Below are 229795 nucleotides of genomic sequence, written 5' to 3' on the forward strand. Positions count from 1 at the left end.
CGAGGGCGCGGTCCACGTCCCCGGCGGCGGCGTCGGCGTTCACCATCACGGTCCGGTCGTCGACGTAGTCGCTCGTCCGCAGGACGTGGCTGCGCTCGTTCTCGAAGGTCAGATCGGGGTGGCCGGAACCGGTCACCGTGACGCTCTGCTCGCCGGCCGCGATGGTCGCCGTGATGGTCGCGTCGGCGTCCTGGCAGGCCGAGACGAAGGCCTCGTCGAAGTCCGCGGGGACGCGGTCGGCGTCGACGGCGAGGATGCAGTCGCCGGCCGGCGTCAGGAAGTCGTCGCTGGTGACTTCGAGCGTGCTCGCGTGCTCGCCCGTGACGTTCTCGTGGCCGCTCGCGCGGACCACCTCTTCGCGTGACATAGCTTCCGCTCGAACGCGGTGCTACTTCAGCGAGACGACTCCGGGCGGGCAACGGTCACTGTCACCGCACCGCAGGCACACTCGTGGGCCTCGCGGCGGCCGGCCTCGATCTCGAAGGCCAGCGCCGGGTCGCCGAGCGGCCGCTCGCAGTCTGGAGCCTCACAGGTCGGCGTCGCCGCCTCGTGCAGTTCGGTGAACATACCAGTTCGTAGGGGGCGCACCTACCTCAAGGCGAGCCATGTCCGGAGTGAAAGTGAAAGTGAAGCACGGGGCAAAGGATATGGCCGCGGAGAACGCGCCACAAGGTATGTCGCTGGAGTGGCGCGGCGCGGCGGTTGCGCCGGACGACGAGATGCCGACCCCGGAGGCGTGGAAACCGGTGACGGTCCCCGGACGGCCAGAGCAGTTCGCCGGCGCGGACGCCGTCGCGTACGAGACGACCGTATCGGACCCCCGTTCGGCGGACGACGAGCACGCGTTTCTCGTCCTCGAGGGGGCCTTCGCTCACACGCGTGTGTGGTGCAACGGAGAGTTGCTCGCCAGCCACGACGCGTACTTCGAGCCGCTTCGGGTGGCGTTGCCCGACGCCGAGGAACTGCGGGTGGTGGTGGAGTGTCGCGCGCCCGAGGACCGCTTCGGCGGCCTGCACGCGACCGACCAGTTGCCCGCCGAGCGCTGCGTCCCGGGCATCTGGTGGGGCGCGGAGATAGCGACCCGACCGGACCCCTGCGTGCGCGAACTGTCGGCGCGACCGCGGCTGCACGACGACGGCGCGGCCGTCGAAGTGACGGCCACCGTCGCGACCGACGAGCCGCTCGACGACCGGCTCACGCTCTCCCTGCGACCCGAGGGCGACGTTCGGGGCGGCGGGATGATGGACCGCGCGCGGGTCTCGACCGACGCCGGGACGGAGACGGTCACCTACGCGATGGACGTGCGCGACCCCTCGCTGTGGTGGCCCCACGACCGCGGTGAGCAGTCCCGCTACGTCGTCAGGGCGAAACTCGGCGACGACGAGCACACCGCGACGACCGGTCTGGCGAGCGTCGAGTACGACGACGGCCTGACGGTCAACGGCGAGGACGTTCGGGTCCGCGGCGTGACACTCGTCGACCCGACCGTCGCGGACGTCGAGCGGGCCGTCCGGGCCAACGCGAACCTGGTCCGCGTCCGCGCGCAGGGCGCGCCCCCGGACGTGGCCGCGGCCTGCGACGAACACGGCGTCCTCCTCTGGCAGGACCTCCCGCTGTCCGGACCCGGCGCGTTCGACCCCGAGCGTGGGATGGACCTCGCAGAGCGGCTCGACGGGACGTACGGCCGGCACCCGAGCTTCGCCGCCGTCGGCGTCCACGACGACCCGGTGTCGCCGTACGCCGACGGGCTCGGGTCGGGATTCCTCGACCGCCTGCGCTTTCGCTTTCGGGCGTGGCGGGCCGGCTACGACGCGGCGGACGCCGACGCCGTCGGCGAAACGGTCGAGTCCGTCCCGACGTTTCCAGTCGTCGGCCCGCCGGGAATCGGCCCAGACGCCGTCACGCTCTACCCGGGGTGGCGCTACGGTTCCGTGGACGACCTCGAGTGGCTCTGTGAGCGCTTCGACGTCGGCGATGTCATCGCCGGGTTCGGCGCGGGGTCGCTCGGGCGACCAGACCCGGAAGCGGCCCCCGGGTTCGACCGCTCGTGCCACGACCGCCACGTCGAGGACGGCGTCGACGCCTCGCAGGCGTATCAGGCGAACGTCGTCCGGCGGGTCACCGAGCAACTCCGTCAGCGCGAGGCGACGATGCTCGTCGCGGACTGCCTGCGCGACGCGGGCGACGCCGGCATGGGACTGGTGACCGCCGGCGGCGACGAGAAGCCCGCGTACGACGCGCTGACGAACGGCTACGAGCCGACGCAGATCGTGCTCTCCGATCCGCGCCCGGGCGAGCGCGAGATCGTGATCCTCCACGACCGCCCGGCCAGGGCGGCCCTTACCGTCGAGTGGGACCGAAACGGCGACCGCGAACAAGTCGAACACACCGTCGGCCCGTTCGCTCGCATCACCGTCGACACCCTCTCGCTGTCGGCCGGCGACGACGTGACACTCGCCGTGACCGACGGCCAGCGGGTCGCCACGAACGAGTACACTATCTCTGAGTAATATATTTCCGTTATATATAAGGTACTCTCATAGTCGTGTGACTCCCTCACCTCCGAATATGAGGCGTGTGAGGGGTTGACGCGGTATTCGGTGCACCGGAATATTTAAACAATATCCACCTCTATCTGTAGACACCAGAACGCTTCCGCGTTCAGGCAGTATCGCTTTCAGCCCAACATGAGAGGGAACCCTTGTTATTGGTGCCAGCCCCTCAGTAGTGGCTCGACTGTCTGTGCTGAAGCGGTGATGGCATAGAGGTTTCAACAATGGCAGACTCGATAGACGAATCAAAGAACGTTACAGTAACCGAAGAGGATCTCGAAAACAAATCGAAGGGCGAGCTCATCAAACTCGCCGGCCAGCTCCGCGACCGCCGCAACGAGCTGAACCAGATGGCGTCCGAGCGGGCGTCCGCCCGCGACGACCTGAACGCGAAGACCCGCGAGAAGGTCGACGAGGCCCAGGAACACCGCGAGAAGCGCGACGAGCTCAACGAGCAGGTCCAGGAGCACAAGGACAAGCGAAACGAGCTCAACGCGGAGGCCAACGAGCTCTTCGACAAGGTCGACAATCTCAAGAACGATCTCGAACTCGACGAGGGCACGTCCGTCGAGCAGCTCAAAGAAGAGATCGAAGACCTCGAGTTCAAACAGCAGACGGAGGTCCTCTCCTCGGAAGACGAGAAGGAGCTCATCGAGAAGATCGAGACCAAGCGCGAGAAGCTCCAGGAGAAACAGGAGAAGCTCGATCAGGGCGGCGACCTCGAAGAGCTCAAAGAGGAGGCCGAAGAGGTCCGATCAGAAGCCTCGAAGCACCACCAGAAGGTCACGGAGCTGGCCGACGAGGCCCAGAAGCACCACAACGAGATGATCGAGGCCTACCGCGAGGCCGACGAGATCCGTGACGAGGCCGACGAGAAGCACGAGGAGTTCGTCGAGGCCCAGGAAGCGGCCGACCAGCACCACGAGGACTTCGTCCGCGTCCAGAAGCGCCTGCGCGAACTCGACAAGAAGGAAGAGGAGCAGGAGCGCTCCCAGCGCGAGGAAAAGCAGGAGGCCGCCCGCGAGGAGGCCGAGGAGATCTACCAGAAGTTCAAGGAAGGCGAGACCCTCGACACCGAGGACCTGATGAAGCTGCAGAAAGCTGGCAAGCTGTAACCTCGCCCCATTCTCTCTCTGTTTTCTCGACTCCGTAGATGCATCTCACACTCGTCTCGTCGCCGCTCGATGCGCTCGCGTCACTGAGCACCGGTGTCGGCGGACTGGCGCTACTACCGACGGCCCTGGGCGGCGTGCTCTTTGGCCTCGCGCTCGCCGCCCCGCCCGGGCCGATGAACGCGGTCATCGCCGAGGAGAGCGCGGTCCGCGGGTGGCGGGCCGGTTTCTTCGCCGGCCTCGGCGCGATGACGGCCGACGCCTGCTTCTTCGTGCTCGCGGTGCTCGGCGTCGCGGCCGTCGTGACCGAGACGCCGGGCCTGCGACGCGTGATGATCGGTGCGGGCGGCCTCCTGATGCTCTGGTTCGCCTACGGCGCGGTTCGTGAGGCCCACGCGGTGGCCACGGCGGATCACGCGGTCGACGACGACCAGAGTCGCGGCTTTCGGAAGGCGCTGGTGCTGGCGCTGACGAATCCGTATCAGGTCGCCTTCTGGCTCACCGTCGGCGTCGGTCTGCTCGAACCCGGGACGGTCGACGTGGCGTCGTTCGTCCCGGCGCTATCGGCCGGTGCGACCGACGCGCTGGTGGTCCAGACCGGTCACCCGGTGCTGATGGGCGGCTTCTTCGGCGGCATCGCGCTCTGGATCACGGGGTTCCCGGCGGCGATCGTCGCCGCGAGAAACCGCGTCGAGCGACTCGCGCCGCTGGTCGCGTGGGTCAGCGCCGCCGTGCTGGCCGCCACCGGCGTGCTCTTCGTCGTTCGGGCGCTATGAGTCGCCCATCCCGGTCGCCACGTCGTCGAGTTCCTCCTCGACGGCCATCTCGGCGACCTCCATCGTCAGCCACTCCTGGAACCAGCGGGTCCGCTTGAGCCGCTGGTGGATGATGGACTCTGCCGTGTCGCTCTCGACGCGCTCGCGGGCGTCTTCGCCGCGTTCGATGACCCGGTCGACCATCTCGGCGGCGTCCATGTGCGTCCGGGACTCGTAGCCCATGCGGAGCAACATCAGCGCGGTCCCGTTCGCACCGACCTTGTCGAGGATGTCCGCCTCGATGAGACACTGAACCTCGAGCGGCAGATCGTCGAGCGGGCCCTGATACGAGTGGGCCTCGACGGCCGAACACACCTGCTCGACGAACGACTCGGGGTAGTCACCGTGGGTCGTGAGGTACTCGCGGGCGATCCGCGCGCCCGCTTCCGCGTGGACGTCCTGCTCGGCTTCGAGTTTCGCGATGTCGTGAAAGAGTGCGGCCACGCGCGTCACGTCGACGTTCGCCCCTTCCTTGCGGGCGATCTTCGTCGCAATGTCGACGACGTTGAGGATGTGGTTGAAGCGGTACTCCGCCGAGTGCCACGGGTACCACCGCATGCGACCGCCCTCGTCCTCGTTTTCGACGCTCGCGGCGAGGTAGCCGTGGACGAACTCCTTCATGTCCTCGAACGCGTCCGCCGAGACAGGTGACTCCCTAATCTCGACGCCCACAGCACCACCTCCGGCGACGGATTCCGATATTCATCTTACACATATAGAGGTACGTTCGACTCTTTAGCGTTACGACAGGGAGAACGACTGGCACGGACGTCGTATCGCTCCCGAGCGAGCGACGCCGATGCGGGTTCGGCCGGCGATCTGTCGACCTGCCAGAGAGTCCATCGCGGGCGTGTCGCAGGTGGGAAGCCACCCGACGTCCGTGAATACTCCACCCCGGTTCTCAGCGACCGGGAACCCGGGCCCGTATTTTTAGTTCTAGTTGGATAATGAGTACATATGTACTCAGCCCTGCTTCACGTCTCCAGTGCTGGCGGTGGGAGTATCGGTCACGTCATCAACCAACACATCGTCTCCGACATCCTTGTCGGCGTATTCATCGCGCTGTGTCTGTTCGGCCTGTACTACCGGCTGATCCTCGTTCCGGCCAGCGAGCGACAGACCTCACAGGGGAGTCCGCCGCCGGGAAATACGGGGAACTAGAGGTAGGCGGCGTCCCAGCGGAGCGGCTTTCGCACGTTCCCGCAGTTGTTGCACTCGATCCGCCCCATCGAGTTCATCGCGTTCGCGAGTGACTCGCAGTTGCTACAGAAGTACCCGTAGCGATCGTCGCCGTCCTCGGTCGTGTACACCACGTGGAACGGCTCGATGGACCCCTTCTCGTGAGTGTCGTGATCGACGTAGACGGTCTTCCCCGACTCGTCCGTGATCGGATCGCGCCCGATTTCGTCGGCGTCGGTGTAGAGGTTCTCGACGTAGGTTCGCTCGCCGATATCGACCTCCCCGGTGCCGACCCGCTCGAAACCCCGGTCCTCGTAGAACGTGTTCCCCTCCACGTTGTCCGCGAGCACCCGCCCGTGAATCGTCTCGGCCCCGCGGTCGCGGAGCACGCGGTCGGTCTCGTCGAACAGCGCGGAGCCGATGCCCTCACCGCGGTAGGACGGGTCGACGTGCAACCACAGAATCGTCCCGACGTGGTCGCCCGAGAAGACGCTCTCGGAGACGCCGACGACCTGCCCGTCCCGGTCGGCGACGAGGAGGAGTCGGTCGTCGTCCCCCAGTATCTCCTCGATGCGGTCCTCGTCGTACCACTCCTCGATAGCGCTGGTGATTGCCTCCGGTCCAAGCGAGTACGATGCTACCAACGACCGTCGCGCCACGTCCCGGATCGCCGGCCGGTCGGCCGGCTCCGCTTCTCGGATTCGCATGTGACACTAATTGGCACGACGCGTTATAAATCTACAGTTATGTCTCGTCTATTGTCACGTCCGTCCTGATATCGGATGCACCGTTGATGGCATTGGCACTCAGGTCCGATTCAATTGTCGTTCGCAGAAAAGCCGGTACAGTGGGTCGAGCACGGAGAGCGCGCGGCTCACCGGCAACTGAGCGGGCCACGAGTACTCTCGCTGTTACACAGGCCAGGGCGGATTCGAACCTTCCGAAGACTCGCTTCGCTCGTCTCCTGGGGTTCGAATCCACCATCCGCTATTCGTCCTCACTTCGTTCGGACAGAATAGTCCCGGGCGGATTCGAACCGCCGTCAAGGGCTCCAAAGGCCCTTATGATTGGCCACTACACCACGGGACTTCACTTCGCTCGTCTCGCGAGGGTCACGAACCAGACGGATTCGCTCACCACCACGGGACCGAACTCCCGCAACTCGCTCGCGGGCTGTACTCTGAGTAACCGACGGAACGCACTTGAACGCTTCGAGAGTCAGTCGCTCGTCGCCTCGGCCTCGACTTCGAGGAGGCCGCAGACGTCGTCCTCGGCGTCGAAGCAGTCCGGGCACTTGGGGTCGCGGTCGATGATCGTATCCAGTCGGTCGGCGACCGTCTCGTCGATGACGCCTTCGAGCTGTTTGGCCTCGGTGCGGAACTCCTCGACTTCGAGCACCTCGACGAGGAATCGCTCGATGATGCAGTAGTTCTGGAGCGCCTCGCGGGCCTGGTGGATGCCGTCGTCGGTCAGGTCGACGCCCTTGTACTTCTCGTGGTTGAGCAGCCCGCGGTCCTCGAGCTTTCCGATCATCTCGTTGGCGCTGGCCGGGCTAACGTCGAGCATGTCGGCCACGTCGCCGGTCGATGCGGAGCCGTCTTTCTGCTGTTGCGTGAGATAGATCGCTTTCAGGTACTGGGCCTGTGAGTTCATTGCTGGGCCTCCATCAGGTCAGTCACTTCTTCGACGCCTTCGGCCTCTTCCGCCCGGATGTCCGAGAGCACGTCGAGCAGCCGTTCTCGATCGACGCTGAACGACACGTCCGACGCCTCGATCGCTTCGATGAGGTCGTCGTAGAACTTGTACGCCGTCTCCTCGTTACAGAGCTGATCGTAGAGGACGCCGTCGAAGTCCTCGTCGGACTCGTACTGGGCCTCGACCAGCATCTCGATCTCCTCGAAGGCGACGGTGTCCGCCTCCAGATCGTCGACCAGTTCCTCCAGTCGACGGCGGTGGTCCGCCGACTCCGTCGAAGCGTGTTCGAGGAGTTCGATCACGTCTGGATCGAGTTCGTCTCCCGTCTCCTCCGCGTGCTTCGCGGATCGGGCCTCGACGACCTCTTCGAGGACGATACCGATCTGCAGCAACCGGGCGAGCTGATGGTCCGACCCCACCGGCTGCGTGAGGCTCACGACATCACCCCCACGCGGCGCTGTGATGCAGTCATGGGCGTAATTCGGGGAGGGGCGGACTTAAGCGGTTCCCTGTCGGCGTCCCGTGAGCCGGCGAGATGGGCACACCTGCCGGCCACGTATCGGATAGCAACGCGGGCAAAACGAGGTGTTCGCGCAGACGCCGAGAGAGCAATGCTCTCTCACACCTTAGTCGTAATTCTCCGAATTACGCCCGGAGACGCCATCAGAGCGAGGCTCTGATGAGCCTCCGAGAGTAATCGCTTGATTACTCTCGGAGACGCTCGTAGATCAGCTGGTCGAGGTCCTCGCGGAGTTCGTCGACCTGCACCTCTTCGAGGACGGGGACGAAGAAGCCCTCGACGAGCATGTTCTTCGCCGCCTCAGGGTTGACACCGCGGGAGGTCATGTAGAACATGTCCTCGGCGTCGACCTGTCCCACCGTCGCGGAGTGGGAGGCCTCGGTGTCGTGGTTGTTGATGATGAGCTTCGGGGACGCGTCGGCCTCGGACTCGTCGGAGAGCATCAGCGTGTTCTCACGCTGGTACGACGAGGTGTCCCAGGCCTCTCGGCCGACGTCCTGGACGCCCTCGTACACCGAGCGGGCCTCGTCGTCTAAGACGCCGCGGGTGACGAGGTCGGCGACGGTGTGTTCGGCCTCGTGCCAGACGCGGCTGGCGATGTCGAAGTGCTGGTCCTCGTGGCCGAAGAAGGCCCCGAGGATCTGCGACTCCGAGGAGTCGCCGAGCAGTCGCGTCTCGACGCTGGACTTGGTCAGTCGGGAGCCGATGTTACCCTCGATCCAGTTGATCGTGGCGTAGGTGTCGGCGTGCCCGCGCTTCGTGGAGAAGTTGTACGTCTCCTCCGAGAGGTTCTGGAGCGCGCCGTACTGGACGTAGGCGTTCTCGCCGGCGACGGCCTCGACGACGCCAGAGTAGTAGCGGTCGCCGTCGGTCTCTTCGCCGGTCTGCTGGCGTTCGAGAATCGTCACGGACGAGGACTCCTCGGCGACGACGAGCGTGTAGTTGAACAGCGACTGGCTGTTCATCGTCGTCCGGATCTTCACGTCCTCGGCGTCGACGCCCTCGGGGACGTAGACGACCGTCCCGGCCGAGAACAGGGCCGTCGACAGCGCCGTGAGGTAGTCCCGCTGGGTGTCGACGACGGACCCGAAGTGCTCTTTGACGAGGTCTTCGTGCTCGTCGAGCGCCTCGCTCCAAGAGAGGACCTCGACGCCCTCGGCGTCGACGCGGTCCTTGTCCTGGGCGTAGTCGAGCGGGTCGACGAGCGACTCGTAGTCGAGCGCGTCGAGGTTCGTCCACGTGCGACCCGGCGTCCGGATGACGTCGGGCATGTCGAGGTCGTCGAGCGCGGCGAGGGCCTCCTTGCGCGTCTCGAGCAGCCACTCGGGTTCGCCGAGATCCTCGGAAATCTGTTCGACCTGGCTCGCTGTGAGATTGGCGTGTACCTGCGTGCTCATTGTTATCCGAGCGACCCCTCCATCTCCAGTTCGATGAGGCGGTTCAGTTCGACCGCGTACTCGATGGGCAGTTCCTCCGTGATCGGCTCGATGAAGCCGGCGACGATCATCTGCTTCGCGTCGTCGTCGTCGAGGCCGCGGCTCTGGAGGTAGAACACGTCCTCGTCGCCGATCTTGCCGACGGTCGCCTCGTGGGCCACGTCGACCTTGGACTCCTGAATCTCCATGTACGGCATCGTGTCCGACGTGGACTCGTTGTCGAACATGAGCGCGTCACACTCGACGGAGGTCGAGGAGTCCTCGGCACCGTCGCTGATGTGGACGAGGCCACGGTAGTTCGTGCGGCCGCCGTCCTTGCTGATGGACTTTGACTCGATGGTGGACTTCGTGTCGGGCGCGTTGTGGTAGACCTTCGCGCCGGTGTCGATGTCCTGGCCCTCGCCCGCGAAGGCGATGGTGATGTGGTTGTCCGTCGCGCCGGGACCCTTGAGGATGGTCGCGGGGTACAGCATCGTGGCCTTCGAGCCCATCGACCCGGAAACCCACTCCATCGTGCCGTCGGCCTCGACGATGGCGCGCTTGGTGTTGAGGTTGTAGGTGTTCTTCGACCAGTTCTGGACCGTGGAGTACTGGACGTGCGCGTTCTCGCCGACGAACACTTCGACGCCGCCGGAGTGGAGATTGAACGCCGAGTACTTCGGGGCGGAACAGCCCTCGATGTAGTGGACCTCGGAGTTGTCCTCGGCGATGATGAGCGTGTGCTCGAACTGGCCCATGCCCTCGCTGTTCATGCGGAAGTACGCCTGCACGGGCATCTCGACGGTCGTGTCCTCGGGGACGTAGACGAACGACCCGCCGGACCAGACCGCGCCGTGGAGTGCGGCGAACTTGTTGTCGCTCGGGGGGACGCACTTCGTCATGAAGTGCTCTTTGACGAGGTCTTCGTGGTCCTGGACGGCCTTGTCCATGTCACAGAAGATGACGCCCTTCTCCTCCCAGCGCTCCTGCATGTTCTGGTAGACGATCTCGGACTCGTACTGCGCGCCGACGCCGGAGAGGGCGTTCTTCTCGGCCTCGGGGATGCCCAGTTTGTCGAAGGTGTCCTGAATCTCCTCCGGGAGGTCCTCCCAGGAGTCAGCGCCGCCGCGTGTCTCGATGTCCGGGCGGATGTAGGGAACGATGTGGTCGATGTCGACCTCGGAGAGGTCGGGCGCGCCCGGCCAGCCCTCCGGCATGGGCATCTCCTGGAACTGCTCCAGTGCGCGCAGGCGTCGCTCGAGCATCCACTCGGGCTCGTCCTTGTCTTCGGAGATGACCCGGACGGTCTCCTCGGTGAGGCCCTTCTCGGTCTCGAAGGCGGCGTTTTCCTCCTTCTTGAACTCGAAGCGGGCTTCGGTGTCGGTTTCTTTGAGGTGGTCTTGATCTGAACTCATAGTTTGATGTTGTGTGTCTGGGTTGATGGGCGTTACGCGGCCTCGTAGGCTTCCTCGCGGACCCAGTCGTACCCCTCGTCTTCGAGCTTCTCGGCGAGTTCCGGACCGCCGCTCTGGGCGATCTGGCCGTCGAGCATCACGTGGACGTGGTCGGGCTCGACGTAGTCGAGGATGCGCTGGTAGTGAGTGATCTGGAGGATGCCCGCGCCCTGCTCGTCGCGGAGCGCGTTGATGCCGTTCGAGACGTCCTGCAGTCGGTCGATGTCCAGTCCGGAGTCGATTTCGTCGAGCACGGCGATCGACGGCTCGAGGATCGCGGCCTGGAGGACCTCGTTTTGCTTCTTCTCGCCGCCGGAGAAGCCGGCGTTGAGATACCGCGAGGCGAACTTCTCGTCCATGTCGAGTTGCTCCATCTTCTCCTGGAGGATCTCCTGGAACTCGGCGACGCCGATCTCGCCCTCTTCGACGTTGCCCTCCATCGGGGAGGTGTCGTAGCCGGCGGCGTCCTCGTTGGTGGCCTCGGCGTCGTCCTCGTCCTCGTCGTCCTCCTCGAACAGCTCCTCGCGCTCTTCGAGCTTGGCGTTGAGCGCGGTGCGCAGGAAGTTCACCATCGTGACGCCCTCGATCTCGGCCGGGTACTGGAAGCCGAGGAAGACGCCGAGAGCGGCCCGCTCGTTCGGTTCGAGGTCGAGCAGGTTCCAGGTGCGGAGGTCCTCGGGGATCTCCTCGTCGCCGAACTCGTCCTCGTCGAGGTGGATGAGCACTTCGCCGTCGGTTACCTCGTAAGCGGGGTGACCGGCGATGATCTTCGCCGTGGTCGACTTGCCCGAGCCGTTGGGACCCATCAGCGCGTGGATCTCGCCCGACTCGACTTCGAGGTCGACACCGCGAAGGATCGTCTCACCGTCCTCTTCTGCGACTTCAGCGTGGAGATTGTTGATTTCGAGTGTTGCCATAGGTATCTCTTAGGTCACCCGAAAGGAGGTACGTTTCACCCATGAAGCTTTCGCATTGACGTGAACTCCAGTTCAGTATATAGAAATAATATTTCTCCGAGAGAAAAACCGCCGCCCGCTCCGGGTTACATGAAACTGCCGAGCCCCGTCTGCTCCTGTCCGGACTTGACCTCCTCCCAGGAGATGTCCAGGGCTTCGAGGATGCGGGCGATGGGCCCTTTCAGCGTCTTGTCGAGCATCTTGTCCCAGTCGACCCCGAACTCCTCGGGAACCTGGTCCGCGTACTCGAAGCAGATCACGTCGGGGTCGCGACGGAACTCGCCGTACAGCGGGTCCCGCTGGGGGTCCAGCCCCTCCTCCGCTTCGATGCGCTGGAAGAAGTCAGAGTGGACCCGGTCGAGGTACAGCCGCTTGGGCTTGGACCCACTCTGGAAGTTGGTCCCGAGCAGCATGTTCGCGTACTTCGCGCCGCGCACCTGCGCGGTGTCGGTGTCGTAGTTGTCGAGTTTCTTTCCGATGCCGCCCGGGATGCCTACGTCGTCGTAGTCGACGTTCCCGTCCTGGAAGTCCTCGATGACGTCGCCGACGTACTGCTTGATCGACTCCGCGTCCTCGCCGTGGACGATGCGGTCGATGACCTCCTTCTGGACGCGCTTGGTGATGGGCGCGATGTCGGAGCGCTGGTACTCGAAGCCAGTGATGTCGATGTCGTCGACGTGCTTGCCCTCCTTCCAGACGATGTGGCCGGCGTAGCGCTTCTTCTTGCCCGCCTGGAAGAACCGTCGGTAGAGCTTCTCGAACTCGATCTGGAAACGATGGTCGTCGGCGTTGAGGCGCTCGCTGGCGAACTCGTCGTAGGACGCGTTGATGAGTTCCTCCAGTTCGAACCCCTTCTCGATGGTCGCCGCGAGGAGTTCGAGTTCGTCGTCGCTCATCTCCGGGTGTTTCTCGCGCATCTCGTCGGTGACAGTCACGTCGCCATCGACGTCCGCCGGACCGATGTCGCCCAACTGGAGCATGACCGAGTCCGTGTCGCCGTAGACCACCTCGTAGCCCTCGCTCGCGACGACCTCGTCGGTGTAGTCGATGACCTCCCGTCCGGTGGCGGTGACCGCCGCGCCCATCTCCTTGTCGTAGAGGCGAAAGCGGTCCCACCCCAGAACGCCGTAGAGCGAGTTCATGATCACCTTCACCGCTGCTTGCTGGCGGTCGAAGCGCTCGTACTCGGGGTTGTCCGGGTCGAAGCTGTTTCGCTGGGCCTTCTTCTCCTCGCGCTCGGTCAGCAGTTCGTCGACCATCTCCCGGATGACGCCGTCCGGTTCCTTCCGGAAGTGCGTGCCGTTGGGCGCGCGGTAGGTGTCGCCGTCGTAGGTATCTGGGTCGACCTTCGTCTCCGGACTGGCGTTGGTCGTCACCATGCACATCGGATAGAGCGACTTCAGGTCCAGCACGGTGACGTTCTCGCGGACGCCGGTGATGGGGTCGAACACCGCGCCGCCCTCGTAGTCCTCGCTCTCCTGTTGGCCCTTCGAGGGGAGCGCGAACTCGCCGTGGAGCTTGTGGAGGACGTACATGTCGACGGCGTCGCCGGGCGTCGTCGCGTCTTCGAGCTTGCAGCCGACGAAGGTGCGGACCTCGTCCCAGAAGTCGACGATGTCCTGCTCGCGGTCGAGTTCGACACAGAGTTCCACGTCCCGGAGGTTGTACTCGAGCAGGCGCTCGGGATCGTCCTCCCAGAGGTCGCCGATGTCGCCGGTGTAGCGCTCCTTGCCGACGCCGAGTTCCTGCTCGCCGACGGCGTCGAGTCGATAGGATTCGAGTTCGCTGAACTGCGTGCGCTTGTAGGCGTAGAGGAGGTCGAAGACGACCCGGCCCTTGATGTCCGGGCCGCCCCAGCCCGACCGCCAGACCTCGTCGACGCGCGAGAGGCGGTCGACGGACAGGTCGTAGTCGTGGTCGAAGCTCTGGAGTTCCTCCAGTCGGTCGAGGAAGTACGGCGCGTCGAAGTCGTCGAAGTTCCACCCGGTGAGCACGTCCGGGTCGGTCTCGACGATGTAGTCGACGAACGCCTCCAGCATCGCTTCCTCTTCCTCGAAGACGCGCACGTCGGCCTCGAAGTCGGCGTCCTCGCGGATGGCCTCGTACTGCGAGAGCGCCGCCGGGCCGTCGATGCCGTCCGGGGACTCGTACAGCCAGACGACGTACTCGTCACGGTAGGAGTCGTGGGAGGTGAGACAGATGATCGTCTCCTCGCCGTCCTCCGGGAAGCCGTGGCGGTCGTCGACCTCGATGTCGAAGGTGTTCACCCGCAGATCGGCGGTGACCTCGGTCGGCGTGACCTCCTCGTGGTGGACCTTCAGGCTCCCGTCGTCGAGTTCCCGAGCGGGCACGCGCACGCCGCTGGTGATGTCCTTGTCGATGAGCAGGCGATTCGGAAAGAGGATGTCCGCTTCGTAGTGGTCGAAGTCGTCACGCATCTGGCCCACGTCGCGGGGCGTCTGGCCGAAGACCTTGGTCAGGCGCTCGCCGCGGATCGATTCGTAGGGCTCGCCGTCCGCGTCGGCCTCCTCCCAGTCGGTGATTCGGTCGTACTGGCGGAGGCGGTCGTCGGAGACGCTGTCCGTCGGCGCGTAGAAGTACGGCTGGAACTCGAAGACGCGCGCGTGGACCGGGTCGTTGTCCTCGGTGCGGCCGAACACGTGGACGACTGGGAACTCGTCGTCGCCCTGGCCCTCGATGGTGTAGTCGACCTGCGTGACGACGAACTCGACGGTCTCCTCGACCGGTGGAAACTGTCGCTCGTCGAGGTCGACGACGCTCGTGCCGTCGTTGCCGTTGCCAGCGACGGCCGCCGCCTCGTCGGCGACAGGTCGGTCGTCCGTGTCCGTGTCTGCGTCCTGCCCGAAATCCCCCAGCGTTCCCTGGGTCCCGTCGCTCATTCTTGGGGTTGCTTCGAGATGCCCGATAAAAACACCGACGGTCGACGTGGTCTTGCCACAGGCAGAAAGTATATGCCACGCAATACCATACCACCTGGTGACGACCCAATGTCGCACCACGCATCCCCCCACGGCGAGGCGGATCGGTCCGAAGAACTGCGGTCGGAACCCGCGCTTCCGGACGCCATCCGGACGACCGAGACTTACGAGACCGAGGAGGGGACAGTATTCTACGACGCGGAGAATCCACTGGCGTGGCTGCAGACGGACACGGCGGTCACCCTCCAGGAGATCGCCTGACAACTAAGCACTTTTACCGTCCGACCGTCGTAGCTAGCCCGTGATAGACGGCCCCGGCGAGGACGACGAGGGCGGAAGCGTCCTCTCCGAGAAGAGCGAGTTCGAACCGGAGGAGTTCGACCCGGACAGCCTCGGCCCAAACGTACCGACGCCGTCGTCCGAGGACTACCAGAGCGACGCCGCCGGCCTGTTCGTCAGGCTGGTCGTCGTCTTCAACGTCGCCCTCCTCGCGCTCTCGATCGGCCCGATGCTGGCGTACTTCGAGGGCCAGGTCGACCTCGGGCTGCGAATCTTCCTCGCCGGCGTCATCCTGTTCGCGTACGGGACCTACCGGTACGTCCGCTTCGAGCGCGAGCGCACGGCCAGAGACGACGGGGCGGACGGTGAGGCCGAAGACGGACCGGACGGCGAGACCGACGACGCCAGTGAGAGCGACGCGGACCCGAACGACCGCAACGGCTAACCGAATCGGTCGGATAGGACCGGTCATGCGTACCGTCCGCGACGAGTCGGGCCAACGCTATCTGCTCGTCAAGGAGTCCGCCGAATCGAGTCTCGTCCGCGACCCCGAGACGGGCGCGGAGCGCCACGTCCCGAACGCCGACCTCGAATCGGTCGACGGGGCGTCGCCACTCTCGACTGCGGCGACGGCCGTTCCGGACGCGGTCCGAACCGTCGTCACCGCGGCCCACGACGACCGGTCACTCGGCCTGCTGGTCGAACTCGACGACAGGGGCCCGCTGTCGGTCCAGGAACTCCTCGACGCCTACGACCTCTGCGAGAGCGACCTCCACGGACTGCTCGGCGAGTTCCGCGCCGCAGGCCTGCTGACGGAAGCGACGGTACACGGCCGGCGGGGCTACGACGCGACCGAGACGGCGAGCGAGGCGCTGGCCGTCCTCCGAACGTAGGGTCCGACCCCGCCAGCCGAGGACACGGGACGCTCAGGCCAGTTCCGCGACGGTCGTCTCGACGCGCTCGACCCGCGAGCGGTTGGTGGTCGCGTCCTTCTCGACGCGCACGAGGTCGTCTGCAGCCCCGACGAGTTCCTCGTCGTGACTGACCACGAGAATCTGCTCGACGCCGACCTCGTCGCGCATGTATTCGATCACGTCGAGCAGTTGCGTGACGTGGCCCGAGTCGAGGAACACCGTCGGCTCGTCGAGGATGAGCGGCGGCATCGGGGCCGCGCCCTCGATGCCCTCCGCGAGCAGGCGGTAGATGGCACACCGGAGACTGAGGTTGAACAGCGCCCGCTCGCCGCCGGAGAGCTGTTCTGGCTCCAGGGGCTCGCCGTCCTTCTGGTACACCGTCAGCCGGTACTCGCCGTCGAGTTCGATGTGGGAGTACGAGTCGTTCTGGTACACCAGATCGAACGTCTCGTTGAGCATCCGTTCGAGCGTCTCGACGTTGCGCTGGCGCAGCTCCGCCCGGAGCGAGCCGTACATCTCCTGGAGCTGTTCGGTCTCCTCGTACAGCGTGTCGAGCCGATCCAGCGTCGTCGCCAGGTCCTCGCGGCGCTCGCGGAGCCTCTCCAGCTCCTCGATCTCGTTCGTGACGGCCCCGATGGCGTTCTGGAGCTCGTCGCGTTTCTCGCGCTTCGTCGCGAGCGCGTCGGTGGCCTGCTCGATGTACTGCTCGGCGCGTTGCTTCTCGCCGCGGGCCTCCTCGATGCGGTCCTCGTCGAAGGACTCCGAGAGCTCCTGCTTGCGCTCGCGCTTCTCCGTGAGGCGCTCGCGGCGCTGGTCGTTCAGTTCGGCCTGCTGGCTGCGCTTCTCGCGTAAGCGTTCGACCTCGGCCTCGCAGTCGTCGATGTCGTCAAGCAGCTCCTCGATTCGTTCCAGGTGCTGGATCGCCTGTTTGACGCGCTGGCGCTCCTGGTTGCACTCGGCGACGACCGACCGGCACTCGTCGGCTCGCTCTCGCGCCTCGGCGGCGTTCTCGCGTTTCGTCGCCGCCTCGTCCGCGTGCTCCGCCGCCTCCTCGCGGAGCCGCTCGACACGCGCCTCGTCGTCGGCCAGCCCGGCCACCTTCTCCTCGACGAGCTGGGCGACGTTCGAGCGATTGTTCTCCAGCGTGTCCAGTTCGTCCGCCGCGTCGGCGAGGTCACGGGCACGCTCGTGTTTCGCTTCCAGCTCTTCGACTCGCTCGCGGGCCTCCGCGAGAGTCGACTCGATCTCCGCGACGCGCTCGCGGTCGTCCTCGATGGAGTCGACGTGGGGCGACTCGCTCACGTCCTGACCGCACTCGGGGCACTTGCCGGCGTCGAGGAGGTCCTGGGCCTCCGCGAGGGACTCGCGGGCATTTTTCAGCTTCGTCTCCAGTTCGGTGACCCGCTGGCGGGCGTCGTCGAGGTCGTCGGCGACCGACTGCTCGTACTCGGCGACGCTATCGCGGTCCGCGGGCGCATCCGCGAACCGCGATTCGAGCGCGTCGATCTGCTCGTCGATGTCGCCGAGTTGCTCTCGGCGGGTGGCGATGGTCTCGCGCGCGCTCTCCAGATCCGCTTCCAGATCGCTCGCCTCCTCGCGCTTGCGCTCGGCCCGCGATTCGAGGTCTGCGGCGTTCTCCGCGAGCGCCTCGGCCGTGCTGCTGTGCTCCTTGGCGTCGACGCGCTGGTCCTCGATGCGGGACTGCAGTTCCTCGTCGCGAGACTGCAGTTCGTCGAGGCGACGCTCGACCGCGTCCGGGTCAGCGCTATCGAGCTCGGTCTCGGCGACCGTCTCGTCGAGGGTAGCCGCCAGCGACTCGCGTCGGTCGTTCAGGTCGCCGAGCCGCTCCGTGAGGCGCTTTCGCTCCGTTTCCGTCTCGGTGATCGTCTCCTGGAGGTCCTGGATGTCGGATTCCAGTTCGGACAGTTCCTCGCGCTTTTGCTCGTACTCGTCGAGGACCGACTCGGCCTGCGAGAGCGTCTCCTCGGCGGTGGCCTTCTGGTCCTCGATGTGGTCGATCTCCGACTGGAGTTCCTTCTCCTTCGTCTCCAGCCCGTTCAGTCGCTCGTGGAGGTCCTTTGCTTCCTTCTCGTCGATCTGCTCGTCGAGCTGCGAGAGCGCGCCCTGCTTGTCGTCACGCACGCGACCCACGCCGACGCGGGCGTCGCTGGCGCGCTCGCGGTAGGCCTCCAGCTTGCCCAGCTGGAGGAGGTCGTCGAGCATGTCCTGTCGGTCGCCCGGCGAGGCGTTGATGAGCTTGTTCACCTCGCCCTGGCGGACGTAGGCGCAGTTGACGAACGCCTCGCTGTCCATCCGAAGGAGCTCCGTGACGCGTCGGCGCACGTCGCGGGCCCCCTCGTAGCTCCCGTCGGGGGTCTCCAGCAGGCACTTCGCCGTCTGGGCCCGCTCGCCGGTCGCGCGAATCCGTCGGGTGATGTGGTAGTCGCCGCCGGCGTGGGAGAACCAGAGTTCGACGGTGCAGTCGTCGGCCCCGATGGTGACCACGTCGTCGAGGGTCTCGTCGAGCGCCTTCGAGCCGTACAGCGCGAAGAAGCAGGCTTCGAGCAGCGATGACTTCCCGCTGCCGTTGAGACCGTGGATGACGGTCACGCCGCCGTCGAGTCGCAGGTCGGCGTCGTCGTAGCACTTGAAATGCTCCAGTCTGACGCGTTCGAACCTCATCGGTGTCCCTCCATCACAGGTACTCCTCGACGCTGGCCTGGTCGTCGGGCTGTGTCTCCCCGTCCTCGCCGTCGGCCGCCGACCCGCGAGGCGTGTCGGTCGCGACAGCCGAGTCGTCCGTGTCGCCAGTGTCTGCGGGCGGGTGGGCGGACTCGTCCGTGTCTGCGGGCGAGTCGTCACTCGCGGTCGCCTCGTCGCTCTCGTCGCCGGCCGATTCCGCGGCGGTCTCGAACGCTTCCGCCCCTTCGTCGACGAGTTCGCGCACGCGCCGCTCGACCTCGTCTTTGACGTTCGCGTCGGCCACTTTCGAAGCCCGTATCGTCTCGTCGATGTCGCGCGCCGCCTCGCTCAGCCCGAGGTCGCGGACCCGCTCGGTGACGGCGTCGTCGGGGTCGGCGAAGCTGACCTCCGTCTCGCCCTCCTCGACGGCGATTTCACGGTGGTCGGTGACGCGGGCCACGAGCGCACCGCGCTCCAGCGCGAAGGACTCGACGCTCGCAGGGGTGACCGGCTCGCCGTCGCCGTCGATGGAGACGACGACCACGGCGTCGTCTAAGTCGTGCTGGCCGACGCGGCTTCGAACGCGCTCGACGCCCTCCTCGGGCCCGAGTTCCACGTCGACGAAGACGAACTCGCGGGTGTCGAGGCCGCGGCGGGTGATGCGGACCTCGTCGTCGAAGGTGACGATGTTGTAGCCCCGGTCCTCGCGCTCGCTGGCGCTCGCGCGTTCGGTCGACCCGCAGTAGGTGATCCACGCGTCCTCGACGCGCTGTTTCCCGGGGTCGTGGTTGTCGCCGAGGAGCATCGCGTCGAAGTCCACCGACGCCTCCGTCAGGATTTCCGCGGCGTCCCAGTCGCCGTAGTCGAAGGGCTGGAACAGGCCGTGAGTGACGAGCGCCGCGGCGTCGGCGTCGTGGGGCGCGAAGTCGTAGTCGAGGTCGTCGCGCTGGGATCGGGGAACGAAATCGAGGCCGTAGAAGGCGGTGTCGCCGACCACGACCGGATCGCCCCCGAGGCGCGTCGCCAGCCCGAGCGACTCGTAGAGGTCGAGCCACTGCGCGTCGCGCTTGGCCTCGTGGTTGCCCACGACAGCGAGAAACGGGATGCCGGCGTCGGAGAGCGTTTCGAGCACGTCGAGCGTGCCCATGATGTCCGTCAGCGTCGGCCTGCGGTCGTGAAAGAGGTCGCCGGCGTGGACGACGGCGTCGACGTCGTCTTCGACGGCATCGGCGACCACCTGCCGGAAGGCATCCAGGAAGTCCTGCCGGCGGTCGGGCACGTTGTACTGCTGGTACCCGACGTGGGTGTCGCCGGTGTGTATCACCCGTGTCATTTGCCCGTTCGTATGCCAGCCCCGCCTAAAGGGGTATCGTAACCGCAGTGAAAGTGGTCGACTGCGGCGCGACGCGGCGGGAGCCGTCGGCTGCGGACCGACCCACTCATTCGCCGTCGCCGTCCCGTGCGGCGTGGCGGTATCGCCGAAAGGCGCGGAGCGCCGCTCGACCGTCGGCGGCAAGCGCACTCACCTCTCGCTCCGCCTGCCGAACGGCCGCATCGAGCGTGTCGACGCCGACTTCCTCGGCGAACGCCGCGGCCGCGTCGAGGTCCGCCGTCACCGCGCTGGCCCGTTCGATGACCGCTCGGTAGTCGTCACCGCACACGCCGGACGGCAGTCGTTCCGACCCGTCTTCGTGGCGCTGCGTTCTCGCCAGCCCGTTCCCTCCGAACTCGTCGGCGCTGTCGGCCTCGCCACTCGCCAGCGCCGCGAGCGCCGCCTTCACCGCGTCGCCGTCGACCATACTCCCGCTGGCTGCGGACTCACTGATAAACACTCGCCAGCGCTCACCCGAGCGTTCAAATACCAGCACGGGACCAGCCCCGGCCATGACAGACGTCGAGACGCTGGCCGAGCGCCTCCGTGCGGTCGAGCGCGCAGTCACCGATGGCGAGACAGCGTTCCCCGAGGTCACCGACCTCGGCGAGTACGAGGAGCGGGCGGACGCCCTCGAAGACCAGGTCGACGATCTGGCGGACCGGACAGCCGACCTGGAAGCCGCCACGCAGGCGCTGCGCGGATACGTCGGGAACGTCCGAGCGGTCAACGAAGACGTGGAATCCCGTGCCAACGCGGCGCTCGCGGCGGTCGACCGCCTCGAAGCGCGACTGGACGAGTCGGCGCACTCCGAGCGACCCGCGGACGACGCACAGTCGTGGGACCGGAATACCACTACCGAGCGAACGGGCGAAACAGCCCACGAGGCGACTGAATCGAATCCCGGTTGCAGTCGCCAGCCCGCCGGCGTCGGTGTCAACACCGACTTTGCGGCGATCACCGACGGCGGTGACAGCGAGGGAGACGACGAACCGAGTCCGGGGGTCCTGGAACGGATCCGCGAGCGACTGTGATACTGCGCGTCGTCCTCTCGGTGGCAGTGTTGACGGGGCTCATCGCCACGACTGCGCCCGCGCTGTCGGCCGCCAGGGCTGACGCGGCGACTGGTACGATGGAGCGGCAACTGGACGAACTCGCGACCCGGCTGAACGCGCTCGCCGTCGCCGACGACCCGACACCGTCGGGCGACGCGCGACGCGTGGCCGTGGTGCGGGTGCCCGGACGAAGCTACACGAGCGCCGGCGTCGACTGGCTCCGCTTTCACGGCCGGGCCGGCGACGGCGTCGCGACCTGGCGGGTCGAAAACAGGACCGTCTCCCGGCGAGTCGCACCGGTTCCGATCCGGCCATCACGGGGCGCACGCCGGTTCCGTGAGCCGGGAAGCCATCGACTCGTCTTCGCGCTGACTCGCACAGATGGGCGGCGAGTCCTGACGGTCGCTCGACTGGGAACGCAGTCCGAGGGGGGACAGAGCCGTGCGTAAGTGGCTCAGCGGCGACACGGCGGAGGAGGGGTGTCGGTGCACCCTCACCTTCGAGGGCAATTCCCTCGCTGTGGCCGCGGACGACTGCCCCGGCAAGGGTAATCTCTCCGAATCCGCCGACTGTCGAGCGACGGCGATCGGCGCGCTCGACGGTGGAAGCGTCGACGCCGTGACGACGACCTGCGGCGGGCGAACGCGGGCGTACGTCGACCGGGCGGCCGCGGTGCTCGTCGCCGCCGGTCAGTTCGCCGTCCGCGCGGCGGCCGTCGAGGAACGAATCGCCACGCGGGCCCGACGAGATCCCGTCGCGGCTGCCAAGGAGGCGTCGGGGCGCGCGGGGCCGATCGCAGACCTCGCGGCGGAGACTGGCCTCGCGGTCGCCACGGAGGGGTTCGACAGCAGCGCGGCGGCGCTGACGGCGTACAGCGGACCGACGATCAGCGACGCCCGCGTCGCGGCGTCGGCTCCGCCGGCGTCGTCGCTCCGAGACAGGCGTCCCCTCTCGACTGACGCCGTCGTTCGCCGGTACGACACGCCGTCCGACCGTTTGCCGGTGTACCACGTCGAACCACGAGAGCAGCGGTTCGACGCGGCAACGATGGAGGCACTGTCGACGGTGTACGAGCGCCTCGCGAGCGCAGCGGTCGACGGGGGCTGTGACCCGTATTCGGCGGCCGGGGACGAGATCGACGACGGGACGACCGCGGCCGCGGTCGGATCGGTCGTCGAAAAGCACACTACCGGCCTCGGAATTCTCGACGATATCTTCGCCGACGAACGCGTCTCGGACGTGTTCGCGACGGCCCCCGTGAGCGACACGGAGCTTCGGGTCCGCGTCGACGGCGAGACGATGCGGACGAACGTCAGGCTCACCGAGTCCGGGGCCAGCGCCCTCGCGTCGACGTTCCGGCGCACGAGCGGCCGCGCGTTCTCGCGATCGAATCCGACACTGGACGCGACGGCGACGGTCGCGGGCAGGCAAATTCGGGTCGCGGGCGTGGCCGAGCCGGTCAGCGACGGCCTGGCGTTCGCGTTCCGCGCCCACGACGCGAACGCGTGGCGACTGGCCGACTTCGTCGCCGGCGGGACCATGCCTGCCGAGGTGGCGGGACTGCTCTCGGTCGTTGCCGAGCGTGGCGGGGCCTGTCTCGTCGCGGGTCCCCGCGGAGCCGGCAAGACGACGACGCTCGGGGCACTGCTCTGGGAGCTTCCACGCGAGGTCAGGACCGTCCTCATCGAGGACACACCGGAGCTGCCGGTGTCGGCGCTGCAGGCCGACGGACGGGACGTACAGCCGCTACGTACGGCCAGGAACGACGGTCCGTCCATCACTGCGACAGAGGCGCTTCGGACCGCGCTCCGTCTCGGCGAGGGCGCGCTCGTCGTCGGCGAGGTCCGCGGTGAAGAGGCCAGCGTGCTCTACGAGGCGATGCGCGTCGGCGGCGGCGACGGGGCCGTCCTCGGCACGATCCACGGTGACGGTCCCGACGCGATCCGCGAGCGACTGGTGTCGGATCTCGGCGTCCCCGTCCGGTCGTTCGCCGCGACGGACCTCGTGGTCACGCTCGCGCCACCGACGGCAGGGCACGGCCGCGGCGTCGCGTCGGTTTCGGAAGTCGTCGCCCGTGGCGACGGCGTCGCCTTCGAATCCCTCTACGAGCGCGACGGGCCGACGGCGACCGCCACCGGCCGTCTCGAACGAGGCAACAGCCGCCTGGTCGAGTCGCTGTCCGCGCCCGGAGAACGCTACGCCGACGTGCTCACGGCTATCGAGCGACGGACGGCATCGTTCGCTTCCTCGGCCGGTGACGCGAGCGGCGGGGACAAGACGGTGGTCGACGCGACCGATTCGGGACCGACCGGGAGCGGAGGATGAACGAAGCGAGCGGAGCGAGCGACCCGTCCCAGTCGAGCGAGCGCACAGTTCGCTCGCTGCTCGCCACGATCGTGACGACAGTCGCCGCGGCCGCCCCCGACACCGTCTCGGTTCCCGACGGCTACCGCCGGGCGTGTCGCTCGCTGTCACTCTCGCCGTCGGCAGAGGCGATACTGACGGCCGGGTACGGAGCCGCGGGCTGTGCCGTCGCCCCCTCGTTTCTCGCGGTCGCCGTCGGCGGCCCGCTGGGAACGGTCGTCTCGCTGCCCCTCTTGACTGGTGCGCTCGGGGTCGCTGCGCTCGCCCGCTACGGCGTTCCGTTCGCGGCCGACGCGAAGCGCGTCCGGACGCTCGGAGCGGCCCCGTCGCTCGTCTCCGCGCTGGTATTGGGCGCGACGCTGTGGCCGAGCGCGGAGCGGGCGACCGCGTTCGCCACACGGGCGAGCGACACACCGCTCGCAGCCCGACTCTATACCCACCGGCGGCGTGCGGCCGGGACACCCCGGAGCGGCCTAAACTCGTTCGCGGCCGCGTGGGGCGACGCATTTCCAGCACTCGAACGCGCTGTCGGTCTCGTCGAGCGCGCGACGGCGGCCCCGGCGAGCGACCGACCGACGATCCTCGACAGCGCCCGGCGGCAGATCCTCGACGGGACACGCGACGAGATGGCGGCGTTCGCGGCCTCGCTCCGCGGGCCGGCAACCGGGCTGTACGCGTTCGGTGTCCTACTCCCACTGGCGATGGTGTCGCTGCTGCCGGCCGTGGCTGCGGCAGGCATCCCTGTCGGCGGACCGGTCCTCGCGGCTCTCTACGGCATCGCGTTGCCCGCAGCGCTGCTGGTCGCCTGCGCGTGGCTGCTCGGCCGGCGACCCGTCGCCTTCCCACCGACCGCGGTTCCACGGTCGCATCCGGACCTGCCGGACACCATCCACCCGACGATAATCGCCGGCGTCGCGGGCACGGTAGCCGGCGGCGCACTCGGGAACGCGCTCGTCGCGTCGTGGGCGACGCCCGTCGGCGCGCTCGGGACTGGGACTGGCGTCGTGCTCGTCGTCCACTATCGCCCCGCAAAGCGTGTCCGCGACCGCGTCGACGCTGTCGAGGCGGGGCTGCCAGACCTGCTCTCGTCAGTCGGTCGGCGACTGGACGGCGGACAGTCGGTCGAATCATCGCTGAACGAGGCCACTGCCGACGCATCGTCACCCACCAAGGAAATCATCGACGCCGCGGTCGCTCGACAGGCACAGCTAGGTACGAGCGTCGAAGGCGCGTTCCTGGGCCCCGGTGGCGCGCTCGCAACCCTCCCGAGCAGGCGCGCCCGGCGAGCGGCGACGCTGCTCGGAACTGCGGCGGCCGTCGGTCCACCCGCTGGTGAGGCGCTGACGGCGATGGGCGACCACCTCGACGAGCTACGAGCTGTCGAACGCGAGACGCGCCGCGACCTCGCGCGGATCACCGAGACCCTCTCGAACACGGCCGCGCTGTTCGGCCCGCTCGTCGGGGGCGCGACCGTCGCGCTCTCCGGGTCGATGAACGGAGGCAGCGGGCAGTTCACCGCCGTCCCGAGCGCGACGCTGGGCCTCGTCGTCGGCTGGTACGTCCTCGTGCTGGCCGTGCTCCTGACCGCGCTGTCGACCGGGCTCCATCGCGGGCTGGACCGAGCGCTCGTCGGCTACCGCGCCGGCCTCGCGCTCCTGTCCGCGACGGCGACCTTCCTCGCCGCCGTCGTCGCGACGGGCCTGCTGATCTGACCGGACGTTTAAATCAGAGTACGAGACCAGGACGCTCCATGTTCGAGACACACGTCGACGCGCTGTACCTCTGGGTCGGCCTGAGTGCGGTGAGTGTCGCCGTCCTCGGTGTCGTCGTCGGACTACCGACGACCGCGCCGCCGAACGCGACGGCGACCGCAGCGACTATCGACGAAGTGGCGACGAGTCCGCCCGGGTCGGTCGAACAGCGACGGCTGCTCGCAGACGAGTGGGCGCTCGAAGCCGGAGCACTCCGCCTTCGCAACGACGGGGGAACGGCACAGGTCCGACTGACGCAGGACGCGATCACAGCGGACTCTGACCGACTACGCGCCGTGCTTGACGGGACCGCGCCGGCGAGCGTGTACGACTCGCGCGACGCCTTCCGTGCGGACCTCGCTCGGGCGCGAGCACAGAACACGACGTGGCGGCCCGCGCCCGAGCGGCTGGCGATCAGGCACGTCGCCTGGGGAGGGATCGATGTCACGCTCGTCGGATAGGGCGACGACGGAACCGCTGGCGGCGCTCGTCGCGGTCTTCGCCGTCGGTGTCGGACTGTCGCTGTACGCGGGCGTTCTCGACGACGCATTCGGCTCGCTGGAGCAGGACCGCATCGTCGCCGCACCGACGGCAGACGCCGTCGAACAGCGCCTGTCGTCGGCTGGGGTGGTCGACCCGGCGCGAACCGACAGCGCTCTCGACGCACTTCCAGCGGGCTACCGCGGAAACGTCACGGTCTCCGTCACCGACGCTGGTCGGTGGAGTACCGGACCGACACCGCCGGCTGGGGCCGACAGCGACACACGGATCGTGAGCGTGCGCGTCGCCCCGGGGACGGTCCGTCGCGGACGGCTCCGGGTTCGGGTGTGGCGATGATGCGGGCCACGAGCGCCGTCGCCGACGTGACGGTGTTCCTCCTGCTCGTCGGGGCGGCCACAACGGTGATCCTGAGCGGCGCGAGCGCCGAGCACCCGCCGGCGGCGAACCCGGCCGCCGACCAGGCGTCGATGCTGGCCGCGAGCACGGCCCATGTCTCGTACAATCTGACCGTTCCGGATACCGACGATCGGCTGCCGCCCGAACACGCAGACAGGCACCGGCGGACGGCTCACGGAACCGTCGCGCAACTCCTCGGCGAAGCGGCGATGAGCAACGTGACCGTCGACGGAACTCGGATCTCGACCGCAGGCACTGGCTTCGAGTCCGCGGTACGGTCGACCGCGCGCGACCGTCTCGGCAGTCCGGGACGGAAGACGTCGGTCCGCGTCAGGTGGGAACCGTACCCCGGCGCACCGATCAGCAGCGAGTACCGCGTGGGAGACCGTCCGCCTGCCGACGCGAACGTGCGAGCGGCGACCGTGACGGTTCCGAGCGGGATGGAGAACGCCTCCGCTGCGGCGCGCTCGGCGGCGGTCTCGCGCGGGTACGACGGGGTCGCGACGGTCGTCGCCCGTTGCGTCGTCGACGGCCTGTTCCCGCCGGACCGGACGCGGTACGCGCTCCGGGGAGACTACCCCGCCGACGTGTTGATGCAGGCGCGCTACGAGCGCACGGCCGAACTGACCGGGACGACCGTGGCTCCCGAGCACCAGTCGACCAGCACGATGAACCGGAGGCTGACCGCGGCGCTGGCGCGGCAGTTGCGCGTCGATATGCGGTCCCGGTTCGACTCGCCGGTGGCCGCCGCCCGCGCCGTCCGGGCCAGCGAGATCCGCGTGACGGTCAGGACGTGGTCGCCGTGACGCGTGGTGGACGGACGGGCCTCACCGTGATGGACGACACTCGCGGGCGGATTCCGTTCGCGCTGCTGGGCGTGCTCTTGCTCGTGAGTAGCCTCACGCTGGCCCCCACGTTCGTCGGCGACCCTGTTCCGACCGACACCGCCGTCGAGCGAGCGCTGGACCGGGCGACGGCCGAGACGCAGAGCGCCGTCCGGAGCGGCGTCGCGACGGCCGGTCGGCGGGCGGCGGCGAACCCGGTCGTCACGCCCGCCGACACACCTGCGGGCCGAGTGCTAAACGAGTCGACGCCGTTCCGCGACGCGCTTCGGATTCGTACCTACCTTCGGGTCCGCGAGCGACTGAAAGAGGTCTCCCATCGGAGCGGGGACGTGACCGTCTCTGCCAGCCTCCCGCAAGTCTCGAACGCGAGCGACCTCCGGTCGGCGAAGCGCCGCGTGTCGGTCGCACGGGCCGGCGCGAACGAGACGGCGATGCGGGCGACGGTCGACGACGTGCTGTTGACCGTGCGACGCCACGGTCGCGTCGTCGCCGAGCGGCGCGTCTCGCCGACGGTCGTCGTCCCGACACCGGCGCTCATGCTCCACGACCAGGCGTCGACCTATCAGACGAAACTGAACGCCTCACTCGCGCACCCGGGACTGAGCCAACGCCTGACCGCGCGGCTCTATCCGATCGCGTACGCCAGAGGATACGCACAGTACGGCGGTGCGGGCATCGAGAACGTCGTCGCGAATCGCCACGTCTCGCTGGCGGCCAACGGCGCGCTGCTCGGCGTCCAGCGGTCGACCTTCGGTCGGAGCGATCCGGCCGGTCGCCGTGCGCTGACCGAGGCGACGGCGATGACTGGCGTCGAGGACCTCGTCCGGGGGAGCAACGGGTCAGCCCTCGCCGGCGAGGTGCTGAACCACGCCGAGTACAGGCCCGTCAGCGAAACGCCGGTCCGTCAGCACTCGCCGGGACGGCCCGGTGCGGGCGACTCGATGACCGTCGGCGTCAACGACACCTCCGACACGGTGTTTCGGACCGTCGCCGCACCAGACGCGCTCAACGAGACGCTCGCAGACGCCTACACCGTCGAAGTGGCGCTGGAGACCGAGCGGGAGCGGGTCGGCGGCGGTCGGCCGGCGAAGCCGCCGTCACCGGGCGCGAACTGGACGCTCGTGAGCCAGCGGACCACCATGTCAGTGGACGCCGTCGAGAACGACACCGGGTCAGTTTCCCCACCCGACGGGTGGCACGCGCTCGACTCGTTCGGCCGCGTCGTCGAGCGACGGTACCGACGGACCGCCGTCTGGGAGAACGCAGGGATGCGTCGGCGGACCGCGGCGACGAGCACCGCGCGCTACCACGTGGCCGTCACCGTCGTCGGTCGCCATCGCGATCGGTCGCCCGCACCGAACCGCTCGATAGCGACGGCCCACGACGCGAGCGCGAGTCCGCTCGGCGGGCCGAACCTCGCGGACGTGGCGGGGAAGGCCCAGACGCGACTCGTCGGCAGTGCTGGCGGCCGGGACCGGATCGCCGAGCGCGTCGTCAGCGGCGCGCTCGAACGCACGAACGGGACCGTCACGGCCGACCGACCGCCGGGGTTGTCCGCGTGGGTGTACCGTGACCTGATGGGCCTGCGCGAGCGCGTCCGGGGCACGAACGTCACCGTCGAGCGTGGGAAGGTCGGAACGTTCGAGGCGAATCCACCGAAGCGGCTCCGGAACCGACTCAGAGCGCGCCGCGACGGACTCGCCGACGTGCCGGCCACCTACGACAGCGCCGCCCAGAAAGCGCGCGTCGCGGCCCGCCTCGCGTATCTGGACGCGGTCGACACGGAACTGTCTCGACAGGCCGCCGGGCGAGCGGAGAGCGAGCGGAGCGTCAGAGACCGAGTCGCCGCGGAGACGGAGGGATCGCTCCGCGAGCTCCGGCGCGGGCTGACCGCACGCGAGACGCGCGTGGCGCGCTCTCGTCCGGTCCCGGTCGGACCGTCCGGGCCGGTTCGGACGCGCGTCGACGCCCGGACGCCGTACCTGCCGCTGGCCGAACTCGACGAGCGCCGGTATCGAGCGCTGAACGGGAGCGAGCACCCGCTCGTGGCGCGGAACGTGAACGTGTTCACCGTCCCGTACGGCGACGCAGCCGAGGCCGTGATCGGGTCAGTTCCGGGACCAAGTCACCGCGTCAGGCTCTCGTCCGCCGCGACGACGCTCGCCGCCGCGAACGCGACGCTGCACAACGAGTCGAACGCCACGCTCGCGGCGAAGCGAAAGCGGCTCCGAGCGCAGGTGCGTCGGTCGAACGCCGAGCTCGCCACCGCGATGCGGCGGACGGTCGCAGCGGAGACCGGGGCCGCCAGCGACAGCGGCATCGTCGCCGACGCGCTATCTCGGTGGGACAGCCCCGCGGCACGAGCGCTGGCGCTGACCAACGGGTCGGCTCCCGATCAGGTCGCTCGCCTGGCCGGACAGCGGCGGAACCTCACGCGGACGGAACGGGACTGGCTCCGTCTGCAGTTGCGCGCGGCCATCAGCGCACCGGAGACGGTCCCGACCGCAGCCGCGGCGAACGGAACGGCCACAGCCGCCCGCAACGTGGCTCACGGCCAGGCGACGCAAGCGCTCGCCGACGCCGGCCGGTCGAAGCTCGAACAGCGCGTCAACGAGAGCATCGACGTGGACGGACTTCCAGCCGGCCTGCCGCTCGGCCCGCCGTGGACGGCCCGGTTCGCGACGGTCAACATCTGGTGGGTCACGGTCCGCGGGGAGTACGCACGGTTCGCGGTCACCGCGAGCCACGGTCCCCCCACGGAACCGGGTGCACAGACCACGTACGCCCGCGACGGGAGCGAAGTCACGCTCGATGTCGACGGCGACGGGACGGCGGAGACGCTGGGGACCGCCGACCGAATCTCGTTCAGGGCTGACACCGGCGTCGTCGTGGTGGTCCCGCCGAAGCCACGCGGCGTCGGCGACAAAGACGGGACCGCCGTCGAGGAGTCCGGTGGGTGGCCGACCGCGGGCGACTGAGAGGGACAGCAGTCCGTCTACGGGACATACCCGAAGTAAAATACCCCGGGGCCATACCGACGCCCATGCTTAGAGGCGAGTTTCCCGAGGCGGGAGAGCAGTCACCCGAGGCGTTGCTCGCGGCCTACGCGACAGTACTGGGCGAGACGGTCGACTCGGTCGGCGTCGACGCTGTCGTCGAGTCGTCGGGACTCGACCGCAGCGTCGTGGCGGCGTTCGCCGACGGCGACGTCGCCGACCGGACGCTGGAAGAGGCGGTCGCCGTACTGGCGACCGACCCCGACCGACCCGACGCCGACGCGCTCCAGGCGGAGGCCCAGGACATCCTTCTGATGGGGATGACGACGGCCGTGATGGACGTCGAGTCGCTGGCGTCCGATCTCGACGACCGACTGGAGCCCAAGGAGATCCAGCAGAAGATCGAGGGCCGGTTCCCGATCACGCTCGAGGAGTACGCCACGCTCCATAGCCACATCGAGGGAGAGACGCGGTGACGGCGAGCGTCGCCATACTCGGCTGTGGCTACGTCGGCCTCGAACTCGGCAGGCAACTCTGCGACGACCACGAGGTCGTCGGCGTCCGTCGCTCGGAAGAGGGGGTGTCACGAATCGAGGATGCTGGCTTCGAGGGCGTTCGCGCCGACGTGACCGACCCGGACTCGCTGTCCGCCGTCCCGGACGCCGACTGGCTCGTCTTCGCCGCGAGCTCCGGCGGCAGGGGGGCCGACGCCGCCCGAGAGGTGTACGTCGAGGGGCTGGAGACGGCCGTCGACCACTTCTGGTCGCGCTCGGACGCACCGGAGCGCCTGGTCTACACGTCGAGCACCGGCGTCTACGGCGACCACGACGGCGCGTGGGTCGACGAGGAGACACCGCTCGACCCACAGACCGAGAAGACCGAGGTGCTGGCCGAAGCCGAGCGCGTCGCCCGCGAGCGGCCGACTGAGTACGGCGGCCACGGGGCCGTGGCACGCTTCGCCGGACTGTACGGCCCGGACCGATACCGGCTGGAGCGGTACCTGGAAGGCCCGGTGACCGCCGGCTACCTCAACATGGTCCACCGGGACGATGCAACTGGCGCGGTCCGCTTTCTGCTGACCGAGGACCGCCGCGAGGAGGTCGTACTGGTCGTCGACGACGAGCCCGTCGAGAAGTGGGCCTTCGCCGACTGGCTCGCCGAGCAGTGCGACGTGCCGTTTCCGCCCAAGCAGACCACCGAAGAACGACTGGACGACCCCGACCTCTCCGAGACGGCGAAGCGGCGCATCCAGACGAGCAAGCGCTGTTCGAACGACCGACTGCGGTCGCTGGGCTACGAGTTCGCGTACCCGACGTTCCGAGAGGGATACCGGGACGCGATCCAGAACTACCGGCAATAGTATCTCCTTTTTGGGGAACTTTGATAACAACAGGCCGGGGAAGGGCGTGGTATGAGACGCGTTGCCGCCGGCGGGTTACAGATCGACGCCGCCGCGGCGTACGCCATCGAGAACCCCCTGTTGGTCGCCGGCGTCGTCGCCGCGTTGGTCCTCCTCGTCGGTGCCGGCGTCTGGCTCTACCGGTACCTCGGCCGGACGCCCGGTGAGCGACTGCGGCGAGCGCTTTCGGACTACGACCGACTCGCGGTGTTGATGCACCCCAACCCGGACCCAGACGCGATGGCCTCGGCGCTCGCCGTCGACCAGCTCGTCGCGGGCACTGACACGTCGGTGTCGCTGCTGTACTCCGGCGAGATCCGCCGCCCGGAGAACCGCGCGTTCCAGACCGTCCTCGACCTGGACTTCGACCGGATCGAGAGTGTCGACGACGTGGACGCGGAGGCCGTCGTGCTCGTCGACCACAACCGCGCACGGGGCTTCCCGGGTGCGGAACAGATCGATCCCGTGGCCGTGGTCGACCACCACCCCGGCGACGGCGAGGGCGAGCGCTTCACCGACGTGCGGACGGACTACGGGGCCTGTGCGACCATCCTCGCGAGCTACTTCAACGAACTCGAGTTCGAGTTCACCGAGTCACAGACCAACGGCGAGATAGACATCGACGCGGCCCCGGCAGATACCATCCCCACCGCGCTCGCGACGGGGATGATGTACGGCATCCAGTCGGACACCCGCTCGCTGACCAACGGCTGTACGTCCTCGGACTTCGCGGCCGCCGCCTTCCTCTACGACGGGATGGACGGGGACCTGCTCAACCGCATCGCCAATCCCCAGGTCGACGCCGAGGTGCTCGACGTGAAGTCGCGGGCGATCACGAACCGGGAGGTGCGCGCGCCCTACGCGTTCAGCGACGTGGGCGATGTGTCGAACACGGACGCCATCCCGCAGGCGGCCGACGAACTGGAGACGCTCGAAGGCGTCTCGGCGGTAGTCGTCGTCGGCGAGAGCGAGGGGAGCATCCGCGTCGCCGGCCGGTCCAGAGACGACCGAGTCCACATCGGCCGGGCCATCGAGGCCGTCGTCGACGACATCCCGATGGCCGAGGGCGGCGGCCACGCTCGGATGGGCGGTGGAAAGGTCCCGATCGAACACATGGCCGGCCTCGGGCCGAGCGACGGCGTCTCGCGCGAGGAGTTCAAAGAGCGCGTGTTCGCCGCGATGGCCGGCGAGCTGTAGGGAATCTCGGGCCTTTTGTCGCTCGCCCGCCAACGGCCGGTATGGCCACACGGGAGGCGACCTGGGCGTACCGGGACGACCACGACGAGTTCGCGCGCACCTTCTACCGCCGGTTCGGCGACGGCGTCGTCTCCAGCATCGGCGTCGGCACGTACCTCGGCGACCCGACGGACGAGCGCGACGCGAGCTATCGCGATGCCATCGCGACGGCGCTCGAATCAGGGGTCAACGTCGTCGACACGGCGATCAACTACCGCCACCAGCGCTCCGAGCGGGCCGTCGGTGAGGCTATCGAAGACGCCGACGTGGACCGCGAGGCCGTCGCCGTCGCGACGAAGGGCGGGTTCGTTCCCTTCGACGAGGACCGGCCGGACGACCCCGGCGCGTTCGTCCGGTCGGAGTACCTCGACACCGGCCTCGTCGACCGCGAGGACCTCGTCGCGGGCCAGCACTGCATCGCGCCGGCGTTCGTCGACGACCAGCTCGACCGGTCGCTCGACAACCTCGGGCTCGACACCGTCGACCTCTACTACGTCCACAACCCCGAGACGCAACTGAAGGCGAAGTCCCGCGACGCGGTGTACGACCAGCTCGAAGCGACCTTCGAGCGACTGGAGGGGCGCGCGGCAGCGGGCGACCTGCGCCACTACGGGGTCGCGACGTGGGAGGCGTTCCGCGTGCCGCCGGACCACGATAGCTACCTCTCGCTCCCGGAGGTGGTCGAGCGCGCTCGTTCGGCGGCGTCGACCGTCGGCAACGCGGCGACCCACCTCCGGGCGATTCAGCTCCCGTTCAACGTCGCGATGGCCGACGCGTTCACCGTCGCGGCCCACGACGGAGCCGAGGGACCCCAGTCGGCGCTGTGGTTCGCCCACGAGGCCGGCCTGGACGTGTTCACGAGCGCCTCCATCATGCAGGGGAAGCTGGCCGCCGAAATCCCCGACGACGTAGCCGCACGGCTCTCGGGGGAGACGAGCGCACAGCGCGCCATCAACTTCGCGCGGAGCGCGCCGGGCGTGACCTGCTCGCTGGTCGGGACCGGTTCGGTCGAACACGCGAGAGAAAACGTCGACGCGGGCCGGTACGAACCGCTCGGCGCGGACGCGTTCGACGCCGTCTTCGAGTAGCTATCCGAGCTCCTTCCACTCGCTGCCGCACTCGGGGCAGACCCGGACTTTCCCGACCTCGTCGGGGTCGTTGTCCGTCGCGAGCGGCTCGTCGCAGGCGGTACAGGAGAGTCGACCGTAGTTGTCCTTCTCGACGTCGCCGGCCCGCAGGGCCTTTCGCACTGAGTCCATACCTGACTCTGTGCCACCCGCGAGTAAAAACCCCGTGGGGGAGTTTCGGAACGTTGTTCACGGATTCCGGAGTACGACCGCCCGTGTCTCGCCGCCGCGTCTTCGGATCGCTGCTTGGGATGGTGTTCGTCATCAACCTCGCCAGAGTCGTGTTCGCGCCGCTCATCGAGCCCATCAGGGCGACGACGGGCGCGACCGACGCGACGCTCGGCCTGCTCGCGACGATGGCCTGGGCCGGCAGCGCGCTCCCTCGCCTCCCGACCGGTGTCCTGTTGACCCGCATCTCGCGAGCGAAGGCCATCTTCGGGTCGGGTATCGTGTTGACGCTCGGAACGACGGTGGCGGCGCTGGTGGTCGAGCCGCGGCACCTGCTGGTCGGCGCGTTCGTGATGGGGCTCGCGAGCGGCGTGTACCTCACGGCGGCGAACACGCTGGTCAGCGAACTGTTCCCGAGCCGACCCGGGCGCGCGCTCGGCGGGCACGGCGTCGCCGCCCAACTGGCCGCCGTCGGCGCGCCCGCACTTGTCTCGTTCGTGCTCGTCGTCGGCACCTGGCGGACGGCGCTCCAGTGGATGGCGGTCGCGGCCGCGGTGATGACCGTCGTCTTCACGCTCGTTGCGCGGCGCGTCGACCTGCCCGAGGCGGGCACCGAGGACCGCGACCTGCTCGGGGCGGCCCGCGCCCAGTGGCACATCATCGCCACGAGCGTCGCCACTATCGGCGTCGCCGGGATGACCTGGAACGGCCTGTTCAACTTCTACGTGACCTACGCCACGAGCGTCGGGCTGACCGCGGGCCAGGGCCGGACGCTCCTGCTCGTGGCGTTCGGGGCCGGCATCCCCGCGTTCTACGTCAGCGGCCGGGTGGCCGACCGCCTCCCGTCGGTGCCGTACCTCCTCACCATCCTGACGGCGTTCACCGGCTGCGTGCTGGCGCTGCCGTCGATGACGGAGTTCTGGTCGCTGGCCGCGTTCAGCGTCGTCGTCGGCTACGTCATCCACAGCCTCTTTCCTGCGATCGACACGTACCTGCTTGGCTCGCTCCCGGACCGCCACCGCGGGAGCGCCTACGCGACCTACGGAGCCGGGATGATGCTGTTTCAGGCTCCCGGGAGCGCGCTGATCGGGACCCTCCTCGACCGGGGCGTCGCGTTCCCGACCATCTTCCGCTGGCTTGGCTTCGCGCTGCTGGCGGTCCTGCTCGCGCTCGTCGCGCTCCACCTTGACGACCGTCTCCCGCGGGCGGCCGAAGCCTAAAGGCTGAAGCCCCTCGACGCCGCGTGACCAGTATGGACCTGACGCCGGACGAACTCGCCGGCGTGGTCGACCTCTTCGGGTCGCTCACGCGGGCGGAACTCCGGTCGGCCCGGGACGAACTCGCGTTCAAGCGGGGCGTCGAGGCCGACCCGGACGACTTCGAGGCGACGGTCGACGACGCAATCGCCTCGTATCACCTCGTCGCCGTCCCGGACCACCACGCCGACGCCGACGAGCCCCTGCTGGTGGTCGGCCCGGTCGCGTTCCCCGCACTGCCAGAGGGCGCAGCGGACCTGCCACACATCATGGACGTGCCGCCGCGAGACCTCTCCCGTGAAGCCGTCGTCGAGGCCGTCAAGTCGCGCTTCCGCGACGACGCGGTTGTGGCCGTGAAGGTGGGCAACGACGACCGGATACGGACGCTGCTCGACGTGAGCTACGACATCGAGGCGTGGGAGGACGTCGACATGGACGGCCTCCGGGACCGGCTCGACGACGTGTGAGCCGACCGGCGGACGCGACCGCCGTGTCGCTGGCGACCCACCCGAATTAAGGCCGCCCGTTGCCTACGACGTGGTATGGAGTTCGACCGGGTGGCGGCCCACGAGCCGGTCACCGTGGAAGACGAGCCGCGGGAGGCGGCCGTCGTCGTTCCGGTCGTCAGCCGCGCCGACGGCGAGTCGATCCTGTTCACGAAGCGGGCCGACCACCTGCCGGACCATCCCGGGCAGATGTCGTTCCCGGGCGGCGGCTACGAGCCAGAGGACGATGACCTGCTCCAGACGGCACTTCGGGAGGCCAACGAGGAGATCGGACTCGACCCGATGGCGGTCAACGTCGTCGGCCGCCTCGACGACATCCGGACGATCACGCGGTACTCGGTCCGGCCGTTCGTCGCGCGAATCCCGGACCGGACGTACCAGCCGTCGGACGAGGAGGTCGCGGAGGTCGTGACGCTCCCGGTATCGGAGCTGACCGACCGCGACAACTACGAGTCCGAGCAGCGCGACCACCCCCACTACGGCGAGATTCGGCTCCACTTCTTCTACGTCGACGGCTACACCGTCTGGGGGGCGACCGCGCGGATGCTCGTCCAGTTGCTCGAACTCGCGACGGACTGGAACGTGCCGCCAGAGCCGGACCGCTACACGGGCCCGGACGACGACCTGCCGCCGAGCGTGCGCGACGAAGTGCAGTGACCGGCGGCGGACGAGAACGACAGGAATTTGGGACCCCGGTCACTTGCTAGGCTAACTGAATGACTTCGCTCACGGGCCCGCGACTCGCCGCGGCCGGCATCGACGCGGTGGCGCTGAAACCGACCGAGGTCGACGTGTCCAGCGCGGTCGACCTCGACGTAGACACCCTCGCCATCGACTACGAGGGAGCCGACCACGTGCCGGCCCCGGAGACCGTCGAGCGGCTGGCCGACCACGCAGACGTGCGCGTCACCACGCCGGTCCGGGCCGAGGGCTACGACCCGCTCGACGACGCGAGCGCGGTCGACCGGCTCCCGGCGAGCGCGAAGCGCGTCCTCGTCGCCGGCCACAGCGCCTACCTCTCGGACGAGGAGGCCGGCCGCGCCGTCGCGCCGCGACTGCGCGCCGCCGCCGACGAGACAGACGACCCGTGGGTCGGCACGGAAGGCATCGAACGGCTCGCGCTCGCCGTCGGCGGGACCCAGTACGAACTCCTCTCGCGGACGACGGCCCGCGACGTGCGGACGCTCCGGACGGCGGGCTTCGAGGACGAGATCGCGGTGTACGCGCCGCTTGTGCTCTCGACCAGCGAGGACGCGGTGCTGGACGCCGTCGGCGACTACGCCGCCCGACGCGCGCCGGTCCGGAAAGCGCTGCCCGAGGGCGCGCCGACCGACAGTCGCGCGACGGGGCGCGCCCGCGACGTACTGGCCCAGGCCGTCCGTGACTACGCGCTCGTCGGGTCGGCCGAGACGGTGGCCGAGCGAACCGAGCGACTGCACGACATCGGCGTCGACACCGTCGTCGGCTACCCGGCACGCGGGCTGGAGCCCTTCCTCCCGTAGATGACCGCCGTCGCCGTCGTCGGCGGCGGGGCCGTCGGCCTGGCGACCGCCGGTGCGCTCGCGCGCCGCGGCGCGTCGGTGACGGTGTTCGAGCGAGACGAACTCGGAAGCGGTGCGACCGGGCGCGCGGCTGGCATCTGCTACGACGCGTTCGCCGACGACGTGGACGCGAGCGTCGCCCGGGCCGCGCTCGCCCGCTACCGCGACCTGGACCTGTTCGAGCCCCGGCCGTACGTCTGGGTGGCCCGCGACGCTTGCGACGCGCGGGCGGTCCGCGAGCAGGTCGACCAGATGCGGGCGAACGGCGTGGCGGTCGAGACGCTGTCGCCGGCGGCGCTCGGCGAACGCTATCCCGCGCTCGTCACCGACGGCGTCGAGGTCGCGGGACTCGCTCGCGATGCCGGCCTCCTCGACCCCGAGCGCGTCGTCTCGACCCTCGCCGACTGCGCCCGCGAGGCCGGCGCGACCATCGAGACCGGAACGGCGGCGTCGCTCGCGTCCCCGACGACGGTCGAGACTGGCGGCGAGACGCGGGACTTCGACGCCGTCGTCGTCGCGGCCGGCCAGGCGACCGCGCCGCTGGTCGCGACCGTCGGCGTCTCGCTCGCGGTGAAGCCCTACCGGGCGCAGGCGATGGAAACCGATCCGGTGGCCGCCGAACTGCCGTCCTTCTACGACGCGACGGCCGAGTTCTACTGGCGTCCGAACGGCGACGGCCTGCTCGTCGGGAACGGGGCCCACGAGGTCGACCCGACGGACTGGAGCCGCGACGCGGACCCGGAATTCGTCGAGCGGAGTCTGCAGCGCGTCGTGCGGGCGACGACGCTCGACCCGGAGTGCGAACGGTCGTGGGCCGGCCTCTGCACCGCGACGCCGGACGGCGACCCCCTCGTCGGCCGGGTCGGCGACGGCCTCTGGGTGGCGACCGGGTGGCAGGGCCACGGCCTCATGCGCGCCCCGGCGATTGGCGAGTACCTCGCGGCCGACGTGCTCGACCGCCCGAATCCGCTCTCAGAACACCTGCCGGGCCGCGTCGACCCGGAGCGGTTCGACGGGTCCGAGGAGTTCACGGCGCTCGGTGATCCGACGCGCGACTGGTGAGTGATAATACAGCGTGAGAAAACGTAAACAGCCGCTCAGTCGTCGGTCTCGTCGGTCGCATCGTCGGCTCCGTCGATGGCCTCGACGTCTTCGGTGGCCACGGTCACGTCGGTCTCGTCACTCGATTGCTCGATCGACTCGGCGGCGTCGGCGTCGTCGTCCTCGGCGTGCTCGGTGGATTCGTCCGCGTCGTCCTCGACGGCTTCGTCCGCTTTCGGGACGCGGACGTGGAGCGTCCCGTTGCTCTTGAGCGTCGCCCGGGCCGTCTCCGGGTCGACCTTCGCGTCGCCGGGGAGGGTGACGCTCCCGTCGAGCGACAGCCCGCGACCGGGATACCGCATCTCGAAGCCCTCGTAGAACTCCCGGAAGCGGTCGACGCGGATCTCGACGCGGTCGTCGACGTAGCGAACCTGGATGTCGGAGGCGGTCGCGCCCGGGGTGTCGAAGACGACGAGGTAGGCGTCGTCGGACTCCAGCAGGTCCGACGGCAGGGACGTGTTCTCCTGGACGCGGCTCGCGGCCCGCCCGATGTTCTCGAAGATGGCGTTGCCGATGGACGACCCGATGTCACGGATCATAGCTCGATTTCGTCCAGACACTCGGTCCCGCCGCAGTACGGACACGAGAACGCCGCGAGTTCGACATCGTCCGGCATGTCGTACGTGTAGTGCATCTCGAACATGTCGAGTTCGCAGTCGCCGTCCGTGCAGACGACCTCCATCGTGGCTGGCATAGTGTTCCGTTGGTCCGTCGCGGACAAACCCCTTACGGACGGGGCGAGGCCCCAGCCGAGTCTCGCGGCGCGACCGGTGCCGGTGAACGCTGGAAACGGTCGGACCGCTACGTCCCAACATTGATATCGGCTCCATCGAACTGGCAGGTATGTGTTCACTGGTCCTCGGTGTGGACTTCAGCGGTGCGGCGGCCGCCGGCGACGCGCTCTGGGTCACCGAGGCGACGCCGACGGCCGAGGGATTGCGTGTCGAGGACTGCTACCGCGGGACCGACCAGTGGGGCCGCGACCGGGAGGCGACTCACGCCGGCCTGGTCGACCGCATCGCCGACGACGAGGTCGATGCAGTCGGTCTCGACTTTCCCTTCAGCCTCCCGCAGGCACTGCTCGACGCCCAGTGTGGCGGTTCCTGGTCGGGATTCGTCGACTGGGTGGCGAGTGCCGGCGGACCGGCCGACCCCGAGTCGCTGTCGGAGGTCTGTCGACACACGGCCGAGATGACCGCTGGGAGCCGCGACGTCCGCCGGGAGACGGACTTCCGCCGGGGCGCGCTGTGTCCGTACACCAACCGCACCCGGAGCATGACGTTCTACGGCGTCCGCGACGTGCTCGGGAAGCTTCGAGACGACGACGCGACGGCCGTGATTCCGATGCAGGATGGGGACGCCGACACGGTGGTCGCGGAGGTGTACCCCGCAGCGACCTTCGGCTGGCTGGGGTGCTACCGCGAGGGGTACAAGGACGCCGACGGCGCGCGGCCGCGCCGGGAGGCCAACGTCGCGGCGGTCGAGGCCTGTAGCGTCGCGCTGAGCGAGCACCGCGATGCGTACCTCGACAGCCACGACGCGCTCGACTCGCTGGCCGCTGCCGTCTCCGCCGGCCGCCTCGCCGACGGAGTCGCGCCGCCGCTGTCCGGGCCCCAGAGCGAGGGGCACATCTACGTCTGATCGCGACGCTGCGGGCGCGACCGAGCCGCCGGGACGGCTGCGACGAAGCCCGCCATATTTCAGTTTCCGCGCCAATGGCCGTCTATGCCCGACGACCACGGCGGCTTCGAGGGCGTCCGTGAGAACGTCGACGGCCACCCGATGGTCTCCCTCGTCGGGTACGCGTCGCCGTACTGGCTCCGGCTGACCGTCGGCGTGCTGGCGGCGTTTTGCACCCGCTTCGCCCGCCTCGTCCCGCCGATCATCGTCGCCGCGGCCATCGACCGCGTCGTCCTGAACAGCGGGAGGCCGGGGCTGCTGACCGACGCGGGCCTGTTGCCGCCCGGCGAGATCACCGGCGAGGCCGCCCGCATCGCCTTCCTCCAGCGGCTCGTCGCCATCGCGGCCATCGCGTACCTCGTCCGGTCCGCGACCCGCTTCGGATCGCGGTACCTCCTGCAGTCCAGCGCCCAGAAGATCCAGCGTGACCTGCGAAACGACACCTACGACCACCTCCAGCATCTCTCGCTGTCCTTTTTCGCGAACCACCAGACCGGCGGCATGATGTCGATACTCAACAGCGACATCAACCGGCTGGAGTCGTTTCTCAACACGGAGTTCCGACAGCTCATCCGGGTGGTGGCGACCGTCGGGGGCATCGCCGTCGTCCTCTACACGTACTCGCCGACGCTGGCGCTCATCGCGCTCGCGCCGGTTCCGATCATCGGCGTGGCGAGCGGGTTCTTCCTGACGTGGATCGAGCCGCGGTACCGCTCGATCCGACAGACCGTCTCGCGGCTCAACACCCGCCTGGAGAACAACCTCAGCGGCGCGGCGGTCATCAAGGCCTTCGACCGCTACGACTTCGAACGGCGGCGCGTGACCGAACAGAGCCAGACCTACCACGACGAGAAGGTCGCCGCGCTGCGCGTCCGCCGGGCCTTCTTCGCCGGGCTCCGCCTGCTGACCGGCGTCGTGTTCGTCCTGATTCTCTACGTCGCGGGCATGGACTTCGTCACCAGCCCCGACGGCGAGGCGGCGCTGTCAGCGGGCGCGTTCACCGCCTTCTTCCTCTACATCCGACGGCTGTACTCGCCGATGCGCCGCGTCGGCAAGTCGGCGAACAAGTACCAGCTCGCCAAGTCCAGCGCCGAGCGCGTCTTCGGCCTGCTGGGCCAGGAACCGGAAGTCACCGACCCGGCGGACCCGTACGAGCCCGAGCACGTCGACGGCTCGGTCGGGTTCGACGACGTGACCTTCGGCTACGGCGACGAGCCGCCGGTCGTCAGGAACGTCTCGCTCGACGTGCCCGCCGGGGCGACGATCGGGCTGGCCGGGCCGACCGGGGCCGGGAAGTCCACCCTGCTGAAACTGCTGCCCCGGTTCCACGACGTGGACGAGGGGGCCGTCCGCGTGGACGGCGTCGACGTGCGCGAGTACGGTCTCCAGGCGCTCCGTCGCGACATCGCCGTCGTCGAACAGCAGCCGTACCTGTTCTCCGGGACCGTCGCCGAGAACATCGCCTACGGGGACCGCGACGTGCTCGACGCCGAGCAATCGGACGACGAGGCACGGGACGCCGGATGGGAGACGGCCCGCGACCGCGTTCGCGAGGCCGCTCGCGCCGCCCAGGCCCACGAATTCGTCAGCGACCTGCCCGACGGCTACGACACGCAGATCGGCGAGCGCGGGGTCAAGCTCTCGGGCGGCCAGCGCCAGCGGGTCGCCATCGCCCGCGCGCTGCTGAACGACCCCGAAATCATCATCTTCGACGAGGCGACCAGCGACGTGGACACGGAGACGGAGGACCGCATTCAGGAGAGCATCGAGCAACTGGTCGCAGACCGCACCGCGTTCGTCATCGCCCACCGGCTGTCGACGATTCGGGACGCCGACCGCATCGTCGTGATGGACGACGGCGAGATCGTCGAGCGCGGGACGCACGACGACCTGCTCGCGGCCGACGGCGAGTACGCCGACCTCTGGTACGCACAGGCCGACGACCGTGCGGTCAGCGCCGACGACTGAGCCGTCCGACAGACAGTTCGCTTGGTCGACACTTCCTTGACGCCGGCACTCGTGAGTTTCGCACATGGTATCCGAACCGCCGGCGCTGGGCCGCGTCCGAACGGTCGCCCATCTGCTCGACGAGAGCGTCCGCGTCCCCGGCACCGGCTTTCGCGTCGGTCTCGACCCGCTGCTGGGCCTCGTCCCGTTCGTCGGCGACGTCCTCGCCACGCTCTGCTCGCTGTACATCGTCGCCGAAGCCGCCCGCCTGGGCGTCCGCAAGCGAACGCTCGTCAGGATGCTGTTCAACGTCGCGCTGGACACGCTGGTCGGGAGCGTCCCCTTCGTCGGCGACTTCTTCGACGCCTACTGGAAGGCCAACGTCAAGAACGCGGCCCTGCTGGCCGCGGCGCTCGACGTCGACGACTGAGGCCGACCAGACACGGTTTTGAGTGTCGAGCGACAAGCGACGGGTATGACTGACCCCGAGACGCTCGACGTGACCATCGTCGACGGCTACGTCGACGAGCCAGCACACTTCGGGGTCCCGCCGTACGTCTCGACGTACCCGCGGTACGCCGCCGGCGCGCTGGTCGACGCCGGCGTCCCCCGCGAGCAGATCACGTACCACACCATCGACGAACTCCGCGAGGAGAACCGGTACTGGCGTGACGTGGAGGACGCGGACCTGCTCGTGTACGTCGGCGGGATGACCGTGCCCGGCAAGTACGTCGGCGGGACGCCGGCCGAGCCTGACGAGGTGCGAAAGCTCGCCTGGACGGCGAACGGCACCTCGCTGATGGGCGGTCCCGTCCGCTTCGGCGTCGGCGAGGCCAACGAGGGCGCGAGCGAGACGGCGCGCGACGACCTGGACTTCGACTTCCTCGCGATGGCCGACGTGGAGGCCGCGGTGTCCGACCTCGTCGGCTCCGGGCTGGAGGGGTTCAACGACCGCTACCGCTCGGTCGAGGAGGAGACCCGCTGGGCCCGCGCCGGCGCGTTCGTCGTCGAACAGCACCCGAACCACCCCGACTACCTCATCTGCGAACTGGAGACCTCGCGGGGCTGTCCGTACCGCTGTTCGTTCTGCACGGAACCGATGTACGGCGACCCGGACTTTCGCCCGCCGGAGAGCGTCGTCGACGAGGTGGACGCCCTCTCCGACCACGGCGTCGGGCACTTCCGGCTGGGCCGGCAGGCCGACATCCTCGCCTACGGCGGCGACGGCGAGGCCCCGAACCCAGACGCGCTCCGAAAGCTCTACGGCGGTATCCGCGAGGTGGCCCCGGACCTTGAGACGCTCCACCTCGACAACATGAACCCCATCACGGTCGTGAAGTGGCCAGAGAAGGCCCGCGAGGGGATCCGCATCATCGCAGAGCACAACACGCCCGGCGACACCGCCGCCTTCGGACTCGAGTCGGCCGACCCGAACGTGATGAGCGACAACAACCTCAACGTCACCGCCGACCAGTGCTTCGAGGCGGTGAAGATCGTCAACGAGGTGGCCGGCTGGCGACCCGGAGGAGATGCGGATACTGCTCCGAACTTCGGCGACGACGCCGCCCGTCGGCTCCCGAAGCTCCTGCCGGGTATCAACCTCGTCCACGGGCTGAAAGGTGAGACGAAAGAGACCTTCGAGCACAACAAGCGGTTCCTCCAGCGCGTCTACGACGAGGGGCTGATGCTCCGCCGGGTGAACATCCGGCAGGTGATGGCCTTCGAGGGGACCGACATGGCCGACACCGGCGCGGAGATCGCCCGCGACCACAAGAAGCTGTTCAAGCAGTACAAGCGCGAGGTCCGCGAGGAGATCGACAACCCGATGCTCCAGCGGGTCGCGCCGCCGGGGACCGTCCTGCCCGACGTGCACCTCGAGTACCACCAGGACGGCAAGACGTTCGGCCGGCAACTGGGGACCTACCCGCTGCTGGTCGGCATCCCCGGCGAGCGCGACCTCGGGCGGACCATCGATGTGGCCGTCACCGACCACGGCTACCGCTCGGTGACCGGCGTCCCGTACCCGCTCGACCTCAACAGCGCGTCGATGGCCGAGCTGGCGACGCTCCCGGGCGTCGGCAAGAGCCGCGCCGGCGACATCCTCGTCGGCCGGCCGTACCAGACGGTGGGCGAAGTCGGCGACGACCTCGCGAAGTTCGCGACGGCGCAGTCGCCCGAGGGAGCGGACTGATGGCTCCGTGTCCGGGCGGGGCGATTTCACCCGGGACCGGCGGTTCGGCCCGAACAGAAGGTACTTTTGTGTCGGTCTCGCAACCATAGAGCAATGAGCTCCGGCGTCGAGGTGAGCGTCGTCCTCCCCGCCTACAACGAGGCGGACACCATCGAGCAGACGGTCTCGATAACGCTTGAGACGCTCGGCGACTTCCTCCCCGAGGGGGCGTACGAGGTCATCGTCGCGGAGGACGGCTGCGCTGACCGGACGCCGGAGATCGCGACGCGGCTCGCCCGCGAGGACGACCGCGTGCGCCACATCCACAGCGACCAGCGCCTCGGTCGCGGCGGGGCGCTCGAGTACGCCTTCGAGCGGGCCGACGGCGAGACGCTGGTGTACTTCGATACTGACCTGGCGACGGACATGGACCACCTGCAGGAGCTCGTCGACGCGATCAGAGTCGAGGGCTACGACGTGGCGACGGGCTCGCGCTGGCTGCCCGAGAACCGCGCCGACCGCCCGGCCAAGCGCGGCGTCCCGAGCTTCGGGTACAACACGCTCGTTCGGACCGTGCTCCGGTCCGACCTGAAAGACCACCAGTGCGGTTTCAAGGCCTTCGACCGGACGGCGCTTGAGTCACTGTTGCCCCGCGTGCAGGACGAACACTGGTTCTGGGACACTGAGCTGCTCGTCAAGGCCCAGCGCGACGGCTACCGGGTCAAGGAGTTCCCGGTCGACTGGACGCCCAAGGGCGATTCGAAGGTCGACATCGTCAGGGACGTCTTCGGTATGGGCAGTCAGGTCCTCAGGACCTTCTGGGAACTGTCGGTCAGCCCGCGTATCACGCGCGAGGTGTCGCTGGGCGCGGGGACGATGCTCGTCGTCCTCGCCTTGCTCCTGATGACGCAGTACCTGAACCCCGAGCGAGTGCTCGTGGAGATGGCCGGCGCGGCCCCGGGGGTCGTGGCGCTCTCGGCGGTCGTCTACGCCGTCTCGTGGCCGCTTCGGGGCCTCCGCTACCGGGACATCCTCGTCTCGATGGGGTATCGAGAGCGCTGGCAGTTCCTTACCGGGGCGATCTTCATCAGCCAGACCGGGAACCTCGTGTTCCCCGCACGGGCTGGCGACGCGGTCAGGGCCTACGTCGTGAAAGCACGCCGCTCGATTCCCTACCCCAGCGGCTTCGCGTCGCTGGCCGTCGAACGCGTCTTCGACCTGCTGACAATCACGCTGCTCGCCGGCGTCGTCATGATCGGGCTGGCCGCGACGGGATCTGCCGGCGAACTGCTGTCGGCGCTCTCGGGCGGATCGGTCGGCGGCGACGCGGCCAGCAGCGGTCGGACGGCCGTCGCGGTGGCCGGGGCGGTCGGTCTCGCGGCTATCGCAGCGGTCGCCGTCATCGTCGGCAGCGCGCGCACGGATCGGAACTTCGTCCGCGCGGTCGTCGGCCGCCTGAGCGACGACTCCTACGCCGACTACGTCGCGGGCGTCGTCGAACGGTTCGTCGGCGACGTCCAGACTGTCGCCGCGGACGGGCCGGCCTTCGCCCGCGTCGGCGCGGGCAGCCTGCTCATCTGGACGCTCGACGTGGTCACGGCGCTGATCGTCTTCGAGGCCTTCGGCTACGGGCTGACGCCCTCGCTGATCGCCGTCGGCTTCTTCGCCGTCAGCGTCGGGAACCTCGCGAAGGTGCTGCCGCTGACGCCCGGGGGCATCGGTCTCTACGAGGGCGCGTTCACCGTCATCGTCGCGTCGCTGACGCCGGTCGGCGTCGCCGCCGCCCTCGGCGTCTCCATCGTCGACCACGCGGTCAAGAACGGCGTCACCATCGCCGGGGGACTGGGCTCGATGGCCTGGCTCAACGTCTCGCTGACGACGGCGGTCGAGGAGTCCCGGCGGGCCGACGCCGTGGAACCGGAGACAAACGACTGACGGACCGCTGCAGTGGCGAGCACCGGAACGGTCGATTTCGGGGAGTCACCGCCGAACTGACGGAGCTGGTTTGCGTGAGCGCGTCAGCGAGCCGTGAACCCTCATCATTGTTACTTTAATCGGCATGGGTGAGTGCCCCAAACGTACGTCTCGTGACGTGTGCGGTCGTTCTCTGATCGGATACCGAAACCGTTTAATAACTTTCGTTGGAACACAGTATTACCGACTGCCTCCGGGTTTTACGACGTATCCTACCCGGTGAGCACCCGCCTTCGCAACCAATGAGCGAACACACACTGACGCGACAGCAACGTGAGGAACAGACGGAGTCGACCGAATCGACCGAATCGACGGCTTGTCCCGAGTGCAGCGGCTCGCTCGTCATCGACGACGAGCACGGCGAGACGGTCTGTGAGGACTGCGGCCTCGTCGTCGAGTCGGACGAAATCGACCGCGGTCCCGAGTGGCGCGCGTTCGACTCCAGCGAGAAAGACGAGAAATCCCGCGTCGGCGCGCCGACGACGAACATGATGCACGACAAGGGACTGTCGACCAACATCGACTGGCGCGACAAGGACGCCTACGGCAACTCCCTGTCGGGCAAGCAGCGCCAGAAGATGCAGCGCCTCCGCAAGTGGAACGAGCGGTTCCGGACACGGGACTCCAAGGAGCGCAACCTCAAGCAGGCCCTCGGTGAGATCGACCGCATGGCGAGTGCTCTCGGCCTGCCCGAAAACGTCCGCGAGACCGCCAGCGTCATCTACCGCCGCGCGCTCGACGAGGACCTGCTTCCCGGCCGCTCCATCGAGGGCGTCTCGACGGCCTCTGTGTACGCCGCCGCGCGACAGGCGGGCGTCCCGCGCTCGCTCGACGAGATCACGGAGGTCTCCCGCGTCGAGAAGAGCGAGATCGCGCGGACCTACCGCTACGTCGTCCGCGAACTCGGCCTCGAAGTTCGACCCGCCGACCCCGAGAGCTACGTGCCGCGCTTTGCCTCCTCGCTCGAACTCTCCGACGAGGCCGAGCACCGCGCCCGCCAGCTGCTCCAGAACGCCAAGGAACAGGGCGTCCACTCCGGGAAGTCGCCGGTCGGCCTCGCCGCCGCCGCCGTCTACGCCGCCGCGCTCCTGACCAACGAGAAGACCACGCAGGCCGCCGTCTCCGAGGTCGCCGACATCTCCGAGGTCACCATCCGCAACCGCTACCACGAACTGCTGGAAGCGGAGCAGGACCTCCCGGTCGCGTGATAGCGCTCCGCACGTAGAATCAGGGGTGATAACTGCGGAGGTACGTTTACTGCGGTGGCGTTGTTTTCTCCGGCAAATGGGTTTAGATTCGGACGAAACCGGTCAGCAACTGGCCGGCGAGACTGACGTATCTGTCTCCGATATCGGAACAGCGATCGACGAACTGCTGCACACGTCTGAGGACGTCTCCCAGAGCTCACAGGAGATCAGCGAACTCGCACACGACCAGTCCGACACGATGCGCGAGGTCGCGAGCGAGGTCTCGAACCTCTCGGCGACCGTCGAGGAGGTCGCCTCCAGCGCGAGTCAGGTCCGTCAGGTCAGCGACAGGGCGCGCGACCTCGCCGACGAGGGCCGTGAGGTGGCAGACGACGCCATCGACGCGATGGAGTCCGTCGACGAGGCCAACACCGACGTGGCCGAGGACGTAGAGCAACTCCGCGACCGCATCGACGAGATCGATGACATCGTCGAGGTCATCAACGACATCGCAGACCAGACGAACATGCTCGCGCTCAACGCCTCCATCGAGGCCGCTCGCGCCGGAGAGGCCGGCAGCGGATTCGCCGTCGTCGCCAACGAGGTCAAGAGCCTCGCGGAGGAGTCCCAGCAGAACGCCACCGAGATCGAACAGCTCGTCGCCAACATCAAGGCCGACACCGAGGACACCGTCTCCAGCATCGACCACGCGAACGACGAGGTCGAGGAGGGCATCGGGCAGGTGCGCCGGGCCGTCGAGATCCTGCGTGACATCGACGACGCGGTCAAGGAGGCCGCACGGAGTGCCGAGGAGGTCGCGTCCGCGACGGACGAGCAGGCCGCCTCGACCGAGGAGGTCGCCAGCATGATCGACGAGACGGCCGACAGCGCCGAGCAGGTGGCCGACGAGATCGAACAGATCGCGGCCGCCAACCAGCAGCAGACGGCGAAGATCAACGAAGTGCAGCGCGAACTCGACGAGCAGTAACCGCAAGACTAGAGTCGGTCCCTCCGCTGGGGACCGGTATGGAGACGACACACCGGGTCCACACCGGTGACGCCCGCGACCTGCCGCTCCCGGACGACAGCGTCGAACTCGTCGTCACGTCGCCCCCGTACCCGATGATCGAGATGTGGGACGACATCTTCACCGACCTCGATCCCGCTGTCGGGGACGCGCTGGACGACGGCGACGGCGACCGCGCGTTCGCGCTGATGCACGACGTGCTCGATGCGGCCTGGGCCGAACTGGCGCGCGTGCTCGCGCCCGGCGGCATCGCCTGTATCAACGTCGGCGACGCGACGCGCTCGCTCGACGACGGCTTCCGTTCGTATCCCAACCACGCCGAAATCACGGACCGGCTGACCGACCACGGACTGCGCGCACTGCCGGACATCCTCTGGCGGAAACCGACCAACAGCGGTGCGAAGTTCATGGGCTCGGGCATGGTCCCACCCAACGCCTATCCGACGCTCGAACACGAGCACATCCTCGTGTTCCGCAACGGCGAGCGCCGCCGCCTCGAACCCGGGGCGGACCGACGCTACGAGAGCGCGTACTTCTGGGAGGAGCGCAACGAGTGGTTCTCGGACCTCTGGGAACTGCCCGGTGAGACCCAGACTATGGACGACGGCCTCCGGGACCGCTCCGGTGCGTTCCCGCTGACGATACCCTACCGGCTCATCTCGATGTTCTCGGTGTACGACGACACCGTGCTCGATCCGTTTCTCGGCACCGGGACGACGACGCTCGCGGCCATGGTCGCCGGTCGGCACTCCGTCGGGGTCGACCGCGACCCGGACCTGCTGGCGGCGCTGGACCGGCGGGTCGCCGACGCCCCCGAGCGCTCCCGGTCGGTCGCACGCGAGCGTCTCGACGCCCACCGGGAGTGGGTCGAGCGCCGCCGCGCCGACGGCAAGGAGCCGGGCTACGAGGCCGAACACTACGACTTCGCCGTGAACACGAAACAGGAGCGGCGCGTCCGCTTCTACGCCGTCGAATCGGTCGAGGCCACCGACGAGGGCTTTCACGTCGTCCACGAACCGGTCGAGTGAGCCCCTGGACCACCGAGCGCTGCAAGCGTGCGAAACTGACGGACGCCGCCCGGAATCGGCGGGTCGGAAGATATAGGGGCGTGCGAACCGGACCCGGGGAGTATGACTGATTCAGGGCGCAAGCGCCCGCTGCTGGCGGTCGTGCTTGCGTTCATCTTTCCCGGGCTCGGACACTTCTATCTCCGCAAGTGGGGGCGGGGACTGCTGTGGCTCGGACTCACGCTCGCAGTGTCGACCCTCCTCGTCGTAAGCGGGATCGTCCCGATGCTCGACGAGTTCACCACGGAGGCAGTTCTTGCGGCGTACCGGGCGCGACCGCAAGAGGCGACTATCGCCTCAGTCGTGATCTCGACGCTCAACGTCGCCGACGCCTACTGGGTGGCCATCAGAGAGAACCGGTCGCAGGAAATCGAGTCGGGCAGGAAGTGCCCCAACTGCGGGCGGGAACTGGACCAGGACATCGACTTCTGTCACTGGTGTACGACGCGGCTGGAACCGGTCGAGGCGGACGGGCAGTAGCTTTCCACCGAGTAGCGGCCGTCGAGTCTACTTCTCGATGATGCTCTCTTCGATCTTCTCGCCGAAGTGCGTCGCCGTGTCCTCGTAGTAGACGAGGATCTCGTCGCCGGGTTCGAGGTCGGTGACGGCCGTGCGCCCGTCGCGCGTGTGGACCTTGATGGTCTCCGCGTTCTGCAGCAGCGTCTCGATGCGGTCGCCGTCCTCGGTCTCGGCCTGCACCCGGAACATCGGGCGCTTCTCGATCTTCGCCCGGCCGACGATGGCCTCGCGGGTGCGCCCGTTCGCGTCGACGATCTGGACCTCGTCGCCGGACTGGAGCTCCGAGAGGTACTTCGTCCCGCCGTCGGGGGTGCGGACGTAGGCGTGGACCGCGCCGGCGTTGACCCGGAACGGCCGGGAGGCGACGTAGGGCGACTCGGCCGTCTCCGCGTGGACGAAGAACAGGCCGCGGGCCATCGACCCGACGAGCATCCCCTCGTCGTGCTCCATGAGATTGCCCGTATCGATGCAGACGCGGTCGGCGGAACCGGTCTGTTCGATGGCGGTCACCTCGGCGTACTGGAGGTCGAGCGACTCGCGACCCATCTCGTCGCGGACCTCGACGGTCCGCCTGATCTCGTCTACGTCGTCCGTGTCGAGCAGGACGCCGTCCGCGCCGTGTTCCAGCGTCTCGTAGGCCGTTCGGGCGTCGTCGGCGGTCTTGACGCCGGTGATGAGGTCCGTCTCGTCGCCGACGCGAGCGATGAGGTTCTCCAGCGGAATGATCTGCCAGTCCTCGCCGATCACGATGGTGAAATCGGCCTCGGCGGCGACCGCCTCGGCGAAGGCCTCGTAGTCCTCGTCGAAGATGCGGACGTAGCCGCCGTCGGGGGACGCGCCGTTCTGCCGGAGCGAGGAGAGGTCCGCGGAGCCGGAGAAATCGGAGGGGAGATCGACTGTGCCGTCGCCCTCGCCGTCTTTCCCGACGATTGTTGCGTCGGCATTCGACTCCTCGGCCTCGGCCTCCATGACGTGGACGTCGCCGTTGGTGAACGCGGCGATGTTGATCGCGCCGAGTTCCGAGACGCGCTCTACGTCGCCCTCGTCGACGAGGACCCAGTCGACGCCGGCCTCGATACCGGCGGTGATTCGTCGCTTTCGTGTCTCCCAGTCGCCGACCTCGCTGTCGGCTTTGAGCCACACGCTTCGTGTCATACCCCCACGTGTGCGACGGTGGGGCTTGAACGTGGCGGACCCGGCGTCGGTCGCTCGTTTCCGCCTTCCGACGGCGGGCGCGCGACGGGGTACCGCGACCGTCCCGCCCCAGTCAAAAGTTAGCAGAAATCGGGGTAATTTCGTTCGAAAAACAAATTCTATCTGAGTTTGCGTTAGTTTAGCCAGGGCGTGTATAAGAAATCAAATGTTAGTCAGTAGACTTATCATCGAATATTACTAACAGACAACTTGACTGATAAGGTCCAGATAGATATGGTTACTAACCACGTATACACGGTCGCGGGGGCGAAAGGGGGCGTCGGGAAGACCACGACGAGCATCAATCTCGGGACGATGTTGGCGGAGGCGGGCTACTCGACGGTCGTCGTCGAGATGGACCTGGCGATGGCGAACGTCGTCGACTTCCTCGACATGGATCTGGACACGGACGAAGCGACGACATTTCACGACGTGCTCGCGGGCGACGCGCCGATCGCGGACGCGATGTACGAGACCGACGTTGGGCTCTCGGTCGTTCCGAGCGGGACGACGCTCGACGGGTACGCGGCGACGGATATCGACAGGCTGCCCGACATCGTCGAGGACCTGCGCTGGCACCACGACGTGGTCCTCCTCGACACGCCGGCGGGGCTGAGCGAGGAGACGGTCCGGCCGCTGCAGCTCGCAGACGACGTGTTGCTCGTCTCCACGCCGCGGGTCTCGTCGATCCGAAACGTCAGGAACACCCAGGAACTCGCCGACCGGGTCGACTCGCCGGTTCGAGGGCTCGTGCTGACGAAGTCCGGGACCGGGGCCTCGCCCGGCGCGGACCAGATCGCGGAGTTCCTCGGCGTCGAACTGCTCGGCCACGTGCCCGAAGACGACGCGGTCCCGCACGCACAGGACAGCGGCGTCCCGGTCGTCCTGGACGCGCCGAAGAGCGGCGCGGCCGTCGCCTACCGGAAGATCGCACGACAGCTCGTCGAGACGGAGAAGGCGTCGAGCGCCGACGCGTCGGGCCACGATGAAGCGGACGACGACGCCGGAGAGTCCAAACCGAGCGGGACGAAACCGGCCCGTCGCAGCGAGCCGGTCGCCGACAGCGCGACGGACGGCGGTCGCGTCCAGCCTCACGAGATCGACGACGACAGCGACCTGATCGGGCCATCGCCACCGCAGGACGCGGACGCCACCTCGAGTCGGCCGACCGCAGACGCGTCGGCGGAATCGACCGACGGCGCGGGTGGCGAGTCCGAACAGAGCACGGGCGAGCGGTCGGGCGCAGGCACCGAACCGCCACGGGCCGCGACGAAGCGCGCGGGCGCCGACGGGACCGCTACGGTGACCGAGGTCGGTCGAACAGCGGCCGCGGCCGGTGAGAACGAGGCCTCAGTGGCGGCCGCCGAGAGCGAGGCCTCGACGGAAGCCAGTGAGAGCGGGACGGCGAACGAGTCCGACCGGGAGGCGAGCGCCGCCGGCGCACGCAGCTCGTCGACGGCAGCCGACGACTCCGGTACCGGTGGTTCACAGTCCGGCGCAACACCCCGACGGTCCGGTGACGAGGCCGGTGTCGCTCAGTCCGACGGCGAGACCGGGACGGCTCCGTCCGGCGGGGAGACCGAAGTCGCCCAGTCCGACGGCGAAGCCGCCGCTGGCGGGGAAACGGACGCCGAGAAAGACGAGGCGTCGGGCAGCCTCGGGACGAAGGTCCGTTCGCTGTTCGGCCTCTAGGCCTCGACGGGCAGTTCGGCTTCTCGCAGCGCTTCCTCGGTCGTGGCGTCGTCGTGGACGACAGCGGAGACGGCGCGGGCGATTTTCTCGGGGTCGTCGTGCTGGAAGATGGAGCGCCCCATCGAAACGCCGGCAGCCCCGGCGTCCATCGTGCCCCGGACCATTCGGACGGTCTCTTCGTCGGTTCCCTTCGCGCCGCCGGCGATGACGACCGGGAGCGACGTGGATTCGACGACGTGCTGGAAGGTGTCGGCGGAGCCGGTGTAGCCCGTCTTGACGATGTCCGCGCCGAGCTCCTCCGCGAGTCGGACGGCGTGGCCGACCGACTGATTGTAGTCCTCGTTCTCGGGGTCGATGTCCGGCCCGCGAGCGTAGGCCATCGCCAGCACCGGGAGGCCGTACTGACTGGCCTCGGTGGTTAGCTTCGAGAGGTCCTCGATCTGGTCGGGTTCGTGCTGGCTGCCGACGTTGATGTGGAAGGAGACGGCGTCGGCACCGGCACGGATGGCGTCCTCGATCGTCCCGGTGACCCGCTTGTCCTGTTCGTCCGGGCCGATGGTGGTCGAGCCGTTGAGGTGGACGATGTAGCCCGCGTCGTTCTTGTTCGGGTGGACGCGGCCGGCGATCCCCCGCTGGGTGAGGACGGCGTCTGCACCGCCGCTGGTGACCGCGTCGATGGTCGATTCGATGTCCTTGAGACCTGTTACGGCCCCCATTGTGATACCGTGGTCCATCGGGACGATGACGTACGTGTCGTCTGTCCCGATGCGTTCGAGTCGTGCGCGCTTTCCTGCGGTCATGTTATGAGACTGTGTGGCAAGTACGATTATGTGCGTTCCGGTTGCGGCCGTTCTGACTCGCCGCGCAACGCCCCGTCTTTGAGTTCGCGGGCCTTCGCTTCGAGGCGGTCCGCTACCTCCTCGACGGGGTCGCCGTTCTCGTGGCCCTCGGCGACGATATCGATGAGCGCCGAGCCGACGATGACTCCATCTGCGCCGGCCGCGACGATGCGCTCGGCGTGGTCGCCCGTCTTGATACCGAAGCCGACGGCCTTCGGGACGTCCCAGTCGGCGAGGCGCGCCAGCGACTCCTCGGTGGCGTCGTCCACGTCCTCGCGCGCGCCGGTGACGCCCAGGCGCGCCTGCACGTAGACGTAGCCCGACACCTGCTCGCGCATCCGGTCGAGCCGTTCGCCCGTCGTCGTCGGTGCGACGATGAACACCAGGTCGAGGCCGAACTCGTCGCAGGCCGCCCGGAGCGGGCCGGCTTCCTCTGCCGGCAGGTCCGGGACGACGAACCCCTCGATACCGACCTCGGCGGCCTTCTCGACGAAGGGCCGGGGGCCTTCCTCGGGACCAAATTGGTAGATGAGATTGTAGTAAGTCATACACACCACCGGCACGTCCACGTCGAGGTCGGCGACGAACTCGAAGTAGCGGTCGACGGTCATGCCGGCGTCGAGCGAGCGGACGATGGCGTTCTGGATGGTCCGACCCTCCGCCATCGGCTCGGAGAACGGCAGGCCGAGTTCGATGGCGTCCGCGCCGCCGCGGGCCAGCGCCTCGACGTACGCCAGCGAGGCCTCGTAGGTCGGATCGCCCGCGGCGAGGTAGGGGACGAACGCCGGTTCGTCGGCGAAGGCGCGTTCCAGCCCCATCAGAGCCCACCTCCCACGCGCTCGAAGACCGAGAGGTCCGGCGCGATGTCGAGGTCCCGTTTGCTCGTCTCCTCGATGACCGTCTCCAGGTCCTTGTCCCCGCGGCCGGAGACGTTGACGACGACGGTGTCGCCGAGTTCGTCGTGCTCGTCTCGCGGCTCCGCCGCTCGACCGTCCGTGGCGGTCCCCGCCACGCGTTCGACGTAGGCGAACGCGTGGGCCGTCTCCAGGGCGGGGATGACGCCCTCGTCCTGCGAGAGGCGGTGGAAGGCTTCCAGCGCCGCGTCGTCGTCGACGTTCGCGGGCGTCACACGGCCCTCGTCGACGAGGTGGGCGAGTTCGGGGCCCACGCCGGCGTAGTCCAGCCCGGCCGAGATGGAGTGTGACTCCATGATCTGTCCGTCGGAGTCCTGCAGGAGCTTCGTTCGCGCGCCGTGGAGGACGCCCTCGTCGCCGGTCGAGAGCGTCGCGGAGTTCGGCGCGACGCCCTCCTCCTCGTCGACCTCCAGCGAGGAGCCCCCGGCCTCGACGGCGTGCAGTTCGACGGACTCGTCCGAGACGAACTCGGCGAACGCGCCCATCGTGTTCGATCCGCCGCCGGCGCAGGCGACGACGGCGTCTGGCAGGCCACCGGTCTGCTCGATGGCCTGCTCGCGGGCTTCCTCGGAGATCACGGCCTGAAAGTCCCGGACCAGCTTCGGGAAGGGGTGCGGGCCGACGACGCTGCCGACGACGTAGTGGGTCCGCTCGACGGTCGTCGCCCAGTCGCGGAACGTCTCTGTGATGGCCTCCTTCAGCGTGCCGCGGCCGACGGTCACCGGGTTCACCTCGGCCCCGTTGATGCGCATGCGGAAGACGTTGGGGCGCTGGCGCGCGATGTCGGTCTCGCCCATGTAGATCTCACAGGGCATGTCGAGGTGGGCCGCCGCCATCGCCGTCGCGGTGCCGTGCTGGCCCGCGCCGGTCTCGGCGATGATGCGCTCCTTGCCCATGTACTTCGCCAGCAGCACCTGGCCGAGCGCGTTGTTGAGCTTGTGCGCGCCGCCGTGGAGCAGGTCCTCGCGCTTGAGGTACACGTCGGTGTCGTAGCGCTCCGACAGCTGTTCCGCGTACTGCAGCGGGGTCGGCCGGCCGCCGAAGTCCGCCAGCCGCTCGCGGAACTCGTCCATGAAGCCGTCCTCGTTTTCGAGCACGTACCGCTCGTAGGCGTCTTCCAGCTCCTCCATGGCCGGCATCAACGCCTCGGGTACGTACTGTCCGCCGTACTCGCCGAACTTGGGGTCGTGTGCGTCGTCAGTGCTCATGTGTCTGTGGTCGTCGTGTCCGCAGTGTCCGTGGCCGCGTTCGTCAGCCGTCGCGTGTTCTCGGTCACGTCCGTCTCCGCGCCGTGGTCCATGATGGCCGAGCCGACCAGCAGGGCGTCCGCGCCGGCCTCTCGCATGCGCGTCACGTCGTCTGGTGTCTGTATGCCGCTTTCCGCAATGAGGGTGACGCTCTCGGGCACCGCGGGCGCGACCGCCTCGAAGGTCCCGAGGTCCACGTCGAGTTCGGCGAGATCGCGGTTGTTGACGCCGATGATCTCCGCGCCCGCCTCCAGTGCCGTCTCGACCTCCGCGGCGGTGTGAGTCTCCACGAGGACCTGAAAGCCTCGGTCCCGCGCGGCTGCGAGCAGGTCGGCGAGGTCGTCGGTCCCCTCGGCTTCGAGGAAGCGGACGATGAGCAGTATCACGTCCGCTTCGACTACGTCGAGTTGCTCCTCGTAGAGGACGAAGTCCTTGCGCAACACGGGCACGTCGACGGCGTCTCGCACCGCTTCGAGCGTCGCCGCCGACCCGCCGAAGTGCTCCGGTTCGGTCAGCACGGACAGCGCCGCCGCGCCGCCCTCGACCATCGCCTCCGCCAGTTCCACCGGGTCGTCGGTCCGCTCGCCGTCGGCCGTCGGACTCGTCGGCTTGACCTCCGCGACGAGCGGGGCCCGGCCGTCGGCCGCGGCTGCCTCGAACGCCGCCGGCAGGGATCGCGGGGTCACCGATACCCGGTCGCCACCGCCGCCGCGCTCGCGCGCCGCGTCCAGAATCGACCGAACTGCTGGCGCTATCTTTTCACTGTCGTCCATTACTGAACACTAACGTACAGAAGTGTACATAAGGCTTGCTGTCCGGGCGGGCGACGACGGGGCCGAATGTTGAAGGGGCGACCGCCCGACCTCGTAGGTATGGAAACACCGACCGGCGACGCCGGGATCTACGCCCGGGAATCGTCGTACCTCGATCGGTTCGTGCAGTTCGGCGAGGCCGGCGACCGGATCATCTCGCTGTCGTTCCCGTCCGCGCCCGAAGCGGACGCGGGCGCTGACCACTCGCTGCTGGACCGCATCGAGGAGTACCTGCAGGGTACCGAAGACGACTTCGCGGACGTGACCGTCGGGCTGACCGTCCCGACCGACCAGCGACGCGTGCTGGAGGCCGTCCGAGAGATTCCCTACGGCGAGGACGCCTCGGTCGCCCAGCTCGCGCGGATGACGCCGGACCTCGACGACGATGACCAGGCCGACCTGACGGCGGTTCGCGAGGCGCTGGCGGCCAACCCCGTGCCGCTCCTGATTCCCGACCACCGCGTGCGTGACGGCCCGAGCGCCGCGCCGCCGCCGGTGGAGCAGAAGCTCCGCGCCGTCGAGGGGCTGTGACTACGGGGAATCGAGCACGTCGACGCCTGAAATTTCGAAGCGCGCACCGCCCTCGCGGCTCTCGCCGACCGCGAGCGTCCATCCGTGTCCCTCGGCGATGCGCTTGCTGATCGCGAGCCCCTGTCCAGTGCCGTCGGCGGCGGTGGAATAGCCCGCTCGAAGCACGTTCGCTCTGTCTTCCGGACGGATACCGACGCCGTCGTCCTCGACGGCGAACCCGGTCCCCACATCGAGGTCAGCGACCCGAACGTGGAGCGTGCTGCGCTCGTCGCCAGACGCCGTCCACTCGGCCGAGGAGCAGTGCTCGGCGGCGTCGTCGGAACGCGACGCGTTCTGACTGCTCGTCGAACCGTGTTCGACGGGGTCTTCCGGAGCCTGCGACGGAAGGCTTGTCGAGCCGTGTTCGACGGCGTTTCGAAAGAGGTTCTCGAACAGTTGCGTGAGCCGCGCCTCGTTGGCCTCGACGACGAGGGTTGTCTCCACGGAGAGAGCGGCCTCGCCGGTCTCGACGTGCGCCCAGGCCGTCTCGGCCACGTCCGACAGCGCGATCGGACACAGGTCGCCGACGTCGTCACCGCGGCGTGCGAGCGCCAGCAGTCCCTCGACGAGTTGGCTCATCCGATCGACCGCCCGCTTCGAGCGCTCGAAGTGTGTCGCCTCGCCCGTCCGCTGGGCCAGTTCGAGCGAGCCTTCGAGCACCGAGAGCGGGTTCCGAAGGTCGTGACTCACCACGTCGGCGAACTCGTCTAAGCGCTCGTTCTGCCGGCGGAGGTGTTGCTCGCGCTCGACGCGCTCGATGGCCGTGGCGGTGTGTCTGGCCAGCAGTTCGGCCAGTTCGACGTCCTGGGTCTCGAAGCCGTCCACCTCGGACATCACGGCCTGGAACACGCCGAGGTCGCCGACCGGGACGCTGAGTCCCGACTTGTACGTCGGCTTCGCGGGGTCGGCGTTCTCGTCACGGTCGATGTCGGCCACGACCTGCGAGGCCCCGGTCCGGTACGTCAGTCCGGCCAGCCCCTGATCGAGGCGCATCCGCCTGCTCCCGCCGGGCGGGGCGTCCTTCGACGTGGCACGCGGGACGAGCCACTCGCCGTCACGGAGCATCACCGTACACATGTCGAAGTCCAGGATGTCGGCGGCGGCCTCGACGGTGCGGTCACAGATGGCGTCGACGTTCGCCTCGCTCTGGACCCGGCTGGCGAACCGATTGAGCGCTTCGAGCGAGCCCCGCTGTGTCCGCAGGGCGGTGACGTCCTCGTGGAACATACTGAAGCCCGTCACCGTTCCGTCGGCGGCGGCGAGCGGCGTGAGGCGGAGGCGGTCCCAGAACGTCGAGCCGTCTTGCCGGTGGACCTTCAGTTCGACCGTGGCAGGGACGCGCTCGGCAATCGCCCGATCGAGCCGTTCGACGGCGTCGGCCGCGGTCTCCGGTCCCAGGAACGCCCGGTAGCTCCGATCCAGCAGCGTCGATCGGTCGTAGCCCGTCAGCGCCAGGAACCGGTCGTTGACCGAAACCAGCGCCGGTTCGGTGTCGAAAACGGTGATTCCCACCGGTGCATCGGCGACGACGGCCGTCGCCTCGTCCGGGCGGGGGTCGGAGTCGGTCACTGCTGCCATGTCGTCGCCGACCGGTTTCAGTATTGCCCTCACCCGTCACACTGGCGACAGGACTCAGGCCCAGAGCCGGTCGACGCCGAGTCCCTCGTGGACGACCAGTTCGAGCGCGTTCACGAGGTAGTGGGCGACGACGACGGCGAGCAGGCTGTTCGTGACCACGAACAGCCCCGCGAGCGCGAGCCCCAGGCCGCCGGTGACGACGATCCCTGCCCGGCCCTGTGCGCCGTGACCGAGCGCGAACGCGACGGAGGCGACGACGGCCATCGCCCACGCCGGCGCGCCCAGGCCCGCGACGGGGACGCCGACGGCCGCCGCCCGGAACAGCAGTTCCTCGACGACCGCGATGACGGGGAGGACAACCCCGAGCAGGATCACCCAGCCGCCGGCCGACTCCGGGGCCAGCAGTTCCCGCAGCGACTCGTCGAAGGCGACGCCGAAGCCGTCGGCGACCGCCGCGGCGGCCTCGTTGCCGACCCAGAAGCCGACGCCCGCGCCGACGCCGATCGCCAGCGCCGGCAGTCCGGTCGAGAGCGGGTCGGCGGCGACGCCGAACGCGCTCGCCGGAATCTCGAAGTAGAACGCGCCGGCGACCAGCAGGAGACCGAACAGGCCCTGCGTGAACGCGACGTTGGCGAGCAACGCACCCGTCGACACGTCGTCCGGCGCGAGCCGGTCAGTCAGTCGCTCGCGCTCGGCCGCTGCCTGTCGCGTCTCGAATCGGGGAATCGTCGGATCACGGTCCGCGCGGGACCGGCCGGCGATCGACTGCATCCCGCCGCCGTCGGTCCGCACCGCTCCCTGAGAGAGCCGTGCCAGACCGAGCAGCGCGGTCAGAAGAACGCCCGTCAGGCCGACGAAGGCGGCCCACTCGGGCATCCGTTACTGCGGGCTGGGACTGCCGCTGCCCTGTCGCCCGACCTCGTGTTCGAGGGCCTTGCCCGTGATGGACTTGAGGCGGTCGACCAGCGAGTCCTTCTCGGGCTCGCCGGCGAGCGCGACCTCCAGCACCTCGGAGATGTGCGAGACGGGGATGATCTCGATCATGTCCTCGTACTCGTCTTCGATCATCACGTCCTGCGTGTTCGCCTCGGGGATGATGACCGTGTCGAGGCCGGCCTTCGCGGCCGCCTCGATCTTGTGCGTGACGCCGCCGACCGGCAGGACGTCCCCGCGCACGGAGAGCGAGCCGGTCATGGCGATGTTCTGCTCGACCGGGACGTTCTCCAGCGCGGAGATGACCGCGGTCGCGACCGTGATAGAAGCGGAGTCGCCGTCGACACCGCCCTCACCGGCCTGGACGAACTGGATGTGAACGTCCTTCTCGGAGATGTCCTCGTCGGAGAACTTCTTGATGATGGCCGAGACGTTCTGGACGGCCTCCTCGGCCATCTCCTGGAGCTGGCCGGTGGCGATGACCTGGCCGGGCCCCTGCGACGGCGTGACCTCGGCCATGACGGGGAGGACGATGCCGCTGTCCTCGCCCATGACGGCGAGGCCGTTGACGCGGCCGACCACGTCGCCGGTGTTGACCGTCAGCTCGTAGTCCTTGCGGCGCTCGATGTAGTTGTCCGCGAGCTGCTGTTCGATGGACCGGGAGCGGCGCTTGGCCTGGAGCACGTCGGCGCGCTCGGTGCGCTCGCGGTCCTCGGCGCGGGCGATGTCGCCCGCGACGCGGACCAGTCCGCCGAGGTCGCGGAACTTCAGGCTGAGGTGACCCTTGCGGCCCGCACGGCGGCGGGCTTCGAGGATGACCTCCTCGACGGCCTCCTCCGTGAAGTGGGGGAGCCGCCCGTCGTTCTCGACCTCCTGGGCGACGAAGCGCGCGTACTTGCGCCGCATCTCGGGGTCGTCCTCGATGGTGTCGTCCATGTACACCTCGTACCCGTAGCCCTTGATACGGCTGCGGAGCGCGGGGTGCATGTTCTCCATCGCGTCCAGGTTCCCCGCAGCGATCATGATGAAGTCACAGGGGACGGGCTCGGTCTGGACCATCGCGCCCGAGGAGCGCTCGGACTGGCCCGTGATCGAGAACTCGCCCTCCTGGATGGCCGTCATCAGCTTCTGCTGGCTGCGGATGTCGAGCGTGTTGATCTCGTCGATGAACAGCACGCCCTTGTTGGCCTGGTGGATCGCGCCGGGTTCGACGCGGTCGTGGCTCGGCGTCTCCATCCCGCCGGACTGGAACGGGTCGTGGCGGACGTCGCCGAGCAGCGCACCGGCGTGAGCGCCCGTGGCGTCCTCGAACGGCGCGGTCTTCTGGTTGGCGTTGTTGACCAGCAGGTTCGGGATCATCGCGTCGCTGCCGCGCGAGCCGTAGCGGAACGCGAGGTAGATGACACCGGCGGCGAGGATGCCCAGCAGGACCTGCTGGACGAGGATCAGCGCGTAGCCGATGACGATGGCGATGATGATCCACATCAGGAAGGTCCGCATCTGGTTGCGTTTGCGGGCCTCCTCCTTGTGGGCCTCGACGATCTGTTCCCCTTTTCCGCCGGGGACCGTTCGCACTTTCGGCTCGTTGCCGTCGTCGGGGTTGTGGTAGACGAGAACGTCCTGCAGTTCCTCTCGGGGGAGGAGCTGGCTCATCGCCTTCGCGAGCATCGACTTCCCCGTCCCGGGGGAGCCGATCATCATGACGTGGCGGCGCTGTTTGGCCGCCTTCTTGATCACGTCTCGGGCGTGGTCCTGCCCGATGACCTGGTCGACGAGGCGGTCAGGGACCTCGATGTCGGCGGTCGACTCGATTTCGAGGCCGCCGAGCAAGGCCTCCTCGTCGCCTTCCAGTTCAGATTCGCCGTCGACCTGGACGTCGCTGCCGAGTGTCGTTTCGGACGTTGCTCCGTCGCCGGCCTGTGGTTCCTCGGGTTCGCCGGATGGCTCGTCCGCCGAGGGGTCGGAGGCGGGGGATTCCTGGTCTCGCTGGGTCCCGTCGCTGGACGCCTCCTCCCCGGCGTCACTCGCCTCCCGGTCGGGGTCGGGAGCCGCGTCGGTGTCGGTGTTGTCGCTCATACAAACGTTGCTAACATCGGTATCGAAGGACTGTCGACTGATATACTTTCTCCCCGCGTCCCGCCGTACCACACCCCCGAAACCACCGGACAGCGCCCCGGTACGCCGGTTCAGTTTCACCGGTCGTCCCCCGTCGTCGCCTTTTTGAAACCACCCGTCACACTCACGTGTATGCGTGGGTTCTACATCGGCCGCTTCCAGCCGTATCACAACGGCCACCACTCGATGGTCGAGCGAATCGCCGAGGAGGTCGACGAGCTCGTCCTGGGTATCGGAAGCGCCGACGATTCACACACCACTCACGACCCGTTCACCGCCGGTGAGCGGATCATGATGATCACGAAGGCCGTCTCGGAGTACGACCTGACGACGTACGTCGTCCCGCTCGAAGACATCAACCGCAACGCCGTCTGGGTGAGCCACGTCGAGAGCATGTGCCCGGACTTCGACGTGGCCTACTCGAACAACCCGCTCGTCGTCCGCCTGTTCGAGGAAGCCGGTATCGAGGTCCGCCAGTCGCCGATGTTCGACCGCGACCGCCTGGAGGGCAGCGAGATCCGCCAGCGCATGATCGACGACGAGTCCTGGCGCGACCGCGTCCCGCCGTCGGTCGTCGAGGTAATCGAGGAGATTCACGGCATCAAGCGGCTCCAGCACGTCTCTGCCAGCGATTCACTGGACCGGTATACCGCGGCCGACGAGTCGGTCGAGGAGAAACTCGACGACTTCGAGGAGCGATGATCACGCTCAGTTCCGACTTCGGGTCGCCGTACCCGGCGGCCATGAAGGGCGTCGTCTGCAGCCGAAGCGACGCCCGCATCGAGGACGTGGCCCACGACTTCCCGCGACAGGACGTGCGAGCGAGCGCGTTCTGGCTCACGCAGACGCTTCCGTACTTCCCGCCGGCGGTCCACTGCGTCGTCGTCGATCCGGGCGTCGGAACCGACAGGGACGCAATCGTCCTCCGCGCGGGCGGGCACGCGCTCGTCGGCCCCGACAACGGCGTCCTCCTGCCGGTCGCCCGCGACCTGGCCGCGGCCGACGGTGCCGACGCCGACGGCGTCGAGGCGTTCACGTGGGCCTACGACGACCCCGCGAGCACGACGTTCCACGGTCGGGACGTCTTCGCGCCCGCGGCCGCCGCCGTCCACGACACCGGCGTCGACCGCGTCGAGGAACGGCCGGAGGCGACGCCCGTCGAGGAGTACGTCGACCTGCGGTTCCCCGAGCCGTCGGTCGACGCCGACGGAGCGACCGGTGAAGTCCTCGTCGTCGACGACTTCGGCAACGCCATCACGAACGTCCCCGGCGACGTGCTCGCCGAGCGGTTCGGCGAGACGGTCGCGGTCGGCGGAGACGACGTGCCGGTCCGGCGCGCGTACGCGGCCGTCGACCCCGGACAGCGCCTCGTCACGGTCGGTAGCCACGGGAACGTCGAACTCGCGGTCAATCAGGGACGCGGCGACGAGGCTTTCGGCGTCACGACCGGTTCGGACGTCGTCCTGTCGCTGTGAGCGAGTGTGCGGTCGCGTGTTTTGAATCCGAAGCCATCAGTCTGCGGCGCGACGATTCGCGGCGCTGATTCTCGCTCCGTAGCGCCCGGTATCCCGACCGCCGCCACCGAAAGCAGTGACTGCCCCTAATTTTTAGGGCCGCCGAAATATCGGAGCAGTTAAGTGTTTTAGGCATGCCTAATCCACTGTATGCCACAGAGACGCGACCTGCTGAAGACCGTGGGGGTGACCGCGACCGGACTGCTCGCCGGGTGTCCGGGGGTCCAGTCCGGCGGGTCCAGTACCGAGACGGGGGAGCGCGAAGCGACCGAGACACAGAGCGAGAGCAAGTCGACGGAGCAGGCGGCGTCGGTCGGCCCGATGACCGCCGTCGCGGCCGAGTGGAACGTCTACCGGGCGCGCCTGTTCGACGCCGTCGCGCTCGGACGGGCCGGCGCGCCGAGTGCCGGGGCGAGCGTCGCCCAGTCCGTCTTCGCTCGCTTCGAGGGGGCGTCCGGCGAGTACGGCGCACACGAGCGACTCGAATCCGTCTCCGAGTCCGTCTACGAGGGGTTCGAGGACGCGCTCGGGGAACTCCAGTCGGCGCTCTCCGAGGGGGACGTGGGGGCCGCGGCCGACGCCGCGAGCGAGGCGTCGGGGAAACTCCAGACGGCCCAGCAGTCCGCCGCCGGGCAGGAGGCGACGCGAGCCTTCGACCTGCTCTTACTCGGGAGTCGCGCGAGCAACGCCGTCGTCGCCGCCAGGCTCGGCTCGTTCGAGGGAGCCGCGGCGATCGCCGAGGAGACGACGGTCGCCTTCGAGGACGGCCTCGTCTACAGCGCCGTGGAGTCGGCCGACGCCGAGGCCTACGAGGCCTTCGAAAGCGGGCTCTCGGGCATCGGTGAGGCGGCGAGCAGCGAGGACGCGGCCGCCGTCACCGAGCAGGCCCGCGCCGCGCTCGACGCGGCCGTCCAGGGGGCCTACGCCGTCGCGCCGGCCGACTCGGTCGCCGGAGCCGGCCACTTCGCCGCGATGCAGGCCCGCGGGTGGGACGCGGCCGCGCTCGCGTCGGGCGGCGGCGTCGGGGCGGACTACGCCCACGCGACGACGCTGAACACGTACCGGGCTCGCGTACACGACGCCGCATGGCTGGCCCGCGCCGGCGAGACGGGTACCGCGGCGACGATGGTCGAAGACGTGTTCGCCCACTTCGAGGGCGCGGCCGCTCACGACGCTCTCGAAGAAGCGGACGGCGAGGCCTACGAAGCTTTCGAGGCCGGCCTGTCTGACCTCTCGTCGGCCATCGAGAACGGGGACACCGAGGGTATCGCGTCGGCCGTCGAGACGGTCGACACCAATCTCGTCGCCGGCATCGGGGCGCTGGCCGGCGGGAACGCGTCGGTCCTCCAGTCGGGCTTCTTCAGGGCCCGCTTCGCCGACGCGCGCGAACTGTATCGCCAGGGCCAGGCGGGGCGGGCGGCGACGCTCGTCTCGGACCTGTTCGCCCGGTTCGAGGAGAACCAGCTCGACTTCCACGAGACGCTGGAGGAGACCAGCGAGGACCTCTATCACCGCTTCGAGGAGGAGCATCTCGCGGGGCTCCAGTCGGCCTACGAGAACGGCGACGACGACGCGGTCGGGACCCACCACGACGGCGTCCTCGCGGCGCTCCTGGAGTTCGAATCGGCCCACAGCGCCGCGGTCGCCAGCGGGTCCGGCGCGACGTACATGGTCGGCCTCGCCTTCGACGCCGCGGCGACGAGCGCGCTCGGGAACGCCGACCGCGCGGCCTCGACCGCTCAGAGTGCGCTGGCGTTCTTCGAGTCCGGGGCCGCCGGCTACCACGAGGCGCTGGAGGAGGCGAACGAAGACCTGTACCACCGCTTCGAGGACGAGGCGCTCGGGAGCGTCATCTCCGCGGCGAACGACGGTGGCGACGTGAACGCGGCCGCGAAGACGTTCGCCGACGCGGCCATCGAATCGGTGACGGCCGTCGTCGGGTCGAGCGGCGGTGGCGAGACCGGTGGCGGTGCATCGAGTATCGTCAGCGACGTGTTCGCCACGTTCGAGAACGCCGCGGTCCACGACGAACTCGAGAGCGCGGACGCCGAGGCCTACGAGGCCTACGAGGCCGCGCTGAACGACTACGTCGCCTCGCTGGAGAACGGGTCGACCGACGGCGCGACCGCGTTCGCGAACGCCGCCCGCACCGCGGCATTCGCCGTCGTCGGCGCTGTCGACAGCGCCCCGAGCGGATCCGGCGACCACGGCGGTCACGGCGGCGAGAAGACCGAGGCGTCGCTGTCCGGCGGCCCGAACGTCGTCGAGGGCGTCCCCGACGACGCGGACCACGTCGTCGACATGGAAGCCGTCGCGTACGCGCCCGAGGAACTCACCGTCAGCGCCGGCGACAAAGTCGCCTGGAAACACGTCGGCGGCGAGCCACATTCGGTCACCGCAATCGAGGCAGACCTCCCAGAGGGTGCGACGTACTGGGCCTCCGGGGGCTTCGAGAGCGAGTCGGCGGCCCGCGAGGGCTGGGAGAACGGCGAGGGCGCGGTCCAGTCCGGCCAGAGCTACGTCCACACGTTCGAGACGGCCGGCGAGCACCCCTACATCTGTATTCCGCACGAGGCCGCCGGCATGGTCGGCACCGTCGTCGTCGAAGAGTAAGGCAGCCGGGCGTGTGGGCGACGGTCCGACCGCCGTTTTTCGGGTGGCCGAAAAATCGATGCCTTTTTGTATTTTAGGCCCACCTAAATTATTGTATGCCGGACGAACAGGACACGCGGCGGCGGGACCACTGTCGGCCCAGCGAGTCGGGTGTCGCCCTGCCTGGCGTCCGCGCGCGTCTGTCCCAGCACGGAGGTGAGACCGAACGAGGCGACCCGTAACCGTCACGATCGACCATCTTCAGCGACGGATACCGTGGGCATGGCCCGTCGCTGCGCGCCACGAGGTATCTCTCGTGTCTGTCCCGGGCGTCGACACGACGCCCTCCGTTTTCGCCCCAGAACTCGTCGTTCCCCAGCGGCGACGCTTTTGCCGCTGGGCTATCGAACTACCGCTTCAGAGAGACAGTCGCCTGTCGGTCGCGACCATCGCCTGGTCGCTGTCTGGCGGTCACCGCGGGACCCGCACCGTCGGCCTCAGTCGTCCGAGCCGACAGCGTCGGCGACGCCGCTCTCTATTCTCGTGACCTCTCGTTCGAGGTAGGACCGCTCGAAGTAGAGCAGTTCGACGGCGACGACGGCCGCGGCGACGACGAGCACCATGTAGAACGTGTTGGGTTCCCGGCTGTAGAGGTTGTACAGCATCAGCGGGAAGAAGGCGGCCGAACCGACCGCGCCCACCGCGGGCGGGACCGGGTTGACGTCGTCGGCGTCCCGTTGGCTGAAGGCGAGAACGCTCATCGCACCGAAGATGACGATGAACGACAGCGAGGCGAAGGAGGTGATGGCGCTCAGGCTCCCCATCGCCGAGAACGCGGCCGTGACGACGCCGATGACGAGGAGCGTGCGCTGGGGGACGCCGTCCGCGTCGGCGTCGCCCAGGTCGTCAGGCAGCAGGTCGTCGGTCAGCATCCCCTTCGCGAAGTGGGCCGCGGAGAACAGCGTCGCGTTGATCGCGCTCCCGGTCGAGAACAGCGCCGACACGGAGAGCAGTACTGCGCCGAGCGCCGCCAGGCCGTAGGGTTGCATCATCATCGACGCCGCGTCCTTCAGCGCGACGTGCGGGTGGCTCGTCAGCGCGTCCGGCACGAGGTTGACGGTGACGACGCCGACAAGGACGTACACCACGACCGCGGCCGGGATCGAGATGTACACCGCCTTCCGGATCGTCTCGGTCGGGTCCGCGATGCGCTCCTGATCGTAGAACAGGAGCTGCCAGCCCTGGAACGCCACGAAGGAGATGGCCGCCGCGACGATCGGGCTGACGCCGGCGAGCCGTCCGAACCCGAGTTCGAGCGGCGCGGCACTGTATCCGGTGGCGTACACCAGCCCGAGGATCCCGAAGGCCGCGAGGATGGCGACTTTCAGCGCGACGAGGACGTTCTCCGCCATCCCCGTCGAGCGCGCCCCCAGCAGATTCAGGCCGACGAAGCCGGCGATGGCGAGCACGGACACCACCGGCCGCGTCGGGAGGCCAACGAGGTCGGCGGGGAGCCCGAGCGTGATTGCGAACTCCGCGAACGCGAAGGCGTACATCGCCATCGATCCGATGTAGCCAAAGAGGAGCGTCCAGCCGACCATCCCGGCCAGCGTCGAGTTCCCGAGGTAACACTGCACGAACGACACCGACCCGCCGCGGTCGTCGCTCCGTTCGTTGAGCGCGTTGTACGAGTAGCCCGCACAGAGCGCGACGACGCCCGCGAGGACGAACGCCGCCCACGTGGCGGTCATCGTGATCTTCGCGACGACGCCCATCACGGCGTAGATGCCGCCGCCGATCATCCCGCCCAGTGCGATCGAGACCGCTTCCGTGAGTCCGAGGTCGGTCTCTCCCATCGGCCGCGGCGTACGCCGTCCACCCCGAAGAACACACTGCCGGCATCTGCCGGGGGTCGCCGCGGACCTGGCGTGCGATTCGGGGCAGGCGTTTTGCCCGTCCCGATCCTGACTGTGGACATGAGCGACCCGGAACCGGACGAGAACATCAGCGGCGGCGCGTCGGGCGGCGGCCGAGCGGCCGCGTTCGACCCCGAGACCGCCGGGACGCGCGCCGAGGCCGTCGTCGACCGCCTCGGCGACCTGTACTGGCAGAAGACCTACGGCGGTCGGGACGCCTTCGAGTGTCTCGTCCGCACGATACTCAGCCAGAACACCTCCGACAAGGCGAGCCAGCCGGCCCACGACGACCTGCTGGCCCGGTACGGGGACGAGTCGGGAGACGGCGACCTCGCCCGCGCGCTCGCCGACGCCGACCAGGCCGAACTGGCCGAGACTATCTCCTCGGCCGGTCTCTATAACCAGAAGTCGGAGCGCATCGTCGCGCTGGCCCAGCGGATCTGCGAGGCATACGGCGGCGAGGACGGCTTCGACGAGTTCGTCAGAGAACGCGAACCCGACGCGGTCCGCGAGACTTTACTCGACATGAACGGCGTCGGGCCCAAGACCGCCGACTGCGTGCTCCTGTTCGCCGGCGGCCGCGACGGGGTCTTCCCCGTCGACACGCACGTCCATCGCATCGCCCGGCGGATGGGGATCGCCCCCGCCGACGCCGACCACGAGGGGGTCCGTGAGCACTTAGAGCGGGACGTGCCACCGGAGAAGTGTGGCTTCGGTCACACTGCGATGATCCAGTTCGGGCGGGAGTACTGCACCGCTCGCAAGCCGGTCTGCCTCGACGACCCCGACGCCTGCCCGCTGGCCGACCGCTGCGATCAGGTCGGCGTCTATCCGGTGAGTGACGAGGTCGTCGACCCGGCGGAGACGGTGGAGTGACGTGAAGCGACGAGGACCAGACTGAGATCTCACACCGCCTCAGACCGGGATCGCTTCGACGGCACCCTCCCGGAGTGACACCGCGAGACCTTCGTAGAGAAACGTCATCGTGACCGTCGAGGGGGCACCGTCACGTCCGTCGAACAGTTCGTCGATAGCCTCGGTATCGACCGTGTTCTGGAGCGGTGAGAGGTCGAGGGCGTCGCGCTCGGTTTGGTACGCGACGAGTTCGACGACGGCCTGTGACACCGACGCCACGTCGCGGTCGAACTCGCCGATCGTGGCCTTCGTCTCGTCGTGATAGCTGATAGAATCGAAAAGTGTCTCGGCCGCGCCCACAAGATCGGATGTGGGAACCTCGTCGCAACAGTCGTCAGAACCAGACATGTACTCCTTCGTTTCGGTCGCTCATGCATAGGCCGTCACATTGACTATGTAACCTTTATTTACCTGTCAGAGGCGCATCGTCAGCGCACGTGGCGTCGAACCAACGTTCGATACCCACGTCGGAGCCGATTCGACAGCGCCTGGCGGGAGATATCGAGGTCACTGGCGATCTCGGCGAGCGTGACCTGCCGCTCGTCGTCGAAATAGCCCATCTCGTCGGCGAGGACCAGGGCTTCGCGCTGTGACTCGGTCAGCGACGGCGCGCCACCGGTCTCCGTGAGGTCGTGCAGTTCGACCAGCGTCGGATCGAGACCCGCGTCCGTACACGTCCGGTGGAACGCCGAGATGTCGGTCGGCGAGTCACCGCGAACCTGGACCGTCCAGCCCTTGGCATCGCCGACGGCGCTCAGCAGCGTCACGTCGGCGGCGACGATCGCTTCCACACCGCCGTTTTCGGAGGCGTACCGGCACCGGAGCAGCGACGAGCCGTTCACCGTGTCGATGACGTCGACGCCCTCCAGACCCGATGTACCGTCGAGGGCGGCCGCCGCGTCGTCGCCGTCGACGCCCTCCAGCCAGATGTACGGGAGGATGGTGTCCCCGGTAGGAACGACCCGCTCTATTTCGACGCCCGCGCCCGGATAGCGCTCGAAGAGGTGACCCAAGACGAACGCCTCGGTCGGGAGGCGAAACTCCGCAACTGTTGCCATATCGGAGTCGTTACGCGTGCCAGCGGAATAAGACGAATGCCTAATTAGCAAACCGGAGCCCGGACCTGGGGCGATTTCGCCGCGCCGTCGCGGTCGGTCCGGGCCGCGGGTGCTGTCGCCGGCCTCAGTCGCGGTGGCCCCAGCGCTCGCCGTCGTCGGCGTAGCGGGCGCTGACGATGCGGTTGAACTGCTCGTCAGACAGCGAGATGTCCACCGCGCCGACGTTCTCGTCCAGCTGGTCGACGGTGCGCGCGCCGACGATGGGGACGCAGGTGATGTCGGGCTGTTCGACGAGCCAGCGGAGCGCGACCTGGGCCGGGGTGGCGTCGAGTTCGTCCGCGACCGACCGGAGTTCGTCGAGGACGTGCCAGCCCCGCTCGGAGAGGTAGTAGTCCCCGAAGGAGTCGTAGATGTCGCCCCGGGAGCCCTCCGGACCCTCGAACTGCTTCGGGTCGTCGGGGTCGGCGCGCTCGTACTTCCCGGTGAGGAAGCCGCCGGCCAGCGGCGAGTAGGGGCAGACCGCGAGGTCCTGGTCGGCGCACACGTCGAGGTAGTCTTTCACGTCGTCGCGGTAGCCGGCGTGAAAGAGCGGCTGTGTCACGTCGAATCGCTCGTAGTCCTCCACGTCGCTCGTCCAGAGCGCCTTCGTCAGTTGCCAGGCGGCCATCGTCGACGCGCCCAGGTGGTGGACCTTGCCCTCGCGGACGAGGTCGTCGAGCGTCGCCAGCGTCTCCTCGATGTCGCTGTCCTCGTCCCAGCGGTGGATGTAGTAGAGGTCGAGATAGTCCGTGTCGAGGCGGTCGAGCGTGCCCTCGATCTGGGCCCGGATGTGCTTGCGGCCCAGCCCCGAATCGTTCGGGCCGGGTTCGCCGCGGCCGTCGAAGGGGAAGTAGACCTTCGAGGCGATGACGAAGTCCTCGCGGTCGTAGTCGTCCAGCCACTCGCCGATGTACTCCTCGCTCGTGCCGTTGGGGTCGCCGTAGACGTTGGCCGTGTCGATGAAGTTGATGCCGCGGTCCCACGCCGCGTCGAGCAGGTCGTGGGCCTCCTCGCGGTCGGTCTCGACGACGCCGCCGGTGTTCCGCCCGAAGCGCCACGTGCCGAAACACAGCTGTGAGACCGTCGTCCCGGTCGAACCGAGTCGTGTGTACTCCATGTCCGGTCCAACGACGGCCCGGCGAAAAAGCGGTCGGGTCGCGGCGAGCGCCCGCCGGTATTCTACGATCGCGTCGCGTACGCCGCGGCGACGAGCGCCGTGACGAGGACGAACGCCGTCAGCGCGAGGTTCGGGATCGTCAGCCCGGCCACGCGGTACTGGACCTGCGCGCAGCTGAACGCGCCCAGTCCGCAGGCCGTCTGGGTGATCTGGAGCCAGGAGTGATAGGCCGCGATACCGCCGCCCAGCACCGACAGCGGCAGCGCGGTGCGGGCGACGCCGGGCCGGTCTTCGAGCGCCGCCACCCCGAGGCCGACGACCAGCGGGTACATGCAGATGCGCTGGTACCAGCAGAGCCGACACGGCGTCAGCCCGAGACCGAGCGAGAGATAGAGGCTCCCGGCCGTCGCGACGGCGGCGACGACGGTCGCGGCGGCGAGGAGCGGGCGCGTCAGGTCCCTGCGTCGAGCATCGGCCACAGCGAAGTCGCGGCCCTCGCGGGCAAAAGCGTTCCGAGAGCGGTGAGCGGCGTCCCGCTCCCCGACTGCTTTTTCAGGCGCGCCGCCGACGGTCCCCGTATGACTGACGAGCGCGACCCCGAGTCGAACCTCGAACAGTGGAAGTCGGCGATGCAGGAAGAACACAGCGAGGCGATCGCGAACCCCGACCCGGACGCGTCACACCGCATCGAGGGGGTCGCACAGGTCACCTACCGGGTGACCTTCGACTACGACGCCGACGCGGACGCGCTGGAGCGCGCCGACGCCGAGGAGGTCGACGACCTGACCGACCCGGAACTGCTCTCCTGTGCCTGCGGCGTCCGCGGGATGACGCCCGAGGAAGCCAGAGAGCACATGGCCGCGGCCGCGTCGCGGGACTGAGCCGCCGTGCTCCCAGACGTTCAGTCGTGGACGGTTACGCCGGACTGATCGACCGAGATGTCGAGGAGGCTGGTCACTTCGTAGTCGGTCTCGTCGAGCGCCGAGCCGCCGGTCTTTCGGAAGACGACGACGATGTCCGAGATGTTCGCGCCGATGTCGTCGAGCGCGTCGCAGATGGCCGCCATCGTCCCGCCCGTCGACAGCAGGTCGTCGACGATGAGCAGGTCGTCGCCGGCCTCGATGTCGTTGATGAACATCTCCGAGTCTGAGTAGCCCGTCGTCTTGTGCAGCGCCACTTCCTCGTCCAGGCCGTACGAGCGCTTGCGGATGACGACGAGCGGGATGTCCGTCTGCAACGAGAGCGCCGTCGCGATGTGAATGCCCATCGCCTCGGGCGCGACGATCTTGTCCACGTCCAGATCCGCCACCCGCGTCACGCCGACGACGACCTCCCGCAGGAGCTGGGGGTCGAGCATCGGCACGCCGTTGCTCAGCGGATGGACGAGGTAGGAATAGCCGTCCTTGTCGATAATCGGGGCCTCGTGCAGCGACTCGCGAAGCTTCTCCATGGACACCGTTGGACGAACTCCCTCATTACGGTCCTGATTCCGTGCGAGCGGCGGCCCGCGGCTACCGCCCGTCGGCGAACGACGACAGCGACGCGTCGCGCGTCCCGTCGAGGTACTGCCGGATCCGCCGTTCGTCCCATCCGAGTGGCCCGAGGACGCTGGCACAGGCCCGGACGAGGCGGTCGGCGTAGAAGTCGGCGTCGTACGCCGTCCCGTCCTCGAACGCGAGTCGAACCCGTTCCGTTCCCGCGCGGTCGTCGTCGACGACGACGTACTCGACGGATTGTCCGGGGTTACGCTCGAAGCCGCGTTCGGCCGCCCGTTCGAGCGCGGCCTTCGCCCGGGAGGCCCGCCGGTACTCGTCGGCGCGCTTCGAGACGCGCTGCGTGATGGTCAGGTCGGCCGCGGGCACGGCACCTCGGCGGAGCGTCGCGAGGTGGCGCGCGAGTCGGTCACAGACCGGCTCCGGCGCGCGACCGCGGTCGAAGGCGTCGATCAGGTCGCGCTGGGCCGCCGAGACGAACGGTGACGTGCTCCGCTGGCGGGCCTCGATGCCTCGCAGTTTGTACCGCTCAGACTCGCTCGCCGCCGTCTCGTCGGCCCAGCGCCCGAAGTACCGCATCAGCGCCGCGCCGCTGGCCCGCTTTCGCGGACAGAACGCGATCCAGTCGAAGCGGCCCTCGTACTCCAGTTCGATCCCCACCTCGTCGGTCACGGCGGCGGCGACTTCCCGGACGGGCGTCTGCTCGCGCTCGGGGTCGGCCGTCACCCAGAGGCTGTCGACGATTCCGTGGACGACGCGCCAGCCGGCGGCTTCGAGGCGTTCCTTGGCCGTGAGCATGATCTCGCGGGCGAAGGCGTTGATGGCCTCGTGGGTCTCGATGCGCCCGAACTTCGCGTGGCGGTAGCCCTGGTAGCCGAAACAGGAGACGAGGACCCACTTGACGGCGTCGGCCTTCGCTTCGAGGTCGTCGGTCGGCGTCCCCGCGTCGGCCGCGGCGATGCGGGCCTTCCAGTCCGCCCGGTCGTCGAGCAGCGGCCCGAGCACGTCGCCGAGGAAGCCGTCGCGCTCGCAGACGCTGTAACCCAGTTCGGGCACGTCCGCGCCGTCGTGACAGTCACAGCAGACCGTCTCCGGCGAGACGTTGTACGCCCGGATGATGTTGGGGTACAGCGACGCGAAATCGAGTTCGTGGACGGCCTCGTGGACGCCTGGTCCCCCCGTCGCGTCGCCGCTCACACCGCCCGCAGTGTCCGGCTGGAAGGTGAACCCGCCCCGGTCGGCCGCGTGGAGCGTGTCGAGAGACTTCCACCGTTCGGTCTGGCGCTTCTGCCACGGGGCCAGCACGTCCCGCTCGCGGGCGCGTCGGACCTCCAGCGCCGTGAGGACGCCGCCGATGCTGTCTCTGGCGACTTCCTGAAGCGGCTTGCCCGCGCGCTCGACGAAGTACCGCAGGCCGGCCATGCTCGAGTGCCCGAGCAGGAAGCTGTTCGAGCGGTCGACCACGACCCGTCCGGGCACGTCGTACCGCGCCGGCGAGTGCCCGACGCGGCCGTAGCTGGCGTACGTGCTCTCGCCGGCGAGCTTTCGGTGGCCCGGCCGCCGTCCGAGGTCGACACCCGCGTCGGCCAGGAGCGCCACGATGTCGCCCGAAGAGAGGACCAGCACGTCGGGGTCGCGGGATTCGAGGGCGGACTCGACGCACCGTTTCACCGCCTCAGCGTCGTCGCCGGCCGGGTCCCCGTCGACGGTCAGCGCCGTCGGGTCGTCCGCGGCGAGGGCGGCCGGCGGGAGCGACAGCGAGAGCGTGCGGAGGGGCCGCCCGGGGGTCGGGTCGCGCCCGGTGTCGAGGCAGTAGCGGAACTGCGGATCGAGATCCACGTCGTACAGCGAGAGCACGCCCGGCGCGTGGGACGCGTGCTCGCGCTGGCGGATCTCGCGCGCCACCTGCCGGACCTCGTCCAGTCGGTCGACCGAGAGCCGAAGGACCGGCGAGCGCTCGGTCGCGCCCAGCGTCGTGAACCACCGCTCGCGCTCGACGGCGGTGACCTTCGGGTCGGGGGCGACCGCGTCGGCGAGCCAGTCGAGGTAGCGCGTCCGGTCGTTCCGCGCGGCGGCGTAGAGCGCGGGCTCGTAGTCCGGATCGGCGGTCGCCGCGACGCCCTCGCCGTCGGTCGCCCAGCGGACCGGCACGCCGTCCTCGCGGACGTCAATCTTGAACGCCATCGGCGTCCCGGCGCGCCCGCAGTTCCGCCTCCTGGGCCAGCAGGACCGTCATCACGAACGCCCGCCACGGGTCGCGGGCGTTCTGCTGGCTGGCGGCGTCGGCGTGGGCGCGCGCCCGCTCGAACAGCCCGTCGAACGCCGGCTGGTGGCGGCGGCGGAGCGACCGCCGAAACGGCTGCCACTCGCGCTCCAGGCGGTCGAACTGCTCGCGCACCGTGGGACCGGTTCGACCCACGGCTCACACCTCCGGGGCCACCGGCTCGACCAGGACCGGTTCGCCGTCGGCGTCCGCCGCACCGAGCAGGTCGACCCAGTAGGGGATGGTCGTCTGGAACCCCCAGTCGTGCCAGTACACGTCCGTGCGAAAGGACGGGCCGTCGACGCGGAGACCTGCTTGCGTGCGCTGGGCCGTGACGGTCCGGTCGGCCGCGTCGCGAACCCGGTCGCGGCGCTCGCGAGCGGTGACGACCACCGGAAGGTCCAGCGCGTCGGCCAGCGCGGCCAGCAGTTCGAGCGTCGCGTCGAACATCGCCTCGGCCTCGTACTCCGGCACGTCGTCCTCCGCGTACAGCGACGCGACGTTCGGGGCGACCACCAGCGCGTTCCGCGGCGTCACCTCGGCCGGCAGCGACCGGGCCAGTTCGTAGTGCTGGTAGCCCGTGAACGCGCGGGCGACGCGGATGGACCGCGCGACTCGACCGACCGCGTGCCGGCGGATGGCGTCCGGCGACGCCGCGTTCCGGGCGTCCAGCCAGTACGTCGACCCGCTCGCGTCGGCGAGGTGGCGGCCGACCAGCCGGTACAGCGCCGCCGGTGCGCCCTCGTCGTCGAGGAACGTCACGCCGGGATCCAGCGTCGGAAGCTGACTATTCATGGCCGATCGGTTCCCCCAGGAGTCACTTATACGCGAGCCACCCCCGGAGTGAAAGTGAAAGTGAAACGGCGACGGGGCGGCCAGGACGCGATCCCGTTCGATGTCGTCACGTTCCGACGACGCCGATCCAGCTCACTCGTGGCCCGAGACGGGGACCGGTTCGTACGGTTCCTCCAGATACTCGACGTCGCTCTCGGAGAGGTCGATCTCCAGCGCCTCGACGGCGGCTTCGAGGTGCTCGACGCTCGACGTGCCCAGAATCGGCGTCGTCACCCACTCCTTGTGGAACTGCCAGGCGAGCGCGATCTGGGCCATCGTCACGCCCCGCTCGTCGGCGAGTTCCTGGACGCGTTCGTTGATCTCGCGGCCGCCGCCCTCGGCGTACGGCCGTCCGAGTTCGGCCTCGTGTTCCCCCCGCGTCGTCGCATCGAACGCCTCGTGGGGCCGGGTGAGAAAGCCCGCGCCCAGCGGGCTCCAGGGCATCACTGCGATGTCTTCGTTCGCACACAGCGGCAGCATCTCCCGCTCCTCCTCGCGGTAGGCGAGGTTGTAGAGGTCCTGCATGGAGACGAACCGCTCCAGCCCGAGCCGATCCGACGCGTGCAGCGCCTCGGCGAACTGGTGGGCCCACATCGACGACGCGCCGACGTACCGCGTCTGCCCGCGCCGCACCGCGTCGTCCAGCGCCCGGAGCGTCTCCTCGATGGGCGTGTCGTAGTCCCAGCGGTGGATCTGATACAGGTCGACCGTCTCCATCCCGAGTCGGTCGAGGGAGTTCGACAGCTCCTGCTCGATTGCCTTCCGCGAGAGCCCGCCGGAGTTCGGGTCGTCCTCGCGCATCTGTCCGTACCCCTTCGTCGCCACGACGAACTCGTCGCGGTCGTAGTCGTCGAGCACCTCGCCGAGAATCGCCTCCGACTCGCCGTCGGAGTAGACGTTCGCCGTGTCGAAGAAGGTGATCCCGAGGTCGATGGCCCGCTCGATCACCTCGCGGCTCTCCTCGCGGTCGAGCGTCCACTCGTCCCAGTCCGTGCCGAAGCTCATGCACCCGAGGCAGATCTCCGAGACCGTCATGCCGGTGGAGCCGAACGTGGTGTACTCCATACCGACACTGCGGCCAGCCGCGACAAAAGTGTCCCCGCCGGTCGACACAGACAGGCGACTGTCGCAAGCCGCAACGGTAACAGGCCGCGGCCTGAAGCGCCCCCAGAACTGTGCGTACTCCAACACTATCCGGTCGCGACGGGAGCGTCGATGAGTGAACGGGTGACGACGGCGGATTCAGTCCGAAACGTCGACGGCTATCGAGAGCGCGCGCTCCACTGGCTCGTGCTGAGCGGGAACCGAGCCGCCGTCGCGGCGGTCCTCGTTACGGCCGTCGTCGGCTTCTTCGCCGTCTCGACGCGGGTGGGGCTGCTCGCCGTCGGACCGAAAAGCGCCGCCGCATCGGCGTTCGCGAGCGGCTTCATCTCCGGGACGGTGACGCTCGTGACCATCGCGCTCTCGATCAATCAGCTCATCCTCTCGCGCGTGTTCGGCTCGCCCAACGAGCTGTTCGACCAGCTGGGCGGGACCCGCGACCTCCGCCGGCGAGTCCGCGGCCACGCGAACGAATCCGCCGTCCCGAACGACCCCGCCGAGTTCCTCGGCCTCGTCGCCGGAACGCTCACCGAACGCGCGAACCGCCTGGCGACGGCCTGTGAGAACGCCGACGGCGACCACCCGAGCGACGTGGACGACTACGCCGCCGGCATCGGCGCCTACGGGGAGAGCATCACGGAGAAAATCGAGAGTCAGACGGCCATCGTGAACGTCCTCGAAGTGATCCTGGGGACCGAGTACGCCCGGAATCTCACCGCGACGGAGTGGATCCGAAACGAGTACGGCGACCGCCTCTCGGAGACGGCGACGGCGGAACTCCACGCCATCGACGACCTGCTCGAGGCCATCGCGGTCACGCGGCAGTTCTTCAAGACGCTGTCGCTCCAGCAGGACTTCGCCCGGCTCTCGCGCGTCGTCGCCTACACCGGCCTGCTCGCGCTGGTCGTCAGCGTGGCACTGGCGCTCGTCTACCGGACCGGTTCGGTCACCGTTCCGGCGCAGTATCTTCCGCTGATCGTCAGCGTCGGAATCGGCGTCATCGTCACGCCGCTCGCCCTCTTCATCTCCTACGTGTTCCGGGCCGCGACCATCGCTCGCCGGACCGTCTCCGTCGGCCCCTTCGTCCCGCCCGAAGAGCGCTCCGACGACGAGTGAGCGGCGGCACGGCTCGCGGATTCGCGCTCCGTCTGTGACGCCGCTTCGGGCGGTTCGGCCGTGGCTTCAGATACGCTTCCGTTCGAGGAGGAGCTCGCATATCGGCTGTCGTCTCGGAGGAGGCAACTAGATGCGCGTAGAGCCACCGTCTCCCGTCGAAGGAGTGGCCTCGGCACTCATAGGGCTCGTCACACAGGGGAGTCACCCCGGTTCGGCCCGCGGTCGTCGTCATCGGCCGGCCGGGGATAGCGCGGCCGGCGACAAGACGGTTTCTCCTCGCGAGCGAACACTGGAACAAACGCTATACGGCAGCGGGCCGTGCAGGCGAGCATGAACAGACGACGCTTTCTGTCGCTCACGGGGGCCGGGGTCGTCGGCGGTCTCGCGGGCTGTTCGGACAGCGAGACCACCGGTGAGTCCATCTCGGACCACCCCGCGGCGGCCGGTCTCGACGCCCAGCCGCGTCGGGGCGAACTCGGCGGCCACGTCGTCCTGGCGTTCGAGGATCCCTCCTGCCCGACTTGCCGGCGCTTTCACGAGAACACCGTCCCGGACATCGAGGCGAACATCGTCGAGACGGGAAAGGGGGCCTACGTCGTGCGGACCTACCCCGTCATCTACCCGTGGGGAGAGCCGGCGACGCAGGCCCTGGAGTCGACGTTCGCCCGCGACGAGGCGGCGTTCTGGTCGCTGTTCGAGCACTACTTCACCGAGCAGTCGTCGTTCACGACGGAGAACGTGCTGGAGCGGACGGCGACGTTCCTCGACAGGGAGACGGCGGTCGACGGCGAGGCGGTCAGGACCGACGCGGAGAACGGAGCCCACGACGACGCCGTCCAGGCGGACGTCCAGGCGGCCGAGAACGCGGGCCTGGGCGAGACGACGCCCATCATCCTGCTGTTCGAGGCCGGCGAGTTCGTGACGAAGGTCAACGGCTCCGTCAGTTACGAACTCATCGCGGAAGCGCTGGGAGAGAGCGAGGGATGACACCGTGAGCCGCGTGTGGCGCGTCCGACTGCCGACGCAGGCCGGCGACTGGCGACTGATGGGGCGAACCGCCCGACTGGTGCTCACGCTCCCGGCCTACGCGGTCGTGGCCGCCGTCGCGTCGGTCGTCTCGCTGTCCGTGTTCGTCCTCTCGCTGCAAGTGACGCTGGTGATGGACCTCATCGTCGGCGGGTCGCTCCCGCTGGCCAGCCGGCTTCGGGTGCTGGTCGAACTGTACCCCTTCGTGGGCACGTCGTTTACGCCCGCACAGGGGCTCTTGCTCGTCGCCGTCGCCCTGCTGACCGGGATCGACATCGCGCTCGCGGCGTACCACTTCCGGGAACACGGTCTCGACCTGCAACAGGGCGGGGCGGGCGCGGCCGGGCTCCTGCTGGGGACGCTCGGGGCGGGCTGTGCGGCCTGTGGCTCGGCGGTCCTGCTGGCCCTGCTCTCGCTGCTCGGGGTGTCGACCTCGCTGCTCTTCCTGCCGCTCGACGGCCTGGAGTTCGCGGTCGGGGCGCTGGTCGTGCTGACGCTGTCGATCTACTGGCTGGCCGAGGGGATGCGCGGCGGCGAAATCAACGGCTGTCCGGTCGACTTCTCATAGCGGGAGAAAACGTATAGCTCCGAGAACCGAACACCGGAGCGAAGGCATGTCCGAGACGGAGTCCCAGCTGACGAACGCGAATGCCCCCTCCGAGTACGAGCACCTGAAGCGCAAACGAAAGGAGACGGCGGGGACGGTCGAACTCGCCGAGGTGGCCGACGTGTGGGTCGGCGACGACCAGATCGTCTGTCGGTTCCAGTTCGACTGGGCGACAGAGCCGGTGCGACGGACGTACGACCTCGACAGCGACCGCGACGTGGCCCGGCTCGAACGGCTCTGTGAGGCCAGTGGGTTCGCATTCGAGCAGGTCACACACCTTGAGGGCGCACTCGTCGAACTCGAATACACCGGCACGGAGTGGCTCCCCGCACCGGAAGCCGCCTACACGGAGGGACAGGGATCGGCCCTGGAGACGTTCCGAGCGGAGTGGCGGCTGCTGGTGCGCGAGGTCGCGCACTCGCCCGCATTCCTCCGGCGGGGAATCCAGCGGCTGCGCGGCCTCTCGACGACGCAGTGGATCATCGTCGTCATTCTCGTGAAGAAGATCGCCATCGTCGCCCTGCTGGCCCACATGCTGTTGTGACGGCAGGGGCTCGCGACTATCGGGGGCTCAGTTCGTCGTCGTGATCTCCACCACGTCGCGGTGGTCGAGTTCGGTGTCGGCCCCGACCTGGCGGCCCGAGCGAACGTCGTGGGCGTGCAGGAAGCCGTCACCGATGTCGGTGTGCAGGAAGTACGCGAAGTCCTCGGCGGTCGAGCCGTCGGGGAGGACGAAGCAGTCCTGCAGGAAGGTGCCGTCCTCCTGGGGCTTGCGTGCGCCGGGGAACACCGCGATGGCCTCCAGTTCCTCGAACAGCGCCGTTTCGAGCGCCTGCTGGACGCCGGTTCCGTCGAACTCGGCGACGAACTCGCGGATCTGTTCGAGGCCGGCGGCCTTCTCCTCGGGGAGGTCGGCGGTCACGGTGAAGTCGTCGTCGCCGGGGCGGTAGTCGAGCACGTCCTGCTCGTCGCCGTTCTTCAGGGCCTTCTCCGCGTGGGCCGAGACGGGGACGAACGTCAGGTGCTCGTACTCGGGGTCGTTCGTGACGGCCTCCCAGTTGTCCTGGGCCGCCTCGGTGTCCATCTTGTTCGCGGCGACGACCATCGGCTTCGTCCGGATGCGGATCTCGCGGGCCAGCGCCTCCTTGTCGGCCTCGTCCCACGCGTCCGGGTCGAGTTCGAGGTCCAGTGCGAGGACGACCTGCTTGACTTCCTCCTCACTGATCTTGAACGCGGACATCTGCTCGGCGAGATCGGCCTCGATGTCCTTGTCCTCGCCGTGGTAGCCAGAGCGGTAGCGCTCGATGCCCTTCTCCAGGACGTCGAGGTACCACATGTCCAGTTCGTCTTCGAGGAAGTCGATGTCCTCGCGGGGGTCGTGGCCCTCGGTCGGCTCGCCTTCGAGGTCCGTCTCGCCGGTGAAGTCGACGACGTGGATGAGCACGTCGGCCTCGTTGAGGTCCGAGAGGAACTGGTTCCCCAGGCCCTTCCCCTCGTGTGCCCCGGGGACGAGGCCGGCCACGTCGACCAGTTTCGTCGGGACGAACCGGACGCCGTCCGCGCAGTAGCCGTGGTTCGGGGTACAGGAGTGGTCGAACTCCGGGGCGGCGCAGTCGACCCGGACGTAGGCCTCGCCCATCGACGGGTCGATCGTCGTGAACGGGTACGCCCCCTCCGGGACGTCGTTCATCGTCGCTGCGTTGAAGAAGGTGGACTTGCCGACGGAGGGCTTGCCGACGAGTCCGATCTTGTAGCTCATTGGACGCCTAGAGCGGCCTCCGCGGCTTAAACGCTGTTACACGGCCTGACAGCGGGTGTGAGTGTCACACGCATTTCGGCCGAGAGGGAGCCACGCGACGGCACGACGTGGTCGCGGCCCCCGCACGAACGATCCACAGCGGCCTACTGCGACTGGTGGTCCCGGCGACCGCACGGACTACAGCAATCGCCGGACACCACGGAATCCAGACGACTATCGTGAGTATCATCCAATACGTTGTCAGAAATATCAGATATAATACTATAAGTACCGCGTCGAATACCTGACGAGATTAATCTAATATAAAATTGGTAAATAAGTATACTTCGCCGCTTTACAAGTCTAAAGAACATGATAGGTAAGGGAGTTCGCAGTCGGTTTTGAGACTATCGCGCTTCGTGAGTCCGCCCCTACCTGAGCGCTGACGCGACTGGTAACCGTACGAACGCCGTGTGTATGTAACTCAATTCTCCGTAAGCTTCGAATATTTCAGGTGGAACGGTGATTTCGACCGAAACGCTCACGGCCGGAACCGAGTGCTCGGGCGGGCGTTCGGAGCGACTGGGCTCCCCCTGCGAATTCTTTACAGAATTCTTAGATATTAGTCCCATTTTCCACAGATGATTGTATTGGATTCTGATATCACTGCAGTATCAATCATGGACAGAGGGTCGCACTATCGCCAAACATATTAGTAATACATAATTTTAAGTTATCTAACGTCATATTCTATCATGTTCATTCCGGCTTGCCAGGATAGTCGACGAAGACCGAGGAACGTGGTCGCCGTATCCACCGCCACCCGACGCTCGACACTCACGCGGACTGTATCGACCGACGACCGTCGGAATGAGCAGCCAGGGAACACCTATGGAACTCGAACTCACGGAAGTCCCGAAAGAGACACGGGAAGAATTTGAATCGTATCCCAACGTAACGGGGACCGGGATCGGCCCGAAGCAACGAGCGGGGCAACCGGACGAGGAGACGGAATCCGTCATCGTTTTCGTCACGAAGAAAGTCTCGGAAGCCGACCTCGGCGAGGACGAAATCATCCCGAGCGAGATCGAAATCGACGGGAAGACGTACGAAACCGACGTTCAGGAATCGGGAGAGGTCCGAGCGCTCGAACTCGAACTGACCGCTCCGGAAGCCCCGATGAACCTTGAACAGCGCGGGCGAGCGGAGATTCAGGAGATCCCAGAGTCGCTCTCGCGGACGCGGCGCTGGCGACCGGCCCCGGCGGGCGTCTCGTGTGGCCACCCGGACATCACGGCCGGGACGCTCGGGACGCAGCCGCTCCGGACGCAGGACGATCGGCTCGTCTTCCTCACGAACTCCCACGTCGCCGCCAACAGCGGACAGGCTAACAGGGGCGACACCGTACTGCAACCCGGGCCGTACGATGGCGGTTCCGCGCCGGACGACGCCATCGGATCGCTGCTGAGCTTCAACGCCATCGACGCCTCGACCAGCGCGCCGTACCCGGAGAACAAGACCGACAGCGCGCTCGTTGAGGTCAAACCGGACCACCTCCAGACCGACATCTGGGAACTCCACGAGGACCTTCGCGAGTTCACCGACGCTCAAATCGGTGCGGTGCACGTCAAGAGCGGTCGGACGACGGGCGTCACCCGGGCGAAGTGTACCGCCCGCCACGCCTCGTTCAACGTCCAGTACAGCCACGGCGTCGCGAAGATGGTCGACCTCGACGTGTTCAACGCGATGGCCGCCGGCGGTGACAGCGGCAGCCTGATCGGGATGGAACAGGAGGACGGTTTCTACGGGACCAGCCTCCTGTTCGCCGGCAGCAGCAGCATCACGCTCGGCGTCCCGATGGACACCGTCCAGGCCGAACACGGTCGCCTCACGCCGGTGTCCTCACAGGACCTCGTCGACGCCGACGACATGCGCGTCACCGGGACGGCGTTCCGCGTCTCGCTCGATCCGAGCCAGGTCATCCACCGCTGGAGCGGCCCGTGGGACGACCGCTACGCCGTTGACTTCGTCGGACACCCGGTCAACAGCGGCGACTGGGTCGACGTCAGGGTGGCGTCGACGTACAGGACTGCCAGCGGCATCTACTACCAGATCAGAGCGGAGAACAAGTGGTCCAGTCGGTCGGCCGACTGCGACGTCAACTACAGCGTCACCCGGTGATCCACGATGCAAATCACGATCCAGATCTCGGACGACAGCGACGAAGGCGTCTCCATCGAGGGGATCGAAGCCGCCGAATCCGTGCAGGCGGAGCCGCCGGCCGAACCCGGTGAAAGCGCGGCCGAGCCGCCAGTCGAGATGAACGACGTCGAACGACCGCCCGCACAGTTCCGTCGAGCGAACGCGGCCGACGAGGTCGCCAGCCAGGCCGAACCCGCGCCGCCGCAGTTCAGTCCGGCCAGTTCGCGGGCTATGGAGAAGTACCGATAATACGACTCGTCCCCGCTTCCGACGGCGGCTGTCGACTCGCTTCGGGATTTTCCGCCGATAGTCGCCGATTCGACCGACTGTTCGACCCGCGTGGGGGGAACGAAACGCAGATCGAGTCGAGATTACACCGTCCGCTCGTAGACGTTGACCGGGTACTCCCGCCCGCCGACCTCGGTCGTCCGCTCGCCGATCTTCTCGAAGTGCGTCCGGTAGAAGCCGTTACCGACCTCGTTTGCCGAGAGCACCTCGTCGCGAATCTTCCGAACCGAGAGCTCGCGCAAGTGATTCTCGCCCCGGTAGAGCAGGTCCGTCCCGATGCCCTCGCCCCAGTAGTCCGGGTGGACGTACAGGTCGAGGTCACCGAAGCCCGCGGCGTCGGTCATCCCGCAGCTCGCGTACCCGACCACGTCGCCGTCCGCCGTCGAGACGAACAGGCCCACCTCGTCGAGTTCGATCATTCGCTCTAGCACCTCGGTGGCGTAGCCCTCGTCGAGCAGGTCGTCGACGGTCTCCGCGCCGAGGATGTCGTCGTACACGGTGTGCCACGCGGCGCTTGCGACCCGTCGGATGTCAGTGACATCCACCGGCTCGGCCGGCCGGACAGTCGTTTGGAATGACATGTGAGAGTGTCTAGCTCGGATCACAATAGAACTGTGGGCGCAGCGCGGCGAGTCCGCCGCGGAGAATCCTGCTCAGAGAATCGTCGGGTAGTCCGCGATGAGGCCGTCGACGCCGGCCCGCGCGAGTTCCTGGGCCTGGTACCACGTCTCGACCGTCCAGACGTTCACCTCGCGGTCCTCGTCGTGGGCGACCTCGACCAGGTCAACGTCGCTGAACCCGCCCTCGACGTAGTACTCGTCGTCGAACAGGGGCGTCCCCTGCACCATGTTTCGGGGCACGTTCAGCGCCTCGCAGTCGTACCGCCGGGTGATTTCCAGGCCGGTCTCGATGCTGTCCCAGAAGAGGAACGCGACGGGAATCGAGTCGTCGGTCTCGCGCACCGTCGCCAGCGCGGCCTCGTAGAACGACGAGACGAGGAGTTCGTTGTCGTACTCGCTCGCGAGCGAGAGGGCGCGCTCGGTGTAGGGCCGCCAGACCGCTTTCTGCGTCGCGAGCGCGTCCTCGGACAGCGACTCGCCGAAGCGGAGGGCCTCGCTCCCGGGGTTCTTGAACTCGAGATTGACGCCCACGCTCGGCGGAATCGAGTCGAGCACGGTCTCCAGCGTCGGGACCGTCTCCTCGGTCCCGAGGACGGTCGCGCTCGTGACGGTGTCCGTGTCCGTCTCGAAGACCAGGCCCTCCGCGTCCGTCAGGCCGCGCTCGCCGCCGTCGCGCCCGGCGAGGCCGTCGTCGTGGAACGTCACGAGCGTCCCGTCCGCGGTCGGGACCACGTCGACCTCGATCATATCCGCCCGGCGGTGGACGGTGTCCGTCCCCGGCCCGCCGAACGAGGCGGCCTCGACGGCCAGTTCCGTGTTCTCGGGGTAGACGCCGGCGAACCCGCGATGCGCGACGAGCGTCGGGTCGTCGGTCATCGCGCCCTCCGCGTCGCCGTTCTCGCCCTGCCCGTTCTCGTTCTGTTCGTCGTCCTCGCCCTCGGCGTCGCCGGACTGCCGTGCGCTGACCGTGCCCGCGATACCTGCGCCAGCGAGCGTCGCCGCAGTTCCCTCGACGAACGACCGCCGACCGATGTAGCGTGACATGACGATCGAGGGTGCCGGTGGCCCGCGAAAGACGTTTTATATGAGTGATATGTAGCGGTACGGCGTCTCGGGAGCAGTCCGCGACGGCGGTCAGGTGTATAGTCGTACATACCGGACGGATCAGGCCCTCACTCGCCGACGCGTTCGCGGGCCGCAGCGACGACCAGCGGGAGCGTGATGGTGGCGTCGGCGTACACCGAGACGTTGCGGGCGTCCTTCTCCAGTTTGCCCCACGAACGGGCCTCGTCCAGCGTCGCGCCGGAGAGGCCGCCAGTGTTCGAAGGGTCCATCGTCAGCTGGACGGCGTAGTCGTAGGCGTCCGGCGAGACGAGCATCGTCTGGAGGACGTAGTTCTTCGGAACGCCGCCGCCGACGACCATCGCGCCCGCGCTGTCAGCCTCGTAGGCGATGTCGGTGATCCCCGTCATGTCCGCGAGCGCGTCGACCGTGAACTCGCTCGTCTGTGAGTACATCCACGCCTGCAGGCCGAGCACCGAGTCCTGGAACGCCGGACAGTAGACTGGAACGTCGTTCTCGTAGGCCGCCGCCAGCACGCCGGCGTCCTCGGCCACGTCCTCGCGCTCGTTGACCTCGCTGTTGGCCCGGCCGAGTTCCTCGGTCAGACGCTGAATCGAGACCGCGCCCTCGTCTTTGAGCGGGCCGAACACCTCGCTTCGGAGGTGGTCCTCGAACAGTGCGAAGTGCTCCTGGGGGAGGTAGACGTTGTAGATGCGGTCGACGCCCTCGTCGCGCAGCGTCTCGTCGTGCTCGCGCTCGGTCCGGTCCGCGGGCGTGACCTCGCCGTGGTGGTGCTTGCCGCCGATGGCCTCGATGCTGTCGTGCGTGCAGTTCGCGCCGGTCGTGACCAGCACGTCGATGTGTCCGTCGCGGATGAGTTCGCTCACGATGGCCCGCATCCCCGTCGGAACCATCGCGCCGGCCAGCCCGAAGAACGTCGTCACGTCGTCGTCCAGCATCTCGCTGTACACGTCGACGGCCTCGTGGAGATCGCTCGCGCCGATACCGGCCTGCCCGTAGCTGTCGGCCAGTTCGCCTACGGTCATCCCGGCCCGCGCCTCCGCGTGGCCGATGGGATCGTGGCAGAACGTCTCTCGCTCGTCGGTGTGGTCGCTCATTGGACGCCAGTCGGGCGCGCCGCGGTTTCAACGTCGCGGTTCGCCGCGTCGGCGGCCGTGGTGGCCACTGCGCGTCGGCCCCCGCCAGCGTCCGCGTGGCCCGTCTCGGCATGTCACACGGCAGTCGAAACGGAGGCCTTAGCGTGCCCGATGCGGACCTACAGCTATGGACACTTCCGCGTTCCGCCGCGGTGCCCGCGACGCGGTGCCGCTGTTGCTGGGCATCGTCCCCTTCGGCCTCGTCGCCGGCATCGCCGCCGTCAACGCCGGGTTCGGACTCCCGACGGCGGTCGGGCTGTCCGTCGTCGTCTTCGCCGGCGCGTCGCAGATCGCCGCCCTGGAACTCCTCGGGCAGGACGCCCCGCTCTCCGTCGTCGTCGCGACGGCGGTCGTCATCAACCTCCGCTACCTGATGTACTCGGCCTCCATCGCCCCGTACTTCCGGGAGTTCACCGCCCGGTGGAAAGCCGGCCTCGCCTACGTCCTCACGGACCAAGCGTACGCCATCTCCGTCGCCAGCTACCGGTCCGACCGTCCCGTCGACCGGAAGTGGTACTACCTCGGCGCGGCGGTGACCCTCTGGGCGGTGTGGCAGGTCACCACCGTCGCCGGTGCGCTGCTCGGGACCGGCGTCCCCGACGCGTGGGGCCTCGAGTTCGCCATCCCGCTGGTCTTTCTCGCCATCCTGGTCCCGGCCATCGAGGACCGGGCGTCCGCGGTCGCGGCCGTCGTCGGGGGCGCGCTGGCCGTCGTCGGCGCGGGCCTCCCGCTCAACCTCGGCCTGCTCGTCGGCTCGGCGGTCGGCATCGCGGCCGGCGTGGTCACCGAGTCGCTCGCGGAGGGGACCGATGACGACTAGCTACGACCCGGTCGCGCTCGCCGCCGCCGTCGCGCTCGTCGGCGTCCTGACCTACGCCTGCCGGCTCTCCTTCATCGCGCTGTTCGGCCGCCTCGACGAGATTCCGCCCGGCGTCGAGCGCCTGTTGCGCTTCGTCCCCGCGGCCGTCCTCGCCGCGCTCGTGCTCCCGTCGTTCGTGACGCTCGACGCCGCGGCCTTCGCCCCGGACAAGTTCGTCGCGGGCGCGCTCGCGGCGGGCGTGGCCTGGAAGACCGAGGACGTGTTCGCGACGATGGCGACCGGGATGGGCGTCCTCTGGGCCGTCCGACTCCTGTTCTGAGCCGCCGTCGGTCAGGCGAGTTCGAGCGACGCGCCACAGCAGTTCGACCGATAGCGTTCGCGCTGCTCGACCAGTTTGCAGTCGCGGTACCGGCGCGCCACGAGGTCCCCGCAGTCGCCGCAGGTGAGGACGTACTTCGGGTCGCTGAAGGCGGGGCAGTGGACGTCGGTGTCGAGGTGCGCGGCTCGCTCACGGAAGGCGGGGCCGTGGTCGGTCGTCCCGTCGCGCTGGTACTGCTCGACGTGGATCAGTTCGTGGCGCAGCGTCGACTCCCACTCGACCCGGTCGAACGACTCGAAGGCCTCCCACGTCAGCGAGACGGTACAGCGGAGCGGCCGACCGTCGCTCCCGTCGAGGGCGTCCCAGTCGAAGGGCTCCCCGACGGTCGCGCCGTCGAGTTTCGGTCGCTTGACCGCGGCGGCGCGGCGCTTGGCCCGGTGGGACACCTCCCAGTCGACGAGGTCGAACCGGACCGACACGGCGCGCTCGCGGCGGACCGCGCGACAGTACCCGCGGGACCACTCGATCAGGTCCGCGTCGGATTCGATACCGTCGTAGGAACCTTCCATCGCGGCGGCTCAGAGCCCGGTCGGGCAGTCGACGTACGTCGTCTCCAGGCCCCAGTCGGCGACAGTCTCCCGCAGCGACTGGACGCCGAACGTCTCGGTCGCGTAGTGACCGGCGAGGACGACGTGGACGCCCGCCTCGCGGGCCTCGTGGTAGGCCTGCTGTTTGCCCTCGCCGGTGACGAGTACGTCCGCACCCGTCTCGGCGGCCTCCTGGAGCCAGTCGACGCCGCTGCCCGTGACGATCGCCACGTCCTCGACAGTCGACGGGCCGAAGTCAAGCACCTGGACGTGCTCGCCGCCCGTGTCCAATTTGCCTTCGAGAGAAGAAGCGAGTTCGGAGACGGTCGTCGGCTCCGCGAGGGTCCCCCGCTGGCCGATGTGTTCCCCGCCCATCGACCCGAACGGCGCGCGGTTGCCCAGGTCCAGGAGGTCGGCGACGCCGGCCGCGTTGCCGAGCGTCTGGTGGCCGTCGAGCGGGAGGTGTGCGACGTACAGCGCGAGGTCGTCGTCGATCAGCGGCGCGACCCGGCGGTAGTGGCTCCCGGTCACGCGCTCCATCCCACCCCAGACGATACCGTGGTGGGTCACGAGCAGGTCCGCACCGGCCTCGGCGGCCCGGTCGATGGTCTCGACCGCCGCGTCGACGGCGACGGCCACGTGGTCGACCGGCTGGCTCGCCGGACCGACCTGGAGGCCGTTCGGACTGGCGTCGATGTCGGCGTACGCGTCGATGTCGAGGCGGTCGTCGAGACGGCTCGCGATGTCGCCTGCGTTCATGGCCCGTGCTTTGCGAGGGGCGGTGGTATGCTTTTCTCTACCGCCGCCCGGCGGACTCACTCCGCCTCGACCAGTTTGCCGCGCTCCTGGCCGATCAGGTCCCGTTCCACGGCGGCGTCGATGATGGCGTCGAACTGTTCGGATTCGATGTCGTAGGCGTTGACCGCAACCTCGCGAATCTCGGCGCGGTCGACCGGCATCTCCCGGTTCTGGAGCAGGCGCATCACCTTGTTGTACTCCAGTTTCGTGAGCGAGGGCCCCTGCTCGGTCGTGTCGCTGTCCCCGCTCGCGGCATCGGTGTCAGTCGCGGCCGCCGTGTCGGGGCCGCTCTCCTCCGCCGCGTCGGCTGTGGTCCGGGCTTCCGACGTTGCATCGGATGGGGTCGCGACGCCGCTCTCACCGGACGGCTCGTCGGTGGCGTCACTGCCGCCCAGAAGCGTGCCGTCCGCGGTCGGGTCGACGATACCGTCGGTAGCGGCCGATTCGCGGTCGCCTTCGTCGAGGGGGTCACTCCCTCGCTCGTCGATTGTCCCGTTCTCGCGTTCGGTGTCCGCGGCGCTCGCGGCGGTATCGGGAGCCGATGCCGGCTGTTCGTCAGGCACGTCGCCCGGCGTCTCGTCGCCCCCGTTTGCGGCCGCCTCGACCACCGGTTCGACGATGGCCGCGAGCTTCTGGCGACAGGTCGAACAGAGGACGACGGTGCCCTGCGTCTCGGCGTCTGGCTGGAGGGTCTTCGGGACGATCGGGTACTCGGCCAGCGAGACGTCGAGCGCCCCGCCACAGAAGTAACACGAGGATAGCTGCTCCATGCGCGTGAGGTACACGCCCGCGTCGTAATAGGCCTCCCGCTCACAGATCGAGGGCGTATACGTTGTATTCGTTCGGATACGGATTACTCGTCGAGGAACGACCGGACGAGCGCGGCGGCCTCCTCGCCCGGCTCCAGCCACGGGGTGTGGCCGTGGCCCGGGAGTTCGTGAAAGTCGGCGTCCGGCATCCGCTCGGCGACGGGCCGGCCCACGTCGGGCGACCAGAACGAGTCGTCCGTTCCCCAGACGAACCGCGTCGGGCGACCGATGCCGTATATCTCCTCGCGGAGGTCGAACAGCGGGTGCGCGCGGCCGAACGAGCCCTGTGCGGTCGCCAGCGAGCGCTGGCTCGCCTCGCGGTCCGGGAGCCCTGCGCCCGCGGCCAGCAGTTCGTAGAACGACTCGGGGAGCGCGCTGTCGTCGACCACGTTCACCCGCGCCATCGACTGGCGCGCGTTCTCGACCGGGTCGCCCCGGCCCATGAGCCAGAACAGGGCGCGGTTGACGCCGCGCACTGTCAGCAGGCGAAAGAGTAGCGGGAGGTCCCGCGAAACGCCACCCGGCGCGCCGACCAGCGTCAGTCGGTCCACGCGCTCGTGGTCGAGCGCGAGCAGGAACGCCTGGAGCCCGCCGTGGGAGTTGCCGACGACGTGCGGGCGCTCCACGCCGCGGTCGTCGAGCAGGTCCAGCAGGTACGCCACCAGGAACGACCGGAGGTCGCGGTCCCGGTAGCTCGGGGCGGCCGAGAGTCCGAGCCCCGGCCGGTCGGGCGCGTACACGCGGTACTCGTCTGCGAGGTGCGGGACCAGCGGGAGCCACGTCGCCGCCGGCAGGCCGACCCCGTGGAGTAACAATACCGGCTCACCGTCGGGGTCGCCCGCGGCGAGATAGTGAATCCGTCCCGCTGCGTCGGTGTCGAGGACGCGCGACGCCGCGTCGACGCCGTAGCGGTCGGCGAGACGGGCCTGTCGCTCCGCGTAGCGCTGTTCGGCCGGGTCGGGCCAGTCGTCGGGCGACAGCGGGCGGTCCTCCGGGAGGGACTCGTCAGTTCGCATAGGCGGACCGTCTGCCCGAAGCCACATCAGTACACCGCGGCCCGCGGTGGGGACGGCCGGCGTCCGAGCGAGTCGGTCGTCACCGAGACTGGTCGGTCGCCACCGAAGGCCATCGTCCGGTCGCCACCGTCACTCGGCGGCCGCGTGGGCGAACACGAACGCTCGCAGGAGCTTCGCGGCCAGCGTCCCGGCCTGGCCGTCGTCGCGGTCGTTGACCTCGACCACGTCGAAGCCGACGCACTGCGGGGCGACGGCCCGGACGGCCTCGTGTAGCTCGCGCGGGGCGAGACCGAACGGCTCCGGCGTCCCGGTTCCGGGCGCGAAGCCGGGGTCGGCGGCGTCGATGTCGACCGAGAGATAGACGTCAGCGCCGTCGAAATCGGGGGTCCAGTCGGCCGCGTCCTCGGGCGGGACGACGGTCACGTCGTCGGCGCTCGCCCGGTCCCACTCGGCCTCGGAGCCGGTTCGCGCGCCGACGACGACGGCCTCGTCGGCCACCGAGAGCGCGTGGCGCGTCACCGTCGCGTGGGAGTACTCGTCGCCGGCGTAGGACTCCCGCAAGTCGAGGTGGGCGTCGAGACAGACGAACACGTCCGGGTCGAGCGCGCGGACGCCGGCGACGGAGACGGTGTGCTCGCCGCCGACGAGGAGCGGGACGGCCCCGTCGCTGTCGAAATCGGAGAGCGTCCCTTCGAGGAAGGTGAGGTACTCGGCGGTGTCGGCCGTGGGGCCGATGTCGCCGTGGTCGTGGACGGAACAGTCGGTGAAGTGCTGGTCGGTGCGGTGGTCGAAGTCGTCGAAGCCCTGGGCGAACTGGCGCACGCGGCGCGGGCCGAATCGCGCGCCGGGGCGAAACGAGGTCGAGGCGTCGAGGGGCGCGCCGACGACGGCGTAGTCGGCCGCCTCGCGCTCGGCCCCCGCACCGGGGAACATCGTTACGAGCGCGTGATCTTGCGCTGCTCTTCGTACTGGAGGTACTCGATCTCGTCGTCGGGCTGGAGGTCGATGTCCTCCGGGACGCGCATCGTGAACGTGTCGTAGGTGTCGAGGTCCATGACCTGGGCGTCGTTACCGTCGGTGGAGACGACCTGACCCTGCTTGCGGTTGATGATCGGGACCCAGACCTTCGCGTCGACCGGCTGGGACAGCGAGCGCTTCTTCTCGTCGAAGACACCCTTGGCGTCGATTCGGGCCTTGGCGCTGCCGTGCTTGCCCGGCTTGGCCGTGCTGTAGGAGTTGATCTTACACGGCGCGTCGTCGATCATGACGTAGCTTCCCTCGTCGAGCTCTCGAACTTCGGTCTGCTCTCTTGCCATACCGCCGGATTACCCCTGTTTCGGTATAAACGGTTTGGAATGGCGCAAGCCCGGACCGGTGCCCTTGTCGCGCCGGCGTGTGGCCGACCACCGCACAGTTCAAGTGCGCTTGCAGTAACCACAGGAGTGTGGCACTCTCGTTCGACCTGTTCGGGACGCTCGTCGCGGCCGACCGACCGGCCGCCCCGTGGGACGCCGTCGCGGACGCGCTCGCCGCCCGCTCGGTCCGCGTCCCCGACGACTGGGAGGCCGCCTACCGCTCGTCCCACCGCGACTACGAGCGCGGCCGCGAAGCCCCGCTCGACGAACACGTCAGGCTGGCGCTCGCGAGTCGCGGCGTCGACGTGTCCGAGGCGACCGCACGCGAGGCCGTCCTCGCGGCCTTCGACAGCCCGGTGACGGTCCGCGACGGGGCCGTCGAGGCGCTCGACGCCGCCGCAGAGTGCGGCCCGGTGGGACTCTGCTCGAACTGCTCCGTCCCGGGACTGGTCGAACGCACGCTCGACCGCGCCGGTCTCGGACGGGCCGCTGACCGGGACTTCGACGCCGTCGTCGTCAGCGTCGACTGCGGCTGGCGAAAGCCCCACCCCGAGATCTTCGAGGCGACCGCCGACGCGCTCTCTGTCCCGCTCGCGGACCTCGTCCACGTCGGTGACGACGCCCGGACCGACGGCGGGGCCGGGCGGGCCGGCGCGCGGTCGATTCTCCTCGCCGACCAGACGCTCTCCGACCTCGCCGCAGACCTCAGGGAGGGACGGCTGTGCTGACCGCGCTACGCGCCCTGGAAATCCTGACCGGCGAGGGGGCCGCGGCGCTCGCGGCCGTCGCCGTCGCCGCCGCGCTCGAACTGACGATCGGCGAACCGACGAACCGATTCCACCCCATCGCGTGGCTCGGTCGGGTCGTCGCGCCGCTCGACCGGGAGTGGGACCGGCCGCTGCTCGTCGGGACCGTTTCGGCCGTCGCGCTCCCGCTCGCCGTCGGTTCGTTCGTGGGTATTTCTGTCGCAGTCGTTGCTTCTGTGTCGATTATCGCCGGCGTCGCCGCCGCCGGACTCGCGCTGTTCCTGACGACCAGCCTCCGGGAACTCCTCGCCGCCGCAAACGGCGTCGTCGACGATACCGAGAACGACCTGCCCGCCGCACGGGAGGGACTGCTCGCGCTCGCCGGCCGCGACGCCAGCGCCCTCTCGGCGGGACAGGTTCGGAGCGCCGCCGTCGAGAGCGCGGCCGAGAACCTCGCCGACGGGCTGGTCGCGTCGCTGGGCGCGTTCGTCCTCGCCGGATTGCTCGCGGGCGGTCTCGGGCTTCCCGCGCTCCCCGTCGCCGCCGGCGCGGCGGCGTGGGTCAAGACCGTCAACACGATGGACTCGATGCTCGGCTACCGCTCGAAGCGCGTCGGGACGCCGGCCGCGCGCCTCGACGACGCGGCGATGTGGCTGCCCGCCCGAGCGAGCGCGGTCCTGCTGGCCGTCGCGTTCGCCTCGCCTCGGTCGCTGGCGCTCGCTCGCGAGTGGCTGGACGCCGTCCCCTCACCGAACTCCGGGTGGCCGATGGGCACGACCGCCGCGGCGCTCGGGGTCCGCCTCGAAAAACCCGGCGCGTACGTTCTGAACCCCGCGGCGGACCTCCCGAGCGGGGCGGCGGCCCGGCGGGGCGTCGCCCGCGTCGGCGTCGCCGGCCTGCTCGCGTACCTGCTCGCGGGCGCGGGGGTGCTCGCGTGGTCCTGACCGCTGTCCGCGGCGCGCTCGGATTCCTTTCGCGGCTCCCGGTCGGCCACACCGAGGCCGCCTGGGAGGCTTTCGTCGCGACCCCCGCGGCGTTCCCGCTGGCCGGCTACGTCGTCGGGCTCCTCGTCGCGGTTCCCTTCCTCGCCGCGGGCGCGTTCCCCGCCCCTGTCGTCGCCGCGGCGTACCTGACGGCGGTCGTGCTCGCCGCCGGCGTCAACCACGCCGACGGCCTCGCGGACCTCGGCGACGCGGCCGTCGTCCACGGCGACCCCGACGAGCGACGCGACGTGATGCGAGACACCACCGTCGGCGTGGGGGCCGTCCTCGCGCTCGGGACCGTCCTCCTGGCGCTCGCCCTCGGCGCGCTCGCCGTCGCCGGACTCCCGACGCTCGTCGCCGTCGCGCTCGTCGTCGCCGCGGAGGTCGGCGCGAAGCTGTCGATGGCGACGCTCGCCTGCGTCGGGCGGCCGAGCCACGAGGGGTTCGGCGCGACGGTCCTCGACGGGAAGCGTCCGCGACACCTCCTCGCGCCGCTGGTCGCCGCGCTCCCGGCCGCCGCCCTCGCCGTCCCGGCGACTGCGCTCGCGGTCCTCTCGGGGCCGGCACTGGCGCTGGTCGTCAACCGGTGGGCGAACCGCCGGCTCGGTGGCGTTGGCGGCGACGCCTTCGGCGCGGCAAACGAACTCGCCCGCGCCGCGGCGCTCCACGTCGGCGTCGCCGCGTGGACGGTCTTCGGCGGCTGGGGGCCGCTCTCGGCCGGGACCTGGGAGGTGATCGTGTGGACGCTCTCGTGATGTGTGGCGGCCGGGGGACGCGGCTCGACAGCGACTCTGAGAAGCCCCTGTTCCGTGTCGGCGGCGTCCGGATGGTCGACCGCGTCGCCGGCGCACTCCAAGAGAGTTCCATCGAGGGAATTTACGGCGTCGTGTCGCCGAACGCGCCGGAGACGGCGGCCCATCTGGACGTGCCCTGCATCGAGACCCCGGGGGAGGGCTACGTCGCGGACCTGGATGCGGCACTCGCCGACGATCGGGTCTCGACGCCGGTGGTGACCGTCGCCGCCGACCTCCCGCTGCTCGACGGCGAGATTCTCGACCGCGCACTGGCCGCCCACGAGCGGGGGTCGCTGACGGTGCTGGTCCCGGCGGCACTGAAGCGTGATCTCGGCGTGAGCGACGACGCGACGTTCGTCGCCGACGGCCGGGAGGTCTCGCCGACCGGCGTCAACGTCGTCGGCGAGGGCCCGGACCACGATGCGGTCGTTCCCGACCGCCGGCTAGCGGTTAACGTCAACACGCTCACCGACGCCCTGGTGGCAGAAGAGTGGCTGTAACGGTGGCTCGTCGGGTTCGCGCCAACCATTATGTCAGCGGAGCAACTACGTTGGGCAATGGCCGAGCCGATACGCGTCCTCCACGTCGACGACGCACCGGACTTTGCAGACACGGTAGCTGCGTTTCTGGAATCGGCCGGTGACTTCTCTGTCGTGACGGCCACGACTCCCGAGGATGGCTTGCGAGTGCTGGACCAGTCCCCTATCGACTGCGTCGTCAGCGACTACGAGATGCCGGGTCGAAACGGGCTCGAGTTCTTCGAGGCAGTCCGCGAGGACCACCCGGACCTCCCGTTCATCCTCTTTACCGGCAAAGGGAGCGAGGAGGTCGCGAGCGAGGCCATCACGGACGGCGTCACCGATTACCTGCAGAAGGACGGCGGCCCCGACCAGTACACCATCCTGGCGAATCGCGTCCGAAACGCCGTCGAGCGACGGCGCGCCCGCCGGGAGCGCGAGCGCAGCGAGCGACGGTTCGAGGCCGTCTTCGAGGACCCCCAGACGCTCGTCGGCGTCCTCGACCCCGACGGAACGGTCCGACAGATCAACCAGACCGCACTCGACATGGTCGAGGCGTCCAGCGACGAGGTGACCGGCACCCCGCTCTGGAACACGCCGTGCTGGCCGATCGGCAGCGAGGCCGTCGTCCGCGAGTGGGTCGCGCGCGCCGCCGACGGCGAGTACGTGGAGTTCGAAATCGATCACACCGAGTCGGACGCCGAGTACAGCCTGCACGGGTTCATCCGTCCTGTCAGGGACGACGACGACGAAATCACCTCGCTCGTCGTCTCCGGCCGCGACGTGACGGAGCGCGTCGAGCGCGAGGAGAAACTGGAGCGGACGCGCAATCTGCTGGCACAGACTGAGGAACTGGCGTCCGTGGGCGGGTGGGAGATCGACCCCAGCGACGGCGGCCCGAGCACCGGCAGACCGACGGGTGGCTTCTACCGGTTGCACGGGCTCGAACCCGACGGACCGCTGCCCGTCGACCGGGTCATGGAGATTATCCACCCGGCGGACCGCAACCGCGTCGAGTCGACGCTCACCCGTCTGTTGGAGCACGGCGAACCGTTCGACATCGAGGCCAGAATCGTCCCGTCCGAAGGCGAGACGCGATGGCTCCGCTCCATTGGCGTCCCCGTCGAGGCGGTCGGCGAGCGCTACAAGTGCCGGGGCGCGATGGTCGACATCACCGACCAGAAAGCCCAGAAGGCAGAGCTGACGCGAAAGACCGACCTCCTCAGGCACACCCAGCAGATCGCGGACGTGGGCGGGTGGGAACTCGATATCGCCGAACCACCGTACGAGGCGACGTGGACGGACCAACTCTTCGAGATATTCGAAATCCCGCCCCGAGACGCCATGCGGCCGGACGAAGTGCTCAGTTTCGTTCACCCGGACGACTACGACCGGGTCGTTGCCGAGACCGATCAGCTCATCGGCGAGGGCGAGGGGCTCACCCAGGAGTATCGCATCGTGACCGGCGAGGGCAACGAGCGCTGGCTCCGCGTCATCTCGGAACGGCCCGACGACCGGGACGACGTCATCCGGGGGGCGACCCTCGACATCACCGAACAGAAGCGGACGACGCAGGCACTCAGAGAGCGAGAACGGACGCTCAGTCAGTACAAGGAGTTCACCGACGACATCCTGGACGCTGTCGACGACGTGTTCTTTCTGCTGGACGAGCGCGGGCGAGTCAGGCGCTGGAACGAGTCGCTCGAACGCGTGACCGACACCGACGGCGACGACCTCGCCTCGATGGACGGCGTCTCGTTCTTCCGGCCGGAGGACCGCGAGACCGTCGCGGACGCGTTCGAGACGGGCGACGCCAGGCTGGAACTGCCGCTGGAGACCGGCGACGGCGAGACCACCCCGTACGAGTTCGTCGTCGACCGGGTCGAGCACCCGGAGGGCGGCGAGTGGGTCGCCGCCATCGGGCGGGACATTTCGGCGCGACGTGAGCGCGAGGCGGAACTCGCCCGGACGAACAGACAGCTCCAGAGCGTCCTCGAGACGACGCCCGCGCTCGTGTTCGTCAAGGACCTCGACGGGCGGTACCAGGTCATCAGCGAGCAGTTCCGCGAGGTCATCGCGGGCGGCATGGACGACGTGATCGGGAGGACCGACGAGGACCTGTTCCCCGAGTCGGTCGCGCAACGAATCCGGGCGGACGACCGGGCGGTCATCGAGACCGGCGACCCGATAGAGCGCGAGGAGCAAGCGCCGACCGCACACGGCTCCCGGATGTTCCTCACCCTCAAGAGCCCGGTCTACGACGATGACGGTGCCATGACCGGCATCTGTGGCGTCGCGACCGACATCACGGAGCGCGTCGAGTACAAGGAGCACGTCGAGCGACAGCGTGAACGCCTCGAAGAGTTCGCCAGCATCGTCAGCCACGACCTGCGGAACCCGCTCGACGTTGCCATGGCCCGCCTGAAGCTCGCACGAGAGGGCGCTCCGAACGGGCACCTCGATACCATCGAGCGCTCGCTGCGCCGGATGCAGGAGCTGATCGACGACCTCCTGACGCTCGCGCAACAGGGCGAGACCGTCACCGACATCACGTCCGTCGCGCTGGACGACGCGGTCGAACAGGGGTGGCGAAACGTCCAGACGGCAGGCGCGACCCTCGACGTGACCCTCGACCGCGCGATAAGGGCGGACCCGACGCGGCTCCAGCAACTATTCGAGAACCTCTTTCGTAATGGCGTGGTCCACGGCGGCGACGACGTGTCGGTGACCGTCGGCGAACTGGACGACGGCACCGGCTTCTACGTCGAAGACGACGGCCCCGGCATCCCCGAGTCGAAGCGCGAGCGGGTGTTCGAGAGCGGCTACTCGACCTCGGAGTCCGGGACCGGGTTCGGGCTCGCCATCGTTCGGGAGATCGCCGAGGCTCACGGCTGGGACGTGACGGTGACCGAGAGCGCCGAGGGCGGCGCGCGATTCGAGATCCGCGGCGTCGAAGTCGACCACTGACCGGCGGCCGGGCACGAAAGCTTCTCCACACGGCCCGCCGTAGCCGGAGCGCATGGACCCGGAGACGGTCGACCGGCTGCGGGCGAGCGGCGGCGACGAGGCGGCGGACGCCATCGGCCCCGACGGCCGCGTCCCGCACGGCAGCAGCGACGACCCGGACCTGCTGGATTTCAGCGCGAACACGAACCCGCGGGTCCCACCCGGGGCGGCGCGGGTGTTCGAAGACGCCTTCGAGACCGCGCGGTCGTATCCCGACGACGACTACCCCGCGTTCCGCGAGGCCGCGGCGGCGTTCGTCGACTGCGCGCCCGAGCAGGTGATCCCCACCGCGGGCGGCCTCGAAGCCATCCGCCTCGCCGTCCAGACCGCGGTCAGCGACGGCGATCGCGTCCTGCTTCCGTATCCCAGCTTCGGCGAGTACGCTCGGGAGGTGCGGCTGCAGGGCGCGACCCCCGCGTTCGTCCCCCACGACGAACTGCTCGACGCAGACCCCGCGGGCCACGCGCTCGCCGTCGTCTGCAACCCGAACAATCCGACCGGCGAGACCGCCGACCGCGTGGCGCTCCGGGAGTTCGCCGACCGCTGTCGCGCGGCCGGGACGACGCTGCTGGTCGACGAGGCGTTCCTCGGCTTCACCGACGAGCCGTCGCTCGCCGGGACGGAGGGCGTCGTCGTCGCCCGGTCGCTGACGAAGCTGTTCGGCCTGCCCGGGGTTCGGATGGGCTACGCCGTCGGGACCGAACGGGAGCGCGACCGCCTCGCGACGGCCCGGCGCGCCTGGTCGATGAGCGCCCCTGCGGCCGCCGTCGGCGCGCACTGCTACCGACAAGCGGAGTTCGTCGCGGACACGAGAGCGCGCGTCGACCGCGAGCGAGCGCGCCTCCGCGACCGCCTCGGCGAGCGTTTCGACGTCTTTCCCTCCGACGCGCCGTTCCTGCTGTTCTCGGTCGCGGAGAGCGCGGCCAGCGTCGACGAGGTGCTGGCATCGGCCCGCGAGGCCGGGATCGCGCTCCGGGACGCCCGCACCTTCCGCGGGCTCGATTCCCACATCCGCGTCGCGGTCAGGACGCCCGCGGAGAACGACCGCCTGCTGGAGGCACTGGATGTTTGAGACGGCGGTCCGAGACCGGATCTGTCAGGTCAGCCGGGAGGGGGCACGCTGGCTCTCGACGGCGTGGGACGGCGGCTACCGGGAGAGCGACGCCGTCTACAACGTCGCGGTCCCGACGGGGTTCGAGCGGACCGACCTCGACGCCTACCGCGAGGAACGGCTCGCCGACGCCGGCTTCCCGGTCGGCCCGACGCTCCTGACCGGCGTGGACATGGCCCACGCGCGGTGCGCCCGTAGCGGGCCGGTCTCGGCGCTCGCGACGGCCGGGCTCTCGAACCCCGCCGTGCTGCCGATGGACGGACGGGTGGCGACCGGACGCGAGGCGGCCCCCGACACAGCGGCCGAGGACTGGCGACCCGGCACGGTCAACGTCGTCGTCGGCGTCGACCGGGCGCTCGACGACGGCGCGCTGGCGACGCTGCTCGCGACCGCGGTCGAGGCGAAGGCCGCGACGCTGCTCGACGCTGCGGGGGTCCCCGGGACCACCTCGGACGCGGCCATCGTCGGCTGCGTCCCGGAGGCCGAGCGCGCGCCGTTCGCCGGGAGCGCGACCGAGGTCGGTGCGGCGACCCGCGCGTGCGTCCGCGACGCCGTCCGGGCGAGCCTGGCCGCGCGCTACGACGAGGAGGCCGTTCCGACCGTCGAGGAGGCCGCCCACGGTGTCGTCACCGACCGGCAGACCGATGTGGGCAAGCCGTGAACGAGCGGGTATGACCGACAACACTGCCGGCCCGACCGCCGAGCCCATCGAGCCGAGCGCGCCCGAGGAGTTCGGCCTGGTCCAGGTCTGGTGGGGCGACGGCAAGGGCAAGACGACGGCGGCGCTGGGGATGGCGACCCGCGCCGTCGGCCACGGCTACCGCGTCCACCTGCTGCAGTTCATGAAGGGCGGGACCGGTACCGTCGAGGACGTGCGCGGCGAGTACAACGCCATCGCGGCGCTCCCGGGTTTCTCCTACGAGAACGCCGGCCACTACGGCTGGCACGGCTTCCTCGATGGCAGCGAGGACGACGAGCACGAGGCCCGCGCGAAGGGGGCGCTCGACCGCGCCCGAGAACTGGTCGAGGCCAGCGCGGACGCCGACCTCGACGCGCCGCTCGACCCCGACGGCCCGCCAGAGGACGGCCTGCACATGCTCGTCCTCGACGAGATCCTCTACGCCGCGAACCGGGGCCTCGTGGACCCCGAGGACGTGGTCTCGCTGGTCGAGTCGACGCCCGACGACCTCGAACTGGTCCTCACCGGCGGCCACGAGCGCCCCGATTTCCTGCTCGACCACGCGGACCTCGTGACGCAGGTCAAAAAGGAGAAACACCCCATCGACGCCGGCCAGGGCGCGCGCAAGGGGACGGAGTTCTAGATGGGTTCCAGCAACTGAAGTGGGCGTATTCTTTTGCAGGACCCTACAACTGTTCGCAAAGTGTCGGTCTCAGGCAGTATACTCTGAATACACTGCACAGTAGGACTGCGAATCGGCCACCCACTCAACCTCGCAATTTATGTTAACTCTGTATCACTACTACATCATGGAACGGTTCTACATATTTTACACATGCTTAGCAGTATATGGTGCCGCCTTCGCAATCGAATCAGTCCCCGCTCTCGCCGACAGGAGCATAAGTCTGCCAATCATTTTGGGTAGCATTGCTGGAATAGGAGTGATGAGTGCATCAGTATACGAGATGTTCACTGGCTCTCCATCCGACTTTGAAATTGGTGACATAGGATTCTGGGCTGTAGTTTTGGGTAGTGTGGGGTTTCTCTCACTTCAGCTTCTTTAAGTCACTCTGATTGTGGAATAGCAGCCATTCTAAAGAGACGAGAAGCTCTGTTGAAATCCTCAGCAAGTGATAGATCATGACCCAGTCGCGGTCAATACGGGACTCACGAATCGCACAGCAAAGGGGATTCACGAACCGCCTAGTATAGAGTAGGGAAGTTCCGAGGGATGTTCGTGTACTTAGCTGGTGGCAGGCGCTCGGTAACGGTAATAGAGTAGAGAGATCACGGGCATTGTCCACATAAACGCCAATGTGAACTGAAGCACTGCTCCGAGATGTTGGTGAGGCACGATCAGCCAGACGACGACAGTTGCAACACAGATACAAACGAGTGTAACGATCGCTGCCGTCACGTCGTTTACTTCCTTGGGTTCAACGTCAGCCAGTCCTACCACTGCCACAACACCGAGAAACATCCCCAGACCGATTGCCGCTACTGTGGCCGCTGGGGAGACGATCTGACGGGTTGGCTCAATAAACAGTAGCCATGGGGTTCCAATAAGCGCCGTCAAGAACAAGCGGAGCGTCCGCGCTTGTCCGTCAGTCCCGAGCAACGGGTGTGTTCCGGAAGAGGGCAAGTTCACAGGATGAATTGAAGCCGTGCGATCATATCTGTTTTCTCTTCTCACTAAACGCACTGTACCATTCGCAGTTCTCATCGACCGGCTGTTTCAGGCGAGAATCTGTCTGAAGAAGAGGATTTCAACAGAGCCAGACGAGACATACACGCGCTGTACTGACCGTTTCAAATCGGGTGTGACAACAGCTCAAAGACGCCCAATCTGTGGGGTACACCGTACGACGTTCAGTAGCATCTGAAATGCTGAACTACCCAGTGACGTGCAAGTAGTACACCGAAACCGGTTCAGCGGTCTGAGCGAAAGAAACCAGTGCGTTCGCCTCCCACCACTGCGTAATGGCCCACACCCTGCTCGTGGCGGGCACCGCGAGCCACGTCGGCAAGTCGACCGTCGCGGCCGGGCTCTGCCGATATCTGGCCGACCGCGGCGTCTCCGTCGCCCCGTTCAAGGCCCAGAACATGAGCAACAACGCCCGGGCGACGCCCGGGGGCGAAATCGGCGTCTCGCAGTACGTCCAGGCCCGCGCGGCCGGCGTCGCCCCGACGACCGACCACAACCCGGTCCTGCTGAAACCGCGGGGCGACGGCGAGTCGCAGGTGGTCGTCGACGGCGAGGCGGTCGGCCACTTCGCGGCGCGCTCGTACTACGACGACCACTGGCCGGACGCCCTCGACGCCGCCCGCGCGGCCCACGACCGCCTCGCGGCGACCCACGACGTGATCGTCGCCGAAGGCGCGGGTTCCATCGCCGAGATCAACCTCCACGACCGCGACCTCGCAAATATCGAGACGGCGCGCTTCGCCGACGCCGACGTGGTACTGGTCGCAGACATCGAGCGCGGCGGCGTCTTCGCCTCGCTCGTTGGGACGCTCGAACTCCTGCCCGAGGACGTGCGCGAGCGTGTGGCCGGCGCGGTCGTCACGAAGTTCCGCGGCGACCGCTCGCTGCTGGACCCCGGCATCGAGGAGTTCGAGGAACGGACCGGCGTGCCCGTCCTCGGCGTGCTCCCCTACGACGACCCCGGCCTCCCGGAAGAAGACAGCGTGTCGCTCCCGGCGGTCGGCGAGCGCGCGGTGGTCGGGGCCGACGACGGCGTGCCCGACGGCGAGAGCGTGACGGTCGCGGTCCCGCGACTCCCCCGCATCTCGAATTTTACCGACCTCGAACCACTCGCCCGCGAACCCGGCGTCAGGGTCGCGTACGTCCCGCCCGTGACGACGCTCGACGACGCCGACGCGGTGGTTCTGCCGGGGAGCAAGAACACCGTCGACGACCTGCTGGCGCTCACCGACGCGGGCTTCGGCGACCGCCTCCGGGCGTTCGACGGCCCGGTCATCGGCCTCTGTGGTGGCTACCAGATGCTCGGCGAGGAAATCACCAACGCCGCCGTGGAGGGGACGGGCGAGCGAGACCGCGTCGAGGGACTCGGTCTCCTGCCCGTGACGACCACGTTCTCGGAGGCCAAGACCGTCGAACGTGTCGAGCGTGAACTCCGCGGCGTCGGGCCGCTGGCCGGCGCGAGCGGACGGGTCGAGGGCTACGAGATTCACATGGGAGACTCGACGCTGACCGACGACGCGGCCCGCCCGTTCGACGGCGACGGGGCTGCGACCGACGCCGTCCTCGGCACCTACCTCCACGATCTCTTCGTGAACGACGCGGCTCGCGATGCCTTCGTACGAAACACGTTCGAGTCGGCCGGCATCGACCCGCCGGCGGGTCTCGGCGAGTCGCGACAGGACCCGTACGACCGCGCCGCTGCGCTCGTCGCGAATCACGTCGATCTCGCACCCCTCGGACTGCCCGAGCGGTGAGCGGGGCTCCTTTTATTCTCGTCTATTTTCCAGAAGTTTATATACTATTGGCGCGCAATATTCTCGAAATGGTCGAAGTGTTCGCGGTCGCCAGTGGGAAGGGCGGCACTGGCAAGACGACGAGCACCGTCGCCCTCGGGATGGCGCTGTCCGAACGGTACGACGTGACGGTGGTCGACGCCGACACGGGGATGGCGAACCTGCTCTTTCACGCCGGTCTCTCCGACGCCGAGACGACGCTACACGATGTGTTGGCCGAGGACGCGCCGGTCGAAGCGGCGACCTACGACCGCTTCGGGATGACGGTCGTCCCCTGCGGGACGAGCCTCGACGGCTTCAGGGACGCCGACCCCGACCGACTGCGCGAGGTGGTCGCGTCGCTCGCGACGGGGACGGACGTGATCCTGCTCGACTCGCCGCCGGCGCTCGACAGCCGCACCGCCGTCCTCCCCGTGGTGCTCGCCGACCGAATCGTGGCCGTCCTCCAGCCGACGATTCCGGCGATATCCGACGGCCTGAAGGTCCAGGAGTACGCCACGACCTACGGCACGGGCGTGGCCGGCCTCCTGTTCAACAAGGTCCGCGAGTCCGAGTCCATCGACCGCGTGGCCGAGAAGACCGAGCGCTACTTCGACGGTCCGACGCTCGCGGCGGTCCCCGAAAGTGAGTGTGCACGCGAGGCGCGCCGAGCGGGCCGACCGCTGCTCGCCCACGCGCCGGACTGTGCGGCCGCGACGGCTTACCGGCGGGCCGCCGACGCGCTCACCGTCCGCGAGGGGTCCCCCGGCGACGCCGCCGACCGGTTCCGCAGCGCCGTCGTCCCGGAGCAGCTATGAAGCTCCCTCGGGGCAGCCTCCGCAAGTCCCGCGTCGTCACGGACCCGCGAGACGTGCTGGCCGACGTGCTCGACCGCGGGCTGACCGGCTACGCCGTCTTCGAGTCTCAGGAGACGCTCTTGCTCGACGCCGAAGGCCGCGGCGTCGTCACCTTCGCCGACGGCGTGCCGGTGCTCGCGTACCACACGGGCACGGACCGCGGCGGGCCGCCGGCGCTCGCCGACCTCGCCGTTCCGGGTCCGTATCACGTCTCCCTGTACTCGCTGGACGCGGCAGACCTCGAACCGGCCCACCGCGCCGACGACCTTCGGGTCCCGCCCGGGATGCCCGCCGAACGGGTGGCCGGCGATCCCGCGCTCGCCGACAGCACGCGGCGCGCAGCCCCGTCCGACCGCCGAGACGCGGTGGAGCGCGACGGCTCGACGGACGACGCGGGCGATGCACAGAGCGCCGTCGAGGCGTTCCTCGACGACACGGAAAAGATCGAAGCGATCAAAGACCAGGCTCGGGCTGAAGCTCGCGAGCGAGCCGCAGAGTGGGAATTCTGAGCCGGGACTGCGGTCAACCGCGTGGACCGCTCATCCCGTCCGAACGGGAATCCACCACACGCGCGATCGCCCGCCGACCTTCTTGCTCGTGATGTCGGTCTCCGATTCGAGGTCGTGGAGTTTGTTCAGCGCGGTCCGTCGCGAACAGCCGAGTCGCTCCGCGACCTCCGACGCTGTCAGCGGCTCCGCGTAATCGTTCCGATCTTTGAACACCTCGATCACGTCCGATTCGGTGTACTGGATCTCCCGTCCAGGCGGAGACATACTTCTGTTAACGATTGCCACACACTTATAGTGTCGGTCATTTTTTCGAGTCGCATCGGAGCGGGATGGATGTCCCGGTGACCGATTGGATCCGACGAGATCGGCGCTCCGGTGTGACTCCGACGGTGTTACAGCCCCTGTAACACGTATCTGGTCCCGAAACAGATAACAGCGGATAAGTATACCTGCCTGACTCGGCTATAGTGGCTCGGGGATACGCCATCCCGCCCTCCACGGAGTGCTTGGCCGTCGACGCCGCGACCGGCACTCGCTTCGGCCCTTCCACGAGACACCGTCAGACAGCGACTGTGGCGGCCCGTCGACGGCAGTGACGACCGCTCACGACGTCGAGGCCGCGGCTTCGAGCGGTTCCGATCGCGACTGATACCTCGCGAACACCGACTCTGCCCACTCGTAGACGGCGGGTTCGTCGGACTCCGCGATCGCACGGACGTTGTTCCGGTCGTCGTAGGCTGCCAGACAGACCCGCGACTCGTCGAGCGCGAGGCCGATATCGAGCGGGTCCTCGTGGACGTAGGTGGTGATGTACTCGTGTTCGAGACTGCGCTCCAGCGCGGTCGGGAAGTCGGCCGCCGACCGTTCGAGCACGCTGTGGTCGATGATGAACTCGATTCGAATCTCGGATTCGAGGAGGTTCGCCGCCACCTCGTTAAACACCGACGTGACGATGGGCGAGATCGCCCGCACGTCGCCGTCGACGTCGCGCAGCCACTCGGTGAACCGCCGAACGCTCGCGAGCGGACTCTGCTCGGAACTGACCGTTAGCGAGTCCGGGTCCAGCAGCGCCGCTGGGACCTCCGCTTCCATCGGGCCGAGGTGCGCCGCGAACGGCCCCACCGCACGGGCGCGCTCGAGTTCGGTCAGGAGCTCCCGATAGCGGTCGTGGACCCGCCGGCCGGTCACCGTGAGGCAATACTCCCCGTTTCGCTTGACCACCCACCGCCGCTCGGAGAATCCCGCGAGAATCCGCTGGACCGTCGTTCGCGTCGCATCCACCGAATCGCAGATGTCGGTCGGTCGGGCCGGACTGTCGTGGAGTCGCGTCAGCACGGCGAAGCGCTGAGGGGACCCTGTCAGAAACTGACAGTCCTCGTGTACGCTGTCGTCCGGAGCCATCGTCGTTACCCACCTGATGGTGGGCGAGCGTCTTAGCGTCTTTGCTGCGTGTCAACACTCTACGTCTGGCTCTGATAGAACAGCACGATGATGGCGAACCCGACGAAGGCGTGGGGAACGAAGACGAACGGGCCGCTGGTCGGCGGGCCGCGGTAGCCAAACAGCAAGTGGACCAGCGGGTTCGACGTGACCGCGTACAGCAGGAGCGCGAGACTGAGCAGGATGAGGCTCCGCGTGTACTTGTTGGGCAGGTCCCGATAGAGCGAGATGTACAACCCCAGCAGCGCCAGCAACATGACGAGATTGAACGTCGTGACGAACAGCTGGATCCGAACGAGGAGCAACAGCAGCTCGGGCGGCGGGCCGTGTGGCGACGGTGGTAGCAGTTCGAGCGAGAGCGTTGCGACGAGGCCGGCGACCGCTGCGGCGACCGTCACGGCTGCCGTCTTGGCCAGGGGGTTACGTTTATTCACCATGGATATCCAGGTTCGCCTGTTCCGCGATGTCGTCCAGGATGTCGAAGTTGTTCGACATCCGGTCGGTCAGGAAGTACATCTTTCCGTAGTCGTCGCCCGTCGTGGTGACGACGTTGTTCTCCTCGAGGACTTCGAGGTGGTGCTGAACGGTCTTGTAGTTCAGGTCGAGCGTCTCTGCCAGTTGGTTGGTGTTCTGTGGCCGCTCCTGGAGCGTCCGCACGATGCGGAGGCGGTTCTCGCCACCCCGAGACCCGCCGATGAGCCACCACAGCAACTGCCGCATTGCGTGAATACGCGGTTAAACGACGGAAATAGGTTTTGTTCTCGCGGTGTTCGGCCGAGGATTAGCGGTATTCCGCCATGAATAACGATGGAGTTCGCGCAGACCGGCCCTTACGACAGTACGTCGGTCTCACCGAGGTAGAGCGCGGCCGCCGCGAGGGCGAACACCACTTCGGCGAGCTTCGATGCGATCGCCATGTCGTTGAGCGGGCCGCCCATCACGAAGAACGCGGCGACCTGCGCGAGCGAGAACCCGATCGCGACCAGGTAGAACTCCCGTCGCCAGAACCGGGTGAGGTAGACGGCGATTCCCGCGAGGAATCCGAGGCCGGCGAGCACGAAAAGGATCCCCTGGGTCTGGTCGAACTGCATGATCATCGGGGCCATCGAGAGATGGATGTACGTCGAGACCAGCGCCGCGACGATGGCGACGTACGGGAGGACGCCCGTCGGGAGGCCGGTGAACAGCGACTGTCCGTCCGCGGTGGAATCGGTCGTTGACATGAGTGGAGTCAGCGGCGCTACACCACCGGACCGAAAGAGGATTTGCCGAACTTAGGCACAATTTCGACAGCATTCGGTCGCAGAACGGCGTCGCTGACGTTCTCCGCGGGCACCTCGCCTGTTCAAGCGACGCTCGGTTCGGTCACCGGATTCGGGTCTCGCAGGACCCACACCGTCTCTTTCGGCAGCAGACGGAATACCACGCCAGTCCGCCGGATTTGGGTCGAAATAATGGCTGAATGCTGTCGCAATTGCGAACAACGATTTACAGACGGAACCGGCAGTCCGAACTGGAGGTGATACCAGCCCCGAAAGCGCCTATTCGTCGGTAGACTCCCGACATACTTCACAGAGCCATGGGGGCGATCCAGCGTCACCCGATCCCCCCGCTCCCCTCTCTTTTCGTGGTCAAGACTCACTACCTGCCGACAGCGCGTATCGATCCAGCACGCGCGGGAGACGATTCTGTCACTCGCGAGGGCGGGACACCGAGCCAAGCGAACCCCTGGAGCGTGCGTAAGTTCCCTCGAATTTGTGCCGAACGTGTGCCGAAAATCCGGGATATCTCGGAAATGAGACTAAAGGATGGATCGCGCTACTCCGGGCGTGAACCGACGAGATCAGACGCGGAGTCGACAGTGGACGAGTCGCCGGCGAACCGGGACGGTCCCCGGACCGATCGGAGCGGGCGACGGAGAACCGCTGGAGGGGAGAAGATGAAACGGATCGGGAGCACGCTCCTCGTGGGTCTTTTGCTCGTCTCGACGGTGAGCAGCGCCGTGGGTGTCGCGAGCGCCGCGAACGTCTCCATCCAGTCGGTCGAGACATCGGTCGATCAGCCCGCCCCGGGCGAGGCGTTCACCGTGACGACGACCGTGGTTAACCTCGAAAGCAGTTCGGGACCGGCCGACGTGACCGACGTGTACGTCCGCCGGGCCAGCGGCTCCGGCGAACTGGCGCGAATCGAGGACGTGGGAACAATCGCGGCCGGGGGTTCGATCGACATCCCGCTGACGCTCGACATCAACAAGACCGGCGGCCAGCGCCTCCAGGTCAACGTCGTCGTGAAAGACGGCGGCGGCTACCGGCGCGTGCAGTACCCGCTGTACGTCGACGTGCAGGAACCCGACGAGGCGTCCATCTCCGTCTCGACGCCGGAGGACCTCGTCGCCGGTCAGGAGTCCCCGGTCAACGTCACCGTCTCGAACGGCGACGACGGGACGCTCTCGAACGTCAGGCTCGAACTCGGCGGCGACGGGGCCATCGAGAACCCCGAGCGCGTGAGCGCCGCCATCCAGTCCGGGTCGCAGGTGAGCCACGCGTTCGACATGACGTTCGCCGAGGCCGGCGAACAGACGATCAGCGCGACGCTGACCTACAACGTGAACGGAACGACGCGGACCATCGACCGCGAGGTCACCGTCGGCGTCGAGGAAGCCAACACGGACGCGGAACTGACCGCGACGTCCACAACCGTCAACGGCTCGTCGGCCATCGAGGCCACCCTCACCGAGTTCGGCAACGTCGAACTCCGCGACGGGCAGGTCAGCGCCGTCGTCGACGGCGATGTCGTCACGCGGACCCTCGTCTCTGACGTCGGGGCCGAGGAGACCCAGACCGTGACGCTCGACGGCGACGACATCCCCGCCGGCGAGGTGACGGTCGTGGCACAGTACACGGCGGCCGGCGAGCAACAGACCGCCGAGACGACCGTGGACTACTCGCCGCTCGAACAGTCGAACGTGACGCTCACCGGCGTAGAGGTCACCCGGCAGGGAACCACGATCACCCTCGACGGCGACGCCTCGAACATCGGGAGCGCGGACGCGAGTTCGGTGCTCGTCAGCGTCGTCGAGTCCGAGGGCGTCACGCCCGCCGCGCCGAACGGCGAGTACTTCGTCGGCAGCGTCGAGTCGAGCGAGTTCGCCACGTTCGAACTGACCGCGAGCGCCGGCGCGAACGCCTCGGTCGACAGCGTCCCGGTCCGTATCAGCTACTCCGCCGCCGGCGAGCGAGTCGAGCGAATCGTCGAGGTCGACGTAAGCGACACCTCGGGCGGCGCGGCCGCGGCCGCCAGTGCGGCGAACGGACCCAGCGGCGGTGGCGCTCCCGGCGGCTCTGACAGCGGTCTCCCGCTGACGACCATCGGAATCGGGGTCGCCGTGCTCGTACTCGGCGGCGTCGGGTTCGCGGCCTACCGCTGGCGACAGCAATGAGCGACGCCGTCATCGAACTCGACAGCGTGGTCAAGCGCTACCAGAGCGGCGAGGAGGTGATCGAGGCGCTCAAGGGCGTCGACTTCAGCGCCGACCTCGGCGAGATGGTCACGATCATCGGCCCCTCGGGGTCCGGCAAGAGCACCATGCTCAACATGATCGGCCTGCTCGACACACCCACTGAGGGGGTCGTCCGGCACGACGGCCGTGACGTGAGCCAGTTCTCCGGGGACGAACTCACCGAGGAGCGCCGGTCGAGCATCGGGTTCGTGTTCCAGGACTTCCACCTGCTGCCGATGCTCACGGCGACCGAGAACGTCGAACTCCCCTCGATGTGGGACACCAGCGTCGACCGGCGCGACCGCGCGGTCGACCTGCTGGAGCGCGTCGGCCTCGGCGACCGCCTCGACCACACGCCCAAACAGCTCTCGGGCGGCCAGCAACAGCGCGTCGCCATCGCCCGCGCGCTGATCAACGAGCCGGACGTGGTGCTCGCCGACGAGCCCACGGGGAACCTCGATCAGGACACCGGTGAGACCATTCTCGAAGAACTGACGCGGCTCAAGGAAGACGAGAACGTCGCCATCGTCGCCGTGACCCACGACGACCAGATGCTCGAATACACCGACCGGACCGTCGAAATCGTCGACGGGGTGATCCAGTAGTGGGCGTCTCGGACCTCCTCTGGCGGTTCCCCAGCGCGCAGATGGCGTGGCGCAATCTGGGCCGCAACCGCCTCCGAACGGCGCTTGCGGCGCTCGGCATCATCATCGGCGTGGTCGCCATCTGCTCGCTCGGGATGGCGACCGTCGCGCTCCAGCAGCAGGCGTCGTCGCAGCTCGGCAGCATCGCGGACGAGGTGACCGTCTCCTCGGGCCAGGACAGCGACACCGACGGCGTGACCGACGATCAGGTCGAGACGATACGGAATCTCGCCGGCGACGCGGAGGTGGTCCCGCAGAAGACGAACTCGACGGAGATATCGGCGAGAAACGGCGAGGAGGCGAGAGTGAGCGTCACCGGGGTGACGAACGCCGCCGCGCTGTACAACCTCACGTCTGGGAACGCACCCGAGCGGCTCGTGACGGGGGCGCTCATCAGCAACGGCACGGCCGACCGGCTGGGTCTCGAAGTCGGCGACCCCGTCGAGTACGACGGCCAGCTCTACCGCGTCCGCGGCTTCATCGAGGAGGACGGTCCGTCGTTCGGGCCCGGCGGTGGCGGCGAACTCGTCCTGCCGGAGTCGGCGCTGTCGGACCAGGATTACTACGACTCGGTGACGATCATCGCCGCGGACGGCGACGCGGCGACGGAGGTCGGCAACACCCTCGACGACCGCTTCAACACCGACGACGAGGAGGAGTTGAGCATCACCTCGTTCGGCGGCGCGGATCAGGTCGGTGGGTTCCTCGATACGCTGTCACTCGCGCTGCTGGCGATCGGCGGCATCTCGCTGGTCGTCGCGAGCGTGGCCATCCTCAACGTCATGCTGATGAGCACGGTCGAGCGCCGCGGCGAGATCGGCGTCCTCCGGGCCGTGGGGGTCCGCCGCGGCGAGGTACTGCGGATGATCCTCACCGAGGCAGTGCTCATGGGCGTCCTCGGCGGACTCGTCGGCGCGCTCGGCTCGCTCGCGGTCGGGCTCGTGGTCTTCCAGATGATCACGGGCGACCCACTGGGCGCGCTCGGCTGGAGCAGCGCGCAGTACCTGGTGTACGGGTTCGCCTTCGCCGTCGTGGCGAGCGTGCTGAGCGGCGTCTACCCCGCCTGGAAGGCGGCGAACGACCGCCCGGTCGAGGCCCTGCGCGGATGACCGACGTGACCCAACGACCCCGATCCGGCGATGGTGCGGAAACGCGGTCTGGATTGAGAAGTGTTTTAGGCCACCCTAAACAAAGGTGAGTGTCAGATGACAGCCGAACCTTCGGGCTTGCAAGTGACCGACGAGAACAGCGAGGGACTGTCCACGGACGCGGTAGAATACATGGCGTTCCTCGCCCGCTCGGAGCACCGTCTCCGCGTGCTCGATCTACTGGCGGATGGCGAACGGTCCCGTGAGGAATTGCGGGAGCCACTGGAGGCGACGCGAGTGACACTGAGCCGTATCCTCGGTGACCTCGAAGACCGTGGACTCGTCCGGCGAACGAACGTCGGCCGCGGGTACGAACTGACTCCCTTCGGTGAAGTCGTCCACAGGGATTTCGCTCAGTTGCTGGGGACAGTGTCTGTCGGACAGGCGTTCCCGGACCTCGTCTCGCGGCTCCCGACCGACTGGTTCGACTTCGACCTCCGGTGTCTTGCCGACGGCGAGCACGTCCACGGGAAGAGCGCTGACCCGCTCGCCGCGGCCCGCGTCGTCGCGAACGCACTCAGAGACGGCAGCTCGTGTGAGGCGCTCGTTGGGACCTTCACGTCGCTCCCGATGCACGCACACGAGGAGGACATTCGGGAGGGAACCGATGCCGAGGCGCACGTCGTCTTCGACGCGAACGTCACCAAGACGATGCTCGAAGATCAGTCACTGCGGGCCACGTGGCAACGCATCGAGGCCGCTACCGACGGGACGGTCTATTACAGCCTCGACGAGCGACTCCCCTGTACCGTCGACCTCATCGACGACGAAACCGTGTTTCTCACCGTTTCCCGAGGCGAGAGGGCCGATTTCGACATCGTCTCGTGTTCTCACCCCGACGTTCTGGCGTGGGCCGATCACGTGATCGGTGAGTACCGAGACCGCGCTGTGCCGCTCAGCCAGCGGGCGAGTGTCGACCACTGACGATAGCTGCGAACGTTGCCTGTCGGCCGTAACACGCCGTGAACATCGTTCACGGCACAGCACATCGTACGGTGAGAATCACTAAGACTGTTTCAGGCCAGCCTAAAAACATGGTGCGCAGACGCCAGTTACTCGCAAGCAGCGCTAGCCTCATCGCCGCCGGCGTCGCCGGCTGTGCCGGAAATACCACCGGTGCTGGGGAGAACACGGCGGAGACCACGGACTCAGCGACCGCGACGGCGACCGAGACGGACGCGGAAACCGAAGCGGCCACGGCGTCGGACCCGACACCGTACACGGTCCACATCGAACCCAACGATCCCTACACGTTCGAGGAGGTCCCACAGACGTACGGCGTCGTCTCCGGCCCCATGCTCGACATCGGGATGGCGCTTGGCATCCATCCGAGCGCGACCACTGGTCTCGAACGCGCCCCGCTCAAGTTCTACGACCTCCTCGGCCTGGCGTTCGACGAGAGCCGGGTCACCAAGCTGGCCAGCGGCGCGGAGTCCGGCTACGACAAGGAGAACTTCTACGCGGCGAACGCCGACGTCTGGCTCATTCCCAAGAGCACCGTCTCTCGGTTCACCAACTGGGGCGAGTCAGACTACGAGGAAATCGAGTCCCAGACCGGCCCCTTCCTCGGGACACCACTCCGCTTTGCACCGACCGCTGCCGTCTCCGGCGACCCGAACCCGTACACCCTCTACGAGGCCTTCGAGAAGGTCGCGACCGTCTTCCAGCGTCAGGAGCAGTTCCAGGCGTGGCAGTCACTCCACGACGACCTCACGAGCACGATCGAAGACGGCCTCCCGCCCGAAGACGACCGTCCCACCGTCGCCGCTATCTGGCGCGGTGTCAACCCGGATTCCGGACAGTTCCGCATCGCCCCGCTCCACCGCGTGGGCAACAACACCAAGTCCTACTACCGCGTCGGACTGCGGGACGCCTTCGAGGGGCGGTACCCGGACGGACCGATCGGCTACGAGGAACTCCTCCGGGTCGACCCCGACTACATCGGGGCCGTCGGCGCGCTCACCTCCTCCACGCACGAGCAGTTCGTCGCCAACGTCGTCGAACCCTTCGAGAACAACGACAACGGACAGGACCTCACTGCCGTCCAGGAGGGGAACGTCATCCGCAGCGCCGGCCAGTACATGGGCCCTATCGTCGATATGTTCTCCACCGAGGCCGTCGCAAAACAGGTCTACCCCGAGCAGTTCGGTGAGTGGCCCGGTCCGGTGGGCGAACTGTCCGCGGACGAACGGCTCTTCGACCGACAGCGCCTCCTCGACGCCGTCAACGGCGACCTGTAGGACCGATGGCGAAATTCTTCGAGACGCTCGCGGAACGAGGAGCGGCCGGTAGCGACTGGTACGCCAACTCGAAACTGGCAGGCGTCGTACTCGGCAGCCTCGCGGTCCTCCTGGCTGCGACCCTGTTACAGGTGAGTTTCGGTGCCTACCCCCTGACGCTTGGGGAGGCCTGGAACACCGTCTTCGACCCCGAGATCGTCCTCGCTCTCGAACCCTGGCGGGCGTTCCTCCTCGGCGGTGGCATCCCAGACTGGTTCACCCGGCGACAGCTCATCGTCTGGAACATCCGCCTGCCGCGAATCCTCGTCGGCGCCCTCGTCGGGGCGAATCTCGCGGTCTCCGGAGCGATCTTCCAGATCATCACCAGAAACGAACTCGCGAGCCCCTACATCCTCGGCGTGAGCGACGGTGCCGGCCTCGTCGTGCTCGTCATCCTGACGGCCTTCTCGAGCCTGCTCCCGCTCGTCCCGGTCCTGGCGGCGTTCGGGGGCGGAATCGCGTTCCTGCTGGTGTACGTCATCGCGTGGAAGAACGGGACCAGTCCCGTCCGTCTGGTGCTCGCGGGCGTCATCGTCGGGACCGTGTTCGGGTCGGTCCAGCGAGCGCTGTTCTTCTTCATCAACGACCTCAGTACGGTGATGTCCGCGCAGGCGTGGCTCTCGGGCTCGCTGCTCGGTACCGACTGGGCCCAGGTCCGTATCGCGCTCCCGTTCACCCTCCTGGCGATGGCCCTCGCGTTTCTGGTGACCCGCGAACTGGACGTGCTCGTGCTCGGCGAGGAGACCGCCCAGTCGCTCGGGATGCCCGTGGAACGGGTTCGCTTCGCCGTGGCGAGCATCGCGGTGCTCTCGACGGCCGCGGCCATCGCGGTCGCGGGGCTCATCGGCTTCGTCGGACTCATCGTCCCGCACATGGTCCGCAACGTCGTCGGGAGCGACTCTCGTCGGCTCCTGGTGGGCTGTCTGTTCCTCGGCCCGGCACTCCTCGTCGGGGCCGACGTGGGCGCGCGCCTCGCGCTGAGCCCGATACAGCTCCCCGTCGGCATCATCACCGGCCTCGTCGGCGGGCCGTACTTCCTGTACCTGATGCGCAAGACCGAGGGCATGGGGGAGGTCTGATGGCCGAGCAAACGCCGGTTCCGGACGACGAACGCGCGGCCGAGGGCCAGACGGCGGCCGCCGTCGACGGCGAATCGGCCGGTGAGACTCCCGTCTCTGAGTTCGCCGCCGAGGACCTCGTCGTCGGCTACCCCGGCACCGACGAGCCGGTCATCACGGGCGAGACGCTCCGAGTCCCGCCCGGCGAAGTGACCGCGCTCGTCGGCCCGAACGGGAGCGGCAAGAGCACGCTCCTCAAGGGGCTCGCACGCCAGCTCACCCCCGATAGCGGGGCCGTCCTGCTGGACGGGCAGGCTGTCGAGTCGTTCGGCTCGAAAGAGCTCGCCCGCCGGCTCGGCCTGCTCTCCCAGGAGAACACCGCACCGGACGGCATCTCGGTCGCAGACCTCGTCGAGCGCGGCCGCTACCCACACCACGGCTTCTTCGAGTCCCCGGGCGAACACGACCAGGTGGCCGTCGAGGAGGCGATCTCGACGGCCGGCATCGAACACCTCCGCGACCGCGAGGTGGGAAGCCTCAGCGGCGGACAGAAACAGCTCGTCTGGATCGCGATGGCGCTCGCACAGGACACCGATGTCCTCCTGCTCGACGAGCCGACCACGTTCCTCGACCCACACCACCAGCTCGAGGTGATGCAGATTGTCGAGCGACTCCGCGACGAGAGCCGGACGACGGTCGTGCTCGTGCTTCACGACATCGCACAGGCGGCGCGATACGGCGACCACGTGGTCGCGCTCAAAGAGGGTGCGATCCGTGCCAGCGGCCCGCCCGAGTCCGTCGTGACGAGGGACCTCCTCGCCGAGGTCTTCGAAATCGACGCGGAGGTCATCGAGACCGAACACGGCCCCGTGGTCGTGCCGCTGGACCCGCTCGGTGAAGACGCTACAAAGCAAACGAAGTCATCATGACCATCCCATGCAGGAACCGGGCCAGAGATATCCAATGTGGGCGAGTTCATCTCCATCTGAGTGCGCTCTGCTCATAGGGAAGAGAGTTTCTGACCTATACGCCCCCTCTTACTCCACTTTCCGAATATACGATATTATATTCTCTATAGTAGGGTCGTTTTTCCACAATACGATGACAGATACCCAAAACCAGCGATTGTTCGCCTCTATCCCGAGTTCAAAGCGTTCAAAAAAGTGGTCGAATCGCTCCTTCGGTGTGGCCGTCGACCTGTCCCGCAGGATGGCGTTCGAGCGATACGCACCGGGTGCGGTCCCCTCCGAGGATTAATATGGACGGGGCGGCTTCTCATACGGTAACCATGACCGACCGCGTCCACAGGGTACTGTCGAGCGCGACGGAGTCGCTCGTCCGGCCGGAGTACACCGGCGAGAACCGCTGCTGGCCGTGTACGGTCCTCAACCTCGCTATCGTCGCGGTGGTGGTCGCAGGAGTAGGGTGGCTGTCCCCGCCCGCGGGCGCGGCGCTCGCGCTCGTCGGGGTCGCGCTGATCGCGAGTCGCGGCTACGTCGTGCCGTTCACGCCGCGGATCGGTCCCGCCCTGGTCGCGCGGCTCCCGATCGACGCGGGAAAAGCCGGGTCCGAGACCCCTCCCGCCGAGGCGAGCGGTGACGTGGGAGCCGTCGCGGCCGACGTCGACGGCGAGGCCGTCCTCGGTGCGCTGATCGACGCCGGAATCGTCCACGGCGAGGCTGACATCCAACTCGACGACGACTTCCGCGCCGCGTGGCGCGAGCGCATGACCGAGCTCCGGGACACCGATCTCGAAGCCGCGCTCGAAGCCGCGATTCCGAACGTCACCGCCGAGCGCTACACCTGGCGGGACGATCCGTGGTACTCGCTCGACCGCCCGGACCTCGACCGACCGTCGTCGACGCTGTCGCGGCCGGTGGCCCTCGCCGACGTCGCCGCCGTCGAGACGCTCACCGACCGCGGGCTCTCGCGGGCCGTCGCGTGTCAGGCCGCCCGGCCGCTCCGGCAGTTCCTCACGGCGTGTCCGGCGTGTGACGCTGCGCTCACCATCGGCGACGACTCCTGCTGTGGCGGCTTCGGTCCCGACGGGCCGACGGAGGTCCTCGCCTGCCCGTCGTGTGACACGCACGTCTTCGTGTTCGCCGAGTGAGCGGCCGTTCAGGTGTCGGTGCTCGTCTCCGTCGGGGTGGGCGTCTCCGTGCCGGTCGCCGTTTCCGTCTCGGTCTCGGTGGCCGTTCCGGTCTCGGTAGTCGTCTCAGTTCCCGTCTCAGTCCCGGTATCTGCGGTGCCCGTTTCGGTGTCCGCAGTCTCCGTCTCGTCGAGGCCGCCGAGTTGGACGGTGTGGACCCGAATCTCGCCGCGGGCGACCAGATAGACCGTCTGCCGATTGCCAGCCGCACCGCGCAGGTCGGTCTCCATGTCGGCGTAGCTATAGACGCCGCCGGTAGACGGAACGGAAACCGTGCCGAGCAGCGTCCCCGACGGCGAGCCGCGACGGAGTTCCAGTTCCGTCGAGCCGCTGGCGGCGCGAGCGACGGAGACGACGGCGCTCTCGGGCTTTCCGCGCAGGTCCACGTCGGCGAACGAGACCCACGACCCCGCCGTCATGCCGACGACCGTCCCCGCTGACTTGGATTTATCGAGGAGTTCCACGTCGGACCACGTCCAGTCGTCTGCGTCGACCGCCCGCGTCGGTGTCGAGAGGTCTCGCGGGCCGATGTCCTCGCCATTGACGTGCAAGACGCCCTCGATTCTGTCGTCGCGGGCCGAGGAACCGATCCACAGGTCGTGTGGGGAGTCCTCGACGACGAACTGGTTCTGCGTCACGTCCCAGAACGCGAAGTCGTCGTGTGCGACCTCGAACGACACGGTCGCGCTCTCGCCCGCGTCGAGACGAACGCGCTCGAAGCCCCGCAGGACCCGGTCGGGCTGGTCGGTGCGCGAGTGGCGCTGGCTCGTGTAGCACTGGACCACCTCGTCGGCCACCCGGTCGCCCTCGTTGGTCACCCTGACGCTGACCGTGGCCGTCCCGCCCGGCGCGAGCGGCCGGTTCGTCGGAATCCGCTCCCGGTCGTATCGGAACGACGCGTATGACTCGCCGTGGCCGAAGGGGTACAGTGGCTCGTCCTCGTTCCACCGATAGGTCGTGCCGGCCTCGGCGATGTTGAACTCCGTGATGTCGGGGAGCTGATCGACGGACCGCGGCCAGGTCTGCGGAAGCCGGCCGCCGGGCGGCGCGTCGCCGTAGAGCACGTCGGCGAGCGCGCTCCCCTCCTCCTGGCCGGCGTGGGACGTCCACAGAATCGATGGAACGTGCTCGTCGGCCCAGGTGACGGCGTAGGGATAGCTGCTCTTGAGGAGACACACCGTGTCGGCGGCGGCCTCGGTCACGCGCCGAAGGAGCTGTCGGTGTGACGCCGTCAGCGTCAGGTCCTCGCGGTCCTCGGTCTCCCGTGCGCCGACCAGCGGGTGGTTTCCGATCACCACGACGGCGACGTCCGCGTCCGCTGCGGCCGCGACGGCCTCGTCGATGCCGTCGGTCTCGACTTCGAGGTCGAACGTCGCCGCCGCGGACTCGTCGGCCGCCGTCGCCCTGAGGCTCCCGTCCTCGACCGCGACGAACGCGTGCTCGTCGTCACCGGCGAGATACCGGAGCGCGACGCCGCCGTCGCCCGCGTCCACGAACTCGAAGGCCTCCGGGACGTGGTCCCAGCCGTAGGGGTACTCGACGGAGTTCTGGAGGCCGTAGTCGCCGTTGACCGTGACGTAGCGGTTGTTCCCCGCCGCCAGCAGCGTGTACGTGTCGTCGGCCCACTCTGTCGCGGTGAACTGCTGGACGCTCGGCGCGTCGGTCTCGGACAGGGAGAGTCCGCCCCCGCCCTTGCTCACGCCGGCGGCGACGTAGTTCCCGGACTCGCGTTCCCTGAGCCGGATCACGTCCATCCCCGTGGCCGTCTCGACGGCGTCCGGCCCGACGCGGTCCCGGATACCCGCCGCGGGGGTCGTCCGGTACGACGGGTCGCCGCTGTACCAGTCGGTGAACACGCGGTCGGCGAGCGGGCCGACGACGGCGACGCGCTCGTCGCCCGACAGCGGGAGCAGGGGGCCGGCGTCGTCGTCGTTCTTGAGGAGGACCGCCTGCTTGCGCGCGGCCTCGCGGGCGAGTTCGCGGTGCTCGGGGCGGCCGATCACCTCCTCGCCGATGTCGGCGTACGGGTCCTCAGAAGGCGGGTCGAACTCGCCGAGGCGGAACCGAACCGACAGGACGTGCCGGGCGGCCTCGCTGAGGGCTGACTCGTCGATCAGCCCCTCGTCCAGTGCCGTCTCGATGTGTTCGACCGTCTTCGAGTTGTCGACGCCGCGTTCGGTGAAGCTGTCGAGGCCCGCGAGGAGGGCCAGCGCACGGGCCTCGGCCTGTGAGTCGGCGTAGTCCGTGTCCCAGACGAGCGTCGGCGGGGCCCAGGCGTCGCTGACGTTCATCACCGACTGATCATCGGGTGCCCACTCGCGGACCGGGTCGTCGAGCAGCGGCGAGGCCGTCATCGGTCGGCCGTTGACCTTGTTGTACGAGGCCATGACGCCGACCGCGTCGCCGGCCGCGATCGGCGGCTCGAAGAAGGGCAGGTAGTAGTCGTGGAGCAGGCGAGGCGTGAGTTCCGCGTTCGTCGTGACCCGATCCGTCTCGACGTTGTAGCCCGCGTAGTGCTTCAGGCTCGGGGCCGTCTTGAGGGTCGAGGCGTCCGACCCGGTGAGCCCGTTCGTGTACGCCGCCGCGGCCGCGCCGCTGAGCAGCGGGTCTTCGGCGTACCCCTCCTCGTTTCGCCCCCAGCGCGGATCGCGGAGCGGGTCGACGGTCGGGGCCCAGACGTTCAGCCCGACGCCACCGTTCGTCTGGCTGTGCTTGCCTCGCACTTCGTCGCCGACCGCGCTCCCGACGCGCTCGAGGAGCTCCGGGTCCCACGTGCTCCCGAGACCGATGGCCTGCGGGAACACCGTCGCGTCGCCGAGCCACGACACCCCGTGAAGCGCCTCCGTCCCGTTCCTGAACGCGCCGACGTCGAGGCGGGAGACCGGCTGCTGGTACTGGTGGAGCAACTCGATCGTCTCCCTCGTGTTCAGTCGGCCCACCAGATCGGCGGCCCGCTCGTCGTCCGGCCTGTCCGGGTCCAGAAAAGGCGCGTCGTCGGGTACGTCTTCGCCGTCTCCGGCCGCGGTTCCCGCGAACGCGACGCCGGTTCCGGCGGCGATACTCGTGAGTACGTTCCGTCGAGTGAAGTCATCCATGGGCGGACACTGCGGTCGTTCAGAGAAATGACAATTATAAATCCTTTACGATTCTGACTGTTTCGATCTGTGACACCTGTCCACCCGAACCGATGGTGTCCATCGGGCACTGCTGCCCGGTTTGTTATCTAATATAGAACAGACGTTCTGTAGCAGATTTTTCTTTCCGAGTTGATTGTGGACAATACCCACAGTCCCGGTGCGAGGGCCGACAGAACCGGCCGCGATCGGGTCGAGTCCGCATCTGCACAACCAGTAGTACAGTTGTTATTCTGTGAGTCGTCTCCAGCCGATCGATTCGTCGGCCGATCGGCGCATGGCCGCGTTTCTGCCGTCTGTGGGCTCGAAATTCCGTTTCGCTCCCACGGCCGGAACTGTCCAGAGCGGCGTGTTATGTATTTCAGAACGGCCGTTGGATATAGCAGGATACCTGGGACGACGAGCGACCGACTCCTCGAACAGTTGCTCTGGGGGATGGCCGGAAGAAAGGGTGGCGCGTGCGGCGGGCGATACGCGGTGTTCTCAGGCTGAGTCCGGACGGGTCATGCGCGGTCGGACCATAATGAGAATCGGCGGCCGGACCGGCTAGTCCAGAGACACCCACTCGCCGGCGTCGTGGGACCGCTCGACGGCGTCCAGCACGCGCTGGACGCGGTAGGCGTCTTCGAAGGAGGGGCGGAACGAGCCGTCACCGGCGACAGCCGAGAGGAACTCGTAGTTCTCGTGGACGAAGGTGTGTTCCCAGCCGAGGACGTGGCCCGGCGGCCACCAGTGGTCGACGTAGGGGTCGCTCTCGTCGGTCACGAGGACCGTCTGATAGCCCCTGTCGTCGGGGCCGAGGACCTCCAGTTCGTTGAGCCGTTCCAGCGAGAACGCGAGACTCCCCTCCGAGCCGTGAATCTCGACGGCGTGGTCGTTCTTGTGGCCGGCGGCGAACCGCGACGCCTCCAGGGTCCCCACGGCCCCGTTCTCGAAGGCCAACTGAGCGGTGAAGGCGTCGTCGACCGTCACCTCGCGGGTCTCGCCCGGCTGACCGTCTGGGTCCGGTCGTTCGTCGACGAACGTCTGGAGCTGGCCCGAGAGCCGGGTGATCGGCCCGGCACGCTCGCCGACGAGGAAGCGGATGAGGTCGATCGTGTGCGCGCCGAGGTCGCCGAGCGCGCCGCTGCCGGCGACCTCCTCGGACAGTCGCCAGCTCCACGGCGCGTCGGGGTCGAGCAGCCAGTCCTGAAGGTAGCGGCCTCGGACCTGTCGAATCTCGCCGAGTTCGCCGTCGTCGATCAACGCCTTCGCGTACTGGATCGCGGGGACGAACCGGTAGTTGAACGCACACCCGGCCACCGCGTCCGAGCGAGCCGCGGCGTCCCGCATTGCCGCAGCGTCGTCGAGCGTCCGCGCCAGCGGCTTCTCACAGAGGACGGCCGTGTCGGCGTCGAGCGCCGCGATCGAGGGCTCGCGATGGATGGCGTTCGGACCGAGGTTGTAGAACGCGTCGACCTCGTCGATAGCCGTCTCCCAGTCGGTGCTGTAGCCGTCGAAGCCGAGTTGCTCGGTCGCGTCGGCCAGCGCCGCCTCGTCCCGGCCGATCAGGACCCGGCGGTTGACCGCCGGCGCGTCCGGGAAGAACATCGGCAGTCGAGCCAGCGCGTTCGCGTGGGCCTTTCCCATGAACCGATACCCCAGGACGCCGATGTCGAGCGTGTCCGTCATGGGATCACGCCCAGTAGGCGTCGCCGGGCTGGGTCTCGAACACCGCGCGCTGGAGCACGTCGATTCCCTTCTCCAGTCCCTCCGTCGCCGAGGTCAGGGAGTCCTCGTGCTCGATGGAGAGCGCGCCGTCGTAGCCGACCATCCGCAAGGTCGAGACCACGTCCTTCCAGAACTCCTCGCCGTGGCCGTAGCCGATCGAGCGGAACAGCCACGAGCGGTTCGGCTCGTCGGTGTAAGGCGTCGGGTCGAGGACGCCCTTCTCGCGGGCCTGGGACTCGTAGACCTTCGTGTCCTTGGCGTGGAAGTGGTGGATGGCGTCCGCCTCGCCCAGCAGCCGGATCGCGTCGGTCACGTCGATGCCCTGCCAGAAGAGGTGCGAGGGGTCGAAGTTCGCGCCGATGCGGTCGTTGGTCGCCTCCCGGAGCCGAAGCATCCCGCGGGGCTCGTAGACGAGCATGTTCGGGTGCATCTCGATACCCACGTCCACCCCGTGGTCGGCGGCGAACGCGGCGACCTCGCTCCAGTACTCGGTGGCCACGTCCCACTGGTACTCGTGAGCCTCGCGGTGCTCGTCGGGCCACGGCGCGGTGATCCAGTTCGGCGTCGTGTCCCCGGGCGCACCCGCGGGGAGGCCGGAGAAGGTCACGACGGTGCCGACGTCGAGCTGGTCGGCCAGTCGGATCGCCCCCCGGATCTCCGCGTCGGCCTCGGCGGCGCGTTCGTCGTCGGGATGAAGCGGGTTGTTGTGTGTCGCCAGCGCCGCGATGCGGAGGTCGTATTCTTCGAGAAGCGCCCGGAGGTCGGCCTGCGCGTCGGTGTCGTCGAGGTACTCGTCCTGTGGGAGGTGATCGTCGCCGACGAACCCGCCACAAGCGAGTTCGACCGCACCGACACCCCGATCGGACAGGTACCGGAACACGTCTTCGATGTCGCTATCCGCCAGTGACACTGTCAGGACTCCTACATCCATACGCGTGAATACGAACAGCAGTATATAAAGATGCTGGTGAGTGGGGCGGGCTCGCCGCCACACAGAGCGGCATCGGAGAAATGTTTTTATATGAGAGTTGTGAACGCGGGCAGTACATGGGATCACTTCGCCTGGAGAACATTACCAAACGGTACAGCGACGTCACCGCGGTCGACGACATGAACCTCGACATCGAACACGGGGAGTTCATCTCGCTCGTCGGCCCGTCTGGCTGCGGGAAGTCGACGACGCTCGAGATGATCGGCGGCCTCACCATGCCGACGGAGGGGACCGTCGCCATCGACGGCAACGACGTGACGGACCTGCCGCCGAAGGACCGCGACCTGGCGATGGTGTTCCAGAACATCGCGCTGTTTCCCCACATGACCGTCTTCGAGAACATCAGCTACGGGCTCCGGATTCAGGGCGCGGACGACGACGAAATCCAGCGGCGCGTCGACGACGCCGTCGAGACGCTGAAACTCGACGGAATGCTCGAACGGATGCCGAGCGAACTGTCGGGCGGGCAGCGCCAGCGCGTCGCCATCGGCCGGGCCATCGTCCGCGACCCCGAGGTGTTCCTGATGGACGAACCGCTGGCCAATCTGGACGCGAAGCTGCGGGTCCACATGCGGACCGAACTCCAGCGCATCCAGCGCAAACTCGACGTGACGACCATCTACGTCACCCACGACCAGGAGGAAGCGATGACGATGTCCGACCGCGTCGCCATCATCAACGACGGGCGGCTCCAGCAGATCGACCCGCCGCTGACGTGCTACAGCGAACCGAACAACCAGTTCGTCGCGGGGTTCATCGGCTCGCCGTCGATGAACTTCATCGAGGGCACCATCGGCCAGAACCGCTTCGAAGCAGAGGGAGTCACGATCGACACGAGCCGACTCGATCTGGATGACGGACCAGTGACGCTCGGAATCCGGCCGGAGGACATCTATCTGGAGTCGGACGACCCCGCTCCGGAGATGGTGGGCGGCATCGCCGCCGCGGTCGACGTGATCGAACCCATCGGCGAGAAGATGTTCGTCTACCTCGTCCCGGAAGCCCGAGCGGAGACCGACGCGATCCTCGACGGCGAGGTGGACACACAGGAGCACCTCCTGATGAGCATCGACCCCGACGCCGACATCGAGGAGGGGCAGGTCGTCGACGTCACGTTCGACCGGTCGAACATCCACCTGTTCGACGCCGACTCCGGCGATGCGCTCGTCCACGGGATCGAAACGGAGTCCGCGCCCACGCCCTGACCCGTGGCGAGGCATCCAGTGGATCCGCCGAGCCATCCGAGTGGGGGCTGCGATCAGCCTCTCCTCAGCGCCGCTGCCGTGTGGTTTTCGCCGTGTCGTCGCTCGAACTGGTAATCCATGAAAACGTTTATGTATATTGGTCGTGACTCCTCGCTGTATGCCACAGAGCCGTGACCATAGCGGTGCAGCAACCAGTTCGCACAGCGACTCGATCAATCGACGCCGGTTCGTCCAGGCCGTCGGCGCGACGGGCGTGACCGTCGGCCTCGCGGGCTGTTCCGGCGGCGGGTCGTCGGGCGGGTCCACGACGGGCGAGAGCGGCGAAGGCGGCGGTGCGAGCGGGGGATCGAAGCTCCAGCTTACGACCCACTCCGAGTGGCGGAAGAACAGCGAGGCGATCGAGCAGGCGCTGTACGACGCCGGGCTCTCCGAGGACATCCAGCTCGAGTTCATCAGCGCGGGCTCGACGACGGACGAGATGCAGAACCAGTACTCCCAGTGGCTCTCGGCCGGGCAGGCCCGCCCGGATCTGATGATCTTCGACAGCGGGTGGACGATCCCGTTTATCGTCCGGGGCCAGCTACTCAACCTCGAAGAGGCGCTCCCGTCAGACCTGCTCGACACCGTCCACAACGACTACTTCCAGCAGAGCGTCGGCTCGGCGACCGGCCCGGACGGCGACCTCTTCGGCGTCCCGCTGTACCCCGACTTCCCGACGATACAGTACCGCAAGGACCTGGTACAGGACGCCGGCTACGACTGGGAGCAGTACCGGACCGAGGCGATGTCCTGGAAGCAGTTCGCGACCGAACTGCAGGACGTCCACGAGCAGTCCGACGCGGACTACGGCTTCAACTGGCAGGCGGCCTCGGAGATCCAGCTGTCCTGTTGCGTGTTCAACGAGTTCCTCAGCTCCTGGGGCGGCGCGTTCTTCGGGAACCCCGAGGAGAACCTCTACGGCCCGGTCGGTGATCGCCCGGTCACGGTGAACGAACAGCCCGTCAAAGACTCCCTGCGGATGGCCCGGTCGTTCGTCCACGGTGCCGACGCCGACGGGGCGCTCGACGGCTTCGCCGGCGGCATCACGTCGACCGAGGCCGGCCAGTGGGGGCTCTCGCCCTCGATGCGGCCGTTCACGAACGGCAACGCCGTCGCGCTGCGGAACTGGCCGTACTCCATCAACATCAACGGGGCGGAGGACGCTCTCGGCACGGACATGGGCGTGATGCCGATTCCGTACGGCGTCCCCGAGGGTGAGGGCCAGTACCCGGGCACCGGCGGCTCCGTCGGCGCGCTGGGCGGCTGGAACTTCGCCGTCAATCCGAACAGCCAGCAGGTCGACGCCGCGGTCGAGTTCCTGCAGACGATCTCGACCGAGTCGTTCCAGCTGGCGAACTTCAAGATCGTCGGCCACATCCCGCCGGTCCCGAGCACCCTGAAGCAGGCGTCCGACGTACCCATCATGAGCCGCTATCTCGAACCGCTCACCTACGCGGGCGAGCACACGATGGCGCGCCCGGCGACCCCGGTCTGGCCCCAGCAGGGCGAGGCGGTCGCACAGGAGGCCCACGCGGCGATCATGGCGAAAAAGCCCGTCGACGAGGCGATGAGTTCGCTCCAGTCCCGGCTGAAGAGCTTCGAAGAGTCCTACAGCGGATGAGCACGAAAAAGTCGCGGTCGGCGGGGTCCACCCGGGCCTACCGGCTGGACCTGAAGTTGCTGAACCGCATCGAGCGCCTGAGCGAGACGCAGTTCGTCTACGTGATGTTGCTCCCCGTGTTCGCGCTGCTGGGGACGATGGCCATCTGGCCGCTGCTGTACACCGCCAACATCTCACTGCACGCCGACAACATCGCGTCGGCGAACCCCGTCGGGGCGTTCGTCGGCCTGGAGAACTACGTCAGCATCCTGACGGGGGAGGCGAACCTCCGCCGGCCGTTCCTCGACCTGAACGCGCCCTTTACCAGCGCGCTCCCGGTGACACTCATCTTCACGGCTGCGGCCGTCGTCGCTGAGACGCTGCTCGGGTTCGCGATGGCGCTCATCCTCGACCAGGAGTTCCGCGGCCGCCGCTGGGTCCGCGTCGGCATGATCCTGCCCTGGACGGTCCCCATCGTCATCCAGGGGATGATCTTCTATCTGCTGTTCCAGCCGTCGCTGGGGTTCGTCGTCGGCCCGCTCCAGAACCTCGGGCTGGTGTCCGGGTCCCCGCTGGCCAACAGCCAGGACTCGCTGCTGATCGTCATCCTCGGCGACATCTGGAAGCAGTCGGCGTTCATGGCGCTGCTCATCCTGGCCGGCCTCCAGAGCATCGACCGGAGCCTCTACGACGTGGCCGAGATGTCCGGCGCGTCGAAACTCCAGCAGTTCCGCACCATCACCTTCCCGCTCGTCCTCCCGACGCTGCTCGTGGCCCTGCTGTTTCGGACCATCGCGGCGCTGAAGGTGTACGGGCTCGTCGAGACGGTCTCGAGCTGTAACACCGTCCCGACGCTCAGCTGTCTCGTCATCTCGACGTGGAACGCGAACCGCTACGGCTCCGCCGCCGCCATCGCGTTCATCATCGCGGCGATCATCGCGCTCTTGCTGCTGTTCTACCTACGGCAGTTCAGCAAGCAGGAACACGGAGGTATCTGAACATGGCACGCGCACACACCGGCGACGAGAAGAACATCCTCGAACGCACCGCCCACCGGGCAGTCCACGAACCCGACGTCGTGTACCGCTGGCTGACCTACGTCGGCATCGGCTTCTTCCTGACCGCGTCGCTGTTCCCGTTCTACTGGCTCACGGTCGTTGCGCTCACGCCGAACCGGTCGATCTCCGGGCTCGGCTTGCTCCCGAACGGGTTCAACCCCGGGGTGTTCGTCGAGGTCTTCCAGACCATCCCGTTCCTGCGGTACATGCTCAACAGCGTCCTCATCGCGGCGATGACGACCGTCATCGTGCTGTTCGTCGGCTCCATCGCGGGCTACGTGTTCGGCCGCTACGACTTCAGGGGTCGGACCCCGCTGATGGTCGTCGTGCTAGTCATCTCGTATTTCCCGCCGGTGGCGTTTCTCATCCCGCTGTTCCGGCTGTTCACTGGGAACGTCTCGCTCTTCGGGCTTCCGTACCCCGAGCTCTACAACACGCCGTGGGGCGTCGTGATGCCCCTGAGCGCGCTCGTCATGCCGCTCATCATCTTCCTGCTATCGACGTTCTACAGCCAGATTCCCGACGGACTCGAAGACGCCGCGCGCATCGAGGGATCGACCCGCATCGGCGCGCTGTTCCGGGTGATCGTCCCGCTGTCCGCGCCGGGCGTCGCGACGGCCGGCATCCTCACGTTCATCATCGTCTACAACGAGTTCTTCTTCTCGTACCTGATGGTGACCGGCACGGCCGACAGCTGGGCCCCGGTGCTTCACGGCATTCTCCAGTTCCAGGGGACCCAGTCGGTCGCGTACAACCTCATGGCCGCCGCGAGCATCATCGGCGTCGTCCCGATGGCGCTCTTGGTCATGCTCGCCCAGGACCGCATCGTGAGCGGCCTGACCCAGGGCGCACTGAAGGAGTGAGCGCCGCCCCACCGTCACTTTCGTAGCTATAGAAATTATTCACGTATTATCGCTGTGGGAAAGACATATACTACTGGGAGCTAGCTACTAGGTAGCCACCGTTATGTCATACAGAGCGATACAGGTCGGTACGGGCGGACAGGGCGAAAACTGGTGTACGGAGTTCCTCGCGCCGTACGTCGAGGACGGAACGATCGACGTGGTCGCCGCCGTTGACGTCGACGAATCGCAGCACGAGACCGCCGTCGAGCACCTCGGCGTCGACCCCGATCGGTGCTACACCGAGTTCGAGACCGCCTTCGCTGAGGTCGACGCGGACTTCTGTACCATCGTCGTGCCGCCGTGGGTCCACGAGGACGTCGTCGACGCCGCCATCGAACACGACCTCCACGTCCTCAGCGAGAAGCCGATCGCCGAGACGCTCGAGGCATCAGTCAGGATCGCGGACAAGATCGAGCGCGCGGGCCTGAAGATGGGCGTGACGATGAGCCACCGCTTCGACCGGGACAAGACGACGCTCCGACGCCGCCTCCGCTCCGCGGCGTCCGGCCCGCTCGATTACCTCGTCGGGCGCTTCACCTGTAACGCGCGCTCGTACGGGACGTGGGGAGCCTTCCGCCACGAGATGGAGGACGTGCTCATGATCGAGGGCGCGGTCCACCAGCTCGATTTCATGGCCGACATGGCCGGGAGCCGCTGTGAGACGATATACGCCGACACGTGGACGCCGGAGTGGGCCGAGTACGAGGGCGACGTACAGGCGCTCGTCCAGCTCCGGTTCGAGAACGGCGTCCGCGCCACCTGGGAGGGCGCGAAGTCGAACGCGGTCACGCTCAACGGCTGGAAGAGCGACTACCTGCGCGCGGAGTGTCGCGACGAGACGCTCGTCCTCGACGACCGGGAGATCACCCGCTACCCCTACGAGGCAGACGCGGAGGGCGTCATGGGCGGCCTCGAAGACGGCGTCGGCGAGCCCTTCCCGCTCGACAGCCGCGAGGCCTGGGGGAACACCTGGCTGGTCGACCAGTTCCTCGAGTGGCTCGACGGCGGCGCGGAGATGGAGACCAACGTCACGGACAACCTCCAGTCGATGGCGCTCATCGAGGCGGCCATGCGGAGCAGTCGGACGGACGAGCCGGTCCGCGTTCAGGACCTGCTGGCCGAGGCACGGGAGTCGGTCAGCCCGACGCAGTGACGCGCCGCGAAACCGCGACCTGTGGACAGCACGCCGCTCCCGCGCTCACCAGCTCTTGAGGTCGAGTTCGATGGCGTTCGTCGCGTTGCGGATGACGTTCGGAATCTCGTTCTCGAAGTGGTCGTCGGAGATCTGATTCGCCTGGGCCGAGACGCTGATCGCGCCGAGGACGTCGCCTCCCTGTGACTGGATCGGCGCTGCGACGGCGCGCAGACCGGCGACGTTCTCGCCCTCCGCCAGCGCGTAGCCCCGGTCGCGGACGCTCTCCAGTTCCGAACGCAGTTCCTCGCGGTCGGTGATCGTCTCCGGCGTCACGGCGGGCAGGCCGCGCTCCTCGACGATCGACTCGACCCGCTCGTCGTCCATGTACGCGAGGAGGACCTTGCCGGACGCAGTCGTGTGCAGCGGCGTTCGATAGCCGGCGTGGGCCTGGTGTTCGATCGTCTGACCGCCCCGCGTCCGGTAGAGGTAGACGCCCTCGCCGCGCTCCTCGACCATCAGACTGCTGACGACGCCGATCTCGTCGGCCAACTGGTTCACCTTGGGCTTGCCCACGTCGTAGACGTCGAGGACGCCGCGCGCGCTCGATCCGAAGTCGAGAAATTTCAGTCCGAGTCGGTAGGTGTCGCCGTCCTTGACGACGTACCCCGCGTCGCGGAGCGTCATGAGGTGGTTGTACACGACGCTCTTGTTCAGATCGAGATCGGCCGCGAGATCGGTGATCCGTCCCGCCTCGCGCCCCTTGAGCGCCTCGAGGATCTCGAAGGTCTTCCCCGTGGTACTGACCCGGTTGTTACTGTTATCCATGACAGAACGCTCGGTTCGGACCGTAATAAATCGCGGGGGCGAGACGCACATCCGCCTCCGATCCGGGACCGGTTGACAACCATCATACGGTCGATACGATCCGAGAATTGTCCGCTGGCAGGAGTGTCTCTGGAACCGCCTCTGTGAGCGGACGGATACGCGAGTTTCAGCGCCACCTACCCGAAGAATCAGCGGCCTGATGAGCGATCCTTCAGTTTCCGCCCGCTCTGCTCGTTGTCATCCACAGCCCCACTAGAAAGGGCTCCGAAGCGCCTGAGATCGCAGTTCCTGGTTCGTCTCGAAGAACCGAACCAACTCGAATCGAGACGGTATCTACGATTCCTGATATTGACGACACTCAGATAGTATCGCCACGCCTCCGGTGTTAGCTGGGCTCCGCGTCCGTCCTGAACCAGTCGAGGACGCCGACGAGGTGGGAGGTCTCGATCTCGAGGTTCTTGGTGTTGACGTAGATCTCGCCGAGCGCGAGCGTCACCTCCTCGACGATGTACTCGACCCGCTCGGCGCGGCCGATGGTCTCGTCGCTCACCCGCGCCATCCGGTCGGCGCTGTGGGCGATCTCCTCGGCCGACGCGGTGAGTTCGTCCGTCTCGTGGCTGATCTCCTCGATCCCGTCGACCGTCTCGGAAACGTTCTCCGAGATGCGCGAGAGGGCGTCGAGGGCGTCCTCGGCCGTCGCCATGCCGTCGTCGGCGGTCGCCTCCATCGCCGCCATCTCGCCGACGACGCGGTCGGTCTGGGCCTGGATGTCCTCGAGGTGGGCCTCGATGTCGCCGGTCGCCTCCTTCGTGTCGTCGGCGAGCGACGTGATCTCGTTGGCCACGTCGCCGAGGTCCTCGCTCGTCGCGTCGTCGCGGACGACTTCGAGCGAGGCGTCGAGCGCGAGCGAGGTCGTCTTGTCCGCGATGGTGTTGATGAGCTCGACGACCCGCTCGATCTCGTTGGTCTTCCGATCGAGGGACTCGATCATCTCGCTCAGTTCCGCGGACTGGGTCTGCACGTCCGACATGGCAGCGTAGGCCGCACGGGTCGACGCCGCCCCCTCGTCGCTCGCCTGTTCCATCCGCTCGGCCTTCTTCGAGAGGCCCGCCTGAATGCGCGAGGTGCGCTCGATGGCGTCGTAGATCTCGTGGATCTCGGCCGAGACCTCCTCGACCTGCTCGTGTTGCTCGTGGAACGCCGCCACGATGTCCTGGACGATCTCGCCGACTCCCTCACAGGTCTCCTTGGTCGTCTTCGTCGCCGTCGTCAGTTGCGCCGTCGACCCGGACACCTCCTTGGCGTACGCGTCCGCCGTGCCGAGCGTGGTCTCGTAGTTCTCGAGCAGGTCGTTGATCGACTGTGCCACGTCACCCAGCGCGACGGCGTCCACGTCGGTTTCGAGGCGGCGGGTCAGGTCGCCCTCGGCGCATGCATCGAGCGTCCGGCAATACGACCGCGCGTAGTGCACGTCCGGTCCCGCCCCGCCGCCGTCGGTGACGACGGGCGGTGCATTTCCCCGCAAGCGTCGGTCCGCGACGGCCGTCGCCAGCAGGACGACGGCGCCGGCGCTCAGGCCAGCCACCGCCGCAGTTCGCGACGCCCATCCACCCCACGAGAGGACCGCGAGCGCCGTCACGAGCAGGAACTCGCCGAGCAAGCCGGCGCGGAGGACGGACCGGGAGCGACCTCGGTTTCGCATACCACACATCCGACGTGCAGTGCTCATAAGCGTTCGTCTCCGGGGTGGGGAGACAAGGTTGATGCCACAGCGCGGGAGACGTAGAGACAGGACATGGTCTCCCAGCGGACGACGCCCACCGAAGGCACGGCGGATCGGGCCGACGTGGAGCTGTTACACCAGTTCAGCGGCCCGGATCAGATCGCCGTCGACGCGCTCGTCGACGGCTTCGAACGCGAGCGGGGCGTGTCCGTCACGGAGGCGACGACGCCGAAGGTCAGTCTGGAGGTCAAGCGCCGACTGCTGCGCGAGCGCCCGCCCGACCTCTGGATGGACTGGCCCGGCAACACGCTTCGCCCGTACCAGCGCGCCGGCGTCATCAGCGACGTGACGGAGCTGTGGGAGGCCTCGGACATGCACGAGAAGTACCACGAGGGCGCGAAGACCGCGTCCCGCCTCGATGGGCGCTACTACGCAGTCCCCATCAACATCCACCGGCTCAACAACCTCTTCTACAACGTGGACGTCCTCGACCGGGCCGGGATTCGCCCCGAAGAAATTGACACGCCGCGGGAACTGCTCGACGCCCTGGAGACTGTCGAGAACGCGACCGGAGCGGTCGGCGTCCTCTTTCCCTTCAAGAACCAGTGGACCTCCTACGTCCTCCAGTTGTGGGAACAGGTCCTGCTCGGCCAGTCCGGCGTCGACACCCATCGCTCGATCTGTCGATCGGACCCCGAAGCACACCGAAACGCGATCAGGGACGCCATCGGCATCGTCCGCGACATCGCCGACTACGCGCCCGACGACGCCGTCTACCTCTCCTGGGAGGAGGCCGAGCGCCGCTTCGTCGACGGCGAAAGCGCGTTCTTCCCGCAGGGCGACTGGTCGGCGAGCGTGTTCCACGACGCGCCCGACTTCGCGTTCGGGACCGACTGGGACCACGTCCCCTTTCCCGGGACCGACGGGCAGTACGTCCTGAACATGGACGCCATCGTCCCAGCGGCCGACGCCGCGAACCCCGCCGCCGCCCGTGCGTTCCTCGAATACGCCGGCTCGATCGACGGCCAGCGGCGCTTCAACCGCGAGAAGGGGTCGATCCCGCCCCGGACGGACGTTCCCGTCGATCAGTTTCCGCCCTTCCTCCGGTCGCAGATGGCGGCGTTCACCGCCGACGAGACGGAGCCGGTTCAGTCAATCTCCCACGGGCAAGCGATCGGTCCCGCCACGCTCGTCGAACTCCAGGGCGCGTTCTCGACCTTCCTGCTCGACTGGAACCCGGACGACTTGTACGACCGACTGGTCGACATTCTGTGATCGATAGTGTATATTCGATTCTTCCTCGACGATTTTAAATACAGAGTCTGCGCGTGAAGAGTATTTTTCAAGATCTCAGAATATGAGGCCAGATAATAGGCCCAAACAACCCAAATCAAAGAATATAATAGATTATTTAGCGAGGTGGCACTACTTCAAACCGAAATATCGCAGTAACGACCGTCCAAACCGGAGAAAGTCCCGTGCCTGCGTCGGAGCGAACGCCAACCTGGCGAGACGACTCGCGAGTGGCTCTCGGTCGCTCCGTCGCGCGATCGGTCGGCGTGTCAGTCGATCAGACGGCTGATGTCGTCGTCGAGCTGATTGTATATCTCTTCGGCCCGCGCTTCTTCTTCGGGGTCGAGCGGTCGAATCGGCTCGCGGACGTGCCCGCCGTGGAGGCCCGCGAGTTCGAGCCCCTCCTTCACTGCGGGGACGCTGATCGCGCCCTCGATGACGTTGTTCTGGCCCGTTCGGTCCCGGAAGTTCTGGTACGGGAGACAGATGTTACGGAGCGTCCTGGCCCGCTCCCAGTCGCCCGACGAGAGGGCGTCGAACAGTTCCAGTCCTACCTCGGGTCGGAAGTTGCTGACGCCCGCAGAGAACCCTTCGACGCCCTCGGCCCAGTAGCTGACGGCGAAGGGCTCGGCGAGGCCGTCGACCCAGACCACGTCGTCGCTCCCGGCGCTGATACCGGCGCCGAGTTTGATCGGGTCCTTCAGCGCGTACTTGATTCCCGCGACGCTGTCGAGGCGGGTCAGGTCGCCGAGGTACTCGACGGACGGGTCGAACCCGCGGACGTACGGAACGAGCGGCGTTTCGGTCACCGACCCCAGCTTCCGGTAGTAATCGAGCAGGCCCTGCTCGTGGAGATAGGTGTGATCGGGAGGCATGATCATCATCGCGTCGACCCCGAGTCGGTCGTACGCTTCGATCAGTTCCGTCGCGTTGTCCGTGCTTCCGCCGACACCGGCGAGGATGCACGCGTCCGACGGCAGCGCGTCGACGCTCGTCTCCGTGACGTCGACGCGCTCGCTTTGCGAGAGCGAGTGATACTCGCTGATGTTGGCGGCCGCGAGAAACGTCCGAATACCGCCGTCGTAGAGGGATTGGGCGTTCTCCTCGATCTTCCAGTGTTCGATCGCACGGTTCTCGTCGAACGGTGTCAGGAGCCCCGCGGCGACGCCACGCAACTGCTCCTTGACCTGCGCTTCTGCCAGTGGCATTGGAAAAATTGTGAAGTTCATCAATTATAAATCTATCTAACAGCTGCAACAATAGCCGGTTGATTCGCCGTCGGTACGGCCGCGCCGATGCGGTTCTCCGACGGCATCCGGCGGTCAAAAAGGCCTCGCCAGCGGTGTCACGCGGGGATTCGAGTGCTCTGGATCGCCGGCATCAGTAGTTTCGGTAGACCGTCTTTGTCGACGTGAAGAAGTCCAGCCCGGCGTCTCCCTGCTCCCGATAGGTGTTCGTGGACGACTGCTTGTACCCACCGAACGGGACGTGCAGTTCCAGTCCGGTCGTCTTCTCGTTGACCTTGGCGACGCCCGCCTCGACGCGGTCGAGGAAGGTTTCGGCCTCGGTGAGGTCCTGAGTCACGATGCTCGCCGAGAGCCCGTACTCGGTGTCGTTGGCCAGTTCGAGCGCGTGGTCGAACCCGTCGGCCCGGATGACGGCCAGCACCGGCCCGAAGACCTCCTCCTGTGCGATTCGCATGTCGTTGTCGACGCCGGAGAAGACTGCGGGCTGTACGTAGTAGCCGTCTTCGTACTCACCTTCAGTCAGGCGCTGGCCGCCGGTCTCGAGCGTCGCGCCCTCGGACTCCGCGATGTCGACGTACTCGAGCGTCGAGTCGAGTTCGCTCTCAGAGACGTGCGGACCCATATCCGGGTCGTCGAGGCCGGGACCGATCTCCACTGACTCGGCGTACTCGACCATCGCCTCGACGAACTCGTCGTACACCTGCTCGTGGACGATCGCGCGGGAGGCAGCCGTACAGGACTGGCCGGTCGTCCCGAACGCCCCAGCGCCGAGGATTTCGACCGCTTCGTCGACGTCGGCGCTCGGCATGACGACGGTCGGGTTCTTGCCGCCCATCTCACACTGGACGCGTTTGAGACTCTCCGACGCGGTCTGTGCGACGGTGGTTCCGACGGCGGTGCTTCCGGTGAACGAGACGCCGTCTATCGCCTCGTGTTCGGTGAGCGGTGCGCCGACCTCGCTCCCCGATCCGGTGACCGCGTTCGCGACGCCGTCGGGGAGACCGGCCGCGTCGAGACACTCGAAGAGAATTCGGGTCGAGTTCGGTGCCGCCGACGCGGGCTTGGCGACGACGGTGTTGCCGGCGGCCAGCGCGGGCGCGAGCTTCCACGCCGGAATCGCGATGGGGTAGTTCCACGGCGTGATGATGCCGACCGTCCCGAGCGGTTCGCGCTTGGTCGAGAGCTCCTTGTTTCGCCCGCTCGGCGACTTGACGACGCCGCCCAGGTCTCTGGCCTTCTGTGCGTAGTACGCGAAGATGTCGATGGCGCGCTGGACTTCGCCCGCGGCCTCCGAGCGGGTCTTTCCCTCCTCGCGGACGAGCGTCTCGGTCGCGTCGTCCTTTCGTGCCTCCAGTTCCGCTCCGGCGGCCTTGAGCACCGCGCCGCGTTCCGGGCCGGGCGTGCTCGCCCACTCGTCCTGTGCCGCGACGGCCGCCTCGATCGCGGCCTCTGTGTCGGCCGTCGTCGAATCCGGGAATCGGGCGACGACCTCGTCGGCGTTCGCCGGGTTCCGCACCGCAAACGTCTCCGCTGTTCTCGATTCGCTCCACTCACCGTCGACGTAGTTACCGTACTCGTTCGGCATTCCAGTCAGTCGTTCTCTACCCTGGGTTACTAATGTTTTGGTGAGGGTGGAACGAGTTGCCTGCAACGCCGATCCGGCCTCCAGTCAGCAGTCGCCGCTCACACTCCGAGCGAGTCGGTGACACGGCGACGTGGCTGGCGACGTTCTTCGGATGTCGAGTGAATTGCGACGGCCAGTGTCGGGCTACGACATTGAGGGGCCGGGACAGACGGTCGGTGCTCCCCCAATGTGGAGACCAGCAGTCACATGACAGACTCGAATGTCCCTGACGACTAGCGGGACAGGTGGAGTGTCTCGATTATACTATAAAAATGCATCGCATCCTGGCGAGAATCGAGTGGCAGTCCCACTGGAACGGTGCGACACGTCGCCCCACGCGCCGCTCTGATTACGACGAGACGATACAATCTAGGGTCAATCTGTGCCCGACGCTAGAGTTTTATGTAGCTCTCCGACACGACTATCGGTATGTCGATAGAGACCGTCGGTTTCATCGGAACCGGTATCATGGGACAGCCAATGGCCGAGAACGTCCTCGACGCGGGGTACGACGTCGTCGCCCACAACCGCTCGCGAGCGCCCGTCGACGAGCTCGCCGAACTGGGAGCGGAACCCGCGTCGTCGCCCGCGGAAGTCACCCGCGCCGCTGACGTCGTCGTGACGGTCCTGCCCGACACGGAAGCCGTGACGTCCGTCGTCCGCGGCGACGACGGGATACTGAACGCGCTGCGCAACGGGCAGATATACGTGGATATGTCGACGATCTCGCCGGCCGCGACCGAACGACTCGCCGAAAACGTCGAACAGCAGGGCGCGGTGATGCTCGACGCCCCAATCAGCGGGGGCGAAGAAGGGGCGGTCGACGGATCGCTCTCGATCATGGTCGGCGGACCCGAGGAGACGTTCGACGCCGTCACCGGGCTGTTCGAGGCGATGGGCGAAACCGTCACGCGGTGTGGCGACAGCGGGGCCGGACAGGTCACCAAGGCCGCGAACCAGATCATCGTCGGCTGTCAGCACCAGGCGGTGGCGGAAGCGCTCCTGCTCGCGAAGCAGGGCGGTGCGGACTTAGAGAAGGTCCTCGACGCCATCAGCGGCGGCGCGGCCGCGTGTTGGTCGCTCGACGCGCGCGCTCCGCGAGTCATCCGGGGCAACTTCGAGCCCGGGTTCTTCTCGTCGTATCACTACAAGGACCTCCGCATCGCGACGAACGCCGGTGAGGAGTACGGGACGCCGATGCCCGCGACCAGCGTCGTCCACGAGATGTACAAAGCGATGGAGCAGACGGACCGCGGTCGGGACGACCACTCCGGCGTCATCCAGGTCATCGAGGACCTGGCCGGAGAGAAGGCCCGTATCGACGAGTGAGCGGCACATCAGGTCGCAGAAACGGGCACCGACGCGGTCGGTGAGGAAATGGCTACGAGTACCGGGAGTTGACTTCGATGACGTTCGCCGCCTGCGCGATCTGTTCGCTGAGTTCGGTCTCCATTCGCTCGTCGGTCATCCGCCGGGACGGTCCCGAGATGCTCAGCGCCCCGAGCACGTCCGCCTCGGGGACGGAAACGGCCATGCCGATACAGCGGACCCCGAGGATGTTCTCTTCGTCGTCGATGGAGTAGCCCCGCTCACTGGTCTCCGCCAGTTCCTCGTGGAGGCGCTCGGCGTCAGTTATCGTCTTCTCGGTCTGCTCGGGCAGCCCGTACCGCTCGATGATCTCCTCGCGGCGCGCCTGCGGTAGTTCGGCCAGTATCGCCTTGCCCAGCGACGTCGAATGCATCGGCATCCGCTTGCCGATCTTCGAGGCGGTCTCGACAGCGTCGTCGCCGCTGGCCTTCGAGAGGTAGACGACGCGTCCGTCTTCCTCGGTCGCAAAGTGGACGACCTCGCCCGTCTCCTCGGCCAGATTGTTGACCTCGTCTTTCACGATTTCGTGGTCAGCGATCCCGTTTTTGACCTGTTCGGCGATGTCGAGAAACCGGAGGCTCAGGCTGTAGGAGTGGTCCTCTTTGACGACGAGCCCCTCGTCTTGCAGTGTCGCCAGGTGGCCGTGAACGGCACTCTTAGAGAAGTCGAGTTCCTCAGAGATTTCCGTGATTCCGGCGTTGCCGCGCTCGCGAAGGACGTCGATGATGCGGCAGGTGTTTCGGACCGCGTCGATTTTTCGCGGGCTTCGTTCCATAGGTGGTCGTTGCCACTACGAACGCTTAGGTCTTGTTCCCCAGAGACGAACGCCGGCGACTCGGACCCGAACCGTGGCGTAGCAGACGTTCGAACAGCGACGACGTAGGCTGCAGTATCCACGGTCGCAACGACATCGATGGACGTACCCGTGCAAGAGTGTTCTCGAGTCGCGAATCATGCACCTAGTGGGTTCTCAGTTGGATATTTCAGTATTCAGCATGGAAGAGACATCGTGAGAGTGACGGAGACGAACGGCTGATCGGTCCTGACCCGTGTTCGCCACTGGGGAAGCGCTGGCACCTGTAACGAGCGTACACCTATTATTTTCCGGACAGTGGTCGTCAAGTCCACGTCGAACCCAATAACGGACGTACATCTGTTAGTACAATCAGACTGGACGGTTCGACGGGGTATTCTCCAGGAGAGAACAGAGAGAGTTTTTCGCTCAAGTTCTCGCACCGTCGTACAAGCGCTGTCGTGTAGCCACTGGGGCAGAGTTCGAATTCTCACGTTCATTTCGTGGCGAACAGTCCCACCTGAAAACGGAGAGATCACAGGAGACAGATATGCAGGCGCGGGATTCGACAGGAACAAACAGGATCCGAGCAGTGCGTCGCAGACGGTGGTTTTGCCACACGAAATCTAACTGGGCACCCGGTCACCATCTGGCGTCGAACGTCGTCAGGACGGAAACGACCAAAAGATATATATTAATTACCTATGTTGGTTGTTCTGTATGGTCGCAGACAACGGGCTATCCCGACGAAAACTGCTGAGTATCATGAGTGCAACCGGTGCCGCGGCCGTCGCAGGGTGTAGCGGCTCGGGCGGCGACGGCGGCGGCGGTGGAAACGGCGGTAGCGGTGGAAGCGGTACAGGGACGCAGGGCGACGGCACCGCGGGCGGTCAATCGGGAACGATCGGGGAGTGGAGCCTCGACATCAACTCACCCGAATCGGTCGGAAACCGCATCAACGGGAACGATTGGACCCCCCCGGCCTACAACGAAGAGGAGGTGGCGAGCGCGTTCGAACGCATGAACCTCGGGTCGATGAAGAACGACCCCGCCACTGGCTGGTACGCGGACCTCTTTACCGAAAAGACGGACATCGAGTCCACCCCGGTCACCGTTCCGTCGTCCGACGCCGTCTCGAAGATGCGAACGCTGCTCTCCGCGGGGTCGTCGAACCCGGCGCTGATGCAGATCTCCCAGGAGTTCTTCCTGAACTTCGTGGCCGGCGCCTGGCTGGAACCGGTCGACGAACTCTGGAACGACGAGGCCTACGAGCCGTTCCCGCCGTACTTCAAGGAACAGCTCACCACCGATGTCGATCCATCCCTCGACGGAGAACACGTCTACAGCAGCGTCGCGATTTCGGAGGGGCACACGCTCAACTACAACCCGGCGCTGCTCGAGGAACTCGGGTTCCCGAAGGACTTCTACGACGAGGCGACGTGGGCGGACATCCGCGAGGTCTGTGAGGAGGCGAGCGCACACAGCGAGGACTACTACGGATTCGTCTGGTGGGGGAAGGGCAACCGCTACCCCATCTACCCGTGGCTCCAGCAGACGTGGTCGCGCGGGGGCGAACTCGTCCAGGACGACGGCTCCGTGGTCGTCAACTCGGACGCCGGCGTCGCCGCGCTCGAATGGCAACAGCAGATGATCGAGGAGGGACTCGTCCCCGACATCATGCAGTACGGGGAGGGCGGTCTGGCCGACCTCTTCCTCGGGGAGGGCCTCGCCGGCTACGTCGGCAGTATCGGGATGATGTCGCTGGCCTACGACGAGTGGGGCGAAGACACCGACCAGTACATGATGGGACTGCCCCCGAAAGCCGAAGGCGGCGAGCGGGTCAGTTACATGAACACCGACCTCCTCGCGATCAACCGCGCCGCGCCGCCGGCGAAAAAGCGCGCCGCGATGGTCTACATGGACGGGGCGCGGAGCGCTATCGCCAGCGCACAGGAGTACGATCAGGAAGGCAACTATCCGGCAAACGCGAACGCCTGGGAGACCGATCTGCTCGCCGATGCCCATCACAAGGAGAAGGCGCAGCAGATCGCCGGCCTCGCCAAGGTGGAACTGTGGCCAAACCAGATCGAGACGTACGACGCGCTCATCAGCCAACTTCAGTCGGCGTGGCTCGGGCAGAAATCGGCACAGGCCGCGCTGGACGACGCCCAGACAAAGGTGGAGAACATCGCAGACCGGCAGTAATGATCGGCGAACACCACCGATAGGGGCCCAGCAGAACCCAATTCAGCGACACTAGTCGTATTTTCTCCGGGACTGTCGACACGGCGTCATTCTTCGACGAACTGGCTGTCCCCGGGACGTATAGAAAGAAAAGATTAAATAACGTACGATAAACAGTAGCAAACAGATGGCTTCAAAAAGTACCACGCAATCCATCCGTGAAGGGTTCGGGCTCTTCAGCGGGGAAGAGACAGGCGACGTTGGACCGATACGGGAGTGGATCAACGACAAATTCATGTTTGTCGTTCTCACTCCTCCGCTGTTACTGCTCGGCACGATCGTGCTGCTCCCCGTGAGCTACCTCATCTGGACCAGCACCCACATCACGAACCAGTACAGCCCCGACCAGTTCATCGGGTTACAGAACTACATCCAGGCGTTCCAGGACCCGATGTTCTACCTCTCACTGAAACACTCAGTGATGTACGTACTCGGGTCGGTGTCGCTGGCGTTCCTGTTGGGACTCAGCGCCGCGCTCGCCATCCATCAGGTCCAGTCGAAACGCGTCAGGAGTACGTTTACCGTCCTGATTCTCCTCGCGTGGGCCGTTCCGCTCGTGGTAACCGGCCTCATCTGGCGGTTCATGCTCCACGCGGACTACGGCATCGTGAACGGCCTCCTGACGGAGCTTGGACTCATCTCGCAGAACCTCGGGTTCATCACCGACCCGACGCTGGCGTTCGTCTCCATCGTCGTCGTGGACGCGTGGGCACGGGCACCATTCGCCGCAATACTCCTGCTGGCCGGGCTCCAGACGATCCCGGACGATCTGTACGAGGCGGCGAACGTCGACGGCGCGAACTTCTTCCAGCAGTTCCGTGACATCACGATCCCGCATTTGAAGCCACAGGCGGCGATCGCGATTGTCATCATGTCGATGTTCGCGTTCCGGACGTTCTCGATCGTCTTCGCGATGACGGGCGGTGGTCCGGCGGACGCCACGCGCGTCCTCGCGACGTACATCTACAGCGTCGGTATCTCGCAGTCGCGGCTCGGCTACGCGTCGGCGCTGTCGGTCATCATGATCGTCATCACGATGATATTCGTGACCATCTACGTCCTACAGGTACAGGAAGACGCACTCGAAACCGCATAACAATGTCAACAAGCAACCCACTATTCGATCAGGAGCGCCGATACGAGATCATCCAGAGCCTCGGCCGTGCCATCACGAGCAAATACGTCGTCACGGCCGTTCTCTCCGCGTTGGTACTGTACTTCACCTTCCCCATCTACTGGACGTTCGTCTCCAGTATCAAGACGATGGCGGGGATACACGCGTTCCCGCCGAGCCTCGTTCCGCAGGAGATCATCGACCCGATCTGGACGAACTACACCGACCTGTGGTTCCAGCGATCGTTCAACATGTTCACGCTCAATAGCCTCGTGGTGGCTATTGCGACGACGATCCTGGTCGTCACCTTCGGGACGCTCGCGGGCTACGGGTTCTCCCGGTTCCGCTTCCCGTACGACGACTACGTGTTCATCGGGATTCTGGGTGCGCGACTGCTTCCGCCGATCGGGATGCTCGTCCCGTTCTACCGGATGTTCAGCCTGGGGAACCTCATCGACACGCGCATCGCGCTGATCATGGTGTACACGTACATGAACCTCCCGCTGGTCGTCTGGCTCATGCGGAACTACTTCGTCTCGATCCCGGCGGACCTGGACGAGGCCGCGTACATCGACGGCGCAACCCGCTTCCAGACGTTCAAGGACATCATCCTCCCGCTCGCCAAGCCCGGCGTCGCAGCGTGTGCGATCCTCACGTTCCTGTTCTCGTGGCGTGAGTTCCTCTTCGCGTTCGTGCTGACGTTCACCGACGCCGCGAAGACGATCCCCGTCGGAGCGATGATGATGATCGAAGACGTGGTCATCCTCTGGAACTACCTCGCCGCAGCCGGCTTCATCGCGATGCTGCCCGCGCTGCTGTTCGTGATCCTGTTCCAGCGCCACATCGTCAGCGGACTGACGGCCGGTGCGATCAAAGGATAGACCCAAATTATATACGTCCGATACCACAAACACTGAACCAACACAACGATACCCACACATGAGCAAGACAGACTCAATCAACACCGAACAAGACTACGCACGTACCGACGCCGACAGCGAGGCGTTCCTGAAAATCGACGGCCTGACCAAGGTGTACGACGACGGTGGAAGCGGCGTCGTCGCCGTCGACGACATGAATATCGACGTCAAGGAAGGGGAGTTCATCGTGTTCGTCGGCCCCTCCGGCTGCGGCAAGTCGACGACGCTTCGCTCCATCGCCGGGCTGGAGGAGATCACCGAGGGGCAGATCGTCATCAACGGCGAGAACGTGGAGGGGCAACCGCCGCGCAAACGGGACATCGCGATGGTGTTCCAGTCGTACGCGCTGTACCCCCACATGACCGTCCGGGAGAACATGGAATACCCGCTGAAGGTCCGTGGCGTCCCGAAAGAAAAGCGAATGCAGCGTGTCGAAGAGAGCGCCAAGCTACTGGAGATCCCGGACCTCCTCGAACGGCAGCCGAAAGACCTCTCGGGCGGACAGCAACAGCGCGTCGCGCTCGGCCGCGCCATCGTTCGCGAACCCCGCGTCTTCCTGTTCGACGAGCCGCTGTCGAACCTCGACGCGAAGCTCCGCGTGCAGATGCGAACGGAGCTCAACAAACTGCACAACAAGATCGGCAAAACGTCGATCTACGTCACCCACGATCAGGCCGAGGCGATGACGCTCAGTGACCGTGTGGTGGTCATGAACGACGGGGAAGTCCAGCAGATCGCCCCGCCACAGCAGGTGTACGACCAGCCCGCAAACGAGTTCGTCGGCGGGTTCATGGGCAGCCCCTCGATGAACTTCTTCGACGCGACGGTGAACGTCGACGCCGAAGAGATACGGACGGACGCGTTCACGATTCCACTGCCGGAATGGATGCAAGAGCGCCTCGATCAGACTGGCGAATTCGACGCGCGGTTCGGCGTCAGACCCGAGGACATCAGCGTCCGTAACAGCGCCGACGGGCACGGCGACAGCCACACGACCGTCGACGTCACCGTCGTCGAGGAGATGGGGTCGAACTTCTTCCTCACGGTGACGAACAACGGCGTCGAGTACAAGGCCATCGTCGAACCGAACACGGACATCGAGCGCGGTGACAAACTCAGTCTCGATTTCGACCTCCAGAAGTGCCACCTGTTCGACAACCACACCGGTGACTCGCTGGTCTACGGCACCGCACCGTAGCGACTGACCGGCACCGTCGTTTCTCTCTGACCAGTAGTATTCGACGTCGTTCCGTACCGACTCACAGTAGTCGACCGTCGACGAAAAGCCGAGACCTCGGTCAGAAACACGGCCGAATCACGCAGTTGCGCCCCACAGAATGGGCCGCGTCCGTTCTCTCAGAATACCCGTCGAGCAGCTATCGCCGGAGAAGGATTCGCGACTGCGACAGACGGTAGCTATCGCTCTGTTCCGCTCCAGTCTGTCGCACGGGCGAAAAGCGAAACCTGCTATCTCTCTGGGCAGATCCCGAACTGCCCGCGATCGTTACTGGTATCCAACCGTATCGACGACGCCGCGAAGGTACCCGACCGTGAAGCCGCGTGCCCGGTGTCGCCAGTCGTCGTCACCTTCCATCTTCGGGACGTGGTCCGGGATGACTGCGCCCTCGAAGCCGACGTCGTCGAGCGTCTCGATCGCCTCGACGGTATCGAAGTTCCCCTGATCGACGAACGTCTCGTTGAATTTCGGTACCGTCCCGACGACGTCCCGGAAGTGGATGAACACGATCTCGTCGCGCTCGGCGAACCGGCGCAACACGTCGGTGACGTCTTCGCCCATCTGTGAGAAGCAGCCGAGACAGAGCTTCAAGCCGTGGTTGTCGCTCGGCACCATATCCATCGCGCGCTCGAAGTTCTCGACGTTCCGAAAGAGTCGCGGAATGCCGCCCATCGATTCGATGACCGGCGGATCGACCGGGTGGAGCGCCATTCGCACACCGGCTTCTTCGGCCACCGGCAGGACCTCCGTCAGGAACCGCTCGTAGTTCTCCCAGAACTCTTCTTCCTCGTACCGTCGGTCGAGGCCTGGCGCGAGTTCGTCCGGGTCCTCGATTTCGTCGAGGTCGAACGCAGTGCCCTCCGCTTCGCCGCGCAGTTCCGCCGGCGTCGTTCGCATCGGAACCACACCGCGAGGATTCCACTGGTATCCCATAATGGGAATCCCGGCCTCGCCGAGGTTTCGGAGCAGCGTCTTGATCTGTTCGAGTGCCTCCTCCTGGCCCTCTCGTCCGAACATGATGTCGCCGTACAGCGAGTACGGGAGCGATTGGATGCCGGTCAGACGCAGCCCGTTGGACTCGACTCGTTCGCGAGCCGCTTCCAGTTCCCGGACCGACGGAATGGAATCGCGCCCCACGGCGACCGTGTTCGAACCGTCGCGGTCGTTGAACTCGTCGGGTTCTTCTTCCGTGTCGGCGTGGTCGACGAAGATATCGGTCGCACCCAGTTGTCGGATGTACCGTAGTCGGGACTCCGAGAGCGTCCGCGTTCGCACGCCGACTCGGATGTCACTGGCACTCTCAGCTCTATCGCTGCTGGCACGCTCAGCCATACCAGTAGTATCCGAGCCACGCAATCATAAAATTCCGGGTTTCGGTCGCCAGTGGTGGCTCTCGTCAGATCCGGTTGCGGAGGTGGGCTGGGTCGTAAGCCGAGATACCAGTACGTGCGCCGGCACGTACGGAATCGACAGCGACGGCCAGCTATAGTAACAATTGAAACGGTTTACATACTGATCGCACTGCAATCGTGCGATCAGGTGTGCACTGACTTTCAGTGGCTACTATAGCGGCTCATTCGAGCGGTCATCTCCTCCGCACCAGATTTCGACATATAATCTCCCAGATAGCCGAGTATAGACCGATAGATCGGGAGTATGCTGGTCAAATCAGGCACGATACACCTGTGGTGGTCAGAAAGGTCCCAGATAAGCCTTGTAAGAAGTCATAATTATCTACTTCGGAGATAGCCATTGATATCAACACACAAAGTAGCTTCTCCTCTTCCCATTTTCACCTTCCTCGATATCGGGCCTGGTAATTGTGTGCATCTCCCGGAAGAGACTTGCACTCCCGGAACTGAAAACCCACATGGACTGGCTGTCTGTGGGACTGGTTTCGCTGTTCTTTCTCGTACTGATCGGCCAGTACGTCTATCGAGAAGCGGTGCGGGAGAACCGATCGTCACCAGCGCTCCGAGCTGTCTGCTGGACTGTGTTCGGCGTCGTCGGTGTCGTTCGCTACCTCGTTCACATCCGGGAACGAGATCCGAATCGACTCGGATGGGTCGGGCTTTCGGCGCTGCTCGTTGCGCTGTGGGGTATCGGAACCATCGGGCTGTGGGGATTGAGCGGTGGGTTCTATCTCTGGGGAGGACTGTTCGCCGGGTTCTTCGTCCTCTACTGGCAGTGTAGCCTCGAACAGGAACGGGGACCGTAAGCGGCTCGTCTTTCCCGGGACGATGACCAGAGTGCGTCGAATATCGGGCCGTGTCGGGCAAGTGTCGCACACACTGTCGAGGGAGTGAGACCCCCCACCCAGATAACAATAGTACGGCTGTTATCTGGGTCCGAGCGTGTCGTCGAACTGCATACACAGACACCCTTTGCGAATCACTACGAAGTGGGCTGCCCGCTCGTCAATACTGTCCACGGTGAGATAACGTACACAGACTATCATCGATGTTCCGGAGGCCATCGTTTATCCAGAATAAACAAGCACGCATTTGACGATCGCTCGACCACGTTAACTACTATCATGAGTAGTAATATCACAACGTGGGAAGTCGCGTAACTCCGCATATTCAGCCGCTACTCGGAGAATTAGGCGCCAGTCGAACTGGAATAATCGTAGTCACCAGTGCTGCCCGGTTGGACGGCAGGCCACCGTTGTTTATTCACGATAAACAGAATTCCAGTCGGAGAACACGCACCGTGCCCACCACAGACAGCTGTCGGCTACGGACGAGGCTGTGCAGTCAGCAGAGCGTCCTCTCCGGGAAACGGAATCCGTTGCCGGGCGACCGCCGTCGTTACGCTTCGCGGATCCAGACCCGCATCGGGTTCGGTCCCCGGTTGTTCCAGGCGAAGTACGGCACGGCGGTGATCGGAGCCGTCGTCTCGTCGGTCTCGTCGGCCGGGCGGTAGAGTTCGTCGTCCCAGTCGTCTTTCGAGGGGACGGTCGCCGTCCCGTCCAGGGTGACGACCCCCTCCAGGAGGCCCTCGCGATGCGTCACGTCGAAGTTCGTCTCCGGATCGATCTCGTAGTGGTACAGCGGCCGCTCGTTGTCGACGCCTTCGAGACAGTACACCAGCGGGCCACGCTGAAGGGCGACGCGGCCGATGTCGGCCTCGACGTTCGGATGCGCTTCGAGCACCTGCACGTCCATCTCGAATTCGGCCTCGATCCGGTCGTCGTCCCAGGTCCGCTCGATCGTGACGTACCCCGCGTCGGCGTCGACGTCGATCGGATCCCCGTTCACGGAGACAGACGCCCCAGAAGACCACTCGGGAACGCGGAGACGGACAGCGAACTCCGTCGGCTCCGACGCCTCGACGTCGATCTCGACCGTTCCTTCCCACGGGAAGTCTGCCGTCTGCGTCAGCGTCGTCTTCGTCCCATCGACCGTCGGCGTCGCCGTCCCCGAGACGTACTGGTTGACGTAGAGCCCGTCGTCGTCGACCGCGTAGAGGTACCGTTCGAGGGACGCGAGCAGGCGAGCGATGTTCGGCGGGCAGCAGGCGCACTCGAACCAGCCCTCGCGGTCGTGCTCGCCGTCGCTCTCCAGGACGTTGTCGTAGAAGAACTCGGTCCCGTCGAGCGAGACGCCGACGAGGACGGCGTTGTAGAGTTGTCGCTCGATGAGGTCGGCGTACTTCGCTGCCCCGGTCTCCTCGAACAGGCGCTGGTTCCAGAAGATGCTCCCGATCGCCGCACAGGTCTCGGCGTAAGCGGTGTCGTTCGGGAGATCGTAGTCAGTCGTAAAGCGCTCGCCGACGTGCTGGGACCCGATCCCACCGGTGACGTACATCCGCTTTTCCGTCATGTTCCGCCACAGCAGGTCGAGGTGCTGGAGGAGGTCGTCGTCGCCAGTCTCGGCGGCGATGTCCGTGGCCCCGGCGAAGTAGTACATCGCCCGGACAGAGTGGCCTTCGACGGCCTCCTGCTCGCGCAGCGGGGCGTGAGCCTGGGCGTAGCTGCCGTCGTACTCGCCGTCTTCGAGGAAGACGGTCTCGGCCTGCCCGGCGATACCGTTCTCGCTATCGTCCGGGTCGTACCCGGCGATCTGTTCGATGTTCTCGAACTCCCAGGCGAGTCGGTCGTCGTGTCCGCGCAGGTCGACGAAGTATTTCGCCAGGTCCCGATAGCGGGGCTCGCCGGTCACGTCGGCGAGTTCCATCAGGGCGAGTTCGATCTCCTGATGGCCGGGAACCCCCTCGATCTCGTCGCCGAACGTCCGGTCGATATGATCGGCGAAGTCGATGGCCACGTCGAGCAGCGACTCCTTGCCGGTCGCTCTGTAGTGGGCGACGGCCGCCTCGATCAGGTGGCCCGCACAGTACAGTTCGTGCAGCATGTTGAGATTCGTCCAGCGCTTCTCGGGCTCCTCGAGTGCGAAGTAGGTATTGAGATAGCCGTCCGCTTGCTGGGCGGTCGCGATCAGATCGATCACGCTGTCGACGCGACCATCGAGTTCGGGGTCGTGGTGATTGGCGAGCACGTAACTGGCCGCTTCGATCCACTTGTAGGCGTCAGAATCCTGGAACCACATCCCGTTGTGGTCCCCCTCCTCGCCCGCGCTGGCCCGGCGGAAGTTCTCCAGCGTCCCGGACTCCTGTAGTTGCTGGTACTGGTACTCGATGGTCTGCTCGCGGTTCACCTCGCGGCGCTGTTGCCAGAAGTCGTCGGCAATCTGTACACTCCCGATTGACATCGGCTTTCGCTGCTCACTCATCAGTTAGATTCGATTAAGCAGACAATATAAATCTTTCTGAAGTATCAAGATATGTCATAATCGGCACGCCCCCGGGAACACGCGTCGCACCACACCTCATCGGGGAGGACGGAGCGCAAGGTACGCTATCAGTTCGGCGGCGGGAGTTCCTCAGGGAGATGTTCGCGTGTCTCTGTGCGGTCGCTCGCGCCGGAAGCGCAGACGTGAATCCCTCGGTGAGCGTGCCCCGAATTGAACATAAAAGAAAGATTTATAATGTAGTATTGTGACGTTTCAGATTGCATGCGAAATATTAACAGGCGACGGCTACTGGAGGGTATCGCAACGGCGGGGACAGTCGGTCTGGCCGGCTGTCTCGGCGGGAACAGCAGCGGAAGTTCGGACGGCTCGAGCTCCGGCGCGGTACAGATCACACTCCGGGAGCGGGACGACCCGATGGCTGCCTACGAGCCCGGATTCAACGAGGCCCACGAAGACATCGAAGTGACCGCGAGTATCCAGCCGCCGGAGGAGAAGTACCGGTCGCTCATCTCGGAGATCAACGCGGGAAAGGCCCCCGAAGTGGTCGGCCTCGACGTGATTTACCTGCCGCGGTTCGTCCAGCTCGGGGCACTTTCGGATCTCGGGTCGTTATACAACGACCTCGGGCACGACGACTACTTCGATCCGCTGACCCCCGATTTCACCACCTGGAACGACACGGTACACGCACTCCCGTTCTGGATCGACTGCAGCGTCTACCTCTACAACAAGGCCCACTTCGAGGAGGCCGGGCTCGACCCCGAAAGTCCGCCGGAGACCTTCCAGGAGTTCATCGACGCGTCAAAGGCGATCAGGGACAACACGGACTACACGCCCCTGTCACTCAACCTGGCTGGATCGAACTCCCTCGGGCTGGAGCTGTTCTTCTTCATGCCACACGTCTGGGCCGGCGGCGGCAAACTGTTCAACGAGGACATGACGGAGTGTCTGATCGACCAACAGCCCGCGATCGACGCCGTCAACTTCTTCAAGACGATGGTCGAAGAAGACCTCTGTACGGACCCGACCTCGAACGACACGTGGACGCTGCAGTCGTTCATGAACCAGGAGACCTCGATGGCGTACTCCGCGGGGTTCGTCTCCCACATCAAAGAGCAGTCACCGGAGGTCTGGGACAACATGGCCACCGCGATGTTCCCCAAGCCAGAAGGGGGCACCCAATCGAGTTTCCTCGGCGGCAACAGCGTCGTCATTCCGAACGGAATTGCCGAGAACGAGGAGAAGTTCAGCGCCGCCAAGGAGTTCATTCGCTGGTCCCAGTCCGAGGACGGCATGCGGACGACGGTGGAAGACATCGGGTACCTGCCGCCGCGACAGAGCGGCCTCGAAACGGACTACGTCGAGGAGAACAGCCACCTGTACGACGCGTTCACCCGGGCGATGGAGCAGGGCCACGCCCCGCCGATGCACCCGAAGACCATCGAAATGCAGGATCCCCTCAACAACGCGCTGGCCCGTGCGCTGCTGGGCGAGCAGGAAGTCGAGGCGGCGCTCTCCGAGGCTAAGTCGAAGATCGACAAGATCCTGCAGGCTTAATACGTGCCGGCAACGAGGTCCTACAACACCAACATATGTCAGAGATACAAGAGAGGTTGATCGGGACGCTACCGGTCGATACGTCCCAGCTAGACTGGCGACCGTACGTCTACCTGCTCCCCGCGTTCGTGATGGTCGCCATCTTCCTGGCGTATCCGCTCGTGGATACGTTCCTCCTGAGCTTCCAGGAAGTCGTCACCCTCGGCGGAGAGACGAGGTGGGTCGGGTTAGACAACTACGTCGCCGTGCTGACCGATCCGCTGTTCTGGGTCGCGGCCAAGAACACGCTCATCTTCAGCGTCGGAATGATCATCGTCCCGCTCGTGCTCGGACTCGGGCTCGCGATGGTGATCAATCGCGGTATCGAGGGGCGCTCGTTCCTCCGATCGCTGATCTTCGTCCCGGTCGTCGTCCCCATCGTCGTGGCCGGGATCGTTTTCAGCTGGCTGCTCAGCCCCAACGGGCTGGTCAACTGGATCCTGACGACCGTCGGCATCATCGAGGAACCGGCGCGGTTCCTGAACTCGGTGAGTCTCTCGCTGCCGAGCGTGATGCTGATGGTCGTCTGGAAACGGACGGGGTACTACATGGTCATCCTCCTCGCCGGACTCCAGGGACTGCCCGACGACGTCTACGAGGCCGCGAAGATCATGGGGAAGTCACGCTGGGCGATGTTCCGTCACATCACGCTCCCGCTGCTCAAGCCGGCGATCCTCATCACGCTCGTCCTCGGGATCATCGACACCGTCCGCGCGTTCGCGCACGTGTACGTCATGACCGGCGGCGGGCCCTCGAACTCCAGTGAGATCCTCTCGACGCACTTCTATCAGGTCGCGTTCGGGTACTTCAACTTCGGGAAGGGTGCCGCGTACGGGTTCATCCTGTTCGGCATGGCACTCGTGTTTTCCGTCATCGCGATCAAACTCTCGGGAGGGACGGAAATATGAGCGCCTCGGACGCACTCGCGGGGGACAAGGACGGAATCCCGTGGGAGCGACTCGCGCGCTACGTCGCGGTCTCGCTCGCGGCACTGTTCGTCCTGGTTCCGCTCTACTGGATGGTCGCGACGAGCCTGAAAGACCCCTCGCAGATCGGGATCTTCCCGCCCAACCTCGTCCCGAATCCGGCGACGATCCAGCCGTACGTCGAGGCGTGGGACACCGGTCCGTGGGGACAGTGGTTCCTGAACACGATGCTCATCAGCGGCGGGGCGACCGTGGTGACGCTCGCCATCGCGACCCCCGCCGCCTACGCGCTCGCGAGGTTCGACTTCCCCGGCTCGAATCCCATCTACCTGTTGTTCCTGGGACTGCTGATGGTCCCGGCACAGATTCTCCTCATTCCGCTGTACAATCTGCTGTCGAGCCTCGGACTCGTCGACACGCGGCTGGGACTGATCCTCGTCTACAGCACGTTCTTCCTGGCGTTCTCCATCTTCCTCCTGCACAGCTTCATGACGAACCTGCCGGAGAGTCTGGAGGAAGCGGCCAGAATCGGCGGGATTCCAGAATGGATGATATTCTTCAAAGTGATCCTGCCGCTGGTGAAGTCCGGACTGACGGCGACGGGAATGCTGATCTTCGTCTTCACCTGGAACGAGTTCCTGTTCGCACTGACGTTCCTCAAGTCCGAACAGCTCTACACCATCAGCGTCGGGCTGCAGACCTTCCAGGGTATCCACGGGGCGACCGTCTACAACCAGCTGTTCGCGATGAGCACGCTGGCGACGCTACCGGTCATCATCCTGTTCGCCCTGTTCTCCGAACAGTTCATCGAAGGAATTGCGGGCCTCGAAATGAAATAATCACAGCAAGATAATGGAAATACAACTACACGACATCACGAAACGGTTCGACGAACTGGTCGCGGTCAACGACCTGTCGATGACGATCAGGGACGGAGAGTTCCTGACGCTCGTCGGCCCGTCGGGCTGTGGCAAGACGACGACGCTGCGGATGATCGCCGGCCTGGAGACGCCCACCGATGGCGTCATCGAGTTCGGTGGCGAAGACATGACGTACTCGTCCCCTCAGGAACGCGAACTCGCGTTCGTCTTCCAGGCGTACGCGCTGTACCCCCACATGTCGGCGCGAAAGAACATGTCGTTCGCGCTGGAACACACCGACGTTCCCGAAGAAGAGATCGAACAGCGGATCACCGAGACCGCTTCGATGCTCGGCATCGAGGAGCACCTGGACAAGAACCCGCCCGAACTCAGTGGCGGCCAGCAACAGCGCGTCGCGCTCGGCCGGAGTATCGTCAGGGACCCCGAGATCTTCCTCCTCGACGAGCCGCTCTCGAACCTCGACGCGAAGCTGCGCGTGAAGATGCGCGCGGAGCTCCAGCAGCTCCACCGGGAGATCCAGACGACGACGATCTACGTCACGCACGACCAGGAAGAGGCGATGACGATGTCGGATCGCGTCGCCATCCTCAACAACGGCGACCTCCAGCAGATCGACACGCCGGAGGTCGTCTACTCGCAGCCGGCGAACCGCTTCGTGGCCGGGTTCATCGGGAGCCCCTCGATGAACTTCATCGACTGTCGGTTCGACGAATCGTCCGGGACGATACAGACCGGCGCGTTCGCAATCGACGCGCCCAGCGACGTCTCTGGCGACGCCGCGACGCTCGGTGTCAGACCGGAGGAGATGACCATCGTTCCCGCCAGCGACGGGGACTTCTCGGCAGAGGTCACCGTGTTCGAACAGATCGGCGCGTACAACATCATCCACCTGTCGGTCGACGGCCTGGACGAGGGGATCGTGGCGCAAGTCGACGGGTCGAAGCACTTCGACGCCGGCGACGTCGTCGGCGTCGAGATCGACCCGAAGTACGTCCACCTGTTCGACGCCAGTGACGAGGCCGTGTACAATCCGCCGCTAGCGTCCGAGGAATCCACGGCTCTCGCGTAACAGTCGGTTCAGTTCGATCGTCGCGGACGGCCCGGAAATCGCCGGTTCCGGATCGCCGGGCCCCCAGGCAACTCCCGTGGCCGAAACAGTCGAGCGGGTAGTTTCCCGTGAGCGTCCGCGCTCCCGTGCCCGAAGACAAGACAGTATTTTCCAGGAGAGTCATCTCCCTTCTCCGAGCGAGTCGTCCCATGGACGACGGTCGACCAGCAGTCCCATCGGCGTGGCGCCGTCTCGGGCTTTCCAGCCCTGGGCTCCGAACCGGAGCAATCCGTTCGCTCCCGTCGCCGATAGAGTTTAGTGACACGTATCCAAGTCTCTACGCAAGGACAAACCCGTGCTCAAATCGAACGAAAAACTGTTTCGCATCGTCGAACTGCTCCTCGAGAACGGCAGTTCCGGCGTGACGGAGCTTGCAGAAGCCACGCCATACCACAAGAGCACCGTGTATACGCACCTCCAGACGCTCCAGGAGCACGGATTAGCGTTCAAGTCCGACGGGAAATACCAGCTGTCGCTCAAGTTCCTCACGATCAGCGAGCAGATCAAGAATCAGCGACCGGTCTACCAGCACGGCCACGAGGAAATCGACAGCCTGGCGAACGAGACGGGCGAGCTATCGTATCTCGCCGTCCCGGAAGACGACGTGGTCACGATACTCCACTACGCGCGAGGCGAGAAAGCGACGCTGTCTGTCACAGCCGGTGCGACGGTCCCGATCACGGAGCATTCGGTCGGCAAAGTCCTGCTGGCCTTCCGATCCGATACCACCGATCCCGAGACGGACGAACACCTGTCCGCGGACGTGGTCGTGGATTCGGACGAGGACATCTCGAAGGCGCTAGAGGAGGCGCGACGCAACGGATTCGTCATCTCGACAGAGCGCGACGGGAGCGGGCCCTCCATCGCCGAACCCGACCAGTCGGGTCCCCGTTCGGAGTCCCACCTCACGGACGTCCAGCACACGACGGTCGCTGCTCCGGTCCTGGACGACGAAGACGAGCCGCTCGCAGTCGTCGCCGTCACCGGGCTGTCGAAACGCATCAACGGCGAGTACCAGGAGCGGATCTGCCAGCAGGTGGTCCGGGCCGCCGCCGTCATCGAGCGGAAGCTGGACGTCGAGCAGACCGTGCCCGCGTCGAACCGCGACTGAGTGAGTCAGGCGAGACGCATCCAGACCACCATCGACGTCGGACCGCGGTTGTTCCGGGCGAAGTACGGGATCGCGGTGAACTCGGTCGCTGATTCCGTGATCGATCCCAGCGACCGGTACAGCGTGCCTTGCCACTCCTGCAGGTCCTGAACGGTCGCCGCTCCCTCGAGAACCGTCATGCCGTCCAGGATCGAGTCGGTGTCCCGGGCGCTGATCGAGTCCGGGTCGGAGAGGATGAGGTGCTGGACCGGCTGTGCGTTGTCGACGCCCTCCAGACAGTAGACGAGCGGCCCCCGGCACAGCGCGGCGAGCGATCTGTCGCTTTCGACCTCGGGGTGTGCGACGACCGCGTTCGGTTCCATCGCCAGCGAGATCTCGACGCGATCACCGTCGTGCCACTCCCGTTCGAGCGTCGCGTAGCCGTCGGTCGGTTCCACGGCCACCGGCTCGCCATCGACCGTGACCTCCCAGCGCTCGGCCCAGCCGGGAATGCGGAGCCCGAGTGCGAACTCCGTCGGTTCGTCCGGGGAGAGTGCGACCGTCACGTCGCCGTCCCACGGATAGTCCGTCGTCTGTTCGACCGTCACGCCGGTCCCCGAGACGGTCGTTTCGACGGTGCTGCCCACGTAGAGATTGACCAGGAGTTCGTTCTCGGACCGAGCGTAGATGTACTTCCCGAGCGACGCGAGCACGCGAGACAGGTTCGACGGACAGCACGCGACGTAGTACCACTCGTTGCGGTGATAGTCTTCGTCCGTCTCCAGCGGGTTCGAGTAGCAGTATCGTCGCCCATCGAGTGAGACGCCCGACAACAGGGCGTTGTAGAGGATGCGTTCCAGAACGTCTACGTACTCCGCCGCCCCCGTCAGCTCGAACATATGCTGACTCCAGAAGATCGCACTCGCTGACGCGCAGGTCTCGGCGAAGGCGTCGTCGTTGGGGAGGTCGTAGTCCTCGGTGAACATCTCGGCGTCCGGGCTCGAACCGATGCCGCCGGTGACGTACATCCGTCGAGTCACCATGTTCTGCCACAGGCGTTTTATCGCAGTAAACAGTTCCTCGTCGTCGACCTCCTGCAGGTACGCGGCGACGGCGGCGTAGAGGTTCCCCGCCCTGACGGCGTGTCCCTCGACGCGCCGCTGCTCACGAACGGGCTTGTGGTCCTGCGCCCAGAGGCCGTCGTACGCGCCGGACTCGTCGCGCAGCGTGTCCTGATACCCGACGACGGACCACCCGCTCTCCTTTTGCTCCGTGCTGAGCGAGTCTCGCTCGATCATCCGTTCGAGCTCCGGCAGTTCGGCCGCCAACGGGGACGGGTCGCGACCGCGCCGGTCGATGAAATAGCCCGCAAGATCCAGATACCGCTCCTCGTCAGTGACCCGATAGAGCCGAACGAGCGCCAGTTCGATCTCCTCGTGACCCGGGATCTTCTCCTGTGTATCCGGGCCGAATCGCTCGTCGATGTGGTCGGCCAGGTCGCGGGCGACTCGCAGTAATCGATCGTCGTCGAGCGCGCGAGAGTGGGCGACGGCGGCCTCGATCAGGTGCCCGGCGCAGTACAGCTCGTGCATCATTGTGAAGTTCGACCACCGGCCCGCGTTGTCCCCGAGCATGAAATACGTGAACAGGTACCCGTCGTCCGCCTGGGCCTGCTCGATCAGCGAGCAGACGGTGTTGACCTTCTCTCGAAGGGTCGGCATCTCGTCGGTCGCGAGCGCGTAACTCGCGGCCTCGACCCACTTGTAGACGTTCGCGTCGATGAAGGGCGGCCCCTCGAACTCACCGCCGGCCTCCCCGACGACGCGACGGAAGTTGTCGAGCGAACCGTTCGCCTGGAGGTGATCGTACTGATGGTCGAGGGAAACGAGATCGTTCGTCTTCAGACGCGGTACCCAGAACGAATCGCGGATCTCGACGGCGTCGAGCGCAGGTGACTGATATCGCCCGGTCATACTCACTTGCAAGCCGTCGTACAATAAATAACCGGCAGGGATACACCGGCCACCTCCGACGGCCACCCCCGGCGCCGATCGACCCACGGTGAGAGTAGTCGAACCGCCGACGATCGGGATCACCCCGCTGTCCGACGTCATTTCAGGATAGCCGACAATTCGGCCCACTGCATCGTGTGCGTTTCAAATATCCGAAAGTTATTTGATGCTGGTTTTTGCATATGAGTGTGCCATGACAGCAGATGGCAGTGAAGACGCGTCAGGTAGTCGCATCACCCGTCGAACGCTTTTGAAATCAGGGACGCTCGGTCTCGCGGGAGCAGCGATCGGAAGCCCACTCGTCACAAGTGTCGGCGAAGGGTCACCACAACAGACAGTGACAGTCGACGTAGGTAAGTCGACACAGGAGGCGAACTACAACGCCTCGGGGTTCCTCTACGGACTGAGCGACGACGGTCAGGACCCATCGGACAAGTGGCTGTCCCCACTCAACGCGGGCCTGTTCGTCGGCGGCGGCGCCCGCCTCGACGGCGGCGCCTGGGCCAAAGGCGGCGAGGACGGCTACGAGACGCGGTGGGAGATGGTCGAACAGCAGTACGAGCGCGTGACCACCCTCGATAGCGACCCCGAGTACGTCATTCGGATCAGCGACCTCTGGGGGGCCGACGCCGTCACCGTCGTCGACGAGGACGACCCGTGGCCGGGCGACGGCGGCGACTGGGACAGCTGGGACGCCCTGCTGGAGCGGATCGTGTCGGACGTGAAGGCGTCGGACATGAACCCCGAGGAGATCCAGTTCGAGATCTGGAACGAACCCAACTACGACCTGTTCTGGAACCGCTCAACCGAGCGTTTCCGGGAACTGTGGCGACGCGGCGTCCGCAAACTCCGGACCCTCTATCCACAGGCACGGATCGTCGGGCCGAACTACACGCACCTGCTCCCGGACCTGCGGGACCGGTTCGTCGAGTGGCTGGAGATGACGATCGAGTCCGAGACGGTCCCGGACATCATCAACTGGCACGACCTGCAGGAGTGGAACGACCCGGTCGAGGACGCCGAAGCCATCCGCGAAATTCTCGACGAGCACGACCTCGACCTGCCTCTGGAAATCAACGAGTACCTCCCCATCTCCCAGTTGAACGCGGGCTACAACGCGTGGGACATGGTCCGAATCGAAAAGTCGGACGTCGAGTACGCGTCACTCGGCGTCTGGACCGCCTGCTGTGATTCGCCCCAGCTGGTCGGACTGCTCTCCAGTACCGACGACGGACCGACACCGTCCGGTCGGTGGTGGATCTACGAACGGTACGGCTCGATAACGGACCAACTGCTCGCGACGACCGGCAGTGCGGACGTCGACGCCGTCGCGGGGACGAGTTCGGTGTCACAGAAGGGCGACGCCGTCCAGGTGATACTGGGCAACCGAGGGTACACCGGAGACGTCGGAGTCGCGCTCGAAAATCTCGACACGGATTCGGTCGAGTTGTCACACGGGAACCGGATCGAAGTGACAGTCGAGCGCATTCCGAGCGAGGACATCGTGGAGTCCCCCGAAACTGTGAAACACTACAACGTCACCGCCTCGACAGCAGCACACACCATCACGATTCCGTGGGACGACCAAACCAACGCCTATGCAGTGACACTCGAACCACCTTCGTCGCCGAATAGCGCCCCGCCGGGCGTAACCCTCTCACACGAGACCGGGGATGAGGAAATCGAGCCCGGAACCAGTCGAGATGTAACCGTTACAGCAACAAACGTCGGTCAGCGAGCGATAAACGACGCCGAAATGAAGGTTGATTCTCCTGACGGCTGGACTGTCACCCGTGAATCGTCCGCCCGAGGAACCATCCCGCCCGGAAAGACGACGGAGGCGTCGTGGGAGATTACCGCGCCGGCGGACGCTTCCCCCGGCGAGTACGAGTTCGGCGTCGAACTGACCTACGGCTGGAAGGGGAACGAGACCGCCACGACCACCAACGGGTGGACGTGGGCGGTCCCGCTGGATCCCGTGCCCGAGGGGTACGACACGTTCGCCTCGACGGAGGCGGAGTTCGGGTCGATCGACGGCGAGACCTTCGTCGTCGACGCCAACGGCGCGGACACGTTCACCGGCGACGACGAGTACGGCACGATATACCCATCGGCGGACCGCGCCGAGCAGACGAGCACCGTCGTGGCGAAAATCGAGAGCCACGAGGAGGCGGGGGCCTATTCGAAGGCCGGAGTCACCATCCGAAACGACATCACCGGGGCCGGCGAGTCGCCGGGCTACGTCGCGATGGTTGCCATGCCCAACCGCGTCGAGTTCGAGTGGGACAGCGACGGGAACGGGTATCTCGACAGCGCAACGAACGTCGAGACGTCCCCCACGTATCCCTGCTGGGTAAAACTCGAGAAAGACGGCACCTCGTTCGTCGGCTCCTACAGCACCGACGGGTCGAACTGGACCGAAATCGGGTCGGCCACCGTCGATACCGCGAATGATACCCAGGACGCGGGGATGGTCGTCTGTTCCGTCTCCGAGAGTTCGCTGAACGAAGCCAGATTCGGCGAGTTCGACATCTCGTAGGATTCGGCCGCTGCAGTCGTCCGGGAACCGATTGGCCACGTTTTCAACCCAGTATGTGGTGTAGTGGTCACCAGTCCAGTGGTACGCTCCCGTCGGACCGCCCGCATTCCGTGCAGATAGTGCCGACGAGTATCCGCCAGTCAGTATCGGTGGACGATCGGCCGTCTAGGCGAAGGTCCCCCTGGTCTACGGCCTGCGTAATCGCGTTGCCACGTTCGTGGTTCTGATCGCGGGCGAAACGGGTAGCGGTGAGAACGTTTGCGTCGACTTGCCCGACCGGCCTTCCCGTACCAGGCGGCGTGTAGTGACTGCAGTGAGGGCGGTCGTAGTCGTCGAAAAGAGGCGGGCGTGAAGCAGGTCGTTCGTGGCGGAATCTTCGGCGGTCCCAAGAGCGCAGCTCTTGCGCAGCCCATCAGAATGACTATGCCATTCTGAGGACGGCGTACAGCCAGCGGACGGAAGACACCATGCAAAAGACACGACTGGGTGTCTGTGTCCGACAATCTATCCCTGAGAACGGCCATAACAATCAAGGGCGCGTGTAGGTGATGTAGGGCAGACACGTTCGATGGATGCCGAAACCGAGGAGCAAGCTGGCGATGAGACTGCTGATGTAGCCCAGACAGGCGGCCTCGAAGAGGCGATTAGCAAGAAACTCTTACCGAGATGGATTCGCCGCCGCTACGCGGCGAAGTTCCTGCTTTCCATGCTCCTGATCGTGGTTATCATCGCCAGTGTCGGCGTCCTGAGTTTCGTCCAGATCCAGAACATTATCGAGAACGACGCCGAGGAGACGCTCCGTTCGACTGCCACGCTGCAGGCGGATTCGGTCTCCGAGTGGCTCGACGGGATGCGGATCCGGACACTCGCCGTCGCATCGTCAGACGTCTACGCTGGGCGGAACACAGACCGGATCCGCACACATCTTCAGGAATCAAAGGAACTTGGCGGAGGGGACGTTGTCGGTGTCCATTACGTCGACTCCGAGACCGACACTATCGTCACGAGCACGAACACTCGCTACGTGGGCCGCCACCAGACAGCGATCAGTCCGGCCGTAACGGGACCAATTAGCGAGGCAACGAACGGCACAGCAACCGTCGCCTCGTCGCAATCAGCGTACTCGCGTAGCGGCGACATCCAGATGGCGTTCGCCAGCGAGGTCAGCAGTGGTCACGGAGTCGTCGTTGTCGTCGGTGACGTCGCCAAGGATTTCGAACAGCTCCACAGAAGTCGGAGCGTCGTCAGGACGGAGGTCCTCGACACCGACGGACGAGCAGTGCTGTCGCCGCGACGAGACTACACTACCGAGCTAGCCGAAACGACAGCGTTCGACGAGGCAGTGGCTGGCCGAACGACGATCGCCGAGCAGGGAGACGAGGTCAGCGGGATCGCTCCCGTGCCGGACACGAACTGGGTCGTCACGACCACCGCCCCCAAGGCAGAGCTCTACCGGGCCAGCAGTACTGTCGGCCGGAACGTCGCCGTCCTCATCACGAGCTCGCTGGTCGCTCTCGGTGCCGTTGCGATCGTCCTTGGACGGCAGACCGTTCTCCCGCTCGTGCGACTTCGGAAACGGGCCCAAGAGATGGAGAACGGCAACCTCGACGTGAGCCTGTCGACCAAACGGGAAGACGAGATCGGGCGGCTGTTCGACTCTTTCGGGAATATGCGCGACGCCCTGCGCGAGCAGATATCCGAGGCCGAGCGTGCCCGGGCCGAAGCAGAAGCGTCTCGGCGGAAGCTCGCGAGACAGAATCAACGCCTCGACCACTTCGCAAGCACCGTCAGTCACGACCTGCGGAACCCGCTGACGGTTGCACGAGGGAACCTCGAATTACTCAGAGACCGGATCGGCGGAGATCGCGACAGCGAAGACGCCAGCGGTGAGAGCGCACGCGAAAATTTCCTCGACAATATCGACCGTGCCCACGAACGCATCGACACGATTATCGACGACGTCCTGACACTGGCACGCGATGGAGAGCACATCGAGGACACGACGCCGGTCGAGCTACAGACGGTCGCAACGGATGCCTGGAGCACCGTCGACACCGCCGAGGCGACGCTGACCGTCACGGGAACTCGAACCGTTGCCGCTGATCGAGAACGCCTCCGACGGGTCCTCGAAAATCTCTTTCGCAACGCCATCGATCACGTCGGCCCGGAGACGGCCGTCACGGTCGGACTCACAGCCGATGGTTTCTACGTCACTGACGATGGGGAGGGTATTCCAACCGACGAAGTCGACGATATCTTCACGTACGGGCACACGACGAGTGAGAGTGGAACCGGCCTCGGCCTCTCGATCGTCAAGACGATCGCCGAAGCCCACGGATGGCAAGTAACAGTAGCCGACGACGACGATGCCGGGGCGACGTTCGTCTTCTCGAACGTCTTCGAGGAAGATTCGACCTGATGCCGAGACGCTTCTGACACTGCGACGAATAGAGGCTCGCCTCCGAGAATCAAAGATAGATATTGAGCGGTCTCCAGAGCGTTCGCTATCGGCAGTCTATTCTGGACGGAACAAACTACGGGGCCTCGATTTGGACATTTTAGTGGTTGTTTGCCTACGTTCTGTGATCTCTATGGTGGCAACTCGGTCGATAATTAGGGTGATCGCTACCCTTTTCCGTTAATATCTCTCATGATATTTAGATGGATAGACGGCGCTTTCTCTCGACTGTCGGGGCGGGTACGGTCACCGGCATAGCTGGCTGTACCGGACCGCCCAACCGACAGGACCCGTCGGGCACCGGGCGTCCGCGACTAGGTGTCGAGGGACGGTGGCTCACGGATCCGAACGGCACCCGTGTGGTCCTCCGTGGCGTCACCACCGTCGACCCCTGGTGGGGGACGAAGCATGCCGAGCGCCGCGGCAAAGCCTACTGGGACACGCTCGAACTTGCGACGGATCCCGACGCCGGCTGGCACTCGCACGTCCTGCGTGTCCCGGTTCGCCCTCGCTCGATTGCTGAAGTGGGCCTCGAGACACTCGTCGAAGAGTACCTCGACCGAGTGGTGTCACTGGCCCGTGACCGCGATGTCTACGTCATCATCGCCTACGGTGCGACGGAACGCTACGATACCGCCGAAATCGATGACCGACTGCTAACGTTCTGGAATCGTGTCGCTCCACGCTACGCCGATGAGACGCACGTCCTCTTCGACCTATTTAGCGCACCTGGACAGCCAGCAGAAGACGAGCGACAGACGTGGCTCACCTGGCGGGAGACCGCCCAGCCATGGGTCTCACAGATTCGCGATCACGCACCCGAGACCCCGGTCATCGTCGGGTCACCGGGGTGGAATTCGCTGACGAAATACGCGACAGCCGATCCCTTCGGCGACGACAATATCGTCTACGCCTTCCACGTCAATCCCTCGTGGGACCCGGATACCTGGGAAGAGACGTTTGGCGACCTGGCGTTCGACATCCCCCTGTTCGCGACAGAATGGGGGTACGTCGGCGTCAACGGAGACGGCATCCCCGCACACTTGATCGGGTCAACCGACGACTGGGGCAAGCCGTTCCGTGCCTGGCTCACCACACACACGAACGTGAACTGGTGTGCCACGACGTTCGATTCTATCGGTCAACCCCGGATGTTCGATACCGATTGGGAACTGCTCGGTGGCGACACGCACATGGGTGCACTCACGAAAGAGTGGTTGGCGGAGACGCGCACCGAACAGTGGCCCCCCGGTAGATCGCCCGATTCTGCGCAGTCAGGAACAGGAAATCGCCCACCAGCACCGCCGTCGGAAATCAAAGTGACGGAGCGCACCCAACAGTCGCTCAGTATCGCCTGGTCCGAGTCTACCGATCCAGACGGTGACAGGATCGTCCAGTACCGCGTGCGCCGTGATGCCGTCGAAGTTGCAGTCCTCGGCGGAACGGCGCGAAAACTCACCCTGACCGATCTGGAGGCGGGCGAGACGTACCAGATCGGCCTGACCACCGTCGACGAACACGGACGCTCCTCGACCCAGGAGACAACGATTACTGCGACCACACAGAGCGTGACACAACCCGAAGCGATCATCGAACGGACGAGTACCCCACCGACGATGGACGGCACGCTGACTGAAACGTGGTCGGACGTCCCGGCACACCAGATAGAGACTGCCATCATACAGGACTCCCGAGAGACTGACTTCCGTGGCGAGTGGCGGGCGCTCTGGGACGAGTCGGCGCTGTACTATCTGGTTGTTGTCGAGGACCCCACCGTTACGAGCGAATCCGACGAGATGTATCAGAACGATAGCGTCGAGATATTCATCGACCCCGATAACAGCCGTGGCCAGTCGTATGATGGCGACAACGACGCACAGATATTATTCGAACGAGGACACAACATTGCAGTCCCCGGGTATCACACATTCGACGGATTCAGCTACAAGCAAGTCGATGTCAGCCAGACCGAGACCCCAGCGGGGTGGCACCTCGCCGTCACACTGCCCTGGGCCGTCCTCCAGACGACACCGATAGTCGGCCATCGTTTTGGCACCAACATCCACATCAACGACGATGGCGACGGCGGTGATATCAACAGTAAGTACAGCTGGTTCTCCGCAAACGGTGAGGCCTGGATGAACCCCTCCACGTTCGCGCTCGTCGAACTCGGAGAATGAATCCCGGTTCGAGGACCATACCGAGTTTCGTTCGCACCACATCGGTACCAGAAGCCACTGACCGATCGTGTTCTGTCCGATACGTCACAGCGAGCAGCGATATCGCATTCACGCCACAGAGAGTGTACGCGATCGAGAGTGGCGTCCTGGACCGTCTCGCCGCTGTGCCAGCCGGGATATCGATCTCCTCACAGAACACCGAACCTCGTCTACGAACAACTGCGAAGTGTGCAATTCGCCCCGTCCCTCGGTGAACACCCCCTGATCGGTGTTACGTTCGCGCTTACCGCCCTCATTTTCGTCGGGAATCTGGCCGCGATGGGTTACTGGGCCCGTGCGGAGGCCGAGGCGCGAAACGGGTCGGTGTTCTGGACGTTCGTGATTCTCTCGTCAGGTTTTGGGCAGATCTACGACATCTGAGTCCGCTACGTCCGGGACGACTGGGGAACACACACGGACCCAGCCGACCGGCGTGAGCGTGTGGCTACCGCCTACTCGCTGGCCGTCCTCCTCGCGTTCGTGATCGGCGCGGTCGTTACGCCGCCAGACCCGATGGCGCAGGTCCTGGCGCTCCCACCACTGTTCGCGGTCTCGTTCGTCGTCTCGTATCTCTTTGTCACCCAGCGATTGGGCTGGGCAAGCGGTGAAACTACTGCGTAAGGTAACTGGGATGTGAACCGCTACGTGCAACGGGCCCGCTCGTCGTTCGAGGTGCCCTGACACCGAGGCTGTCACCCCTCGTTCTCTGGATATCCTCGACAATCGAGGTACGCGTTCGTGTAACACACCGGTGAAGAATTAACACACTGTCGTTTGAAGCGCCTGCATGGACATCCGACGGAATCTCTACGTCGCTGCATTCGTTGGTGCATCGTTGTCGTACATCTTCAACGTGCTTGCGTTCACCGGTACCTTCGATGGGTTCCGCTGGTTCGTGTTCGCCGTGGGTTTTCTCGGCGTTACTTTTGGGTTTGAGAAGTTCATGGGGTGGCAGACCGGATAGCAAGAGTGTCGATTGGGGAGAGTTGCCGTTCAGTGCGGCAGACAACTTCTGTATCGGCCAGACCGATCCTGACAGCACACCGGTAGTTAGTTGGGGATTTGCTGAATAAGGGGCGCGAGAGGTATGTTTGAGGCTGATGACCGCGCCCGCCGTCGTTGCTCGGCAACCTCGGGGCGTGTTGGGGCGTTCCGTGCTCATGTCTGAGTTCACAGTTGCAGTCTCATGGTTCAGTCCGCCCGCACACACTTTTCTCGCGGCGGATTTTTCAACTTCAATTGAGAGAGCAACGGCTATCCCGAGTTGAATACATAAGAAATTCGTCACATCTCTGGCCCTTTAACGGCCCTCACTCTCACGGCACTATCTCACCGCACCGCTCCCCCTATGATAGTAACACGTCTACTATGGTACATAAATGAAGTAAGAAGCATCCCCCGCCGCCTCAGATGAAGTCCTCCAGTCCTGCGGGGTCCTCCTCCTCGAAGTCCGCAAGGAGTGTCTGATTGCGACCGACGGCGGTGGATTTCTCCCGACCAGCTCGCACCTCTACGTCCTTGCGGGCCATCACCTCTTGAACGGATTGCTGAGTGATGCGGAACGCCCGTCCGATCTCTGCCTGCGACATCTTCTTTTCGTGGTGGAGGAACCGCAAGACGGTACGGTCCCACCACGGCTTATCGAGTTCAACTATAGTAGCCATTGAAAGTCAATGCACACCCGATCGCACGACTGCAGTGCGATCGGTGTGTAATTCGTTTCAATTGTTACTATAGTCGGCGTAGAATTTCGACGTGAGAGCGGTGGGAAAAATACCATCCGGCGTGCTGCGGTGGGTCTCCCAGTCTGTGATTCTGCTGTTGTACTTCCACGCAATGAGGCGGCTTCGGGACTACTGACCGAGGACCGGAGCTTTCAGTTCCGCGACTCGCCCGAGAATCCGCTCGACGTTCGCTTCTGAAACGCCGTTCTCTCGCAGCGCCGTTTCGAGGTGTTCGGCCACCGCCCGGAAATCTGCCTCGCCGAGATCGAGATGGGAGTGGGCTTCGCGCATATCCGCACCGCTGTAGTCGACGGGGCCACCGGTGACCGAACTGATGAACTGAATCTGGTGTGCCCGCAGCTCCGTCATGTCCTGGTCCGCGAAGTAGTGATTGATTCGCTCGTCGCTGAGGACAGCGTCGTAGAAGTCTGACACGACCGCTTCGACCGCGTCACGACCGCCGATCTGGTCGTAGAGTTGCTCCTCCATTGTTGCGGCCCGGGATTCCCGCGGAAGTAGCATAATGGCAATTGCGAACATCTTCGATTGATTTATGTCAACATCACACAACCGAATGGACGGAAGATTCCCAACGATTTCGAGATAGAGTCCCTCTTCTCCGTCGGAATCGTATTTCCGGCCCTGCGTAGTGTGACGGCACACTAGTCTTTTCAATCAGTCACATACGGAGCGGTATGAGTCGCAATAGACTGTCGGACCAACCTGATCCGCTAGGGTATGATGCTTTTCTGGGTACATCATCCACCAGCTCTCGTCGAGTTTCTCGCTGACAGCGTTATTCATGCCCCTCCGAGACCTTTCGGCAGTATTCGGTTGCAGCTGCCGCTGCGGTCTCTCCATGGCCTTCAACTGGCACACCCTCCTGTGTCGCCAGCCAGCGATTGTCGTCTTGTTCCCGAAGGACGATCGTCGTCCAGCGTTCTTTGCGTGAACCGTGGGTGAGTTCGTCGGTAACGGCCATGTGGGACGGTGGGAGGTACAGGATAAAGGGCGTCAGCCATACCCGGAGTGAAAGTGAAACTGAACGCACTGACCCTGGGGCACCCGATCGACCCATCCACACCGACTGGCGTGGGAATCAACCCCAACTCGAACCCCGCGTCTCTGCACGCGTCGAACGCGCTTTCGACGACATCGTCCTCGCCGTCGCCGACGTAGAATGCCATGACCGCCGATCCCGCTGGCATGGTTTCGTCCTATCGCTGTGTCGGTCGCTACTTTATCGTTCAGTTCCGCCGGCCAGCAAAATACGGGCGGTGACGCGTGCCTTGGAAACGTCTTTGGCACTCTCGATGCGTGAGAGGGGCCGGATCGCTCGCGTGTCCGCGAGTCGCGTTCCGAGATCAGTAACCGTGTCGGATTGCTTGAGTACCGTCTTGCTGGCTTTCAAGATTCGTTGGACTAGTAGAAGAGGTTTCGAACACGCTGGTCTGCACGCCATGGGTCTCCTGGCCGTCGGTGAGGCCGCCGTCGTCGGTGTCCGGACCCCACGATTCGGTCTGGTACTTCAACGTGGGATCCAGTCCGGGGGAACGATGGTCCGGGTAACTCGGTCGAGTCCAGATTCGTCCGTCACAAAACGCCTCCAACTGAATCGCTCACCACCTCGACCGACCCGTCGCTCGCAGCACCACCGTCACCGACGTTTCCCCGCGGTCAGTCGTGGTAGTCACGTCGAACCCGACGGCGAGGACGTGCGTGCGGTTGACCCGATTCTGGACGGCGACGCCGCGGTCCGAGTGACAGTCCCCGAACTGTCTGCCCGGACCTGTGGGACAATTGGCGGCGGCCCACTCACCGGCCGCCGTGTCGTTGTAGGCGACGGCATAGTACACGCCGTCCTCGACCCGCGACGTTCGAAGCCGGTCGACGCGCGGCCGGAGATCCGTGCGGAGACGGGTCACCGCCGACTCGTTCGCGGCCCAGGCGAACTGTCTCGGAATCGACGCGCTCTCGGTCGCGACCGCACGGTCGAGGACCCGGAGCGCGTCGACGCTCGGGTCGTCGTACTCCGCCGTCGCGCGCACGTCGTCGTGATACCCCAGTTGCATCGACGCGAAAAGGATGGGGACCAGTGCGACGGCGACGAGCGCGGCCGCGACAAGGACCAGTTGGCCGCGCCGGGTCACGCGTACCACACCGTGATCCGGACGCGTCCGTAGCCGGTCGGGACCGTCGCGACGCCGGTGCTGACCCGCCGCGGCGTCGGCGTTCCGACGGTCCCGTGGGGCGTCTCGACCCGAAAGAGCACGTTCGCCGGGAGGATCCGAGCGACGCGGCGCTCCAGCGCGTCCCGCTCGCGCTCGAAGCCTTGCGGACTCGAAACGACCTCCTGCAACCGCGTCGCGCCGTCGTGTCGCGGCGCGTCGTTGGCGAGGACGGTCGCCGCGTCGGCCGCGTAAGCGTCGAGTTGCGGTTCCTGTCGGTCCGGCGCTGGCGTGCCGAGGGCGAACCCCAGCGCGACGCCGAGAATCAGCGTCGTCCCGATTGCGACCTCCACCAGCGAGAGCGGGAGTTGCGCCCTACGCATCGACGGTCACCACCAGCGTCGCCTTCGTGGCTCGCGTCGCGTCGTAGCCGACCGTCACGTTCCCGGTCGTCAACGGACCGGCGTGCTGGAAGCGGAGCCGCGTCGTCTCGTAGGGACTCAGCGTGACCTCGAAGGTCCCGTTCAGGCCGCTCTGGTTGTAGAGGACGGTTCGGTCGTTGGCGCGGACCGCCCAGACGGTCGCTCCGGCCGGCGGGTCGACCGTGACCGTCGCCTCCGCGCTTCGCCGGGGGAGCGTCACCGCATCGCCGCTCGAAAGGTCCGGCGCGAGGGTCCGCCGCTCGCTCGACTCCACGAGGACGATGCGACTGATCCGCGTTCCGCCCCGCGGCGTGCCGCTCCGCGCGAGTTCGGTCCCGGCCAGGTCGACGGTGACCGCGTACTCGCTCAACGCCGGTGCGGTTCGTTCGAGCGCCGCCCGGTCGAAGGCGTCGACACGCGACCGATTGAGGACGTTGTCGCGTGCGGCGAGCGGCCCGTCAGCCGCGACGAGGCGGTCGGCAACGGCGGCCGCGACCCGTCGCTCGTTCGGCGTCCGGTCCGCCCCGGCGATGGCGGTATCGGCCATCGCGACCCCCAGTCCGGTGACGATCGTCAACAGGACGAGCGCGACACCGAGCGCGGGAAGCGAGGTCTGACCGCGGGCGGTCGCGGTCTTTTTCGCCGTCGTCCTCGGACGGACGAGCGTGAGGTCACTCGACGCCGGCGACCTGCTGTTCGTCGGCGGCTTCGTCGCGGTGCTGTGTTTCGCCGTCGCCGGCTTCGTCAGCGTCGCCGCCCCGGCCGGCATCCCCGGGTTCACCGGCGCGCTGGTGTGGGTCTTCGTGGGCTTCGGCGTCGTCTTCGGGGCACTTGGCGTGGGCGGTGCGGCGCTCGTCTCGCTCCTGTCCGAGTGACTCATCGGTCATCCTCCAGGGTCACAGTCACGTTGCCGCGCGTTCCTGCGACGGTGACGACGGTCGGGCTTCCGCTCTCCCAGCTTCCCCTGAGTTCGGTCACCCGATCGGGGACTACGGGCCGCGTCCGTCCGCCGATAGACGGATCGGGATGGTCGAGGACGAGCGCGTCGCCGTCGGTCAGGACGCTGTACCCCGACCCGCCGATGGTCGCCGGAATGTCGACCCGAACGGTGGCGGAGACGACCCGAGCGTCGGGCGGGACGGCCTGTTCGACACGCGCCGTGGCCTCGGCGAGCGTTCGCTCCCCCAGTTCCGCCCCGACGGCGCTCTGGTACGCCGGGACGGTCCCGCCGTAGAGCGTGGTCGACAGCAAGCCGATGTACAGCAACACCAGTCCCATGCTCAGCAGTTTCTCCACGACGGTGCTGAGCCCCCGGTTATCCATGCCGTACCTCCGTCCGCATGTCGTGGCGGATCAGGTACAGCGTCCGCTCGCCCGGGAACGTGGCGACGACGCTGTCGACGCCGTCGCCGTCGAGGTCGGTGACGCGCGTCGTCGCGCCGACGCGCTGAAATGCCGCTTCGATGGGGCGTGGCGTCGCCGTTTCGAGCGCGACGCTGTAGTTGGTAGCCGGGAGCGTCTCGCGCTCGTGGCTGACGTTCAACCGCAGGGTCGCCGTCACGCCACCGCTTCCCGAGACGGCCACATCACTCGCGTTGAGGACCGGCGCGCCGACGATGACGGCGGTGTCGTCTCGCGTGGCCGTCACTCGCGGGCGCCGTTCGAGTCGTGCGTTCCCCGGCGGTCCGCGAACGACGGCACCCCCGAGGTAGCCGACGCGACTGCTGTCTGACTCGTACACCATCGCGTCGATGGGGACGGTCCGCTGGGTGCCCGCGTCGTCGAGCACGCGAAGCTCCCGGTCGACAGTCGTCAGTCGCCCTTCGGAAACCCGGACGCGAACCGTCCGGTGACCCGTTTGCTCGACCGGTCGAAGCGACGCGTCGAACGTGTTCGCGACGCGGGCCTCGTCGGCGGTCGCGGTATGACCGTCGACGACGGTCCCCACGACGGCCGTCAGCCCGCCGAGTGCGACGACGGTGAGCCCGAGTAGCAGGACGACGCCGACGACGTGTGACTGTGCCTCGGTATCGGCGATCAAATCAGACCAGCCCCCGCGTACACGACGTAGGCGACGAGGACGAGCCCCGAGGAATGCAAGAGCGCCTCGTAGACGCCGCGGCTCGCCGTCCCAGCGAACCACCCGCAGGCCAGCATCGTCGCCTGCGTGACGACGTAGAATCGAAATCGCTCGCGGACCGGATCGATCGCGTTCGGATCGAAGGCGACGGTCGCGCTCCCGGACACCGACGACAACTGCGCGAAACTGTCGAGCACGTACACGTTGACCGCGACTGTGATCCCCACGACGAGCAACGCCGTCGTCCAGCCGACGGCGACGTAGACGAGCAGTGCGGATCGGAGCGACTTTCGGAGGTGGTAGAGAGAGCCTATTTCAGCCTGTAACGTCTCGAAGACGTCTTCTGCGTCGCTTCCGGTGTCCAGCGCGCCGACGACTAACCCGATAGTCTGTTCGGCCATCGGCGTCCCGACGCGGTCGACGAACTGGTCCAGCGCGGCTGCCCGGCGGTCGGCTGCGGAGTCGCCGGGGCTATCGCCGAGTGAGAGCGTGAACGCGAGCGACTGCACGTCCTCGGAGAGCGCACCGAGTTCCACGTCTTCGGCGACGCGACGGACGGCGTCGGGGAAGGGGCGACCGAGCGCGACGTGGCCGGCGACGGCGTGGACGAAGTCCTGAATCTCCCGGTCTTTCGCGTCGTCGACGCGGGCGCGCCGGATCGTCACCGCGCCGACGGGGACTCCGACGGCCACGTACGACAGCAACGCGACGTTGGTGGGCCTGTAACCGAGCGACCAGAGCCCCACGGCGACGGCACAGCCGAGTGGCAGCGAGGCGGCCAGCGCGCTCGCAGGGTTCGCGTGGACCGTCGACAGTATCGAAACGGCGTCTTCCGGGAGCGAGTAGGTCGGTGCGGCCGTGTTCCGCGGCCTGAGTGTCGCGACGACGAACGCTGCCAGTAAGCCTGCTGCCAAGACGAACGCCGCACTTCCGTAAACGACGATCGCGCGGACCGTGGTCTCGCCGACGGGCGTCGGGATCGGTTCCGAGAGCCCGGGCGCGAGAATCCCCATGACTGTGACGATGAGGACAACGAGCGCAGGAAGCACCAGGAGCACGACGAACAGCTCGGCCAGCAGTTCGAGGTAGCCCGTCGCCCGCTCGTGCTGTCGGCTCTGTTCGTGTGAGAGCAGTCGTCCCTCCATCTCCAGATACCCCTCCAGCGCTTCGGCGCTCTGGTTCGCGTGTTCACGGAACTTCAGGAGGAACGGGGCGAGCAGTTCTCGCGACGGGGTCTCGCTTGCAACTCGCTCTATACCGGTGTCGAGGCTGCCGGTGAGAATACCCTGATTGAGGGCGCGTCTGAAGGCAACGGCCGTCTCGCCGTAGGCATCCTGCTCAGCGACGGCGCGAAGCATCTCTCGGCGGTCGTGCGTACCTGACGCGAGCACCCTGAGATACCGGACCGCTCCCGGGAGCGTCGCCGCGATGTCCGTGCGCCGGGCGGTCGCGACCCACGAGAGGTATCGATTGCCGGCGAGAAACACGACACGCCGGAGCACGAGGCCGACGAACGCCCCGATGCCGGCCGCGACCAGGGGCCTGGGCACGCGCGGGAGCGGCAGACGATTGACGACCGGGAGGCTCTGCTGGAGCACCGCGATCAGTGAGCCGAAGGTCGCCGCCGGCAACAGCAGGGCGACCGCCGCCGTACAGAGCGTGCCGCCGAACAGCGCGAGCCACGACAGCCCGTACACACGGGCCACGAAGACGCCGAATCCGGCTCGCGGGTACGCCGCCCGGTATCGGTCACGGGTGGTCGCGTGCCGATCGTCCTCGGCGTGGTGAGCGAACAGGGCGTAGAGCCCGCGATCCAGCAGCCCGAGCGTCGGCCCCTCACTGCTCACCGGTGTCGACCTCCAGATGTGCGGGCTCGTCCCGACCGGCCCGCCGCCGCAGACGCTCGACCGTCGCGGCCTCGTTCGTCTCCAGATCGGCCAGGATCGCGAACAGTTCGTCGAAGTCGGTCAGCCCCTCCCTGACGAGGTACTGGACGTACCGATGGCGGCGGTGAAACGCGTCCTCGACGGCCGGGACCGATTCGTCGCGGAGCGACGCCAGTCTGTCGAGAATACCGGTGTCGACACGGCGCTCGTCGTCACCGAACTGCGGATGCTCGTAGGCGAAGTCGAAACTCCCGTCGGGTCGCCGCCGGCAGACGCTGTTCCAGTGGATCGTCGTTCCGCCCTTCCGAATGGTCCCGCCCCGGTCGCGATCCGTGCCGACGGGGTCGTCGACGAACTCGACCACCTCGCCGACGTAGCGCTCGCCGTCGACGTGCCGCGGGAAGACGACGAGGTCGATCTCGTCCAGGAGGTACGTCGGCAACCCTTTCTCGATGACGCGGTTGACTAGCGACTCGATGTCGTCCGCGTGTGTCGTCCCGATGACGCCGTGGCCTGTGTTGAGCGTCTCGGCGAACGTCTCGAACGAGGCACCCGTGTTGATCTCGGCGATGACCTCCACGTCGGGGTTGAGGTAGTTGCACTGGGTCATCAGGTCGGCCATCGTCACGCGCCGGTGGTCGCGCTCGTGATCTCTGGTCGTCAGCGAGACGCCGGTTTCGTGGGGGATGCGCACCTCGCGCGATCCCTCGTCGATGCTGATCGGCCGGTCGCGGTAGGGGATGAACGGCATGTGCGCGTTCATGAGTGTGGTCTTGCCGGCCCCGGTCGGCCCCGAGAAGAGGACGACGCCGTGAGACTCGTAGAGCAGCCACAGCAAGGCGACGAGTTCCGTCGGGAGCGAGTCGCGTTCGACCAGGTCGATCGGCGTCATCGCGTCGGCCGACTGCTTGCGGATGGAGATGTGCGGACCGTCCTCGCTGATGGTCGGCAGTGCCACGGCACAGCGGATGGTGTCGTCGGCGTCGTGCAGGCCGGTCCCGTCCGGGTCGACGTTGACCTTCGCGCTCGGATTCGAGGCGTTGAGTTCGACGCCGTCGTCGGCCGCCAACTGGGTGACGACGTTGACGAACGCGGCCTCGGAGTCGAAGGCGAGGTTAGTCGGGACGCGGCCGTCGTGGCCGAGATCTGCTCTCGGAAGGACCTTCACCCGCTCGTCGACGCGGTTGGCCTCGATATCTTCGAGCGTGTGGTCGCGGATCGGGACGGTGAGCTTTCCGTAGCCGACGAGGTCCCGGAGAACGTAGTACAGCAGGTCGTCGAGTCGGTCGTCGGCGAAGCGGTGGTCGACCGGTGGGACAGCGAGGTCGAGTTCCGCGAGCGCCGACCGCAGTCGGTAGCGGGCAGCGTCGACCCACTCGGTCGTGTTTCGAACGGTCAACTGTCGCGCCAGCAGCGAGCGAGCGCGGTCTCTGACGAACTCGACGCGGTCCTCGACGACCCCTTCGACGCCGGTCTCCCACACCCGCTCTTTGCACACTTCGATGAGGCGCTCGTCGCCGGGCAACAGGTCGGGCTCGCGGACGGCGTACTTCGTCGTGAACGGGTCCGTACCGAGGAGGTGTTCGCGGTAGACGATCACCGGGATCTCGAACTCGTGGAACCGAACGGTGTGGCGCTCGACGCGCTCGCTCGTGAAGCGATCGAGATACTCCGGGTCGGGATCGAGAGCAGTCGACGCCGGTGCGTAGTCGTCCGTGTGCACGACGACCCCGTCCGAAGTTACGTCGGCAACGTCGATACGCGGGTCGAGTGCGTACGGCGTCAGGTCGTCGAAGCACGCGAGCGACGACAGCGCGTGGTACTCGATCCTGCGCCGACTCGCCGGCGTCGCGTCCACGAGACGGTCGATGACACGTCTGTGTTTCGCGTCGAAGCCGCCCTCCATCCGTTCGACCGCCCCCTCGCGCGTCCGGGGCCGTTCGACGTGCGCGCCGTCGAAGTACGACTCGACGGTCGACAGCGCATCGGCGTCCGCAGCCGAGAGGACCGGCTCGCGGACCTCGTATCGGAAGCCGCTCCCCGCTCGACGGACGGTCACGACGACGCCGGGCGACACCTCGTCCTGTTCGCGAACGTCCGGGGCGTACCAGGCGTCGGTGTCGTCCGGTGGGAGCGGTTCGGGAACCACCGGCGCGGCGTTCGTCTCGGCCCGTGTAGTCATACACGGGCGTAACTAACCATTCGTATTTAAATTTATAGAATTTGTGTTTGAATTATCCTGCTGGCAGAGGATAGTTTCGTTCCACGGCTCGCTCGTACCAGTGGGATCTCGAGGAGCGCTTCGCTAGCCGTCCGCGAGATATCGTGAAAAGAGGTGGTGGCGACGCGGTCATCGATCGCGGTCAATCCCTGCTCGCCTCCGCTATCGCGTCTCAGGTCAGATAGCCGAGGTCCTGGAGTTGTGCACGCATCCGGTCGTCGTACTCCGCCGCCTCGCCCTGCGAGTCGGGAATCCACTGGATCTCCTGGTCGACGACGGCCGACAGTTCCCGAACGATTTCGGGATTGTCCTCGCTCACGTCCGCCGTCTCGTCGGGGAGGTCGTACAGCACCTCGCGATGGCGGTTGCCGAGGTACTTGTGGGTCGCCGTCCGCACACACGTGTAGGGTTCCTCGAAGAACTGCGACGTATCGAACTCGGGATTGTACTTCCGATACTCGTCGAGGTGGGCGACGCCGCGCTGGCTGATCGCCCACTCGCGGTCTCCCTCGCGGAGGTCTCGCCCCTCGAACTGCTCGGTGAGGGTGTCCGTCAGGTTCGCCAGGGTGTACGTCATGTCGATGTGCTGTGAGACGTCCGTCTCCGTCGAGACGATACCGTCGATCCCGGAGACGACCATCGGAACGTTGATGAGTTCGTCTCGGAGCACCAGGTTGTGCCCGAGCAGGCCGTATTCGCCGAACATATCGCCGTGGTCCGCCGTGATGACGACGATCAGGTCGCGATCAGAACGTTCCCGGGCGGCCTCGACGATCCGTTCGACCGTCTGATCCGCGTAGCGGATCTCGGCGTCGTAGAGCGTTTTGGCCATCTCGGTCTGCTGTGGCGTCAACTCGCTCCCGTTCGCCATTCGGTCCATGATCGCTTCCGTTCCGTCGTATATCTCCTCGATCGTGTCGTAGGCCGCAGGCAGGTCTTTCCTGTCGTAGTACTCCTTTGCAACTGCCGAGATGGGGACGTACGGGTGGTGCGGCGACGGGACGTGGACGTAGGAGAACGCCGGCGAATCGGTGTCGGACTCGTTTCGCATCCACCGCCTGACCCGGGTCGAAAGCAGTTCGTTGGTGCTGTTCTCGATATCGCGTTTCAGCATGCGCAGATCCAGGGTCGGATTCTCCCGGAACCGCTTGAAGGCGAGCTTCCAGCTGAGCCGTCCCGTCTCGTCGAAAGTCGAGAAGTTCTCTTTCCTGAGCTTGATGAGTTCGCTGTGCGTGAACCCGGACGTGAGCCCCGTCGCGTCACTGATGTACGTCGACGGCGAGAAGAGGGCGGTTTCGTAGCCCGCTTCGGCGAGGACACCCGGCAGGGTGTCCAGTTCCGAGTGCAACTTTCGCTTGACTTTGCCGTCCTGACCGACGTTGTGCGTCGACAGGTACGACCCCGTGAGGATCGATGCGGTCGACGCCGGCGTCCACATGGACTGGCTGATGCAAGTGTCGAGTACCGTCCCGTCCGACGAGTCGGCGAGAGAGGCGATGAACGGCGTCGTATTCCGTTCGTACCCGTACATCGGCGTATGATCTGCTCTGACACTCTCCAGCGTCACCCAGAGGATATCACTGTTACCCACCACGACCCGTTCGAATAGCGGACGATACATAGTTACAAATCCCTTTACCACCCCCGTAACTAACCCGAGAAAGCGCCGGTCGGGACGGGCCGGTGGGGTTCCGGTGTCGGCGGGGATCGGACGGGTCTCGCGCTCGAACCTCGCGAATTCCCGAGGGAGGTGACGGTTACTTTCAGGTTACCGGCGTTCCGTCCACAGGACGTATTCAGCCGTACTGTGACGAGATCCCAGCGGAGACGAGGTGGGGCGACTATCGAGGCGGCCATCGAGAGGCACCGACCACCCGATCACACGATAGCAGTGGTGTCGATGTGTAAACCGCCTCGATCGGTACGATAACACAATACCGACAGCAGAGAGTGGTTCAGAGCGCCAGCGCGGGCTGTCCGCACCGCATTTATTCGCCGGCCCTGGGCCTGCTCACCACGCCGATAGCCCTGCGCACCCGCCGAGAACACCCCGACGAGACGAGCTCGCACGAAACAGGTCTCGAAGACACGGAAGTGACTGACTACTGCCTCGACGGCGACTCTGCGCTCCGGTGGTCACTCCCTTCGACACCAGAGCGCAGTGGTACACGCTCTCTAATACGCCCCTCACTCGCAAAAACGTCTGCGTGTTATTTACTGGAGTGGTCAGTAACGGTCCTATGGATATGGGTCTCCGTGAAATCTTCAGGGGGGAACGCTCTGTCTACGCTGTTGCGGCTATCGTACTGACGCTGGTGATCGGCACACTACTGATTAGCGTCAGTGTCGGGGGGATCGGGCCACTCGGCGACGAGGCCGGCGTCACCAATGAGACAACGACCGATGTCAGTGATCCTGACAGCTCGAACGGTTCCGACGCGGACGGCGCGGCGACTGGAAATACGGTGCCAGCAGAGCCAGTCCACATCGCGGGGAACCAGCAGGTCTGTCGATACGAGGTCCCCGAACCTCGGGAACCGGACATCACCGTGTCGCCCAAAGACGGTGCCGCTGGAATCCAGCGAGCGATCAACGACTCGGAACCGGGCGACCTGATCTACCTCGAAGGCGGCACCTACGAGATGAACTCGACGATTACGATAGACGGCGACGGGACGCCGAACGACCGGATCACGCTGGCCGGCCGGCCGGGCGAGCGACCGGTCCTGGACTTCTCACAGCTCTCAGCGCCGGACACGGACGATCCAGAGTTCGACTTCGGCGCGGCGGTCGCGGCCGAGGGAGACTACTGGACGATCAGGAATATGGAGGTGAAAGAGAGCCCCGGATTCGGCATTCGGGCACGCGGCGGCGAGAACCACCTGGTGTTCGAGAACGTGGAGTCCCACCACAACGTGCTGACCGGAATCGCCCTGATCGAGAGCTCTCACAACGAGATCAGACATTCCAAATTCCACCACAACTACGACGCGATGAACGCCGGCGAGCACGCTGACGGCGTCGGAATCAAGCAGGGTCCCGATCCGGAGGGCAAGACCGCCAACGAGAATCTGTTGTACTGCACGGACATGTACCTGAACTCCGACGACGGCTTCGACGGCTACCGGTCGAACGACAACGACATCTTCTACAGCAGAGCCTGGGAGAACGGCAAAGTGAGCGAGACCGAACTGGCCGAGTCAGGCAACGGAAACGGCTTCAAGTTCGGGCCACACACCGCGAGCGGGCACGTCGTCGTCGGGAACCTGGCCTGGGGGAACGTGCGCAAAGAGGAGGGCGAGTACGCACAGGGAACGGGATTCGACTACAACGGCGCCGAGGGGCCGCTCATCCTGTATCACAACACGGCGTGGAACAACGACATGGGCTTCGACTTCCAGAACGAGGGCGCGGTGTTGATAAACAACCTCGCGGTCGGGAACGCCGTCGAGAGCAGAGTGTGGACCAGTTATCCCGAGCAGTACAATCTCTTCACCACCGCCAACGACCGGATCATTTTCCAGAGCACCGATCCGTCCGACCCCGGGTTCCTCGTACCGGAACCCGGATCGGAACCGGTCGATGGGGGCGACACCATCGACTCGCTGACGTGGGTGACGGCACGGTCGGCACCGGACATCGGCGCACTGGAAGTCCGGGAAGACACGGACGAGACGCCGGGAGCGCAGGAGAACAGGACAGAGGGGAACCGCGATCTCGGCGACGAGGCCCGCGTCACGAACGCGCCTTCGCCCGTTCGTGATACCACCCACCGAACGCACCGAGCGGAACGACCAGCCAGCCAGCAGCGATAGCGGCGACCAACACGCTCACTGGCACCATCAGCGCGGTGAAGACGACTACGTCCCCGAGAAGCATCTCGCCGCGAATCAGATTCGAAATCCCGAGGAGGAGCGCGGGTCCGAACGCGCCGGCAGCGAGACTGCCGAGTGCAGTCACACCGCCGAACAGCGCGCCGTAGAATTGTCGGTCGTCTTTGGACTCCAACGTTCGCCAGAGGAGCGTCCCGAGGAGAAACGAGGTCGGAATCGCGATCGGGACCGCGAGCACGCCGACACTGAAGACGAATCCGAGCGTACTGTTCGTCACGCCAGCGAGACTGAGCAGCCACCTACCACCGAACCAAAGGCCGATCGCCAACAGCCCGTTTGCAACCATCGTGATGCCGCCACCGACATCGTGTCGATCTGCGTACGGGAGCCGTCCGGGGCCGAACCGATGGCAGAGTCGCGTTCCCATAGCTGGAAGTTCTGTAGACGTGCTAATGTGTCTTGTGCAGAATCACCACATCAGTGATACTGTTGTGTCATCACCAGCGGTGCGAGCCGCCGGACGCTGTGGAGTAGCCATCGCGTCGCCCGGCGGAGTCGGTTCCCAGTCGGAGACGAGAACGTGTCAGTCTTCGCGTGCCTTCGCGATCGCGTCCCGCGGCGCACCGCAATTCGGGCAGCCGTCGGGCCGTCCGTCGGCGAGGTCACCCATCTCGCTGCACTCGGGACAGCGCCACATGAGGTATCCCTCGCGGATCTCGTCTCCAGGGACGTTCTCGTCGCCGCCGAACGAACCGTCGGCGGTTGGTCGAGAACGCGATTCGAGCAACTGTTGAGTACTGGCTATCTGAGAACCCACCCTCGGTGTAGAGAACAGAGCCCCACACGATGCCCTCTATTCAATCGGTCGTAGCCGTGCTCTGCTCCGTGGCTGACCAGAGAGTCCCGGTGACCATCTGAGTGCGATCGTCCCGATAAATTACGGTCACTTCCCAAATTCAACCAATCTATCCATAGTATAGGTATTTATATTCAGGATCCAGTCTCTGTACCCATGTTTTGGCAATAAGCCATCATCATTCCGTCAGTTGAATACAATCAGCCACCAAATGTACCTACCTCCCCTCATTCGAGACATGTTCGGTAGAGAGGAGGTGATGACTGAAAATATTCATGTTTGCTTGATCGATGAGACGGCTTCGAATCCATCAGTTAGTCTGGTCTGCGGTGAGTGCCAGTTGCTTCGACAGCATTAGGTCCAGTCCACGAGGCTTCCGGGGAACTTCGACAGCAGTGTGGTCTCGTAGCTATCGCATACTAGCTCATCGCGGGCTTCCAGATCGGCGGATCTTGGGTGGGACACTGTGGTGCGCTAGCAGTTATCCGAATCTGGACCGACAGTAACAGTCGAGGTCTCGGCCCGGAGGAACGGATCCGCCACTTCCGCGGGGAGGTACACGGTCCCCCGGCGGGTCCGAGAGTCGAGTTCCACCGTCACTTCGATAGCGGTTTCGCCGTCTGAGACAGCGATGCTGTCGTCAGATCGGATTCCCGCTTCCGCTGCATCCTCGGGATGCATCTGTAGCGCCCGCTCGACGGGGCCGATATCGAACTCGCTGCTCCGGCCGCCAGTGACGAGGTGAAACCCGCTCTCGGTCTCGGCCGGGCCAGCCTGCTGGGCAGTCCCGAATACCCCGAGCCCATCGTCGGTCGCGAACGTGTCCTCGTACAGGACGCCGTCGTCGTCGAACGGCCACTGCCGTCCGCCGCCGTCGAGGTCGGGGTACGAGACCCCCGCGTATGTCGGAGCAAGCCGCGTCAGTTCGTCGAAAATCGCCGCCGGCCCCGAGTACTCGAAGTCGACCCGGTCGCCGACGAGTCGGTCACCGAGGTCGGCGAGGACAGCGAAGTCGGGACGGGCGCGGCCCGGGGGGGTCGCGGTTCGGGGCGAGCGCTGGACACGGCGTTCTAAGTTCGTGACGGTTCCCGATTTCTCCACACCGGCAGCGGCTGGCAGGACCACGTCCGCGTGTCGCGTGGTCCGATTCGGCATGATATCGAGGACGACGAGCGCGTCGAGGGCGTCCAGTCGCTCTCGAACCCAGTCGTCGTCGCGCTTCGAGATCGCGGGATTCTCACCGACCACGAGCGCGCCGCGAATGTCTCTCCCGAACGACTCCAGCAGTTCGTTCGCGGTTTCGCCCGATTCGGCGGGCGGCTCGACTCCCCACTCGGAAGCGACCCGGGCGCGTGCGTCGGGGTCGCCCACCGGCTGATGGCCGGGCAGGCGGTCGGGCACGCAGCCGGCATCGGTCGCCCCCTGCTCGTTGACCAGCCCGCGGAGGATGTACAGTCCGGTCCCCGGACGACCGATATTGCCGGTTAGCAACAGCAGATCGAGCAGTGCCGCGGCCGCGTCTCTGTCGCTGTCGGTGCCTTCGACGCCGGTGCCGACCAGCGCGGCGACGGTGTCGGCGTCCCCGACCCGGCGACCGACGCGGGCCACGGTTTCAGCGTCGAGACCGACCGACGTCGTCGCCGTCCCCCAGTCGAGTGACGCAAGCGATGCGGCGAACCGGCGGAATCCACGCGTCCGGTCCTCGACGAACGATCTGGCGATACCGTTCCCCTCCGAGAGCACGTGCGCGCTCAGCAGATCGAACACCTGCGCGTCCGTCCCGGGACGGGGCGCGACGTGAACGTCCGCCAGCCGCGTCGTCCGGTTTCCGACCGGGTCGATGTGAACGAGTGTCGCTCCCGCCTCGACTGCCGGGCGGACGAAGCTGTTGAAGGCGACGGGCTGGCGTTCCGCCGGGTTCGCGCCGGCGACGAGAATTACGTCGGCTTCCCCAATCTCCGAGAGACTGTTGGTTGTGGCCGGCCAGCCGACCCGCTCGGAGAGCGTCCGCGCGGCAGAGACGTGACAGAGCCGAGCGCGGTTGTCGACGTTGTTGGTCCCTATCGTTCGCGCGAGCTTCTGCAGGAGGTAGTTCTCCTCGTTCGTGCAGTGGGGGGCCCCGAGGAACGCGAGCGCGTCCGGACCGTGGGTCGACACCACCGCTTCGAACGCTTCGGTGGTGCGGTCGTACGCGGTCGCCCAGTCGACTCCGTTCAGGGTTCCGTCCCTGCGGATCTGTGGCTCCGTGAGCCGATCGTCGCCGACGTCGAACGCGTTCACTCCCTTCCGGCACAACCGCCCCTCCGGATTGGCCGGTCCTTCGACTCCCTGCGCGCGCTCCGCGTCGCCTCGTTCGAGGCGGCAGCCGACCGCACAGAGCGGGCAGACCGTCGCGGATGGGGAGGGATCGCTCATTTTCGGCCCGCTACCGATTTCTCACTCGGCGGCCCTGGGCCTTGAGTAACGTGACGAGGTACCCCAGTCCCGCCCGGGCGTCTTTCGTCCGGAGCGCGGAGACGGCACCGAGGAGTCCCATCGGCTCTGCATCACGCTGGGCCTCGCCGATAGCGCCGACGAAGCTGTTCATCCCTTCGACGGCGTCCTCGTCGACGTCCAGCGCGGAGAGGGCCTTCGCGGTGTCGACGAGCGCGGAGAGGTCGCCGCTTCGCTGGAGTTCGAGGACCACGTCCAGCGCGTCGACGAGGTCGTCGCCGTTGTCTTCGAGCATCGTCGCCAGCTCTTCGACCTCGTCCGGTGAGAGCGACTCCGTGAACGCCGTCGTGACGGTCGCGAGGTCGTCGACGTGGCCCTCGCGCTGGAGTTTCACGACGGTTTCGAGCGACGCCGAGAGGTCGTCGGCGTTCTCGCCGAGGTCGGTCGCCAGCGCGGCCGCCCCCTCTGTCGAGAGCCCCTCGGTCGCCTCGATGAGGTTCGCGGCGGAGTCGGTGATGTAGTCCAGTTCCGCTTCGTCCGCGCTCGCGATCATGAGGACTGCGGTGGTGAGCACGTCGTCGAGTTCGTCGCTGCTCTCGACCACCGCCGCGAGTTCGTCGCCGTGCTCGGCGAGCGCTTTGTCGAGCGCGGCCCGACCCTCGTGGTCGGTAGCGTCCTCGTGCTCGCCGTTCGTCGCCGTCGTCGGGTAGGAACGTCGTGGTTTCGCCATCTCAGTCGTCCCCCGTCGTGGTTTCGCCGTCAGTCGTCATCGTCGGTTCGGCGTCGGCCGGCGTGAGGCGGACGGCCGAGACCTTGAACTCGGGGGTCGCCGCGGCGGGGTCGAGGTGCTCCTCGTCCGTGAGCTGATTGACCGCGCTCTCGGCGAAGTGGATGGGGATAAAGACGTTCTCTGGGCCGACGCGGTCCGTGACCTGCGCCGGAACGACGACCTCGCCCCGTCGGGACTCGACGGTGACCAGATCGCCGCTCTCAACCCCGAGCGCGTCTGCCGTCTCCGGGTGGATCTCGATAAAGTCGCTCGGCGTGTACTGCATGATGCCCTCCTCGCGGTGGGTCATCGTGCCAGTGTGATACTGATAGAGGACCCGGCCGGTCGTGAGCGTGAACGGGTACTCGTCGTCGGGCGTCTCGGCCGGTTCGCTGTAGCCGATTCCCTGGAGGTTCGCCTTGCCGTTCTCGGTGTTGAACTCCTCCGTGTACAGCCGTTCGGTCCCGGGGTGACTCTCGTCCCAGCAGGGCCACTGGACGCCGCCCTCCTCGTCGACGCGCTCGTGAGAGACACCGCCGTACAGCGGGGTCAGCGAGTTGACTTCCTGCATGATCTCGGCCGTGTCGTCGTAGTTCCAGTCTCGTCCCATCCGGTTGGCGAGGTCCTGCAGAATCTTCCAGTCGGGCCGGGAGTCGCCTTTCGGCTCCATCACCTGCTTGACCATCTGGACCGTCCGGTCGGTGTTGGTGAACGTCCCCGTCTTCTCGACGAACGAGCAGGCCGGGAGAACCACGTCGGCGTACTGGGCCGTCTCGTTGACGAACAGATCCTGGACGACGAGGAAGTCGAGGTCCTCCAGAACGTCCTCGGCGTGGTTGACGCCCGGTTCCGAGAGGGCGGCGTTCTCGCCGATGATGTACATCCCGCGGATGTCGTCGTCGTCGGCCGCGAGGAACATCTGGGTCGTGTAGTAGCCGTACTCCTCGGAGATATCACAGTCCCAGGCGTCCTCGAACTTCGCCCGAATCTCGTCGTCGGCGATGTCCTGGTAGCCGGGGAAGTTGTCCGGGAGCGGGCCCATGTCGCCGCCGCCGCCCTGCACGTTGTTCTGGCCACGGAACGGCGAGACGCCGGCACCGGGTTTGCCGAGGTTCCCGGTTATCGCCGCGAGGTTCGCCATCGCGATGACGTTCTCGGTGCCGTGGGAGTGCTCGGTGAGCCCGAGCGTCCAGCCGAACACACACCGGTCGGCGTCGGCGAGGGTTTCGGCGGCGGAGACGATCTCCTCGTGCGGGACGCCGGTGACCTCCTCGACGCGCTCGGGGGTGAACTCCTGGACGGCCTCCTTCACGTCCTCGAAGCCGGTCGTGCGTTCCTCGACGAACTGCTCGTCGTAGAGGTCGTTCTCGATGATGTACCGGGTGAGGCCGTTGATCCAGACGGCGTCGTACCCGGGATTGACCTGACTGTACTGGGTGGCGTACTCGGCGATCTGGATCTCCCGGGGGTCGAACACCAGGAGGTCGCCACCGTCCCGGACGTTCTGTTTGATGCGGGTCGCAAGCACCGGATGTGCCTCGGTGGTGTTCGACCCCGTCAGGAGGATGCAGTCCGCGAGTTCCAGGTCCTCGGTGCTGATGGAGGCGGCACCGTAGCCGTACGTCTGGGCGAGGCCGGCGACCGTCGAGGAGTGACAGAGCCGGTTGCAGTTGTCGACGCTGTTGGTTCCCAGCACCTGCCGGGCGAACTTGCCCATCAGGTAGTTGTCCTCGTTGGTCGCCTTCGAGGAGGCGATCAGCGAGAGCGACTCGCCGCCGTGTTGATCCTTGATCTCGCCGAACCGCTCGGCGACCCGACCGATTGCCTCGTCCCACGTCGCCTCGCGGAACTCGCCGCGTTCGTCCCGGACCAGCGGCGAGGTCAGTCGGTCGTCGGAGTTGACGAAGTCGTAGCCGAACTTCCCTTTGACGCAGGTGGAGATGCCGTTGACCGGGGCGTCCTCTTCGTCGGTCGGCCGGGCGGCGAGAATCTCCTCGCCGTCGGAGTAGAGGTCGAATCGACACCCGACCGCGCAGTAGCCACAGGTCGTGTCCTCGACGTTCAATTCTTCGAGGCGCTTGTCACCGATGGACTGGGCGATCTCGAACAGCTTTCCCTCGGGGAGCGTGTCGGCAGCGACGCCTTCAGCGACGTGCTCGACGTTCTTGAGCGCCTGCTTCTTCGCCTCGTGCATGTAGCCGGCGACACCGTCGAGATCGTCACTCACGGCCACTCACCTCCGCTCCCGTCGTCGGGGACGTGTGGCGTCGGGTCGCTGTCCGCGCTCGAGTCGGCGTCGTCAGCCGTCTCCGCTCGTTTCTTCGGCGTCATCGGCCCCTTGGTCTGACCGCTACTCTCCATTGTTTTCCCGACGCTGTTCTTCTGCGTGAATCCGGGGATGGGGATCGTAGACGCGTCCTCGATCCCCTTCTCGACGAGCGAGCCCGTCGGGCAGACGGTCGCACAGTGACCGCAGGAGACACAGGTCGAGTCCTCCATCGTCTCGGCGTCGCTCTGGAAGCCGATGCGGGTGTCCTGACCCGACCCTTCCATCCGGAGGACGCCCTCGACCTGAACGTCGTTACAGGCCTCGACACAGCGGTTACAGAGGATGCACTTGTTGCGGTCGATCTGGATGAACGAGGAGGTGTCGTCGAGCGGTTCGTACTCCTCGCGGTCGTCGAGGACGCCGTAGCGGGGCTCCTCGACCTCCTGCTCGATAGCCGCGTCCTGCAGTTCACAGCGGCCGTTCTTCCCGCAGGTCGTACAGCGGAGATTGTGGTTCGAGAGGACGAGATCGAGGTTCACGTCGCGGGCCTCCGCGGCCGCCTCGGCGTCGGTCCGAATCGTCATTCCGTCCTCGGCCGGGTGGCTGCACGCCGGGACGATCCCGTCGCGCTCCGTCTCGACCATGCAGGTTCGACACTCGCTGCGCGGACCGATCTCCTGTCTGTCGTAGTTGCAGAGAGCGGGGACGTAGTCGTCCGTTTCGACGGCCTCGACGGCGTCCAGCAGGGTCGCCCCCGCTTCGACGGTGGTAGTCGTCCCGTCGACGGTGACGGTCGCCCGTTCCGCCCCGCCGACCGACGGATCGGCCGCGGTGCCCGGTGCGATCTCCTCGGTCAGTGGCGGTACGTCGTCGTGTGCGTGGTCTGAACTCATATCATGTCACCTCGACTGCGTCGAGACAGCTACTCGTGGGACAGCGGCCGTCGGCGTGGGCCCGCAGTTCCGATTCGAACTCTGTGAGTGCCGTCCGGGCCGGTCGACCGGCCTGAACGCCGAACGCGCAGATACTGGACGTGTCCATGACACGGGCCAGTTCCTCGATGTCTCCCGGGGCGTACTCCCCGTCGTAGATGTCCCTCAAGAGGTCCGCGAGCTGTGTCGTGCCCTCCCGACAGGGGACACACCGCCCGCAGTTCTCGTCGGCGGCGAACTGGGTCCGCTTGCCGACGAATTCGAGGACGCACCGGTCTTCGGCGAGGACGTGGACCGTTCCCTCGGTACCGAGACCCGCCTCAGTCAGCGTCGCCGGGTCGAGAGCGACGTCGGCGTCACGCGTGAGGCCGCCGAACCGGCCGCCGACGCAGGCGGCCTTGAACTCCCCGTCGATATCGACGGCGTCGAGGGCGGTTTCGAGCGTCTCGGACTCCGATACCTCGACCGTCGCGGGGTCCGCGACGTCGCCAGTGAGCGTCACCGTGCGCGTGTCCGGTTGCCGGCCGGTCCGGAGCGACACGGCGAGGTGAGCGAGGGTTCGGGGCGTATGAACGAGGGTCGGACGGCCGTGGAGACCGGTCGATTCGGGTCCCGGCGGTCGGATACGGGCCTCGAGTCGGTGGTTGCCCTCGATGGCCTCGAGCGCCATGGTCGGTTCGGCGGCCCGATACTCTGCAGGTCCCGTGACCACATCGACCGCCGGTGCAGGGCTGGGATAGTTCGCAGCGGCCTCCCTGACCGTCTCGACGGCGCGATCGTCGTCGACCGAGGTGTAGACGACGACGCTTTCGGCACCGACAGCCCGAGCAGCAGCGACGGCTCCGTCGAGGACCTCGAAGGGGGCACTGGACAGCAGGAGCGTGTCCGTGGTGTTCCCGTGTGCGTTCACGACGACGACAGGGTCGTCATCGGCATCTCGGGCGGTCTTCCAGGTCGCTGCGAGCGGTTCGTCGTGGCAGAGGTCCCCCCATCCACGGCCGCGGAGGTCCGCCGCGGCCTCCAGCACTGCCGTCGCGTCCGGGTCGGTGAATCCGCCAGCGGCCTCGTGGTCTTCGGGCTCAGTGGGGCGACGCCACCCGCAGGCGCCGAGAATCACCCGATCGCTGCCGCGCAGGCCCGGGAGGTCAACGGCCGGAAGGCGAGTCGCGTCCGGGTCGTGTTGGGCGACGGCGTCCCCCGCCGTGCTGACTGCCTCCTCATCGAGGCTCGCGGCTATCGCATCCATCTCCATCGGCGAGCACCGGGCGTGGAAGGCGGTCTCTCCCGCCCGGGTCACCGCCACGAGTGGTTCGATTGCAGGGAGGCCGGTCGAGCCGACTTCGACGACTGCCGCGTCGACATCGGTCGCGCGGTTCCGGAGCGCCCGACTCGGCCCGGCGGAAGAGATACGTATCGTCGTCCCATCGGTTGCTGTGATACGTGTCATCTGTTAGTGTATAGTAAGTGGTGCCGTCGTCAGGGGATAAATCATTGGGTCGGAATACCTTACCGTCCGACGGTATCTGCCCGCGCGCCGGCATCGGTCACTATCATAGCCAGTGACAGTCAGCGCGCACCCGATCACACAGACACGGGCCGAGTTGTGCGTCGATCGTCTCAATTGAGACGCTAGCCGAGGCGTAGCCGACGGCGACCGTCGAGCGGGCGACACCTGAGCACAGTGTGACAGCGACCCAATCGGCTATGTTTCGAGCAGAGGTAACGAGCGGCAGTCCTCAGTCACCGTGCCGATTCGGCGTCGGTTGGATCACACCGCTTGTCGCCGTCAGGACTGCTTTCTGACGGGTAACCGCATCTATACTCCAGAGAACCCCAGCGCCGTCATCCACCGCTACCGAAGCGAGGCATCGGTACCGTGACGGGCGCGAAATGGTGCGTGGTGGGACACACACCATGAAATGCCAGATGGGACCCGATTGGATTCGTTATGGACTACGACACTCACTGGGCAACGGGTCCGACTGGACCGAGAGGGGGAATACATAAAAAATCGGATTGGGAGAGACGAACGGGTTTATCACAGTCGGCCGGGATCGTCTCGCGATCGGTCACAGTCCGCCCGCCCGCGCTTGTTCATCACGGTTTAATACCGCGTACAAATCGGTGTGAGAAGTTACCACCGAAGGAGGACGACTCACCAGTACGATGGGACGGTACACGCGTTCAGCCGCGGATGGTGCACCCTCGAACGTCGGACAGCCGAGGAAATGCCCGAAGTGCGGGACAGAACTCACACACCGGGCGGGAACGGATATCTGTGGTTCTTGTAACTGGGTGAAGCGGCTCCCAACAGATTGACCGGACTGGCGACGATCGGGTTCGAGTCGTATTCGTTCCCGCTTGGACGCCGCACGGGCGAACGTCTTCGGGGGCTTCGCGAATCGCGAGTGACTGGCCGGGAACGGTGACAGAAGTGTCCGAAGGGGATAGATAGCTGACGCCCTCTTCTCGACGCTCTGGTCGGTTCGCTCCACCGGTGCTGATCTGGAACGTGCACACCTGAATGGCAGCGACCCACCGAGCACGGGAACCGGCGGGGTGCGCTTTCGGAGGCGTGTCACGCGGGCCAAATCGGCCGAGAACCCAATGTGATACTGAGCAGATGTATTGAGGGAGGGGAGTGACGATGCAGACTGACCGACGAACACTGACAGAGACGAAGATCGGTTTTCAGATCGAGACGCACCCCCATCCACCGTATGAACACACGGAAGGTTTCTGTGTTGTCCAGGGCAGACCCAAGCGAGACAGAGATCCGCTGCGTGGCAACCACCGATGACGATCCCGAATCGCGAGATTGGGACGCAGTAGTGAGAGCGTGCCGTGTGAGTCCTGCTTGGTAGCGTGCTCTGACGAGCATGACGAGCAGTACTCCTGCGGAGAGAGGGAAAATATGTCAGGAGAGAAGATGATTGAATAACGAAGGTACGGTTGTTATGAAGAGGTGAATCGGCAGCAGAGAACGGGAATCCCATTCTCCGTGGGCCTGGCTTCGGTCAGAGTTCCGAAACAAGGAGGTCTGATGCAGTGAGCTGTCGAAGCCGCTCCTGTCCAGTGTTCGCCGGGGTGGACAGCCCCGTCCCCGAACCGCTGGGCGGGAGACGGCGATCCGTCCGCGGTAATCGAGTGAGACGGTCTCGGGGATGAACCTCGAAATGGTATCAGGTCGACACGTAGTGTCCAGTCGCGGGATTCTAGCCATCCTTACGAACCGATATCGCGCAGAAGAGACAGAAGTAGTATCGGTAGTGACAGGTTGGGTCCAGCGGATCGGAGAGCGTGTCACGGGCTGTCGATTCAAAACCAGTGACCGGATTGGTGCTCGCAGACGAACACGATGATCGGTGTCCCGGATCACGTGACATCGCCATCACTCCGACATCTGGGAATCCAAACGTGGCGAGACACCCGTAGATCTGCCGACCGATCACTCCCCGGGCCCGTGAGGGCATCGCGAGTCGGCCAGTCGGACCGCGGATCGCCCGTGACTGACGGGAGAGTGCGCTACTCGCTGAGTTCGTTCCACCGCTCGACGCCAGCCTCGGCGACCGTTCGGTCCTGGGAGACTGCGCCACCGGAGACACCGATGGCTCCCACGAGGTCCCCATCTTCTTCGAGCGGGTAGCCCCCACCGAAGATCACGATTCGCCCCTCGTCAGTGTTCTGCAACCCGTACAGGGAATTTCCGGGCTCCGACGGTTCGGCCAACTCGTGTGTGGGCATCTCGAGCGCTGCCGCCGTGTAGGCCTTGTTACGCGAGATATTCACGGACGCGAGCCAGCCCCCGTCCATGCGGTGTTGTGCGACGAGGTTGCCTTCGCTGTTTGCGACGGTGATGACCATCGGGTTATCGATCTCGGTGGCTTTCTCTTCGGCTGCTGCGATCAGTTCTTTCGCTGTCGCGAGCGGAATGGAGTCGACCATACGTTTTGTACACCTGTTGACAAATATAAAAAGGCAATCATTCCGGTGGGTGAGATACCAGCATCGATGACGAACGCGGCGCGGTCCACTCACAGTGGCAGCTACCGCTACTGAATCGGCACCGACTCGTGGGGATTCGACTCCGATACGTGCACCCCCACACGCGCCGGGGTGGGAGCAGACCAACTGCATCGGCGAGAAAATCCGGGACCGAATCCGCTCGGTCGCTAGTCGGTGATCGCGATGGCTTCGATTTCGACCGCTGCGCCTTTCGGGACTGCACCCACTCCGACGGCGCTCCGTGCCGGCGGGTCCGAGGTGAAGAACTCGCTGTAGGCCTCGTTGAACGCGTCGAAGTCCTCGATGTCGTCGAGATACACTGTCGTCTTGAGGACATCGTCCAGAGAGAGCCCTTCCGATTCCAGAATCGCCTCGACGTTGGTGAGACACTGTCGCGTCTGGTCGGCGACCGGTTCGTCGTCGAGGAGTTCACCGTCCGTCGTCAGCGGGAGCTGGCCGGCGGTGATGAGGAGGTCACCGTTCGTGGTTGCCTGACTGTACGCGCCGACCGCAGCCGGCGCCTCGTCGGTACTGATCACGCGCTTCATATCTGGCCTCTACCCGACCCCGTCGCATAAAATCCCGGTCGTCGCGGGCGCGCCTCACACAACGTTCTCAAGAGTTTACTAGTTGTGTTCGGCTACTGATTGATGATCACGATCGCGCTCAGAGCGAGCCCGATGCCGAGGGCTTTCATCATCGTCATCGACTCTCCGAACGCGATCACGCCGATGACAGCGGCGGTGATGAAGTACATCCCGCCGATGGTGGAAACCACCGACGTCGACCCCACGGTCACGCCGACGAACGTCGAAACCACGCCGATGGCTGCGGCGATACCGGCCGCGCCCGCGAACCACAGGCCCCGGTTCGTGACGGCGAGTGAGGCATCGGACACGAGGACGTACACGCCGGTCGCGACTGTCGCGGTCGCATACGAGACGAACGCTGCGGTTTCGGGGTCCATCGTATTCGACGCGATGTTCCCGAACGCTATCCAGAACCCCCAGGCGATCATCGTCCCCAGCCCGAACAGGATGGCCGCGTTCATCCGTTGGGCCTCCGAGAGCGGGCCCAGTTATCTATCTGCATCTCTACCGTCTGCTCGCACAATCGATACATGCTACCGAAAGGTACGCGATGCTGGCTTTTGAATACGGTGTCCGTCCGCCGCGTGTTTTTTGTATCGACTCCGACAACACTGTGGTAATGGCTAACGCGCCGGAGGACTCGACGGACAAGACGCTGGAGGACGTCTTCTACCCGGCCGACAGAGTCCCGTTCGTCGAGTGGGACGAGTTCACAGGCGCGAAGCCAACGGTCGTCCTGACGGGCGTCGTCACGCTCCTGGCGTTCGTCACGGGGCTTTCGAATCTCAGCCAGACGCCGCTGCTACTCGACGGGCCGCTGACGGCGGTCATCGACCTCCCGTTGGCCGCCGTCCGCTTCGGTGGCGTGTTGTTCGCGTTCGTCCTCGGCATCGTGACGGTCGGCCTGCAACGGCGCAAACGACTCGCCTGGCGCGTGGCGACCGTCGTGCTCCTCGGACTGGGACTGCTGCCGCTCGCCACGTTTCAGCCCACGGACATCCCGCTGTTGGTGCTGACGCTGGTCACGTACCCGCTGCTCGTCCGAAACCGACATCGATTCGACCAGTCGCTGGGCCTCTCGCCGATCCAGATCGCCTCGCTGTCGGCGATTTTCGGGGTCGTCCTTTACGGGACCGTGGGCGCGTACGGCCTTCGGGGCCAGTTTCTCGAACTCGACAGTTGGGGGGACGCCGTGTACTACGTCGTCGTCACCATCGCGACCGTCGGCTACGGTGACATCACCCCGATGACGGCGGAGGCGCGGTGGTTCTCGCTCTCGATTATCCTCTTTGGGACCGGCGCGTTCACCGTCGCCGTGGGGGCGCTCATCGGACCGGCGATCGAATCCAGAATGGCGACAGCCTTCGGAGTCATGACTGCATCAGAACTCACACTCCTCGAGGATCACGTCGTGGTCCTGGGATACGGAGACGTTACTGCATCGCTGCTGGACGAACTGACCGACGAGAGGGAGGTCGTCGTCGTCACGCCTGACGAGGACACGGTCGCGTCGCTCCAAGACGAGGACGTGAATCTGCTCACGGGCGATCCCACCGACGAGGCTGTGCTCCGGGACGCGCGCGTCGGGACTGCCAGCGGCGTCGTGGTAGGGAGTGACGACGACGCACGCGACGTGCTCGGCGTCATCGCGGTCAAAAACGTCAACCCGGAGGTCCGAACAGTTGCGGCGGCGACCGCCGAGAAACACGTCGAGAAGTTCCGCGCCGTCGGTGCGGACGAGGTTATCAACCCCCGATCTATCGGCGGGCGACTCCTCGGACAGTCCGTGCTCGGTCGCGGGTCGACCGAATCACTGCTGGACGGCGTTGGGACCGAAGACGACCGGAGCGATACCGACGCCCCCGATTGAACCGTCTCGAAGACTGCCGAGACGGTACCGGAACCGTCCGAGTGTCGGTGTGAGCCGCACTGTGGGGTAGTAATATATGTATTCGCTACTGAATGTCGGGGTATGGCCACCACGGAAGCCAGTGGCATAGCGGAGATCGTCGGTCGGCTGTTGGTACCGCTGTGTGCCGCATCCGGAGCGCTCGTGCTCGCCGGGTTCTTTTTTCCAACGCTCGTCGGCGAAGCCGTGACCGGTCCGGCGTGGCTGACTGTCGCCCTCGTGTTTTTCAGTTCGGGCCTCTGTTACATCGCCCTGCTTCCGTACTCCGACGACGGGGCGGAACCGGCGGCGGCCGATGTCATCCTCCGCGTCCGCAAAACCGATATCCGGGGGGCCGTCCGTGACTTCCTCACACAGCACGAGCCAGCGGTTCTCGCGTTCCCGGTGCTGGTGTTCGCCGCGTTCTTCGGACTCCAGATCGCACTTCCGACACGGACGACGAGCGCCGTCGACACCGCGGCTGCTGCGGTCCTGCGTGGTGGTGGCCCACTGTTTCTCGCCACCGTGTTTCTCTCCGTCTGTTACTGTCTGTTCTTGTTGGTGGGCCCCTGGGGCGACATCAAACTCGGCGGTCCGGACACAGAACCCAGTTACACCTATCCGACGTATTTTACGCTCGTGTTCACGGCCGGCATCGCGGCCGGACTGGTGTTCTGGGGACCGACCGAGGCACTGTTTCACTACGACCAGCCGCCGCCGTACGTCGGTGCACCCGCCCACTCACCGGACGCGGTCACCGGCGCGTTGCTGTACACCCTTTTCCACTGGGGCGTTTCGGCCTGGAGCGCGTACGCCGTCATCGGCGTCCCGATAGCGTACTTCGCGTTCACACGGGACGCCCCACTCCGCGTCTCGACGGTGCTGGCACCGATTCTCGGCAGCGACGGACTCGACTCGGGATGGACCAAGCTAGTCGATACCCTGGCCGTCTTCGCCACTATCGGCGGCATCGCGACCTCGGTCGCCCTCGTGAGCCAGCAGTTCCTCGCCGGGATCAACTACCAGTGGGACGTGGCGACCGGCCACGTCGGACCGGTCCTGTTCGTCGGTGGATTGACGCTGATATTCGTCGTCTCCAGCGTGTCCGGGATTCCACGCGGAATCCGGCGTATCGCCGGCCTCAACGTCGTCCTGTTCGGCCTGTTCGCGCTCCTCGTCGCCGCCGTCGGCCCTCAGTCGTTCATCCTCAGGCACGGGACACGGGCGCTTGGGGCCTACGTGGTGGAGTTCGTCCCGTTGAGCATCCATACCGGCGGGCGGTGGGTCGCGGAGTGGACGGTGTGGAACTGGTCGTGGTGGTTCTCCTGGGCTCCCTTCGCGGGGTTGTTCGTCGCCGCGCTCTCCCGCGGTCGGCGTGTCAGGACCGTCGTGTTCACGACGGTCGTCGCAACGTCGGCGGCAACGATGGTCTGGTTTCTGTTACTCGGAGGCACGTCGCTGTTCATCCAGGAGACGGGCCGAGCCGACATCCTCGCTGCCATCGCACGACGTGGGGGTTCGGAGGCCGTTGCCGGGTTCCCGCTGTTCGCGTCGTTACCGCTGGGAGAGCTCCTGATGTTCCTGTTTCTTGCGCTCATCATCGTGTTCATGACCACGTCGGCGGACACCTCGACGCTCGTCGTCTCGGTGCTGGCGACGCGCCGTGGACTCGCACCGTCGTCGGCGCACATCGCCTTCTGGGGCGTCTTTCAGGGTGCGGTCGCCGTTTCGGTGTTGGTACTGGGGGGCGCTGAGACGCTTCAGGCGCTGGCTGTGCTGACCGGCGGGCCCTTCGCCGTGATATCGCTCGTTGCGGCCGGCGGGCTGACGGTGACGTGGTACAGGGACGAACAGGGACACACGTCTCTGATCCGACGTGCCGTCAGGAAGCTGCCGGACATCCAGACACACCACGACATCGACCCTCCCGACGAGAAGTGACCTCGTCTGCTGGCGATCTCAGGCCTCGGCGATAGCGGTACAGAAGTTCTCGACGATCTGTTTCCCGGCGTCGGTGAGGATGCTCTCCGGGTGGAACTGGACGCCGATATGCGGTCGCTCCGCGTGGCGCACGCCCATCACGATCCCCTGCTCGTCGTTCGTGTGGGCCGTTTCGTCCAGGGAGTCCGGCAGGTCCGAGGCCTCGACAGCCAGCGAGTGATACCGCCCGACTTCGAACGGGTCGTCGATCCCGTCGTACAGACCCGTCCCGTCGTGGCGGACTTCCGAGGGTTTCCCGTGGACCACGTCCGGTGCGTGACCGACTGGGGCGCCGTGAGCCGCACAGAGCGCCTGGTGGCCGAGGCAGACGCCGAGTGCCGGATACTCGGTTTCCGCGAAGACGTCGATCGACACGCCGGCGTCTGCCGGCGTCCCGGGTCCGGGTGAGACGACGATACCGTCCGGGTCGAGTTCTGAAATCCCGTCGACGTCTATCGCGTCGTTCCGGCGGACGGTGACGTCGTCGAACTCGCCGACGTACTGGACGAGATTGTACGCGAAGGAGTCGTAGTTGTCGATGATGAGTATCATCGCGTCCCCTCCATCGGTTCGGTCGTCGACTCGACCGCGAACGACCCCTGTTCGCCGAGGGCCTCGTCGACCGCGGTGACCAGCGCCCGTGCCTTGTCCAGCGTCTCTCGATACTCCGCCGCGGGGACGGAGTCGTGAACGATTCCGCTCCCGACCCGCAGCCGATACTCACCGTCGTAGTGAACCAGCGTCCTGATGGTGATGTTCAGCGTGGCTCGGTCGTCGAATCCGAAGACGCCGATACTACCGGTGTAGGGGCCCCGTCGCGTCGCCTCCACCTCGTCGATAATCTCCATCGTCCGTGGTTTCGGCGCGCCGGTGATCGTGCCGCCGGGGAACACCGCCCCGACGGCGTCAGCGATACTCACACCGTCTCGCAGTTTCCCTTCGACGAGGGACACGAGATGCATCACCTCCGAATACCGGTCGACGCGGCGGTACTCGGCGACCTCGACGGAACCGTACTCGCTGACCTTCCCGAGGTCGTTCCGTTCGAGGTCGACCAGCATGGCGTGTTCGGCCCGCTCTTTCTCGTCGGTACAGAGGTCTTCCTCCAGTGCCTCGTCTTCGGACGGCGTCGCGCCGCGCGGGCGCGTGCCGGCGATCGGTTCGGTGAGCAACTGGTCGCCATCGACGTCCAGCAACAGTTCCGGACTGGCACTGACGAGGTCCACACCGGGGAACTCGAGCAGGGCCGAGTAGGGGGCCGGGTTCACTCGCCGGACAGCGTCGAAGGTATCGACCGGGTGGACAGCTGCCGGGGCGGTCAGTCTATGCGATACGTTCGTCTGGAACGTGTCACCGTCTCTGACGTACTGTTTTATCTGTTCGACGCGGTCGGCAAACGCCGCCTCGCCGCACTCGCTCTCGAACATCGCCTGACTCGCGGCAGTCGGCTTGGACTGGACGTGTGCCTCGCCGTGGAGAGCCTCCTGTGCCAGTTCGCGGGCCATCTCGCGGCCGCGCTCGTATGCGTCTTCGGGCGATCCGTCGACGACGGGACACGCCGTCACGTGAATCTCGACCTCCCCCTCGTGTGGCTCCTCCCACGCGGCGACACAGTCGAACACCCCCAGTTGCAGTCGTGGGAGGCCGTCCGAAACGGTCGTCTCCGGCAGGTCCTCCAGTTCGCGGGCTACGTCGTACGATAACCAGCCGAACGCGCCACAGGGATACGGAACCGCACAATCGCCCCGCACCAGGTGCTCGCGGTCGAGTAGCTCGTCGATGGCCTCGAGACTCGGACTGTCTCCGTCCTGTGTGGACGCCTCGTTCTGGGTGACTTCGAGTTGCTCGACCGGGTCGACGCCAAAGTAGCCCCAGCCCGACTGCCCGCCAGTCGTCTCGAGGTAGAAGCCATCTGTGTTGGGGTCCCGGGCTCGACGGTACGCCTCGAACGGGTCCGGGACCGTGACGCGCGCTTCGACCGGTACGCGAGCGCCGTCGGGTGCCGACCCCGCAGTTTCGACGAACGATTCCTCGTCGGTGCTGAACCGAATGTCAGTCATAGTGCAGTTGCTCCTAGGGGAGAGGCCCACGCCTCTCAGTGAGGATGTGTATAGTACGCACGGGTCTGGACAAAAACCTTCGGCACCACCACACTCTGACCGAAATACTGTCGAACCGTCGACCGCTGGGAGTCGTCGACTGACCGAATAGCCAGTGGTATTTCAAAGGCGGGACTATTCCGCATTATCCACTATTCCAGCGGGATTCGAGGAGTCGATCGAACGCTCGCCTGTCCCGACTGCTGGGCGTCCACCGGCGCCTCGCGCTCTTGGACGCACGAACGGGGACTTCCAAGCCGACTGCGAACACACCAACTATGACCACAGTAATCGACGGAAACGAAATCGGCGACCAGATCACCGAAGGTGTCGCGGAGTGTACAGAGACACTCGTCAACGAGGGCGTCACACCAGGACTGGCAACAGTGTTGATGAGTGACGACGGCGCGAGTGAGACGTACGTCTCGATGAAACAGCAAGCCTGTGCGGAAATCGGTATCGAGGGATACCACTACGAGCTCGACGCGGACGAGCCGGCAGAAACGCTGTTTGCGACCATCGACGACCTGAATGCGGATCCGGCCGTTCACGGCATTCTCGTACAGATGCCGGTCCCCGACCACGTCGACAAGCGCGAGGTGTTAGAACGCATCGACCCGATGAAGGACGTCGATGGGTTCCACCCCGAGAACGTCGGTCGGCTCGTGTCAGGGAACGCTCGATATAAACCCTGTACACCACACGGAGTCCAGAAGATACTAGCCAAAACTGGCATCGAAACGGAGGGGAAAGACGCCGTCGTCGTCGGTCGGTCGGACATCGTCGGCAAGCCGATGGCGAATTTGCTCATCCAGTACGGGTCGGGTGGAAACGCGACGGCGACCGTCTGTCACTCCAGAACCGACGACCTCGCCGCCAAGACCCGCGACGCTGACATCGTGATCGCTGCTGCGGGCGTTCCGGAGATGATCGACGGGTCGATGCTCACGGAGGGGACGACGGTAATCGACGTGGGTATCAACAGAGTCGATGCTGACACCGAAAAGGGATACGAGCTCGTCGGAGACGTAGACTTCGAGAGTGCAAAAGCGAAGGCAGACGCCATCACGCCGGTCCCGGGGGGCGTCGGTCCGCTCACTATCGCGATGCTGATGTACAACACCGTGAAAGCGGCCAGCCTGCAGTCCGGCGTCGATGTGACGCTCCCCTAGGGGCGCTGTTGGCCGAACCGGCGTGTGTCGTTATGCGGTTTGGAGCTCGCCACATTCCGGGCAGACGATACGGAGTTCATCGTCCGAATTCCGCCCTTCTTCGATAACATCGTGACCGCTGGCACACTGTTCGTGCATATACACTTCGTGGCTATCGTGCTCACGCAGCCAGATATGGCCCTCCTCCGGTGCGGAAACGATCCCGTGACAGAAGTAGCACTCGCCGTTCATACCCACGCAATGACGATCAAGTACCAAATAAGCACCTCTCCCGTGAATCGGTGTCAGTATTTTCAGTTTGCGTTCGATAACAAAACACAGTGTGTGGAAGAGACGACAGATATTGTTTCAAATCCGGGGTGATCCTCACTGAGTGTGGAAACACGTATTATCGACACGGGATAGGAATAGACGCTATCAAGAGGTGTTTGAAGGCATTATAGACAGAGGTTTCCCAATACAGCGAAGTATTTGCAAATAGGCAACTATATCGACGAGAGAGGGTGTGTTTTCGACGTAGCTTATCGATTATAGGTGTCAGGGATCAGTACGACACCGTGGAAATCGAAAGCTTTGGAGATGACCGATTCGATGCGGCCGAAGTTCGGTGGGAGTGCGACTGCCGGCAGATAGAAATCGGTCTCGGAGAGCGTGGTCTTCTCGGTTGGTTGATCTTGTGGTTTTCTCATTTCAATACAATGTACTGGCCAGAGCGTCCTAACTCCGATGGTGTATAATGACGGGCCATTATTACAGCCAATCCTCAACGATTATTAATATGAATTGCTGTCGATACGTCTGTTACTCATCGGATTGGCAGAATTGCTGCCGCGGTCTCTCGATCCGCTTCGACGGTTTTTCAATCCGGTGAGCATGTCAGTAGATCTGTTTTCAGTCGTGAAAATACACGGCTACTTCACCCAACCAACGAATCCCGCTACAGGCGTGATTGGAGAGAACTGCAGTCACCTTTTTTATTTTTGCCCTCGTGTGTTGACCAGTGTATGTAAACATTGATGTGAGGGCGCCAACATCTATATGGAAACCCTCAGACGATGACGGGCAATTATCGAACTCTCATCTGTTTCTGACGGTTCGATAACAGAACTCATCCCACAACATGTCAATCACAACGAAACTTCACATCGAACACGAACGCCTCGCGTTAGTCCCAACGCTACGGAGCCTCGAAGACGTGACGATACGCGTGATTCCGCAGGGCAATACTGACCCGGGGTCGAGCGTATTTCCATTCCTCATCGAGTATCACGATCGGACGCAGCTCGAAGAGATGCTTGAGACCGATCCCACGGTCCAGAGTTACGAACTCGTCGACTGGACCGACCAAACCGGAATTTACTACATCGAGCACACCCCGGAGACAAAACTGATCAGCTCTGTCGTTACCGACGTCAACGGCTTTCTCGTCCATACAGAGACGAAGGGCAACGGCTGGCTCGTCCGACTGCTTCTTCCCGACCGTCAGGCGCTCAACACGATCTGGGAGTACGCCACTGAGAACGGGATCTCGCTCGATATTATCGAGATTTACGGAAACACCGACACTGGGGGAGAGTCGTCGTACGGGCTGACCGATGAACAGCGGACTGCATTAATCACCGCATACGAAAACGGCTACTTCGGAGAGCCCAGAGACATCTCGCTGAACGAAGTTGCTGAAGAGATTGGGCTCTCGTCCACGGCAATGAGTGGACGGCTCCGACGGGGAATGCGAAATCTCGTTGCGGCAACGATAATCGACAAAGAAGGGTGAGTGTGGCACACAGATGCGGTGGTGAAATTCAATCCCGCGGACCCTATCCCATAAATTGGTATCGAGTGTAGTTCTGTGCCAGAGCGGCCCCAGAAACCCCATCTCACGACCGAATTTCTGGATCCTTGTTCGAAATCGCCTACTTAGACCGACTTGTCGAGTCCTTTTGGCGGTAAACAGGCCGCAACGATGTCGCGTCTTTGTTGTACCCCAGCCAGACGCTCAGTGCCGACGCGGCGAAAACCAGATACACGGGGAACAGAAGCACGAGCGCGTACCCAGCGAAAACGGGTTCCAGGACGCCTAGCCAGTACAGTGTCGCGATTCCAGCGAGTCCGCCAACCGCGCTCGCGACCATGCCCAGACGAAACGCCTGTGCAGCGACGGGACCGGGCGACAGGTGAATCGTATCCATACGAGATTTTAAATGGCTGACCCACATAAGTCGCGCGCGAGAAACGGTATCGCGTCGCGAGTTAGCAATGAGATTGGGACGGACTTATTACCAGTAGCAGGGAAACGCTACGTCTATGAAGCTCTCGCTGATCGCCGCCGTTGCCGCAAATGGGGTGATCGGTGCCGACGGCGACGTTCCGTGGCACTATCCGGACGATCTGCGACATTTCAGACAGACGACCACCGGCCATCCAGTCATCATGGGACGGCGGACCTTCGAGAGCATCCAGCGTGACCTCGGCGGCCCGCTTCCAGAGCGACTGAACATCGTGTTGACCACGGCACCACACCGACTCCCCGAGCGTGTCACAGCCGTTACGTCGACCACGGCGGCGCTGTCCGAAGCGCGCGACACCGGCACATCAACGATGTACGTCATCGGTGGTGCTACCGTTTACGAGCAGTTTCTTCCCCAGGCCGACGAACTACTCCTGACCGAGATAGCTGCTGCCTACGACGGTGATACGGTCTTTCCGACTGTCGACTGGACGTGCTGGACGGAGTCAGAGCGAACGGCACACGACGAGTTCGACATCGTCAGATACGCTCGGACCGACCGTAGACGGCACGACTGAACGGCGAGCGCAGTCACAGCGGTTGCTCCGTCCCGTGCCGAGCGGTCTCCCTCGTAAAACTCCCGACGACTACCAGCGGTCGACTGATGTGCACCGGTTGCATGCGTCGATTGGTCAGCTCATGCTCTCTCCCGCGACGGGGTTGAGAACCACGGCAATCCGAATACCGACGGCCCCGTACATAAACCCCAGAAGCAAGTAACAATATCTTTTATTAGTATTTCACATCTTCTTTCAGGTGCATGACCGGTAACGAGGAACATCCCAACCATCCCAGTGTCGACCAGTCAGACCGGACCGTCCCACGTAACCTCCGCCAGACTGGTGACCCCAACATCGAGATGTTGGTGTCAACGCGCGTTCGAAAGTCTCCGTTCTTCCACAAGTCTTTCAACGAGGAGGGTGCGTGGCGGGCAACCGTCTACAACCGTCTCTATCACCCGCGCGGCCTCATCGAACCCGAAGACGGCGGTGTGATGAAAGAGTACGACGCACTGACCAACACTGTCACCCTTTGGGACGTCGCCGTAGAGCGACAGATCCGTGTCAAAGGACCTGACGCCGAGGCGCTGACGAACTACGTTGTCACACGCGACGTGACCGGTATGGACGCCATGGACGGGAAGTACGTCATCCTCTGTAACGAGGACGGCGGCGTCCTGAACGATCCTGTCCTCCTGCGCCCCGAAGAAGACGAGTTCTGGTTCTCCATCTCGGACTCGACGCTGATGCAGTGGCTCCAGGGAGTCAACGTCGACAACGACTTCGACGTCGAAATCGACGAGATCGACGTGGCTCCGATGCAGATTCAGGGCCCGAAGGCGCTCGACGTAATGGTCGACGTCGTCGGCGACGAGGTCAAAGACGTCCCGTACTACGGCCTGATGGACGCCGAAATCAACGGTGCCGACGTGCTCATCAGCCAGACCGGCTTCTCCGGTGAGAAAGGGTTCGAGATTTACGTCCGAAACGCCCACGAAGACGCCGAGAGGGTGTGGGACCCCGTCATGGAGTCCGTCAAAGACCACGGCGGCCGCCAGATCGCGCCAGGACACCACCGCCGGATTGCCGCCGGTATCATGTCCTGGGGACAGGACCTCGACCACGAGACCTCCCCGTTCCAGGTCAATCTGGGCTATCACGTCCCTGACGACAAGGAAGCCGACTACATCGGCAAAGAGGTACTCGAAGAGCAGAAAGAACAGATCGAGAACGGCAACTACCCGTTCGAACACAAACTCATCGGCCTGAAGATCGCCGGCGAGCCGATCCGCGACTACGCCCCCGACTTCTGGCTCATCTCCGACCCGGACACGGGCGAGGAATGCGGGTACCTCACCTCTCCGTGGTGGAACCCGGATCTGGAGACCAACATCGGCATGGGCTTTGTCCCGGCTGAGAAGATTCAGGAAGTCACCGATACGCCGCTCAACGACGAGATCTACGACGAAGACCTGGATCTGGAGTTCCGGGTTCACCTTCCCGACGAGTACGCCGAGGAACCCGGCGAGCCAGTGTTCGCGACGGCAGCGAAGGTCCCGTTCAAGGAGTCCGTCAATCCGAGCGCTCGAGAGCAGGCGAAGCTCAACGCCCGGAAAGAAGCCGAAAGCGACGACTAACCCCACATTCGAGTCTGTCCCACGAATCGCAGCCCCACGGTAGGGGACTCGTGCCCTCGTTTTTTGAAGCGGAGCGAGTCAGGGGTCGAACAACTCTCGTTTGAGCGTCGTGTAAATAGACTCCGGTGGCTCCGATTCCCACGTCGTCTCAACGGATAGTGCCAGTTCGTCACACACCTGTTTCACGTCTTGCAGAACGGCCCCGAATCGCCCAGCCTGGCCGACCGCCTTCTCGCCTTCGCGCAACCGCCGAATCGAGACGTCCTCCATCTTGAACGGTCCCTCGCCGCCACCGCCGACAGACACGACGACAGTGCTGGTCTGCTCGTCGACGGTGTCCACGAGTAGTGCGACCATGAGCCAGGACTCGTCGGAGACGGATCCGCGTTCGTAGGTGAGCTGCGTCACCGCCGCTCCCTCGTACCGATGGAGGTTGCGGACGCCGCGTTTGTTCAGCGACCGTTGCTCTCCGTTGCTTTCCTCCCCAGAAACGCATCTGCGAACTGGTCGGCTGCAGGGCCGCGAAGCGTCAGGCGACACGCTTCCATGTCGGAGAATTGGGACCGGTTGCCGGAAAGCGTTTGGACTGGTTTGACTATCGTACCGAGTGAAACGAGTTACACCGATCGCACCGTCATCCCGCGATCGGGAGTGCAATGGGTTGCTATGGCTACGATAGCTGGGTTACGGCCCTACTCGTAGAGCGTGTACTCGTCGGTCAGTTCGTCGACTCGGTCGCTGACCGCGGCGAGAACGTCGTCGTCGTGTGGCGCGTCGACGACGTCACAGATGAGGTCCGCGACTTCGCGACAGGCGTCTTCACCGAATCCGCGCGATGTCAGGGCCGGCGTCCCTGCACGGATGCCAGACGGGTTAAACGCCGAGCGAGTCTCTCCGGGGACGGTATTCGCGTTGAGGACGATGCCGGCCTCCTCCAGTGCTTCCTCGACCTCCTTGCCCGTAGTGTCGGGGTGAGAGGGCCGGAGGTCGACCAACACGAGGTGGTTGTCCGTACCGCCGGAGACCAACTCGAGGCCGTGCTCCTGGAGTCGGTCACCGAGTGCAGTGGCGTTGTCGACGGTCTGCTGTGCGTACCGTTCGAACTCGGGCTGGAGTGCTTCACCGAAACCGACGGCTTTCCCGGCGATACCGTGCATCGCCGGGCCGCCCTGCGTGCCGGGGAAGACGGCAGCATCGATGTCGTCGGCGTCCGCCTCGTCGCACATGATGATGCCACCCCGTCCCGAGCGGATCGTCTTGTGTGTCGAGCCGGTGACGAAGTCGGCGACGCCCACCGGAGACTCGTGGACGCCGGCGGCGACGAGACCAGTGATGTGAGCGATGTCCGCGAGGTGGTACGCATCGACCGCCTCTGCGGTCTCCTGAATCCGTTCGAAGTCGACCTCTCGCGGGTACGCAGAATACCCGGAGACGATGAGGTCCGGCTCGAAGGCCGCCGCCGTCTCGCGGAGTCCCTCGTAGTCGATGTAGCCGGTCTCCGCATCGACCTCGTACTGTTCGACCTCGTACACCTGGCCGGCGAAGTTCGCCGGATGGCCGTGCGAGAGGTGGCCGCCGTGCGTGAGGTCGAGCGAGAGGATCTTGTCACCGGGTTCGAGCACGGCGAGGTAGACGCCCATGTTAGCCTGCGAACCGGAGTGTGGCTGGACGTTGACGTGGTCCGCGCCCCACAGTTCCTTCGCGCGGTCGATAGCCAACTGTTCGACGTCGTCGGCGAACTCACACCCGCCGTAGTATCGCTCGCCCGGATACCCTTCCGCGTAGTTGTTCGTCAGTTCGGAACTCTGGGCTTCCATGACGGCCTCGCTGACGTGGTTCTCGCTGGCGATCATCGCGAGTGTGTCGTTCTGGCGCTGGCGTTCGCCATCGAGAGCGTCAGCTACTGCTGGGTCCGTTTCTCGAACCGTATCGTACGTCATACGAATACGCACACCCCACACGGGTAATAATCTGGCCCTCAGCACGTTCTATCGGCGATATTATACGCTGTGGATGGGGCTATCTGTCGCGGTGGCAGCAAAGAGCGGACCGGTGACGAGACAGCGACGTTATAAATCGAGGCGCTCGTGTCGCCACTTCTCGGTATCCGGCGTCTGATTGAACGTGTAGATGTGGACGCCGCGGATTTTGTACTCGTCATCGTCGACGTATGGCGCGAGCCCGTCGATGAGTTCGTCGGGTTCGTAGGTCCCGCGGGAACCGACCAGTTGCTTGACGAACCCGAGAATGCCGGTCGTCTTCCTGAGGAACTTTATCGAGTCGCCGACACCGACCTTCTGGGAGATCTGCATCAAGCGCTGATAGTTCATCACGCCAGGGATACCGATTTCGACCGGGAGATCGATACCGCGAGCACGGATGTCTTCGACCCACGCGAGAACGGTCTCTGGATCGTAACAGAGTTGCGTGACGATGTACGTCGCATACGGCGCTTTCTGTGCCATCGACTCCGCCAGCGTCTCGTCGTCGATGAAATCGTGGCCCTCGGGATAGCCCGTGATTCCGACTTCTTCGAAAGAGTACTCTGTATCCGCGAGCACTGTGAGTAAATCGTGCGCCGACTCGAACTCGCCGGCCGGCTCCTCGCGGTCACCACCGGGAACGAAGATATCCGTGATACCTGCCTGTTTCAGTCGCTCGGCGATGGCTTCGAGCTGCTCGCGGTCTTCAACGTAGCGGGCCGCGATGTGTGGCACGACATCGTACCCCATCTCGGCGGCTTCCTCCGTCTTTTCGACAGTTCTCTCGATACCGAGCTGTGGCGAAGTCGTGATCGCGATGGTGGCGTTGTCGGGGAGGTGGGTGATTTCCTCGTCGAAGCTCTCGAAGGGCATCAGTTCGAACCGAGCGCCAGTCAGCAGTGCCTGGACACCTTGCGGGTCTGAGACAGCGCGTGTTCCGAGGGCCATGAGTTACCGGAGATATGGGAGACCTGTACTTCTTACTGTGGGTGGGGCATCGAACACGTTTAAATGAGGAGGTCGCCCACTCACGCGCTGTGGGGCGTACACTGACGGATTCGAGTAGCCACGGTCTCGTACGAGACGGCACGATCCGGCTCGTCGACGAGTCGACCCAAGACGAGATCTAACAGATTGAGTTCTTCCAGTAATTCCCGGGTCTGGGGTCGGTCGAGACGCAGTCGTCGCTGGACCTCGTACACCGTCTCCGAATCGACCACTGCGTCCGCAACGTCGCGGAGTTGGACGTCGGCCGGGAGTCCGAGTCCGTCGGTGACGAGTTGCTCGTCGGGGAGATCCCCGGCCGGTTCGTCACCGAGGCCCGCTGATTCGGCGGCGACGGGCTCGGTCACACTGGCTCGTTCAGCCTCGTCGTCGGCCGCGGCCACACTGGCCTGCTCCGCCTCGTCGTCGGCCGCGGACTGACTCGCCGAATCGGCCGGTTCGTCTGCCTCGGTCGCGGAGTCCCCGTCCTCACCAGACGTGTTGTAGGTGTTCGGAACGTGGATGTCCGCCTCGATCATGTACCGACGGACCGTCTCGGAGGAGACATCCATCTGGATCTGCTCTGCGATCTCCCTAAAGTTCTCGCACTCGTCGTACAGCGCTTGCAGGTAGTCCGAATCCTCGTACGGTGGCACGGATTCATCACGGACAGCGGCGAACGCGTCCGATTCCTCGTCGGACTCGTGGTCAGGTTGGGCTTCGTCCGTCGCCCCGCCGTCGGGCCGCGAACACGCTGGTGACTCGTCGTCTCCAGCGAGCGCAGACTGCGTATCCGCGACATCCGAAGCGCCGCGTGAGCCACTGCCGTCCGTGGCGGCCGACGGTACCGAACCGACGGTTGCTGCTTCCGCAGTGTTAGCCTGATCCGGTCCGCAGTCCACGCTGGCCGTCTCGTCTGGCTCGGCCGTCGCGTCGATTGTCAGGTCGACAGTCAGGGACAGGCCATCGTCGGTGACAGCAGCCGCTACGTCGTTGACCGACAGTGATGCGTCGGTAATATGCGGGAGGTCAGTGGCTGCCGGTGAGAACTCGACTTTCAGATCGCCGCTGTCGGTCAGCATCGCGTTCTTCGGCGTGAGCCCATCCGCAGCACCACCGCCAGAACAGACAGAGACCGGCATCGATACCGTCACGTCGAGGACCGCAGCACTCGTATCGGCTGGGGTTGCTTCGACGGTCTGGATAGACCGACCGCGTGATTCGTACGCATCGATGACCTCCGCGAGCGCCCGGAACGCGTTGTGGATTTCCATGTTATTGAGTGACTATGACACGTTATGCTGTAGAGATATGTGCGGAATAGCTAACCCATTTATAAACTACCGTGAAACTGAGGCAATCAGACCACGTGTGTCGCGTGGGGCGGATGAGGCTCGTCGAACACCTCGTCGATCAGCATTGGGTCGCAATCCCCGCGAGACGCTCGCCCGTCACGACGACAGACTCTCTGGCAAGCGAGAACACGACGCCACGTTCTGTCGCCGAGACTACCTGTTGTTGTTCGAACGAGGACGGGTCGTAGACGGTCCCCAGTTTCTCACCGGCGTCGACTGTGTCGCCGACGGCGATATCAGACCGGCATTCGAACAAGCCTGATGCCGACGCGGTCACCGGCTCCGCGTCGTTTCGAAGCACCGTTTGTTCAGCCTGAGGGGCGGGCGCTGCTGGGAGGACGGCCCGCTCACGCAGGAGATTCTGTATGCCGTCGACCCCGGCCGCAACCGCGTCCTGTGCGATTCGCCGACTGTTCGACAACTCGGCGGTGATGGCCGGAATACCCGCCGCCGACGCCGCGGCACGGAACGTCCCGTTCCTCCTCTCGTCGCTGGCATCCTCGGAGCTGTCGATGAGCCTGTAGGACGTGCCGAACACTTCGGCGAGGCGCTCGGCGACCGGGTCTCCCACAAGACACCTGACGTGTTCGAGCATGTCTGCCGTGCCGGTGTGGAGGTCGACCGCTGCGTCGGCGTCTTCCACAAGCTCCCACAGGCGAGCCGCGAACTGTTCCTGTAGACTCCCAGATGCAGTTCCCGGCCAGACACGGTTCAGATTGGGGTTCATCACATCGTACTCGCCGGGAGTCATGTACGATCGGTGGTCGAACGCGAGTTGGTTCACCACCGGAACGACGATGACGCTGCCGGCGATAGTCGATTCGATCAGGAGGTCGTGAAGCCGCCGCAACGCGGCTGGGCCGTTGAGTTCGATACCGTGCTGGGCCGCCTGGATGTACACAGTCGGTCCGTCTCCACCGATATATCTGTGGACGGTCACGGACACGTCCCGACCCGACGGCAAGCGGCCGAGCCGTCGGTCGGTCGACGTATGTGTAACGGGCGCGTATTCCATATCGATTCCCAGTGACGTGCAAACAAAAAATACCGGGAGGCTCTGTTGAAATCCTCAAAGAGTTACAGATACGCCAGGTAGTCTGACCGGATGCAAGCCCTCCCAAAATCGCAGTTGCTCCGGTTCGTTGAGCAGGCATTTCACTTGGCCCGGCGTACCGTCACCCGCTACTCTGCAAAATTCTCGAAGCGCCGGTACACACTCCACCAGCACATCGTCCTCCTCTGTCTCAAAGTACGGAAGAATGCAACGTACCGGACGCTTCTGGACGAACTTATCGAACTGCCTCGGATTCAGAGCGCTATCGAGCCTGAGGAACTCCCCTCTCCCTCGACGCTGTGTAAAGCGTTCAACCGCCTCAACATGGCTGTCTGGCGTGTCCTTCTCAACCACTCGGCCACGCTTCTCCCGACCAACGGTGTCGTCGGAATCGACGCCTCCGGTTTTGACCGGAGACACGCCTCGAAACACTACACGAAGCGAGCGAATTGACGATTCAGCAGTTGAAAGTCACGCTTCTCGTAGATACAAGGTCGAACGCGATTCTCGACGGACACGTAACGACGACACGAAAACACGACTCACAGATTTCACCGTCGCGCAGTAATAGCTACGTTGCTACACACCGAAAAGGTTCTCCGTGATACATGACCAGATGAGTCCATGGATACTCCCGAACTTGTTTGTTCTTCGTGTGGGCGGACGTACACCGATCAGTGGCGATGTGAGTGTGGTGGCGTCCTTGACTTCACTCACCAACCGCTTCCGGCATCCGACCGGCCAGACCCCGGTCAGTTCGATACCCGAGACGGACTCTGGTCGTTCGACATGTTCATTCCGGTTGAGAAAGGCGTCTCTCTCGGCGAAGGAATGACGCCGCTGGTTTCATCATCGACATGGGATGCTCAGTTTAAACTCGAATACGTCTCGCCAACGGGCAGTTTCAAAGATCGGGGTGCGACCACGACAATCAGCCACGCAATTGCGTGTGGCGCGGATCGAGTCGTCGAAGATTCATCGGGGAACGGAGGGGCTGCCATCGCAACCTATGCGGCTCACGCTGGACTCGACGCAGAGATTTACGTTCCGGCCTCTGTAAGAGAGGGGAAGCTACGAGGAATCGAACGGGTCGGTGCCACACCGATTCGAATCGAAGGCGGACGCCAAGCCGCGACCGATGCATGCATCGAGGCTGTCGAATCGGGCGATGCATGGTACGCAAGTCACTCGTGGAGTCCAGCGTTCTCTGCTGGGACGGCGACGTTCGCGTATGAAGTCACACTCCAACGTGACTGGAACGTCCCTGACGCGATCGTGATGCCACTCGGCCATGGAACGCTGTTCCTGGGCGCGTACCGTGGATTCAAGGCGTTGTCCGAAGCAGGGTGGATTGATACAGTGCCACGTCTGCTCGGCGCGCAAGCCGCAGGATATGCCCCGATTGCGAGCGAACTCAACGCAGTCCCCGAGAGCGAGAACGATGTCGCAGATGGCGTCCATATACGGGAGCCAACACGAAAACAACAACTCCTGAATGCGATTGCTGAGACCGACGGTGATGCGATTGCGATCACGGAAGATGATGTGCAAACAGAGTTAGACCGGCTCCACTCACACGGGTTCTACGTGGAACCGACCTCAGCGATCGCTCCTGCGGCACTTGCGGCGTATCGAGAACGCGGAACGCTTGGGCCAGATGCAGACGTGGTGATGCCACTCACAGGGCATGGGTTAAAGATGTAACCAGACGGTACGCTCGTCGATACGTTCGCACACCTACCGAACGGCTATTCCAGCGAGACACTGTTGGAACGATAGGATTGCAACAGGGCCTACCGGGAGTACCGTCGTGGGCGTGACTCGATGCACCCACTTCCTGCTACCCGGAGCGATGACCGGCCACGAGAACTACCGTATCCGGGTTCCATGCAGAGAAACGATAACACATAACTTGGAAAACAAGATCGCGCGTCGTCACCTCCAATCTCCGCTGACTGGAAGCAGCAACCACCGCATGCAACGGAAATGTATTAACAACAGTACCCATGTTATCCTGAAACACCAAATCATAATTTGTTGTCACTTTGCAAACGAGAACGGCCGGGCGGTAACTATATTGCCTGGCCTCGAGACACGCCATACAGAGTTATGGAGCCTAGCGATAGCCTGCCCACTCAGGCAGACACCGTCATCGTCGGTGCTGGAATCGTCGGTTGCAACATCGCCTATCAGTTGACGGCGCTCGGCCGGGAAGACGTGGTCGTAGTCGATCAGGGGCCGATGCCCACCACGGGCGGATCGTCGACGCACGCCCCCGGAATCATGTTTCAGACCGCAGAGCCGAAGGTTCTCAGTCAGTTTGCGGATTACAGTCGCCGTCTGTACTCGGACCTCGAGGGAGCGGACGGGCACCAGGCGTACAACGAGACGGGCGGCATCGAAGTCGCTCGCAGCGAGGAACGCATGGACTTTCTCCAGCGTCGCGTCGAACACGCTGAGGCCTGGGGAATCGAGGACCCGCAGTTGCTCTCGCCCGAGGAAGTCACCGAGCATCTCCCGCTGGTCGACGCTGACCAGATCAAGGGCGGCTACTACTCGCCAACGGACGGCCAGGTGTCGGGCGTCGTCGCCTGCGACGCGCTGGCCAGAGAAGCCATGGACCGCGGTGCGCAGTTCGTTCCCCACACGCGCACGGAGGACGTACAGACCGAGGACGGCTCTGTCCAGGCCGTCGTGACGGAAAATGGTAGTATCGAGTGTAACGAGGTCGTCGTCGCGACGAACATCTGGGCCCGACAGCTCGGCGAGAAGCTCGGCGTTCACCTGCCGGTAACGCCCGTCGAGCACCAGTACACGGTGACGGAATCGCTCGACGAACTGGCCGACAGCGCGGTCGACATCACCGACCACCCGCTGTTCGAGAACTACGAGAACGTCTCCGGCGAGAAGGCCAAGCGGCTCCTCGTGAGTCCCGACCGGCCGATCCTCCGCGACCAGGACAACGCGATGTACTTCCGGAACCACGGGGACGCCTACGGCATCGGCTCGTACAACCACGAGCCCATCGTGCCCGACCCACAGGAGCTCGGCGGGAACGACCCGGACGGCGAACAGGGGTCCGTCCACGAGTTCACCGACTATCACATGGACAACGCGACCCATCCGGACCGGCCGGACAAGGCCCCGCGACAGGCCAGCGACGAGCTGCTTCCCGCGACGGCCGGCAAGGAACTCGAACACAAGTACAACGGGATGTTCGCGGAATCGCCGAACGGGCTCCCCGTGATGGGGCCCGTCCAGGAGTACGACGGGCTCTGGACGGCGGCGGCCATCTGGGTCACCCACGCCGGCGGTGCCGGGAAGGCCCTCGCCGAGTGGATGGAACACGGCGTCCCGCGACTGCCCGACGGACCCATCGACCTCGCCCACTGCGACGTGAACCGGTTCGACGACCACGAGGGGAGCTGGGACTTCGCCCGAGACATCGGCGGTGAGGAGTACCGCATCGTCTACAACATCATGCACCCGAAGTGGGTGTGGACCGACAAGCAGCGAGAGATCCGTCGCACGCCGATGTACCACACGCACAAGGAGTACGACGCCGAACTGTGGGCTGAAGCCGGCTGGGAGGAACCCCACTGGTTCGACTCCAACGCCGACTTGCTGGCGAGGTACGGCGACCGGATTCCCGAGCGCGAAGGGTGGGAGGCGAAGTACTGGTCGCCAATCGAGGGCGCTGAGGCGCTGAACGTCCGGGAGAACGTCGGGCTTCACGACATGACCTCCTTCAACAAGATGGAGGTCATCGGGAGCGACGCCGGCGAGTTCGTCCAGTACCTCTGTACGAACGACATGGACATCGACGTGGGCGACGTGAAGTACACGCTGATGTGCAACGAGGGCGGCGGTGTCCGGGCCGACATCACGGTCACCCGGACCGACGAGGACCGCTACCTCCTACTGACGACGGGGCGCGAGGTCGGGAACAACCACGTCGCGTGGGTGCGCGAGCAGTCCCCCGACGACGTGGTGGTCAACGACGTGACCTCCAGTCTGGCGGCGATGGTCTGCACCGGGCCGAACGCCCGGAAGGTCCTGTCGAAGGTCACCGACGTCGACCTCTCGGACGACGCCTTCCCGTTCTTCACGAGCCAGCAGTTCTTCGTGAAGAACGTCCCCGTCACTGCGCTTCGGGTCTCCTATGCGGGAGAACTCGGCTGGGAGTTCTACACGCCCTCGGAGTACGGCGAACGCCTCTGGGAGCACATTTTGGAGGCCGGAGAGGAGTACGGGATCCGTCCCTACGGCAACGGCGCGCTGGACTCGCTCCGAATCGAGAAGGGATTCCGCCTCTGGGGGGAGGACCTCCACACGGAGCACAACCCCTACGAGGCCGGCCTCGGCTGGGCCGTCGACCTCGAAACCGACTTCATCGGGAAGGAGGCCGTCGCAGCGGCGGCCGACGGTGACAACATCGACCACAAAGTCGCCTGCCTGACTCTCGACGATCCGGACGCCGTCGTGCTCGACGACAGGCCGGTGTACGACGGCGACGAAGTCATCGGCTACCTCCACAGCGCCGAGTACGGCTACACCGAGGGTGCCTGCGTCGCGTACACGTACCTCCCGCCGGAGTACGCCGAACCCGGAACCAGCGTCGAGATCCTCTACGAAGGCGAGCGGTACGACGCGACCGTTCGCGAGGAACCGCTCGTCTCCTGAGACTGGACGACGAACACCAGGTACCGTCCCTGGCGGCCGTTTTTTACAGTGACTGAGCCCAGTAGACGCGCGCCCCGCAACGCGCTGTCGGCACGGGATAAATGGGTGTACTACCAATGGGAAATGGTCATGTGGATAACGTGTGCAGAAACACACGCATGACAAGGTGGAGTGTATCCAATGACGATATTGCGCCAGTAAGTCCAGACATTACCGACGAAACGAACGCACTTCCGGCAAAATACTTTACAGAGCCGGATATTCATGAACTCGAAAAAGAGAAAATATTCGGTCGATACTGGGTCTACGCCGGACACGCGAACGCAATTTCGGAGACGGGAGCGTACTTCACGCGGACTATCGGCGACAAGCAAGTGATCATCGTCCGTGACCACGACGACGAGGTCCGCGCGTTCTTCAACGTCTGTGCACACCGCGGTTCGAAGATGGTCGAAGATACGCCCATGACCAATCCCGGAAACATGGGTCGCATCCGCTGTCCGTATCACATGTGGTCGTACGACCTGGACGGCGACCTCGAAAGCACGCCAAAGAGCTTCGAGGAGGCGGGGCTCAACCCGGAGCTGGACGACGACGAGGTCTGCAGTCTGGATGCGGACGAAAACGGTCTCAACGAGGTCCAGACCGACCAGATCGGACCGTTCGTCTTCCTCAACTTCGCCGACGACCCGATGCCGCTGGCCGAGCAGGCGGGGTCGCTGAAAACAGAGCTGGAAGACATGCCTCTTGAGGAGTACGAACACGCGGCGCGGTACGTGTCGGAAGTCGACTGCAACTGGAAGACGTTCGCCGGCAACTACTCGGAGTGCGACCACTGCCACGCCAACCACCAGGACTGGATAACCGACATCGAACTCGACGAATCCAACCTCGAAGTCAACGACTACCACTGGATCCTGCACTACACCCACGACGAAGACGTCGACGACGAACTGCGCATTCACGAAGAGAAAGAGGCGAAGTTCTACTACTTCTGGCCGAACTTCACGGTGAACATGTACGGGACGGCCGACGGGTACGGGACGTACATCATCGACCCGATCGAGGAGGGCCGGTTCCAGTTGATCGCCGACTACTACTTCAGTTCCGCAGAGATGACTGACGACGAAAAGGAGTTCGTTCAGACGAGCCGCCAACTGCAGGAAGAGGACTTCGAACTCGTCGAACGCCAGTACGAAGGGCTGCAGTCGGGAGCGCTTGCTCAGGCACAACTGGGACCGAACGAGCACACCGTCCACAAACTGCATCGTCTCGCACAGGAGGCCTACGAAGCGTGAGTTCGGTGTCACGGACAGATCAGCGAGCGGACGTGCCGTTCGTCGCGCGGTCGACCGAGACAGGTGACCGCATCGAAGCGTCGACGGCCAACGAGGTGGTCGCGGTCTATCGACGCCAGCAGGGACTGCTGGACACGGATCTCGAATGGGTCTTCGCGGATCATCAGGCTGTCAGTGAGGCTCCGGACTCGGACAGTCTCGAAACTGTCCTCCAGGCGCTAGACGAGTCCTTCCAGAACGGGGTTCCGCTTGGGATCCTCACCGCCGCGATGAGCAAACAGGGCTGGACCGTCGGTGACACGGTCGCCGAGGTGTACGACTTGCGGATGGAGGGGGCGCTCTGGGAACCGCGCTCCGATCACCTCCGGCCGGTCTGACGGGTCGAAAACCATCATCTCGGTCGCGATTTCCTGCGGCGGGCTACTCGGTTCCTGGGACACGCACAGCAGCAGCCGCGTCGTTTCTCACTCCTGCTGTCTCGACTCGGATACCAGAAACTGTTAGCTGTGTAGAATACTGTGGTTCGACGTGACCCGTACTGCAAACCACCTCGTCACGAACCCTCATTTTGCCAAATATCCGAGATAGGAGCGCTCTACCCCCAGAAAATGTGAATCGAATATTCGGTCCATCGGTGTTTTTATACTTGTGACAGAAGCAGTCTCGAACGAGATACATGAGCACAGAGACTCCCCCTTCTCGGGCGGATACCGTCATCATCGGTGCCGGAGCCGTCGGGTGTAGCGTCGCGTATCACCTGACGGAACTCGGCGCGGAGGACGTCGCCGTCATCGACCAGGGACCGCTCCCGGTCACCGGTGGTTCGTCCGTTCACGCGCCCGGCATCATGTTCCAGACCTCGCCGTCGAAGATTCAGACGAAGGCGGCCCATTACACCAGTCGATTGCTTTCCGATGCGGGCGTCTACGATGAAGTCGGAGGCATCGAAATCGCCCGCAGTGAGGAACGAATGGACTTCCTCCGGCGGCGCGTCGAGTGGGCCACTTCCTATGGCTTGCCAGAACCGCAACTGCTCTCACCAGAGGAAGTAACCGAACACCTCCCGCTGGTCGACGAAGACGAAATCCTCGGCGGCTACTACTCTCCGACCGACGGGCGCGTCGACGGCATCGGTGCGCTCCAGTGGTACATGGAGAACTCCTCGGCGTCGTTCTACGGGAACACGGAGGTCACTGATCTGGACGTCTCGGGCGGCGAAATCAACGCCGTCGAGACGGACCAGGGTCGCATCGACTGCGATCGAGCGGTCATCGCGACGAACAACTGGGGCTACCAGACCGGCCAGCTCGCCGGGCTCGACCTGCCGATCGCGCCGGTCGAACACCAGTACGTCGTCACAGAACCGATGGAGGAACTCGCCGACGCAGAGACCTCGGTCGGTGACAACACGACCGGGCTGGAGGTGCCCGGCGACCGCTCCATCGCGGAGTACATGAGCGAGGGGCCACACCAGCCGGTCGGCCGCGACCAGGACCACTCGCTGTACTTCCGAACCCACGGCGACGCGCTCGGACTCGGATCCTACAACCACGAGACGCTCTCGGTGGACCCCGAGGCGATGGGCAAGAACTCCGAGGAGCACCAGGCCTCAGTTCGCGGGTTCACGAAGGAACACTGGGAGACGCCGACCCACCGCGGACGGGACAAGTCCGCCAAGCAGGCCTTCGACGAACTGTTGCCGGCGACCCAGGACGTAGACTACGAGGCGACCGAGAACGGCATCTTCGTGTTCACGCCCGACGGCATGCCGGCCGTCGGCGAGACGGCACAGGTCGACGGGCTCTGGACCGGACTGGCCATCTGGTGGACCCACTCCGGCGGGTACGGCCGCATACTCGCAGAGTGGATGGAGAACGGCACGCCCCGACTGCCGTCCGGACCGGTCGATACCGGTGGCATTCACGTCCGTCGATTCGAGCCTCACGCGGGCGAGAAAGGCTACTTCGTCGACCGCGGAGCCAAGCGCTACGAACAGGTCTACAGCATCGTCGAACCGCGCTGGCAGCCCGACGACCACCGGCCGCTCCGGACGAGTCCGTTCTACCACCAGCAGAAGGAACTCGGCGCGGAGTTCTACCAGAGCGGCGGCTGGGAGACCCCGCAGTGGTACGAGTCCAACAGCGACCTGGTCGAGCGCTACGAGGACCGGATCCCCGACCAGGACGGCTGGCAGGGCATCAACCGCTCGAAGATCGAGGCCGCAGAGCACCTCCACACCCGCGAGAAGGTGTCGATGTTCGACATGACGACGTTCAGCTCGATCATGGTCGAAGGCGAGGGGAGCCAGGCGTTCCTCCAGCGGGTCTGCAGCAACGACATGGACATCGAGACCAGGCAGGTCCGCTACTCGCTGTTGCTGAACGAGGGCGGCGGCATCCTCGCGGACATCACCGTCGTCAAACTCGACGACGAGGAGTTCATGGTCACGACCGGCGGCGGCAACTCCCCCGGCATCCACGGCGGCCACCTGGAAGACGAGGCCCCCGAGACGGTGTCGGTCCACATCGAGGAGGGCGCGAAATCGACGATCGGCCTCTGGGGTCCGAACGCCCGGCTCTTGCTCCAGCGGTGTACCGACGCGGACGTGACAAACAGCGGCTTCCCGTACTTCCGTGCCAAACAGATGTACGTCGGCGACGTGCCGGTCATCGCCCTGCGGGTTTCCTACGTCGGCGAACTCGGCTGGGAGCTGTGGGCTCCCACGGAGTACGGACAGCGACTCTGGGAGACACTCTGGGAGGCCGGCCAGGACCTGGGCGTCCGACCGATGGGCGGCGGCGCGCTCAGTTCCATGCGCCTGGAGAAGGGCTTCCGGCTCTGGGGGACCGACATCGACACGGACTCGAACCCCTTCGAGGCCGGCCTGCCCTTCGCCGTCGACATGGACACGGAGTTCATCGGCAAGGAGGCGCTGGAGACCGCTCGACGTGAGGGCATCGACAGCAAGATCACGCCGCTCACGCTGGACGACTCCACTGACATCGTGCTCAGTGGCCGCCCAGTGCTGAAAGACGGGGAGGCAATCGGCTACGTACAGGCCGGGAATTACGGCTACAGCATCGGCGAATCCATCGCCTACACCTACGTCCCGACCGAGTACGCCGAAGCCGGCACCGCGGTCCAGATACAGTGTGAGGGAGAGACCTACGACGCGACGGTGCGGGACGAACCGCTGTTCGACCCCGCTCGAGAGCGCATCCTCAGATGATGCACCAGCGCACCGAACCAACGACGTCGGGATAAGACCCGACACGACACGAACACATGACACAAACCGAATCGGAGACGCTACCGTTCACGTACGCAGAGATCGAACGAGCCCGCGAACGCCTAGACGACGACACCGTCGTCAAGAAGACGCCGGTCGAGCGAAGCACGTCGCTCGGGAGCTTCGTCGACGCCGAGGTGTACCTGAAGATGGAACACCTCCAGTGGACAGGGTCGTTCAAGACGCGCGGTGCGTACAACAAGATTTCACAGGACGTTGAAGACGGCGTCGAGGAGTTCGTCGCCGCCAGCGCCGGCAACCACGCGCAGGGCGTCGCCCTCGCCGCGACGAAATGCGGGGCCGACTCGACGATTTTCATGCCGGAGAACGCGCCGCAGGCGAAAGTGGATGCCACCAGAGGGTACGGCGGGACCGTCGAACTCGTCGGCAATGACTTCCAGGAGACGATGTCTCACGCCCAGGGCGTCGTCGAAGAGACCGACGCCGCGTTCGTGCACGCCTACGACGACCTGGACATCATCGCCGGACAGGGAACCCTCGGCACGGAGATGTACCACGACTGCCCCGACGCCGATACGGTCGTCGTCCCTATCGGTGGCGGCGGACTCATCAGCGGGGTTTCGACCGCGATCAAGCACCTCTCGCCCGAGACGCGCGTCGTCGGTGTCCAGGCGACCGGGGCGGAAACCGTCCACGAGAGCCTCGACAAGGGGATCCCGGTCGTTCTCGACGAGGTCGACACGATCGCCGACGGCATCGCTACCGGCGGTATCTCCGAGACGACACTGAACATCATCGAGGAGAACGTCGACGAGGTCGTAACGGTCTCGGACACCGATATCGCACAGGCGATACTCCTGTTGATGGAACGGGCCAAACAGGTCGTCGAAGGGGCGGGGGCCGCCTCCGTGGCCGCCATCCTGAGCGACAGCCTCGACGTGTCGGGCGAAACGGTAATGCCGCTGCTCTGTGGCGGCAACCTCGACATGACACAGATGCGTGAGGTTCTCATCCATGCGCTGACGGAACGTCAACAGCTCCTCCAACTCCGGGTTCGTATCGACGACCATCCCGGTGTGATGGAGGAGATCTCGGGCGTTATTGCCGAGCAAGGAGCGAACATCCACGACGTACGCCACGAACGGTCCGTCGACAATCTGGAGATCGGGGAGGCCTACCTCGTGTTCAACGTCGAGACGAGCGGTGCCGAGCACGCACAGGCGATCATCACGGCGATTCGCGACGCGGGATACCCCGTCGACAACGTGGCGCGGAAAGCGTAACGCGTCGCAGTGTCGGCTGGGGTCGCTCAGACCGAAGATTCGACGCTCGAGTGGGGGAAACCTATAACAGGTTTGTGGGGGAAATACGAGTGAGTCAGGTACCATGTACGACCACATACTCGTCCCGTACGACGGTAGCGATGAGGCCCAGAAGGGAGCAGAGCACGGAATCGAACTCGCCGCCGCGCTCGGTGCGACGGTCCACGCACTGTACGTAATCGACCTGCCGGGCACGCCCCGCGCGCTTTCGCTTAGAGACGACGAAGAGGAGATGCGCGAGGAATATCGGGAGTACGGGGAGGAGATCCTGTCGAACCTCGGTGACGTCGCCAGAGAACACGGGGTGGACTACGAGACGCACTTCCGGAGCGGGGGACCGAGCGAGGAAATCGTCGACTTCGCCGAGCAAGAGGGCATGGACGCAATCGTCCTGGGGTCGGCGTTCCGCGGGAAGCTCGGGAATCTGCTCGGTGGAACGACGGACAGGGTCGTCCGGAGTTCGACCGTCCCAGTCATCAGTCAGCGGATGAGCATGGACGAAATTTGACCGCGGTCACGCAGCTACCAACCTGGTCTCTCTGATGTAGATCACCAGGCTCGCGCTGAGAAAGCTGAATCCCGCGAGCCGAAAGTCTCCCGCCGTCATCCCGACGAGTCCGACGCCCATGAGGAGTGCCGCCACTGCGGCCGCCCCCGTCGCCAGTAGCTGTCCCATAGTAGCAGTTAGGCAGGAATCCGAAATAAAAACGCGCATCTACGCTGGGAAGGAGCGACCGCGTCGGCGGTGGCAACCACAATATGACAGATGTCCTATATTTGTCCCGAGGCGGACCAGTACAACGCTTCAGTCCGTCAAATATTGGGTTCTAAAGTGAACTTTTATTAGACTTGCATTACTGGATAAGTATGAGAGTGTATAGCACATAAAGACACGTTCGAGTGCGGGCACCCAGTCCCGCCGGATCGAGTACAGTGCGACAAACGTGATGCGGGTGATGCAGACATACTGCGCCGGGATGGCTTGCATGACGGTTGCGACGCACTACAACACACCAAGACCGTGACCACGACAATGAGACAACACAGACCAGTACCGCGTTCGAGAGGGGTAACGTATGCCAGACAGTGACGACTCTACCGGGGGGATGTCGGAGGGGCTGCAGGTAGAGCTGTTTCACCCGGAGTCCGACCGCGAACCCGGTGATACGAACATCCAGGCAGCCGGCTTCGACATCCATCCAGTAGTCTTCCCGGTGGCACTGGCGATAATTGCGCTGTTCATCGCAGTGACGGTACTGATGGGTGACGCCGCGTCGTCCGCGTACACGTGGCTGTTCAACTTCATCGGAGACACGTTCGGCTGGTTCTACCTGCTCGCGGTGAACGTGTTCATCGTCACTTTGCTGTACTTCGCCTTCAGCAAGTACGGCAACATCAAAATCGGTGGCGTCGAGGCCGAAAAGGAGTTCAGCGACTTCTCCTGGATGGCGATGCTGTTCAGCGCCGGCATGGGGATCGGTCTCATGTTCTTCAGCGTCTCGGAGCCGCTGTACTACTTCCAGAACCCCCCGAGTTTCTTCGGGGCAGAGGCCGGGACCGGTGCGGCAGCGTCCGCCGCGATGGCACAGACCTTCTTCCACTGGGGCTTTCACCCGTGGGCGGTGTACGGACTCGTGGGACTGGGCCTCGCGTTCTTCTCGTTCAACCGCGGGCTCCCGCTCACCTTCCGGTCGATATTCTGGCCCCTGCTGGGCGAGCGGATCTACGGCTGGCCGGGCCACATCATCGACCTCGTGACGGTGTTCGCGACGCTGTTCGGACTGTCGACCTCGCTGGGACTCGGTGTCGCACAGATCAACACGGGGCTCTCCTACGTGGGCGGAGACATGCTCGGGGCGGTGAGTATTCCGACGGGGACCTGGCCCCAGGTCGCGCTCATCGGGATCATCACGCTCATCGCGACCGCCTCGGTTGCGGCGGGCCTCGATAGCGGTGTCAAGCGCCTGAGTACGCTCAACCTCTACCTGATGTTCGCACTGCTCGCGTTCCTCGCTATCGTGGGTCCGACGGTGTACATCTTCGGTACCTGGGTGGAGGGTCTCGGCGCGTACTTCGGAAACATCCTCGCGCTCGGGTTCTTCACTGGGACGCTCGGCGAGGCAGCGAACGGCACCCCCACGGCCTGGACGGTGTTCTACTGGGGCTGGTGGATCGCGTGGTCGCCGTTCGTCGGGATGTTCATCGCGCGAATTTCGAAGGGGCGGTCCGTCAGGGAGTTCGTCCTTGGCGTGCTGTTCCTCCCGTCGCTGTTCTCCACGCTCTGGCTGTCGGTGTTCGGCGGCAGCGCATTGTTCAATTCCCTGGTCGGGAACGGACAGGCACTGGCGACCTACAACGAGCTCGGCCAGACCGTCGCGATGTTCGCCCTGCTGGAGCAGTTCCCGCTCGGCGTGGTGAGCGGACTGCTCGCGACCATGCTGGTCATCACGTTCTTCGTCACGTCGTCTGACTCCGGGTCACTGGTCATCGACCACCTGACCTCGGGCGGGAAACACGACGTTCCGCGAGCGCAACGGATCTTCTGGGCCGTCACCGAAGGCCTGGTCGCGTCCATTCTGCTCATCGGTGGTGGGCTGACGGCACTCCAGACGGCCGCGATCACGACCGGACTCCCGTTCGCGTTCATCCTGTGCCTGATGTGCTATACGGTGTATCTGGGCCTCGACAACGAGTACCAGATACTCGAGTCCGAGGAGTTCGCAGAAACCATCCAGGACCTCTCTGAACGGGAGGACATGGATATCGTCACTTCCGGCGACGAGATGGTGACGGACATCTCCGACCGCAGTGACGACACTCCGACGAGCACCGATTGAGGCGCTTACTTTCTGCGTTTTCCACCCACCAGATAGCCACGGCACTCTCCGGAATCAGGGGGCGAGATCAGTTAGCGGCCGTCCAGTTCTGTCTCCACCGTCCGCTCGGAGTGGATCCAGACTCGTGCAGCACCGCCGATGCCGAACGCGGCGATGGCGAGACTGGACGCGATACTTCCGACGGCCGAAAACAGGACCCAGGAAACGGCACTGAGCGAGGCTCCGATGAGTACCCCATACCAGGGGCGACGGCTACGCAGGACGTCAGTGAGCAGCGTGCCGACGACGAGAAACCCGAACGCGGTGAGTCCCAGGACGAGCACACTCCCGATGAGGATAGCGGTCCGCACCAGCGCGCCACCAGCCACACTGTGCCGTGCGAACGTCGTCGCCCCGTACAGACTCACGACCCCGACGATCACGTACCCCGCGACACCGTAGATGATGGCGGTCGCCGGACTGTTCAGAATCGCATCGGTGGACTCGTCGACGTATCCTCGTCGCAGTTTGAGCACCGATGCACCGATTACGAGAACGAGAACGAACGAAACGAGTCCCCGGAGCGGCCTGGACAGTTCGCTGGCGACACTCGCGTCCAGTTGTGCCACGACAGGTGTCCCGAGAGCCACCGTGAATCTCGGCACACTGACAACTGCCTCACAGCTCATACGGGACATTCCGTGGGTAGCCGTGAAAAGCTACCGACCACCCGGTGCGCGGCGTCGGCGCTGCCCGGACACGGAATCTTGCGACGTGTCGCTGAATCCAGTCACAGCGAGTTCGCGAGGCCTCGCAGTGGCCGCCCGTCAGTAGTACTTCCACTCGTCGTCGGTGCCGCCCTGTGTGACCCCGTCGTCTTCCGGAGTCTCCTCCGATTCGTCGGGCCAGCGGATACCGTCTCCCGTGAGGCTCTTGTACGCGAACGCCCCAAGGGCGACCAGCAGTAACACGAGAACGAGGGTCCCAGCGAGGGCCGCAATCTGCCCGACGGATTCGAGTAAGCCCGCTCCGAGCTGTACCTGGAACAGGAACATACCGTACGAACGGACCGGACGGCTATCAGTGTTGTTGCGGCTCGGACGCCCTCGGTGCCGTCGCTGCGACCGTCTCGAGCACCGCGTTGTTCTCGGAGACATCGTGGACTCTGACGGCGTCGACCCCCCGTTCAGCGGCCAGCGCTGTCGTTGCCAGCGTGGGCGGGAGCCTGTCCACGCTCTCGCCGCTGATGTCGGAAAACATCGATTTCCGGGAGTGACCGAGGAGTACCGAACAGCCGAGGGCGTGGAACTCGTGGAGTCGGTCGACGAGTTCGAACGATTCGGCGGCGTCCTTGCCGAAGCCACAGCCGGGATCGACGATCACCTGTTCGCGGTCGATGCCCGCCTGCTCGGCCAGCAGAATCTGTTCGCTGAGGTTTCGAAGCACGTCGTCGACGACGTCGTCGTAGGTCACGGACCGGCCCGGGTCGACTGGTGCGGAGAGGCTGTGCATCAGGATTATCGAGGCGTCGTGGTCAGCGACGACGAACCGCATTTCGGGATCCGACAGCCCCGACACGTCGTTGACGATTTCGGCACCGGCATCCAGCGCCGCGTCCGCGACGGCGGCTTTTCGGGTATCCACGGAGACAGTCGCATCGAGCGACGAAACGGCCCGGATAACGGGCACAACCCGGTCGATCTCCGTTTCGACGGGCACCGGATCTGCCCCGGGGCGGGTGCTCTCACCACCGATATCGATGATGTCAGCCCCGGACTCGATCATCTGTTCTGCGTGACTGACCGCGCGGTCGAGTCGGTTGTACTCGCCGCCGTCGTAGAAACTGTCAGGCGTTACGTTGAGAATACCCATCACGGCCGGTTCGTCGCCGTCGAAGGGCGGTTGAAACGACTCCGCAGACAGCGCGTCTTCGATCTGCGTGGCGAGTCGACTCAGCCCGAACCCAGCCGACGACAGTCGGTCGATGAGCCGCTGAAACTGTCCCGGCGTTCCCGATAGCGTCGTGTCGACGAGCTTCTCCGGCATCCCGACGGTCGCGCAGGTGCAGGTCCCACCACAGGCCTCGAACTGCTGTTTCACGGCGTCCGCCTGGTCGCGGCGCAACGTGACCGAAACACACTGGCGGCTGTCGGATCCGCTCGCAGATCCGCTGGTCCCGCCGAGAGACGCCCGCTGGAAGTCCTCTTTGGGGACGACCAGTCGGCTCCATCGGTCCCGGGCTTCGGCAACTGCGTAGAGCGACCCGGTCACGAGGACGAAGTCGTCATCGTCGGCCATCTCTATCGCTCGCTCGGTGGCTTCGGAAACGGATTCGACCTGTTGGATCCGAGCCGCGTGCCCCTCGAATGCGGTAGCGAGTGACGACGTACTCGCCGCTCGGTCGATACTCGGGCGTGCGGCAAACGCTGTCTCGACGGCCGGGAGCGTCGCGATCATCTGCTCGTATTCCTTGTCACGCATCGCAGCGAAGACGACGTGCAGGTCGTCGTACTCGTACCGCTCGAGGAGCGCGGTCAGCGTCTCCATCGCGCCGGGGTTGTGCGAGCCATCGAGGACGACCATCGGGTCCGTCGACCGGACTTCGAACCGACCCGGCAGCGACGCGGCCCGCAGTCCCTCCGAGATCGTCTCCGTGTCGACGTCGACGAGTTGGCGGGCCAGCGTCGCGGCGACGCCGGCGTTCTCGGCCTGATGCTGGCCGAGCAGTTTGAGGTTCGTTTCGAGCGACCAGTCCGGTCCCGTGAGTGAGATGCGGTTCTCGATCGCCGAGCGCATGCCGTTCTCGACGGCTGTGACGTCGGCCCCCTCGCCGCCGACAGTGACGGTGTCCGTGAGCGCCTGGATCGCATCGAGGGCAGCGCCGGTCGTTCCTGTCACGAGCGGGGCGTCCCGAGGCGCGACCTGCGCTTTGTCGCGGGCGATCTCCTCGACTGTATCGCCGAGTAGCTCAGTGTGCTCCAAACTGATACTGGTGACAGCACTCGCCACCGGGTCGACCGCGCTCGTGGCGTCGTACCGCCCGCCGATACCGACCTCCAGAACGGCAACATCGACGTCCTCAACGGCGAAGTGGTAGAGTGCGAGTGCAGTGAGTACCTCGAAATGTGTCGGCTCGTCGTCCTCGGCGGCCAGGCGGTCGATACAGGGCTCGATCTGTTCGACGAACTCCACGACGCGTTCTTTCGGAATCCGGCCGCCGTTGACGGTAATTTGCTCTCGAAATCCGTTCAATCCCGGCGAGGTGAACAACCCAACATCGAGGCCCGCGGCTCTGAGTACACTCTCGGTCATGCGAGCGGTACTACCCTTTCCGTTCGATCCGGCGATCTGAACACTGTCGAAACTGTCGTTTGGATCCCCGAGGTGTGAAAGCATCCGCGCCGTCGTGTCGGTCCCAAGCTTGGGCCGCCGCCGCTGTAACGACTGCAGGTAGTCCGCCGACTCGTGGTACTCCATACCATATTTGGGGGGCGGCGGCCTGATTAATTTATCGCCAGCGACCCCACGCTCGATAGCACGGTATTTTTTGCGCACGCCCAGAAAAGCAACGTATGGGCGAATCGAAACCAGTCAACCTCGCAGCAGCGGAGCCGTACGTCAGGTCCTTCGAGTCACGAGTGCGAACCGTCGACGGACGGACAGTCACGCTCGACGAGACGTATTTCTACGCGGAAGGCGGCGGACAACCGGCCGACACGGGGACGCTCGCCGGCGTCGACGTGGTCGATGTCCAGAAACAGGAGGGCGTGACCGTCCACAGGCTCGCGTCCGAACCCGACGCCGAAGCGGGTGACACAGTTCGCGGCGAGATCGACGATTCGGCACGGACCTACAGTACGCGGGCCCACACCGCGAGTCACGTCATCTACGGAGCGGGGCGGAAACTGTTCGACGATCACGCGTACGGGGGGTTCGATATCGGTGAGAACACCATCCGGCTGGATTTCGAGACGACGGACGGCGACGACGTGAACCCGCTTTCCTTCCAGCGGATGGCTAACGAAACGGTCTGGAACGATCTGGACGTGGACTGGTACGAGATGGACGTCGAGGCCGCGAGCGAGCGAGATGACATCGTGTTCAACCTCGGTGACGACGCCGACCCGACAGACGCCGTGCGTATCGTCGAGATCGGGGACTGGGACATCGCCGCCTGTGGCGGCACGCACGTCCGGACCACAAGTGAGATCGGCCCGATAGAAGTCCTCGACGTCTCCAACCCCGGCGCGGATCTCGTCCGCGTCGAGTACGCCGTCGGCTCGTCGGCGATCGAGCGACAGATCGACAAAACGCGCAACGCCACCCAAGCGGCGGCTGTCCTCGATACGAGCGTTGACTCTCTCGCACGACGGGCGGAGCAACTGCTCGAGGAGAAGCAGGCACTGCAGCGCGAACTCGACGAACTCGGCGAGAAACTCCTCGACGCCCGGTTAGCGGCGCTGGCCGAAGACACATACCGTCGGGACGGCGACGAGTGGCTCGTCGGTACTGTCGACGCGGTCGATCCGAACACCGTCGCGGACCGCGTCGGCTCCCGAGCAGATCTCGGTGCTGACATCGTCGCCCTCGCCGGACAGGACGGGACGACGTTCGTCGTCGTCGGGACGGACGGCGAAACGGACGCGAACACCGTTATCGACGACGTGACCGAGGAGTTCGGCGGTGGCGGCGGCGGCCAACTGACCCTCGCACAGGGCGGCGGATTGGACGCTGAGCCCGAGGCCGTCGTCGAGTATCTGCGAGACGACTGAACGGTCTAGTCGGCTCGCGAGAAACCCAGTCGTATAACCGAAACTACACAATGTGGAAATCGGTCGTCTCGAACACATCCTATCCCGGTAGTGTCAGGTACACTAACATTATTACGACGGTGCAGGGAAGGACTAATCGAGATGTCTTCACAGGACGAGCAATCCCCGGCAGAAGAGACGCAAGATCCGATTCCAACGGACTACGATATCGCCCAGTCGACCGATATGGAACCGATCTGGGAGCTGGTCGAGCCGTGGGGGCTCGGGCTCGACGACCTCCAGTACTTCGGCGAATACACTGCGAAAGTCAAACAACACGCCATCGAGCGCCTCCGTGAGCAGGCCGAAAACAAGGAGCAGAACCTCGTTCTGGTAACCGGGATGACGCCGACCCCGAAAGGCGAGGGGAAGACGGTAACGACTGTCGGCCTCGGGCAGACGCTCAATCACGTCGGCGAGGAAGCGATGATCGCGATTCGAGAGCCGTCGCTCGGCCCAGTGTTCGGCGTCAAGGGCGGTGCAGCAGGTGGCGGCCGGTCACAGGTACTGCCGATGGAGGACATCAACCTCCACTTCACTGGTGACCTGCACGCGCTCACGTCCGCGCACAACCTCATCGCGGCGATGCTGGACGCGAAAATCTCGCAGGGAGACGACATCGATATCGACATCAACAACGTCGAATGGCCGCGGGCGATCGACATGAACGACCGCGCGCTCCGAGAGACGGTCGTCGGCCTCGGCGGCAAGACAGGCGGGACTCCGCGAGAGGACAACTTCATCCTCACCGCCGCTTCGGAACTGATGGCCGTGCTCTGCCTGGCCACCGATATCGGCGACCTCAAGGAACGAGTCAGCCGTATCATCGTCGCCTACGACGAGGACGGCGACCCGGTCACGGTCGACGACATCGAGGCGACCGGCCCCGCAACGATGCTGCTCCGGGACGCCATCAAGCCGAACGTGGTCCAGACCATCGAGGGCACGCCGGCGCTGGTCCACGGCGGTCCCTTCGCCAACATCGCCCACGGGACCAACTCGCTGGTCGCCGACAAGACCGCATTCGGCATGGGTGACTACCTCGTCACCGAGGCCGGCTTCGGGTCCGACCTCGGCGCAGAGAAGTTCATGGACGTCGTCTGTCGCATGGGCGATATGACGCCGAACGCCGTCGTCCTCGTGGCGTCCGTTCGCGCACTCAAGTACCACGGCCTCGATCAGTGGCCGGTCGACTACGACGAAATCGACGAGGCCGGCGTCGAAGCCGTCGAGGCCGGCTTCTCGAACCTCGACAAGCACGCGAAAAATCTCCAGAAGTTCGGCGTCCCGGTCGTCGTCTCCATCAACCGCTTCCCCGACGACACCGACGAGGAGATTCAGGCCGTGCTGGATCACTGCCGCGATGACCTCGGCGTCCGTGCCGCAGAGTCGAACGTCTTCTCCGACGGGAGCGAAGGCGGCGTCGACCTCGCGGAGAACGTCATCGCGGCGACCGAGGAGAGCAACGAGGAGGACTTCCAGATGCTGTACGACGAGGAGGACAGCATCAAGGAGAAGATTCACACCGTCGCGACCGAGATCTACGGTGCTGACGACGTGAAATACACCGGGAGCGCGCTCGACGATATCGAGCAGATGAACGAGCTCGACTTCGACGACTACCCGGTGGTCATGTCCAAGACGTTCCACTCGCTGAGCGACGACGCGAGCCAGAAGGGCGCGCCGGAGGGCTGGGAGCTCGAAATCAGCGAAGTGTACCCGTCCGCCGGAGCTGGCTTCCTCGTCGCCCTCACGGCCGACGCGCTGACGATGCCCGGCCTGCCGGCCCGACCGGCCGCCGCCGATATGGACATCGACGAAGACGGCAACATCTCCGGATTGTTCTAACGGTCCGGACACGCGGCCCAGCTCTTCTTTCGCGGCGTAGCGTTTTCCGTTTTCATCGGCCCCCAGTAACGGTATCCGTGCGTATCGCGGTAAGCTTCCCTTATCAAAGCCGGCAGAATTGAGGGTACAGGTCCTTCGGTGCCCGACCGGCAAAATCTGACATCGGCAGCGCGAGAAGCGCTGCGTCCGGAGCTGTTAGCAGATCAACCATGATACCACATACCGTGATACTACTCCAGGCAGCCGGTGAGGTGACACGACCGTCGTTCTGGCGTATCGGACCGATACAGAAAGCAATCTTCTACTATCTCGCCGCCCTCGCAATCGCTGTCTTTCTCGTGAGTAGCTATCGCCGAGTGCAGCAGTATCTCGACGGCGGGCCAGACGAGTTTCCCCGACGTGACGACCTGCCGCGTCGGGTGGTCAGCGCTTCGAGGGCAGTCCTTTCGAATCGGCCGCTCTTCGAGGGTGATCTCGTCGCCGGAGCGATGCATGCGATGATCCTCTGGGGGTTTCTGACCCTGCTCATCGCCACGACGATCCTGGGTATCGACATGGACCTGTACCGCCCACTCACCGGCGATTCGTTCTTCGTGGGCCAGTTCTACCGCTCGTACTCCTTCGTCGTCGACGCAATGGGGCTGCTGTTCGTCGTCGGTCTCGGCGTCGCACTCTATCGTCGGTACGCCGCCAGAACCGACAGACTCCTGAGCCGACACACCGGCCTCGAAGACGACCTCTTTCTGTGGACCCTGTTTTTCCTCGGTATCGGGGGCTATCTCACCGAGGGAATCCGCATTCTGGGACTGGGATTCCCCAGCTTCGAGACTGTCAGTTTCGTCGGCTGGGGGCTCGCGATCGCCCTCGAAGGTGCGGGAGTGACGCCACAACTCGCGGCGACAGTGTACCCCGTTATCTGGTGGTCCCACTCGCTGCTCGCGCTCGTGTTCGTCGCGGCGATCCCGCAGGGGAAGCCGTTTCACATGCTCGCCTCGTTCGCTAACGTCGTTGCCCGTGACGACGACGCAGGCCGGCGACTGCCCGGCATCCCGTCGGACCTAGAGGCGACGAACGCGGCCTCGATAGACGATTTCACGTGGAAGGACCGACTCGATCAGGACGCCTGCACCAAGTGTGGGCGCTGTTCCTCGGCCTGTCCGGCCAACGCCTCCGGGCGCGACCTCGATCCGCGGAACGTGATCCTCGATCTTAAGGGCTATCGCGAGGATCGAAACGCGGGCGGCGAGCCTATCCCAATTGTCGCTGATGGTGGGACGAGCGTTATCGATAGCCAGACAATGGAGTCGTGCATGGCCTGTATGGCCTGTATGGATGCCTGTCCGGTGGACATCGAGCATCTGAAGTCGTTCACACGGCTGAACCGGCAGCTGGTCGACGAGGGCGACGTCGACGCAAATCTACAGGACACCTTCCAGAATGTGATGCAGGACGGCAACACCTTCGGGAACCCACAGCGCGACCGCGGGGCGTGGACATCGGAACTGGAGTTCGATGTTACGGACGCCCGCGAAACCGAGGTCGAATACCTCTGGTACGTCGGGGATTACCCGAGCTTCGACGAGCGAAACAAGGCCGTGGCACGTTCGCTGGCGACGCTGTTCGATCACGCCGACGTGGAGTACGGGATCCTCTACGACGACGAACAGTACGACGGGAACGACATCCGACGCGCCGGCGAGGAGTTCCTCTTCCTGCAGCAGGCCAGCCACCACGTCGAGACGTTCGAGGACTGCGAGTTCGAGAAGATCGTCTGTACGGACCCCCATTCCTACAACACGTTCAAAAACGAGTACCCCGAGGTGGACTTCGGGAAGTTCGCGGACGACCCGATGATGGACGCACCAGTCGACGGGTCCTGGGACGGCGCGCCCGTGTTCCACTGGACGCAGGTCGTCGAGGACCTGGTGACATCCGGGGCGCTCGGCCTCTCCGGCAACGAACTCGACTACACAGTCACCTACCACGACCCCTGCCATCTCGGCCGGTACAACGACGAGTACGCGGCACCGCGGGACTTGATCGAGGCGACCGGCTGTGACCTCGTCGAGATGCCCCGCAACAGGGACGATTCGTTCTGTTGTGGCGGCGGTGGTGGCGGCCTCTGGCTGGACTTCGACGACGAACCGAAGCCGAGTGAAGAACGGTTACGGGAGGCATTACAGGACACCACCGCCGGTCGTGCGGTCGAGAAATTCGTCGTGGCCTGTCCGATGTGCCTGACGATGTACGAGGACGGCCGCAAAACCGGCGGCTACGAGGACGAGATCGAGATCGTCGACGTGGCCGAGCTGCTTGTCGAAGCGGTCGAGGAGCAGTCGGACCGCGTCGAATCGCCCGTGCAACGACCGGCCGACAGTTAGCGGGCGAGATCGACTTTCGGCGATAGCGAGGCGATCAGCGTTCCGCGTTTGCGACCGCGTCTTCGAGCGCAGCCTCTCCAGTCGCTTCTAACTCGTCCGCCCGCTGGGATAGCTCTGCCACAACCGATTCGTCGTCTATCATGTCGAGATTGGCCCGAACAGTCGAGACCGACGCCTGCAGTGCCGCCAACGCGAGCAGTGCCCCGACAGCCGCGTCGGGGACGGCGACAGGCGTCCCCTTCGCAGTGACAGTTCGAGCCTGCTCGAGGACGTCGAGACAGACCTCGGCCGCCTCCAGTGGGACCTCTGAGGAGCGTTTCGCGGCCGCCTGAATTTGGGAATCATCACCGGTCTCAAATGCGGCCCCGACCGCATCGACCGCTGCCGCGTCCTCGTCGGCGAGGTCGAGCAGCCGTTCCCGGTGGTCGGTCAGCGCGTCACCGATCTCCCGTAGCTCACCCGCCTCCCGTTCAGACATATCCGTGCCCAGAGTGTGGATACAGACCATTTCACAGAGTGCCGCGCCCATCGCCCCGCCGACGGCCGCGACCGCACCGCCGCTGGGAGTTACCTGTCCCGAGGCAACGTCGTCGAGAAACTCGCCAATGGACTGGTCTGCGAACGTCATCGGTCGTGTTTCGAACTGGTCGCCGATAGTGATTCACTGTTCATATCGTGGCGGTCTCAACGCGTTTGCCTAAGAGTTTCCGTGGACGTGTTCGGCCGCGATATGTGACGGCCCGTCCCAATAGTTATGCATCGACTGTGTCAATCAGTGCCAATGTCCGCGTACGAACTCGTCGAGCCTGCGACGGTACCGACCGACCAGTTCAACACCTGCGATACCGAGGTCCGGAAACTCACGGCCCCACTCGGCTGCGAGAAGATGCGGGTAAATCAGGTCATCGTCGAACCGGACACGGTGACGACGCCGCACACGCACGACGGCCAGGAAGAGGTGTTCGTCGCGACGACCGGCGGACAGATAGCGATCGAAGGCGAGGTACACGAGGTCCCCGAGGGTGGCGTGGTCCGCGTTCATCCGGACACGGTTCGGAATCTCTGCAACCACACTGACGAGACACACGTGTGGCTCGCCATCGGCGCGCCGCCTGTGGGAACCGTCGAAAATTTCGGAGAGTACGTCGTCGAGGAGTAAGTTCGGGTGGTCAGCTTGTCAGCACAGTTTGTCCGACGCCCGTGAGTGGGTGCTCGCTTCGGTGGAAGCGAACAGCCGGCCGTCTCAGGACGTGCTGTCCAGCGCGTCGTTCAACTCCGGCACGACCTCGTGCAAATCGCCGACGACAGCGTAGTCGGCCTTCTGCATGATGGCCGCCTCCGGGTCGGTGTTGATCGCGAGGATGTTGTCCGCACCCTTACAGCCCACCATGTGCTGGACTGCACCGCTGATGCCACAGGCGACGTAGAGATCCGGGCTGATTTTCGTCCCCGTCTGTCCGATCTGGTCGTCGTGTGGTCGCCAGCCCTCGTTGACGGCGGCCCGCGATGCACCGACGGTGCCACCGAGGCTGTCTGCCAGCGTCTCCAGTTTGTCGTAGTCCGCTTCGCCGCCGACGCCGCGTCCGCCACCGACGACGACGCGGGCCTCGCCGAGCGAGACACCGGTTTCGTCGGACTCTTCGACGCGGTCGACGCTGACCC

The 229795-nt window shown here is 65.8% G+C and carries 203 protein-coding genes, 1 tRNA gene and 3 pseudogenes (2 of these 207 cut by a window edge); 111 read left to right on the top strand and 96 right to left on the bottom strand.

Going from position 1 to position 229795, the window contains the following annotated elements; genetic code table 11:
* Positions 1-367 carry the 5' portion of a DUF371 domain-containing protein gene (locus ACOZ4I_RS12445; RefSeq protein ID WP_423999990.1) on the bottom strand. 62 nt of this gene lie to the left of the window's left edge, so 367 of the gene's 429 nt are visible here — the first part of the coding sequence; the start codon lies at positions 365-367; its stop codon lies beyond the left edge, outside the window.
* A 26-nt stretch (positions 368-393) separates the two neighbouring features.
* Positions 394-567 (bottom strand): hypothetical protein, encoded by a 174-nt coding sequence (locus tag ACOZ4I_RS12450; RefSeq protein ID WP_423999992.1) that lies wholly within the window; start codon positions 565-567, stop codon positions 394-396.
* A gap of 107 nt (positions 568-674) precedes the next feature.
* Here ACOZ4I_RS12450 and ACOZ4I_RS12455 point away from each other — a divergent pair, with 107 nt between their 5' ends.
* The 3 genes from ACOZ4I_RS12455 to ACOZ4I_RS12465 all read left to right on the top strand — a co-directional run bounded on the left by ACOZ4I_RS12455 (position 675) and on the right by ACOZ4I_RS12465 (position 4440).
* Entirely contained in the window at positions 675-2510 is a 1836-nt protein-coding gene (locus ACOZ4I_RS12455) for a hydrolase (RefSeq protein ID WP_423999994.1), read from the top strand.
* A gap of 266 nt (positions 2511-2776) precedes the next feature.
* Complete coding sequence (locus tag ACOZ4I_RS12460; protein WP_101350746.1) at positions 2777-3667, top strand: coiled-coil protein; 891 nt, start codon at positions 2777-2779, stop codon at positions 3665-3667.
* Positions 3668-3705: 38 nt separating this feature from the next.
* Positions 3706-4440 carry a LysE family translocator gene (locus ACOZ4I_RS12465; RefSeq protein ID WP_423999996.1) on the top strand — a complete coding sequence of 245 codons (735 nt, stop codon included), beginning with the start codon at positions 3706-3708 and terminating at the stop codon, positions 4438-4440.
* Here ACOZ4I_RS12465 and ACOZ4I_RS12470 read toward each other — a convergent pair.
* Positions 4435-5151 carry an HD domain-containing protein gene (locus tag ACOZ4I_RS12470; protein ID WP_423999998.1) on the bottom strand — a complete coding sequence of 239 codons (717 nt, stop codon included), beginning with the start codon at positions 5149-5151 and terminating at the stop codon, positions 4435-4437. The two genes, ACOZ4I_RS12465 and ACOZ4I_RS12470, sit on opposite strands and share 6 nt — an antisense overlap.
* Before the next feature lie 285 nt (positions 5152-5436).
* On the opposite strand from ACOZ4I_RS12470, the gene ACOZ4I_RS12475 reads away from it, so the two are divergent.
* A complete protein-coding gene (locus ACOZ4I_RS12475) occupies positions 5437-5640 on the top strand; it encodes a hypothetical protein (RefSeq protein WP_424000000.1) in 204 nt (67 codons plus the stop codon).
* Here ACOZ4I_RS12475 and ACOZ4I_RS12480 read toward each other — a convergent pair.
* The 8 genes from ACOZ4I_RS12480 to ACOZ4I_RS12515 form a co-directional block, all read right to left on the bottom strand.
* Positions 5637-6365 (bottom strand): GNAT family N-acetyltransferase, encoded by a 729-nt coding sequence (locus tag ACOZ4I_RS12480; protein WP_424000002.1) that lies wholly within the window; start codon positions 6363-6365, stop codon positions 5637-5639. The two genes, ACOZ4I_RS12475 and ACOZ4I_RS12480, sit on opposite strands and share 4 nt — an antisense overlap.
* A 309-nt stretch (positions 6366-6674) precedes the next feature.
* Positions 6675-6747 (bottom strand) — tRNA-Gln (locus ACOZ4I_RS12485).
* 129 nt (positions 6748-6876) lie between these two features.
* Positions 6877-7311, bottom strand: a complete 435-nt coding sequence (locus tag ACOZ4I_RS12490) for a metal-dependent transcriptional regulator (RefSeq protein ID WP_424000004.1) — start codon at positions 7309-7311, stop codon at positions 6877-6879.
* Positions 7308-7790, bottom strand: a complete 483-nt coding sequence (locus ACOZ4I_RS12495; protein ID WP_424000006.1) for a ferritin-like domain-containing protein — start codon at positions 7788-7790, stop codon at positions 7308-7310. Before ACOZ4I_RS12495 ends, ACOZ4I_RS12490 begins: the two co-directional genes overlap by 4 nt.
* Positions 7791-8058: 268 nt before the next feature.
* Positions 8059-9270 (bottom strand): Fe-S cluster assembly protein SufD, encoded by a 1212-nt coding sequence (gene sufD, locus ACOZ4I_RS12500; RefSeq protein ID WP_424000008.1) that lies wholly within the window; start codon positions 9268-9270, stop codon positions 8059-8061.
* A 2-nt stretch (positions 9271-9272) separates the two neighbouring features.
* Complete coding sequence (gene sufB / locus ACOZ4I_RS12505) at positions 9273-10703, bottom strand: Fe-S cluster assembly protein SufB (protein WP_424000010.1); 1431 nt, start codon at positions 10701-10703, stop codon at positions 9273-9275.
* 32 nt (positions 10704-10735) lie between these two features.
* Complete coding sequence (locus tag ACOZ4I_RS12510; RefSeq protein WP_424000012.1) at positions 10736-11659, bottom strand: ABC transporter ATP-binding protein; 924 nt, start codon at positions 11657-11659, stop codon at positions 10736-10738.
* A gap of 125 nt (positions 11660-11784) precedes the next feature.
* Positions 11785-14598: a DNA-directed DNA polymerase gene (locus ACOZ4I_RS12515; RefSeq protein WP_424000014.1), complete on the bottom strand. Its 2814-nt coding sequence runs from the start codon at positions 14596-14598 to the stop codon at positions 11785-11787.
* A gap of 108 nt (positions 14599-14706) precedes the next feature.
* Here ACOZ4I_RS12515 and ACOZ4I_RS12520 point away from each other — a divergent pair, with 108 nt between their 5' ends.
* Genes ACOZ4I_RS12520 through ACOZ4I_RS12530 form a run of 3 tightly spaced genes read left to right on the top strand, consistent with a single transcriptional unit; the run spans position 14707 to position 15809 of the window.
* The gene (locus tag ACOZ4I_RS12520; protein ID WP_162412691.1) at positions 14707-14898 is read left to right on the top strand and encodes a DUF7331 family protein; all 192 of its coding nucleotides are present in this window, start codon (positions 14707-14709) and stop codon (positions 14896-14898) included.
* A 40-nt stretch (positions 14899-14938) separates the two neighbouring features.
* On the top strand, positions 14939-15361 hold the full coding sequence (locus tag ACOZ4I_RS12525; protein WP_424000016.1) for a DUF7322 domain-containing protein: 423 nt from the start codon (positions 14939-14941) through the stop codon (positions 15359-15361).
* A gap of 25 nt (positions 15362-15386) precedes the next feature.
* A complete protein-coding gene (locus ACOZ4I_RS12530) occupies positions 15387-15809 on the top strand; it encodes a DUF7346 family protein (protein ID WP_424000018.1) in 423 nt (140 codons plus the stop codon).
* A 33-nt stretch (positions 15810-15842) separates the two neighbouring features.
* On the opposite strand, the gene rad50 is transcribed toward ACOZ4I_RS12530, so the two are convergent.
* The 3 genes from rad50 to ACOZ4I_RS12545 all read right to left on the bottom strand — a co-directional run bounded on the left by rad50 (position 15843) and on the right by ACOZ4I_RS12545 (position 20311).
* On the bottom strand, positions 15843-18512 hold the full coding sequence (rad50, locus tag ACOZ4I_RS12535; RefSeq protein WP_424000020.1) for a DNA double-strand break repair ATPase Rad50: 2670 nt from the start codon (positions 18510-18512) through the stop codon (positions 15843-15845).
* Between the two features lie 13 nt (positions 18513-18525).
* Positions 18526-19845, bottom strand: coding sequence for a DNA double-strand break repair protein Mre11 (gene mre11 / locus ACOZ4I_RS12540; RefSeq protein ID WP_424000022.1), 1320 nt, complete (start codon positions 19843-19845; stop codon positions 18526-18528).
* 106 nt (positions 19846-19951) lie between these two features.
* The gene (locus ACOZ4I_RS12545; RefSeq protein WP_424000024.1) at positions 19952-20311 is read right to left on the bottom strand and encodes a hypothetical protein; all 360 of its coding nucleotides are present in this window, start codon (positions 20309-20311) and stop codon (positions 19952-19954) included.
* A gap of 85 nt (positions 20312-20396) precedes the next feature.
* Between ACOZ4I_RS12545 and ACOZ4I_RS12550 the strand changes: the two genes are divergently transcribed.
* The 12 genes from ACOZ4I_RS12550 to ACOZ4I_RS12605 all read left to right on the top strand — a co-directional run bounded on the left by ACOZ4I_RS12550 (position 20397) and on the right by ACOZ4I_RS12605 (position 33515).
* On the top strand, positions 20397-20918 hold the full coding sequence (locus ACOZ4I_RS12550; protein WP_424000026.1) for a DUF7310 family coiled-coil domain-containing protein: 522 nt from the start codon (positions 20397-20399) through the stop codon (positions 20916-20918).
* Positions 20915-21388: a DUF7311 family protein gene (locus ACOZ4I_RS12555; RefSeq protein ID WP_424000028.1), complete on the top strand. Its 474-nt coding sequence runs from the start codon at positions 20915-20917 to the stop codon at positions 21386-21388. Before ACOZ4I_RS12550 ends, ACOZ4I_RS12555 begins: the two co-directional genes overlap by 4 nt.
* Complete coding sequence (locus ACOZ4I_RS12560; protein WP_424000030.1) at positions 21381-23264, top strand: ATPase, T2SS/T4P/T4SS family; 1884 nt, start codon at positions 21381-21383, stop codon at positions 23262-23264. Before ACOZ4I_RS12555 ends, ACOZ4I_RS12560 begins: the two co-directional genes overlap by 8 nt.
* Complete coding sequence (locus ACOZ4I_RS12565) at positions 23261-25015, top strand: type II secretion system F family protein (RefSeq protein ID WP_424000032.1); 1755 nt, start codon at positions 23261-23263, stop codon at positions 25013-25015. The genes ACOZ4I_RS12560 and ACOZ4I_RS12565 overlap by 4 nt, the downstream gene beginning before the upstream one ends.
* A gap of 38 nt (positions 25016-25053) precedes the next feature.
* Positions 25054-25515, top strand: coding sequence for a DUF7283 family protein (locus ACOZ4I_RS12570; protein ID WP_424000034.1), 462 nt, complete (start codon positions 25054-25056; stop codon positions 25513-25515).
* Positions 25496-25891: a DUF7285 family protein gene (locus tag ACOZ4I_RS12575; protein ID WP_424000036.1), complete on the top strand. Its 396-nt coding sequence runs from the start codon at positions 25496-25498 to the stop codon at positions 25889-25891. The genes ACOZ4I_RS12570 and ACOZ4I_RS12575 overlap by 20 nt, the downstream gene beginning before the upstream one ends.
* Positions 25888-26757 (top strand): DUF7284 family protein, encoded by an 870-nt coding sequence (locus tag ACOZ4I_RS12580; RefSeq protein WP_424000038.1) that lies wholly within the window; start codon positions 25888-25890, stop codon positions 26755-26757. Before ACOZ4I_RS12575 ends, ACOZ4I_RS12580 begins: the two co-directional genes overlap by 4 nt.
* 29 nt (positions 26758-26786) lie before the next feature.
* The gene (locus ACOZ4I_RS12585) at positions 26787-29774 is read left to right on the top strand and encodes a DUF7286 family protein (RefSeq protein ID WP_424000040.1); all 2988 of its coding nucleotides are present in this window, start codon (positions 26787-26789) and stop codon (positions 29772-29774) included.
* A 65-nt stretch (positions 29775-29839) separates the two neighbouring features.
* The gene (locus ACOZ4I_RS12590; protein WP_424000042.1) at positions 29840-30268 is read left to right on the top strand and encodes a DUF5791 family protein; all 429 of its coding nucleotides are present in this window, start codon (positions 29840-29842) and stop codon (positions 30266-30268) included.
* Positions 30265-31152, top strand: a complete 888-nt coding sequence (locus tag ACOZ4I_RS12595) for an SDR family oxidoreductase (protein ID WP_424000044.1) — start codon at positions 30265-30267, stop codon at positions 31150-31152. The genes ACOZ4I_RS12590 and ACOZ4I_RS12595 overlap by 4 nt, the downstream gene beginning before the upstream one ends.
* Positions 31153-31203: 51 nt before the next feature.
* Positions 31204-32388 carry a DHH family phosphoesterase gene (locus ACOZ4I_RS12600; protein WP_424000046.1) on the top strand — a complete coding sequence of 395 codons (1185 nt, stop codon included), beginning with the start codon at positions 31204-31206 and terminating at the stop codon, positions 32386-32388.
* A 41-nt stretch (positions 32389-32429) separates the two neighbouring features.
* Positions 32430-33515, top strand: a complete 1086-nt coding sequence (locus ACOZ4I_RS12605) for an aldo/keto reductase (RefSeq protein ID WP_424000048.1) — start codon at positions 32430-32432, stop codon at positions 33513-33515.
* Here the strand turns inward: ACOZ4I_RS12605 and ACOZ4I_RS12610 are convergent, their stop codons facing one another.
* Complete coding sequence (locus ACOZ4I_RS12610) at positions 33516-33686, bottom strand: HVO_0758 family zinc finger protein (RefSeq protein ID WP_424000050.1); 171 nt, start codon at positions 33684-33686, stop codon at positions 33516-33518.
* Positions 33687-33805: 119 nt separating this feature from the next.
* Between ACOZ4I_RS12610 and ACOZ4I_RS12615 the strand changes: the two genes are divergently transcribed.
* The 5 genes from ACOZ4I_RS12615 to ACOZ4I_RS12635 all read left to right on the top strand — a co-directional run bounded on the left by ACOZ4I_RS12615 (position 33806) and on the right by ACOZ4I_RS12635 (position 38087).
* On the top strand, positions 33806-34942 hold the full coding sequence (locus tag ACOZ4I_RS12615; RefSeq protein ID WP_424004806.1) for an MFS transporter: 1137 nt from the start codon (positions 33806-33808) through the stop codon (positions 34940-34942).
* A 32-nt stretch (positions 34943-34974) separates the two neighbouring features.
* Positions 34975-35445 carry a DUF7109 family protein gene (locus ACOZ4I_RS12620; protein ID WP_424000052.1) on the top strand — a complete coding sequence of 157 codons (471 nt, stop codon included), beginning with the start codon at positions 34975-34977 and terminating at the stop codon, positions 35443-35445.
* Between the two features lie 75 nt (positions 35446-35520).
* Complete coding sequence (locus ACOZ4I_RS12625; RefSeq protein WP_424000054.1) at positions 35521-36141, top strand: NUDIX hydrolase; 621 nt, start codon at positions 35521-35523, stop codon at positions 36139-36141.
* Positions 36142-36200: 59 nt separating this feature from the next.
* Positions 36201-36986 (top strand): DUF7388 family protein, encoded by a 786-nt coding sequence (locus ACOZ4I_RS12630; protein WP_424000056.1) that lies wholly within the window; start codon positions 36201-36203, stop codon positions 36984-36986.
* The gene (locus ACOZ4I_RS12635) at positions 36987-38087 is read left to right on the top strand and encodes an NAD(P)/FAD-dependent oxidoreductase (RefSeq protein ID WP_424000058.1); all 1101 of its coding nucleotides are present in this window, start codon (positions 36987-36989) and stop codon (positions 38085-38087) included.
* Between the two features lie 35 nt (positions 38088-38122).
* Here the strand turns inward: ACOZ4I_RS12635 and ACOZ4I_RS12640 are convergent, their stop codons facing one another.
* Complete coding sequence (locus ACOZ4I_RS12640; protein WP_424000060.1) at positions 38123-38665, bottom strand: Hsp20/alpha crystallin family protein; 543 nt, start codon at positions 38663-38665, stop codon at positions 38123-38125.
* Complete coding sequence (locus ACOZ4I_RS12645) at positions 38662-38820, bottom strand: DUF7559 family protein (protein WP_424000062.1); 159 nt, start codon at positions 38818-38820, stop codon at positions 38662-38664. The genes ACOZ4I_RS12640 and ACOZ4I_RS12645 overlap by 4 nt, the downstream gene beginning before the upstream one ends.
* Positions 38821-38969: 149 nt before the next feature.
* Between ACOZ4I_RS12645 and ACOZ4I_RS12650 the strand changes: the two genes are divergently transcribed.
* The 9 genes from ACOZ4I_RS12650 to ACOZ4I_RS12690 all read left to right on the top strand — a co-directional run bounded on the left by ACOZ4I_RS12650 (position 38970) and on the right by ACOZ4I_RS12690 (position 49658).
* Positions 38970-39767, top strand: coding sequence for a DUF429 domain-containing protein (locus ACOZ4I_RS12650; protein WP_424000064.1), 798 nt, complete (start codon positions 38970-38972; stop codon positions 39765-39767).
* 84 nt (positions 39768-39851) lie between these two features.
* Entirely contained in the window at positions 39852-41774 is a 1923-nt protein-coding gene (locus tag ACOZ4I_RS12655; RefSeq protein WP_424000066.1) for an ABC transporter ATP-binding protein, read from the top strand.
* 64 nt (positions 41775-41838) lie between these two features.
* A complete protein-coding gene (locus tag ACOZ4I_RS12660) occupies positions 41839-42183 on the top strand; it encodes a DUF4112 domain-containing protein (protein ID WP_424000068.1) in 345 nt (114 codons plus the stop codon).
* Positions 42184-42228: 45 nt separating this feature from the next.
* On the top strand, positions 42229-43944 hold the full coding sequence (locus tag ACOZ4I_RS12665) for a radical SAM protein (RefSeq protein ID WP_424000070.1): 1716 nt from the start codon (positions 42229-42231) through the stop codon (positions 43942-43944).
* Positions 43945-44037: 93 nt separating this feature from the next.
* A complete protein-coding gene (locus ACOZ4I_RS12670; protein ID WP_424000072.1) occupies positions 44038-45858 on the top strand; it encodes a flippase-like domain-containing protein in 1821 nt (606 codons plus the stop codon).
* Positions 45859-46139: 281 nt separating this feature from the next.
* Positions 46140-47105 (top strand): transcription initiation factor IIB, encoded by a 966-nt coding sequence (locus tag ACOZ4I_RS12675; protein ID WP_424000074.1) that lies wholly within the window; start codon positions 46140-46142, stop codon positions 47103-47105.
* Between the two features lie 76 nt (positions 47106-47181).
* Positions 47182-48072 carry a methyl-accepting chemotaxis protein gene (locus ACOZ4I_RS12680; RefSeq protein ID WP_424000076.1) on the top strand — a complete coding sequence of 297 codons (891 nt, stop codon included), beginning with the start codon at positions 47182-47184 and terminating at the stop codon, positions 48070-48072.
* 38 nt (positions 48073-48110) lie between these two features.
* Positions 48111-49139, top strand: coding sequence for a DNA-methyltransferase (locus ACOZ4I_RS12685; protein WP_424000077.1), 1029 nt, complete (start codon positions 48111-48113; stop codon positions 49137-49139).
* 102 nt (positions 49140-49241) lie between these two features.
* Complete coding sequence (locus ACOZ4I_RS12690) at positions 49242-49658, top strand: DUF6677 family protein (RefSeq protein WP_424000079.1); 417 nt, start codon at positions 49242-49244, stop codon at positions 49656-49658.
* 27 nt (positions 49659-49685) lie between these two features.
* Here ACOZ4I_RS12690 and ACOZ4I_RS12695 read toward each other — a convergent pair whose 3' ends face one another.
* The gene (locus ACOZ4I_RS12695) at positions 49686-50852 is read right to left on the bottom strand and encodes a 3-dehydroquinate synthase II (RefSeq protein WP_424000081.1); all 1167 of its coding nucleotides are present in this window, start codon (positions 50850-50852) and stop codon (positions 49686-49688) included.
* A 273-nt stretch (positions 50853-51125) separates the two neighbouring features.
* On the opposite strand from ACOZ4I_RS12695, the gene ACOZ4I_RS12700 reads away from it, so the two are divergent.
* A complete protein-coding gene (locus tag ACOZ4I_RS12700; RefSeq protein ID WP_424000083.1) occupies positions 51126-52583 on the top strand; it encodes a P-loop NTPase in 1458 nt (485 codons plus the stop codon).
* On the opposite strand, the gene ACOZ4I_RS12705 is transcribed toward ACOZ4I_RS12700, so the two are convergent.
* Genes ACOZ4I_RS12705 through trpC form a run of 4 tightly spaced genes read right to left on the bottom strand, consistent with a single transcriptional unit; the run spans position 52580 to position 56356 of the window.
* Complete coding sequence (locus tag ACOZ4I_RS12705; RefSeq protein ID WP_424000085.1) at positions 52580-53383, bottom strand: 2-amino-3,7-dideoxy-D-threo-hept-6-ulosonate synthase; 804 nt, start codon at positions 53381-53383, stop codon at positions 52580-52582. The two genes, ACOZ4I_RS12700 and ACOZ4I_RS12705, sit on opposite strands and share 4 nt — an antisense overlap.
* Before the next feature lie 26 nt (positions 53384-53409).
* Positions 53410-54240 carry a tryptophan synthase subunit alpha gene (trpA, locus tag ACOZ4I_RS12710; protein WP_424000087.1) on the bottom strand — a complete coding sequence of 277 codons (831 nt, stop codon included), beginning with the start codon at positions 54238-54240 and terminating at the stop codon, positions 53410-53412.
* Positions 54240-55544 carry a tryptophan synthase subunit beta gene (trpB, locus tag ACOZ4I_RS12715; protein ID WP_424000089.1) on the bottom strand — a complete coding sequence of 435 codons (1305 nt, stop codon included), beginning with the start codon at positions 55542-55544 and terminating at the stop codon, positions 54240-54242. The genes trpA and trpB overlap by 1 nt, the downstream gene beginning before the upstream one ends.
* Positions 55541-56356: an indole-3-glycerol phosphate synthase gene (gene trpC / locus ACOZ4I_RS12720; RefSeq protein ID WP_424000091.1), complete on the bottom strand. Its 816-nt coding sequence runs from the start codon at positions 56354-56356 to the stop codon at positions 55541-55543. The genes trpB and trpC overlap by 4 nt, the downstream gene beginning before the upstream one ends.
* A 66-nt stretch (positions 56357-56422) precedes the next feature.
* Between trpC and ACOZ4I_RS12725 the strand changes: the two genes are divergently transcribed.
* Entirely contained in the window at positions 56423-56926 is a 504-nt protein-coding gene (locus ACOZ4I_RS12725) for a methylated-DNA--[protein]-cysteine S-methyltransferase (protein WP_424000093.1), read from the top strand.
* Here ACOZ4I_RS12725 and ACOZ4I_RS12730 read toward each other — a convergent pair whose 3' ends face one another.
* The 3 genes from ACOZ4I_RS12730 to lonB all read right to left on the bottom strand — a co-directional run bounded on the left by ACOZ4I_RS12730 (position 56927) and on the right by lonB (position 61552).
* Positions 56927-58534 carry a PAS domain S-box protein gene (locus ACOZ4I_RS12730; protein WP_424000095.1) on the bottom strand — a complete coding sequence of 536 codons (1608 nt, stop codon included), beginning with the start codon at positions 58532-58534 and terminating at the stop codon, positions 56927-56929. It abuts the gene before it with no gap.
* Between the two features lie 63 nt (positions 58535-58597).
* Positions 58598-59419: a lysostaphin resistance A-like protein gene (locus ACOZ4I_RS12735; RefSeq protein WP_424000097.1), complete on the bottom strand. Its 822-nt coding sequence runs from the start codon at positions 59417-59419 to the stop codon at positions 58598-58600.
* Between the two features lie 3 nt (positions 59420-59422).
* A complete protein-coding gene (gene lonB / locus ACOZ4I_RS12740) occupies positions 59423-61552 on the bottom strand; it encodes an ATP-dependent protease LonB (RefSeq protein ID WP_424000099.1) in 2130 nt (709 codons plus the stop codon).
* Positions 61553-61723: 171 nt separating this feature from the next.
* Between lonB and ACOZ4I_RS12745 the strand changes: the two genes are divergently transcribed.
* The 3 genes from ACOZ4I_RS12745 to ACOZ4I_RS12755 all read left to right on the top strand — a co-directional run bounded on the left by ACOZ4I_RS12745 (position 61724) and on the right by ACOZ4I_RS12755 (position 65718).
* Positions 61724-62293, top strand: a complete 570-nt coding sequence (locus ACOZ4I_RS12745) for a nicotinamide-nucleotide adenylyltransferase (protein ID WP_424000101.1) — start codon at positions 61724-61726, stop codon at positions 62291-62293.
* Positions 62290-63066, top strand: a complete 777-nt coding sequence (locus ACOZ4I_RS12750; RefSeq protein WP_424000103.1) for an SAM hydrolase/SAM-dependent halogenase family protein — start codon at positions 62290-62292, stop codon at positions 63064-63066. The genes ACOZ4I_RS12745 and ACOZ4I_RS12750 overlap by 4 nt, the downstream gene beginning before the upstream one ends.
* 189 nt (positions 63067-63255) lie before the next feature.
* The gene (locus ACOZ4I_RS12755; protein ID WP_424000105.1) at positions 63256-65718 is read left to right on the top strand and encodes a DUF5059 domain-containing protein; all 2463 of its coding nucleotides are present in this window, start codon (positions 63256-63258) and stop codon (positions 65716-65718) included.
* Positions 65719-66194: 476 nt separating this feature from the next.
* Here the strand turns inward: ACOZ4I_RS12755 and ACOZ4I_RS12760 are convergent, their stop codons facing one another.
* Positions 66195-67553 (bottom strand): APC family permease, encoded by a 1359-nt coding sequence (locus tag ACOZ4I_RS12760; protein ID WP_424000107.1) that lies wholly within the window; start codon positions 67551-67553, stop codon positions 66195-66197.
* A gap of 120 nt (positions 67554-67673) precedes the next feature.
* Between ACOZ4I_RS12760 and ACOZ4I_RS12765 the strand changes: the two genes are divergently transcribed.
* Positions 67674-68489: an endonuclease III domain-containing protein gene (locus ACOZ4I_RS12765; protein ID WP_424000109.1), complete on the top strand. Its 816-nt coding sequence runs from the start codon at positions 67674-67676 to the stop codon at positions 68487-68489.
* A gap of 39 nt (positions 68490-68528) precedes the next feature.
* On the opposite strand, the gene ACOZ4I_RS12770 is transcribed toward ACOZ4I_RS12765, so the two are convergent.
* The 4 genes from ACOZ4I_RS12770 to ACOZ4I_RS12785 form a co-directional block, all read right to left on the bottom strand.
* Positions 68529-68876 carry a HalOD1 output domain-containing protein gene (locus ACOZ4I_RS12770; protein WP_424000111.1) on the bottom strand — a complete coding sequence of 116 codons (348 nt, stop codon included), beginning with the start codon at positions 68874-68876 and terminating at the stop codon, positions 68529-68531.
* Between the two features lie 80 nt (positions 68877-68956).
* Entirely contained in the window at positions 68957-69586 is a 630-nt protein-coding gene (locus ACOZ4I_RS12775; RefSeq protein WP_424000113.1) for a helix-turn-helix domain-containing protein, read from the bottom strand.
* Between the two features lie 124 nt (positions 69587-69710).
* Positions 69711-70742, bottom strand: coding sequence for an aldo/keto reductase (locus tag ACOZ4I_RS12780; RefSeq protein ID WP_424000115.1), 1032 nt, complete (start codon positions 70740-70742; stop codon positions 69711-69713).
* 62 nt (positions 70743-70804) lie between these two features.
* Positions 70805-71221: a disulfide bond formation protein B gene (locus ACOZ4I_RS12785; RefSeq protein WP_424000117.1), complete on the bottom strand. Its 417-nt coding sequence runs from the start codon at positions 71219-71221 to the stop codon at positions 70805-70807.
* A gap of 99 nt (positions 71222-71320) precedes the next feature.
* Between ACOZ4I_RS12785 and ACOZ4I_RS12790 the strand changes: the two genes are divergently transcribed.
* On the top strand, positions 71321-71623 hold the full coding sequence (locus tag ACOZ4I_RS12790) for a hypothetical protein (protein WP_424000119.1): 303 nt from the start codon (positions 71321-71323) through the stop codon (positions 71621-71623).
* Positions 71624-71643: 20 nt separating this feature from the next.
* On the opposite strand, the gene hpt is transcribed toward ACOZ4I_RS12790, so the two are convergent.
* The 5 genes from hpt to ACOZ4I_RS12815 form a co-directional block, all read right to left on the bottom strand.
* Positions 71644-72192, bottom strand: coding sequence for a hypoxanthine/guanine phosphoribosyltransferase (gene hpt, locus ACOZ4I_RS12795; RefSeq protein ID WP_424000121.1), 549 nt, complete (start codon positions 72190-72192; stop codon positions 71644-71646).
* Between the two features lie 61 nt (positions 72193-72253).
* Complete coding sequence (locus tag ACOZ4I_RS12800) at positions 72254-74419, bottom strand: type B DNA-directed DNA polymerase (RefSeq protein ID WP_424000124.1); 2166 nt, start codon at positions 74417-74419, stop codon at positions 72254-72256.
* On the bottom strand, positions 74403-74654 hold the full coding sequence (locus ACOZ4I_RS12805) for a hypothetical protein (RefSeq protein ID WP_424000126.1): 252 nt from the start codon (positions 74652-74654) through the stop codon (positions 74403-74405). Before ACOZ4I_RS12805 ends, ACOZ4I_RS12800 begins: the two co-directional genes overlap by 17 nt.
* Before the next feature lie 3 nt (positions 74655-74657).
* Entirely contained in the window at positions 74658-75293 is a 636-nt protein-coding gene (locus ACOZ4I_RS12810; RefSeq protein WP_424000128.1) for a hypothetical protein, read from the bottom strand.
* A gap of 132 nt (positions 75294-75425) precedes the next feature.
* On the bottom strand, positions 75426-76397 hold the full coding sequence (locus ACOZ4I_RS12815) for an aldo/keto reductase (protein ID WP_424000130.1): 972 nt from the start codon (positions 76395-76397) through the stop codon (positions 75426-75428).
* A 150-nt stretch (positions 76398-76547) separates the two neighbouring features.
* On the opposite strand from ACOZ4I_RS12815, the gene ACOZ4I_RS12820 reads away from it, so the two are divergent.
* From ACOZ4I_RS12820 to ACOZ4I_RS12835, 4 genes are all read left to right on the top strand, one after another.
* Positions 76548-77549: a hypothetical protein gene (locus ACOZ4I_RS12820; RefSeq protein ID WP_424000132.1), complete on the top strand. Its 1002-nt coding sequence runs from the start codon at positions 76548-76550 to the stop codon at positions 77547-77549.
* Positions 77550-77879: 330 nt separating this feature from the next.
* On the top strand, positions 77880-78536 hold the full coding sequence (locus tag ACOZ4I_RS12825; protein ID WP_424000134.1) for a DsbA family protein: 657 nt from the start codon (positions 77880-77882) through the stop codon (positions 78534-78536).
* Between the two features lie 58 nt (positions 78537-78594).
* The gene (locus tag ACOZ4I_RS12830; protein WP_424004807.1) at positions 78595-79143 is read left to right on the top strand and encodes a hypothetical protein; all 549 of its coding nucleotides are present in this window, start codon (positions 78595-78597) and stop codon (positions 79141-79143) included.
* Positions 79144-79189: 46 nt separating this feature from the next.
* Entirely contained in the window at positions 79190-79726 is a 537-nt protein-coding gene (locus ACOZ4I_RS12835; protein ID WP_424000136.1) for a hypothetical protein, read from the top strand.
* A gap of 27 nt (positions 79727-79753) precedes the next feature.
* Here the strand turns inward: ACOZ4I_RS12835 and ACOZ4I_RS12840 are convergent, their stop codons facing one another.
* Positions 79754-80941 carry a redox-regulated ATPase YchF gene (locus ACOZ4I_RS12840; RefSeq protein ID WP_424000138.1) on the bottom strand — a complete coding sequence of 396 codons (1188 nt, stop codon included), beginning with the start codon at positions 80939-80941 and terminating at the stop codon, positions 79754-79756.
* Between the two features lie 870 nt (positions 80942-81811).
* Here ACOZ4I_RS12840 and ACOZ4I_RS12845 point away from each other — a divergent pair.
* The gene (locus tag ACOZ4I_RS12845; protein WP_424000140.1) at positions 81812-83101 is read left to right on the top strand and encodes a hypothetical protein; all 1290 of its coding nucleotides are present in this window, start codon (positions 81812-81814) and stop codon (positions 83099-83101) included.
* A 6-nt stretch (positions 83102-83107) separates the two neighbouring features.
* Positions 83108-83371, top strand: a complete 264-nt coding sequence (locus ACOZ4I_RS12850) for a hypothetical protein (protein ID WP_424000142.1) — start codon at positions 83108-83110, stop codon at positions 83369-83371.
* Between the two features lie 122 nt (positions 83372-83493).
* On the opposite strand, the gene ACOZ4I_RS12855 is transcribed toward ACOZ4I_RS12850, so the two are convergent.
* The 3 genes from ACOZ4I_RS12855 to ACOZ4I_RS12865 form a co-directional block, all read right to left on the bottom strand.
* A complete protein-coding gene (locus ACOZ4I_RS12855) occupies positions 83494-83991 on the bottom strand; it encodes an N-acetyltransferase family protein (RefSeq protein ID WP_424000144.1) in 498 nt (165 codons plus the stop codon).
* A gap of 72 nt (positions 83992-84063) precedes the next feature.
* The gene (locus ACOZ4I_RS12860; RefSeq protein WP_424000146.1) at positions 84064-85074 is read right to left on the bottom strand and encodes a glycerophosphodiester phosphodiesterase; all 1011 of its coding nucleotides are present in this window, start codon (positions 85072-85074) and stop codon (positions 84064-84066) included.
* A 128-nt stretch (positions 85075-85202) separates the two neighbouring features.
* Positions 85203-86210: a deoxyhypusine synthase gene (locus ACOZ4I_RS12865; RefSeq protein WP_424000148.1), complete on the bottom strand. Its 1008-nt coding sequence runs from the start codon at positions 86208-86210 to the stop codon at positions 85203-85205.
* A gap of 166 nt (positions 86211-86376) precedes the next feature.
* Between ACOZ4I_RS12865 and ACOZ4I_RS12870 the strand changes: the two genes are divergently transcribed.
* Both ACOZ4I_RS12870 and ACOZ4I_RS12875 read left to right on the top strand, forming a co-directional pair.
* On the top strand, positions 86377-87069 hold the full coding sequence (locus tag ACOZ4I_RS12870; protein ID WP_424000150.1) for an AzlC family ABC transporter permease: 693 nt from the start codon (positions 86377-86379) through the stop codon (positions 87067-87069).
* Positions 87059-87388 (top strand): AzlD domain-containing protein, encoded by a 330-nt coding sequence (locus ACOZ4I_RS12875; RefSeq protein ID WP_424000152.1) that lies wholly within the window; start codon positions 87059-87061, stop codon positions 87386-87388. The genes ACOZ4I_RS12870 and ACOZ4I_RS12875 overlap by 11 nt, the downstream gene beginning before the upstream one ends.
* An 11-nt stretch (positions 87389-87399) precedes the next feature.
* Here ACOZ4I_RS12875 and ACOZ4I_RS12880 read toward each other — a convergent pair whose 3' ends face one another.
* The 6 genes from ACOZ4I_RS12880 to ACOZ4I_RS12905 all read right to left on the bottom strand — a co-directional run bounded on the left by ACOZ4I_RS12880 (position 87400) and on the right by ACOZ4I_RS12905 (position 91914).
* Positions 87400-87957, bottom strand: a complete 558-nt coding sequence (locus ACOZ4I_RS12880; RefSeq protein ID WP_424000154.1) for a SprT-like domain-containing protein — start codon at positions 87955-87957, stop codon at positions 87400-87402.
* Between the two features lie 9 nt (positions 87958-87966).
* Positions 87967-88734, bottom strand: a complete 768-nt coding sequence (locus tag ACOZ4I_RS12885; protein ID WP_424000156.1) for a Nif3-like dinuclear metal center hexameric protein — start codon at positions 88732-88734, stop codon at positions 87967-87969.
* A 56-nt stretch (positions 88735-88790) separates the two neighbouring features.
* Positions 88791-89543, bottom strand: coding sequence for a hypothetical protein (locus tag ACOZ4I_RS12890; protein ID WP_424000158.1), 753 nt, complete (start codon positions 89541-89543; stop codon positions 88791-88793).
* Positions 89544-89626: 83 nt separating this feature from the next.
* A complete protein-coding gene (locus ACOZ4I_RS12895; protein WP_424000160.1) occupies positions 89627-90598 on the bottom strand; it encodes an alpha/beta fold hydrolase in 972 nt (323 codons plus the stop codon).
* Between the two features lie 129 nt (positions 90599-90727).
* Complete coding sequence (gene speB, locus ACOZ4I_RS12900; protein ID WP_424000162.1) at positions 90728-91531, bottom strand: agmatinase; 804 nt, start codon at positions 91529-91531, stop codon at positions 90728-90730.
* 2 nt (positions 91532-91533) lie between these two features.
* Positions 91534-91914 carry a translation initiation factor IF-5A gene (locus tag ACOZ4I_RS12905; RefSeq protein WP_424000164.1) on the bottom strand — a complete coding sequence of 127 codons (381 nt, stop codon included), beginning with the start codon at positions 91912-91914 and terminating at the stop codon, positions 91534-91536.
* 128 nt (positions 91915-92042) lie between these two features.
* Here ACOZ4I_RS12905 and ACOZ4I_RS12910 point away from each other — a divergent pair, with 128 nt between their 5' ends.
* The 12 genes from ACOZ4I_RS12910 (at position 92043) to ACOZ4I_RS12965 (ending at position 104633) form a co-directional block, all read left to right on the top strand.
* A complete protein-coding gene (locus ACOZ4I_RS12910) occupies positions 92043-92681 on the top strand; it encodes an HAD family hydrolase (protein ID WP_424000166.1) in 639 nt (212 codons plus the stop codon).
* A complete protein-coding gene (locus ACOZ4I_RS12915; protein ID WP_424004808.1) occupies positions 92678-93643 on the top strand; it encodes a CobD/CbiB family cobalamin biosynthesis protein in 966 nt (321 codons plus the stop codon). The genes ACOZ4I_RS12910 and ACOZ4I_RS12915 overlap by 4 nt, the downstream gene beginning before the upstream one ends.
* Positions 93634-94437 (top strand): adenosylcobinamide-GDP ribazoletransferase, encoded by an 804-nt coding sequence (gene cobS / locus ACOZ4I_RS12920; protein ID WP_424000168.1) that lies wholly within the window; start codon positions 93634-93636, stop codon positions 94435-94437. Before ACOZ4I_RS12915 ends, cobS begins: the two co-directional genes overlap by 10 nt.
* Entirely contained in the window at positions 94437-94976 is a 540-nt protein-coding gene (locus tag ACOZ4I_RS12925; RefSeq protein ID WP_424004809.1) for an NTP transferase domain-containing protein, read from the top strand. Before cobS ends, ACOZ4I_RS12925 begins: the two co-directional genes overlap by 1 nt.
* Before the next feature lie 57 nt (positions 94977-95033).
* Positions 95034-97961 (top strand): PAS domain-containing protein, encoded by a 2928-nt coding sequence (locus ACOZ4I_RS12930; protein ID WP_424000170.1) that lies wholly within the window; start codon positions 95034-95036, stop codon positions 97959-97961.
* A 52-nt stretch (positions 97962-98013) separates the two neighbouring features.
* On the top strand, positions 98014-99072 hold the full coding sequence (cobD, locus tag ACOZ4I_RS12935; protein ID WP_424000172.1) for a threonine-phosphate decarboxylase CobD: 1059 nt from the start codon (positions 98014-98016) through the stop codon (positions 99070-99072).
* Entirely contained in the window at positions 99065-99772 is a 708-nt protein-coding gene (locus ACOZ4I_RS12940) for an adenosylcobinamide amidohydrolase (RefSeq protein ID WP_424000174.1), read from the top strand. The genes cobD and ACOZ4I_RS12940 overlap by 8 nt, the downstream gene beginning before the upstream one ends.
* Positions 99773-99782: 10 nt before the next feature.
* Complete coding sequence (locus tag ACOZ4I_RS12945) at positions 99783-100433, top strand: cob(I)yrinic acid a,c-diamide adenosyltransferase (RefSeq protein WP_424000176.1); 651 nt, start codon at positions 99783-99785, stop codon at positions 100431-100433.
* A gap of 166 nt (positions 100434-100599) precedes the next feature.
* Positions 100600-100854 carry a hypothetical protein gene (locus ACOZ4I_RS12950; protein ID WP_424000178.1) on the top strand — a complete coding sequence of 85 codons (255 nt, stop codon included), beginning with the start codon at positions 100600-100602 and terminating at the stop codon, positions 100852-100854.
* A gap of 916 nt (positions 100855-101770) precedes the next feature.
* Positions 101771-103249 (top strand): cobyric acid synthase, encoded by a 1479-nt coding sequence (locus ACOZ4I_RS12955; protein WP_424000180.1) that lies wholly within the window; start codon positions 101771-101773, stop codon positions 103247-103249.
* Between the two features lie 68 nt (positions 103250-103317).
* Positions 103318-104085: an AAA family ATPase gene (locus ACOZ4I_RS12960; protein ID WP_424000182.1), complete on the top strand. Its 768-nt coding sequence runs from the start codon at positions 103318-103320 to the stop codon at positions 104083-104085.
* Positions 104082-104633 carry a hypothetical protein gene (locus tag ACOZ4I_RS12965; protein WP_424000184.1) on the top strand — a complete coding sequence of 184 codons (552 nt, stop codon included), beginning with the start codon at positions 104082-104084 and terminating at the stop codon, positions 104631-104633. The genes ACOZ4I_RS12960 and ACOZ4I_RS12965 overlap by 4 nt, the downstream gene beginning before the upstream one ends.
* 30 nt (positions 104634-104663) lie before the next feature.
* Here the strand turns inward: ACOZ4I_RS12965 and ACOZ4I_RS12970 are convergent, their stop codons facing one another.
* The 5 genes from ACOZ4I_RS12970 to ACOZ4I_RS12990 form a co-directional block, all read right to left on the bottom strand.
* The gene (locus ACOZ4I_RS12970; protein WP_162412585.1) at positions 104664-104897 is read right to left on the bottom strand and encodes an HTH domain-containing protein; all 234 of its coding nucleotides are present in this window, start codon (positions 104895-104897) and stop codon (positions 104664-104666) included.
* A 339-nt stretch (positions 104898-105236) separates the two neighbouring features.
* The gene (locus ACOZ4I_RS12975) at positions 105237-106034 is read right to left on the bottom strand and encodes a helix-turn-helix transcriptional regulator (RefSeq protein ID WP_424000186.1); all 798 of its coding nucleotides are present in this window, start codon (positions 106032-106034) and stop codon (positions 105237-105239) included.
* A gap of 59 nt (positions 106035-106093) precedes the next feature.
* On the bottom strand, positions 106094-106510 hold the full coding sequence (locus tag ACOZ4I_RS12980; protein WP_424000188.1) for a hypothetical protein: 417 nt from the start codon (positions 106508-106510) through the stop codon (positions 106094-106096).
* Positions 106500-106793, bottom strand: coding sequence for an ArsR/SmtB family transcription factor (locus ACOZ4I_RS12985; RefSeq protein ID WP_424000190.1), 294 nt, complete (start codon positions 106791-106793; stop codon positions 106500-106502). Before ACOZ4I_RS12985 ends, ACOZ4I_RS12980 begins: the two co-directional genes overlap by 11 nt.
* 110 nt (positions 106794-106903) lie before the next feature.
* Positions 106904-107296, bottom strand: coding sequence for a DUF7475 family protein (locus tag ACOZ4I_RS12990; protein WP_424000192.1), 393 nt, complete (start codon positions 107294-107296; stop codon positions 106904-106906).
* 716 nt (positions 107297-108012) lie between these two features.
* Here ACOZ4I_RS12990 and ACOZ4I_RS12995 point away from each other — a divergent pair.
* The 8 genes from ACOZ4I_RS12995 to ACOZ4I_RS13030 all read left to right on the top strand — a co-directional run bounded on the left by ACOZ4I_RS12995 (position 108013) and on the right by ACOZ4I_RS13030 (position 116811).
* On the top strand, positions 108013-109512 hold the full coding sequence (locus ACOZ4I_RS12995; RefSeq protein ID WP_424000194.1) for a hypothetical protein: 1500 nt from the start codon (positions 108013-108015) through the stop codon (positions 109510-109512).
* Positions 109509-110177 carry an ABC transporter ATP-binding protein gene (locus ACOZ4I_RS13000; RefSeq protein WP_424000196.1) on the top strand — a complete coding sequence of 223 codons (669 nt, stop codon included), beginning with the start codon at positions 109509-109511 and terminating at the stop codon, positions 110175-110177. The genes ACOZ4I_RS12995 and ACOZ4I_RS13000 overlap by 4 nt, the downstream gene beginning before the upstream one ends.
* Positions 110177-111325, top strand: a complete 1149-nt coding sequence (locus ACOZ4I_RS13005; RefSeq protein ID WP_424000198.1) for an ABC transporter permease — start codon at positions 110177-110179, stop codon at positions 111323-111325. The genes ACOZ4I_RS13000 and ACOZ4I_RS13005 overlap by 1 nt, the downstream gene beginning before the upstream one ends.
* Positions 111326-111421: 96 nt before the next feature.
* Positions 111422-112288: a helix-turn-helix transcriptional regulator gene (locus tag ACOZ4I_RS13010; protein ID WP_424000200.1), complete on the top strand. Its 867-nt coding sequence runs from the start codon at positions 111422-111424 to the stop codon at positions 112286-112288.
* A gap of 110 nt (positions 112289-112398) precedes the next feature.
* On the top strand, positions 112399-113604 hold the full coding sequence (locus ACOZ4I_RS13015; RefSeq protein ID WP_424000202.1) for an ABC transporter substrate-binding protein: 1206 nt from the start codon (positions 112399-112401) through the stop codon (positions 113602-113604).
* Between the two features lie 5 nt (positions 113605-113609).
* Positions 113610-114722, top strand: a complete 1113-nt coding sequence (locus tag ACOZ4I_RS13020; protein ID WP_424000204.1) for a FecCD family ABC transporter permease — start codon at positions 113610-113612, stop codon at positions 114720-114722.
* The gene (locus tag ACOZ4I_RS13025) at positions 114722-115630 is read left to right on the top strand and encodes an ABC transporter ATP-binding protein (RefSeq protein WP_424000206.1); all 909 of its coding nucleotides are present in this window, start codon (positions 114722-114724) and stop codon (positions 115628-115630) included. The genes ACOZ4I_RS13020 and ACOZ4I_RS13025 overlap by 1 nt, the downstream gene beginning before the upstream one ends.
* A gap of 359 nt (positions 115631-115989) precedes the next feature.
* Positions 115990-116811: a hypothetical protein gene (locus ACOZ4I_RS13030; RefSeq protein WP_424000208.1), complete on the top strand. Its 822-nt coding sequence runs from the start codon at positions 115990-115992 to the stop codon at positions 116809-116811.
* An 8-nt stretch (positions 116812-116819) separates the two neighbouring features.
* On the opposite strand, the gene ACOZ4I_RS13035 is transcribed toward ACOZ4I_RS13030, so the two are convergent.
* The 3 genes from ACOZ4I_RS13035 to ACOZ4I_RS13045 form a co-directional block, all read right to left on the bottom strand.
* The gene (locus tag ACOZ4I_RS13035) at positions 116820-119945 is read right to left on the bottom strand and encodes a glycoside hydrolase family 3 C-terminal domain-containing protein (RefSeq protein ID WP_424000210.1); all 3126 of its coding nucleotides are present in this window, start codon (positions 119943-119945) and stop codon (positions 116820-116822) included.
* A gap of 585 nt (positions 119946-120530) precedes the next feature.
* Entirely contained in the window at positions 120531-121655 is a 1125-nt protein-coding gene (locus ACOZ4I_RS13040) for a Gfo/Idh/MocA family protein (RefSeq protein ID WP_424000212.1), read from the bottom strand.
* 4 nt (positions 121656-121659) lie between these two features.
* On the bottom strand, positions 121660-122625 hold the full coding sequence (locus ACOZ4I_RS13045) for a sugar phosphate isomerase/epimerase family protein (RefSeq protein WP_424000214.1): 966 nt from the start codon (positions 122623-122625) through the stop codon (positions 121660-121662).
* Between the two features lie 116 nt (positions 122626-122741).
* On the opposite strand from ACOZ4I_RS13045, the gene ACOZ4I_RS13050 reads away from it, so the two are divergent.
* From ACOZ4I_RS13050 to ACOZ4I_RS13070, 5 genes are all read left to right on the top strand, one after another.
* Positions 122742-123890, top strand: coding sequence for an ABC transporter ATP-binding protein (locus tag ACOZ4I_RS13050; RefSeq protein ID WP_424000216.1), 1149 nt, complete (start codon positions 122742-122744; stop codon positions 123888-123890).
* A 157-nt stretch (positions 123891-124047) separates the two neighbouring features.
* Complete coding sequence (locus ACOZ4I_RS13055) at positions 124048-125550, top strand: extracellular solute-binding protein (protein WP_424000218.1); 1503 nt, start codon at positions 124048-124050, stop codon at positions 125548-125550.
* Positions 125547-126527, top strand: coding sequence for a carbohydrate ABC transporter permease (locus ACOZ4I_RS13060; protein ID WP_424000220.1), 981 nt, complete (start codon positions 125547-125549; stop codon positions 126525-126527). The genes ACOZ4I_RS13055 and ACOZ4I_RS13060 overlap by 4 nt, the downstream gene beginning before the upstream one ends.
* Before the next feature lie 2 nt (positions 126528-126529).
* The gene (locus ACOZ4I_RS13065) at positions 126530-127450 is read left to right on the top strand and encodes a carbohydrate ABC transporter permease (protein WP_424000222.1); all 921 of its coding nucleotides are present in this window, start codon (positions 126530-126532) and stop codon (positions 127448-127450) included.
* A gap of 103 nt (positions 127451-127553) precedes the next feature.
* Entirely contained in the window at positions 127554-128645 is a 1092-nt protein-coding gene (locus ACOZ4I_RS13070; RefSeq protein WP_424000224.1) for a Gfo/Idh/MocA family protein, read from the top strand.
* A gap of 45 nt (positions 128646-128690) precedes the next feature.
* Here ACOZ4I_RS13070 and ACOZ4I_RS13075 read toward each other — a convergent pair whose 3' ends face one another.
* Both ACOZ4I_RS13075 and ACOZ4I_RS13080 read right to left on the bottom strand, forming a co-directional pair.
* Positions 128691-129452 carry an IclR family transcriptional regulator gene (locus ACOZ4I_RS13075; protein ID WP_424000226.1) on the bottom strand — a complete coding sequence of 254 codons (762 nt, stop codon included), beginning with the start codon at positions 129450-129452 and terminating at the stop codon, positions 128691-128693.
* 385 nt (positions 129453-129837) lie between these two features.
* On the bottom strand, positions 129838-131154 hold the full coding sequence (locus tag ACOZ4I_RS13080) for a methyl-accepting chemotaxis protein (RefSeq protein ID WP_424000228.1): 1317 nt from the start codon (positions 131152-131154) through the stop codon (positions 129838-129840).
* Positions 131155-131247: 93 nt separating this feature from the next.
* Between ACOZ4I_RS13080 and ACOZ4I_RS13085 the strand changes: the two genes are divergently transcribed.
* The gene (locus ACOZ4I_RS13085; protein ID WP_424000230.1) at positions 131248-132450 is read left to right on the top strand and encodes an ABC transporter substrate-binding protein; all 1203 of its coding nucleotides are present in this window, start codon (positions 131248-131250) and stop codon (positions 132448-132450) included.
* 287 nt (positions 132451-132737) lie between these two features.
* Here ACOZ4I_RS13085 and ACOZ4I_RS13090 read toward each other — a convergent pair whose 3' ends face one another.
* On the bottom strand, positions 132738-133676 hold the full coding sequence (locus tag ACOZ4I_RS13090) for a dihydrodipicolinate synthase family protein (RefSeq protein ID WP_424000232.1): 939 nt from the start codon (positions 133674-133676) through the stop codon (positions 132738-132740).
* Between the two features lie 172 nt (positions 133677-133848).
* Positions 133849-135300 (bottom strand): aldehyde dehydrogenase family protein, encoded by a 1452-nt coding sequence (locus tag ACOZ4I_RS13095; RefSeq protein ID WP_424000234.1) that lies wholly within the window; start codon positions 135298-135300, stop codon positions 133849-133851.
* A gap of 468 nt (positions 135301-135768) precedes the next feature.
* On the opposite strand from ACOZ4I_RS13095, the gene ACOZ4I_RS13100 reads away from it, so the two are divergent.
* Entirely contained in the window at positions 135769-136668 is a 900-nt protein-coding gene (locus ACOZ4I_RS13100; RefSeq protein WP_424000236.1) for an NAD(P)-dependent oxidoreductase, read from the top strand.
* Between the two features lie 52 nt (positions 136669-136720).
* On the opposite strand, the gene ACOZ4I_RS13105 is transcribed toward ACOZ4I_RS13100, so the two are convergent.
* Positions 136721-137482, bottom strand: coding sequence for an IclR family transcriptional regulator (locus ACOZ4I_RS13105; protein WP_424000238.1), 762 nt, complete (start codon positions 137480-137482; stop codon positions 136721-136723).
* A 783-nt stretch (positions 137483-138265) separates the two neighbouring features.
* Here ACOZ4I_RS13105 and ACOZ4I_RS13110 point away from each other — a divergent pair.
* From ACOZ4I_RS13110 to ACOZ4I_RS13125, 4 genes are all read left to right on the top strand, one after another.
* Positions 138266-139705: an extracellular solute-binding protein gene (locus ACOZ4I_RS13110; protein ID WP_424000240.1), complete on the top strand. Its 1440-nt coding sequence runs from the start codon at positions 138266-138268 to the stop codon at positions 139703-139705.
* Positions 139706-139871: 166 nt separating this feature from the next.
* Positions 139872-140840 (top strand): carbohydrate ABC transporter permease, encoded by a 969-nt coding sequence (locus ACOZ4I_RS13115; protein WP_424000242.1) that lies wholly within the window; start codon positions 139872-139874, stop codon positions 140838-140840.
* A 2-nt stretch (positions 140841-140842) separates the two neighbouring features.
* A complete protein-coding gene (locus tag ACOZ4I_RS13120) occupies positions 140843-141739 on the top strand; it encodes a carbohydrate ABC transporter permease (RefSeq protein ID WP_424000244.1) in 897 nt (298 codons plus the stop codon).
* Positions 141740-141797: 58 nt separating this feature from the next.
* Positions 141798-142976: an ABC transporter ATP-binding protein gene (locus tag ACOZ4I_RS13125; protein ID WP_424000246.1), complete on the top strand. Its 1179-nt coding sequence runs from the start codon at positions 141798-141800 to the stop codon at positions 142974-142976.
* 306 nt (positions 142977-143282) lie between these two features.
* On the opposite strand, the gene ACOZ4I_RS13130 is transcribed toward ACOZ4I_RS13125, so the two are convergent.
* Positions 143283-144347, bottom strand: coding sequence for a mannonate dehydratase (locus ACOZ4I_RS13130; RefSeq protein ID WP_424000248.1), 1065 nt, complete (start codon positions 144345-144347; stop codon positions 143283-143285).
* Between the two features lie 538 nt (positions 144348-144885).
* Between ACOZ4I_RS13130 and ACOZ4I_RS13135 the strand changes: the two genes are divergently transcribed.
* Positions 144886-145233 carry a hypothetical protein gene (locus tag ACOZ4I_RS13135; RefSeq protein ID WP_424000250.1) on the top strand — a complete coding sequence of 116 codons (348 nt, stop codon included), beginning with the start codon at positions 144886-144888 and terminating at the stop codon, positions 145231-145233.
* Between the two features lie 592 nt (positions 145234-145825).
* Here ACOZ4I_RS13135 and ACOZ4I_RS13140 read toward each other — a convergent pair.
* The gene (locus tag ACOZ4I_RS13140; RefSeq protein WP_424000252.1) at positions 145826-147748 is read right to left on the bottom strand and encodes a glycoside hydrolase family 127 protein; all 1923 of its coding nucleotides are present in this window, start codon (positions 147746-147748) and stop codon (positions 145826-145828) included.
* A gap of 282 nt (positions 147749-148030) precedes the next feature.
* Here ACOZ4I_RS13140 and ACOZ4I_RS13145 point away from each other — a divergent pair, with 282 nt between their 5' ends.
* The 5 genes from ACOZ4I_RS13145 to ACOZ4I_RS13165 all read left to right on the top strand — a co-directional run bounded on the left by ACOZ4I_RS13145 (position 148031) and on the right by ACOZ4I_RS13165 (position 153391).
* Positions 148031-149326 (top strand): ABC transporter substrate-binding protein, encoded by a 1296-nt coding sequence (locus tag ACOZ4I_RS13145; protein ID WP_424000254.1) that lies wholly within the window; start codon positions 148031-148033, stop codon positions 149324-149326.
* A gap of 35 nt (positions 149327-149361) precedes the next feature.
* Positions 149362-150273 (top strand): carbohydrate ABC transporter permease, encoded by a 912-nt coding sequence (locus tag ACOZ4I_RS13150; protein WP_424000256.1) that lies wholly within the window; start codon positions 149362-149364, stop codon positions 150271-150273.
* Entirely contained in the window at positions 150270-151130 is an 861-nt protein-coding gene (locus ACOZ4I_RS13155) for a carbohydrate ABC transporter permease (RefSeq protein ID WP_424000258.1), read from the top strand. Before ACOZ4I_RS13150 ends, ACOZ4I_RS13155 begins: the two co-directional genes overlap by 4 nt.
* A gap of 10 nt (positions 151131-151140) precedes the next feature.
* Complete coding sequence (locus tag ACOZ4I_RS13160) at positions 151141-152241, top strand: ABC transporter ATP-binding protein (RefSeq protein ID WP_424004810.1); 1101 nt, start codon at positions 151141-151143, stop codon at positions 152239-152241.
* Positions 152242-152575: 334 nt separating this feature from the next.
* On the top strand, positions 152576-153391 hold the full coding sequence (locus ACOZ4I_RS13165; protein WP_424000260.1) for an IclR family transcriptional regulator: 816 nt from the start codon (positions 152576-152578) through the stop codon (positions 153389-153391).
* Between the two features lie 5 nt (positions 153392-153396).
* Here the strand turns inward: ACOZ4I_RS13165 and ACOZ4I_RS13170 are convergent, their stop codons facing one another.
* On the bottom strand, positions 153397-155343 hold the full coding sequence (locus ACOZ4I_RS13170) for a glycoside hydrolase family 127 protein (protein WP_424000262.1): 1947 nt from the start codon (positions 155341-155343) through the stop codon (positions 153397-153399).
* A 376-nt stretch (positions 155344-155719) separates the two neighbouring features.
* Between ACOZ4I_RS13170 and ACOZ4I_RS13175 the strand changes: the two genes are divergently transcribed.
* Positions 155720-157921, top strand: a complete 2202-nt coding sequence (locus tag ACOZ4I_RS13175) for an NEW3 domain-containing protein (protein ID WP_424000264.1) — start codon at positions 155720-155722, stop codon at positions 157919-157921.
* 291 nt (positions 157922-158212) lie between these two features.
* On the opposite strand, the pseudogene ACOZ4I_RS13180 reads toward ACOZ4I_RS13175, so the two are convergent.
* Positions 158213-158311, bottom strand: a pseudogene (locus tag ACOZ4I_RS13180) (IS6 family transposase); the annotation flags it as partial.
* A 178-nt stretch (positions 158312-158489) separates the two neighbouring features.
* On the opposite strand from ACOZ4I_RS13180, the gene ACOZ4I_RS13185 reads away from it, so the two are divergent.
* The 5 genes from ACOZ4I_RS13185 (at position 158490) to ACOZ4I_RS13205 (ending at position 163562) form a co-directional block, all read left to right on the top strand.
* Positions 158490-160340, top strand: a complete 1851-nt coding sequence (locus ACOZ4I_RS13185; RefSeq protein ID WP_424000266.1) for a sensor histidine kinase — start codon at positions 158490-158492, stop codon at positions 160338-160340.
* A gap of 242 nt (positions 160341-160582) precedes the next feature.
* Positions 160583-162559, top strand: a complete 1977-nt coding sequence (locus ACOZ4I_RS13190) for a sugar-binding protein (protein WP_424000268.1) — start codon at positions 160583-160585, stop codon at positions 162557-162559.
* Positions 162560-162697: 138 nt separating this feature from the next.
* Complete coding sequence (locus tag ACOZ4I_RS13195) at positions 162698-162979, top strand: hypothetical protein (RefSeq protein ID WP_424000270.1); 282 nt, start codon at positions 162698-162700, stop codon at positions 162977-162979.
* A 60-nt stretch (positions 162980-163039) separates the two neighbouring features.
* Positions 163040-163219, top strand: a complete 180-nt coding sequence (locus ACOZ4I_RS13200; protein WP_424000272.1) for a DUF7534 family protein — start codon at positions 163040-163042, stop codon at positions 163217-163219.
* Positions 163220-163385: 166 nt separating this feature from the next.
* Positions 163386-163562: a hypothetical protein gene (locus tag ACOZ4I_RS13205; RefSeq protein WP_424000274.1), complete on the top strand. Its 177-nt coding sequence runs from the start codon at positions 163386-163388 to the stop codon at positions 163560-163562.
* 442 nt (positions 163563-164004) lie between these two features.
* Here the strand turns inward: ACOZ4I_RS13205 and ACOZ4I_RS13210 are convergent, their stop codons facing one another.
* The 11 genes and pseudogenes from ACOZ4I_RS13210 to ACOZ4I_RS13260 form a co-directional block, all read right to left on the bottom strand.
* The gene (locus tag ACOZ4I_RS13210; protein ID WP_424000276.1) at positions 164005-164187 is read right to left on the bottom strand and encodes a hypothetical protein; all 183 of its coding nucleotides are present in this window, start codon (positions 164185-164187) and stop codon (positions 164005-164007) included.
* Between the two features lie 264 nt (positions 164188-164451).
* Positions 164452-164811 carry a group I truncated hemoglobin gene (locus tag ACOZ4I_RS13215; RefSeq protein ID WP_424000278.1) on the bottom strand — a complete coding sequence of 120 codons (360 nt, stop codon included), beginning with the start codon at positions 164809-164811 and terminating at the stop codon, positions 164452-164454.
* Positions 164812-165941: 1130 nt separating this feature from the next.
* On the bottom strand, positions 165942-166472 hold the full coding sequence (locus tag ACOZ4I_RS13220; protein WP_424004811.1) for a DUF7261 family protein: 531 nt from the start codon (positions 166470-166472) through the stop codon (positions 165942-165944).
* Positions 166469-166873 carry a DUF7262 family protein gene (locus ACOZ4I_RS13225; RefSeq protein ID WP_424000280.1) on the bottom strand — a complete coding sequence of 135 codons (405 nt, stop codon included), beginning with the start codon at positions 166871-166873 and terminating at the stop codon, positions 166469-166471. Before ACOZ4I_RS13225 ends, ACOZ4I_RS13220 begins: the two co-directional genes overlap by 4 nt.
* A pseudogene (locus ACOZ4I_RS13230) lies at positions 166866-167534 on the bottom strand (DUF7263 family protein); the annotation flags it as partial. The gene ACOZ4I_RS13225 and the pseudogene ACOZ4I_RS13230, both read right to left, overlap by 8 nt.
* Before the next feature lie 49 nt (positions 167535-167583).
* Complete coding sequence (locus ACOZ4I_RS13235; protein ID WP_424000282.1) at positions 167584-167799, bottom strand: hypothetical protein; 216 nt, start codon at positions 167797-167799, stop codon at positions 167584-167586.
* Entirely contained in the window at positions 167789-168235 is a 447-nt protein-coding gene (locus ACOZ4I_RS13240; protein WP_424000284.1) for a DUF7266 family protein, read from the bottom strand. The genes ACOZ4I_RS13235 and ACOZ4I_RS13240 overlap by 11 nt, the downstream gene beginning before the upstream one ends.
* On the bottom strand, positions 168228-168953 hold the full coding sequence (locus ACOZ4I_RS13245) for a DUF7289 family protein (protein WP_424000286.1): 726 nt from the start codon (positions 168951-168953) through the stop codon (positions 168228-168230). The genes ACOZ4I_RS13240 and ACOZ4I_RS13245 overlap by 8 nt, the downstream gene beginning before the upstream one ends.
* Complete coding sequence (locus tag ACOZ4I_RS13250; RefSeq protein WP_424000288.1) at positions 168950-170839, bottom strand: type II secretion system F family protein; 1890 nt, start codon at positions 170837-170839, stop codon at positions 168950-168952. The genes ACOZ4I_RS13245 and ACOZ4I_RS13250 overlap by 4 nt, the downstream gene beginning before the upstream one ends.
* A complete protein-coding gene (locus ACOZ4I_RS13255; protein WP_424000290.1) occupies positions 170829-173060 on the bottom strand; it encodes a type II/IV secretion system ATPase subunit in 2232 nt (743 codons plus the stop codon). The genes ACOZ4I_RS13250 and ACOZ4I_RS13255 overlap by 11 nt, the downstream gene beginning before the upstream one ends.
* 211 nt (positions 173061-173271) lie before the next feature.
* Positions 173272-174690, bottom strand: a complete 1419-nt coding sequence (locus ACOZ4I_RS13260) for a sulfatase (RefSeq protein ID WP_424000292.1) — start codon at positions 174688-174690, stop codon at positions 173272-173274.
* An 874-nt stretch (positions 174691-175564) separates the two neighbouring features.
* Between ACOZ4I_RS13260 and ACOZ4I_RS13265 the strand changes: the two genes are divergently transcribed.
* A complete protein-coding gene (locus ACOZ4I_RS13265) occupies positions 175565-176914 on the top strand; it encodes a right-handed parallel beta-helix repeat-containing protein (protein ID WP_424000294.1) in 1350 nt (449 codons plus the stop codon).
* Here ACOZ4I_RS13265 and ACOZ4I_RS13270 read toward each other — a convergent pair.
* The 10 genes from ACOZ4I_RS13270 to ACOZ4I_RS13315 form a co-directional block, all read right to left on the bottom strand.
* A complete protein-coding gene (locus tag ACOZ4I_RS13270) occupies positions 176835-177278 on the bottom strand; it encodes a hypothetical protein (protein WP_424004812.1) in 444 nt (147 codons plus the stop codon). The genes ACOZ4I_RS13265 and ACOZ4I_RS13270 overlap by 80 nt on opposite strands.
* A 237-nt stretch (positions 177279-177515) precedes the next feature.
* Entirely contained in the window at positions 177516-177719 is a 204-nt protein-coding gene (locus ACOZ4I_RS13275; protein WP_424000296.1) for a DUF7130 family rubredoxin-like protein, read from the bottom strand.
* A 543-nt stretch (positions 177720-178262) separates the two neighbouring features.
* A complete protein-coding gene (locus tag ACOZ4I_RS13280; RefSeq protein ID WP_424000298.1) occupies positions 178263-180203 on the bottom strand; it encodes a molybdopterin oxidoreductase family protein in 1941 nt (646 codons plus the stop codon).
* 10 nt (positions 180204-180213) lie between these two features.
* Positions 180214-180951, bottom strand: a complete 738-nt coding sequence (locus ACOZ4I_RS13285) for a DUF1641 domain-containing protein (RefSeq protein WP_424000300.1) — start codon at positions 180949-180951, stop codon at positions 180214-180216.
* 1 nt (position 180952) lies between these two features.
* Entirely contained in the window at positions 180953-183184 is a 2232-nt protein-coding gene (gene fdhF, locus ACOZ4I_RS13290; RefSeq protein ID WP_424004813.1) for a formate dehydrogenase subunit alpha, read from the bottom strand.
* Between the two features lie 29 nt (positions 183185-183213).
* The gene (locus ACOZ4I_RS13295) at positions 183214-184152 is read right to left on the bottom strand and encodes a 2Fe-2S iron-sulfur cluster-binding protein (RefSeq protein ID WP_424000302.1); all 939 of its coding nucleotides are present in this window, start codon (positions 184150-184152) and stop codon (positions 183214-183216) included.
* A 1-nt stretch (position 184153) separates the two neighbouring features.
* Complete coding sequence (locus ACOZ4I_RS13300) at positions 184154-185638, bottom strand: NADH-ubiquinone oxidoreductase-F iron-sulfur binding region domain-containing protein (RefSeq protein WP_424000304.1); 1485 nt, start codon at positions 185636-185638, stop codon at positions 184154-184156.
* 2078 nt (positions 185639-187716) lie between these two features.
* The gene (locus tag ACOZ4I_RS13305) at positions 187717-188136 is read right to left on the bottom strand and encodes a GlcG/HbpS family heme-binding protein (RefSeq protein ID WP_424000306.1); all 420 of its coding nucleotides are present in this window, start codon (positions 188134-188136) and stop codon (positions 187717-187719) included.
* A gap of 227 nt (positions 188137-188363) precedes the next feature.
* A complete protein-coding gene (locus ACOZ4I_RS13310; protein WP_424000308.1) occupies positions 188364-188744 on the bottom strand; it encodes a Rid family detoxifying hydrolase in 381 nt (126 codons plus the stop codon).
* 92 nt (positions 188745-188836) lie between these two features.
* Entirely contained in the window at positions 188837-189247 is a 411-nt protein-coding gene (locus ACOZ4I_RS13315; RefSeq protein WP_424000310.1) for an EamA family transporter, read from the bottom strand.
* A 158-nt stretch (positions 189248-189405) separates the two neighbouring features.
* Between ACOZ4I_RS13315 and ACOZ4I_RS13320 the strand changes: the two genes are divergently transcribed.
* Together ACOZ4I_RS13320 and ACOZ4I_RS13325 are read left to right on the top strand one after the other, a co-directional pair.
* Positions 189406-190656, top strand: coding sequence for an NAD-binding protein (locus ACOZ4I_RS13320; protein ID WP_424000312.1), 1251 nt, complete (start codon positions 189406-189408; stop codon positions 190654-190656).
* Between the two features lie 102 nt (positions 190657-190758).
* Positions 190759-192615, top strand: a complete 1857-nt coding sequence (locus ACOZ4I_RS13325; protein ID WP_424000314.1) for a BCCT family transporter — start codon at positions 190759-190761, stop codon at positions 192613-192615.
* An 18-nt stretch (positions 192616-192633) separates the two neighbouring features.
* Here the strand turns inward: ACOZ4I_RS13325 and ACOZ4I_RS13330 are convergent, their stop codons facing one another.
* The gene (locus tag ACOZ4I_RS13330; RefSeq protein WP_424000316.1) at positions 192634-193206 is read right to left on the bottom strand and encodes an anthranilate synthase component II; all 573 of its coding nucleotides are present in this window, start codon (positions 193204-193206) and stop codon (positions 192634-192636) included.
* The gene (pabB, locus tag ACOZ4I_RS13335) at positions 193203-194714 is read right to left on the bottom strand and encodes an aminodeoxychorismate synthase, component I (protein ID WP_424000318.1); all 1512 of its coding nucleotides are present in this window, start codon (positions 194712-194714) and stop codon (positions 193203-193205) included. The genes ACOZ4I_RS13330 and pabB overlap by 4 nt, the downstream gene beginning before the upstream one ends.
* Positions 194715-195031: 317 nt before the next feature.
* On the opposite strand from pabB, the gene ACOZ4I_RS13340 reads away from it, so the two are divergent.
* The 4 genes from ACOZ4I_RS13340 (at position 195032) to ACOZ4I_RS13355 (ending at position 200349) form a co-directional block, all read left to right on the top strand.
* On the top strand, positions 195032-195925 hold the full coding sequence (locus ACOZ4I_RS13340) for a bifunctional methylenetetrahydrofolate dehydrogenase/methenyltetrahydrofolate cyclohydrolase (RefSeq protein WP_424000320.1): 894 nt from the start codon (positions 195032-195034) through the stop codon (positions 195923-195925).
* 1120 nt (positions 195926-197045) lie between these two features.
* Positions 197046-197699 carry a helix-turn-helix domain-containing protein gene (locus tag ACOZ4I_RS13345; RefSeq protein ID WP_424000322.1) on the top strand — a complete coding sequence of 218 codons (654 nt, stop codon included), beginning with the start codon at positions 197046-197048 and terminating at the stop codon, positions 197697-197699.
* 530 nt (positions 197700-198229) lie between these two features.
* Complete coding sequence (locus ACOZ4I_RS13350) at positions 198230-198730, top strand: dihydrofolate reductase (RefSeq protein WP_424000324.1); 501 nt, start codon at positions 198230-198232, stop codon at positions 198728-198730.
* A gap of 242 nt (positions 198731-198972) precedes the next feature.
* Positions 198973-200349 carry an aminomethyl transferase family protein gene (locus tag ACOZ4I_RS13355; RefSeq protein WP_424000326.1) on the top strand — a complete coding sequence of 459 codons (1377 nt, stop codon included), beginning with the start codon at positions 198973-198975 and terminating at the stop codon, positions 200347-200349.
* Between the two features lie 78 nt (positions 200350-200427).
* Here ACOZ4I_RS13355 and ACOZ4I_RS13360 read toward each other — a convergent pair whose 3' ends face one another.
* From ACOZ4I_RS13360 to ACOZ4I_RS13380, 5 genes are all read right to left on the bottom strand, one after another.
* Positions 200428-200757: a hypothetical protein gene (locus ACOZ4I_RS13360; protein ID WP_424000328.1), complete on the bottom strand. Its 330-nt coding sequence runs from the start codon at positions 200755-200757 to the stop codon at positions 200428-200430.
* Positions 200758-201041: 284 nt separating this feature from the next.
* Complete coding sequence (glyA, locus tag ACOZ4I_RS13365; protein ID WP_424000330.1) at positions 201042-202289, bottom strand: serine hydroxymethyltransferase; 1248 nt, start codon at positions 202287-202289, stop codon at positions 201042-201044.
* A 129-nt stretch (positions 202290-202418) separates the two neighbouring features.
* The gene (locus tag ACOZ4I_RS13370; protein WP_424000332.1) at positions 202419-203279 is read right to left on the bottom strand and encodes a methylenetetrahydrofolate reductase; all 861 of its coding nucleotides are present in this window, start codon (positions 203277-203279) and stop codon (positions 202419-202421) included.
* Between the two features lie 80 nt (positions 203280-203359).
* The gene (locus tag ACOZ4I_RS13375) at positions 203360-204589 is read right to left on the bottom strand and encodes a hypothetical protein (RefSeq protein WP_424000334.1); all 1230 of its coding nucleotides are present in this window, start codon (positions 204587-204589) and stop codon (positions 203360-203362) included.
* A gap of 139 nt (positions 204590-204728) precedes the next feature.
* A complete protein-coding gene (locus tag ACOZ4I_RS13380) occupies positions 204729-205685 on the bottom strand; it encodes a succinylglutamate desuccinylase/aspartoacylase family protein (protein ID WP_424000336.1) in 957 nt (318 codons plus the stop codon).
* Positions 205686-205775: 90 nt separating this feature from the next.
* On the opposite strand from ACOZ4I_RS13380, the pseudogene ACOZ4I_RS13385 reads away from it, so the two are divergent.
* The 8 genes and pseudogenes from ACOZ4I_RS13385 to ACOZ4I_RS13420 form a co-directional block, all read left to right on the top strand.
* Positions 205776-206284: pseudogene (locus ACOZ4I_RS13385) on the top strand (IS5/IS1182 family transposase); the annotation flags it as partial.
* Positions 206285-206348: 64 nt separating this feature from the next.
* The gene (locus tag ACOZ4I_RS13390) at positions 206349-207428 is read left to right on the top strand and encodes a pyridoxal-phosphate dependent enzyme (RefSeq protein WP_424000338.1); all 1080 of its coding nucleotides are present in this window, start codon (positions 206349-206351) and stop codon (positions 207426-207428) included.
* Positions 207429-207833: 405 nt separating this feature from the next.
* Positions 207834-210407, top strand: coding sequence for a GcvT family protein (locus tag ACOZ4I_RS13395; RefSeq protein WP_424000340.1), 2574 nt, complete (start codon positions 207834-207836; stop codon positions 210405-210407).
* Positions 210408-210565: 158 nt separating this feature from the next.
* On the top strand, positions 210566-211705 hold the full coding sequence (locus ACOZ4I_RS13400; protein WP_424004814.1) for an aromatic ring-hydroxylating oxygenase subunit alpha: 1140 nt from the start codon (positions 210566-210568) through the stop codon (positions 211703-211705).
* A complete protein-coding gene (locus ACOZ4I_RS13405) occupies positions 211702-212082 on the top strand; it encodes a hypothetical protein (RefSeq protein WP_424000342.1) in 381 nt (126 codons plus the stop codon). Before ACOZ4I_RS13400 ends, ACOZ4I_RS13405 begins: the two co-directional genes overlap by 4 nt.
* Positions 212083-212381: 299 nt before the next feature.
* The gene (locus tag ACOZ4I_RS13410) at positions 212382-214934 is read left to right on the top strand and encodes a GcvT family protein (RefSeq protein ID WP_424000344.1); all 2553 of its coding nucleotides are present in this window, start codon (positions 212382-212384) and stop codon (positions 214932-214934) included.
* 56 nt (positions 214935-214990) lie between these two features.
* Positions 214991-216238, top strand: a complete 1248-nt coding sequence (gene ilvA, locus ACOZ4I_RS13415) for a threonine ammonia-lyase (RefSeq protein ID WP_424000346.1) — start codon at positions 214991-214993, stop codon at positions 216236-216238.
* 103 nt (positions 216239-216341) lie between these two features.
* The gene (locus ACOZ4I_RS13420; protein WP_424000348.1) at positions 216342-216785 is read left to right on the top strand and encodes a universal stress protein; all 444 of its coding nucleotides are present in this window, start codon (positions 216342-216344) and stop codon (positions 216783-216785) included.
* Between the two features lie 6 nt (positions 216786-216791).
* Here the strand turns inward: ACOZ4I_RS13420 and ACOZ4I_RS13425 are convergent, their stop codons facing one another.
* Positions 216792-216953, bottom strand: a complete 162-nt coding sequence (locus ACOZ4I_RS13425; RefSeq protein WP_424000350.1) for a hypothetical protein — start codon at positions 216951-216953, stop codon at positions 216792-216794.
* A 400-nt stretch (positions 216954-217353) separates the two neighbouring features.
* On the opposite strand from ACOZ4I_RS13425, the gene ACOZ4I_RS13430 reads away from it, so the two are divergent.
* Positions 217354-219114 (top strand): BCCT family transporter, encoded by a 1761-nt coding sequence (locus tag ACOZ4I_RS13430; RefSeq protein WP_424000352.1) that lies wholly within the window; start codon positions 217354-217356, stop codon positions 219112-219114.
* A 71-nt stretch (positions 219115-219185) separates the two neighbouring features.
* Here the strand turns inward: ACOZ4I_RS13430 and ACOZ4I_RS13435 are convergent, their stop codons facing one another.
* The 3 genes from ACOZ4I_RS13435 to folP all read right to left on the bottom strand — a co-directional run bounded on the left by ACOZ4I_RS13435 (position 219186) and on the right by folP (position 222570).
* A complete protein-coding gene (locus ACOZ4I_RS13435) occupies positions 219186-219722 on the bottom strand; it encodes a hypothetical protein (protein ID WP_424000354.1) in 537 nt (178 codons plus the stop codon).
* 198 nt (positions 219723-219920) lie between these two features.
* The gene (locus ACOZ4I_RS13440; RefSeq protein ID WP_424000356.1) at positions 219921-220148 is read right to left on the bottom strand and encodes a hypothetical protein; all 228 of its coding nucleotides are present in this window, start codon (positions 220146-220148) and stop codon (positions 219921-219923) included.
* A 25-nt stretch (positions 220149-220173) separates the two neighbouring features.
* Positions 220174-222570, bottom strand: coding sequence for a dihydropteroate synthase (gene folP / locus ACOZ4I_RS13445; RefSeq protein WP_424000358.1), 2397 nt, complete (start codon positions 222568-222570; stop codon positions 220174-220176).
* Between the two features lie 95 nt (positions 222571-222665).
* Between folP and ACOZ4I_RS13450 the strand changes: the two genes are divergently transcribed.
* The 3 genes from ACOZ4I_RS13450 to ACOZ4I_RS13460 all read left to right on the top strand — a co-directional run bounded on the left by ACOZ4I_RS13450 (position 222666) and on the right by ACOZ4I_RS13460 (position 228133).
* Entirely contained in the window at positions 222666-223865 is a 1200-nt protein-coding gene (locus ACOZ4I_RS13450) for a DHHA1 domain-containing protein (RefSeq protein WP_424000360.1), read from the top strand.
* Between the two features lie 141 nt (positions 223866-224006).
* Positions 224007-225752 carry a formate--tetrahydrofolate ligase gene (locus ACOZ4I_RS13455; protein WP_424000362.1) on the top strand — a complete coding sequence of 582 codons (1746 nt, stop codon included), beginning with the start codon at positions 224007-224009 and terminating at the stop codon, positions 225750-225752.
* 209 nt (positions 225753-225961) lie between these two features.
* Complete coding sequence (locus ACOZ4I_RS13460; protein ID WP_424000364.1) at positions 225962-228133, top strand: heterodisulfide reductase-related iron-sulfur binding cluster; 2172 nt, start codon at positions 225962-225964, stop codon at positions 228131-228133.
* A 34-nt stretch (positions 228134-228167) separates the two neighbouring features.
* Here the strand turns inward: ACOZ4I_RS13460 and ACOZ4I_RS13465 are convergent, their stop codons facing one another.
* On the bottom strand, positions 228168-228761 hold the full coding sequence (locus ACOZ4I_RS13465) for a cyclodeaminase/cyclohydrolase family protein (protein WP_424000366.1): 594 nt from the start codon (positions 228759-228761) through the stop codon (positions 228168-228170).
* Positions 228762-228914: 153 nt separating this feature from the next.
* On the opposite strand from ACOZ4I_RS13465, the gene ACOZ4I_RS13470 reads away from it, so the two are divergent.
* A complete protein-coding gene (locus tag ACOZ4I_RS13470; RefSeq protein WP_424000368.1) occupies positions 228915-229292 on the top strand; it encodes a hypothetical protein in 378 nt (125 codons plus the stop codon).
* Positions 229293-229376: 84 nt separating this feature from the next.
* Here ACOZ4I_RS13470 and ACOZ4I_RS13475 read toward each other — a convergent pair whose 3' ends face one another.
* Positions 229377-229795, bottom strand: the final stretch of a protein-coding gene (locus tag ACOZ4I_RS13475; RefSeq protein WP_424000370.1) for an electron transfer flavoprotein subunit alpha/FixB family protein. 550 nt of this gene lie beyond the right edge of the window; the window shows 419 of its 969 coding nt (coding positions 551-969); its start codon lies beyond the right edge, outside the window; the stop codon is at positions 229377-229379.

The organism is Haloarcula salina (assembly GCF_049603855.1).
GTDB classification, from domain to species: Archaea; Halobacteriota; Halobacteria; order Halobacteriales; family Haloarculaceae; genus Haloarcula; species Haloarcula salina_A.

Bases quoted from the DNA above. Each gene is read 5' to 3' on its own strand.
- ACOZ4I_RS13465 (WP_424000366.1), bottom strand. From the start codon at position 228,761: ATGACGTTCGCAGACCAGTCCATTGGCGAGTTTCTCGACGACGTTGCC.
- ACOZ4I_RS12820 (WP_424000132.1), top strand. From the start codon at position 76,548: ATGAGTGAACGGGTGACGACGGCGGATTCAGTCCGAAACGTCGACGGC.
- ACOZ4I_RS12945 (WP_424000176.1), top strand. From the start codon at position 99,783: ATGACCGACAACACTGCCGGCCCGACCGCCGAGCCCATCGAGCCGAGC.
- ACOZ4I_RS12860 (WP_424000146.1), bottom strand. From the start codon at position 85,074: ATGTCACGCTACATCGGTCGGCGGTCGTTCGTCGAGGGAACTGCGGCG.
- ACOZ4I_RS13135 (WP_424000250.1), top strand. From the start codon at position 144,886: ATGGACTGGCTGTCTGTGGGACTGGTTTCGCTGTTCTTTCTCGTACTG.
- ACOZ4I_RS12450 (WP_423999992.1), bottom strand. From the start codon at position 567: ATGTTCACCGAACTGCACGAGGCGGCGACGCCGACCTGTGAGGCTCCA.
- ACOZ4I_RS13340 (WP_424000320.1), top strand. From the start codon at position 195,032: ATGACCACAGTAATCGACGGAAACGAAATCGGCGACCAGATCACCGAA.
- ACOZ4I_RS12800 (WP_424000124.1), bottom strand. From the start codon at position 74,419: ATGGCGTTCAAGATTGACGTCCGCGAGGACGGCGTGCCGGTCCGCTGG.
- ACOZ4I_RS12930 (WP_424000170.1), top strand. From the start codon at position 95,034: ATGGCCGAGCCGATACGCGTCCTCCACGTCGACGACGCACCGGACTTT.
- ACOZ4I_RS12985 (WP_424000190.1), bottom strand. From the start codon at position 106,793: ATGCGGCAGTTGCTGTGGTGGCTCATCGGCGGGTCTCGGGGTGGCGAG.
- ACOZ4I_RS13075 (WP_424000226.1), bottom strand. From the start codon at position 129,452: ATGGATAACAGTAACAACCGGGTCAGTACCACGGGGAAGACCTTCGAG.
- ACOZ4I_RS12650 (WP_424000064.1), top strand. From the start codon at position 38,970: ATGTGTTCACTGGTCCTCGGTGTGGACTTCAGCGGTGCGGCGGCCGCC.
- ACOZ4I_RS12680 (WP_424000076.1), top strand. From the start codon at position 47,182: ATGGGTTTAGATTCGGACGAAACCGGTCAGCAACTGGCCGGCGAGACT.
- ACOZ4I_RS13010 (WP_424000200.1), top strand. From the start codon at position 111,422: ATGACAGCCGAACCTTCGGGCTTGCAAGTGACCGACGAGAACAGCGAG.
- ACOZ4I_RS12780 (WP_424000115.1), bottom strand. From the start codon at position 70,742: ATGGAGTACACACGACTCGGTTCGACCGGGACGACGGTCTCACAGCTG.
- ACOZ4I_RS12635 (WP_424000058.1), top strand. From the start codon at position 36,987: ATGACCGCCGTCGCCGTCGTCGGCGGCGGGGCCGTCGGCCTGGCGACC.
- ACOZ4I_RS13120 (WP_424000244.1), top strand. From the start codon at position 140,843: ATGTCAACAAGCAACCCACTATTCGATCAGGAGCGCCGATACGAGATC.
- ACOZ4I_RS12950 (WP_424000178.1), top strand. From the start codon at position 100,600: ATGGAACGGTTCTACATATTTTACACATGCTTAGCAGTATATGGTGCC.
- ACOZ4I_RS12790 (WP_424000119.1), top strand. From the start codon at position 71,321: ATGACTGACGAGCGCGACCCCGAGTCGAACCTCGAACAGTGGAAGTCG.
- trpA (WP_424000087.1), bottom strand. From the start codon at position 54,240: ATGGGGCTGGAACGCGCCTTCGCCGACGAACCGGCGTTCGTCCCCTAC.
- ACOZ4I_RS13210 (WP_424000276.1), bottom strand. From the start codon at position 164,187: ATGTCGCAGGCAGAGATCGGACGGGCGTTCCGCATCACTCAGCAATCC.
- ACOZ4I_RS13025 (WP_424000206.1), top strand. From the start codon at position 114,722: ATGGCCGAGCAAACGCCGGTTCCGGACGACGAACGCGCGGCCGAGGGC.
- ACOZ4I_RS13430 (WP_424000352.1), top strand. From the start codon at position 217,354: ATGCCAGACAGTGACGACTCTACCGGGGGGATGTCGGAGGGGCTGCAG.
- hpt (WP_424000121.1), bottom strand. From the start codon at position 72,192: ATGGAGAAGCTTCGCGAGTCGCTGCACGAGGCCCCGATTATCGACAAG.
- ACOZ4I_RS12620 (WP_424000052.1), top strand. From the start codon at position 34,975: ATGGACCTGACGCCGGACGAACTCGCCGGCGTGGTCGACCTCTTCGGG.
- ACOZ4I_RS12735 (WP_424000097.1), bottom strand. From the start codon at position 59,419: ATGCCCGAGTGGGCCGCCTTCGTCGGCCTGACGGGCGTTCTTCTGACC.
- rad50 (WP_424000020.1), bottom strand. From the start codon at position 18,512: ATGAGGTTCGAACGCGTCAGACTGGAGCATTTCAAGTGCTACGACGAC.
- ACOZ4I_RS13215 (WP_424000278.1), bottom strand. From the start codon at position 164,811: ATGGAGGAGCAACTCTACGACCAGATCGGCGGTCGTGACGCGGTCGAA.
- ACOZ4I_RS12760 (WP_424000107.1), bottom strand. From the start codon at position 67,553: ATGGGAGAGACCGACCTCGGACTCACGGAAGCGGTCTCGATCGCACTG.
- ACOZ4I_RS12685 (WP_424000077.1), top strand. From the start codon at position 48,111: ATGGAGACGACACACCGGGTCCACACCGGTGACGCCCGCGACCTGCCG.
- ACOZ4I_RS13305 (WP_424000306.1), bottom strand. From the start codon at position 188,136: ATGGTCGACTCCATTCCGCTCGCGACAGCGAAAGAACTGATCGCAGCA.
- folP (WP_424000358.1), bottom strand. From the start codon at position 222,570: ATGGAGTACCACGAGTCGGCGGACTACCTGCAGTCGTTACAGCGGCGG.
- ACOZ4I_RS12665 (WP_424000070.1), top strand. From the start codon at position 42,229: ATGACTGACCCCGAGACGCTCGACGTGACCATCGTCGACGGCTACGTC.
- ACOZ4I_RS13345 (WP_424000322.1), top strand. From the start codon at position 197,046: ATGTCAATCACAACGAAACTTCACATCGAACACGAACGCCTCGCGTTA.
- ACOZ4I_RS12700 (WP_424000083.1), top strand. From the start codon at position 51,126: ATGGTTACTAACCACGTATACACGGTCGCGGGGGCGAAAGGGGGCGTC.
- lonB (WP_424000099.1), bottom strand. From the start codon at position 61,552: ATGAGCGACAACACCGACACCGACGCGGCTCCCGACCCCGACCGGGAG.
- ACOZ4I_RS12455 (WP_423999994.1), top strand. From the start codon at position 675: ATGTCGCTGGAGTGGCGCGGCGCGGCGGTTGCGCCGGACGACGAGATG.
- ACOZ4I_RS12850 (WP_424000142.1), top strand. From the start codon at position 83,108: ATGCAAATCACGATCCAGATCTCGGACGACAGCGACGAAGGCGTCTCC.
- ACOZ4I_RS13070 (WP_424000224.1), top strand. From the start codon at position 127,554: ATGTCATACAGAGCGATACAGGTCGGTACGGGCGGACAGGGCGAAAAC.
- ACOZ4I_RS12835 (WP_424000136.1), top strand. From the start codon at position 79,190: ATGTCCGAGACGGAGTCCCAGCTGACGAACGCGAATGCCCCCTCCGAG.
- ACOZ4I_RS13150 (WP_424000256.1), top strand. From the start codon at position 149,362: ATGTCAGAGATACAAGAGAGGTTGATCGGGACGCTACCGGTCGATACG.
- ACOZ4I_RS13280 (WP_424000298.1), bottom strand. From the start codon at position 180,203: ATGAGCGATCCCTCCCCATCCGCGACGGTCTGCCCGCTCTGTGCGGTC.
- ACOZ4I_RS13105 (WP_424000238.1), bottom strand. From the start codon at position 137,482: ATGGAACGAAGCCCGCGAAAAATCGACGCGGTCCGAAACACCTGCCGC.
- trpB (WP_424000089.1), bottom strand. From the start codon at position 55,544: ATGAGCACTGACGACGCACACGACCCCAAGTTCGGCGAGTACGGCGGA.
- ACOZ4I_RS13355 (WP_424000326.1), top strand. From the start codon at position 198,973: ATGACCGGTAACGAGGAACATCCCAACCATCCCAGTGTCGACCAGTCA.
- ACOZ4I_RS12980 (WP_424000188.1), bottom strand. From the start codon at position 106,510: ATGGTGAATAAACGTAACCCCCTGGCCAAGACGGCAGCCGTGACGGTC.
- ACOZ4I_RS12990 (WP_424000192.1), bottom strand. From the start codon at position 107,296: ATGTCAACGACCGATTCCACCGCGGACGGACAGTCGCTGTTCACCGGC.
- ACOZ4I_RS12520 (WP_162412691.1), top strand. From the start codon at position 14,707: ATGTCGCACCACGCATCCCCCCACGGCGAGGCGGATCGGTCCGAAGAA.
- ACOZ4I_RS12575 (WP_424000036.1), top strand. From the start codon at position 25,496: ATGTCACGCTCGTCGGATAGGGCGACGACGGAACCGCTGGCGGCGCTC.
- ACOZ4I_RS12815 (WP_424000130.1), bottom strand. From the start codon at position 76,397: ATGGAGTACACCACGTTCGGCTCCACCGGCATGACGGTCTCGGAGATC.
- ACOZ4I_RS12705 (WP_424000085.1), bottom strand. From the start codon at position 53,383: ATGACCGCAGGAAAGCGCGCACGACTCGAACGCATCGGGACAGACGAC.
- ACOZ4I_RS12585 (WP_424000040.1), top strand. From the start codon at position 26,787: ATGGACGACACTCGCGGGCGGATTCCGTTCGCGCTGCTGGGCGTGCTC.
- pabB (WP_424000318.1), bottom strand. From the start codon at position 194,714: ATGACTGACATTCGGTTCAGCACCGACGAGGAATCGTTCGTCGAAACT.
- ACOZ4I_RS13055 (WP_424000218.1), top strand. From the start codon at position 124,048: ATGCCACAGAGCCGTGACCATAGCGGTGCAGCAACCAGTTCGCACAGC.
- ACOZ4I_RS12460 (WP_101350746.1), top strand. From the start codon at position 2,777: ATGGCAGACTCGATAGACGAATCAAAGAACGTTACAGTAACCGAAGAG.
- ACOZ4I_RS12530 (WP_424000018.1), top strand. From the start codon at position 15,387: ATGCGTACCGTCCGCGACGAGTCGGGCCAACGCTATCTGCTCGTCAAG.
- ACOZ4I_RS12940 (WP_424000174.1), top strand. From the start codon at position 99,065: ATGTTTGAGACGGCGGTCCGAGACCGGATCTGTCAGGTCAGCCGGGAG.
- ACOZ4I_RS12615 (WP_424004806.1), top strand. From the start codon at position 33,806: ATGGTGTTCGTCATCAACCTCGCCAGAGTCGTGTTCGCGCCGCTCATC.
- ACOZ4I_RS12895 (WP_424000160.1), bottom strand. From the start codon at position 90,598: ATGCGAACTGACGAGTCCCTCCCGGAGGACCGCCCGCTGTCGCCCGAC.
- mre11 (WP_424000022.1), bottom strand. From the start codon at position 19,845: ATGACACGGGTGATACACACCGGCGACACCCACGTCGGGTACCAGCAG.
- ACOZ4I_RS13035 (WP_424000210.1), bottom strand. From the start codon at position 119,945: ATGGATGACTTCACTCGACGGAACGTACTCACGAGTATCGCCGCCGGA.
- ACOZ4I_RS12655 (WP_424000066.1), top strand. From the start codon at position 39,852: ATGCCCGACGACCACGGCGGCTTCGAGGGCGTCCGTGAGAACGTCGAC.
- ACOZ4I_RS13190 (WP_424000268.1), top strand. From the start codon at position 160,583: ATGGATAGACGGCGCTTTCTCTCGACTGTCGGGGCGGGTACGGTCACC.
- ACOZ4I_RS13045 (WP_424000214.1), bottom strand. From the start codon at position 122,625: ATGGATGTAGGAGTCCTGACAGTGTCACTGGCGGATAGCGACATCGAA.
- ACOZ4I_RS13225 (WP_424000280.1), bottom strand. From the start codon at position 166,873: ATGCGTAGGGCGCAACTCCCGCTCTCGCTGGTGGAGGTCGCAATCGGG.
- ACOZ4I_RS13440 (WP_424000356.1), bottom strand. From the start codon at position 220,148: ATGTTCCTGTTCCAGGTACAGCTCGGAGCGGGCTTACTCGAATCCGTC.
- ACOZ4I_RS13380 (WP_424000336.1), bottom strand. From the start codon at position 205,685: ATGGAATACGCGCCCGTTACACATACGTCGACCGACCGACGGCTCGGC.
- ACOZ4I_RS13065 (WP_424000222.1), top strand. From the start codon at position 126,530: ATGGCACGCGCACACACCGGCGACGAGAAGAACATCCTCGAACGCACC.
- ACOZ4I_RS13170 (WP_424000262.1), bottom strand. From the start codon at position 155,343: ATGACCGGGCGATATCAGTCACCTGCGCTCGACGCCGTCGAGATCCGC.
- ACOZ4I_RS12975 (WP_424000186.1), bottom strand. From the start codon at position 106,034: ATGGCTCCGGACGACAGCGTACACGAGGACTGTCAGTTTCTGACAGGG.
- ACOZ4I_RS13470 (WP_424000368.1), top strand. From the start codon at position 228,915: ATGTCCGCGTACGAACTCGTCGAGCCTGCGACGGTACCGACCGACCAG.
- ACOZ4I_RS13095 (WP_424000234.1), bottom strand. From the start codon at position 135,300: ATGCCGAACGAGTACGGTAACTACGTCGACGGTGAGTGGAGCGAATCG.
- fdhF (WP_424004813.1), bottom strand. From the start codon at position 183,184: ATGCACGAGGCGAAGAAGCAGGCGCTCAAGAACGTCGAGCACGTCGCT.
- trpC (WP_424000091.1), bottom strand. From the start codon at position 56,356: ATGGACGACAGTGAAAAGATAGCGCCAGCAGTTCGGTCGATTCTGGAC.
- ACOZ4I_RS13330 (WP_424000316.1), bottom strand. From the start codon at position 193,206: ATGATACTCATCATCGACAACTACGACTCCTTCGCGTACAATCTCGTC.
- ACOZ4I_RS13140 (WP_424000252.1), bottom strand. From the start codon at position 147,748: ATGAGTGAGCAGCGAAAGCCGATGTCAATCGGGAGTGTACAGATTGCC.
- ACOZ4I_RS12675 (WP_424000074.1), top strand. From the start codon at position 46,140: ATGAGCGAACACACACTGACGCGACAGCAACGTGAGGAACAGACGGAG.
- ACOZ4I_RS13255 (WP_424000290.1), bottom strand. From the start codon at position 173,060: ATGACTACACGGGCCGAGACGAACGCCGCGCCGGTGGTTCCCGAACCG.
- ACOZ4I_RS13130 (WP_424000248.1), bottom strand. From the start codon at position 144,347: ATGGCTGAGCGTGCCAGCAGCGATAGAGCTGAGAGTGCCAGTGACATC.
- ACOZ4I_RS12905 (WP_424000164.1), bottom strand. From the start codon at position 91,914: ATGGCAAGAGAGCAGACCGAAGTTCGAGAGCTCGACGAGGGAAGCTAC.
- ACOZ4I_RS12550 (WP_424000026.1), top strand. From the start codon at position 20,397: ATGACAGACGTCGAGACGCTGGCCGAGCGCCTCCGTGCGGTCGAGCGC.
- ACOZ4I_RS12605 (WP_424000048.1), top strand. From the start codon at position 32,430: ATGGCCACACGGGAGGCGACCTGGGCGTACCGGGACGACCACGACGAG.
- ACOZ4I_RS13425 (WP_424000350.1), bottom strand. From the start codon at position 216,953: ATGGGACAGCTACTGGCGACGGGGGCGGCCGCAGTGGCGGCACTCCTC.
- ACOZ4I_RS13395 (WP_424000340.1), top strand. From the start codon at position 207,834: ATGGAGCCTAGCGATAGCCTGCCCACTCAGGCAGACACCGTCATCGTC.
- ACOZ4I_RS12545 (WP_424000024.1), bottom strand. From the start codon at position 20,311: ATGGTCGACGGCGACGCGGTGAAGGCGGCGCTCGCGGCGCTGGCGAGT.
- ACOZ4I_RS12695 (WP_424000081.1), bottom strand. From the start codon at position 50,852: ATGACACGAAGCGTGTGGCTCAAAGCCGACAGCGAGGTCGGCGACTGG.
- ACOZ4I_RS13285 (WP_424000300.1), bottom strand. From the start codon at position 180,951: ATGGCGAAACCACGACGTTCCTACCCGACGACGGCGACGAACGGCGAG.
- ACOZ4I_RS13455 (WP_424000362.1), top strand. From the start codon at position 224,007: ATGTCTTCACAGGACGAGCAATCCCCGGCAGAAGAGACGCAAGATCCG.
- ACOZ4I_RS13145 (WP_424000254.1), top strand. From the start codon at position 148,031: ATGCGAAATATTAACAGGCGACGGCTACTGGAGGGTATCGCAACGGCG.
- ACOZ4I_RS12885 (WP_424000156.1), bottom strand. From the start codon at position 88,734: ATGAACGCAGGCGACATCGCGAGCCGTCTCGACGACCGCCTCGACATC.
- ACOZ4I_RS13205 (WP_424000274.1), top strand. From the start codon at position 163,386: ATGGACATCCGACGGAATCTCTACGTCGCTGCATTCGTTGGTGCATCG.
- ACOZ4I_RS13240 (WP_424000284.1), bottom strand. From the start codon at position 168,235: ATGGATAACCGGGGGCTCAGCACCGTCGTGGAGAAACTGCTGAGCATG.
- ACOZ4I_RS13460 (WP_424000364.1), top strand. From the start codon at position 225,962: ATGATACCACATACCGTGATACTACTCCAGGCAGCCGGTGAGGTGACA.
- ACOZ4I_RS13270 (WP_424004812.1), bottom strand. From the start codon at position 177,278: ATGGTTGCAAACGGGCTGTTGGCGATCGGCCTTTGGTTCGGTGGTAGG.
- ACOZ4I_RS12480 (WP_424000002.1), bottom strand. From the start codon at position 6,365: ATGCGAATCCGAGAAGCGGAGCCGGCCGACCGGCCGGCGATCCGGGAC.
- ACOZ4I_RS12490 (WP_424000004.1), bottom strand. From the start codon at position 7,311: ATGAACTCACAGGCCCAGTACCTGAAAGCGATCTATCTCACGCAACAG.
- ACOZ4I_RS12965 (WP_424000184.1), top strand. From the start codon at position 104,082: ATGAAGCTCCCTCGGGGCAGCCTCCGCAAGTCCCGCGTCGTCACGGAC.
- ACOZ4I_RS12660 (WP_424000068.1), top strand. From the start codon at position 41,839: ATGGTATCCGAACCGCCGGCGCTGGGCCGCGTCCGAACGGTCGCCCAT.
- sufB (WP_424000010.1), bottom strand. From the start codon at position 10,703: ATGAGTTCAGATCAAGACCACCTCAAAGAAACCGACACCGAAGCCCGC.
- ACOZ4I_RS12810 (WP_424000128.1), bottom strand. From the start codon at position 75,293: ATGAATAGTCAGCTTCCGACGCTGGATCCCGGCGTGACGTTCCTCGAC.
- ACOZ4I_RS13090 (WP_424000232.1), bottom strand. From the start codon at position 133,676: ATGCCACTGGCAGAAGCGCAGGTCAAGGAGCAGTTGCGTGGCGTCGCC.
- ACOZ4I_RS13420 (WP_424000348.1), top strand. From the start codon at position 216,342: ATGTACGACCACATACTCGTCCCGTACGACGGTAGCGATGAGGCCCAG.
- ACOZ4I_RS12865 (WP_424000148.1), bottom strand. From the start codon at position 86,210: ATGAGCGACCACACCGACGAGCGAGAGACGTTCTGCCACGATCCCATC.
- ACOZ4I_RS12590 (WP_424000042.1), top strand. From the start codon at position 29,840: ATGCTTAGAGGCGAGTTTCCCGAGGCGGGAGAGCAGTCACCCGAGGCG.
- ACOZ4I_RS12745 (WP_424000101.1), top strand. From the start codon at position 61,724: ATGCGTGGGTTCTACATCGGCCGCTTCCAGCCGTATCACAACGGCCAC.
- ACOZ4I_RS12765 (WP_424000109.1), top strand. From the start codon at position 67,674: ATGAGCGACCCGGAACCGGACGAGAACATCAGCGGCGGCGCGTCGGGC.
- ACOZ4I_RS13155 (WP_424000258.1), top strand. From the start codon at position 150,270: ATGAGCGCCTCGGACGCACTCGCGGGGGACAAGGACGGAATCCCGTGG.
- ACOZ4I_RS12690 (WP_424000079.1), top strand. From the start codon at position 49,242: ATGACTGATTCAGGGCGCAAGCGCCCGCTGCTGGCGGTCGTGCTTGCG.
- ACOZ4I_RS12830 (WP_424004807.1), top strand. From the start codon at position 78,595: ATGGGGCGAACCGCCCGACTGGTGCTCACGCTCCCGGCCTACGCGGTC.
- ACOZ4I_RS12770 (WP_424000111.1), bottom strand. From the start codon at position 68,876: ATGTCTGGTTCTGACGACTGTTGCGACGAGGTTCCCACATCCGATCTT.
- ACOZ4I_RS12880 (WP_424000154.1), bottom strand. From the start codon at position 87,957: ATGGAAGGTTCCTACGACGGTATCGAATCCGACGCGGACCTGATCGAG.
- ACOZ4I_RS13295 (WP_424000302.1), bottom strand. From the start codon at position 184,152: ATGAGTTCAGACCACGCACACGACGACGTACCGCCACTGACCGAGGAG.
- ACOZ4I_RS12845 (WP_424000140.1), top strand. From the start codon at position 81,812: ATGGAACTCGAACTCACGGAAGTCCCGAAAGAGACACGGGAAGAATTT.
- ACOZ4I_RS13040 (WP_424000212.1), bottom strand. From the start codon at position 121,655: ATGACGGACACGCTCGACATCGGCGTCCTGGGGTATCGGTTCATGGGA.
- ACOZ4I_RS13020 (WP_424000204.1), top strand. From the start codon at position 113,610: ATGGCGAAATTCTTCGAGACGCTCGCGGAACGAGGAGCGGCCGGTAGC.
- ACOZ4I_RS12645 (WP_424000062.1), bottom strand. From the start codon at position 38,820: ATGCCAGCCACGATGGAGGTCGTCTGCACGGACGGCGACTGCGAACTC.
- ACOZ4I_RS13325 (WP_424000314.1), top strand. From the start codon at position 190,759: ATGGCCACCACGGAAGCCAGTGGCATAGCGGAGATCGTCGGTCGGCTG.
- ACOZ4I_RS13000 (WP_424000196.1), top strand. From the start codon at position 109,509: ATGAGCGACGCCGTCATCGAACTCGACAGCGTGGTCAAGCGCTACCAG.
- ACOZ4I_RS12625 (WP_424000054.1), top strand. From the start codon at position 35,521: ATGGAGTTCGACCGGGTGGCGGCCCACGAGCCGGTCACCGTGGAAGAC.
- ACOZ4I_RS12580 (WP_424000038.1), top strand. From the start codon at position 25,888: ATGATGCGGGCCACGAGCGCCGTCGCCGACGTGACGGTGTTCCTCCTG.
- ACOZ4I_RS12995 (WP_424000194.1), top strand. From the start codon at position 108,013: ATGAAACGGATCGGGAGCACGCTCCTCGTGGGTCTTTTGCTCGTCTCG.
- ACOZ4I_RS13450 (WP_424000360.1), top strand. From the start codon at position 222,666: ATGGGCGAATCGAAACCAGTCAACCTCGCAGCAGCGGAGCCGTACGTC.
- ACOZ4I_RS12925 (WP_424004809.1), top strand. From the start codon at position 94,437: ATGTGTGGCGGCCGGGGGACGCGGCTCGACAGCGACTCTGAGAAGCCC.
- ACOZ4I_RS13125 (WP_424000246.1), top strand. From the start codon at position 141,798: ATGAGCAAGACAGACTCAATCAACACCGAACAAGACTACGCACGTACC.
- ACOZ4I_RS12725 (WP_424000093.1), top strand. From the start codon at position 56,423: ATGTTGAAGGGGCGACCGCCCGACCTCGTAGGTATGGAAACACCGACC.
- ACOZ4I_RS12755 (WP_424000105.1), top strand. From the start codon at position 63,256: ATGCCACAGAGACGCGACCTGCTGAAGACCGTGGGGGTGACCGCGACC.
- ACOZ4I_RS12600 (WP_424000046.1), top strand. From the start codon at position 31,204: ATGAGACGCGTTGCCGCCGGCGGGTTACAGATCGACGCCGCCGCGGCG.
- ACOZ4I_RS12825 (WP_424000134.1), top strand. From the start codon at position 77,880: ATGAACAGACGACGCTTTCTGTCGCTCACGGGGGCCGGGGTCGTCGGC.
- speB (WP_424000162.1), bottom strand. From the start codon at position 91,531: ATGTTCCCCGGTGCGGGGGCCGAGCGCGAGGCGGCCGACTACGCCGTC.
- ACOZ4I_RS12510 (WP_424000012.1), bottom strand. From the start codon at position 11,659: ATGGCAACACTCGAAATCAACAATCTCCACGCTGAAGTCGCAGAAGAG.
- ACOZ4I_RS13350 (WP_424000324.1), top strand. From the start codon at position 198,230: ATGAAGCTCTCGCTGATCGCCGCCGTTGCCGCAAATGGGGTGATCGGT.
- ACOZ4I_RS13320 (WP_424000312.1), top strand. From the start codon at position 189,406: ATGGCTAACGCGCCGGAGGACTCGACGGACAAGACGCTGGAGGACGTC.
- ACOZ4I_RS12960 (WP_424000182.1), top strand. From the start codon at position 103,318: ATGGTCGAAGTGTTCGCGGTCGCCAGTGGGAAGGGCGGCACTGGCAAG.
- ACOZ4I_RS12840 (WP_424000138.1), bottom strand. From the start codon at position 80,941: ATGAGCTACAAGATCGGACTCGTCGGCAAGCCCTCCGTCGGCAAGTCC.
- ACOZ4I_RS12970 (WP_162412585.1), bottom strand. From the start codon at position 104,897: ATGTCTCCGCCTGGACGGGAGATCCAGTACACCGAATCGGACGTGATC.
- ACOZ4I_RS12475 (WP_424000000.1), top strand. From the start codon at position 5,437: ATGTACTCAGCCCTGCTTCACGTCTCCAGTGCTGGCGGTGGGAGTATC.
- ACOZ4I_RS12870 (WP_424000150.1), top strand. From the start codon at position 86,377: ATGGACACTTCCGCGTTCCGCCGCGGTGCCCGCGACGCGGTGCCGCTG.
- ACOZ4I_RS13315 (WP_424000310.1), bottom strand. From the start codon at position 189,247: ATGAACGCGGCCATCCTGTTCGGGCTGGGGACGATGATCGCCTGGGGG.
- ACOZ4I_RS13185 (WP_424000266.1), top strand. From the start codon at position 158,490: ATGGATGCCGAAACCGAGGAGCAAGCTGGCGATGAGACTGCTGATGTA.
- ACOZ4I_RS12565 (WP_424000032.1), top strand. From the start codon at position 23,261: ATGAACGAAGCGAGCGGAGCGAGCGACCCGTCCCAGTCGAGCGAGCGC.
- ACOZ4I_RS13050 (WP_424000216.1), top strand. From the start codon at position 122,742: ATGGGATCACTTCGCCTGGAGAACATTACCAAACGGTACAGCGACGTC.
- ACOZ4I_RS12515 (WP_424000014.1), bottom strand. From the start codon at position 14,598: ATGAGCGACGGGACCCAGGGAACGCTGGGGGATTTCGGGCAGGACGCA.
- ACOZ4I_RS13410 (WP_424000344.1), top strand. From the start codon at position 212,382: ATGAGCACAGAGACTCCCCCTTCTCGGGCGGATACCGTCATCATCGGT.
- ACOZ4I_RS12670 (WP_424000072.1), top strand. From the start codon at position 44,038: ATGAGCTCCGGCGTCGAGGTGAGCGTCGTCCTCCCCGCCTACAACGAG.
- ACOZ4I_RS13400 (WP_424004814.1), top strand. From the start codon at position 210,566: ATGACAAGGTGGAGTGTATCCAATGACGATATTGCGCCAGTAAGTCCA.
- ACOZ4I_RS12465 (WP_423999996.1), top strand. From the start codon at position 3,706: ATGCATCTCACACTCGTCTCGTCGCCGCTCGATGCGCTCGCGTCACTG.
- ilvA (WP_424000346.1), top strand. From the start codon at position 214,991: ATGACACAAACCGAATCGGAGACGCTACCGTTCACGTACGCAGAGATC.
- ACOZ4I_RS13100 (WP_424000236.1), top strand. From the start codon at position 135,769: ATGTCGATAGAGACCGTCGGTTTCATCGGAACCGGTATCATGGGACAG.
- ACOZ4I_RS12570 (WP_424000034.1), top strand. From the start codon at position 25,054: ATGTTCGAGACACACGTCGACGCGCTGTACCTCTGGGTCGGCCTGAGT.
- ACOZ4I_RS12630 (WP_424000056.1), top strand. From the start codon at position 36,201: ATGACTTCGCTCACGGGCCCGCGACTCGCCGCGGCCGGCATCGACGCG.
- ACOZ4I_RS13375 (WP_424000334.1), bottom strand. From the start codon at position 204,589: ATGGAAATCCACAACGCGTTCCGGGCGCTCGCGGAGGTCATCGATGCG.
- ACOZ4I_RS12640 (WP_424000060.1), bottom strand. From the start codon at position 38,665: ATGATCCGTGACATCGGGTCGTCCATCGGCAACGCCATCTTCGAGAAC.
- ACOZ4I_RS13110 (WP_424000240.1), top strand. From the start codon at position 138,266: ATGAGTGCAACCGGTGCCGCGGCCGTCGCAGGGTGTAGCGGCTCGGGC.
- ACOZ4I_RS13085 (WP_424000230.1), top strand. From the start codon at position 131,248: ATGGTCTCCCAGCGGACGACGCCCACCGAAGGCACGGCGGATCGGGCC.
- ACOZ4I_RS12890 (WP_424000158.1), bottom strand. From the start codon at position 89,543: ATGGAGCAGCTATCCTCGTGTTACTTCTGTGGCGGGGCGCTCGACGTC.
- ACOZ4I_RS13115 (WP_424000242.1), top strand. From the start codon at position 139,872: ATGGCTTCAAAAAGTACCACGCAATCCATCCGTGAAGGGTTCGGGCTC.
- glyA (WP_424000330.1), bottom strand. From the start codon at position 202,289: ATGACGTACGATACGGTTCGAGAAACGGACCCAGCAGTAGCTGACGCT.
- ACOZ4I_RS12750 (WP_424000103.1), top strand. From the start codon at position 62,290: ATGATCACGCTCAGTTCCGACTTCGGGTCGCCGTACCCGGCGGCCATG.
- ACOZ4I_RS13300 (WP_424000304.1), bottom strand. From the start codon at position 185,638: ATGACACGTATCACAGCAACCGATGGGACGACGATACGTATCTCTTCC.
- ACOZ4I_RS12775 (WP_424000113.1), bottom strand. From the start codon at position 69,586: ATGGCAACAGTTGCGGAGTTTCGCCTCCCGACCGAGGCGTTCGTCTTG.
- ACOZ4I_RS13390 (WP_424000338.1), top strand. From the start codon at position 206,349: ATGGATACTCCCGAACTTGTTTGTTCTTCGTGTGGGCGGACGTACACC.
- ACOZ4I_RS13030 (WP_424000208.1), top strand. From the start codon at position 115,990: ATGACCGACCGCGTCCACAGGGTACTGTCGAGCGCGACGGAGTCGCTC.
- ACOZ4I_RS13080 (WP_424000228.1), bottom strand. From the start codon at position 131,154: ATGCGAAACCGAGGTCGCTCCCGGTCCGTCCTCCGCGCCGGCTTGCTC.
- ACOZ4I_RS12875 (WP_424000152.1), top strand. From the start codon at position 87,059: ATGACGACTAGCTACGACCCGGTCGCGCTCGCCGCCGCCGTCGCGCTC.
- ACOZ4I_RS13060 (WP_424000220.1), top strand. From the start codon at position 125,547: ATGAGCACGAAAAAGTCGCGGTCGGCGGGGTCCACCCGGGCCTACCGG.
- cobD (WP_424000172.1), top strand. From the start codon at position 98,014: ATGGACCCGGAGACGGTCGACCGGCTGCGGGCGAGCGGCGGCGACGAG.
- ACOZ4I_RS13310 (WP_424000308.1), bottom strand. From the start codon at position 188,744: ATGAAGCGCGTGATCAGTACCGACGAGGCGCCGGCTGCGGTCGGCGCG.
- ACOZ4I_RS12855 (WP_424000144.1), bottom strand. From the start codon at position 83,991: ATGTCATTCCAAACGACTGTCCGGCCGGCCGAGCCGGTGGATGTCACT.
- sufD (WP_424000008.1), bottom strand. From the start codon at position 9,270: ATGAGCACGCAGGTACACGCCAATCTCACAGCGAGCCAGGTCGAACAG.
- ACOZ4I_RS13235 (WP_424000282.1), bottom strand. From the start codon at position 167,799: ATGACCGATGAGTCACTCGGACAGGAGCGAGACGAGCGCCGCACCGCC.
- ACOZ4I_RS13370 (WP_424000332.1), bottom strand. From the start codon at position 203,279: ATGGCCCTCGGAACACGCGCTGTCTCAGACCCGCAAGGTGTCCAGGCA.
- ACOZ4I_RS12955 (WP_424000180.1), top strand. From the start codon at position 101,771: ATGGCCCACACCCTGCTCGTGGCGGGCACCGCGAGCCACGTCGGCAAG.
- ACOZ4I_RS12610 (WP_424000050.1), bottom strand. From the start codon at position 33,686: ATGGACTCAGTGCGAAAGGCCCTGCGGGCCGGCGACGTCGAGAAGGAC.
- ACOZ4I_RS13015 (WP_424000202.1), top strand. From the start codon at position 112,399: ATGGTGCGCAGACGCCAGTTACTCGCAAGCAGCGCTAGCCTCATCGCC.